This window comes from Couchioplanes azureus (assembly GCF_014648355.1).
GTDB lineage: Bacteria > Actinomycetota > Actinomycetes > Mycobacteriales > Micromonosporaceae > Actinoplanes > Actinoplanes azureus.
In genome coordinates this window covers 285,832-510,559 of sequence record NZ_BMQY01000005.1, presented here as the reverse complement: position 1 = coordinate 510,559, position 224,728 = coordinate 285,832, and the positions used below count along the sequence as shown (strand labels likewise).

224 protein-coding genes, 4 tRNA genes, 6 pseudogenes and 1 riboswitch (2 of these 235 running past the window's edge) are annotated in these 224,728 nt (G+C 71.7%); of the genes and pseudogenes, 168 read left to right on the top strand and 66 right to left on the bottom strand.

Translation table 11 applies throughout. The features are described from left to right. A protein-coding gene (locus IEY99_RS34960; RefSeq protein ID WP_189205653.1) for a polymorphic toxin-type HINT domain-containing protein crosses the window boundary here: on the top strand, positions 1–2,461 show its 3' portion. Its footprint begins 1,706 nt before the window's first position; the window shows 2,461 of its 4,167 coding nt (coding positions 1,707–4,167); its start codon lies off the left edge, out of view; the stop codon is at positions 2,459–2,461. Between the two features lie 25 nt (positions 2,462–2,486). After that, a complete protein-coding gene (locus IEY99_RS20970) occupies positions 2,487–2,960 on the top strand; it encodes a PqqD family protein (RefSeq protein ID WP_189205651.1) in 474 nt (157 codons plus the stop codon). A 362-nt stretch (positions 2,961–3,322) separates the two neighbouring features. Here the strand turns inward: IEY99_RS20970 and IEY99_RS20965 are convergent, their stop codons facing one another. Both IEY99_RS20965 and IEY99_RS20960 read right to left on the bottom strand, forming a co-directional pair. Then, positions 3,323–5,830: an FG-GAP-like repeat-containing protein gene (locus IEY99_RS20965; RefSeq protein WP_189205649.1), complete on the bottom strand. Its 2,508-nt coding sequence runs from the start codon at positions 5,828–5,830 to the stop codon at positions 3,323–3,325. Positions 5,831–6,031: 201 nt separating this feature from the next. Further along, positions 6,032–6,625: a helix-turn-helix domain-containing protein gene (locus IEY99_RS20960; RefSeq protein WP_189205647.1), complete on the bottom strand. Its 594-nt coding sequence runs from the start codon at positions 6,623–6,625 to the stop codon at positions 6,032–6,034. Positions 6,626–6,735: 110 nt separating this feature from the next. On the opposite strand from IEY99_RS20960, the gene IEY99_RS20955 reads away from it, so the two are divergent. Continuing rightward, entirely contained in the window at positions 6,736–7,275 is a 540-nt protein-coding gene (locus IEY99_RS20955; protein WP_189205645.1) for a hypothetical protein, read from the top strand. On the opposite strand, the gene IEY99_RS20950 is transcribed toward IEY99_RS20955, so the two are convergent. Then, complete coding sequence (locus IEY99_RS20950; RefSeq protein WP_189205643.1) at positions 7,270–8,145, bottom strand: LysR family transcriptional regulator; 876 nt, start codon at positions 8,143–8,145, stop codon at positions 7,270–7,272. The genes IEY99_RS20955 and IEY99_RS20950 overlap by 6 nt on opposite strands. Before the next feature lie 287 nt (positions 8,146–8,432). Between IEY99_RS20950 and IEY99_RS20945 the strand changes: the two genes are divergently transcribed. Both IEY99_RS20945 and IEY99_RS20940 read left to right on the top strand, forming a co-directional pair. Beyond that, positions 8,433–9,044 (top strand): GNAT family N-acetyltransferase, encoded by a 612-nt coding sequence (locus tag IEY99_RS20945; RefSeq protein ID WP_189205641.1) that lies wholly within the window; start codon positions 8,433–8,435, stop codon positions 9,042–9,044. Between the two features lie 14 nt (positions 9,045–9,058). Continuing rightward, positions 9,059–10,153, top strand: coding sequence for a DNA glycosylase AlkZ-like family protein (locus tag IEY99_RS20940; RefSeq protein ID WP_229799010.1), 1,095 nt, complete (start codon positions 9,059–9,061; stop codon positions 10,151–10,153). A 3-nt stretch (positions 10,154–10,156) separates the two neighbouring features. Here IEY99_RS20940 and IEY99_RS20935 read toward each other — a convergent pair whose 3' ends face one another. The 4 genes from IEY99_RS20935 to IEY99_RS20920 all read right to left on the bottom strand — a co-directional run bounded on the left by IEY99_RS20935 (position 10,157) and on the right by IEY99_RS20920 (position 15,227). Further along, positions 10,157–10,453, bottom strand: coding sequence for a DUF3040 domain-containing protein (locus IEY99_RS20935; protein WP_189205640.1), 297 nt, complete (start codon positions 10,451–10,453; stop codon positions 10,157–10,159). A gap of 130 nt (positions 10,454–10,583) precedes the next feature. After that, a complete protein-coding gene (locus IEY99_RS20930) occupies positions 10,584–11,813 on the bottom strand; it encodes a bifunctional glycosyltransferase family 2/GtrA family protein (protein ID WP_189205639.1) in 1,230 nt (409 codons plus the stop codon). A gap of 132 nt (positions 11,814–11,945) precedes the next feature. Continuing rightward, on the bottom strand, positions 11,946–14,066 hold the full coding sequence (locus IEY99_RS20925) for a glycosyltransferase family 39 protein (protein ID WP_189205638.1): 2,121 nt from the start codon (positions 14,064–14,066) through the stop codon (positions 11,946–11,948). 72 nt (positions 14,067–14,138) lie between these two features. Beyond that, a complete protein-coding gene (locus IEY99_RS20920) occupies positions 14,139–15,227 on the bottom strand; it encodes a 3-deoxy-7-phosphoheptulonate synthase (protein WP_189205637.1) in 1,089 nt (362 codons plus the stop codon). A 258-nt stretch (positions 15,228–15,485) separates the two neighbouring features. Between IEY99_RS20920 and IEY99_RS20915 the strand changes: the two genes are divergently transcribed. Beyond that, on the top strand, positions 15,486–15,899 hold the full coding sequence (locus IEY99_RS20915) for a hypothetical protein (protein ID WP_189205636.1): 414 nt from the start codon (positions 15,486–15,488) through the stop codon (positions 15,897–15,899). Here the strand turns inward: IEY99_RS20915 and IEY99_RS20910 are convergent. Together IEY99_RS20910 and IEY99_RS20905 are read right to left on the bottom strand one after the other, a co-directional pair. Then, positions 15,846–17,399 (bottom strand): sensor histidine kinase, encoded by a 1,554-nt coding sequence (locus IEY99_RS20910; protein ID WP_189205635.1) that lies wholly within the window; start codon positions 17,397–17,399, stop codon positions 15,846–15,848. The genes IEY99_RS20915 and IEY99_RS20910 overlap by 54 nt on opposite strands. Before the next feature lies 1 nt (position 17,400). Next, a complete protein-coding gene (locus tag IEY99_RS20905) occupies positions 17,401–18,138 on the bottom strand; it encodes a response regulator transcription factor (RefSeq protein WP_189205634.1) in 738 nt (245 codons plus the stop codon). A gap of 185 nt (positions 18,139–18,323) precedes the next feature. On the opposite strand from IEY99_RS20905, the gene IEY99_RS20900 reads away from it, so the two are divergent. Continuing rightward, positions 18,324–19,916: a hypothetical protein gene (locus IEY99_RS20900; RefSeq protein WP_189205632.1), complete on the top strand. Its 1,593-nt coding sequence runs from the start codon at positions 18,324–18,326 to the stop codon at positions 19,914–19,916. Here IEY99_RS20900 and IEY99_RS20895 read toward each other — a convergent pair. Further along, the gene (locus IEY99_RS20895; RefSeq protein ID WP_189205629.1) at positions 19,861–22,026 is read right to left on the bottom strand and encodes a hypothetical protein; all 2,166 of its coding nucleotides are present in this window, start codon (positions 22,024–22,026) and stop codon (positions 19,861–19,863) included. The two genes, IEY99_RS20900 and IEY99_RS20895, sit on opposite strands and share 56 nt — an antisense overlap. 133 nt (positions 22,027–22,159) lie before the next feature. On the opposite strand from IEY99_RS20895, the gene IEY99_RS20890 reads away from it, so the two are divergent. Further along, entirely contained in the window at positions 22,160–22,549 is a 390-nt protein-coding gene (locus IEY99_RS20890; protein ID WP_189205627.1) for a tetratricopeptide repeat protein, read from the top strand. Between the two features lie 9 nt (positions 22,550–22,558). Further along, positions 22,559–22,843 (top strand): Smr/MutS family protein, encoded by a 285-nt coding sequence (locus tag IEY99_RS20885; RefSeq protein WP_189205625.1) that lies wholly within the window; start codon positions 22,559–22,561, stop codon positions 22,841–22,843. Here the strand turns inward: IEY99_RS20885 and IEY99_RS20880 are convergent. Then, positions 22,840–25,236, bottom strand: a complete 2,397-nt coding sequence (locus IEY99_RS20880) for a M20/M25/M40 family metallo-hydrolase (RefSeq protein ID WP_189205623.1) — start codon at positions 25,234–25,236, stop codon at positions 22,840–22,842. The two genes, IEY99_RS20885 and IEY99_RS20880, sit on opposite strands and share 4 nt — an antisense overlap. 74 nt (positions 25,237–25,310) lie before the next feature. Between IEY99_RS20880 and IEY99_RS20875 the strand changes: the two genes are divergently transcribed. The 9 genes from IEY99_RS20875 (at position 25,311) to IEY99_RS20835 (ending at position 35,045) form a co-directional block, all read left to right on the top strand. After that, positions 25,311–25,658 (top strand): hypothetical protein, encoded by a 348-nt coding sequence (locus tag IEY99_RS20875; protein ID WP_189205621.1) that lies wholly within the window; start codon positions 25,311–25,313, stop codon positions 25,656–25,658. Positions 25,659–25,880: 222 nt separating this feature from the next. Then, positions 25,881–27,038, top strand: coding sequence for a PP2C family protein-serine/threonine phosphatase (locus IEY99_RS20870; RefSeq protein ID WP_189205840.1), 1,158 nt, complete (start codon positions 25,881–25,883; stop codon positions 27,036–27,038). Further along, the gene (locus IEY99_RS20865; protein WP_189205619.1) at positions 27,035–28,627 is read left to right on the top strand and encodes a sensor histidine kinase; all 1,593 of its coding nucleotides are present in this window, start codon (positions 27,035–27,037) and stop codon (positions 28,625–28,627) included. Before IEY99_RS20870 ends, IEY99_RS20865 begins: the two co-directional genes overlap by 4 nt. Continuing rightward, positions 28,624–29,079, top strand: coding sequence for a response regulator (locus IEY99_RS20860; protein WP_189205617.1), 456 nt, complete (start codon positions 28,624–28,626; stop codon positions 29,077–29,079). Before IEY99_RS20865 ends, IEY99_RS20860 begins: the two co-directional genes overlap by 4 nt. After that, positions 29,072–29,881 carry an inositol monophosphatase family protein gene (locus IEY99_RS20855; RefSeq protein WP_189205615.1) on the top strand — a complete coding sequence of 270 codons (810 nt, stop codon included), beginning with the start codon at positions 29,072–29,074 and terminating at the stop codon, positions 29,879–29,881. The genes IEY99_RS20860 and IEY99_RS20855 overlap by 8 nt, the downstream gene beginning before the upstream one ends. Positions 29,882–29,887: 6 nt before the next feature. Beyond that, a complete protein-coding gene (locus IEY99_RS20850) occupies positions 29,888–30,649 on the top strand; it encodes an SDR family NAD(P)-dependent oxidoreductase (RefSeq protein ID WP_189205613.1) in 762 nt (253 codons plus the stop codon). A 65-nt stretch (positions 30,650–30,714) separates the two neighbouring features. Continuing rightward, positions 30,715–31,725 (top strand): coiled-coil domain-containing protein, encoded by a 1,011-nt coding sequence (locus tag IEY99_RS20845; protein ID WP_189205611.1) that lies wholly within the window; start codon positions 30,715–30,717, stop codon positions 31,723–31,725. Positions 31,726–31,768: 43 nt separating this feature from the next. Beyond that, the gene (locus tag IEY99_RS20840; RefSeq protein WP_189205609.1) at positions 31,769–33,274 is read left to right on the top strand and encodes a fused MFS/spermidine synthase; all 1,506 of its coding nucleotides are present in this window, start codon (positions 31,769–31,771) and stop codon (positions 33,272–33,274) included. Between the two features lie 61 nt (positions 33,275–33,335). Next, the gene (locus IEY99_RS20835; RefSeq protein WP_189205607.1) at positions 33,336–35,045 is read left to right on the top strand and encodes a serine/threonine-protein kinase; all 1,710 of its coding nucleotides are present in this window, start codon (positions 33,336–33,338) and stop codon (positions 35,043–35,045) included. Here the strand turns inward: IEY99_RS20835 and IEY99_RS20830 are convergent. The 3 genes from IEY99_RS20830 to IEY99_RS20820 all read right to left on the bottom strand — a co-directional run bounded on the left by IEY99_RS20830 (position 35,042) and on the right by IEY99_RS20820 (position 37,810). Then, on the bottom strand, positions 35,042–35,707 hold the full coding sequence (locus IEY99_RS20830; RefSeq protein ID WP_189205605.1) for a potassium channel family protein: 666 nt from the start codon (positions 35,705–35,707) through the stop codon (positions 35,042–35,044). The two genes, IEY99_RS20835 and IEY99_RS20830, sit on opposite strands and share 4 nt — an antisense overlap. Continuing rightward, complete coding sequence (locus IEY99_RS20825; RefSeq protein ID WP_189205839.1) at positions 35,700–37,001, bottom strand: TrkH family potassium uptake protein; 1,302 nt, start codon at positions 36,999–37,001, stop codon at positions 35,700–35,702. The genes IEY99_RS20830 and IEY99_RS20825 overlap by 8 nt, the downstream gene beginning before the upstream one ends. 413 nt (positions 37,002–37,414) lie before the next feature. Continuing rightward, positions 37,415–37,810 (bottom strand): hypothetical protein, encoded by a 396-nt coding sequence (locus IEY99_RS20820; protein ID WP_189205603.1) that lies wholly within the window; start codon positions 37,808–37,810, stop codon positions 37,415–37,417. A gap of 136 nt (positions 37,811–37,946) precedes the next feature. On the opposite strand from IEY99_RS20820, the gene IEY99_RS20815 reads away from it, so the two are divergent. Next, a complete protein-coding gene (locus IEY99_RS20815) occupies positions 37,947–40,103 on the top strand; it encodes a RecQ family ATP-dependent DNA helicase (RefSeq protein ID WP_189205601.1) in 2,157 nt (718 codons plus the stop codon). A gap of 234 nt (positions 40,104–40,337) precedes the next feature. Here the strand turns inward: IEY99_RS20815 and IEY99_RS20810 are convergent, their stop codons facing one another. Then, positions 40,338–41,603 carry a C40 family peptidase gene (locus IEY99_RS20810; protein WP_229799008.1) on the bottom strand — a complete coding sequence of 422 codons (1,266 nt, stop codon included), beginning with the start codon at positions 41,601–41,603 and terminating at the stop codon, positions 40,338–40,340. A 128-nt stretch (positions 41,604–41,731) separates the two neighbouring features. Between IEY99_RS20810 and IEY99_RS20805 the strand changes: the two genes are divergently transcribed. The 3 genes from IEY99_RS20805 to IEY99_RS20795 all read left to right on the top strand — a co-directional run bounded on the left by IEY99_RS20805 (position 41,732) and on the right by IEY99_RS20795 (position 43,581). After that, positions 41,732–42,034, top strand: a complete 303-nt coding sequence (locus IEY99_RS20805) for a metal-sensitive transcriptional regulator (protein WP_189205597.1) — start codon at positions 41,732–41,734, stop codon at positions 42,032–42,034. A 118-nt stretch (positions 42,035–42,152) separates the two neighbouring features. Then, the gene (locus IEY99_RS20800; protein WP_189205595.1) at positions 42,153–42,365 is read left to right on the top strand and encodes a heavy-metal-associated domain-containing protein; all 213 of its coding nucleotides are present in this window, start codon (positions 42,153–42,155) and stop codon (positions 42,363–42,365) included. Beyond that, the gene (locus tag IEY99_RS20795; protein WP_229799006.1) at positions 42,358–43,581 is read left to right on the top strand and encodes a DUF8832 domain-containing protein; all 1,224 of its coding nucleotides are present in this window, start codon (positions 42,358–42,360) and stop codon (positions 43,579–43,581) included. Before IEY99_RS20800 ends, IEY99_RS20795 begins: the two co-directional genes overlap by 8 nt. Positions 43,582–43,583: 2 nt before the next feature. On the opposite strand, the gene IEY99_RS20790 is transcribed toward IEY99_RS20795, so the two are convergent. Continuing rightward, complete coding sequence (locus tag IEY99_RS20790) at positions 43,584–44,714, bottom strand: class I SAM-dependent methyltransferase (RefSeq protein ID WP_189205594.1); 1,131 nt, start codon at positions 44,712–44,714, stop codon at positions 43,584–43,586. An 86-nt stretch (positions 44,715–44,800) separates the two neighbouring features. Between IEY99_RS20790 and IEY99_RS20785 the strand changes: the two genes are divergently transcribed. Both IEY99_RS20785 and IEY99_RS20780 read left to right on the top strand, forming a co-directional pair. Further along, a complete protein-coding gene (locus IEY99_RS20785; RefSeq protein WP_189205593.1) occupies positions 44,801–45,454 on the top strand; it encodes a biliverdin-producing heme oxygenase in 654 nt (217 codons plus the stop codon). Continuing rightward, positions 45,451–45,765: a DUF2470 domain-containing protein gene (locus tag IEY99_RS20780; protein WP_189205592.1), complete on the top strand. Its 315-nt coding sequence runs from the start codon at positions 45,451–45,453 to the stop codon at positions 45,763–45,765. Before IEY99_RS20785 ends, IEY99_RS20780 begins: the two co-directional genes overlap by 4 nt. 58 nt (positions 45,766–45,823) lie before the next feature. Here the strand turns inward: IEY99_RS20780 and IEY99_RS20775 are convergent, their stop codons facing one another. The 3 genes from IEY99_RS20775 to IEY99_RS20765 all read right to left on the bottom strand — a co-directional run bounded on the left by IEY99_RS20775 (position 45,824) and on the right by IEY99_RS20765 (position 48,897). Then, positions 45,824–47,614, bottom strand: coding sequence for a DEAD/DEAH box helicase (locus IEY99_RS20775; RefSeq protein ID WP_189205591.1), 1,791 nt, complete (start codon positions 47,612–47,614; stop codon positions 45,824–45,826). 358 nt (positions 47,615–47,972) lie between these two features. Next, a complete protein-coding gene (locus IEY99_RS20770) occupies positions 47,973–48,197 on the bottom strand; it encodes a DUF3107 domain-containing protein (RefSeq protein ID WP_189205590.1) in 225 nt (74 codons plus the stop codon). Positions 48,198–48,234: 37 nt separating this feature from the next. Continuing rightward, positions 48,235–48,897: a TetR/AcrR family transcriptional regulator gene (locus IEY99_RS20765; RefSeq protein ID WP_189205589.1), complete on the bottom strand. Its 663-nt coding sequence runs from the start codon at positions 48,895–48,897 to the stop codon at positions 48,235–48,237. Positions 48,898–49,055: 158 nt separating this feature from the next. Here IEY99_RS20765 and IEY99_RS20760 point away from each other — a divergent pair, with 158 nt between their 5' ends. The 5 genes from IEY99_RS20760 (at position 49,056) to IEY99_RS20740 (ending at position 55,558) form a co-directional block, all read left to right on the top strand. After that, on the top strand, positions 49,056–51,473 hold the full coding sequence (locus IEY99_RS20760; RefSeq protein ID WP_189205588.1) for a hypothetical protein: 2,418 nt from the start codon (positions 49,056–49,058) through the stop codon (positions 51,471–51,473). After that, complete coding sequence (locus IEY99_RS20755) at positions 51,470–52,432, top strand: alpha/beta fold hydrolase (RefSeq protein ID WP_189205586.1); 963 nt, start codon at positions 51,470–51,472, stop codon at positions 52,430–52,432. The genes IEY99_RS20760 and IEY99_RS20755 overlap by 4 nt, the downstream gene beginning before the upstream one ends. A gap of 72 nt (positions 52,433–52,504) precedes the next feature. Then, the gene (locus IEY99_RS20750) at positions 52,505–53,398 is read left to right on the top strand and encodes a DUF3152 domain-containing protein (RefSeq protein WP_189205584.1); all 894 of its coding nucleotides are present in this window, start codon (positions 52,505–52,507) and stop codon (positions 53,396–53,398) included. Between the two features lie 110 nt (positions 53,399–53,508). Further along, positions 53,509–54,690 carry an adenylyltransferase/sulfurtransferase MoeZ gene (gene moeZ, locus IEY99_RS20745; protein WP_189205582.1) on the top strand — a complete coding sequence of 394 codons (1,182 nt, stop codon included), beginning with the start codon at positions 53,509–53,511 and terminating at the stop codon, positions 54,688–54,690. A 61-nt stretch (positions 54,691–54,751) separates the two neighbouring features. Beyond that, the gene (locus IEY99_RS20740; RefSeq protein ID WP_189205580.1) at positions 54,752–55,558 is read left to right on the top strand and encodes a prenyltransferase/squalene oxidase repeat-containing protein; all 807 of its coding nucleotides are present in this window, start codon (positions 54,752–54,754) and stop codon (positions 55,556–55,558) included. 15 nt (positions 55,559–55,573) lie between these two features. On the opposite strand, the gene IEY99_RS20735 is transcribed toward IEY99_RS20740, so the two are convergent. Genes IEY99_RS20735 through proB form a run of 3 tightly spaced genes read right to left on the bottom strand, consistent with a single transcriptional unit; the run spans position 55,574 to position 59,109 of the window. Further along, the gene (locus IEY99_RS20735; RefSeq protein WP_189205578.1) at positions 55,574–56,743 is read right to left on the bottom strand and encodes a right-handed parallel beta-helix repeat-containing protein; all 1,170 of its coding nucleotides are present in this window, start codon (positions 56,741–56,743) and stop codon (positions 55,574–55,576) included. Beyond that, the gene (locus IEY99_RS20730; RefSeq protein ID WP_189205576.1) at positions 56,740–57,978 is read right to left on the bottom strand and encodes a glutamate-5-semialdehyde dehydrogenase; all 1,239 of its coding nucleotides are present in this window, start codon (positions 57,976–57,978) and stop codon (positions 56,740–56,742) included. The genes IEY99_RS20735 and IEY99_RS20730 overlap by 4 nt, the downstream gene beginning before the upstream one ends. Positions 57,979–57,996: 18 nt before the next feature. Continuing rightward, positions 57,997–59,109, bottom strand: coding sequence for a glutamate 5-kinase (proB, locus tag IEY99_RS20725; RefSeq protein ID WP_189205573.1), 1,113 nt, complete (start codon positions 59,107–59,109; stop codon positions 57,997–57,999). 61 nt (positions 59,110–59,170) lie between these two features. On the opposite strand from proB, the gene IEY99_RS20720 reads away from it, so the two are divergent. From IEY99_RS20720 to IEY99_RS20705, 4 genes are read left to right on the top strand one after another with little or no spacing between them, the layout of a single operon-like run. Continuing rightward, a complete protein-coding gene (locus tag IEY99_RS20720; RefSeq protein ID WP_189205571.1) occupies positions 59,171–59,503 on the top strand; it encodes an MGMT family protein in 333 nt (110 codons plus the stop codon). A 20-nt stretch (positions 59,504–59,523) separates the two neighbouring features. Next, positions 59,524–60,942 (top strand): gamma-glutamyltransferase, encoded by a 1,419-nt coding sequence (locus IEY99_RS20715; protein WP_189205569.1) that lies wholly within the window; start codon positions 59,524–59,526, stop codon positions 60,940–60,942. Positions 60,943–60,968: 26 nt separating this feature from the next. Further along, entirely contained in the window at positions 60,969–61,556 is a 588-nt protein-coding gene (locus IEY99_RS20710) for an NADH-quinone oxidoreductase subunit B (protein WP_189205567.1), read from the top strand. Between the two features lie 33 nt (positions 61,557–61,589). After that, entirely contained in the window at positions 61,590–62,894 is a 1,305-nt protein-coding gene (locus IEY99_RS20705; RefSeq protein ID WP_189205565.1) for a DUF2252 domain-containing protein, read from the top strand. Positions 62,895–62,898: 4 nt separating this feature from the next. Here IEY99_RS20705 and IEY99_RS20700 read toward each other — a convergent pair whose 3' ends face one another. Together IEY99_RS20700 and IEY99_RS20695 are read right to left on the bottom strand one after the other, a co-directional pair. Further along, positions 62,899–63,879 carry a hypothetical protein gene (locus IEY99_RS20700; RefSeq protein ID WP_189205563.1) on the bottom strand — a complete coding sequence of 327 codons (981 nt, stop codon included), beginning with the start codon at positions 63,877–63,879 and terminating at the stop codon, positions 62,899–62,901. Beyond that, positions 63,872–64,381: an RNA polymerase sigma factor gene (locus IEY99_RS20695; RefSeq protein WP_229799004.1), complete on the bottom strand. Its 510-nt coding sequence runs from the start codon at positions 64,379–64,381 to the stop codon at positions 63,872–63,874. The genes IEY99_RS20700 and IEY99_RS20695 overlap by 8 nt, the downstream gene beginning before the upstream one ends. 124 nt (positions 64,382–64,505) lie before the next feature. Here IEY99_RS20695 and IEY99_RS20690 point away from each other — a divergent pair, with 124 nt between their 5' ends. The 3 genes and pseudogenes from IEY99_RS20690 to IEY99_RS20680 all read left to right on the top strand — a co-directional run bounded on the left by IEY99_RS20690 (position 64,506) and on the right by IEY99_RS20680 (position 67,196). Continuing rightward, complete coding sequence (locus IEY99_RS20690; RefSeq protein ID WP_189205561.1) at positions 64,506–65,177, top strand: NADH-quinone oxidoreductase subunit C; 672 nt, start codon at positions 64,506–64,508, stop codon at positions 65,175–65,177. Beyond that, complete coding sequence (gene nuoH, locus IEY99_RS20685) at positions 65,177–66,136, top strand: NADH-quinone oxidoreductase subunit NuoH (protein ID WP_189205559.1); 960 nt, start codon at positions 65,177–65,179, stop codon at positions 66,134–66,136. The genes IEY99_RS20690 and nuoH overlap by 1 nt, the downstream gene beginning before the upstream one ends. Before the next feature lie 107 nt (positions 66,137–66,243). Beyond that, positions 66,244–67,196, top strand: a pseudogene (locus IEY99_RS20680) (serine hydrolase domain-containing protein). Between the two features lie 681 nt (positions 67,197–67,877). On the opposite strand, the gene IEY99_RS20675 reads toward IEY99_RS20680, so the two are convergent. Continuing rightward, entirely contained in the window at positions 67,878–68,111 is a 234-nt protein-coding gene (locus IEY99_RS20675) for a zinc-ribbon domain-containing protein (protein ID WP_189205557.1), read from the bottom strand. Between the two features lies 1 nt (position 68,112). Beyond that, positions 68,113–68,316, bottom strand: a complete 204-nt coding sequence (locus tag IEY99_RS20670; RefSeq protein WP_189205555.1) for a hypothetical protein — start codon at positions 68,314–68,316, stop codon at positions 68,113–68,115. A 407-nt stretch (positions 68,317–68,723) separates the two neighbouring features. On the opposite strand from IEY99_RS20670, the pseudogene IEY99_RS35100 reads away from it, so the two are divergent. Then, positions 68,724–69,039: pseudogene (locus tag IEY99_RS35100) on the top strand (transposase); the annotation flags it as partial. Positions 69,040–69,201: 162 nt separating this feature from the next. Here the strand turns inward: IEY99_RS35100 and mraY are convergent. Further along, positions 69,202–70,305, bottom strand: a complete 1,104-nt coding sequence (mraY, locus tag IEY99_RS20660; protein ID WP_189205554.1) for a phospho-N-acetylmuramoyl-pentapeptide-transferase — start codon at positions 70,303–70,305, stop codon at positions 69,202–69,204. Between the two features lie 64 nt (positions 70,306–70,369). Beyond that, positions 70,370–70,695: pseudogene (locus IEY99_RS20655) on the bottom strand (mycothiol transferase); the annotation flags it as partial. Positions 70,696–70,922: 227 nt separating this feature from the next. On the opposite strand from IEY99_RS20655, the gene IEY99_RS20650 reads away from it, so the two are divergent. The 8 genes and pseudogenes from IEY99_RS20650 to IEY99_RS20615 all read left to right on the top strand — a co-directional run bounded on the left by IEY99_RS20650 (position 70,923) and on the right by IEY99_RS20615 (position 79,547). Beyond that, positions 70,923–71,111, top strand: a complete 189-nt coding sequence (locus IEY99_RS20650) for a hypothetical protein (RefSeq protein WP_189205851.1) — start codon at positions 70,923–70,925, stop codon at positions 71,109–71,111. Between the two features lie 258 nt (positions 71,112–71,369). Beyond that, a pseudogene (locus tag IEY99_RS20645) lies at positions 71,370–72,017 on the top strand (NuoI/complex I 23 kDa subunit family protein); the annotation flags it as partial. Positions 72,018–72,163: 146 nt separating this feature from the next. Further along, positions 72,164–72,655, top strand: a pseudogene (locus IEY99_RS20640) (NADH-quinone oxidoreductase subunit J family protein); the annotation flags it as partial. A 236-nt stretch (positions 72,656–72,891) separates the two neighbouring features. Next, on the top strand, positions 72,892–73,212 hold the full coding sequence (nuoK, locus tag IEY99_RS20635) for an NADH-quinone oxidoreductase subunit NuoK (RefSeq protein ID WP_189205552.1): 321 nt from the start codon (positions 72,892–72,894) through the stop codon (positions 73,210–73,212). After that, positions 73,209–75,107, top strand: a complete 1,899-nt coding sequence (locus IEY99_RS20630; RefSeq protein ID WP_189205551.1) for an NADH-quinone oxidoreductase subunit 5 family protein — start codon at positions 73,209–73,211, stop codon at positions 75,105–75,107. The genes nuoK and IEY99_RS20630 overlap by 4 nt, the downstream gene beginning before the upstream one ends. Beyond that, entirely contained in the window at positions 75,104–76,648 is a 1,545-nt protein-coding gene (locus IEY99_RS20625) for a complex I subunit 4 family protein (protein ID WP_229799001.1), read from the top strand. Before IEY99_RS20630 ends, IEY99_RS20625 begins: the two co-directional genes overlap by 4 nt. After that, the gene (locus tag IEY99_RS20620; RefSeq protein ID WP_189205550.1) at positions 76,645–78,180 is read left to right on the top strand and encodes an NADH-quinone oxidoreductase subunit N; all 1,536 of its coding nucleotides are present in this window, start codon (positions 76,645–76,647) and stop codon (positions 78,178–78,180) included. The genes IEY99_RS20625 and IEY99_RS20620 overlap by 4 nt, the downstream gene beginning before the upstream one ends. A 107-nt stretch (positions 78,181–78,287) precedes the next feature. Beyond that, positions 78,288–79,547, top strand: coding sequence for an MFS transporter (locus tag IEY99_RS20615; RefSeq protein WP_189205549.1), 1,260 nt, complete (start codon positions 78,288–78,290; stop codon positions 79,545–79,547). Here IEY99_RS20615 and IEY99_RS34955 read toward each other — a convergent pair. The 4 genes from IEY99_RS34955 to IEY99_RS20600 form a co-directional block, all read right to left on the bottom strand. After that, positions 79,544–79,675: a hypothetical protein gene (locus tag IEY99_RS34955; RefSeq protein ID WP_268245133.1), complete on the bottom strand. Its 132-nt coding sequence runs from the start codon at positions 79,673–79,675 to the stop codon at positions 79,544–79,546. The two genes, IEY99_RS20615 and IEY99_RS34955, sit on opposite strands and share 4 nt — an antisense overlap. 20 nt (positions 79,676–79,695) lie before the next feature. Continuing rightward, positions 79,696–80,358: an MOSC domain-containing protein gene (locus tag IEY99_RS20610; protein WP_189205548.1), complete on the bottom strand. Its 663-nt coding sequence runs from the start codon at positions 80,356–80,358 to the stop codon at positions 79,696–79,698. Beyond that, positions 80,355–81,182 (bottom strand): GNAT family N-acetyltransferase, encoded by an 828-nt coding sequence (locus tag IEY99_RS20605; protein ID WP_189205546.1) that lies wholly within the window; start codon positions 81,180–81,182, stop codon positions 80,355–80,357. Before IEY99_RS20605 ends, IEY99_RS20610 begins: the two co-directional genes overlap by 4 nt. 61 nt (positions 81,183–81,243) lie before the next feature. Then, the gene (locus tag IEY99_RS20600; protein WP_189205544.1) at positions 81,244–82,245 is read right to left on the bottom strand and encodes an LLM class flavin-dependent oxidoreductase; all 1,002 of its coding nucleotides are present in this window, start codon (positions 82,243–82,245) and stop codon (positions 81,244–81,246) included. 53 nt (positions 82,246–82,298) lie between these two features. Here IEY99_RS20600 and IEY99_RS20595 point away from each other — a divergent pair, with 53 nt between their 5' ends. Beyond that, positions 82,299–83,510 carry a HEAT repeat domain-containing protein gene (locus IEY99_RS20595; RefSeq protein ID WP_189205542.1) on the top strand — a complete coding sequence of 404 codons (1,212 nt, stop codon included), beginning with the start codon at positions 82,299–82,301 and terminating at the stop codon, positions 83,508–83,510. On the opposite strand, the gene IEY99_RS20590 is transcribed toward IEY99_RS20595, so the two are convergent. Beyond that, complete coding sequence (locus tag IEY99_RS20590; protein WP_229798999.1) at positions 83,507–83,731, bottom strand: DUF1707 domain-containing protein; 225 nt, start codon at positions 83,729–83,731, stop codon at positions 83,507–83,509. The genes IEY99_RS20595 and IEY99_RS20590 overlap by 4 nt on opposite strands. 59 nt (positions 83,732–83,790) lie before the next feature. Between IEY99_RS20590 and IEY99_RS20585 the strand changes: the two genes are divergently transcribed. Next, a complete protein-coding gene (locus IEY99_RS20585; RefSeq protein ID WP_189205540.1) occupies positions 83,791–84,411 on the top strand; it encodes a class I SAM-dependent methyltransferase in 621 nt (206 codons plus the stop codon). Then, a complete protein-coding gene (locus tag IEY99_RS20580; RefSeq protein WP_189205538.1) occupies positions 84,408–84,917 on the top strand; it encodes an ASCH domain-containing protein in 510 nt (169 codons plus the stop codon). The genes IEY99_RS20585 and IEY99_RS20580 overlap by 4 nt, the downstream gene beginning before the upstream one ends. Positions 84,918–84,928: 11 nt before the next feature. On the opposite strand, the gene IEY99_RS20575 is transcribed toward IEY99_RS20580, so the two are convergent. The 6 genes from IEY99_RS20575 to IEY99_RS20550 all read right to left on the bottom strand — a co-directional run bounded on the left by IEY99_RS20575 (position 84,929) and on the right by IEY99_RS20550 (position 90,269). Further along, a complete protein-coding gene (locus tag IEY99_RS20575; protein ID WP_189205536.1) occupies positions 84,929–85,213 on the bottom strand; it encodes a hypothetical protein in 285 nt (94 codons plus the stop codon). 70 nt (positions 85,214–85,283) lie between these two features. After that, positions 85,284–86,189 (bottom strand): DUF3152 domain-containing protein, encoded by a 906-nt coding sequence (locus IEY99_RS20570; protein WP_229798997.1) that lies wholly within the window; start codon positions 86,187–86,189, stop codon positions 85,284–85,286. A 172-nt stretch (positions 86,190–86,361) separates the two neighbouring features. Continuing rightward, positions 86,362–86,856: a peptidoglycan-binding domain-containing protein gene (locus IEY99_RS20565; protein WP_189205534.1), complete on the bottom strand. Its 495-nt coding sequence runs from the start codon at positions 86,854–86,856 to the stop codon at positions 86,362–86,364. Positions 86,857–87,131: 275 nt separating this feature from the next. Further along, the gene (locus IEY99_RS20560) at positions 87,132–87,488 is read right to left on the bottom strand and encodes a hypothetical protein (RefSeq protein ID WP_189205532.1); all 357 of its coding nucleotides are present in this window, start codon (positions 87,486–87,488) and stop codon (positions 87,132–87,134) included. 540 nt (positions 87,489–88,028) lie between these two features. Beyond that, the gene (locus IEY99_RS20555; RefSeq protein WP_189205530.1) at positions 88,029–89,255 is read right to left on the bottom strand and encodes a hypothetical protein; all 1,227 of its coding nucleotides are present in this window, start codon (positions 89,253–89,255) and stop codon (positions 88,029–88,031) included. Positions 89,256–89,510: 255 nt separating this feature from the next. Then, positions 89,511–90,269: a hypothetical protein gene (locus tag IEY99_RS20550; RefSeq protein ID WP_189205528.1), complete on the bottom strand. Its 759-nt coding sequence runs from the start codon at positions 90,267–90,269 to the stop codon at positions 89,511–89,513. A 318-nt stretch (positions 90,270–90,587) separates the two neighbouring features. Between IEY99_RS20550 and IEY99_RS20545 the strand changes: the two genes are divergently transcribed. Both IEY99_RS20545 and IEY99_RS20540 read left to right on the top strand, forming a co-directional pair. Continuing rightward, the gene (locus tag IEY99_RS20545) at positions 90,588–91,730 is read left to right on the top strand and encodes a NucA/NucB deoxyribonuclease domain-containing protein (protein WP_189205526.1); all 1,143 of its coding nucleotides are present in this window, start codon (positions 90,588–90,590) and stop codon (positions 91,728–91,730) included. A 6-nt stretch (positions 91,731–91,736) separates the two neighbouring features. Continuing rightward, a complete protein-coding gene (locus tag IEY99_RS20540) occupies positions 91,737–92,294 on the top strand; it encodes a hypothetical protein (protein WP_189205524.1) in 558 nt (185 codons plus the stop codon). 54 nt (positions 92,295–92,348) lie between these two features. Here the strand turns inward: IEY99_RS20540 and IEY99_RS20535 are convergent, their stop codons facing one another. From IEY99_RS20535 to IEY99_RS20525, 3 genes are all read right to left on the bottom strand, one after another. After that, positions 92,349–92,801, bottom strand: coding sequence for a GNAT family N-acetyltransferase (locus tag IEY99_RS20535; RefSeq protein ID WP_189205522.1), 453 nt, complete (start codon positions 92,799–92,801; stop codon positions 92,349–92,351). Continuing rightward, positions 92,794–93,717, bottom strand: coding sequence for a hypothetical protein (locus tag IEY99_RS20530; RefSeq protein ID WP_189205520.1), 924 nt, complete (start codon positions 93,715–93,717; stop codon positions 92,794–92,796). Before IEY99_RS20530 ends, IEY99_RS20535 begins: the two co-directional genes overlap by 8 nt. Positions 93,718–93,977: 260 nt before the next feature. Next, the gene (locus IEY99_RS20525; protein ID WP_189205518.1) at positions 93,978–94,214 is read right to left on the bottom strand and encodes a hypothetical protein; all 237 of its coding nucleotides are present in this window, start codon (positions 94,212–94,214) and stop codon (positions 93,978–93,980) included. Positions 94,215–94,320: 106 nt separating this feature from the next. On the opposite strand from IEY99_RS20525, the gene IEY99_RS20520 reads away from it, so the two are divergent. The 14 genes and pseudogenes from IEY99_RS20520 (at position 94,321) to IEY99_RS20460 (ending at position 105,379) form a co-directional block, all read left to right on the top strand. Further along, on the top strand, positions 94,321–94,566 hold the full coding sequence (locus tag IEY99_RS20520) for a DUF6284 family protein (protein WP_189205516.1): 246 nt from the start codon (positions 94,321–94,323) through the stop codon (positions 94,564–94,566). Further along, positions 94,566–94,706, top strand: a complete 141-nt coding sequence (locus IEY99_RS20515) for a hypothetical protein (RefSeq protein WP_189205850.1) — start codon at positions 94,566–94,568, stop codon at positions 94,704–94,706. Before IEY99_RS20520 ends, IEY99_RS20515 begins: the two co-directional genes overlap by 1 nt. Before the next feature lie 71 nt (positions 94,707–94,777). Next, complete coding sequence (locus tag IEY99_RS20510; RefSeq protein WP_189205514.1) at positions 94,778–95,467, top strand: DUF2637 domain-containing protein; 690 nt, start codon at positions 94,778–94,780, stop codon at positions 95,465–95,467. Between the two features lie 207 nt (positions 95,468–95,674). After that, entirely contained in the window at positions 95,675–96,331 is a 657-nt protein-coding gene (locus IEY99_RS20505; RefSeq protein ID WP_189205833.1) for an NUDIX domain-containing protein, read from the top strand. 168 nt (positions 96,332–96,499) lie between these two features. Further along, positions 96,500–96,949: a hypothetical protein gene (locus tag IEY99_RS20500; protein WP_189205512.1), complete on the top strand. Its 450-nt coding sequence runs from the start codon at positions 96,500–96,502 to the stop codon at positions 96,947–96,949. A gap of 229 nt (positions 96,950–97,178) precedes the next feature. Continuing rightward, positions 97,179–99,419, top strand: a complete 2,241-nt coding sequence (locus IEY99_RS20495; RefSeq protein WP_189205510.1) for a P-loop NTPase family protein — start codon at positions 97,179–97,181, stop codon at positions 99,417–99,419. A 144-nt stretch (positions 99,420–99,563) separates the two neighbouring features. After that, positions 99,564–99,806, top strand: coding sequence for a hypothetical protein (locus tag IEY99_RS20490; protein ID WP_373293406.1), 243 nt, complete (start codon positions 99,564–99,566; stop codon positions 99,804–99,806). Then, positions 99,803–100,186, top strand: a complete 384-nt coding sequence (locus IEY99_RS20485; RefSeq protein WP_189205506.1) for a hypothetical protein — start codon at positions 99,803–99,805, stop codon at positions 100,184–100,186. Before IEY99_RS20490 ends, IEY99_RS20485 begins: the two co-directional genes overlap by 4 nt. Next, positions 100,186–100,552 (top strand): annotated as a pseudogene (locus tag IEY99_RS34380) (RRQRL motif-containing zinc-binding protein); the annotation flags it as partial. The gene IEY99_RS20485 and the pseudogene IEY99_RS34380, both read left to right, overlap by 1 nt. Then, positions 100,528–101,709: a bifunctional DNA primase/polymerase gene (locus IEY99_RS20480; RefSeq protein WP_229799053.1), complete on the top strand. Its 1,182-nt coding sequence runs from the start codon at positions 100,528–100,530 to the stop codon at positions 101,707–101,709. The pseudogene IEY99_RS34380 and the gene IEY99_RS20480, both read left to right, overlap by 25 nt. Beyond that, positions 101,706–102,806 (top strand): AAA family ATPase, encoded by a 1,101-nt coding sequence (locus IEY99_RS20475; protein ID WP_189205502.1) that lies wholly within the window; start codon positions 101,706–101,708, stop codon positions 102,804–102,806. The genes IEY99_RS20480 and IEY99_RS20475 overlap by 4 nt, the downstream gene beginning before the upstream one ends. A gap of 229 nt (positions 102,807–103,035) precedes the next feature. Further along, positions 103,036–103,224, top strand: coding sequence for a helix-turn-helix transcriptional regulator (locus IEY99_RS20470; protein WP_097322800.1), 189 nt, complete (start codon positions 103,036–103,038; stop codon positions 103,222–103,224). Beyond that, on the top strand, positions 103,221–104,621 hold the full coding sequence (locus IEY99_RS20465) for a tyrosine-type recombinase/integrase (protein WP_189205500.1): 1,401 nt from the start codon (positions 103,221–103,223) through the stop codon (positions 104,619–104,621). Before IEY99_RS20470 ends, IEY99_RS20465 begins: the two co-directional genes overlap by 4 nt. A 188-nt stretch (positions 104,622–104,809) precedes the next feature. Then, on the top strand, positions 104,810–105,379 hold the full coding sequence (locus IEY99_RS20460) for a DUF4352 domain-containing protein (protein ID WP_189205498.1): 570 nt from the start codon (positions 104,810–104,812) through the stop codon (positions 105,377–105,379). A gap of 131 nt (positions 105,380–105,510) precedes the next feature. Here IEY99_RS20460 and IEY99_RS20455 read toward each other — a convergent pair. Continuing rightward, positions 105,511–105,594 (bottom strand) — tRNA-Tyr (locus IEY99_RS20455). 150 nt (positions 105,595–105,744) lie between these two features. Between IEY99_RS20455 and IEY99_RS20450 the strand changes: the two genes are divergently transcribed. Further along, complete coding sequence (locus tag IEY99_RS20450) at positions 105,745–106,239, top strand: YajQ family cyclic di-GMP-binding protein (RefSeq protein WP_189205496.1); 495 nt, start codon at positions 105,745–105,747, stop codon at positions 106,237–106,239. 138 nt (positions 106,240–106,377) lie between these two features. Here the strand turns inward: IEY99_RS20450 and IEY99_RS20445 are convergent, their stop codons facing one another. Continuing rightward, entirely contained in the window at positions 106,378–107,019 is a 642-nt protein-coding gene (locus IEY99_RS20445) for a maleylpyruvate isomerase family mycothiol-dependent enzyme (protein ID WP_189205494.1), read from the bottom strand. A gap of 53 nt (positions 107,020–107,072) precedes the next feature. Here IEY99_RS20445 and IEY99_RS20440 point away from each other — a divergent pair, with 53 nt between their 5' ends. Genes IEY99_RS20440 through IEY99_RS20430 form a run of 3 tightly spaced genes read left to right on the top strand, consistent with a single transcriptional unit; the run spans position 107,073 to position 108,980 of the window. Then, positions 107,073–107,792, top strand: coding sequence for a winged helix-turn-helix transcriptional regulator (locus IEY99_RS20440; RefSeq protein ID WP_189205492.1), 720 nt, complete (start codon positions 107,073–107,075; stop codon positions 107,790–107,792). Positions 107,793–107,849: 57 nt separating this feature from the next. Then, a complete protein-coding gene (locus IEY99_RS20435) occupies positions 107,850–108,152 on the top strand; it encodes a hypothetical protein (protein WP_189205490.1) in 303 nt (100 codons plus the stop codon). Positions 108,153–108,170: 18 nt separating this feature from the next. Continuing rightward, a complete protein-coding gene (locus tag IEY99_RS20430) occupies positions 108,171–108,980 on the top strand; it encodes a sulfurtransferase (RefSeq protein WP_189205478.1) in 810 nt (269 codons plus the stop codon). A gap of 27 nt (positions 108,981–109,007) precedes the next feature. Here the strand turns inward: IEY99_RS20430 and IEY99_RS20425 are convergent, their stop codons facing one another. Continuing rightward, positions 109,008–109,409 (bottom strand): hypothetical protein, encoded by a 402-nt coding sequence (locus tag IEY99_RS20425; protein ID WP_189205476.1) that lies wholly within the window; start codon positions 109,407–109,409, stop codon positions 109,008–109,010. 257 nt (positions 109,410–109,666) lie between these two features. Here IEY99_RS20425 and IEY99_RS20420 point away from each other — a divergent pair, with 257 nt between their 5' ends. The 17 genes from IEY99_RS20420 (at position 109,667) to IEY99_RS20340 (ending at position 127,049) form a co-directional block, all read left to right on the top strand. Further along, complete coding sequence (locus IEY99_RS20420; RefSeq protein WP_189205474.1) at positions 109,667–109,822, top strand: hypothetical protein; 156 nt, start codon at positions 109,667–109,669, stop codon at positions 109,820–109,822. A gap of 57 nt (positions 109,823–109,879) precedes the next feature. Then, positions 109,880–112,408 carry a putative bifunctional diguanylate cyclase/phosphodiesterase gene (locus IEY99_RS20415; protein WP_189205472.1) on the top strand — a complete coding sequence of 843 codons (2,529 nt, stop codon included), beginning with the start codon at positions 109,880–109,882 and terminating at the stop codon, positions 112,406–112,408. Between the two features lie 99 nt (positions 112,409–112,507). Then, positions 112,508–112,583, top strand: a tRNA-Thr gene (locus tag IEY99_RS20410). 46 nt (positions 112,584–112,629) lie between these two features. Continuing rightward, positions 112,630–112,702, top strand: a tRNA-Met gene (locus IEY99_RS20405). A 124-nt stretch (positions 112,703–112,826) separates the two neighbouring features. Next, positions 112,827–112,994 carry a 50S ribosomal protein L33 gene (gene rpmG / locus IEY99_RS20400; protein ID WP_071803282.1) on the top strand — a complete coding sequence of 56 codons (168 nt, stop codon included), beginning with the start codon at positions 112,827–112,829 and terminating at the stop codon, positions 112,992–112,994. A gap of 128 nt (positions 112,995–113,122) precedes the next feature. Next, positions 113,123–113,581 (top strand): MaoC family dehydratase N-terminal domain-containing protein, encoded by a 459-nt coding sequence (locus tag IEY99_RS20395; protein WP_189205470.1) that lies wholly within the window; start codon positions 113,123–113,125, stop codon positions 113,579–113,581. Continuing rightward, positions 113,574–113,969, top strand: a complete 396-nt coding sequence (locus IEY99_RS20390; protein ID WP_189205468.1) for a MaoC/PaaZ C-terminal domain-containing protein — start codon at positions 113,574–113,576, stop codon at positions 113,967–113,969. The genes IEY99_RS20395 and IEY99_RS20390 overlap by 8 nt, the downstream gene beginning before the upstream one ends. 176 nt (positions 113,970–114,145) lie before the next feature. Continuing rightward, positions 114,146–114,218, top strand: a tRNA-Trp gene (locus IEY99_RS20385). Between the two features lie 118 nt (positions 114,219–114,336). Continuing rightward, the gene (gene secE, locus IEY99_RS20380) at positions 114,337–114,714 is read left to right on the top strand and encodes a preprotein translocase subunit SecE (protein ID WP_189205466.1); all 378 of its coding nucleotides are present in this window, start codon (positions 114,337–114,339) and stop codon (positions 114,712–114,714) included. A 27-nt stretch (positions 114,715–114,741) separates the two neighbouring features. Then, positions 114,742–115,488, top strand: a complete 747-nt coding sequence (nusG, locus tag IEY99_RS20375; protein ID WP_189205465.1) for a transcription termination/antitermination protein NusG — start codon at positions 114,742–114,744, stop codon at positions 115,486–115,488. A gap of 79 nt (positions 115,489–115,567) precedes the next feature. Next, positions 115,568–116,278 carry a 50S ribosomal protein L1 gene (gene rplA / locus IEY99_RS20370; protein ID WP_189205462.1) on the top strand — a complete coding sequence of 237 codons (711 nt, stop codon included), beginning with the start codon at positions 115,568–115,570 and terminating at the stop codon, positions 116,276–116,278. A 67-nt stretch (positions 116,279–116,345) separates the two neighbouring features. After that, a complete protein-coding gene (locus tag IEY99_RS20365) occupies positions 116,346–117,086 on the top strand; it encodes an ATP-binding cassette domain-containing protein (RefSeq protein ID WP_189205460.1) in 741 nt (246 codons plus the stop codon). Beyond that, entirely contained in the window at positions 117,083–117,781 is a 699-nt protein-coding gene (locus IEY99_RS20360) for a hypothetical protein (RefSeq protein ID WP_189205458.1), read from the top strand. The genes IEY99_RS20365 and IEY99_RS20360 overlap by 4 nt, the downstream gene beginning before the upstream one ends. Before the next feature lie 285 nt (positions 117,782–118,066). After that, complete coding sequence (gene rplJ / locus IEY99_RS20355; RefSeq protein WP_189205456.1) at positions 118,067–118,612, top strand: 50S ribosomal protein L10; 546 nt, start codon at positions 118,067–118,069, stop codon at positions 118,610–118,612. 54 nt (positions 118,613–118,666) lie between these two features. Beyond that, on the top strand, positions 118,667–119,056 hold the full coding sequence (gene rplL, locus IEY99_RS20350) for a 50S ribosomal protein L7/L12 (protein ID WP_189205454.1): 390 nt from the start codon (positions 118,667–118,669) through the stop codon (positions 119,054–119,056). Positions 119,057–119,629: 573 nt separating this feature from the next. Then, entirely contained in the window at positions 119,630–123,070 is a 3,441-nt protein-coding gene (gene rpoB, locus IEY99_RS20345; protein ID WP_189205452.1) for a DNA-directed RNA polymerase subunit beta, read from the top strand. A gap of 88 nt (positions 123,071–123,158) precedes the next feature. Further along, positions 123,159–127,049, top strand: coding sequence for a DNA-directed RNA polymerase subunit beta' (locus IEY99_RS20340; RefSeq protein WP_189205450.1), 3,891 nt, complete (start codon positions 123,159–123,161; stop codon positions 127,047–127,049). A 71-nt stretch (positions 127,050–127,120) separates the two neighbouring features. On the opposite strand, the gene IEY99_RS20335 is transcribed toward IEY99_RS20340, so the two are convergent. Further along, positions 127,121–127,897 (bottom strand): FkbM family methyltransferase, encoded by a 777-nt coding sequence (locus tag IEY99_RS20335; protein ID WP_189205448.1) that lies wholly within the window; start codon positions 127,895–127,897, stop codon positions 127,121–127,123. A 4-nt stretch (positions 127,898–127,901) separates the two neighbouring features. Beyond that, on the bottom strand, positions 127,902–129,107 hold the full coding sequence (locus tag IEY99_RS20330) for a macrolide family glycosyltransferase (RefSeq protein ID WP_268245132.1): 1,206 nt from the start codon (positions 129,105–129,107) through the stop codon (positions 127,902–127,904). A gap of 169 nt (positions 129,108–129,276) precedes the next feature. Between IEY99_RS20330 and IEY99_RS20325 the strand changes: the two genes are divergently transcribed. The 9 genes from IEY99_RS20325 (at position 129,277) to IEY99_RS20285 (ending at position 142,827) form a co-directional block, all read left to right on the top strand. Then, positions 129,277–130,389, top strand: coding sequence for a thiopeptide maturation pyridine synthase (locus tag IEY99_RS20325; RefSeq protein WP_189205444.1), 1,113 nt, complete (start codon positions 129,277–129,279; stop codon positions 130,387–130,389). A gap of 5 nt (positions 130,390–130,394) precedes the next feature. After that, positions 130,395–131,309 (top strand): acyl-CoA thioester hydrolase/BAAT C-terminal domain-containing protein, encoded by a 915-nt coding sequence (locus IEY99_RS20320; RefSeq protein WP_189205442.1) that lies wholly within the window; start codon positions 130,395–130,397, stop codon positions 131,307–131,309. 499 nt (positions 131,310–131,808) lie between these two features. Continuing rightward, the gene (locus tag IEY99_RS20315) at positions 131,809–131,982 is read left to right on the top strand and encodes a thiomuracin/GE37468 family thiazolyl RiPP peptide (protein ID WP_229798995.1); all 174 of its coding nucleotides are present in this window, start codon (positions 131,809–131,811) and stop codon (positions 131,980–131,982) included. 144 nt (positions 131,983–132,126) lie between these two features. Continuing rightward, positions 132,127–134,172, top strand: coding sequence for a TOMM precursor leader peptide-binding protein (locus IEY99_RS20310; protein ID WP_189205440.1), 2,046 nt, complete (start codon positions 132,127–132,129; stop codon positions 134,170–134,172). 1 nt (position 134,173) lies between these two features. Further along, positions 134,174–136,141 (top strand): TOMM precursor leader peptide-binding protein, encoded by a 1,968-nt coding sequence (locus IEY99_RS20305; RefSeq protein WP_189205438.1) that lies wholly within the window; start codon positions 134,174–134,176, stop codon positions 136,139–136,141. A 17-nt stretch (positions 136,142–136,158) separates the two neighbouring features. After that, positions 136,159–137,697, top strand: a complete 1,539-nt coding sequence (locus IEY99_RS20300; RefSeq protein WP_189205436.1) for a SagB family peptide dehydrogenase — start codon at positions 136,159–136,161, stop codon at positions 137,695–137,697. Positions 137,698–137,713: 16 nt separating this feature from the next. Beyond that, on the top strand, positions 137,714–140,329 hold the full coding sequence (locus IEY99_RS20295; RefSeq protein WP_189205434.1) for a lantibiotic dehydratase: 2,616 nt from the start codon (positions 137,714–137,716) through the stop codon (positions 140,327–140,329). Then, the gene (locus tag IEY99_RS20290) at positions 140,322–141,299 is read left to right on the top strand and encodes a thiopeptide-type bacteriocin biosynthesis protein (RefSeq protein ID WP_189205431.1); all 978 of its coding nucleotides are present in this window, start codon (positions 140,322–140,324) and stop codon (positions 141,297–141,299) included. The genes IEY99_RS20295 and IEY99_RS20290 overlap by 8 nt, the downstream gene beginning before the upstream one ends. Before the next feature lie 16 nt (positions 141,300–141,315). Beyond that, complete coding sequence (locus tag IEY99_RS20285; RefSeq protein WP_189205430.1) at positions 141,316–142,827, top strand: SagB/ThcOx family dehydrogenase; 1,512 nt, start codon at positions 141,316–141,318, stop codon at positions 142,825–142,827. A 122-nt stretch (positions 142,828–142,949) separates the two neighbouring features. Here the strand turns inward: IEY99_RS20285 and IEY99_RS20280 are convergent, their stop codons facing one another. Next, entirely contained in the window at positions 142,950–144,263 is a 1,314-nt protein-coding gene (locus IEY99_RS20280) for an FAD-dependent oxidoreductase (RefSeq protein WP_189205428.1), read from the bottom strand. A gap of 22 nt (positions 144,264–144,285) precedes the next feature. Here IEY99_RS20280 and IEY99_RS20275 point away from each other — a divergent pair, with 22 nt between their 5' ends. The 39 genes from IEY99_RS20275 (at position 144,286) to truA (ending at position 168,830) form a co-directional block, all read left to right on the top strand. Beyond that, positions 144,286–144,954 carry a class I SAM-dependent methyltransferase gene (locus IEY99_RS20275; RefSeq protein WP_189205426.1) on the top strand — a complete coding sequence of 223 codons (669 nt, stop codon included), beginning with the start codon at positions 144,286–144,288 and terminating at the stop codon, positions 144,952–144,954. 31 nt (positions 144,955–144,985) lie between these two features. Beyond that, positions 144,986–145,339 (top strand): hypothetical protein, encoded by a 354-nt coding sequence (locus IEY99_RS20270; RefSeq protein ID WP_189205424.1) that lies wholly within the window; start codon positions 144,986–144,988, stop codon positions 145,337–145,339. Positions 145,340–145,388: 49 nt separating this feature from the next. After that, on the top strand, positions 145,389–145,853 hold the full coding sequence (locus IEY99_RS20265; RefSeq protein ID WP_229798991.1) for a hypothetical protein: 465 nt from the start codon (positions 145,389–145,391) through the stop codon (positions 145,851–145,853). 405 nt (positions 145,854–146,258) lie between these two features. Beyond that, a complete protein-coding gene (gene rpsL / locus IEY99_RS20260; protein WP_014440718.1) occupies positions 146,259–146,633 on the top strand; it encodes a 30S ribosomal protein S12 in 375 nt (124 codons plus the stop codon). Position 146,634: 1 nt separating this feature from the next. After that, positions 146,635–147,105, top strand: a complete 471-nt coding sequence (gene rpsG / locus IEY99_RS20255; RefSeq protein WP_071803316.1) for a 30S ribosomal protein S7 — start codon at positions 146,635–146,637, stop codon at positions 147,103–147,105. A 109-nt stretch (positions 147,106–147,214) separates the two neighbouring features. Then, positions 147,215–149,311 carry an elongation factor G gene (gene fusA, locus IEY99_RS20250; RefSeq protein WP_189205422.1) on the top strand — a complete coding sequence of 699 codons (2,097 nt, stop codon included), beginning with the start codon at positions 147,215–147,217 and terminating at the stop codon, positions 149,309–149,311. A 119-nt stretch (positions 149,312–149,430) separates the two neighbouring features. After that, positions 149,431–150,624, top strand: a complete 1,194-nt coding sequence (tuf, locus tag IEY99_RS20245) for an elongation factor Tu (protein WP_071803318.1) — start codon at positions 149,431–149,433, stop codon at positions 150,622–150,624. 342 nt (positions 150,625–150,966) lie between these two features. After that, complete coding sequence (gene rpsJ / locus IEY99_RS20240) at positions 150,967–151,275, top strand: 30S ribosomal protein S10 (RefSeq protein ID WP_007073037.1); 309 nt, start codon at positions 150,967–150,969, stop codon at positions 151,273–151,275. Positions 151,276–151,286: 11 nt separating this feature from the next. Continuing rightward, a complete protein-coding gene (rplC, locus tag IEY99_RS20235) occupies positions 151,287–151,940 on the top strand; it encodes a 50S ribosomal protein L3 (RefSeq protein ID WP_189205420.1) in 654 nt (217 codons plus the stop codon). Further along, complete coding sequence (gene rplD, locus IEY99_RS20230; RefSeq protein ID WP_189205418.1) at positions 151,937–152,587, top strand: 50S ribosomal protein L4; 651 nt, start codon at positions 151,937–151,939, stop codon at positions 152,585–152,587. Before rplC ends, rplD begins: the two co-directional genes overlap by 4 nt. Continuing rightward, on the top strand, positions 152,584–152,886 hold the full coding sequence (rplW, locus tag IEY99_RS20225; protein WP_015618995.1) for a 50S ribosomal protein L23: 303 nt from the start codon (positions 152,584–152,586) through the stop codon (positions 152,884–152,886). The genes rplD and rplW overlap by 4 nt, the downstream gene beginning before the upstream one ends. A gap of 14 nt (positions 152,887–152,900) precedes the next feature. Continuing rightward, positions 152,901–153,740, top strand: a complete 840-nt coding sequence (gene rplB, locus IEY99_RS20220) for a 50S ribosomal protein L2 (RefSeq protein ID WP_189205416.1) — start codon at positions 152,901–152,903, stop codon at positions 153,738–153,740. 13 nt (positions 153,741–153,753) lie between these two features. Continuing rightward, positions 153,754–154,035, top strand: a complete 282-nt coding sequence (rpsS, locus tag IEY99_RS20215; protein ID WP_020513590.1) for a 30S ribosomal protein S19 — start codon at positions 153,754–153,756, stop codon at positions 154,033–154,035. A 33-nt stretch (positions 154,036–154,068) separates the two neighbouring features. Beyond that, positions 154,069–154,542 (top strand): 50S ribosomal protein L22, encoded by a 474-nt coding sequence (rplV, locus tag IEY99_RS20210; protein ID WP_189205414.1) that lies wholly within the window; start codon positions 154,069–154,071, stop codon positions 154,540–154,542. Continuing rightward, positions 154,542–155,399, top strand: coding sequence for a 30S ribosomal protein S3 (gene rpsC / locus IEY99_RS20205; protein ID WP_189205412.1), 858 nt, complete (start codon positions 154,542–154,544; stop codon positions 155,397–155,399). The genes rplV and rpsC overlap by 1 nt, the downstream gene beginning before the upstream one ends. A gap of 3 nt (positions 155,400–155,402) precedes the next feature. Beyond that, a complete protein-coding gene (rplP, locus tag IEY99_RS20200) occupies positions 155,403–155,828 on the top strand; it encodes a 50S ribosomal protein L16 (protein ID WP_014687763.1) in 426 nt (141 codons plus the stop codon). Beyond that, a complete protein-coding gene (gene rpmC / locus IEY99_RS20195) occupies positions 155,828–156,061 on the top strand; it encodes a 50S ribosomal protein L29 (RefSeq protein WP_071803325.1) in 234 nt (77 codons plus the stop codon). The genes rplP and rpmC overlap by 1 nt, the downstream gene beginning before the upstream one ends. Beyond that, entirely contained in the window at positions 156,058–156,333 is a 276-nt protein-coding gene (gene rpsQ, locus IEY99_RS20190) for a 30S ribosomal protein S17 (RefSeq protein ID WP_071803326.1), read from the top strand. Before rpmC ends, rpsQ begins: the two co-directional genes overlap by 4 nt. Positions 156,334–156,428: 95 nt before the next feature. Continuing rightward, positions 156,429–156,797 (top strand): 50S ribosomal protein L14, encoded by a 369-nt coding sequence (gene rplN, locus IEY99_RS20185; protein WP_023358185.1) that lies wholly within the window; start codon positions 156,429–156,431, stop codon positions 156,795–156,797. Then, positions 156,794–157,114, top strand: coding sequence for a 50S ribosomal protein L24 (gene rplX / locus IEY99_RS20180; RefSeq protein ID WP_189205410.1), 321 nt, complete (start codon positions 156,794–156,796; stop codon positions 157,112–157,114). The genes rplN and rplX overlap by 4 nt, the downstream gene beginning before the upstream one ends. After that, positions 157,114–157,683: a 50S ribosomal protein L5 gene (gene rplE / locus IEY99_RS20175; RefSeq protein WP_189205408.1), complete on the top strand. Its 570-nt coding sequence runs from the start codon at positions 157,114–157,116 to the stop codon at positions 157,681–157,683. The genes rplX and rplE overlap by 1 nt, the downstream gene beginning before the upstream one ends. 2 nt (positions 157,684–157,685) lie before the next feature. Next, positions 157,686–157,871, top strand: a complete 186-nt coding sequence (locus IEY99_RS20170) for a type Z 30S ribosomal protein S14 (RefSeq protein WP_015619005.1) — start codon at positions 157,686–157,688, stop codon at positions 157,869–157,871. A 77-nt stretch (positions 157,872–157,948) separates the two neighbouring features. Next, the gene (gene rpsH, locus IEY99_RS20165) at positions 157,949–158,356 is read left to right on the top strand and encodes a 30S ribosomal protein S8 (RefSeq protein WP_189205406.1); all 408 of its coding nucleotides are present in this window, start codon (positions 157,949–157,951) and stop codon (positions 158,354–158,356) included. 13 nt (positions 158,357–158,369) lie between these two features. Next, entirely contained in the window at positions 158,370–158,912 is a 543-nt protein-coding gene (gene rplF / locus IEY99_RS20160; RefSeq protein WP_189205404.1) for a 50S ribosomal protein L6, read from the top strand. After that, positions 158,909–159,304 carry a 50S ribosomal protein L18 gene (gene rplR, locus IEY99_RS20155; protein ID WP_444542446.1) on the top strand — a complete coding sequence of 132 codons (396 nt, stop codon included), beginning with the start codon at positions 158,909–158,911 and terminating at the stop codon, positions 159,302–159,304. The genes rplF and rplR overlap by 4 nt, the downstream gene beginning before the upstream one ends. A gap of 12 nt (positions 159,305–159,316) precedes the next feature. Then, positions 159,317–159,937, top strand: coding sequence for a 30S ribosomal protein S5 (gene rpsE, locus IEY99_RS20150; RefSeq protein WP_015619009.1), 621 nt, complete (start codon positions 159,317–159,319; stop codon positions 159,935–159,937). Further along, positions 159,937–160,119 carry a 50S ribosomal protein L30 gene (gene rpmD, locus IEY99_RS20145; RefSeq protein ID WP_071803333.1) on the top strand — a complete coding sequence of 61 codons (183 nt, stop codon included), beginning with the start codon at positions 159,937–159,939 and terminating at the stop codon, positions 160,117–160,119. The genes rpsE and rpmD overlap by 1 nt, the downstream gene beginning before the upstream one ends. Beyond that, the gene (gene rplO / locus IEY99_RS20140) at positions 160,119–160,562 is read left to right on the top strand and encodes a 50S ribosomal protein L15 (protein WP_189205402.1); all 444 of its coding nucleotides are present in this window, start codon (positions 160,119–160,121) and stop codon (positions 160,560–160,562) included. Before rpmD ends, rplO begins: the two co-directional genes overlap by 1 nt. 274 nt (positions 160,563–160,836) lie before the next feature. Further along, on the top strand, positions 160,837–162,183 hold the full coding sequence (gene secY / locus IEY99_RS20135; RefSeq protein ID WP_189205400.1) for a preprotein translocase subunit SecY: 1,347 nt from the start codon (positions 160,837–160,839) through the stop codon (positions 162,181–162,183). Between the two features lie 74 nt (positions 162,184–162,257). Then, positions 162,258–162,911 carry an adenylate kinase gene (locus tag IEY99_RS20130; protein WP_189205398.1) on the top strand — a complete coding sequence of 218 codons (654 nt, stop codon included), beginning with the start codon at positions 162,258–162,260 and terminating at the stop codon, positions 162,909–162,911. 78 nt (positions 162,912–162,989) lie between these two features. Next, entirely contained in the window at positions 162,990–163,844 is an 855-nt protein-coding gene (map, locus tag IEY99_RS20125; protein ID WP_189205396.1) for a type I methionyl aminopeptidase, read from the top strand. A 374-nt stretch (positions 163,845–164,218) separates the two neighbouring features. Next, positions 164,219–164,440 (top strand): translation initiation factor IF-1, encoded by a 222-nt coding sequence (gene infA / locus IEY99_RS20120; RefSeq protein WP_007073013.1) that lies wholly within the window; start codon positions 164,219–164,221, stop codon positions 164,438–164,440. A gap of 47 nt (positions 164,441–164,487) precedes the next feature. Continuing rightward, on the top strand, positions 164,488–164,604 hold the full coding sequence (gene rpmJ / locus IEY99_RS20115) for a 50S ribosomal protein L36 (protein ID WP_015619018.1): 117 nt from the start codon (positions 164,488–164,490) through the stop codon (positions 164,602–164,604). A gap of 172 nt (positions 164,605–164,776) precedes the next feature. Continuing rightward, the gene (gene rpsM / locus IEY99_RS20110; RefSeq protein ID WP_071803339.1) at positions 164,777–165,157 is read left to right on the top strand and encodes a 30S ribosomal protein S13; all 381 of its coding nucleotides are present in this window, start codon (positions 164,777–164,779) and stop codon (positions 165,155–165,157) included. A gap of 17 nt (positions 165,158–165,174) precedes the next feature. Then, positions 165,175–165,579 carry a 30S ribosomal protein S11 gene (gene rpsK, locus IEY99_RS20105; RefSeq protein WP_071803340.1) on the top strand — a complete coding sequence of 135 codons (405 nt, stop codon included), beginning with the start codon at positions 165,175–165,177 and terminating at the stop codon, positions 165,577–165,579. A gap of 16 nt (positions 165,580–165,595) precedes the next feature. Then, complete coding sequence (rpsD, locus tag IEY99_RS20100) at positions 165,596–166,222, top strand: 30S ribosomal protein S4 (RefSeq protein ID WP_071803341.1); 627 nt, start codon at positions 165,596–165,598, stop codon at positions 166,220–166,222. Positions 166,223–166,304: 82 nt separating this feature from the next. Further along, positions 166,305–167,327, top strand: a complete 1,023-nt coding sequence (locus tag IEY99_RS20095) for a DNA-directed RNA polymerase subunit alpha (protein ID WP_071803342.1) — start codon at positions 166,305–166,307, stop codon at positions 167,325–167,327. A 32-nt stretch (positions 167,328–167,359) separates the two neighbouring features. Beyond that, the gene (gene rplQ / locus IEY99_RS20090; RefSeq protein WP_189205394.1) at positions 167,360–167,938 is read left to right on the top strand and encodes a 50S ribosomal protein L17; all 579 of its coding nucleotides are present in this window, start codon (positions 167,360–167,362) and stop codon (positions 167,936–167,938) included. A 76-nt stretch (positions 167,939–168,014) separates the two neighbouring features. Continuing rightward, a complete protein-coding gene (gene truA, locus IEY99_RS20085) occupies positions 168,015–168,830 on the top strand; it encodes a tRNA pseudouridine(38-40) synthase TruA (RefSeq protein WP_189205392.1) in 816 nt (271 codons plus the stop codon). A gap of 129 nt (positions 168,831–168,959) precedes the next feature. On the opposite strand, the gene IEY99_RS20080 is transcribed toward truA, so the two are convergent. Beyond that, on the bottom strand, positions 168,960–170,084 hold the full coding sequence (locus IEY99_RS20080; protein WP_189205391.1) for a hypothetical protein: 1,125 nt from the start codon (positions 170,082–170,084) through the stop codon (positions 168,960–168,962). A 95-nt stretch (positions 170,085–170,179) separates the two neighbouring features. Between IEY99_RS20080 and IEY99_RS20075 the strand changes: the two genes are divergently transcribed. The 9 genes from IEY99_RS20075 to thiC all read left to right on the top strand — a co-directional run bounded on the left by IEY99_RS20075 (position 170,180) and on the right by thiC (position 178,351). Beyond that, complete coding sequence (locus IEY99_RS20075) at positions 170,180–170,803, top strand: class I SAM-dependent methyltransferase (protein ID WP_189205389.1); 624 nt, start codon at positions 170,180–170,182, stop codon at positions 170,801–170,803. A 31-nt stretch (positions 170,804–170,834) separates the two neighbouring features. Beyond that, positions 170,835–172,490, top strand: a complete 1,656-nt coding sequence (locus IEY99_RS20070; RefSeq protein WP_189205387.1) for an ABC-F family ATP-binding cassette domain-containing protein — start codon at positions 170,835–170,837, stop codon at positions 172,488–172,490. Positions 172,491–172,534: 44 nt separating this feature from the next. Beyond that, positions 172,535–172,646, top strand: a riboswitch (TPP riboswitch). 23 nt (positions 172,647–172,669) lie between these two features. Further along, a complete protein-coding gene (locus tag IEY99_RS20065) occupies positions 172,670–173,284 on the top strand; it encodes a thiamine phosphate synthase (RefSeq protein ID WP_373293405.1) in 615 nt (204 codons plus the stop codon). Then, positions 173,281–174,309 carry a glycine oxidase ThiO gene (gene thiO, locus IEY99_RS20060; RefSeq protein ID WP_189205383.1) on the top strand — a complete coding sequence of 343 codons (1,029 nt, stop codon included), beginning with the start codon at positions 173,281–173,283 and terminating at the stop codon, positions 174,307–174,309. Before IEY99_RS20065 ends, thiO begins: the two co-directional genes overlap by 4 nt. Then, on the top strand, positions 174,306–174,506 hold the full coding sequence (gene thiS / locus IEY99_RS20055) for a sulfur carrier protein ThiS (protein ID WP_189205381.1): 201 nt from the start codon (positions 174,306–174,308) through the stop codon (positions 174,504–174,506). The genes thiO and thiS overlap by 4 nt, the downstream gene beginning before the upstream one ends. A gap of 1 nt (position 174,507) precedes the next feature. Then, the gene (locus tag IEY99_RS20050; protein ID WP_189205379.1) at positions 174,508–175,257 is read left to right on the top strand and encodes a thiazole synthase; all 750 of its coding nucleotides are present in this window, start codon (positions 174,508–174,510) and stop codon (positions 175,255–175,257) included. A 56-nt stretch (positions 175,258–175,313) separates the two neighbouring features. After that, positions 175,314–175,889 (top strand): thiamine phosphate synthase, encoded by a 576-nt coding sequence (locus IEY99_RS20045; RefSeq protein ID WP_189205377.1) that lies wholly within the window; start codon positions 175,314–175,316, stop codon positions 175,887–175,889. Then, entirely contained in the window at positions 175,886–176,680 is a 795-nt protein-coding gene (thiD, locus tag IEY99_RS20040; RefSeq protein ID WP_189205375.1) for a bifunctional hydroxymethylpyrimidine kinase/phosphomethylpyrimidine kinase, read from the top strand. The genes IEY99_RS20045 and thiD overlap by 4 nt, the downstream gene beginning before the upstream one ends. 75 nt (positions 176,681–176,755) lie before the next feature. Continuing rightward, positions 176,756–178,351, top strand: coding sequence for a phosphomethylpyrimidine synthase ThiC (thiC, locus tag IEY99_RS20035; protein ID WP_189205373.1), 1,596 nt, complete (start codon positions 176,756–176,758; stop codon positions 178,349–178,351). A gap of 55 nt (positions 178,352–178,406) precedes the next feature. On the opposite strand, the gene IEY99_RS20030 is transcribed toward thiC, so the two are convergent. The 3 genes from IEY99_RS20030 to IEY99_RS20020 all read right to left on the bottom strand — a co-directional run bounded on the left by IEY99_RS20030 (position 178,407) and on the right by IEY99_RS20020 (position 182,075). Next, the gene (locus tag IEY99_RS20030) at positions 178,407–180,248 is read right to left on the bottom strand and encodes a hypothetical protein (RefSeq protein ID WP_189205371.1); all 1,842 of its coding nucleotides are present in this window, start codon (positions 180,246–180,248) and stop codon (positions 178,407–178,409) included. Between the two features lie 127 nt (positions 180,249–180,375). Further along, complete coding sequence (locus IEY99_RS20025; RefSeq protein WP_189205370.1) at positions 180,376–181,317, bottom strand: LLM class F420-dependent oxidoreductase; 942 nt, start codon at positions 181,315–181,317, stop codon at positions 180,376–180,378. A gap of 8 nt (positions 181,318–181,325) precedes the next feature. Next, a complete protein-coding gene (locus IEY99_RS20020) occupies positions 181,326–182,075 on the bottom strand; it encodes an ABC transporter ATP-binding protein (RefSeq protein WP_189205369.1) in 750 nt (249 codons plus the stop codon). A gap of 275 nt (positions 182,076–182,350) precedes the next feature. Between IEY99_RS20020 and IEY99_RS20015 the strand changes: the two genes are divergently transcribed. Together IEY99_RS20015 and IEY99_RS20010 are read left to right on the top strand one after the other, a co-directional pair. Continuing rightward, positions 182,351–183,346 (top strand): ABC transporter substrate-binding protein, encoded by a 996-nt coding sequence (locus IEY99_RS20015; protein WP_373293404.1) that lies wholly within the window; start codon positions 182,351–182,353, stop codon positions 183,344–183,346. 62 nt (positions 183,347–183,408) lie between these two features. Next, the gene (locus IEY99_RS20010) at positions 183,409–184,230 is read left to right on the top strand and encodes an ABC transporter permease (RefSeq protein ID WP_189205367.1); all 822 of its coding nucleotides are present in this window, start codon (positions 183,409–183,411) and stop codon (positions 184,228–184,230) included. A gap of 96 nt (positions 184,231–184,326) precedes the next feature. Here IEY99_RS20010 and IEY99_RS20005 read toward each other — a convergent pair whose 3' ends face one another. Next, a complete protein-coding gene (locus tag IEY99_RS20005; RefSeq protein ID WP_189205366.1) occupies positions 184,327–185,487 on the bottom strand; it encodes an ABC transporter substrate-binding protein in 1,161 nt (386 codons plus the stop codon). Positions 185,488–185,958: 471 nt separating this feature from the next. On the opposite strand from IEY99_RS20005, the gene IEY99_RS20000 reads away from it, so the two are divergent. Genes IEY99_RS20000 through IEY99_RS19985 form a run of 4 tightly spaced genes read left to right on the top strand, consistent with a single transcriptional unit; the run spans position 185,959 to position 190,574 of the window. Continuing rightward, complete coding sequence (locus IEY99_RS20000; RefSeq protein ID WP_189205365.1) at positions 185,959–189,153, top strand: sensor histidine kinase; 3,195 nt, start codon at positions 185,959–185,961, stop codon at positions 189,151–189,153. Next, positions 189,150–189,563, top strand: a complete 414-nt coding sequence (locus IEY99_RS19995) for a roadblock/LC7 domain-containing protein (protein WP_071808900.1) — start codon at positions 189,150–189,152, stop codon at positions 189,561–189,563. The genes IEY99_RS20000 and IEY99_RS19995 overlap by 4 nt, the downstream gene beginning before the upstream one ends. 47 nt (positions 189,564–189,610) lie before the next feature. Then, complete coding sequence (locus IEY99_RS19990) at positions 189,611–189,973, top strand: DUF742 domain-containing protein (protein ID WP_189205364.1); 363 nt, start codon at positions 189,611–189,613, stop codon at positions 189,971–189,973. Then, positions 189,954–190,574, top strand: a complete 621-nt coding sequence (locus IEY99_RS19985) for a GTP-binding protein (RefSeq protein WP_189205362.1) — start codon at positions 189,954–189,956, stop codon at positions 190,572–190,574. Before IEY99_RS19990 ends, IEY99_RS19985 begins: the two co-directional genes overlap by 20 nt. A gap of 13 nt (positions 190,575–190,587) precedes the next feature. Here IEY99_RS19985 and IEY99_RS19980 read toward each other — a convergent pair whose 3' ends face one another. Then, positions 190,588–191,667 carry a uroporphyrinogen-III synthase gene (locus IEY99_RS19980; RefSeq protein WP_189205360.1) on the bottom strand — a complete coding sequence of 360 codons (1,080 nt, stop codon included), beginning with the start codon at positions 191,665–191,667 and terminating at the stop codon, positions 190,588–190,590. A 424-nt stretch (positions 191,668–192,091) separates the two neighbouring features. Here IEY99_RS19980 and rplM point away from each other — a divergent pair, with 424 nt between their 5' ends. From rplM to glmM, 3 genes are all read left to right on the top strand, one after another. Next, entirely contained in the window at positions 192,092–192,535 is a 444-nt protein-coding gene (gene rplM / locus IEY99_RS19975; RefSeq protein ID WP_015619048.1) for a 50S ribosomal protein L13, read from the top strand. 20 nt (positions 192,536–192,555) lie between these two features. Then, positions 192,556–193,062, top strand: coding sequence for a 30S ribosomal protein S9 (gene rpsI, locus IEY99_RS19970; RefSeq protein WP_229798986.1), 507 nt, complete (start codon positions 192,556–192,558; stop codon positions 193,060–193,062). 149 nt (positions 193,063–193,211) lie between these two features. Continuing rightward, positions 193,212–194,564: a phosphoglucosamine mutase gene (gene glmM, locus IEY99_RS19965; RefSeq protein WP_189205358.1), complete on the top strand. Its 1,353-nt coding sequence runs from the start codon at positions 193,212–193,214 to the stop codon at positions 194,562–194,564. A 60-nt stretch (positions 194,565–194,624) separates the two neighbouring features. Here glmM and IEY99_RS19960 read toward each other — a convergent pair whose 3' ends face one another. Further along, positions 194,625–195,809, bottom strand: coding sequence for a pyridoxal phosphate-dependent aminotransferase (locus IEY99_RS19960; protein ID WP_189205355.1), 1,185 nt, complete (start codon positions 195,807–195,809; stop codon positions 194,625–194,627). 23 nt (positions 195,810–195,832) lie between these two features. Beyond that, complete coding sequence (locus tag IEY99_RS34950) at positions 195,833–196,795, bottom strand: MmpS family transport accessory protein (RefSeq protein ID WP_189205353.1); 963 nt, start codon at positions 196,793–196,795, stop codon at positions 195,833–195,835. 199 nt (positions 196,796–196,994) lie between these two features. On the opposite strand from IEY99_RS34950, the gene glmS reads away from it, so the two are divergent. Continuing rightward, positions 196,995–198,881 (top strand): glutamine--fructose-6-phosphate transaminase (isomerizing), encoded by a 1,887-nt coding sequence (gene glmS / locus IEY99_RS19950; RefSeq protein WP_189205351.1) that lies wholly within the window; start codon positions 196,995–196,997, stop codon positions 198,879–198,881. Here the strand turns inward: glmS and IEY99_RS19945 are convergent. Further along, on the bottom strand, positions 198,868–200,223 hold the full coding sequence (locus tag IEY99_RS19945) for an alpha/beta hydrolase (protein WP_189205349.1): 1,356 nt from the start codon (positions 200,221–200,223) through the stop codon (positions 198,868–198,870). The genes glmS and IEY99_RS19945 overlap by 14 nt on opposite strands. Beyond that, positions 200,220–200,498 (bottom strand): hypothetical protein, encoded by a 279-nt coding sequence (locus IEY99_RS19940; protein WP_189205347.1) that lies wholly within the window; start codon positions 200,496–200,498, stop codon positions 200,220–200,222. The genes IEY99_RS19945 and IEY99_RS19940 overlap by 4 nt, the downstream gene beginning before the upstream one ends. A 147-nt stretch (positions 200,499–200,645) precedes the next feature. Here IEY99_RS19940 and IEY99_RS19935 point away from each other — a divergent pair, with 147 nt between their 5' ends. From IEY99_RS19935 to IEY99_RS19880, 12 genes are all read left to right on the top strand, one after another. Then, positions 200,646–201,014 carry a holo-ACP synthase gene (locus tag IEY99_RS19935; RefSeq protein ID WP_189205345.1) on the top strand — a complete coding sequence of 123 codons (369 nt, stop codon included), beginning with the start codon at positions 200,646–200,648 and terminating at the stop codon, positions 201,012–201,014. Between the two features lie 16 nt (positions 201,015–201,030). After that, the gene (locus tag IEY99_RS19930; protein ID WP_189205343.1) at positions 201,031–202,479 is read left to right on the top strand and encodes an NAD(P)H-hydrate dehydratase; all 1,449 of its coding nucleotides are present in this window, start codon (positions 201,031–201,033) and stop codon (positions 202,477–202,479) included. Between the two features lie 37 nt (positions 202,480–202,516). Beyond that, positions 202,517–203,665 carry an alanine racemase gene (gene alr / locus IEY99_RS19925; RefSeq protein ID WP_189205828.1) on the top strand — a complete coding sequence of 383 codons (1,149 nt, stop codon included), beginning with the start codon at positions 202,517–202,519 and terminating at the stop codon, positions 203,663–203,665. A 403-nt stretch (positions 203,666–204,068) separates the two neighbouring features. Further along, positions 204,069–205,187, top strand: coding sequence for an alpha/beta fold hydrolase (locus IEY99_RS19920; RefSeq protein ID WP_189205341.1), 1,119 nt, complete (start codon positions 204,069–204,071; stop codon positions 205,185–205,187). Positions 205,188–205,198: 11 nt separating this feature from the next. Next, complete coding sequence (gene tsaE, locus IEY99_RS19915; RefSeq protein WP_189205827.1) at positions 205,199–205,666, top strand: tRNA (adenosine(37)-N6)-threonylcarbamoyltransferase complex ATPase subunit type 1 TsaE; 468 nt, start codon at positions 205,199–205,201, stop codon at positions 205,664–205,666. A gap of 55 nt (positions 205,667–205,721) precedes the next feature. Beyond that, the gene (gene ung, locus IEY99_RS19910; protein ID WP_189205339.1) at positions 205,722–206,402 is read left to right on the top strand and encodes a uracil-DNA glycosylase; all 681 of its coding nucleotides are present in this window, start codon (positions 205,722–205,724) and stop codon (positions 206,400–206,402) included. 342 nt (positions 206,403–206,744) lie between these two features. Then, positions 206,745–207,401: a tRNA (adenosine(37)-N6)-threonylcarbamoyltransferase complex dimerization subunit type 1 TsaB gene (gene tsaB, locus IEY99_RS19905; protein ID WP_189205336.1), complete on the top strand. Its 657-nt coding sequence runs from the start codon at positions 206,745–206,747 to the stop codon at positions 207,399–207,401. Continuing rightward, on the top strand, positions 207,401–207,829 hold the full coding sequence (rimI, locus tag IEY99_RS19900) for a ribosomal protein S18-alanine N-acetyltransferase (RefSeq protein ID WP_189205334.1): 429 nt from the start codon (positions 207,401–207,403) through the stop codon (positions 207,827–207,829). The genes tsaB and rimI overlap by 1 nt, the downstream gene beginning before the upstream one ends. Then, positions 207,822–208,874 (top strand): tRNA (adenosine(37)-N6)-threonylcarbamoyltransferase complex transferase subunit TsaD, encoded by a 1,053-nt coding sequence (tsaD, locus tag IEY99_RS19895; RefSeq protein ID WP_189205331.1) that lies wholly within the window; start codon positions 207,822–207,824, stop codon positions 208,872–208,874. Before rimI ends, tsaD begins: the two co-directional genes overlap by 8 nt. Positions 208,875–208,883: 9 nt before the next feature. After that, positions 208,884–209,138, top strand: a complete 255-nt coding sequence (locus IEY99_RS19890) for a hypothetical protein (RefSeq protein ID WP_189205330.1) — start codon at positions 208,884–208,886, stop codon at positions 209,136–209,138. Positions 209,139–209,181: 43 nt separating this feature from the next. Further along, positions 209,182–210,873 (top strand): ABC transporter transmembrane domain-containing protein, encoded by a 1,692-nt coding sequence (locus IEY99_RS19885; RefSeq protein ID WP_189205328.1) that lies wholly within the window; start codon positions 209,182–209,184, stop codon positions 210,871–210,873. Further along, complete coding sequence (locus IEY99_RS19880) at positions 210,870–212,654, top strand: ABC transporter ATP-binding protein (protein WP_189205326.1); 1,785 nt, start codon at positions 210,870–210,872, stop codon at positions 212,652–212,654. The genes IEY99_RS19885 and IEY99_RS19880 overlap by 4 nt, the downstream gene beginning before the upstream one ends. Here the strand turns inward: IEY99_RS19880 and IEY99_RS19875 are convergent. The 7 genes from IEY99_RS19875 to IEY99_RS19845 form a co-directional block, all read right to left on the bottom strand. Continuing rightward, on the bottom strand, positions 212,614–212,874 hold the full coding sequence (locus IEY99_RS19875) for a DUF1707 SHOCT-like domain-containing protein (protein ID WP_189205826.1): 261 nt from the start codon (positions 212,872–212,874) through the stop codon (positions 212,614–212,616). The two genes, IEY99_RS19880 and IEY99_RS19875, sit on opposite strands and share 41 nt — an antisense overlap. 15 nt (positions 212,875–212,889) lie before the next feature. Beyond that, positions 212,890–214,080, bottom strand: a complete 1,191-nt coding sequence (locus tag IEY99_RS19870) for an ROK family transcriptional regulator (protein ID WP_189205323.1) — start codon at positions 214,078–214,080, stop codon at positions 212,890–212,892. Then, entirely contained in the window at positions 214,077–215,330 is a 1,254-nt protein-coding gene (locus tag IEY99_RS19865) for a sugar ABC transporter permease (RefSeq protein WP_189205321.1), read from the bottom strand. The genes IEY99_RS19870 and IEY99_RS19865 overlap by 4 nt, the downstream gene beginning before the upstream one ends. Continuing rightward, a complete protein-coding gene (locus IEY99_RS19860) occupies positions 215,327–216,139 on the bottom strand; it encodes an ATP-binding cassette domain-containing protein (RefSeq protein WP_189205319.1) in 813 nt (270 codons plus the stop codon). Before IEY99_RS19860 ends, IEY99_RS19865 begins: the two co-directional genes overlap by 4 nt. Before the next feature lie 86 nt (positions 216,140–216,225). Next, a complete protein-coding gene (locus IEY99_RS19855; protein WP_189205317.1) occupies positions 216,226–217,317 on the bottom strand; it encodes a sugar ABC transporter substrate-binding protein in 1,092 nt (363 codons plus the stop codon). Between the two features lie 182 nt (positions 217,318–217,499). Further along, entirely contained in the window at positions 217,500–217,982 is a 483-nt protein-coding gene (gene ybaK / locus IEY99_RS19850; RefSeq protein ID WP_189205315.1) for a Cys-tRNA(Pro) deacylase, read from the bottom strand. 11 nt (positions 217,983–217,993) lie between these two features. Continuing rightward, on the bottom strand, positions 217,994–219,160 hold the full coding sequence (locus IEY99_RS19845; protein ID WP_189205314.1) for a class I SAM-dependent methyltransferase: 1,167 nt from the start codon (positions 219,158–219,160) through the stop codon (positions 217,994–217,996). 223 nt (positions 219,161–219,383) lie between these two features. On the opposite strand from IEY99_RS19845, the gene groES reads away from it, so the two are divergent. From groES to IEY99_RS19825, 4 genes are all read left to right on the top strand, one after another. Continuing rightward, positions 219,384–219,692 carry a co-chaperone GroES gene (groES, locus tag IEY99_RS19840; RefSeq protein WP_015619077.1) on the top strand — a complete coding sequence of 103 codons (309 nt, stop codon included), beginning with the start codon at positions 219,384–219,386 and terminating at the stop codon, positions 219,690–219,692. A gap of 70 nt (positions 219,693–219,762) precedes the next feature. After that, on the top strand, positions 219,763–221,412 hold the full coding sequence (gene groL, locus IEY99_RS19835) for a chaperonin GroEL (protein ID WP_189205313.1): 1,650 nt from the start codon (positions 219,763–219,765) through the stop codon (positions 221,410–221,412). A gap of 121 nt (positions 221,413–221,533) precedes the next feature. After that, positions 221,534–222,154 carry a hypothetical protein gene (locus IEY99_RS19830; RefSeq protein WP_189205312.1) on the top strand — a complete coding sequence of 207 codons (621 nt, stop codon included), beginning with the start codon at positions 221,534–221,536 and terminating at the stop codon, positions 222,152–222,154. Between the two features lie 274 nt (positions 222,155–222,428). Beyond that, entirely contained in the window at positions 222,429–223,904 is a 1,476-nt protein-coding gene (locus tag IEY99_RS19825; protein ID WP_229799045.1) for a molybdopterin-dependent oxidoreductase, read from the top strand. Positions 223,905–224,469: 565 nt separating this feature from the next. Here the strand turns inward: IEY99_RS19825 and IEY99_RS19820 are convergent. Next, positions 224,470–224,728: the 3' portion of a WhiB family transcriptional regulator gene (locus tag IEY99_RS19820; RefSeq protein WP_189205310.1), read on the bottom strand. It continues 131 nt past the right edge of the window; only the last 259 of its 390 coding nucleotides appear in the window; its start codon lies off the right edge, out of view — the gene reads right to left on this strand; the stop codon is at positions 224,470–224,472.

Genomic DNA, 224,728 nt, shown 5'->3' with positions numbered 1-224,728 from the left:
GCGGGACGAGCAGTCCGCCAAAGCCAAGGCACAGGCGATGCGGGCCGGCGCTTCGGCGACCGCCGCCGGTGCCGAGCGTGACGAGGCTCAGCGCCAGGCTGACGAGGCCGACCGGGCCGCCGGCGTCGCCGGTGTGGCCGCCCGGTCCGCGCGCAGTTCGGCGAACACCGCCACCGGCGCGGCGGCCAGTGCCCGCGCTGCTGCGACCCAGGCGCAGCAGGCCGCGGCCCGCGCCTGGTCAGCGGCCAAGCAAGCACAGGCCGCCGCCCAGGCCGCCGACGCGGCAGCCGACAAGGCAGAGGCTGCGGCGAAGGCGACGCATGCCGCGCGGGTGCGCGCGGACGCCAAGGCAGCAGTGGCCACCGCGGAGGAAGCGAAGGCGGCCGAGGCGGCGCACAATGCGGTCCGGCTGGCGGGGGAGGCAGCCGACGAGTCGGTGCGATCGCTGTGGGCGGCGGACCGTACCAAGGCCGAGGCCGAGGCTGCCACCACCGAGGCGGTTGCCGCGGCCGCCCAGGCCGAAATCGCGGTGAACGCCGCGGCTGCCGCCAGAGCATCGGCGGCGGGCATCGCAGAGCCGGCGAACACGGCAATCGGCATGGTCAGCCCCTTCACCGGCGCCGATATCGACGCGGACTTCGTGAGGCTGGTCGCCGAGCAGGCCAAGACCATCGGAGCTGAGCAGGCCGCCGCGGCGCAGGCCCGCGCGGACGAGGCGATCATCGCCGCCCAGCGGGCCGAGGCCGCCGCTGACCAGGCGCACGCACAGGTCAAGCCGGCTTACGCCGCTGCCGCGCAGGCGGCCCGTTCGGCGGCTGACGCTGCCAAGTCGGCGGCCGAGGCCAAGCAGTACGCCGCGCAGGCGGCCGCGGACGGTGCTGCCGCGCGTGCCGCTGCCGCCAGTGCCGGCCGCGCCGACGCGCAGGCCCGCGCGGACGCGGCCGCGGCCCGGCAGGCGGCAAACGCTGCCGCTAACGACGCCGCGATCGCCGGCCGGAGCGCCCAGGCAGCACAGAACGATGCCGACGCGGCCGGCAGCGCTGCCTCGGCGGCCGAAGCCGACGCGGCCGCTGCCCGTGGTGCCGCCGACACCGCCGAGGCCGATGCCGCCGCCGCCCGCACGTCCGCCGAAAGTGCACAGAAGTTCGCCGACAGCGCTGCGACCGCCGCCAAACAGGCGCTGCAGCATGCCACCGAAGCGCAGAAGGCGGCCGAGCGAGCCGAGGAAGCCGACCGTAAGCGCGCTGCGGCAACTCTCGCCGATAGCGGCGGTCCGAAGACCATCGATCCCGAACTGCTGAAGTTCCTTACGCCCGAACAGCAAGCCCGGTTGCGCCAGGCGCAGGCGGAGGCGGGTCAGAGCATTCTCGACTTCATCAAGGAGAATGCCTACGACCTGTTCATGGAGCTGTCCGGGATCGGCGACATCAAAAAGTGCGTCATGGACGGCAATATCGAGGCCTGTCTGTGGACGCTTGTCGGCATGCTTCCCGTCGGGAAGATCCTTGGTGCCATGGGGAAGCTCGCCAAGCTCCTTCCCAAGGTCTTCAAATTCCTGGACAAGGTCAAGGGCGCTCGGAAAGAGTTCGATGAGCTGGAGGACCTCGCCAAGCAGAATCGGCGGACCACCGGGTGCCCGATCCCGCAAGTGCCGAACAGCTTCTCGCCCGGCACGCCCGTCCTGCTCGCCGACGGCACCAGTAAGCCCATCGAACGGGTCACGACCGGCGATCTTGTTCTCGCCACCGATCCTGTCACCGGGCTGAGTGCCGCTGAGCCGGTCACCGCCCTTCATGTCAACCTCGACACCGACCTTCTCGATCTCACCGTCGATACGGCGGACGGTCGCACCGCCGTGCTGCACACGACGCAGCGCCATCCATTCTGGAGCGCCGAGCGGCGGGCTTGGGTAGATGCCGGGGACTTGGTCGTCGGCGAACGGCTGCACACGCCGTCGTCCACGACGTCGGTCACCGTGCGGTCGGTCGATGCCTTCAACGGCCGTCAGGCCATGCACAACCTGACCGTCGCCCGAATTCACACGTACTATGTTCTCGCGGAGAGCACGCCGATCCTCGTGCACAACGCGACGGATTGCGAGGGATTCGATCCGGATTTCCCGACCATCAAGCTCGGGAACTACCGCGGTCGGCTGAATGCCTCGCTCGCCAAGAACGGAATGAAGCGGCTGCCTGACGACTGGGACGCGCACCACGCGATTCCGCAGGAATACCGCGACCATCCTGAGTTCGCCGACTTCGATTTCGATGCCCCGGACAATATGCGTGGCATCCCCGGGAGTAGGATGAAATCGCGGGGAGCCAACGTCCACCAGGACATCACGAACCAGTGGAAATGGTTCCACGATCTGAATCCGAATCCGACACGTGCGCAGATCGAGGATATGGCAGCGCAAATCGATAGGGGTTACGGTGCCTATTACTGGCGAGAACCTAAGTAACTGGATCAGGGAAGTCTCGGAGTTGGTGGCCGGTATCGTCCGGAACTTCGAGCAGACGCACGGCTATCCTCCGGGCGAGAACGTAGTGCGTACGGCCGCACCTGGTGATTCGTCCGCGTTGCCGGGCGGGACCTCGGTAGCCGGGCTGCATGACGATCTGGCGGCTTTCTACTCGCGGGTGGAGGAGGTCTCCCTTCCCGACGTCGGCAACGGCTTCTTCGTCCACCCTCTCGAGGACGTAGTGGCCGGCCGGGTGGAGGGGTTCCAGCCGACCGGTCTGCGGGGCTCGGTGAACGATGCCATCACGGTGTTCGGTTCAGACGGTGGCGGCGGGTTGTTCGCATTGAACGAGTCTGGGGACAGGGTCTACCGGCTCAGCGGCGGATCGCTGGTCGCCTCCGTCTACGAGGTGGATGACTCCGGAGTGGCCGTCGTCGCCACGGACCTCTGGGCTTTCCTGGATCATCTGCTCGACGAAGTGCGAGCTGCCGCACGCTGAGGTCGGGCGCAGCGGAGAACTCCCGGGGGCGCCGATCACCACCTGGAGGGGCTGCCGCGCGGCTGTTGCCGCAATACGACCGGACGAGGGTCCGGGACCGGTTACGGTCCCGGACCCTCGTCCGTTTCCTATCCTCGACCCGGAACAGCGCGCCGGTGTCGGGCGCCGAGCTGGACCTCGATGTCCACTACGACTAGCGCGGCACCCTCAGGCGGAGCGAGCGGTAGCCGAGGGACAAGCCTGCCGTGACACGACTGTGGCCACGGGCCTTCCGGGAGCGAACTTCCGGAAGGCCCGTGGCCACTTGTTCAGGTGCGGTTGTCCAGTGTGTGCCGGCCCGGGGCAGGGCCGGCCCCGGACGGCTAGAAGATCAGGTTGAAGCTGTTCCAGCCGCTACCGATCTTGATGTTGCTGGACGGGTCGATCCAGCTGCCCTTGCCGTTGCCACGGTAGAGCAGCAGGTCGCCGTCGGCGTTGCGGGCGATGACGTCGGCGAAGCCGTCGCCGTTGAAGTCGCCCGGGGAGAAGACCGTGGTGAACCGGTGCCAGCCGGTGCCGATCTTGATGTTGCTGGACGGGTCGATCCAGCTGCCCTTGCCGTTGCCGCGGTAGAGCAGCAGGTCGCCGTCGGCGTTGCGGGCGATGACGTCGGCGAAGCCGTCGCCGTTGAAGTCGCCGGGGGAGAAGACGGCCGTGAACTTGCTCCAGCCGGTGCCGATGACGGGGCTGTTGGCCGCGTCGATCCAGTAGCCCTTGCCGTCGCCGCGGTAGAGGCGCAGCGTGCCGTCGGCCTTGCGGACGATGACGTCGGAGTTGCCGTCGCCGTTGAAGTCGCCCGGGGAGAAGACGGCGGTGAAGTTGTCCCAGCCGCTACCGATCTTGATGTTGCTGGACGGGTCGATCCAGCTGCCCTTGCCGTTGCCGCGGTAGAGCAGCAGGTCGCCGGCGGCGTTGCGGGCGATGACGTCGAGGAGGCCGTCGCCGTTGAAGTCGCCGGGGGAGAAGACGGCCGTGAACTTGCCCCAGCCGGTGCCGATGACGGGGCTGTTGGCCGCGTCGATCCAGTAGCCCTTGCCGTCGCCGCGGTAGAGGCGCAGCGTGCCGTCGGCCTTGCGGACGAAGACGTCGGCCTTGCCGTCGCTGTTGAAGTCCCGCACCGGCTTGTCGGCCGGGTAGTCGGGGGCGGGACCGTTGCCGTCGCCCGAGTTGTCGATCGGCTTGTCGGTGATGGTGATGTCGTCGATCAGCCCGCGGTAACCGCCGATGTTGTTGGACTGGTCGTAGCCGACGTGGACCGCGGTGATCTGCTTGCCGGCGAAGGCGCCGCCCAGCTTCACGACGACGCGGTTCCACTTGTCGGCGGTCAGCTTGCTGCACTGGTGCGCCGGGTGGACCCGGTTGCCGCGCTGGTCGGTGAGGCCGGAGTCGCGCAGCGTCGAACCGTCGCTGAACGCCAGGTCGATGGCGACGCAGGTGCTGTTGCGGGTCTTCACGCCCGGCTTCGCGGTGCTGCTCTGCGGGTAGATCCAGTACGACAGGGTGGTCGTCGGCTTGACCTTGACCCGGCTCAGCGCCATCGACCGCAGGTAGGCGTGCGACTGCAGGGTGTTGTCGTCCGAGCCGGCGTAGACGAGGGCGGCCTTGCCGCCGTGGCCGGCCTCGTCGCGCACGCGGAGCTCGGCCCCGCTGACGTTGGCGACGTAGCCCGCCGAGACCGGGCTGTCGGACCAGGTCGGCTGCACGTCGCCGGCCTCGAAGCCGGTGGTCAGGTTCATGTCGTACTGGCCGACGCGCAGGAACTCGGCGAGCTCGTCGGGGGAACCGGCCAGCGCCTTGGTGGCGGCGCGCAGCAGGTTGTTGTCGCCGTTCGCGGTCGCCAGCTTCTTCACCCGGTCGGCTTCCGCCCGGTCGGCCTGGTACCTCTTCTCGAGCGCGATCTGGATGTCGCGGTCCTTGGCCTGGTGGATGCCGGTGTCGATGAACGCCTTCCAGACGGCCGGGTCGTTGCTGCGGGCGGCGCGGATCGCGGCGGCCTGGACCTCGCTGCCCTCGGGGGTGTGGTTCCACACCTCGGTGACGAAGTCCCGGTCCGGCATGTTCAGCAGCTGGTCGGTGGGTGTCATGCCGACCCGGTTGGCGGCGAACTGCTTGGCTGCGCGGGCGCGGGCGGCTGCCTTCTGCGCCTCGGTCGTCGCCTGGTCACGGGCGATGATGTCGTCGGTGTCCTGCTTGGCGGCGGCGGCCAGGCCGGCGGCGATGAACTCGCGCTGCTGCTCCGGGGTGCCCGCCATGGCCGCGGCGGCGGCGGCCTTGACCTTGGGCCAGTTCGCGTCGTTCTCGACGCGCTTCCAGATCAGCTCGGCGAACTTGGCGTCGGTGCCGTTCAGCATGGCGGCGTCGGCGACGACGCTGATGCTGGCCGCGGCGGCGGCGCGGGCCTTGTCGGACTCGCGCTTCGCCTCGTCCTCCTGCTTCTCGCGGGCGAGGTCGCGGTCGAACGCCGCGTACACGTCGACGAGGATGAACTGGCTGCAGGCATCGTCCACGTTCTCCGGAGCGGAGAACGCGGTCGCCGCGGCGGCGGTCACCTCGAGGTGGTCCGGGTTGCCCTTGAGGTGGTTCCAGAGGGCGACGACGAAGTCACGGTCGGACTTCTCGAGCAGGCTCGGCTGGTCGCCGAGGCCGAACTTGACGGCGACCTTCAGCTTGTCCTCGTACTCGGCAGGGGCGGCGAGCGCGGCGGTCAGGGCGGCCGCGGACTGTGCGGGCGCGGCGTGCGCGGCGGCCGGCAGCGTCGCGGTGAGGGTGGCGGCGGTCAGGCCCGCGCTGAGGAGACCCCGCATGAGCAGGGCACGGGTGGAGGGTGTCATCGAGTGGTAAATCCCCGTCGCTTGTTCGTGATGAATCGAAATCAGCGTCACGTCGCGTGATCGCGGCCGGTTGGCGGGCAGGCCGGAAATTCTCGGGGTACGGCCTGGTTCCGCGCCGGCTATGTCGATCGATGCGCGAACGCAGGGCGGACGGTAACGGTCGTCGTTGTCCTGTCGCAACCTGTGGGGGAGTGCGAAGGGTCACCCGGCCGGCGCGGCGGTCCGCCGGGGCGCCGCCCGTACGTGGAAGCGCTCGCCCTGGCCGCCGAACAGGCTGAGGATCTCCACCGGCCGGTCGTCCGCCGAGCCGAACCAGTGCGGGTGCCGGGTGTCGAACTCGGCCACCTCGCCGGACCCCATGACGATGTCCTGGTCGCCGACGATCAGCCGCATCCTGCCGGCCAGCACGAACAGCCACTCGTATCCCTCGTGCGACCGCAGCCGGGGTGCTCCGGGCTCGGGCGGGATGATCACCTTCCAGCTCTGCAGGCCGCCGGGCTGCCGGGTGAGGGGGACCACCGTACGACCGTTGCGGGTCCGTGGCGTCAGCCGTACCCGGGGATCGCCGACCTCCGGTGCCCCGATCAGTTCCTCCAGCGGGATCCGGTGCGCCTGCGATATCGGCAGCAGCAGCTCGAGGCTGGCCTTGCGCTGGCCGGACTCCAGCCGGGACAGAGTGCTCTTCGAGATGCCGGTGGTCTCGGCGAGTTCGGTCAGGGTGATTCCGCGTCCGGCCCGCGCCTGCTTGAGGCGCGGGCCCACGCCGGCCAGGGTTTCCGCGACCGAGCTGTCCATGGCGCCAGTCCACTACGCTTGCGACGGTCCTGGCAAGGCGCGTGCGGCGTCACCCACAGGGAATGCCGCCGCGGCATCACCGAGGCCGGTGCCGTAGCGTTCTATGGGCCATGAGCCTGATCGACCTGGACCGGCCTCCCGCGCGCCGCCGCCCCGGACGGCTCATGGCTGCCGTCTCCGTGCTCGCCGTCGGGGCCGTTCTCGGTGGGGCCGCCACGTCCTACCGGGACCACCGCGCGCGCAGCAGCGAGATCTCCGTGCTCGTCCTGCCCGACACCGGACCGCAGTCCGACGACGCCGGAGTGGGTGGCGTGGTCCTCCGCGGCAAGGTCGTCGACGCCTCGCTCACCCGGCAGGTCACGCTGGTCAACGCGGGGCCGCTGCCGATCAACGTGCACAACCTCAGCGCCGTGCGGTCCGGGCTCGTGGTCCAGGGCGTCGAGCGGCAGCGGTGGATCAAGCACGGGGAGTCCGTGCAGGCCGAGGCGGACATCCGGGTCGTCTGCGCGAGGGGCCTGCCGATCGGGCGGCTTCCGGTCACGCTGGCCGTGCAGACGTACGACGAGCGCGAGCACACCACCGTCGTCGTGCTCGACGCGACGCAGTGGAACGAGCAGGTGCGGGTCGCGTGCCAGGGCGACCTGCTATAGCCCGAAGGCTCTGCGGCAGCGGGGCAGCAGGGCGCGCAGCACGGTGCTCTCCTCCCGGCGCCACAGCAGGACGAGCAGCGCCGGCGCCTCGGCGTCGCCGATCGGTACGGCGGTCAGTTCCGGGTGGTCGGCCGCTGTGGACTCGCTGAGCACCGCCACGCCCAGCCCGCGGGCGGCCAGGTCGGCCACCGCACCGGGCGCGGTGGCCTGGAAGGCGACGTGGGACCGCACGCCCTGCGCGGCGCAGGCCCGGTCGAGCGCGTCCCGGATGCCGGTGCCCGGCGGCAGGCACACCAGCGGGTACGCCCCCAGCCGCCGTACCGTCGTGTCGTCGTTCGCCGCCAGGGCGTGACCGGGCGGCACGAGCGCGATCAGGCTCTCGCTCGCGACGGTCAGCGAGGACAGCTCCGACGGCAGTTCGCCGGCCGCGCCGACCAGGGCGAGGTCGGTGCCGCCCGCGCGGACGTCCTCGATGAGCGAGTCGGAGTCGCCCTCGGTCAGCGCGATCTCGATGCGGGGATGGGCGCGATGGAAGGCGGCCAGCGCGGCGAAGAGCGGCTTGGCCGTGCAGCCGACGAGCATGCCGAGCCGCAGCCGCCCGCGGACGAGCCCGGTCACCTGGTCGATCGCCTCGCGGACGGACTCGGCGGCGGCCAGGGCGGAGCGGGCGTGGGGCAGCGCCGCGGCGCCGGCCGCGGTCAGCCGCACCATGCGCGACGAGCGGTCGAACAGGTCGGCCCCCAGCTCCCGCTCGAACTGCCGGATCTGCGCGCTGACCCCGGACTGGGTGATGTGCACGCGCTCCGCGGCCCGGGTGAAGTTGGCCTCCTCGGCGACCGCCACGAAGTATTCGAGCTGGCGTAGATCCACGAAGGTGAATCCTAGCCACCGCGTGAATCGTTCGAGGGGCATGTCGCCCTGGCGGGGGAGGGTGGCGGAGGGGCGCTCACCAGCCCGGGCAGCAGCAGTACCGGCACGCGGTGGAGATGACTGTCGATAACCTGACACGGGGCATCCGTCTCGGCCGCCGGGCGGCCACGGATGCGGGGCCAGGGCAGGGTTTCCGGGAGTACGCCCCCATCGTGAAGGGTTCACTCACCCGTTGACGAAGGTCCGCCTACTGGCAGGAACCGGGTGCTTATGGGCAGGATCGGCGCATGACGAGCCCGGGCCGCCTGCCGTACCCGATCACGCTGACCGGAGACGGCGTCATCCTGCGCGAATGGCGGGACGAGGACCTCGACGAGCTGGTGGCGATGCTCGACGAGCCCGACATCGCGCGGTGGACCCCGATGCCGTCGCCGTTCGACGCCGAGGCCGGCGTCGCGTACCTGAAGCGCGCCCGGCAGGGCCGGGTCGGCGGGCAGCGCATCCAGCTCGCGATCACCGTGGACGGCGGCAAGCCCCTGGGAGAGGTGCTGCTCTTCGGCGTCGACGCCGGCCTGCGCGAGGCGGAACTGGGCTACCTGGTCGGCGCCGAGCACCGCGGGCACGGGCTGGCCAGCCGCGCGCTCGCCCTGCTCTCCGGCTATGCCCGCACGACGCTGCGCCTGAGCCGGCTGCTGCTGCGCATCGACCCGGGCAACACCGCCAGCACCTCGGTCGCCCGTCGCTGCGGATACCGGCTCACCGGCGAGCCGCCCATCCTGCAGGAGGGCCCGTACGGCCCCAGCAGCCTGGACACCTGGGAGCTGATGGCGGCCGGCGGCGGCAGCCGGATGGAACGGCTGAGAAATGTCGCCGCCCGGCGGTACGGTCGTCGCGTCTGACCGGGAGGTTGCGCATGGACGTCGGTCGCGAGCAGGCGATGGCATACCGGGTGGCGGCGCTGGGTCTGGCCGAGCGGGGTGAGCGGCGGCCGGCCGATCTGGCCGTGCTCGACCTCGGCGTGCAGGAATACACGCCCGGTTCGGTCCGGGTGGCGCTCGCCGCGCGCACCGGCGCCGGCCTCGGCGACAACCGGCTGATCATGGTGTGGGCGGCCCGCGGCGCGCCGCACCTGCACCGCAAGCGGGACCTCGGCCGGCTGGTCAAGGCCCTGTGGCCGGTCAGCGACGCGGACGCCTCCGCCCGCATCAAGAGCGCCCAGATTCCGCAGGGTGTCCGGCTCGGCATCAAGGCGTTCGAGGTGACCGCCGCGGCGTTCCGTGCGGTGGTCACCTCCTCGATGCCCCGGGGCGAGGCGAGCACCGAGGTCAGCCGCCGGGTGCCGCGCGAGTTGACGTACGACTGCCGCACCTGCGGCGCCCGGCACATCGCGGGCAACGTCTGGCAGCATTCCGGGCTGGCCGGGGGAGTGCAGGTCGAGTCCCGGGGCCGGGACGCCACGCTGGGGCCCATCCCGGGCGCCCCGCCGCAACCGTCGGCGAACGAGGGCATCGACGCCCTGATCGCGACCTATCTGCGGTTGCTGGGGCCGGCCGGTCCGGCCGAGGTGGCGAAGTATCTGGGCAGCTCGACCGCCGAGATCAGGAAGGTCTGGCCGTCGTCCGGCCTGGACGAGGTGCGGGTCGACGGCCGCAAGGCGTGGTTGCCGAGCTCGTGCGTGCCGGAGCTCGCGTGCGCCGGGCGGGTCGCCGGGGTGCGTTTCCTGCCGGGGATGGACCCGCTGCTCCAGGCCCGGGACCGCGATCTGCTGGTGCCGGACCGCGCCCGGCAGAAGGAGGTCTGGCGGACACTGGGCAACCCCGGGGTGATCCTTGTGGACGGTGAGATCGCCGGTGTGTGGCGCGCGAAGACGGCCGGGCGCAAGCGCGTCGACCTCACCGTGACGCCGTTCGCGACGCTGACCCCCAAGGTGCGCAAGTCGCTGGAAGCGGAGGCGGCCGTGGTGGCCAGGGCCCGCGAGGTCACCGAAGCGACCGTCGCTTTCGGGTGATCGTCACCAGGCCGGTGGCAGCAGACCCGGACCGGGGCGCCGGGCCGCCCGGCAGTGGTGGCCGAGGGCGGCCATGATGACCAGGGCCCACACGCCGGCGACGATCGCCGCGGCCCACCAGCCCACGACGGCCAGGATCAGCGCCGCCGCCCAGATCACCGTCGCGGCCAGGATCAGCGGGACGGGAACCTGCCGGGGGGCGGGCTCGCCGCCGGTCATCCGGGAGTAGAAGTCGGGATCCTCGCGGCGGAGCTGCCGTTCGAGCTGGGCAAGTCGGCGGCTGTCTTCCTTGCTGAGCATTCGTCGCACCTCCGGCGGGGGCCCGGACTGTTGGGGCACGACGACCGGATGAGAGAACCATTCCGGTCGATGGTTCCATTGTTGCCCGCGAGTCACGAAATTCATACCGTTGGGGGGGTTGCGTTCACGCTCAGTTCATGCCCACTCCGGTGGCCCGGAAGACCCAGCTCCGCATGAGCAGGAAGCGGACGCCGGTGGCGACCAGGTTGGCGACCACCAGCACGGCGAGCTCCAGGGTGGTCGCCGGGACGGTCAGCGCGTGCAGCAACGCCAGGAAGCCGCTGGTGAGGCCGAGGCCGACGGCGAAGACGACGAGACCCTGGGCCTGGTGGCGCCAGGCGCCGCCGGAGCCGCGTACGCCGAAGGTGAGCCGGCGGTTGGCGGCGGTGTTGGCGATCGCGGTGATCAGCAGGGCGACCAGGTTCGCCCACTGCGGACCGGCGCCGGTGCGCAGGATCGCGTACAGGGCCAGATAGACCAGGGTGCTGGCCATGCCCACGGCGGCGAAGCGCAGCAGCTGGCCGGTCAGCCCGGCCGGGACGCCCGCGACCGGCAGGGGGTTGCGGCCCAGCTGCTCGCGCAGGGCGGCGAGCGGCAGCCGCCCGGTGCCGAGGGCGCGGGTGAGGCGGACGATGCCCCGCAGGTCCGCCAGCGCGGTGGCCACGATGTCGACGCGGCTGTCCGGGTCGTCGACCCAGTCCACCGGCACCTCGTGGATGCGCAGTCCCGCCCGCTCCGCCAGGACCAGCATCTCGGTGTCGAAGAACCAGCCGGTGTCCTCGACCATCGGCAGCAGCCGCCCGGCCACGTCCGCACGGATCGCCTTGAAGCCGCACTGGGCGTCGGAGAAGCGGGCGGACAGGGTGCCGCGCAGGATCAGGTTGTAGCCGCGGGAGATGAACTCCCGCTTGGCGCCGCGGACCACGCGCGAGCCGCGGGCCAGCCGGGAGCCGATGGCCAGGTCCGAGTGGCCGGAGATCAGCGGGGCGACCAGCGGCAGCAACGCCCCGAGGTCCGTCGACAGGTCGACGTCCATGTAGGCCAGCACCGCCGCGTCCGACCGGGTCCACGCATGCTTGAGGGCGCGTCCCCGGCCCTTCTCGGCCAGGTGGACCGAGCTGACCTCCGCCAGCGTCCCGGTGAGCCGGCGCGCCACCTCCGCCGTCGCGTCGGTGCTGGCGTTGTCGGCGATGGTGATCCGGAACGGGTACGGGAACTCGGCCGCCAGGTACGCGTGCAACCGGCGTACGCAGGGCTCGAGGTCGAGCTCCTCGTTGTAGACGGGGACGACGACGTCGAGCACGGGTGCGGTGACCTCGACCGGGCCGCAAGCGGGGCGAGTCAGCGTGGAAAGGCTCATGCCACCAAGGTCGGCTCCGGGGCTTTGCCCGGTGTGTGGCGACCCTGTGCCCGGCCTGTGAGTGCAGGATCCCCGAACGCGAGCCAGGCGGCCCCCGGTCGTCCGGGAGCCGCCTGGCGGTCGTCGTCTGGATCAGGGTGCGGTCAGGTCGTAGAGCGTCACCCCGCCGACCGTCTCCGCGGTGTAGTTGGCGGCCACCCACTCGGCGATCTGCGAGCTGGAGTTGCTGCCGCCCCGGCCGCCGGACCCGCCGCCGACGAAGTAGTGGATCTTCTTCTCGGCGACGTACCGCTGGAACTGCGCGAGGGTCGGTGACGGGTCGCTGCCGTTGAAGCCGCCGATCGCCATGACCGGGTCCTGGGTGGCGAGCTGGTAGCCCGAGGCGTTCTGCGAGCCGACCGCCGCCGCGACCCAGGTGTAGCGGTCGGCGTCGGCGTCCAGCAGGGTCTTGAGCTCGTCGCTCACGGTGGCCGCGTTCAGCAGCCCGCCCATGCCGCCGCCACGAGGGCCGCCGTCCTGAGGTGCGGCGCCACCCGGCGACGGGGCACCAGGCGCGGTGCCGCCGGGTGCGGTGCCGCCGGGTGCGGTGCCGCCGGGTGCGGTGCCGCCGGGTGCGGTGCCGCCGGGTGCGGTGCCGCCGGGTGCGGTGCCGCCGGGTGCGGTGCCGCCGGGGGGCCGGCCGCCCGGTGCGCCGTCGCGCATGCCGCCGCGTCCGCCGCCCGGGCCGAGGCCACCGCCCTGCACCACCGGTCCGGCCGACGGGATCGAGCCGGTGTGCGGCTCGGACGCGGTCTGCACCGCGTACGCCGCGGGCCCGGCCAGCGCTACGGCGAGCGCGAGGCCGGCGCCGGCCGGCGCGATCCGCGGCAGCCGCACCGAGGCCGGCACGGCGAGCGCCGCCACGACGCCGCCGGCGAGCACCACCCAGCGTAGCCAGGGCAGGAACTCCGGACTCCAGCCGAGCATGTGCCACGACCACCAGGCGGTCACCCCGATCGCCGCCGCGAGCGCGAGCGAGGCGAACGGGTTACGGCGCGCGCGCCACAGCAGCATCGCACCCATGCCGACCACCGCGCCGACCGCCGGCGCGAGCGCCACGGTGTAGTACGCGTGGAAGATGCCCTGCATGAAGCTGAAGATCAGGCCGGTGCCGAGGAGCCAGGTGCCCCAGAGGACCAGCCCGGCGCGGAGCCGGTCGGTGCGCGCGGCGCGCAGGGTCAGGACCAGGCCGGCGACCAGCACGATGAGCGCGGCCGGCAGCAGCCAGGAGATCTGACCGCCCTGCGCGGTGTCGAACATGCGCAGCAGTCCGGTCTCGCCCCAGCCCCCGCCGCCGTTGCCGCCCCCACCGCCGACGCTGCCGGTCTCGTTGCCGTTGAGCCGGCCCAGGCCGTTGTAGCCCAGGGTCAGCTCCAGCAGGCTGTTGTTCTGCGACCCGCCGATGTACGGCCGCATCGAGGCGGGCACCAGCTCGACGGTCGCCAGGTACCAGCCCGCCGAGACCACCAACGCCAGCCCGGCGAGCAGGAGCTGTCCGATACGCCTGCCGAGCCGCGGCGGTCCGGCGATCAGATAGGCGAGGGCGTACGCGGGCACGACCAGCAGCGCCTGGAGCATCTTGGTCAGGAAGCCGAGGCCGACGAAGGTCCCGGCGAGCACGAGCCACCTCGTGGAGCCGTTCTCGACGGCGCGCACGGTCGCGTACGCCCCGGCCACCATGAGCAGCACGAGCAGCGCGTCCGGGTTGTTGAAGCGGAACATCAGCACGGCGACCGGGGTCAGCGCCGACACCGCGCCCGCGATCAGCCCGGCGGCCGGGCCGTACCAGCGGCGGACCGTGCCGAAGAGCAGGCCTGCCGTGGCGACGCCCAGGAGCGCCTGCGGCACCAGGATGCTCCAGGAACTCAGGCCGAAGAGCCGCACCGACAGCGCCATGATCCACAGCGAGGCCGGGGTCTTGTCGACGGTGATCGAGTTGGCCGCGTCGGAGGAGCCGTAGAAGAACGCCTTCCAGCTCTCCGAGCCGGCCTGCACCGCCGCCGAGTAGAAGGCGTTGCCCCACCCGGACGCCCCGAGGCCCCAGATGTAGAGGACGCCGGTGAGCGCGAGCAGGGCCAGCAGTGCGGGCCGGACCCATGGCGCGTCGTCCGCGCGACCCCGCAGGAACGCGGACCGGCGGGACCGGGGGAGCGCCCCGAGATCGGCCGGCGGGTCCACCGGCGCCACGTCGGGTACGGGCAACGTCGAGGTCATCAAGGGTCCTTAGGCAGGCGGAAGCACTGACCCTCGTACTGTCGGCCGCCTGCCTGTCGGACCCTTGTGCCGTTACTGTGCGCCCCCTGTGAGGCCCGCGCGCCGCTTGGCGGCGGCCATGGCCAGCCGTTCCAGCACTCCCACCGTCGGCTCCCAGCCCATGCAGGCATCCGTCACGCTCTGGCCGTAGGTGAGCTCACCGCCGAGGTCCTGGCGTCCCGGCACCAGGAAGCTCTCCAGCATCACGCCGCGGATGCCCCGCTGGCCGGCCTCGAGCTGACCCGCCACGTCGTCGGCGACGATCGGCTGGCGCAGGTGGTCCTTGCCGCTGTTGCCGTGCGAGCAGTCGACCACGACCCGCTCGGGCAGGCCGGCGCCGGCGAGCAGGCCGAGCGCCGCCCGGACGTCCTCCGCGCCGTAGTTCGGGCCCTTGCCGCCGCGCAGCACCAGATGGCAGTCGGGGTTGCCGCTCGTGTGCATGATCGCCGGCGTGCCGGACACGTCGATGCCGGGGAAGACGTGCGGCGCGGCGGCCGCGTTGATCGCGTCGATCGCCGTGGAGATGCTGCCGTCGGGGCGGTTCTTCATGCCGATCGGCATGGACAGGCCCGAGGCGAGCTGGCGGTGGACCTGCGACTCGACCGTACGGGCGCCGATCGCGCCCCACGCCACGGTGTCCGCGATGTACTGCGGGGTGATCGGGTCGAGGAACTCCACCGCGACCGGCAGGCCCCGTTCGAGCACCCGCAGCAGCAGCGCCCGGGCGATCCGCAGGCCGCTGCCGACGTCGCCGGAGCCGTCCAGGGCCGGGTCGTTGATCAGGCCCTTCCAGCCCACGGTCGAGCGCGGCTTCTCGAAGTAGACCCGCATCACGATGAGCAGGTCGTCGGCGAGCCGTTCCCGCTCGGCGGCGAGGCGGTCCGCGTACTCGGCGGCGGCGTCCGGGTCGTGCACCGAGCAGGGGCCGACGACCACCAGCAGGCGCGGATCTCGGCCGTCGAGGACGGCCTCCACCTGGCGGCGGCTGTCCAGCACGCTCGCGGAGAGCTCGTGGGTGAGCGGCAGCTCGTGGTGGAGCAGCGCGGGGCTCATCAGCGGCACGACGCGGTCGATGCGGTGGTCGCTGACGCGCTGCACCTCGGGGATGGTCACGACAGTCATCCTTCTCCGCCGGCTCTCCCCGGGGCCGGCATCCCCGAGTCTCGGCCGGCTCGTTGCAAACGAAAAGGCAGCGACTCTGGTCGCTGCCTCTGCCGGCCCTGCGGGGGTGTCTCAGGTCATGACCTCATGGCCGAGCCACCGGCGGAGCCGGCCTCGTAAACCACGAATACCAACGGGACACGCCGTCATGGTAGCCCATCTGTGACGGACATTGTCCGTCAGCCGGGGTATGGGCACATGCAAGTTGCGTGTGCTGACATGAGACGCATGAACAACGCGAGCCCGGCACACCTGCTCGACGGCCTGTCCGACCTGGCCCCGGCGGAACGCCGTCAGGCGGTCTCCGCGGTGGTGCTGCGGGTGTGGGAAACGCCCCAGGTACTCCTCCGCGAGATTCCGCCGTCGCAGGCGCTCGCGGCGATCGCGGCGATCGCGGCGGGCCTGCCCGGCGCCCAGGGCCGGCCGTGGCTCGACGACCGCCTCCGGGCCGCCGCGATCACCGGGGTGACCAGCGAGATGGCGGGCCGGGCCCTGTGCGCCCTGGACGTCCTGGTCGGTCGCGACAGCGAATCGGTCCCGCTGGAGCTGCACGTCTCCGACGGCAACGCGGCCGGCGCCCTACTGGACGATCTCCGGGACGTGCTGATGGACGGCATCCGTCTCGGCTGGTAGTGCCGGCGTCAACGGCAGCCGCACGGTGAACTCCGTGCGCCCGGGGACGCTGTCGACGCCGACCGACCCGCCGTGCGCCGTGACCACGGCGTGCACGATCGACAGGCCCAGGCCGGTGCTGCCCGCCGCGCGCGAGCGGGAGCTGTCGCCCCGGGCGAAGCGCTCGAAGACATGCGGCCGCAGCTCCGCCGGGATGCCCGGACCGGCGTCGGTCACCCGCAGGACCGCCGCGTCGCCCTCGGTGGCCACGCTGACGACCACGGCGGTGCCCTCGGGGGTGTGCGTACGGGCGTTGACCAGCAGATTGGCGACCACCTGATGCAGGCGCTGGCCGTCGCCGGTCACCGTCACGGGCTCGCCGGGCACTTCGAGCCGCCAGTCGTGGCGCGGGCCGGCCGCGTGCGCGTCGCTGACCGCGTCCACCACCAGCATGGTCAGATCCACCGGGTCCTGCGCCAGCGGCCGCCCGGCGTCCAGCCGGGCGAGCAGCAGCAGATCCTCGACCAGCGCGGTCATCCGGCCGGCCTCCGACTCCACCCGGCGCAGCACGTGCGCGATCTCCTCCGGCACCGGCCGGGGGCTGCGGCGGCTCAGCTCGGCGTAGCCGCGGATCGCCGCGAGCGGGGTGCGCAGCTCGTGGCTCGCGTCGGCGACGAACTGGCGTACCCGAGTCTCGCTGGCGTGCCGGGCTTCGAGCGCGCTGCCGACGTGGTCGAGCATCCGGTTGAGCGCGGCCCCGACGGCGCCGACCTCGGTCCGCGGGTCGGTGTCCGCCTCGGGCACCCGCTGGGCGAGCTCCACCTCGCCGCTGTCCAGTCGCAGTTCCGACACCCTCGTGGCGGTCGCCGCCACCCGGCTCAGCGGCCTCAGGTCGCGCCGGATGATGACGGCCCCCGCCCAGCCGGCCGCGACCAGGGCCAGGACCACGGCTCCTCCGGTCACACCCGCCACGGCCAGCAGCGTGTCCCGCGTCTCGGCGAGCGGCACCGCGGCCACGACCATCCCGTCGTCGGCGGTCGTGGCGAGCACGCGGTAGTCGCCGAGGTCGCCCAGGTCGATGTCGGCCGGGCCGCTGTTCGGCGTGACCGCGCTCAGCCGGGTCATCGTCGCCTCGGGAAGGTTCCGGTACCGGTTGACGAGATAGCCCTCGTCATCGGCGCGCAGGGTGACGATGCCGCCCTCCTTCGGGCCGGCGGTGGTGACGCTGAGGAAGATCGAGTCGGGGGGAGCGCCGGGCGGCACCCTGTCGCCGAACTGACCGCCACCCGGGCGGGGAAGTCCATCGGGGAGGCGGGGCGGCCGCCGCTGGGCGCGATCCGCGATCTCCCGCAGCTGCGCGTCGAGGCGGTCGTAGAGGGTCTTGTGCAGGTAGATCTCGGCGGTGGCGCCGACGACCAGGCCCAGCACGGTGAGCAGGACGACCATGAGGGCGATCAGGCGGGTGCGCAGCGTCCAGCCCGCGGGGGAGCGCCAGCGGGCCGGGCGGGCGGCGCCGGTCATCTCAGTCCGCCGGCTTCAGGACGTAGCCCGCGCCGCGCATGGTGTGGATCATCGGGTTGCGGCCCGCGTCGATCTTCTTGCGCAGGTACGAGATGTAGAGCTCGACGACGTTGGCCTGGCCGCCGAAGTCGTAGTTCCACACGCGGTCCAGGATCTGGCTCTTGCTGAGCACCCGGCGGGGGTTGCGCATGAGGTAGCGCAGCAGCTCGAACTCCGTCGCGGTCAAGGTGACGAGGTGGCCGCCGCGGCGTACCTCGTGGCTGTCCTCGTCGAGGGTGAGATCGCCGACGACGAGCTCGGAGCCGGTGCGCATCGGCGAGCGGCCCGTCCGGCGCATCAGGCCGCGCAGCCGGGCGACGACCTCCTCCAGGCTGAACGGCTTGGTGACGTAGTCGTCGCCGCCGGCGGTGAGCCCGGCGATCCGGTCCTCGACCGAGTCCTTGGCGGTCAGGAAGAGCACCGGCACCTCGGGCGTCTCGCCGCGCAGCCGGCGCAGCACCTCGAGGCCGTCGAGGTCGGGCAGCATCATGTCGAGGACGACGGCGTCCGGGCGGAAGTCCCGCGCCGTGCGGACCGCCGCCTGGCCGTCGCCCGCGCTGCGGACCTCCCAGCCCTCGTAACGCAAGGCCATCGACAGGAGCTCGGCCAGGGTCGGCTCGTCGTCGACCACGAGGACCCGGACCGGGCTGCCGTCGGGCCGCCGGAGCTCGCCGCCGGGACCTGCGTTCGCCATCGTCATGCCCTAACTGTCCGGGGGCTCGCTTTGCGGCGCCTTTCCGCTCCCTGTGTAACACCTGTGCGGCTCGGCGACGGCGTGACCACGGCTTCCGCGCGAATACCCGACACTGCGTGTCAAAGCGGACTAATGCTCCCAGACTCAGCATAATTCCCGCGTTGTGTCGGGCGGGTGAGTGGGAGAAGCAGGTGCGACTGGGCCGTATCGCAGGGGCCGTCGCGGCGCTGGTCCTGGCCGCGATCCCCGGGGCGCCCGCCGCGGCGGCGGGCACGTACCCGCCCGGTGTCACGGCCGACACGGTGCGGATCGCGAGCGCCGGTACGGCCGCCGTCGCCGCCGGTGGGGCGCACTCGTGCGCGATCACCAGCCTCGGAACCGTGTACTGCTGGGGCGACGACTCCTCCGGGCAGCTCGGCGACGGCGCCCGGCCGCACGGCTTCGCCCACCCCGTCGTGGCGCTGCGCAACGCCGTACGGGCCGACGCCGGCCGGGCACACACCTGCGCCATCGACACCGGCGGCACGGCGTACTGCTGGGGTGACGACTCCGCGGGCCAGCTCGGCGACGGCGCGCACACCGACCGGGACGCGCCGCACCCGGTCGAGGCGCTGCGGGGCCGGACCCTCGTGACGATCGCGACCGGCTCCCGGCACACCTGCGCCGCCGACGACGAGGGCACGGCGTGGTGCTGGGGCGACGGATCGCGCGGCCAGCTCGGCGTGCCGGGTACGAGCCGCTCGGCCGTCCCGGTGCGGGTGCACACCGGCCGGACCGGCAAGGTCGTGGACATCACGGCGGGCGGCGACACCACGTGCGCCGCGACCGCGGGCGGCTCGGCGTACTGCTGGGGCGCGGACCCGGCCGCGGGCCAGGACCGGTCCGCGCCCGCGGCGGTGACCACCGGCGGCAAGGCGCGGGAGGTGGCGGCCGGTGGCCGGCAGGCGTGCGTCCTGACCGTGGACGGCGCGGCGTACTGCCGGGGCGCCACGGCCCGGCGGCTGGGCCCGTTCACCGCGATCAGTGCGGGCGTCGCGCACGCGTGCGGCATCGACCGCGGTGGGCGGGCGTACTGCTGGGGGGACGGCGGCGACGGACGGCTGGGCTACGGGCGCACCGCCGAGCGGGCCGCCCCCACGGGCGTCGAGGTGGACGGGGAGCTGACCGCCATCGACGCGGGCAGCGCGCACAGCTGCGCCGTCGACAGCCGGGGATACACCTTCTGCTGGGGGTCGGGCGCCGACGGCCAGCTCGGGGCGGGGGCCACCGCGCTTTCCGCCGTACCCCTGCGGGTCGAGGGCCTGCCGCGCGCACCCGGCGCGGCGACCGGCGTGCAGGTGCGCGCCCTCGACGGTGGTCTGCGGGTTTCCTGGCGGCCGCCCGCCGACCTGGGCAGCGGGCGGTTCGAGTACGTCTGGGTGACGACGGCCGGTCACGAGTCCGGGTGCACGCTCCCGGCGCTCACGGCCCAGGGCTGTGACCTCACCGGGCTGCGCAACGGCCAGGAGTACGACGTCGCCGTGGTGGTCAAGACCAGCGACGGCATGCGGGTCGGCGACTTCGTCACGGCCACGCCGGTCGCGGTCGCGCCCGACCCCTTCGGCGCCCCCGCGCCCCGGGAGCTGCAGCCGGGGGCCGGCGGCGGGCTGCCGGTGACCGGGCTGAGCCCGGTCGCCCTGATCGCCATCGGCACGATGCTGCTGGGCGGCGGGCTGGTCGCCCTGCTCGTCAGGGCGCCGCAGTCTCCAGCGCGGCGTCCCGGAACAGATCGGCGCCGTCCTTGAGCCGTTCGGTGGCGTAAACCCGGTTCCAGTTCGTCCAGGTGACCGAGCCGGCCGGCTGGTCGGTGCCGGCGGCCGAGACGGTCACGCCGACGCCCGGGGAGGGCGTGCGGGCCAGCCGCTTGCCGGTGCGCACGCCGACCATGTTCGCCGACGGGTCGGCGTACCCGAGCATCGCCCACGGCACCCGTACGACCAGGTCGTCGCCGTCGCGGTACCACAGTGCCCGGCTGTCGTCGCGGGGCCGGCCGTACCTCAGCGCACCGGCGTTCTGCAGCTCGGCCGGGAGCCGCTCGCCGGTGGACGGGACCGTGAGCTCCCGGTTCACCACCAGCTCGAAGCGCCGCCAGCCGCGCGGCGCCGGGCCGCGCAGACCGTCCGGGACGGCGTAGTCGAGCGGCACCGGATCCAGCTCGCTGCGCAGGTACGCCTGCCCGCGCTGCCCGACGAGGTCGAGCGCGAACGCGGCGTCCGCCTCGGCGCTGCCGGAGCCCGGCGGGGGCGCGCCGCTCACCGCGGCCAGCACGTCGAAGCCCAGCGTCAGGGCGCCGGGCGGTGACCCGGCGAGGCCGACGCGCAGGTGCAGGTACGCCTCGTCCACCCGCGCGGTCATCCGCCGGGCCGGCCAGCCGGACTCGTCGTCGACCAGGAAGCGCTCCGGCTGGCCGGGCGGGCCCGCCGCGTCCATCGCGAGCAGTCCGAAGTGCTGCTCGTTGGTGAGCGGGTCGTGCCACAGCTGCCGGCGTTCGGGGTCCTGGTGGGCGACGGTGTTCCAGGTGAACTTGAACCACTCGTCCACCCAGGCGAAGAGGAAGCCGCCGGCCAGGCCCTGATCCTGGATCAGCCGCAGCAGCTCCGCGTCGATCCGCATCGCCTCGCGCTCGCTGTGGTCGCCCTGCGAGCGGCCGAGCGGGCCGAGATGCGCCGAACCCAGCGAGGACGGTACGCCGAACTCCGTGATCACCGTCGGCATGTCCCGGTGGTGGCGCTTCAGGGCCGCGAGATAGCCCGCGTACGGGTCCACCCGGCCCTGGTAGCGGTACTTCTGCAGCGCCGGCTCGTGCCGCTGGAAATCCGGGTAGTAGGGGTACGCGTGGTAGCTGGCGAACGTCCCCGCCGGCCACGCCGCGGTCGGCAGCACGTGGTTGGCGTCGAGCTGGACGAGATCCTCCTGCGCGAGCGGCTCCTCGGGGTGCCGCAGCGGGTCGGTGGTCGGCCAGTTGACGAAGGCGATCGGCTGGCTCAGCCCCTGCGCCGCCTCGTGGCCGGCCAGCTCGTCCATCCGCGCCGCCAGCCAGCGTTCGCTGGGCGAGGCGGCGGCGGTGCTGCGGAAGTAGCGGCCACGCGTGGCGGGCGCGGCCGTGTTGCGCCGGTCGGAGGTGTGCGTCGCGTACGGGTCCAGCTCCAGCCCGACGATCCATCCGGCGAGCCACGGGGTCACGTCGGTGTCCCAGGCGCCGCTCGCCCGCCCGGGCCGGGGTTCGCGGGTGAGCTTGCCGCGTACGGCCGCGCTCGCGTCGCGCAGCTCGTCCTGGAAGGCCCGGGTGACCGCCGGGTCGTAGAGGTCGAGCTTCTCGACGTAGGACTCGTCCGGCGGGTAGACGCCGTGCACGAGGTACAGCGGGCGGTCCGGTTCGGCGCGGTTGTGGCGGGCCAGCTCCTGGTAGAACGCGGGCGGATGGATCGTGTAGATCCGCAGGACGCGGATGCCGAGCCAGCCCATGGCCGCGAACCAGGTGCGGTACTGCGTCGCGGTGAGGGACAGCTCGCCCGGCTGGTGGCCGGGAGTGGTGCTGCCGAGGTTGACGCCGGGGAGGAAGGTCTTGGCCCCGCTCGCCGTACGCAGCTCGAAGGTCTGCCCGCGGGCCACCGCGACGCTGGACAGGCGGCCCTCGGGCCGCGGGGCCGGCGCCCAGGAGGTCCCGGCCGGGGGCGCGCCCAGGGCCTCCAGACCCGGGATCGTGAACGCCTCGGACCGGACCACAGGCCGGGGCGTGGCGCCGGCCAGGAACCAGCACATCGCGAGGGTCACGAGGCCGATGACGGTGGCCTTGGCGCGGCCGAACCGCGGCACGGCCGGCGCCTCGACGAGGTGACGCGGGAAATCGCCCACCCCGGCATTCTGCGCGCCGGTGGTTGCAGAATCGGGTGAAATGTCGCCGATGCTGGGGCCGGGACGGTCGCCGTCCGGCCGCGGTTGTGCCAGCGTGGGGCGAGGCCGGCGGCGCGAGCAGGGGAGCGGAGTCGTGGATCTTCTCGAGGAGTACCGCAGGGCGACCGCCGCGTTCGAGTCCGGTGACCCGCTCCGCGCGGCCCGCCTGCTGGAGCCGATCGTCGAGGCCGAACCGCACAACACGGCGGTCCGCCAGCTCCTGGCCCGCGCCTACTTCAACTCGGCCCAGCTGACGGGGGCGGAAACGCAGCTCAGGGCGCTGATCGAGCGGGACCCTTCGGACCATTACGCGCACCACGTCCTCGGCCGGACCCTGGAGCGGGCCGGCCGTTTCGCCGAGGCCCTGCCGCACCTGCGGCTCGCGGCGGCGATGAAACGCCACGACGACTACGAGGAGGCCCTGCGCCGGGTCGAGGCGTGGGTCGGCAAGAACGGCGGCCGCGCGGGTCCCGGGGCTGAGTAGGCTGCCGGCGTGAAGCTCAAGCTGGATCTCCACGACATCTTCAACAAGGGCACCGAGATCGACAAGGCGCTGCGCGGCATCATCGACGAGGCGGTCCAGAAGAAGGCGACCCTGGTCGAGATCATCCCCGGCAAGGGCAGCGGGCAGCTCAAGAAGAAGGTGCTGCGCTTCCTCGAACAGAAGGAGATCAAGCAGCTCTACCACCGCGTCGAGAAGGACGGGGACAACTGGGGGCGGCTGTTCGTCCACTTCCGGTTCGACGCGCCCACCGGCCGCCGCGGTCGCGGGCGCTAGAACGCGTAGGTCTTCGCGACGGCGAGCATCTCCGAGCTGTGCGAGCCGACCACACCCACGTCCGCCGGACGGGGCTGGAAGCCGGGAAGGGCCGCCAGGCCGTCGCTCGCGTCCATGGCACGCAGTCTCAGCGGCGCACCCACGGGCACGGTCAGCGTCACCTCGATGCCCGACTGCGGCGGCGCGTGGAAGACGAATCCGAAGCCCCAGGCGCCGTCCGAGCGGCCGGCCCGCACCGGGCGCCCGGCGACCGTGGCCGACAGGACCCGCGCCTGGGCGCCCACGTGCAGCGTCACCAGGCGCACCGGTCGCCGCGGGGCCAGGGTGAAGGTCACCGTCCGCCGGTCGCCCGCGGCCGTGTCGGCGGTCTTGGTGAGCGCGGGTGCCGGCCGGGCGGCGGGCTGGGCGGGGCCGCTGAGCAGGCCCTTGGTGCCGAAGGCCGGCAGCGTGTCGGCGACCGGGGCCGGATCGCCGCCGACGTACCGGGCGGTCCAGGCGGACGGGGTCCGGGACTCGCTCAGCCAGCGCGCCTGGTTGGTGTCGGCGTCCAGTGCGTACATGAGGTGGGTGGGCGCCGGGTGGGCGGGATCGAAGCGGTCGGCGGCGAGGCCGGCCGTCGTGCAGGCGAGCAGCGCCACGGTGGCGGCGAGGGCGGGCAGGATGCCGCGCCGGCGGGCGCGCAGGGCGTCGAGGCCGCGCTGGCCGCCCGCCTCCGGGTGCAGGAGGTCGACGACCGGCAGCAGGACCATCGCCAGCAGGACGGCGAAGACCGCGCCGGCCGCGGCCAGCTTCATGCCCAGGGCCGGGAAGAACATGAGCAGGGTCGGCAGCAGCACCACCGTCCCGGCCGCCGCACCGAGCGTGACGGCCAGGGCCGGCGCCCAGCCGCCGAGCGGTCCCCGGCCGCGTCCGCGCAGCAGCACGGCGGCGATGCCGGCCACCCCGCCCGCCAGCGCCGGCAGGGCGGTGAGGTACGACCCTCCCGGCGCCAGGGCCGCCAGGACCAGGCCGAGCACCGCCGTCCAGGCCAGCCCGGCGACCACCAGGGCGGCGGATCCCAGGCGGCGGCGCAGCAGCGCGTACCAGGCGCAGACCACGGCCGCGGTGAGGGCCAGGATCGCCAGCCGATACCACCCCGGGCGGTACGGGTCGATCGGCATTTCCGCGTACCCGGGACGGATGAATTCGATCGCGATCCACAGCAGCTGGGCCAGGGCCGGGACGGCCAGGATCGGCACCAGGGCCAGGCCGGCGGCGCCGAGCAGGCGTGGTGCCGTGGCCATGCCGCGCCGGCGCACCAGCCAGGCCAGGACGAGCACCGCCAGCACGGCGGCCGCCGCCAGGGGCCAGGTCCACGAGCTGGGGTAGTGCACGAGCGCCCCGGGAACCGGGAAGTAGGTCGCGTCGCCCGCCGCGCGCAGCCGGGGCAGGTCGCGGTCGCCCAGGTCACGGGCGAGCGCCAGGACGTTGGCGCCGTGGTGCTGCAAGCTGTCGGTGTCCATCGCGGCGGGTGTGTCCACCGGCGTGTGGTACACCGCGGCGCCGTCGATGTATGCGCTGTTCAGACCGGTGAAACCGGGCGCGCGGAACGCGGTGAAGTCGGTGTTGTTCGGCAGCCGGCGGTAGACCTCCACCGCGAACGAGGTGCCCACCGGGTCGGGAGCGTTCGCGAACACCCCGACCAGGGCGGCGTTCGCCGCCGTGGTCTCGAACATGATGGCCGGTCCGGCGCTGCCGCGGGCCTCCAGGTTGAGCACCACGCCGCCGCCGCGGGCCAGCGGGTGCTGTTCGACGAAGGCCTGCGCGCCGCACAGGCACGCCTCCTCGGCGTCGGTCAGCACGAACACCACGTCGTTGCGCAGCCGCGGTCCGCTGGTCAGGGCGCGGGCGGCCTCCAGGATCGCCGCGGTCCCGGCGCCGTCGTCGTTGGCGCCCGGCCCGGTCTGCGCCGAGTCGTAGTGCGCCACCAGGAAGACGCGGCCGGTTGACGCGGTGCCCGGCCAGAGCGCGACCACGTTGCGTACCCGGGCCATGCCGATGCCGCCGGCGCTGGAGGAGAGCCGGGCACCCTGGGTCGTGACGGTGTCCTGCACCTCGGGCGAGAGCCCGAGGCCGCGCAGGGTGGTCAGCAGGTGGGCGCGGACCGCGTCGTTGGCCGCGCTGCCGGCCACGTGCGGCTCCGCGGCGATCGTGCGGACGTGCGCGAACGCGCGGCCCGCGCTGAACTCCGCGGCCGGAGCGTCGGCGGAGACCGCGGCGGGCGGGCGCACCGACTGGGCCGCGAGGACCCCGGTCGCCGTCAGGACGAGCACTGCGGCCAGGGCCGCCCAGCCGCGGCGTACCGGCCGTGCCGGCGCGCGGTCGGCCGCGTCGATCGTCGGCAAGCCCTTCATACGATCTCCTCGGCTCGCATGCGACAGCGACCTGGCCGAGCGATCTTACGGGCCGGTGGCTTAACTTGGGAGCCGTGACAGCCCCGCTCGACCCCGCCGCCGTCGTCGCCGAGTTCGTCGAGCGGGTGGCACCGTACGATCCGGCGCCCGAGGCCGGGCCGGTGGCGGTGCTCGGCCTGCGCACCGCGCTCGGCGAGGCCACGTTCCAGCTCGGCGACCATGTGGTCCGGGCGATGTGCCGGGCGCTGGAGGCGTACCGCGACCCCGAGGACCGGGGCTGTTGCATCGCCTGCGGCGGCCGGCGGCTCGACGAGAACCTGCACTGCCGCGACTGCGGCCGGTTGCACGGCATCCTCGGCGAGGTCATCGCCCGGCACGCCCGCCGGGTCGCCGAGGATCCCTCCTACGGCCCGTCGGCATGACGGGTGCATTGTCACTCTGTGTCGCACCTACATCGGCGCGGCGCAGGGGCGGGGTGGCCGGTGTTGTGCGCCCGCGACCGGTCATGGACGATCAGCGGGTCACGCCCGAAGGAGTCCCGCCATCAAGCGTCCCGGCCGAGGTGCCGCCGCCCCGCACGCCGCCCACGGTCCGACGCCGGGTGGGGTGACGTCGTGGCCGAGTTGACGACGCCGCCGCCCGCCATGGCGCCGGAGCGTCTGCGGATCCTGCTCGTGGAGGACGACGAGGGCGACGCGTTCCTGGTCCGGGAGCTGCTCGCCGAGGCCGGCGCGTCGTTCGACCTGCGCATCGCGACCAGCCTGCGCGAGGCGCGCGGCATGATGCGCGGGGTCCAGTGCGTGCTGCTCGACCTCGGCCTGCCCGACGCCGAGGGCATCGACGGCCTGCGCAAGCTGCTCGCGCTGGCCGGCAGCGCGGCGGTCTGCGTGCTCACCGGGCGATCCGACGAGCACCTCGGAGTCCAGGCGGTGGCCGAGGGCGCCCAGGACTACCTGGTCAAGGGGCAGGTCGACGGCGTCCTGCTGGTCCGGGCGCTGCGCTACGCCGTGGAGCGCAAGCGGGCCGACGAGAACGCTCAGCGGCTGCGCGAGGCCGAGCTGCGCCAGGCCGAGTCCGCCCGGCTCGAGCGCGGCCTGCTGCCCCAGCCGCTGATGAAGACGACCGAAGTGGCCGTGCACACGTTCTATCGCTCCGGCCGCGCCATGGGCCTGCTCGGCGGCGACTTCTTCGACGTCGTCCAGGTCGGCGACAGCAAGCTGCACGTGATCGTCGGCGACGTCTGCGGGCACAGCGTGGACGAGGCCGCGCTCGGGGTCGAGCTCCGGGTCGCCTGGCGGGCGCTGGTGCTGGCGGGCGTGCCGGAGGAGCAGATCCTGCCGTCGCTCGAGCAGGTGCTGATGACCGAGCGGCGGGCGCGGGAGGTCTTCGCGACGGTGGCGATGGTCTCCCTCGACCTCGCCGGCGACCGCGCCACGGTACGCCTGGCCGGACACCCCCCGCCGGTGCTGCTCTGCGGCGGCAAGGCGGCCGCCGTGCCCGCGCGGACGGGCATCGTGCTCGGCGTACGTCCCACCCCCACCCCCGCGACCGACGTGGAGTTCTCCGGCGATGACTGGTCCCTGCTGATGTACACCGACGGGCTGATCGAGGGCCACACCGGCAACGGCAACGAGCGGCTCGACGTCGAGGGGCTCTGCGGCCTGCTCGCCCAGCCCGCCGCGCGCGACGTGCCGCTCGCCGCCCTGCCCGCGTGGCTCGTCGGCCGCGCGGAGCAGGGCAACGGCGGCCCGCTTGCCGACGACGTGGCGATGCTGCTGATCTCGCGCGGCGGTGGGCGGTGAGCCTGCTGCGCCTCTCGGCCTGGACGCTGCGCGGCCGGGTGCTCGCCCTGTGCGTGACCGTCGGTCTGCTGCTCGGCGCCCTCGGCGTGGTCGCGGCGCTCACCGGCGCGGGCAACAGCCGGCAGCTGGACGACGTCGTCAGCCGGGCCACTCCCATGCGTGCGGCGGGGGAGCGGCTGAGCACGGCCGTGCTCAACCAGGAGACCGGCGTCCGCGGGTATGCGATCACCGGCCGCGAGGCGAACCTCCAGCCGTACCGGGACGGCATCGCGGACGAGCAGAAGATCACCGCGCAGATCGCGGGATACCTGAGGTCGGGCCCGCTGGACGACGCCATCCGCGCCGACCTGGCGCAGGTGCGGCAGCGGATCGACGCCTGGCACCGCGACGTCGCCGAGCCGATCGTCAACGCCGTGCGCACCCAGGGGCCGGAGGCCGGGCGGGCGCTGGTGGAGGCCGGCAGCACGGCGGAGTTCGACGCGCTGCGGTCCGCCATCGAGAAGATGCAGGACGACATCGGCGTGCTGCGCGACCGGTCCGCGGCGCAGGCCAAGGAGACCAGCCGGCGCATGGTCGCGATCCAGATCGCCGCGGCCGCGATCATCGTCATCGCCGGGGTGGCGCTGCTGCTGCTCCTCGACCGGATGGTGAGCCGCCCGGTCACCGAGCTGGCGGCCCAGGTGCGCGAGGTGGCGGACGGCGACTTCGACCGGCAGATCAGCAGCTCCGGCTCGCCGGAGCTGCGGCAGCTCGCCGACAATGTGGACGGCATGCGCAAGCAGATCGCCGCCGAGCTCGCCGAGGTGCGCGAGGCCCGCCACCAGATCGAATGGGTGAACGAGCAGCTCAAGATCCAGGCGGAGGAGCTGACCCGGTCCAACCGCGACCTCGAGCAGTTCGCGTACGTGGCGTCGCACGACCTGCAGGAGCCGCTGCGCAAGGTGGCCAGCTTCTGCCAGCTCCTCCAGCGGCGCTACGCGGGGCAGCTCGACGACCGCGCGGACCAGTACATCGCGTTCGCGGTCGACGGCGCCCAGCGCATGCAGCGGCTCATCAACGACCTGCTGGCCTTCTCCCGGATCGGGCGGCTCACCGCGGGCTTCACCGACGTCGACCTCGACCGGGTGCTGACCGAGGTGAGGTCGCAGCTCGAGATCCGCACCGGCGAGGACGGCCGGATCGAGTGGACCGACCTGCCCACGGTCGAGGGCGAGGAGCCGCTGCTCACCACGCTGTTCGTCAACCTGATCGGCAACTCCCTCAAGTTCCGCCGCCCGGACGTGCCGCCGGTGGTCACGGTGACCGCCGAGCGGGACGAGGACGAATGGCGGATCAACGTCCGGGACAACGGCATCGGCATCGAGGCCGAGTTCGCCGACAAGGTCTTCGTGATCTTCCAGCGCCTGCACGGGCGGGACGCGTACGAGGGCACCGGTATCGGACTGGCCATCGTCAAGAAGATCGTCGAATATCATGGCGGCCGGATCTGGCTTGATCTCGACGTCACCGAGGGCACCTCCATCTGGTTCACGTTGCCGCTGGTGGCCGGGATCCCGGTGCAGGAGAAATCGAAAGAGGTCGGCGCATGACCGGAGCCATTCGACAGGACGGGACGCCCATCGAGGTGCTGCTCGTCGAGGACGACCCGGGCGACGTGCTCATGACGCAGGAGGCGTTCGAGGAGCACAAGGTCCGCAACCGGCTCACGGTCGTCTCCGACGGCGCCGAGGCCCTGGCCTATCTGCGCCGCGAGGGTCAGTACGCCGGCGCCGTACGCCCGGACCTGATCCTGCTCGATCTCAACCTGCCGCGTCGCGACGGCCGGGAGGTGCTCGCGGAGATCAAGAAGGACGACGAGCTCTGCCGCATCCCGGTCGTGGTGCTCACCACGTCCTCCGCCGACGAGGACATCCTGCGCAGCTACCAGCTGCACGCGAACGCGTACGTGACCAAGCCGGTGGACTTCGACCGGTTCATCTCGGTGATCCGCCAGATCGACGACTTCTTCGTCAGCGTCGTGAAGCTGCCACCGCGTGCGTGACGACATGATCGACCGGGTCACCGAGCTGGTACGGGAGGTCGCGCGCACGATCGTGCTGCCGCGATGGCGCCGGCTCAGCGACGCGGAGGTCGAGGAGAAGACGCCCGGCGACCTCGTCACCGTCGCGGACCAGGAGTCCGAGCGGGCGCTGACGGCCGGGCTGACCGCGCTGCTGCCCGGCTCGACCGTGGTCGGCGAGGAGGCGGTCGCGGCGGACCCCTCGGTGCTGCACCGCCTCGACGGCGGCGGCCCGGTCTGGATCGTGGACCCGGTCGACGGCACGAACAACTTCGCCGCGGGCAAGCGGCCCTTCGCCGTGATGGTGGCGCTGGTGCGCGACGGCGAGCCGGCGGCCGGGTGGATCCTCGACGTGCCCGGCGACCGGATGGTCGTCGCGGAGGCGGGCAGCGGCGCCTACGTCGACGGCATGCGGCTGAAGACCCGCGCCGACGACCCGGACGCCGCCGCCCTGACCGGCTCGATCGCCCGCAACTACTTCCCGGACGACCTGCGCGCCGGCATCGACGCGAACGCCTCCCGGCTGGGCCGGGTCACCGGCGGCCACCACTGCGCCGGGTACGAGTACCCGTCCGTCGCCACCGACGAGCAGCAGTTCGCGGTCTTCTGGCGGATCCTGCCCTGGGACCACACGCCCGGCTCGCTCATCCTGCGCGAGGCCGGCGGCGCGGTGCTGCACCTGGACGGGTCGGCGTACCACCCGACGGACTCCGAGCGGGGCCTGCTCATCGCGGCGAACCACGACATCTGGCACACCGTCCGCGGCACGCTGCTTCCCCCGTAGGCGCGCATGACTTCCTACCTCGACGACCTCTTCGGCCTGAGCGGCCGGACCGCGATGGTGACCGGCGGCAGTTCCGGCATCGGCCGGGCGATGGCCACCGCGCTGGGCCGCGCCGGCGCCCGCCTGGTACTCCTCGCCCGCCGTCCCGGGCCGCTGCGGGAGACCGCCGCCGCGCTGACCGGCCTCGGTGTCCACGTCGAGACGATCGCCGCGGACCTGGCGGACCGTGCGGACCTGGCCCGGGTCGCCGGATGCGCCGGCGACGTGGACATCCTGGTGAACGCGGCCGCGGTGAACCTGCGCCCGCGCATGGACGACCTCACGGAGTCCGACTGGGACGTCACGCTCGCCGCGAACCTCACCGCGCCGTTCCTGCTCGGCCAGCACTTCGGCCGGGCGATGGCGGCCCGCGGGTGGGGACGGATCATCAACGTCGTGTCCCAGCAGGCTTTCCGGGCGTACGGGCACAGCGGCGCCTACGGCGCCGCCAAGGCCGGTCTCGTCGGCCTCACCCGCTCGCAGGCGGAGGCCTGGTCCGGCCGCGGAGTGACGTGCAACGCGATCGCCCCCGGGGTGGTGCACACCCCGCTGACCGAACCGGTCTTCGCGGATCCCGCGGTGGCCGCCGGGCATGCGCGACGGACGATGATCGGCCGCAACGGCGTACCCGAGGATTTTGCCGGATGTGTGGTGTATCTGGCGAGTTCCGCTAGCGCTGCCGTAACCGGGCAAACACTCTTCGTCGATGGTGGTTATTCGGCGACATGATCGATCTGCTTCCACCCGGGAGAGCGAGGTAGAGTTCCCCGCGCTCATCACTTGGGAGGCAGATCGTGGCGGCGACTCACCTGCGCCGGGCGCAGCCCGTTATCGCGCTGCTGGCGGCCATTCTCGTGCTGCTCGCGGCGCCCCCGGCGGCCCGTGCCGAACCCGACGACGAGGGCGGCACGAAGACCCTGCGCGCGCAGCTCGAGTCGGCGGCCAAGGGGCACGTGCAGGCCAAGCAGAAGCTGCAGGCCTCCAAGGCCCGTCAGGTCAAGCTCAAGGCCGCCCTCCAGCAGGCACAGGCCCGGGCCACGGAGCTCTCCGCCCGGGTTCAGGAGATCGCCGGCCGCTCCTACCGGCAGGGCCGTCTCACCACCGTGTCGCTGCTGCTCAACAGCGCCTCACCCGACGCGGTGGTGGAGCGCATGGTGAGCCTCGACCAGATGGCCCAGGTGGACGGCCGCGCGCTGACCGGGTACCGGGAGGCGGTGACCACCGCCGAGAAGGCGACCAAGGCCATCGCCCTCGAGATCAGGGAGCAGGAGAAGCAGGTCACGGTCATGGCCAAGAAGAAGCAGCAGGCGGAGAACGCCCTCGCCGCGGCGGGCGGCGGCGCGGTCGCCGGCGGCTTCGTGAACGCGAACTCTCCGCTGGCCAAGGCGGCACCGCGCAACTCCGACGGCTCCTGGCCCGGGGAGCGGTGCACCATCGACGACCCGACCACCGGCGGGTGCATCACGCCCCGGCTGCTGAACGCCTTCCGCCAGGCGCAGGCGGCCGGTTTCAAGCGCCACACGTCGTGCTTCAGCCAGCGCAGTTCCGGCGAGCACCCGCTCGGCAGGGCCTGCGACTTCTCCTCGGCGCCCGGCGGCTTCCAGAACTCCGACGCCACCGGGGACGACCGCACCTACGGCAACAACCTCGCCGCGTACTTCGTGCACAACGCCGACCGCCTCGGCGTGATGTACGTGATCTGGTACCGCCAGATCTGGCTGCCCGGCTCCGGGTGGCGCTCGTACAGCGGCTCCGGCAGCCCGTCCGCGGCACACACCAACCACGTGCATCTGTCCATGCTGTAGGGCCTGCCCGGAAATCCCCAGTTCGCGTCGGTACCATCCGCCGATGGAATCCCCACGGGCTCTGCCCTCCGGCCTGGCCACCGCGCTCGTCTTCTTCGCCAGCGGCGCCGTGCTGGTGCTCGAGATCGTCGCCCTGCGTCTCGTGGGGCCGTACGTCGGGGTGACCCTGCAGGTCAGCAGCTCGGTGATCGGCATCGCGCTGGCCGCGATCGCGTACGGCACCTGGCTCGGTGGAAGGCTCGCGGACCGCTACGACCCGCGGGTCCTGCTGGCTCCCGCCCTGCTGCTCGGCGCCATCACCACGGCCCTCACGCTGCCGTTCGTGCGCTGGGGTGGCGAGTGGCTCCGCGGCGGGGCCGCCCCGGCCGTGCTGCTGCTCGCCGCGCTGGCCGTCTTCCTGCCCGCGTTCCTGCTCTCCACGATCACGCCGCTGACCGTGAAGCTGCAGCTCGGCGACCTGCGGCGGACCGGCGAGGTGGTGGGCCGGCTCTCCAGCTTCGGCACCCTGGGCGCCATCACGGCGACGCTCGGCACCGGCTTCATCTTCGTCGCGGCGATGCCGAGCAGCTGGATCGTACTGACCCTCGCCGGGATGCTCGCCGCCGCCGGGTTCGGGCTCGGCTGGTGGCTGCGGCGCCGGCAGCCCGGCCTCGCCCAGCCGGGGAAGCCGAAGACCCGGGCGGTGCTGGTCACCGTCGGGCTGGTCGGAGCGGGGCTCGGGGCCTCCGCGCCGACACCCTGCGACATCGAGACCGCCTACCACTGCGCCCGGGTCGAGGTCGATCCCGGCAGGGCCGGCGGGCGGACGCTGGTGCTCAACTCGGCGCGGCATTCGTACGTCGACCTGAACGATCCGACCCACCTGGAGTTCGCGTACGTCCAGTGGATCGGCGCGCTGGTCGACATCCAGAAGTCCGCCGCGGCCCCCCTCGACGCCCTGCACCTCGGCGGCGGCGGCTTCACGGTGCCCGCGTACATCGCGGCGACGCGGCCCGGCAGCGACCAGCTCGTCGTCGAGCTCGACGGCGGCCTGGTGGAGCTGGACCGCCGCGAGCTGGGCCTGACCACCGGGCCGCGGCTGCGCACCCGGGTCGGCGACGCCCGCGTCGGGCTGAGCGAGGAGGGCGACCGGTCCTACGACCTCGTGGTCGGCGACGCGTTCGGCCACCTCGTGGTCCCCTGGCACCTCGCCACCCGCGAGATGGCCGCCGGCGTGTCCCGCGTCCTGCGCGACGGCGGCATGTACGCCCAGAACGTCATCGACTACCCGCCGAACCGCTTCATCCGGGCCGAGCTGGCGACCGTCGCGGACGTCTTCCCGCACGTGGCGGTCATCGCGCCCCAGGGCGCCCTCACCGGCAAGACCGGCGCCAACTACGTCATCGTGGCCTCCCGGTCGCCGCTGCCGCTCGACGAGATCCGCAACCACCTCGACCTCGTCGACGAGCCGGTCGAACTGGTGTCCGGAACGGCCCTGCGCAGCCTCATCGCGGGCGCCCGGGTGCTGACCGACGACTACGCGCCCGTCGACCAGCTGCTCGCCGGCTGAATCTGAAGGGATTTCCTCGGACGCGGCGTGGGCGGGCCGCACCTCGGGCCACAATCGGCACATGAGGTGGCTGGCGACCGGGCGAGCAGGCGGCCACGTCGGTGACCGGTACCGCCTGATCGAGCGGCTCGGCACCGGCGGCATGTCGGTCGTGTGGCGCGGCCACGACGAGGTCCTCGGCCGCCCCGTCGCGGTCAAGGTGCTGTCGCCGCAGCTCGCCGCCGACTCGGCGTTCCGGGCGCGGCTGCGGCAGGAGGCGCTGGCCGCGGCCCGGCTGTGCCACCCGCACATCACCGGCGTCTTCGACTACGGCGAGTCACCGCTGGACGAACGGGTGACGGTCCCGTACGTGGTCATGGAGCTCAACGACGGCGAACCGGTCTCCGCCCGGCTGCGCCGCGACGGCCCGTTCCCGTGGCGCGGCGCGGTCACCGTGGTCGCCGAGGTCGCGTCGGCACTGGCGACCGCGCACGCGCGCGGCATCGTGCACCGCGACGTCACGCCGGCCAACGTCATGCTCACCGGCTCCGGCGCGAAGGTCGTCGACTTCGGCATCTCCGCGCTGGTGGGACAGCGCGACGCCGCCCCGGACGGCAGCCTGCTCGGCACGCCCGCCTACCTGGCGCCGGAACGGCTCAACGGCGACCCGGTGGCGCCCGCCGCCGACGTGTACGCGCTCGGGCTGCTCCTCTACCGCCTCCTGACCGGGCGGCTGCCCTGGCCCGCCGAGACCACCACCGAGGCGCTGCGGGCGCATCTGTACGCGGATCCCGAACCCGTGCCCGACCTGCCCGGCATGCCCGCCGAGGTCGCCGCCCTGTGCCTGCACTGCCTGGCCAAACGCCCGGAGGACCGGCCCGGCGCCGACGAGGTGGCGACCGCCCTGGCCGCCCTCGTCGGCCTGCAACCGATCATCCCGCCGGTCGCGGCGCACGACGAACGGCCCGTCCTGGCCGGCTTCCGCCGCTCCGCCCACCCGCCGCACGGCAGGCTGCCCGCTCCCCGTCGCTGGCAGTTGCGGGCCGGGCTGCGGGTCGCCCGAGCGCTGCGGATCGGCGGCCCCGTGCCGCTCGGCGGCGGCCTGTTCCGCGGCGGCGTCCTGGGACGCGACCTGCTCAACGGGGGCCGGCTCGGGCAGGCCGTCCTCGCCGCCCGGCACCGCTTCCAGGCGGCCGTGGCGACGCTCGTGCTGATCGCCGGCATCGGCCTGGTCTGGTCGTCGACCCGCGAACCGGTCGACGTCGCCACCGCCCAGGCCGCCGCGGCCGGCGCCGGTCCCGGGCCGGCGGTCCCGCACGGGATGGGATGCATGGTGCGTTACCGGGTCCAACGCGACACCGGTACGGACTTCGGCGCGCAGCTCACCGTGGTGAACACGGGCGAGCGGGCGCTCTCGGGCTGGCGGCTGGAATTCACCTTCACTGGCGGCCAGCGGCTCACCGACGGTCCCAAGCGGCTCTCCCAGAAGGGCCGCAAGCTGGTGCTGCGCCCGAAGCAGGGCGCGCAGCTGCGGCCCGGACGCTCGGCCAGCGTGACGCTGGGCGGCAGCTACCGGGTCAGCAACCCGCTCCCGCTCAGCTTCACCCTCAACGGCCACCCGTGCCAGGCGGAGGTCCTCGGCGCGGTCGTCGAACCGGCACCCGCCCAGCCGGCACCCGCGGCCACCCGCAAGAAGGACCGCGGCAAGCCGGCCGCACCGCCGCCGTCCGCCCCGGAACCGTCGTCGTCCTCGCCGGCGCGGACCAAGGGCGGCTTCTCGGTGGACATCTAGGTGGTGACCCCCGCGAACCGCTCCACCTTGGACGTGTCGCCGGCCACGATGAGGATGCAGCCCGGCGGGACGACCGTCTCGGGGCGCGCGTACGTGAAGTCCTCGCCCGGCAGCTTGGTGCCCACGACCGTGACGCCCCACTTGCTGCGCAGCCCGGCATCCGCCAGGGACAGGCCCACCGCCTCCTGCGGGGCCCGGACCTTCGCGATGGCGAAGCCGTCGTCGAACTCGATGTAGTCCAGCATCCGGCCGGTGATCAGGTGGGCGACCCGCTCGCCCATCTCCGTCTCCGGGAAGATGACATGGCGGGCGCCGACCCGGGACAGGATCTGCCCGTGCTTGACGCTGGTGGCCTTGGCCCAGATCTCGCTGATCCCGGCCTCCGCCAGGGTGAGGACGCTCAGCACGCTGGTCTCCAGGTTGGTGCCGATGCCCACGACCGCCCGGGAGAAGTCCTGGACCCCGAGCTGGCGCAGCGCGTCGGTGTCGGTCGCGTCGGCCTCCACGACGTGCGTGAGCCGGTCCGACCAGTCCTGCACGATCCGCGGGTCGGCGTCGACGCCGAGCACCTCGTGGCCGAGGTTGACCAGCGACTCGGCGACCGCGCCGCCGAAGCGGCCCAGGCCCACGACCACGACGTTGTCGGTTCTGGTGTCAGCCAACGAGAGGCCTCTCTTCCGGGTAGCGGTAGAGCCGCCGGCGCGTGTTGAGCGCGATGGCGGTGCCGACCGCGATCGTGCCCACCCGGCCGACGTACATCAGGATGACGAGCACGATCTGCGCCGAGGGCGGCAGGCCCGCGGTGATGCCGGTGCTGAGGCCCACCGTGGCGAAGGCCGAGGTGACCTCGAACAGCGCCCGGTCGAAGGGCACGTCGTCGGTCAGCAGGATCAGCGCCAGGGTGCCGGCGACGACCAACGCGACGCCGAGCAGCGCGACCGTCATCGCCTGCCGCTGCGTCTCCTCGGCGATGCGCCGCTTGCGGATCACCACGTCCGGCTCACCGCGGATCTCCGCCCAGATCACGAACGCCAGCAGCAGGAAGGTCGTCACCTTGATGCCGCCGGCCGTACTGGCGCTGCCGCCGCCGATGAACATCATCGCGTTGGTCACCGCGACGGTCTCGGTGTTCAGGTCGGCCATGTCGATGCTGTTGAAGCCGCCGGAGCGGGTCATCACGTCCTGCGTGAGGGCGGCCAGCACCTTGGCCGGCGTGCCGAGCGCCCCGAGCGTGCCCGGGTTGCTCCACTCGAACGCGAGGAAAAGCAGAAAGCCGATCCCGCTGAGCAGGACCGTCCCCCAGACCGTCAAGCGGGTGTGGGTGGACCAGCAGCCGGGGGAACGCCACTCGCGCGCGAGCTCGAACAGCACGGGAAAGCCGATGGAGCCGGCCAGCACCCCGAGCGCCAGCGGCAGGCAGATCCACCAGTCGCCGACGAACCGGACGAGGCTGTCGGGATAGAGCGCGAAGCCGGCATTGTTGAACGCCTGCACGGCATGGAACACCGCCTCCCAGACCGCACGGCCGAAGGAGTAGTCGTAGCCCAGCCAGAACCGCAGCGTGAGCACGACGCTGATCACCGCCTCGGAGACGAACATGACCAGCGCGACCCGGATGAGGACGCCCCCCACGTTGCCGCCGAGCAGTCCGGAACTCTCCGCCTGGGCCAGCAGGCGGCTACGCAACCCCAGCCGCCGCGACACCAGCAGGCTGAGCAGGGTGGCCAGCGTCATGATCCCGAAACCGCCGATCTGCGACAGCACGGTGATCAGCACCAGGCCGAACCCCGACCAGTACGTCGGCGTGTCGACGATCGACAGGCCGGTGACGCACACGGCGCTGGTCGCGGTGAAGAGGGCGGTGACGAACGGTGCGTGCCCCGGCTCGGCACGAGCGGCGGGCAGCATCATGAGGGCGGTCCCCACGGCGATGGCACCGAGGAAGGCGAGCGGCACGATGCGCGCCGGATAGCGCCACGGCGAGCGGGTACGCACCCGGCAACCTCCCGATCTTTTCGCTGGGCTCCATTACCCGGCAGAAGGGGTAGGTGATGCAACCCGACACGATGTTGTGACCTGTCCGACGGCGCCGGACCGGGGACGCTGCTCGCCATCGCGCAAGGACGGCTCGGCAACCGCCCCGAGACCGGTCGCCGGCAAGGCTGCCCGGTCGCCCGTTCCCAGCGGCGGGCGCTCGCGCGCCGGCCCGCGGTTCTCACTCTGCGCTCAGTTGCTCGCCTTTGAGGTGGCCCGCGGTTCTCACTTTGCTCTGCTTCGCTCGGCTGCGGTTCTGACTTCGCTGTCGCTTCGCTCGCCTGTGGGGCGGCCCGCGGTTCTTGTTTTTCGCCCGTAAGGCAGCCCGCGGTTGTTTACGCTGTCTCGCCCGTGAGGCTGCGCTCGCCCCGCTTGCCGGCCTGGACGCGCAGGGCCAGCCAGCGGTCGTCGATGGCGATCTCGTCGGACGGGCGCATGTCGAACTCCGCCACGACCGGCCCCAGGGTGTCGCGGTCGATGTCCGTCTTGCTGCCCTTCGGGTAGGCGACCCAGAAAGCGGACGGCTGCCGCAGCTCCTCGGCGTGCTCCGCCACGAGCTCGCGGACACTCGCCGTGTCGTCGGCGAAGATCACCGCCGCGCTCGCCGTCGACGGGGTGTCGACCTCGCGAACGCCCTCGGGCATCGGGGTGAGCAGCGGCAGGTGGGCCGGGTGGGACAACCAGACCGTGGAATGAGGCCTGATCTGCAGCTTCTCGGCGATCGTCGTCATGCCTCCACGCTGCCACCGGTCGGATGAGTTGTCGACCAGATCCGCCAGGCCTGTGGATAACCGGTCCCGGCCCGGCCCCCTGTGGAAAACCCGCATCGTGTCGGACCGGGCTGATAGACATGCCGTCGTGGTGGAGATGACGCGAGACGAGGTCAGCGAGGCCGAGCGGGCCGCCGTCCGGGAATGCGCCGAGGAGGTGCTGCGCCGGCTGGCGGGCGAGCATGCCGTGCTGCGTGCGGACCAGTGGCGCGCGATCGAGGCGCTCGTCGTCGATCGGCGGCGGGTGCTGTGTGTGCAACGGACGGGATGGGGCAAATCGGCGGTTTATTTCGTGGCCACCGCCCTCCTCCGGGACGGCGTCACCGCCGAGCCCGGCGATCCGCCCGCCGGGCCGACCGTCATCGTGTCCCCCCTGCTCGCTCTGATGCGCAACCAGGTGGAGGCCGCCGCGCGGGCCGGCATCCGGGCGCGCACCATCAACTCCGCCAACCTCGACGAGTGGGACGAGATCACCGCGGAGATCCGCGCCGGTGCCGTCGACGTGCTGCTGATCAGCCCGGAGCGGCTCAACAACCCGGACTTCCGCGACAACGTGCTGCCCGGGCTGGCGGCCAGCACCGGGCTGCTGGTCGTCGACGAGGCACACTGCGTCTCCGACTGGGGTCATGATTTCCGCCCCGACTACCGGCGGCTGCGGACGTTCCTCGCCGGGCTCCCCGCACGGACGCCGGTGCTGGCGACCACCGCCACCGCCAATGCCCGGGTGACCGCCGACGTCGCCGACCAGCTCGGCGACGCCCTGGTGCTGCGCGGCACCCTCGACCGTGACTCGCTGCGGCTCGCGGTGCTGGAGCTGCCCGACGCGGCGCACCGGCTGGCCTGGCTGGCCGACCACCTGGAAGAGCTGCCCGGCTCCGGCATCGTCTACACGCTGACGGTCGCGGCGGCCACCGAGACGGCCGAGTTCCTGCGGGCGCGCGGGTTCGCCGTCGCTTCCTACACGGGCCAGGTCGAGGACGCGGCGCGCCGGGCCGCCGAGCAGGACCTGCTGGACAACAAGATCAAGGCACTGGTGGCCACGTCGGCGCTCGGCATGGGGTTCGACAAGCCCGACCTCGGCTTCGTCGTGCACCTCGGCGCGCCGCCGTCCCCGATCGCCTACTACCAGCAGGTGGGCCGGGCGGGCCGGGCCGTGGAGCACGCCGAGGTCGTGCTGCTCCCGGGACAGGAGGACGTCGCGATCTGGCGTTACTTCGCGTCGCTCGCCTTCCCTCCCGAGGAGCAGGTGCGCGCCGTGCTCGCGGCGCTGCCGAGCGACCGTCCCCTCTCGACGCAGGCGCTGGAGCCCCTCGTCGACCTGCGCCGCGCACGCCTCGAACTGATGCTCAAGGTCCTCGACGTCGACGGCGCGGTCCGGCGCACGCGCGGCGGCTGGGTCGCCACCGGCGAGCCCTGGACCTACGACACCGCACGGCTGCGACGCGTCGCGGAGGCCCGCACCGCCGAGCAGAAGACCATGGTGGAGTACGCCGCGACGACGGCTTGCCGCATGGAGTTCCTGCGTCGCTGCCTGGACGACCCCGACGCCGCACCCTGCGGCCGTTGCGACACCTGCGCGGGCCCCCAGTTCGACGCGGAGGTGACACCGGCGTCGCTGTCCGCCGCGAACGCCTTTCTCGGTCGTGCGGGCGTCGACATCGCCCCGAAGAAGCTCTGGCCCACCGGCATGGCGGCCGTCGGCGTCGACCTCAAGGGCAAGATCTCACCGGCCGTCCAGATTCTTCCGGGCCGCGCGGTGGGCCGCCTGTCCGACCAGGGCTGGGGGACCCGACTGCGCGCCCTGGTCTCCCCGGAGTCACCCGACGGTCCGATCCCCGACGACGTCGCCGCCGCCGTGGTCGACGTCCTGAAATCCTGGGCGCACGGCGACGACGCCTGGGCGGAACGCCCCGCCGCGGTCGTGGCGGTGGGCTCCCGGCGCCGCCCGGAGCTGGTCACCAGCCTGGCGGCCCGGATCGCGGCAGTGGGCAGGCTGCCGATGCTGGGCACCCTGTCCTCGAGCCACGTCGGCGGCGACGGCCCGAGGGGCAACAGCGCGCAGCGGGTGCTGGCCCTGCACGACGCCTTCACGGTCCCGGCCGACATCGCGGAGGCACTGCTCGGCTTCGACGGCCCGGTGCTGCTGGTGGACGACCTCGTCGACTCGGGCTGGACGATGGCGCTCGCCGGCCGGGCACTGCGACAGGCGGGCGCATCGGGGGTGTTGCCGCTGGCTCTCGCGGTGGCCGGCTGACCGTTACGCGTGGCCGCCCGGCGCCGCCCGCCGCCCGGCCCGCCCGCCGCCCGGCCCGCCTGCCGCCCGCCGCCCGCCGCCCGGCCCGCCCGCCGCCCGGCCCGCCTGCCGCCCGCCGCCCGCCGCCCGGCCCGCCCGCCGCCCGGCCCGCCTGCCGCCCGCCGCCCGCCGCCCGGCGCCCGGCGCCGGGCCAGGAAGCCGGCCCGGGTCTTGTCGGTGGCGTCTCTGCGGCCGTCAGGTGGGACGGGCGAAACCGGTGATGGGCTGGGAGTCGATGCTCGCCACCCGGACGTTCTCGCCGAACTCCGGGGCGTGGACCATCTGGCCGCCTCCAATGTAGATGCCGACGTGGCTGATCGGGCCGTAGAAGAACACCAGATCGCCCGGCCTCAGGTCGTTCCGGTCGATGTGGGCCGCCGAGGCGTACTGGCGGGCCGCGTTGTGGGGCAGGTGCACGCCCGCCCTGCGCCAGGCCGCCAGGGTCAGGCCCGAGCAGTCGTAGGAGCGGGGACCGTCCGCGCCCCAGCGGTACGGCTTGCCGATCTGGTTGATGGCGAAGGCGACCACGCGACCCGCCGGGCCCGGGACGTACTCGGGTGCGGGGAGGTCGCCCGGGTCGGCGTACCGGGAGCCTCCGCCGTACGCGACGGCTCGCATCTGCTTGAGGACGACGATCTCGCCCTCGACCGTCGCCTTGCGGGTGGTGAGCTGGATCTGCTGGCGACGCTGCTGTGCGGAGAGCGCGTCGAGCATCGCCCTGGTGCCGTCCACTTTGGCGCGTGCCTCCTGCAGGGCGTGGGCGGCCCGTTGTTCCTCGGACGCGAGCTGATGCAGGACGAGCAGCTTGTCCACGAACTCGTGGGGCTGGTCCGAGGCGAACAGGGCGACGGTCGGACCGGTGCGGGTGCGCTGGTACGTGTTCGCCATCAGGCCGTCCAGGAGCGTCTGCCTCCGCTCGAGCTCACGGGTCAGCGGGCCGAGCTGGGCGCCGAGTTGTGCCGTGCGCCGCTGGGTGTCGCGGAGGTCCTCGCGGGAGTCGTTGTACTGCTCCACGACCACTTCGAGCCGGCGGGAGGCGGCGGCGATCCGCTCGTCCAGCTCGGCGGCGGTCCGCCGGTCACCGCGAAGGCCGAGCGCCACGGCGGGTGGGGCGCCCCGGGAAACGAGGGCTCGGGCGGTGACGGGCCCACTGTCGAGCGGGCTGCGGGGAGTGAGGGCTCGGGCGGTGGCGGGTCTGCCGTCGAGCGTGCTGCGGGGGGTGAGGGCTCGGGCGGTGGCGGGTCTGCCGTCGAGCGTGCTGCGGGGAGTGAGGGCTCGGGCGGTGGCGGGTCTGCCGTCGAGCGCGCCGAGAAGGGCGAGAGTCTGCGCGGTGATGGGCCCGTCGCCGAGGGCATCGAGGGGGTGGGTGGCGGCGGCGTGGGCCGGGGCGTGGAAGCCCGTGAGCAGCAGGGCCGACAGCAGCGCGACAATGGCGGACCGGGCGATCACGGTAGACGACACAACGCCTTCAACGAGGCAGATCGCGGAGAAGCCACGCCTCCGGAGCAGTTTCAAGATCGGAAGCGGGACGAGAGTCCTAGGCGGCGACCCGATCGTGGTCATATACGGGAGGGGGGTATACTGTCCGCATGACCACCGAGCACGAGCACCCGGGGCCGCACGGCTACTCGGGGGACAAGGCCGCGCTGCTCAGCCGGTTGCGGCGCATCGAGGGGCAGATCCGCGGCCTGCAGCGGATGGTCGACGAGGACACGTACTGCATCGATGTCCTGACGCAGATCTCCGCCGCGAAGAGTGCCCTGCACGCCGTCGCCGTCGGGCTGCTTGGTGATCATCTTGCGCACTGCGTCGTCGACGCGGCCCGGGCCGGCGATCCCGGTCCCAAGGTCAAGGAAGCCACCGACGCGATCGCTCGCCTCGTCCGCTCCTGACGACCGAGCCGGGCTGTGGCCCGTGGCCCGTGGCCCGTGGCGAAGGAAACCGCGATCCCGGTCAGCGCCCGCAGACGCAACCAGAGAAACGATCCCGCACCACGGAGGAGAGGCCGCCATGGCTGTCACCGCTACCTACACCGTCACCGGCATGACCTGCGGCCACTGCGTCCAGGCCGTGACCGGTGAACTCTCCGGGCTCCCCGGCGTCACGGACGTCCAGGTCGACCTCGAGGCCGGCGCGGTGACCGTCACCAGCGCCGAGCCCCTGTCGACCGACGCCGTCCGTGCCGCGGTGGACGAGGCCGGATACGAGCTGGCCGATGCCTGACGCGTCCGCCGACGCGCCGCGCCCCGACGCCGCCGCCCCGCACGCCGACGGCACCGACCCTCGCGCCGAGACCGCCGGCCCACGCGCTGATGGCACCGACCCGCGCGCCGAGACCGCCGGCCCGCGCCCCGACGCCGCTGCGCCGCGCGCTGACGGCGCCGCGCCGCGCGCCGACGGCGCCGCGCCGCGCGCCGACGGCGGAGCGGGCGACAGGGGCGCCGCGTTCAAGCTGGCCGCCTTCGGCGCCGTCCTCGTCGTCGTGCTCTTCGCCGGGTACGGGATCGGCCGCCTCAACAACTCCGTCGACCAGACGCGGTCCGCGCAGGCCCCCACCCGGCAGCAGGCCGCGGCGGGCGGCCATGCCCACAGCAGCCCCGGCACCACCGCCGGGGCGGCCACGGCCGGCAGCGGTGAGGGAGGCGCCGGCTGGCACGACGACACCGGTGCCGCTCCGCATCTGCACAACGCCGACGGCACCGTGACGCAGGTCGCCGGGTCCGGTGCCGCCGCGCAGTCCGTCGGCGGCCTCGCCCTCACCGCGAGCGGGCTCACCCTGCGACCGGCGACGGCTCTCTTCACCGCCGGTCGCGCGCAGCCGTTCACGTTCCGGGTCACCGGTGCGGCGGGCGCGCCGATCACCACGTACGCGATCGTCCACGACAAGCCGCTGCACCTGGTCGTCGTGCGTCGTGACCTCACCGGGTTCCAGCACCTGCACCCGACGATGGCGCCGGACGGCACCTGGAGCATCGACCTCACGCTGGCCAAGCCGGGCAGTTACCGCGCCATCGCGGACTTCACCGCGGTCGTCGGCGGGCAGCACACTCCTGCCACGCTCGGCGTCGACCTCACGGTCGCCGGCGACTACGAGCCGGTCGCCCTTCCCGCGCCGGTCACCGAGGCGACCGCCGGGGGCTTCAGCGTCCGGTACGCGGGTACGCCCAAGATCGGCACGACGCAGCCCCTCCTGATGTCGGTGCGCGGCCCGGACGGCAAGCCCGCGGCGCTCGAGCCGTACCTCGGTGCGTACGGCCATCTCGTGGTCCTTCGCGAGGGGGACGTGGGCTACGTCCATGTCCACCCGGAAGCCGGCCCCACCGGCGGCGAGGTGAAGTTCTGGCTGGCCGCTCCCGGTCCCGGCCGCTACCGGATGTTCTTCGACTTCCAGGTGGCCGGCAAGGTCCGCACCGCCGAGTTCACCGCCGTCGTGAGCTGACCTCAGGACAGGAGCTTCTCCAGCGCCGGGGTCACGCCCCACGCACCGGTCAGCGTCGCGTATTCCTCGCGCTGGGCCTCCGTGGGCGTGGCGCCGGTGCGCCTGGCCCTCAGCAGCAGGTTCCGGGGCGTGTGTTGGGAGTCCACGAACTCCACCACGTCGACCTTGTAGCCGTGCAGCCGCAGCAGAGACGACCGCAGCGAGTCGGTGAGGACGTCCGCGAAGCGCTCCCGCAGGATCGCGTTCCGGGTGATCTCCGCGTACGGCGGGGGCGCGGCGCGGCCCTTCAACTGGGCGGCGATGTCGTGGTGGCAGCACGGCGCCGCCAGCACCCAGCGCGCGTCCCAGCGCACCGCCCGGGCCAGCGCCTGGTCCGTCGCCGTGTCGCACGCGTGCAATGCCAGGACCAGATCCGGTGCCTCGTCGACGACGGCGTCCTCGATGGTGCCCGCCACGAAACGCACCTCGGCCGCGCAGCCCAGTTGCTGGGCGACGGCGCTGTTGCGTACCCGTTGGTCCTCGCGGACGTCGACACCCACGACCCGGACCGGCGTACGGTCGCTGAGGTAGCGGTACGCCGCGAAGGTCAGATACGCATTCCCGCAGCCCAGGTCCACGACCCGCAGCGGCGACGGCAGTTGTTCGGGCAGCGTCGCGGCCAGGGCCCGCAGGAACGCGTCCACCTGGCGGCGCTTGGCCGCGTTGCCGCCGATGACGTCGAAGAGCGGGTCGCCCGGGTCGAGGAGCCACTGCTTGGCACGGTCGTGCTGCTGAGCGGCCCGGGCGGCCGGGGCGCCGGACCGGTGCACCTGGGCGTCGCCCTTCTTGGTGATCCGGACCTGCACCGTGGCCGACTCGGTCTCGACGTGCCAGTTGCCGAAGGGCTCCGCCAGGAGGGCGTCCACCGCGGTCGCCGCCTCGCCGTCCGTCACATTCCTCGTGTACGGGCGGGTGCCGTCGTCCGTGACGATCTGCAGCCTCCGGACTCCCTTGATCGCGACCGGGCGCAGCTCCGCGCGGTTGACGGTCGGCGTGGCGCCGCGCCGCCGGCCCGCGGCGACCGCGCGGGTCAGCGCCGGGCCCAGCACCAGCTCACGTACCTCGGCGAGGGCGGTGTCCAGGGGGATGGGCATCCCCTCATTCTGCCCGGGAGCGCGGTCGAGCCCCGAACCGACCGCATTTTGTTAGGCTGCCCTAACCACGGCATGGAGGTGCTGCGATGACGTTGGCCGACCCTCCCACGCAACGACTGTCCGTCCGGCTGCGGACCGGGACCCGGACCGAGCACGACGAGGCCCAGGGCAGCGGCTTCCTCGACCGCCTCGCCGCGGGCTCCCTGCCCCGGGCGGCGTACGCGGATCTGGCCGCCCAGCACTGGTACATCTACGAGACGCTGGAGCAGGCGGCGACGGCGATGGCCGGCGATCCGGTGGCCGGGGCCTTCGTGTTCCCGGAGCTCACCCGGCTGCCCGCGCTCACCGACGACCTCGCCGAGCTGGCCGGCGCCGGGGCGAACGGCCCGCGGTCCGCGGCTCTTCCCGCCACCCGCGAGTACTGCGCCCGCCTGCGGGAGGTCGCCTTCGACAAGCCGTGGGGTTTCGTCGCCCACCACTACACGCGCTATCTCGGTGACCTATCCGGCGGCCAGTACCTCGGTCCGGCCATCGCGAAGGCGTACGGGCTCGACGGCGCCGGCCACCGGTTCTTCGTCTTCGAGGGGGTGTCGCCGCCCGCGTTCCGCAACCGGTACCGCGAGCTGCTCGACGCGGCCGCCTTCTCGCCGGAGGAGGAGCGGCTCCTGCTGGCCGAGGTCTCGCAGGCGTACCGGTTGAACATCGCCGTCCTGGCCGGGCTGAAGGAGCGCTGGGCATGACCGGGCACGTGGAGGACACGACGTTCCCGCCCGAGGTGGTGGCGCAGGTCGCCCGGCACATGAACGACGATCATGCCGAGGACAACGTGCTCATCGTGCGGGGCCTCGGGGGCGTCGGCGCGGCGAGCGCGGCGCGGATGTCGGGGATGGATGCCGACGGCATGGACTTCGAGGCGACGGTGCGGGGTGTCGCCGTGCCGGTGCGGATCCCGTTCCGGCAGCGGCTCACCGAGCGGCGGCAGATTCGTGGCGAGGCCGTCCGCATGTACCAGGAGGCCTGCGCCGTGCTGGGGCTCGAGCCCCGGCACTGAGTGGCCGAAGGGCGTCCCACCTCGCCGGAGAAGGGACGCCCTCGGTCGAAGGTCCGGATCAGGATCCGGTGCCGACTCCCGCGTCGGAACCGCCACTCATCTGCCCGCCGCCATCAGCGGCGTCGCCGGAGCCGGCGGCAGCTTCGGCGTCGCCCGAGCCGGCGGATCCCCGACGACGACGGCGGCGGGGACGAGCGGTGGCTTCGGCCGACGCCGCCGAGTCGCCGTCCGAGAAGGCCGGAACGGGCGAGGCGGCGGGCGCCGCGTCCGGCGCCGAGCCGGCGTCGGGCGCGGAGACAGCGTCCGACGCCGAGACGGTCTCCCCGGCGCGCCGCCGGCGACGCTGCCGGCGCGGCCGCTCGGCCCCCTCCTCCGGCGACGAGGACGACGCCGACGAGGAGGTCGAGGAGGACGACGAGGTCGAGGAGGTCGAGTCGTCGTCGCGTCCGCGGGAACGGCTGCGGGAGCGCGGGCGGGTGGACTCGCGGCCACGCCGCCGCCCGCCGCCCAGGTCCTCCTCCACCTCGGCCGCCAGCCCGGCGCGGCTGCGCTCCGCCGTCGGCAGCGTGCCGGACACGTCGCTGGGGATGTCCAGGTCGCTGTAGAGGGCCGCGGAGGTGTGGTACGTCTCCGGAGGCTGCGGCATGCTGAGCCCCATCGACTTGTCGATGAGCGCCCAGCGGGGCATGTCCTCCCAGTCCACGAAGGTCACGGCCACGCCTGTCGCGCCCGCGCGGCCGGTGCGGCCGATGCGGTGCGTGTAGGTGTCCGGGTCCTCCGGGCAGTCGTAGTTGATGACGTGCGTGACGCCGGAGACGTCGAGGCCGCGGGCGGCGACGTCGGTCGCCACCAGGACGTCGATCTTTCCCGTACGGAAGGCGCGCAGCGCCCGCTCCCGCGCGCCCTGACCGAGGTCGCCGTGGACGGCCGCGACCGCGAAGCCGCGGAAGTCCAGGTCCTCGGCGACCCGGTCGGCCGCCCGCTTGGTCCGGGTGAAGATCATCGTGAGACCGCGCTCGCGGGCCTGCAGGATGCGCGCCACCATCTCCAGCTTGTTCAGCGGGTGGGTCCGGTAGACGACCTGCTTGGTCAGCGGGGACGGGCCGCTGTCGGCGGTGTGGCCCGCGTGGATGGTCACCGGGTGGCTCAGGAAGCGGCGCGACAGCGCGACGATCGGGTCCGGCATGGTGGCCGAGAAGAGCATCGTCTGGCGCTGCTCGGGGAGCATGGCGAGGATCTTCTCGACGTCCTCGAGGAAGCCCAGGTCGAGCATCCGGTCGGCCTCGTCCAGCACGAGCGCCTTGATCGAGGTCAGCTTGAGCTGCTTCTGCTTGGCGAGGTCGAGCAGGCGGCCGGGGGTGCCGACCAGGATCTCGACGCCCTTCTTGAGCGCCTCGACCTGCGGCTCGTACGCCACGCCGCCGTAGATGGGCAGGACCCGCACGCCGCGGGTGGCGCCGGCGGCGGCGAGGTCGCGGGCCACCTGCAGCCCCAGCTCGCGGGTCGGCACGACGATCAGGGCCTGGGGCTTGCCGTCCGCGCCTTCCGAGGGGGAGGTGACCCGCTCCAGGATGGGCAGGCCGAAGCCGAGGGTCTTGCCGGTGCCGGTGGGCGCCTGGCCGATGAGGTCGGTGCCGCGCAGGGCGATCGGCAGGGCGTACTCCTGGATCGCGAAGGCCCGGGTGATGCCGGCCGCCGCCAGCGCATCCACGGTCTCCGCGCGCACGCCGAGCTCGGCGAACGTGGGGCTGTCGGCGCGCACGGGGGCGCGGGTGAGGGCCGGGACCAGGGCGGGTTCGGCGTCGTCTTCCAGGGTCGGTGCGGTGTCGGTGTTCGAGATGTCGGTCATGGAGTTCTACGGGTGCCTCTCGTGGTGCGCCCGTCGAAGTCCTGGGCGCGTCTGGGTAGGGCGCGGGCCACACGCGAGAGAAGCTCGCGGGCCGCACGCGCGTCGCCGCGGCGATACCAGCCGAACCGAACCGGCCGGGTCGGACCCGGGCCGGGCGGAACCGGCGGGTCGATCAGGCCGCTCGATCGGCCGGGTCGATCAGGCCGGATGGAACCGGCCGAACGGATCGACGTCGGCGGCGACGCGGCAAGTCTACCTGACGGAGAGATTTCGCACCTCAGGCCGAGCGTGACGGCCACGGTGAAGACGCGTCAGGGGGCCCGGCGGGCCCCCTGATCACGGCGCTGCCCGTCGGACGTCAGCGGGTGGTGAAGCCGAACGGGCGGGTGCTGCTCTCGGCGATCTCCACGTAGGCCACCTTGGCGATCGGGACGATGACCTTGCGGCCCTTCTCATCGGTCAGGGTCAGGACGCTGTCCTTGGCCATCGCCTCGGCCACGACCTGCTCGACCTCGGCCGGCGTCTGCGCGCTCTCCAGCACCAGCTCGCGCGGGGCGTACTGCACGCCGATCTTGACCTCCACGGGTCCCCTCCCTCTCAGCAGTCTTCCGCCCTGAAGGCTATCCGATTTCCGCAGTTGTTCCGGCCGATGACTCACCCTGCAAGGGGAAGCTGGCGATGCCCCGCCACACCAGGGCCGCGACCAGCGCTTCCGCCTCGTCCTTGTCGACCCGGCGGCCGGTCGCGAGCCAGTACTGGGCGGCCTGGCCGGAGACGCCGACCAGACCCGCGGCGAGCAGCTGGGCCTTCGGCAGGGTCAGGCCGGTGTCCTTGACGACCGTGTCCGTGATGGCGGCGATGCACCCCTGCTCGACGCGCTCGGCCCGCTCCCGCACCTGGGGGTCGTTGCGCAGGTCGGACTCGAAGACGAGCCGGAAGGCCTCGCTCTCGTGGTCCATGAAGTCGAAGTACGCCCGTACGGCGCCCTTGACCCGCTCCTTGTTGTCGGGCGTGGCGAGCATGGCGCCGCGTACCTTGGCGATGATCGCGTCGCAGTGGGTGTCCAGCAGCGCGAGATAGAGTTCGAGCTTGCCGGGGAAGTGCTGGTAGAGCACGGGCTTGGACACGCCCGCCCGCTCCGCGATCTCGTCCATGGCGGCGGCGTGATAGCCCTGGGCCACGAAGATCTCCTGCGCGGCAGCGAGCAGTTGCTTGCGGCGCGCAGAGCGCGGCAGGCGCGTGGGGCGTCCTGCCGTCTGAGCCCCGCCGGACGCAGCGGTCATCTCTGTCAAACCTCCGAGCTCGTTCCACCGCGCGTAGGAACGCGGATTGCCCGGTTCGTCGTCTGTCGCATTCCGGGCGGGCAATTGTCGCGACGCTGCAACTTATCGCTACTGCAACCACACGGTAGCCTCAGCGGTGGGCAAGCGAGGAGCGCGTGGTGGACGAAACAGGGCATTCCGGTGACGCTGGTACCGCGGACGGCGGTTCCGGAGCCGAGTCGCGTGACCGCACCCTGTTGAACGGCTGGGCCGCGCGGGAGAGCCCGTGGTCGAATGCCGGCGCCGCACTCGATCCGGAGGCCGAGATCCCGGCCTGGCGGCGGCCCGGCGCGGACGTCCGTCCCTTCAGCCCGCGTCCCCTTCCGGCTGACCCTCCTCCGGGTGACATCCGGCCGTTCGCCGCCCCGCCGCCCCCGCCGTCGTTCCACCCCACCCGGCCCGCCTCCGCACCGCCCTCCGCGCCGCAGCCCGCTTCCGTACCGCCCCCGGCCGGTGATCAGCCGCGGGCCGGTGATCCGTCGCGGACCGAGAACGGCGCGCCGCGCTGGTCCGACAGCCGAGCCCGCTACCAGGATCTGGTCTCCCAGCCGTCGCCGAACGGCGCCGACCCCCGGCAGAACCAGCCGCCCCGGGCCGCGAACCCGCACCCGCGCCCGGACCCGCTCTCGCCCGAGCTGCTCCGCTCGACCGGCCAGGAGACGGACCCGCGGCGCACGGCCCGTCAGGAGGCCGAGTCGTTGCGCGCTGGCCGTCAGGAGGCCGAGTCGTTGCGCGCGGCCCGTCAGGAGACCGAGCCGCGGCGGGCGAACGGCCAGGACTCCTCACTGCGGCGCTCCAGCGCTCCCGAGGGCGAGCTCCGGCGCCTCAACGGCCAGGGGGCCGGGCTGGTGAGCCCGCACGGCCAGGGCGCCGAGCTGCGCGGCGGCCCGACGGCCCCGCCGGCCAGCGCCCCGCCGTACCCGTACGAGGGAGACCTGGACGACACGCGCCCCACGTTCGGCCGCCGCGCCGAACGGGAGTCCGCGCGGCACGCCCTGTCGACGCCCGCGGAGGGACCGAGCCGGGCGGAGCAGGAGGCCGGCGAGGCGGGACGCTCCGGTGATCAAGGGGTGACCCGGTCGTCGTACGATCCCTCCAGCTTTCCGCGCCGGTTGCCCTACCAGTCCCCCCAACCGGTGTATCCGGCCCGGCCGGCCGGCGATCCCGGCGGTGCGGGAGCGGCGTCGTACTCCGCTCTGCCCCAGCGCGTCCCGGCCCAGCCGGACGTGCCCACCGTCCCGGAGCCGCCGTCCGTGGAGCCCTCGGCCGAGACCCCCGCGCTGGCCCGCATCGCGACGCATCTGCGTCGCGGTGACGTGCTGTCGTCGCAGGAGCGCCAGGAGGGCTTCGACGTCAACGCGATCCTGGAGGCGGTCCGCGAGGTGGGCGGCGTCCGCGACGCGGCCCTGCGCACCACCCCGGCCGGCGCGCACAGCCTGCGGCTGGACCTGTCCGAGGGCGCCGACCCGGCCGAGGTGAGCCGCCAGGTCGCCCGGCTCCTGCAGGAACGGATGGGCCTGGACGCCGCCATGCAGGGCGCCTCCCCGCTCGGCGCGCCGAGCGTGCCGCCGCAGCCCACGCCGCCGGTGGCGCCGCGCTCGGCGCCACCGGCATCCCTCGGCGGCCCACCGGCATCCCTCGGCGGCCCACCGGCATCCCTCGGCGGCCCACCGGCATCCCTCGGCGGCCCACCGGCATCCCTCGGCGGCCCGCCCGCATCCCTCGGCGGCCCGCCGGGGCCGCTGTCCGGCCCGTCCGGAGCGCTTGACGGCTCCTCGGCATCGCTCACCGGCCCGTCCGAAACCCGCGGCGGCCCGTCGGCGCCGCTCTCCGGCCCGCCGGCGTCGCATGCGGGCGAGCAGGCGCCGACCGACCGCCCGTCGACCGCCCCGCGCTCGGCGCCGCCGGTGGTCCGGCCGCTGCCGCCGGTCACCGGCCCGGCGTCCGCGCCGCCCGCCGCGGAGTCCCCGGCGCCGGCCGTGCCGTTCGTGCCCGCCCAGCCCAACCCCGCGGGCCGGCCCGCGCCGGCCACGCCGGCCGAGCCCATGGCCGAGCGCGCCCCGGCGGCCGTGCCCACGGGCGTGGACGGCACCCCGGCGCGCCCGCTGCTCGAACCCGGCGAGCGCCCCGGCCCGCGCGTGATGATCGAGAAGGTCGAGGTCGGCACGTTCGGCACCGAGGCCACCGTGCGGGTGTGCCTGGTGGCCGACGGCCAGACCGCGACGGGCGAGGCCACCGGCCCGGCGATCGACGGCTACCTGCTGCGGCTCTGCGCCATGGCGACCGCGCACGCGGTGGACGAGCTGCTTGCCCGCTCCGACCATGCGGACGGGCCGGCGAGGTGCTTCGTCGAGCACGCGGCGGCCGTACCGTTCGGATCGGCGCAGGTCGCGGTGGTCGTCGTCCTGCTCGCCACCGACGGCTGGGTGGAGCAGCTCGCCGGCTCGGCCGTCGTGGCCGGCGACGACCGGCACGCGATGGTGCGCGCCACGCTCGCGGCCGTCAACCGGCGGCTCGAGGCACTCTTGTCCCGATGAAGGGTGCGCAACTCGCGGCGGACGACGCGCTGCCACCGGAGGGGGCTGTGCCCTCGCCGTGGCCGGCCCGCCGGATCACGATCGACGGGACGATGCTGCACGTACGGGACACGCCCGCCACGGCACCCGGCGCCGAGCCGGCCGTCTACGTGCACGGGCTGGGCGGCTCGTCGCAGAACTTCACCGACCTCGCCGCGCTGCTCGCCGGTCGCTTCGACGGCCAGGCCGTGGACCTGCCCGGCTTCGGCTACAGCGATCCGAGCCGGCGCTACTCCATCGCCGCCTTCGCCGACCGGCTCGTCGGCTGTCTGGAGCACGCCGGTCGCGGCCCGGTCCATCTGGTCGGCAACTCACTCGGCGGGTCGATCTGCGTACGCGTCGCCGCCCTGCGCCCCGACCTGGTCCGGACCCTCACCCTGATCAGCCCGGCGATGCCGTTCCTGGATCCCCGGCGTACGGCGCAGGGGCGTGTGCTGCCGCTGCTCGCCCTGCCCCGGGCCGACCGGATCCTCGCGTGGGCCATGGCCCGGCTGACCGCCGAGCAGATGGCCGAGCAGGTGCTGCTTGCCTGCTTCGGCGACACCGCCAGGGTCAGCGCCCAGCGCCGGGCCGAGGCGATGGAGGAGATCAAGCTCCGGTACACGGTCGCGCACTACCCGCAGGCCTACCTGGGCACGCTGCGCGGGCTGGTGTCGAGCTTCCTGCGGGCGTACCTGCCGGGAATGAACTCGCAGTGGCGTCTGGCCGCCCGCATCGCCGCGCCGACGCTGGTCATCGGCGGTCTGAAGGACGAGCTGGTCGACGCGCGGGTGCCCGCGCAGGTCGCCAAGGTGATCCCGGACAGCCGGCTGCTGCTCCTGCCCGGCGTGGGGCACGTCGCGCAGATGGAGGTGCCGCGGCTGGTCGCCCGCGCGATCGTCGGACTGCTCGACGACGTCAGGCGCCACGAAGACGTCTGACGTCGGCCGACCGTCTGACGTCTCCTCGAACCGCTGTGACGCGCCCCGGCCTCTGGCAGGCTGGCGTATGTCATGGCAAGGGCGACGAAGAGTCCCGCCGGTGTTCCGGTGATCCGGGCGGCTACGACGATCACCTCGCGAGCCGCCGCCGACGCGTACGCGGCGGGCCGGGCCGACGTCGAGTCCCACGCGGCGATCCGCGCCACCCCGGCCGCGCGGCTGTACCGCAGGCGGCGCCGTGCCACGGCGGTGTTCCTCCTCGCGCTGGCCGCCGGATTCCTCGTCGTGGGCCAGCTCATCCGGGGCGCGGGCGGTGGGGAAGCGGCGGCGCCCGCCGCGACACCGGCCGGGAGCCCGATGCGCGTCGCCCGGCCCGTACCCGGAAAACCTGTGGAGCAGACCGTGACCACCGACGGGTTCCTCGTCGTCGCCGGGCACGGGCCCGTGCTCGGCACCGGCGGTACGCTGCGGCGGTTCCGGGTCGCCGTGGAGGAGAGCTTCGGGGCGTCCCGCGGTGACGACTTCGCCGCCGAGGTGGAGCGGATCCTCGGCGACCGGCGGAGCTGGATCGGCGGCGGCGGGCTCCGGTTGCAGCGGGTGCCGGCGTCGGTGGACGCCGAGTTCACGATCTTCCTGGCCTCGGCGGAGCGGTCCGAGAAGATGTGCGCCACCGGTGGGCTCGACACCGAGGGATACACGTCCTGCCGCCTGCCCGGGCGGGTCGTGATGAATCTGGACCGGTGGCGGGACGCCGTGCCGGGCTACGGCGCGCCGGTCGAGGTCTACCGCGCGTACGCGATCAACCACGAGGTGGGTCACCAGCTCGGCCACGGCCACGAGGCCTGCCCCGGTAAGGGACGGCCGGCGCCGGTCATGATGCAGCAGACGTACGGCCTCCAGGGCTGCGTCGCGAACCCGTGGCCCTACCTCGACGGGCGGCGGTACGCCGGCAACGCCGCCGAGTGACGACGAATTCCCCGTCCCGCATGCCGGGCCGGTGTTCCTCGTCATGTCCGCGGCGGCGATCCACGAGCAAGAATGGTGGCGCACCTTACCGCCAACCCGGGGAGTTCACCGTGTCACTGCCCCCGCTCGTCGAACCGGCCGCCGAGCTGTCCGTCGATGAGATCCGCCGCTATTCCCGTCACCTGATCATCCCGGACGTGGGGATGGACGGGCAGAAGCGGCTCAAGAACGCCAAGGTGCTCGTGGTCGGCGCCGGCGGCCTGGGCTCGCCGGCCCTGCTCTACCTGGCCGCGGCCGGGGTGGGCACGCTCGGCATCGTCGACTTCGACACCGTCGACGAGTCCAACCTGCAGCGCCAGATCATCCACGGCGTGTCCGACGTCGACCGGCCCAAGGCCGAGTCCGCCGCGGCGAGTATCCGCGAGATCAACCCCCTGGTGAACGTGGTCATCCACAACACCGCGCTGGACCGCGACAACGTCAGGGAGATCTTCGGCGGGTACGACCTCATCGTCGACGGCACCGACAACTTCGCCACCCGCTACATGGTCAACGACGCCGCGGTGCTGCTCGGCAAGCCGTACGTCTGGGGCTCGATCTACCGCTTCGACGGCCAGGCCTCGGTCTTCTGGGCGGAGCACGGTCCCTGCTACCGCTGCCTCTACCCGGAGCCCCCGCCGCCCGGCATGGTTCCCTCCTGCGCCGAGGGCGGCGTGCTCGGCGTGCTCTGCGCGTCGATCGGCTCCATCCAGGTCAACGAGGCGATCAAGCTGATCACGGGCATCGGCGAGCCGCTGGTCGGCAAGCTGATGGTCTACGACGCCCTGGAGATGGAGTACCGCAAGATCAAGGTCCGCAAGGACCCGGACTGCGCGCTCTGCGGCGCCAACCCGACGGTCACCGACCTGCTCGAGGACTACGAGGACTTCTGCGGCGCGGTCTCGGCCGAGGCGCAGGAGGCCACCCTCGACGCGACGATCACCGCCCGCGAGCTCAAGGAGCTGCAGGACTCGGGCAAGGACATCTTCCTGGTCGACGTCCGCGAGCCGGCCGAGTACGAGATCGTCTCGATCCCCGGCGCCACGCTGATCCCCAAGGGCGAGATCCTCTCCGGCGACGCCCTCTCCCGCTTCCCCCAGGACCGGCAGATCGTCCTGCACTGCAAGTCGGGCGTGCGCTCGGCGGAGGCGCTCGCCGCGCTCAAGGCGGCCGGCTTCAAGGACGCCGTGCACGTGCAGGGCGGGATCGTGTCGTGGGTCAACACGGTCGACCCGTCGCTGCCGTCGTACTGAAATCGTCCGCGCGGTCGCTCACCCTGTCCCGCCGGTGGGCGACCGCGGTAACGTCACGGCCGTGGTCGATATGGATGCCGCGATCGGGTACGTCGTCGCCCACGGCGACCCGGTCGAGCGGGCGAGGCTGTCCTACCTGCGTACCGGCAGTTCGCCGGCGCCCGGCACCGTCGAGCGCATCGAGCACGGCCAGACCCCGGAGGGCGGCTGGCCGGCCGGCACGGACGGCACGGTGCCCTCGGTCGACGCGACGTGTTTCCGCCTCGCCGAGCTCGACGACCTCGGCGGCCTGCACGGCCGCGCGGCCGCGCGGGCGCTGAGCTGGCTGGCCGGCGTCCAGCGCGGCGACGGCACCTGGCAGGAGGACGCCTCGCTGGCCCCGGAGGCGCCGCCGTGGGCGATGCCCGGCGATCCGGAGGCGACGCTCTACCTGACCGCGGTCGCCGGCTTCTGGATGACCGTCGCCGAGATCGACAGCCAGGCCCGGCGCGGGCAACCGGCCCGTTTCGCGAGTCACCTCGCGGCCGCGGCCCGCTTCGTCGTCGCGCACCTGCGCCCGGACGGCACCTGGCCGTCCTTCCTGGCGACCGGCTGGCACGCCGCCGGGCTCCTGCACGCCCAGGAGTTCTTCTACGAGTCCGCCCGGATGCAGATCGTGCTCGGCGACCGCCTCGACGACATGTCCCCGGCACACGTGGCGAACCTGGCGGCGGCGCTGCGCCGGGTCGACCTCGGCGACGACTGGCTGCTGCGCGCGGCCCGCAAACGCCTGGGCGAGACGCAACGTACCGACGGCGGCTGGGACAGCGACGAGGGCCCGGTCTTCGACGTCAACACCACCCTCACCGCCATCCGCGCCTGCCGCTGACCAGGAGGTCGCCGGTCAGTAGTAGTTGCCGGCCGTGGTCAGCCTGGTTTCGCCGGAGGGAAGGGCGGGGCAGCCGGTGGGTCCAGGGTAGGTCGCTCCCGGCGGGCTCAGCTGCCAGGTGGGCAGATTCGCGGTGCTGCCGGACAGGTAGGTGCCTTGGTCGTTGTTGGTGAACCGGTTGTGGTACGAGGAGCATTCCTCCGCGCCGGCGTCCGTGCTGACCTCTTCCAGGTAGTGGGCCGGGCCCGGGGTGGAGGAGCGGGTGAAGTCGTTGGCGCCGAAGGTGTTGGCGTCGAAGGTGTTGTAGTTGCTCGCGTCGCGCACCTTGACCGGGCCGCTGCTGATCCCGGTGACGTTGTTGCGGCTGAAGACGTTGGACGAGCTCTTGTGTGTGACGTAGATGGCGTGCATGAAGCTGTTCTCGGTGTTGCGCAGGTTCAGGAAGTGGTTGTTGCTGATGCGGTTGCCCGACGACTCGGTGAGCACCACACCTCCGTATCCGCACCGCCTCTCCGCGGCGCCGGGGTCGCAGCTCCCGCCGGTGTACGTGTTGCCGAGCGAGGTGAACGTCATCCCGAAGACGGTGTTGCCGTTGAGGCCGCGCGCCGAGGGCCGTCCGGGGCCGGACGACGGCTGGTACCCGCCGCCGCAGGAACCCTGCGAGCCGTCGAGAGAGATGGCGCCGCTGGCGTAGTACTCCACCCGCAGGTAGTAGAAGCGCAGTCCGGAGGCGCCTCCCGCGGCCAGGGAACCGCCGGGACAGGCGTAGAACCAGTAGCCCTCGGCGTAGAGGTCGGCGGTGGTGGACGTGGCGTTGCGGAACACCGGCCTTGCGGAGAACGATCCGGCGCCCCCGCCGATGGTGTAGTCGACCGGCAGGAAAGAGATCGTGTGCCCGGGCCGGTACGTCTGCCACACGGTCTGCGGCGCCACGTACGTGCCGCCCGCCATCCGCACCTCGACGTCCCGGTCGGCCGGCCCGTCGGCCACGATCTGCTCGACCCGTTCCAGGGTCTGCACCGCATCCGCCGGCGTCGTCCCCGGCGCGCTGTCGGAGCCCGCCGGCGACATGTAGACGGTCTGGACCTCCGCGGCTGCGGCGGGAGCCACGAATGCGGCCGGGCTCGCGGCCAGCCCCAGCGCGGCGGTAGCCGCCAGGAGCGCGGTTCGCTTGCGGGCGGTCAACGGGTGTGACCGTTGCCCGTGACGATGTACTTCGTCGAGGTCAGTTCCGGCAGGCCCATCGGGCCGCGGGCGTGCAGCTTCTGGGTGCTGATGCCGATCTCGGCCCCGAAGCCGAACTCCCCGCCGTCCGTGAAGCGCGTCGACGCGTTGATCATCACCGCCGCGGCGTCCACCCGGGCCGCGAAGCGCCGGACCGCCGTCGTGCTCTCGCTGACGATCGCCTCCGTGTGGCCGGTGCCGTAGCGGCGGATGTGGTCGAGGGCGTCGTCCAGGGAGTCGACCACCGCGACCGAGATGTCGGCCGACAGGTACTCCTTGCCCCAGTCCTCCTCGGTCGCCGGGACCACGCCGTCGAAGGCCGCCACGCGGGGATCGCCGTGGACCGTGACGCCGGCGTTGATCAGTTCCTCGACGACCAGGGGAAGGAACGACTCGGTCAGCGCCGAGTGCACGAGCAGCGACTCGGCCGTGTTACAGGTCGAGAGGCGCTGGGTCTTCGAGTTCAGCACCACGCCGAGGGCCTTCTCCAGGTCGGCGGCCTCGTCGACGTACACGTGGCAGTTGCCCACCCCGGTCTCGATCACCGGGACCGTGGACTCCTCGACGACCGCCTTGATCAGGGAGGCGCCGCCGCGGGGGATGAGGACGTCGACCAGGCCGCGGGCGCGCATCAGCTCCTTCACCGAGTCGCGGGTCGTCGCGTCCAGGAGCTGGATGGCGTTGGCCGGCAGGCCCGCGTCCGCGACGGCCTGGCGCAGCACCGAGACGATGGCCGCGTTGGAGCTCATCGCCGAGCCCGAGCCGCGCAGCAGGGCCGCGTTGCCGGACTTCAGGCAGATGCCGGCCGCGTCCGCCGTCACGTTGGGGCGGCCCTCGTAGATGACGCCGACGACCCCGAAGGGCACCCGGACCTGGCGCAGCTCCAGGCCGTTGGCGAGGGTCGCGCCGCGGACCACGTCGCCGACGGGGTCGGGCAGGGCGGCGAGCTGGCGCAGGCCGTCGGCCATCGCCGCGACCCGCTCCGGCGTCAGGGTCAGGCGGTCGACCATCGCCTCCGACAGGCCACCGGTACGGGCGTTGCCGATGTCGGTCGCGTTCGCGGCGACGATGTCGTCCGTACGGCCGACGAGACGTTCCGCCATCAGCCGCAGCGCGGCGTCCTTCTCCGCACGGGTGGCGGCCGCGAGGTCGACGGCGGCGACCCGGGCCTCGGCGGCCTGCTGACGCACAGTCATGGTGAGCTCCTGGGAGGTCTAGAGGAGGACCAGGTCGTCGCGGTGCACGACCTCACGTTCATATCCCGGCCCGAGGGCCGCCGCCAGCTCCGGCGTGGAGCGCCCGAGCAGGGCGGGGAGCTCGACGGCGTCGTAGTTCACCAGCCCCCGGGCGATCGGGGCGCCCGACCCGGCGTCGACCAGGTCGACGGGGTCGCCGGCGGAGAAGGAGCCGTCCACCGCGGTGATGCCGGCGGGCAGCAGCGACTTGCGGCGGGCGACCACCGCGGCGACGGCGCCGGGGTCGAGGTGCAGCCGCCCGCGCGGCGAGGTCGCGTGCGCCAGCCAGAAGAGCCTGGCGGCGGGCCGTTGGGCGGCCGGGTGGAAGAGCGTGCCGACCTCGTCGCCGTCCAGGGCCGGTCCGGCCAGCGGCGCGGCGGTCAGCACCACGGGGATGCCGAAGCCGGTGGCGATCCGGGCGGCCTCGACCTTGGTCACCATGCCACCCGTGCCGACGCCGGCGCGGCCGGCGGCACCGACAGCGATGCCGGCCAGGTCGGCGTCGTCGCGCACGGCGCCGACGCGCCGGGACGCCGGGTCCGCCGGGTCGCCGGTGTAGAGGGCATCCACGTCGGAGAGCAGCACGAGCAGGTCGGCCTGGACGAGCGCGGCGACCAGCGCGGCGAGCCGGTCGTTGTCGCCGAACCGGATCTCGTCGGTGGCGACGGTGTCGTTCTCGTTGACGATCGGGAGCGCGCCGAGGTCGAGCAGCTTGCGCAGCGTCCGGTAGGCGTTGCGGTAGTGCGCCCGCCGGGTCACGTCGTCGACGGTGAGCAGCACCTGGCCCACGGTCAGCCCGTGCCGGGCGAAGCCGGCCGCGTACCGTCCGATCAGCATGCCCTGGCCGACCGAGGCCGCGGCCTGCTGGGTCGCCAGGTCGCGCGGTCGCCGGCGCAGCTTGAGCGGGGCCAACCCGGCGGCGATCGCGCCGCTGGAGACCAGCACGACCTCCCGGCCCCGGGCGGCATGGCTGCCGAGCACGTCGACCAGGGCGTCGACGCGCTGCTCGTCGATCCCGCCGGCGGCCGTGGTCAGCGAGGAGGAACCCACCTTCACCACGACGCGGCGGGCATCGGTCACCTCTTCGCGCACCTGCACCATTCTGCTCGCCGGGGTCCGCGGGCCACGGCGCGGATCCCATATCGTGGCGATCGTGACACCGCAGGAGTACGTCGAAGAGGTGCTGCGGCTCGTGGAGAGCATCCCCGAGGGCAGGGTCATGTCGTACGGCGCGGTGGCCGACGCCCTCGCCGAGGTGTCCGGGCGCAACTCGGCCCGCCAGGTGGGAACCATCATGGCGCGCCACGGCGGCGGGGTGCCCTGGCACCGCGTGGTGACCAGCGCCGGCCGGCTGCCTCCGGGGCACGAGCGGGAGGCGCGCCGGCGGTTGCTGAGCGAGGGCGTACCCCTGAAGGGTGACCGCGTCGACATGGCGCGGGCGGGATGGATGCCCGGGGGAGGGACGGACGGTCGTCCCGGAGTCTGAACCTCCCCTACGCTTCGCGGATGGAGACATCCCCACGGACGGGGCGCATCGCGGCGGGGGTCGCCGCCAGCCACCCGGCGACGGCCGCGGCCGGGCTGCGGATCCTGCGGGCCGGGGGCACGGCGGCCGACGCCGCGGTGGCCGCGGTGTTCGCCACGTGTGCCGCCGAGACGGTCTACACCGGACTCGGCGGTGGCGGCTTCGCGACGTACTTCGACGCCGCCTCGGGCGAGGTGACCTGCCTCGACTTCTTCGTCTCGGTGCCGGGGACGGACGGCGACCGCAGCCCGGGCCCGATGGTCGCGGTCGACGTGTTCTTCGGGGGCGTGCCGCAGGTCTACTCCATCGGCGGAGCGAGCGTCGCGGTGCCCGGCGTGCCCGCCGGCTGCGGCGAGGTGCACCGCCGCTGGGGGCGCCTGCCGTGGGAGTCGCTCGTGGCACCCGCGTACGAGCTGGCAGTCTCGGGCGTGGAGCTTCCCCCGGCGCACGCGCGGACGCTCGCCGCCTGCGCCCCCGCCCTCGCGCACGGGGACGGTGCCGCGATCTACGCGCCCGGCGGGCACCTGCTGCGCGGCGGTGACCGGCTTTTCCACCCCGGGCTGGCGGCGGCGTTCGAGGCCCTGGCCGCGCAGGGCCCGGCCCTGTTCTACACCGGCGCGTACGCGGCCCTGATGGTCGACACCGTACGGGCGGCGGGCGGCGCGCTGGGCCCGCGCGACCTCGCCGCGTACCGGGTGCTGGAGACGCCGGTCGACCATGCGGCGCTCGGCTCGTACCGGGTGCGGGCCCGCCACGACCTCAACCGCACGGTCGACACGATCGCGGCGCTGCCCGCCTCCCTGGCCTGCCTGCCGCGCCCGGAGCGGGCGGTCACCCTGGCGGCGGCGCTGCGCGACCGGGGGCGGCAGAAGATCGGCGACACCACCAACGTCTCGGTGGTGGACGCGGAGGGCAACGCCTGCGTGATCACGACGACGCTGGGCCTCGGCGCGGCGGTCTGGCTGCCCGGGCTCGGCATCAACCTCAACTCCATGCTCGGCGAGGGCGAGCTGATCACCACCGACCTGGCGCCCGGGCGGCGGATGTCGTCGAACATGTGCCCGCTGGTGGTCATCGACTCCACCGGCGCCCTGGCCGTGGCGATCGGGTCGGCCGGGGCGTCGCGCATCCGGACCGCGCTGATCGACACGCTGATCGGCGTCCTGGTCGACGGGCTGGACATGCCGACGGCGATCGCGCGGCCCCGCTTCCACGTCGTGGACGACACGGTGCACGCCGAGCCGGGCTGCCGCCGCGACGAGCTGGAGGCGCTGGCCGAGGTGGGCTGGCTCGTCCACGAATGGGCGGAGATCGACCACTACTTCGGCGGCGTCACGGCGGTGGGGGTCGGCGGCGCTGCGGGCGACCCCCGCCGGGACGGGGTCGGAGTGCTGCTCTGAGCCGGCCGCAGGGTAGGTTGGGCGGCGTGGCCGGTCTGCCAGGAGTCCTCGGCGAGCCCATCAAGTTCGTGCTGAACTGGGGGCGCCGCTACTCGCTGTGGGTCTTCAACTTCGGTCTCGCGTGCTGCGCCATCGAGTTCATCGCGACCAGCATGAGCCGGCACGACTTCATCCGGATGGGCGTGATCCCGTTCGCGCACGGCCCGCGCCAGGCCGACCTGATGGTCGTCTCCGGCACGGTCACCGACAAGATGGCCCCGGCGATCAAGCGGCTCTACGACCAGATGCCCGAGCCCAAGTACGTGATCTCCTTCGGCTCCTGCGCCAACTCCGGCGGCCCGTACTGGGACTCGTACTCGGTGACCAAGGGTGTCGACCAGCTCATCCCGGTCGACGTGTACGTGCCGGGCTGCCCGCCGCGGCCGGAGGCGCTGCTGCACGGCATCCTGCGCCTGCAGGAGAAGATCGCCGCCGAGCGGTCGGGCCCGGGCGGCGTGTCCCGTCCCGACCCGCTGCGCTCCGGCGCCGCCCTGGTGCCCGGTCCGCCGGATTCCTCCGCGCCCGCGCGGGACGCCGCCTCGCTGACCGCCCCGGTCGTCCGCCCGCCCGCCTGACAGGGCTCGCCTCGCCGGTCTACGCTGCGCAACATGGGTGACCAGCCGCGCTCCGACTTCATCATCGACGTCCTGACCAGGGAATTCGGCGAGCTGATGGCGGTCGACCCGTCGGCCTTCCGGCGCAAGTTCCGCAAGATGGCGTCCTCGCCGTTCGCGTTCTACCGGGGCAGCGCCTCGCTCTTCTACGCCGACATGGCCGGCGCCTACGCCGACGACAGCTTCCTCGACGCGCGGACCAGCCGGGTGTGGATCCACGGCGACCTGCACGCCGAGAACTTCGGCACCTACATGAACTCCTCGGGCCAGCTGGTCTTCAACGTCAACGACTTCGACGAGGCGTACGTCGGCCCGTTCCTCTGGGACCTCAAGCGCCTCTGCGCCAGCGTGGCCCTGATCGGCTACAGCAAGGCGCTCTCCGACGAGGTCATCACCGGGCTGGTCACCACGTTCGCCGGGGCGTACCTGACCGAGCTGCGGGCCATCGCGCGCGGCGGGGACGACGCGATCGGGTCGATCACCCTCGACAACGCCACCGGCGTGCTGCGCCGGGTGCTCCAGGAGGCGCGGCTCAACACCCGGGTCGCCCTGCTGGCCGGGCAGACCACGATCGACGACTACGAGCGCCGGTTCTCCCTCGGCGACGGCGTCTACGAGGTCGACGAGGCGACCGTGGCCGCGGTGACCGAGGCCTTCCACCGCTACCTGGGCACGCTGCCGTCGAAGGGTGACGGCGTGTCCACCACGATCAAGGACATCAAGCTGCGCAAGGGCGTCGGCATCGGGTCGGCCGGGCTGCCGTCGTACAACCTGCTGCTCGAGGGGCACACCCAGGCGCTGGAGAACGACGTCATCATCTACATGAAGCAGGCGCAGGTGCCGGCCGTGGCGCGGTGGATCGACGACGAGCGGGTCCGCGGCTACTTCCGCCACCAGGGTCACCGCACCGCCGAGTCGCAGCGCGCTCTGCAGGCGCACGCCGACCCCTGGCTGGGCTTCACCGAGCTCGACGGGGTGGGCCAGCTGGTCGCCGAGGTGTCCCCGTACGCCAACGACCTCGACTGGTCCGACGTCAACGAGCCCGAGCAGCTCACCGCGGTCCTGGCCGACCTGGGCCGCGCGGTGGCCCGGATGCACTCCGTGGCCGACGACGAGTCCAGTCACGACCTGGTCGACTTCTCCACCGAGGAGGCGATCGTGGCGGCCGTGGAGTCCGACGAGGCCGGCTTCGTGCGCCTGCTGGTCGACTTCGCCCACGCGTACGGCGACCAGGCCCGCGAGGACCACCAGGACTTCGTCGACCTGTTCCGCAACGGCCGCCTCCCCGGCCTGGAGTGAGGCGTCAGGCCGGGTCGAGCGCGTACGCGAAGCCGGCCCGGTTGCTGGCCTGCTCGTCCGCCGTGATCGACACCTGAACCTCGGTGTCCTCCGTCAGCTCGAGCGCGCTGCCGGCGTAGACCACCTGCGGATCCACGTCGGTGCAGGCGACGGTCTCGGACAGCAGCGTGCCCGCACGGGGACGCAGGGGGTTCTCGGCGACCGCCGGCCTGACGGTCACGGTGACGTTCCCCAGGCCCGCGCAGACCATGCGCAGCTCGTAGCTCGCGGTCCGCTCGACCCGCTGCGTCGTCGACCCGCCGGGCCGCTCGGTGGTCATCCGCTCCGGCCGGGACAGGCCGCTCGCGACGAGCAGCTGCGCCGCCCGGTCGGCATTCCACACCGATTGCGGGTCGACGGGTACGGCCCGGTCCGCCGCCTCGTCCGGGGCGACCATCACGGAGTAGACCGCCTCTGCGGCCGCCGGGTCCCCCCGGAGGCCGACCGTCAGCTCACCATCGACCGGCAGTCGGATCTCCATCCTCGCCGCCCTCGGTTCGAGGGCACACGACGCCACCTGACCGCCCAGGTCGGTGGAGCCGGCGGCGGCGCTCAGCGTCACGCTCACGGTCAGCGTCCCGGAGCCCGCGCAGGCCACCGCCAGCGTGTAGCTGCCGGCGGAGAGATCGGGGAAGCGTTCGGTGCTCCCCGGCGTCACGGGACCGACGAGTATCCGGCCGTTCGGCGCCGTTCCCTGCTCGCCGGCCGCCCTGCGGGCCGCGGCGGTGAGCCGGTCGTGCCGCTCCGCGGGCGTCTCCTGGTGCCTGGGCAGCCCGACGGCGGCCACGGTGCCCGCGACGGCCAGCACGGCGGACGCCGCGACCACGGTCCTGGTCGTGCGCCGCCGCCGGACCGTGCCGCGCGCCGCGACGGGGCCGGGCGGGCGTACCCGCGGCAGGGTCTCGGCGCGCAGGCCGGCGAAGAGAGCCTCGAACTGGTCAGGCATTGCGCACCTCTTCGGTGGTCGGGCCGGCGTTCAGCTCGGCCGCGAGGGCGGTCCGTGCCCGGTGCAGCCAGGACTTCACCGTTCCCTCGGCGGCGCCCTCGCGCGCGGCGATCTCGGCGATCGTCAGGTCGGCCAGGTAGTGCAGGACCATCGCCCGCCGCTGGGTCGCCGGCAGGGTGGCCAGCGCGGCGACGAGGGCGACCCGCTCCGGGCCGGGCCCGTCGACCCGGTCCTCGCCCGTCCGCTGCCGGCGCAGGAAGTTCAGCGCGGTCCGCCGCCGGCGCCACCCGCTCACGGCGAGGTTCCAGGCCACCCGGCGCACCCAGCTCACCGGGTCGTCGTACCGGGAGACGGTCCGCCAGCGCGCGAGGGCGCGGCAGAACGCCTCCTGGACCACGTCCTGCGCCTCCTGCCGGTCGCCGAAGTACGCGTACAGCTGCACCACCAGGTCGGCGTAGTGCGCGGCGTACAGCTCGTCGAACGACACCGGGGTTGCTGTCACGGCGGTGAACGGCTCCGATCTGAGGCTGATGCCCGGGGATGTCACGGCGACTACACGCGCGGGCCGGCTCGATGGTTGCGCCGCGTCGGGGGCGCCGGCCCGGCAGGATCATAGGATGGGCGGTATGACGCCCGAAGAGGTCGGCGAGCGGCTCGTCGCGCTGCTGACAGCCGCCGATGCCGTGACCCCCGTGGATCCCTCGGCGCTCACCGCGGGGGTGTCCGGCGGCGGGCCGGGCCACGAACGGGCGGTCGTCGACGTGCCGGCCGCGCTGTGGTGGGCGGCCGTCGAGGCGGTGCGGGATCCCGCCGCGCTCGGCTGCGACTTCTTCGACTGGCTGTCGGCGGTGGACGAGCTGGACGAGGGCTTCACCGTGGTGGCGCACCTGTGGTCCACCCGGCGCAAGCACGGCCTGCTGATCCGGGCCCGGGTGCCCCGCGACAACCCGGTGCTCGAGTCGGTGGTCGACCTCTTCCCGGGCGCCGCCTGGCACGAGCGGGAGACCCACGAGATGTTCGGGATCGGCTTCGCCCGGCACCCGGACCTGCGCCCGCTGCTCCTGCCGCCGGCCTTCGAGGGGCATCCGCTGCGCAAGGAGTTCGTGCTCGCCTCCCGGGTGGCGAAGGCCTGGCCGGGCGCGAAGGAGCCGGGGGAGTCCGAGGCCGGGACGGCCAAGCGGGCACCGATGCGACCGCCCGGCGTGCCGGACCCCCACGAGTGGGGCCCGATGAAGGGCAAGATCCCGCCGCCCGAGCCGCCGGCCCGCCGCGCCCGTCCCGCGAAAGAAGAGAGCTGATGCCGCTCTGGCTTGACCTGACCGTACGGGTCGTCGCGGTCGTCGCCGCCTTCCTCGTGCTACCCCTCGTCGTCGGCCAGGCCGAGCACAAGGTGATGGCGCACATGCAGGGCCGGATCGGTCCCATGTACGCCGGCGCCTTCCACGGCTGGGCGCAACTCGTCGCCGACGGCGTGAAGTTCGTGCAGAAGGAGGACATCGTCCCGCGGGACGCCGACCGCCGGGTGTTCCAGCTGGCGCCGCTGGTGGCGCTCTTCCCGTACCTCGTCGTGCTGCTGGCCATCCCGCTCGGACCCGGCGGCCTGGTCGCCCAGGCCCTCGACGTGGGCCTGTTCTTCGTCCTGGCCGTGCTGGGCGTGGGCGTGGTGGCGGTGCTCATGTCGGCCTGGGCCTCCGCCAACAAGTACAGCCTGCTCGGCGGCCTGCGCGGCGCCGCGCAGCTGCTCGGCTACGAGCTCCCGCTGGTGCTGTCCGCCGCGAGCGTCGCCATGGCGGCGGGCACGCTGAGCCTGCCCGGCATCGTCGAGGCGTGGTCGCCGTGGTGGCTGCTGTGGCAGGCGCCGGCCGCGCTGGTCTTCTTCGTCTCGGGCCTGGCCGAGATCCGGCGTCCCCCGTTCGACATGCCGATCGCCGACTCGGAGCTCGTCTTCGGCTACATGACCGAGTACAGCGGCCTGCGCTTCGCGTTCTTCCTGCTCGCCGAGTACGTCGGCATCGTCGTCATCGCCGCGCTGACCACGGTGCTCTTCCTCGGCGGCTGGCACGGCCCGGCCGCCGAGCAGCTCGGCTGGCTCTGGACGCTGCTCAAGGTCTTCGCGGTGTCCTTCGTGATCATCTGGCTGCGGGTGACGTACCCGCGGCTGCGCGAGGATCAGCTCCAGCGCCTCTGCTGGCTGGTGCTCGTGCCGGTCGCCCTCGCGCAGCTCGTGCTCACCGCGGCGGTCAAGGTCGCGCTGTAGGTGGGGATATCCCCACCCCGATCGGCGGGCCAGCCCCATCGATTCGACGGGCCGGTCCCGCGAGGCTTCAGGGGTCGGTTTCCCGCGATCCTCCAGGAGCCTCATCGATGTTGCGACACGCCGCCGCTGTCACCGCCCTCGCCGTCCTGGTGTCCGCCACGCCCGCCCGCGCGACGACCCGCGATCCCGTGCGCGACGAGTTGCGCCGCACCGTCGCCGAGGACGGCTGGCCCGGCGCGCTCGCCTCGGTGCAGGCCCGCGACGGGCGCGCCCGTGACCTCGTCGCCGGCGTCGGCGAGCTGGGCACCCGCCGGCCGGTCCCGGTCGACGGCCAGGTGCGGATCGGCAGCAACACCAAGACGTTCGTCGCCGTCGTGGTCCTCCAGCTCGTGGCCGGCAGGCAGGTCCGCCTGGACGAGCCGGTGGAGACCTACCTGCCGCGCCTGCTGCGCGGCGACGGCATCGACGGGCGGCACATCACCGTACGCCAGCTGCTGCAGCACACCAGCGGCCTGCCCGACTACACCGAACACCTGGACGCCGGCGACTCCGCCCGGCTGAGCCGCTACTACGAGCCCCGCGAGCTGCTCGACCTGGCGCTGGCCTCCACGGCGACGTTCGCCCCGGGCACGGACTGGGCGTACAGCAACACCAACTACGTGGTGCTCGGCCTGCTGGTCCAGAAGGTGACCGGCCGTCCGGTCGCCGAGGAGGTCACGCGGCGGGTGATCCGCCGGGCCGGGCTGCCGACCTGAGGAGGTTCTTCGCCGCGCTGCTCGAGGGCAAGCTCCTGCCGCCGGCCGAGCTCGCCGAGATGCGCCGCACGGTCGCGACCAAGGACGTCCTTCCCGGCGCCCGCTACGGCCTCGGCCTCATCAGCTTCCCGCTGAGCTGCGGGCGCGTCGCCTGGGGCCACGGCGGTTCCATCCCCGGCTATCAGACCCGCGCCGCCGCCGTCGAGGGCGGCCCGGCGGCGGCCGTGGCAGTGACGTCCCAGCCCACCACCGAGAAGCAGAACCACGAAATGTTCAAGGTCCTCGACACGGCACTCTGCGGCTGACAGCACGCCGGCCGCCCCGGACGCCCGGGGGAGCCCGCCGCGGTTGTCCGGGCGCCTCGATGCCGGGGGCGTCGCTTGCGGCTCTTCGGGCGCCTCGATGTCCGGGCGCCGGCTGCGGTTTTCCGGGCGCCTCGACTTACGGGGGCCGGGGTGTTTCGGAGCGGGCGGTCTGGTGTCCCGGGCGCCCCGCCCGGTTTCGCCGGGCGCCACGGGCGCCGCCTGCTCATCCGCGAGGCCGGTTGTGCTGGTGGCCGGTTGTGCCGGTTGTGCCGGTTGTGCCGGGGCGGCGGTTGTGCCGCGGCCGCCGAGCAGGGTGGTGCGGCCGGCGGCGGTGAGCGCGGCGGTCGTGGCCGCCTATGCCCGGAGCCCGGTGCGGATCATCGGTCGCCTTCCAATGTGGTCGATGATTCGCTACCGCCTCCGCCCTTAGCTTGCTCTTCCACCTCCGACTCCGGCCCGGTACACCTGCGGACAACCCCGCTCGGCCACGGAGAGCAACTACGTTCGGTGGTCAGCAGGTGGGCGCCTGAGGGTAGCTACGAAGCCGACCGCGCTGTCTGCGGCATGTGAGTGCATCGACCGGGAGGCGGAGCCATCCCGAAGGCGTCACGTGGGCGCACAGGGAAACCGACTACGAGGCCACGTCGGGTCGGCAACCCGCCTTCCACCCGTCCCCGGCACCTACGCGACGAGGCGAGCCGCCGAACCCGCATCCACCGCCCGGGCGGCGCCGCAGTTGCCGCACTCCAGGCGATACCGGCTGGACCGGACGGGGAAAAGCGGGATGAGGAACGCGGTGAACTTCGTTGACGTCTGGACAACGGCCTGAGGCGCGGTCGCACCGCAGATCTCGCAGACCAGCGTCACCGTGGAGAGCAACCGTTCCTTGGTACGGATGCCGACGAGAAAAAACATCTCAGCGGCCGAACGCGAAGCGGCGCGACTTCTTCTGCCGGCCGAACCGCCCCTGCAAAGTGTCGGCGCCCCGACGCAGCAGACGGGTCGCTCGGCTCGGCCCGCGCCGCGCCTCCACCACGTCGCTGAGCTTGCGCGCGCCAGCCGCGGCGAGCGGCACGGCGACGGCCATCACCACGAACCGCCGGATCAGGTTGGGGATCATGTCGGGTACTCCTCCATGGTCGATGCGTGATGGGCAGGGGTTTACCCAGACCGTGCCGTGCCACGCATCAAAGATCGCGCCCGAGCGAGAGCAGGGCCACGCCGTCGTCGGCGGGTCTACACGGCACCCGGCGACTCCGCAGTGCCGATAGGCGATCGTGCCCACCGGCGCGGCGACCGCGGATTCCTCGCCCGTACCGTCGACCACACCGCAGCGGCTGTGCTCAGCACCCCCTGGGAACAGGTCAATCTCCGCTCCCATTGCGCCATGATCGAGTGCATCCGACTCGGCAGATCCATGCATTCGTCCGACGAGTCTCCAGCGGCGGCGCCTGTGACGCATCGTTGCCCGGTCTCGCGAAGTGGTGACCCTTCGGTGGCTCGGGCAGCCACGTCCATGACCCAGCGATGCTCCTTGTCACCGTCATGACGGATCGGGCTGAAGTGATCGATGTGCTGGTGGGATTTCGAGAGCGGTTCCACCGGTGTCTGAACGCGCGGGCGGACGCGTTGTTCGAGCTGACCGAGGCGCTGTTGTGCACCGACGGGCCGGTCAGGACGCCGGTCGGATCGTCGCCGGCGCCGGAACACCAACGCGGCCGTGGTGCGCTGTATGACGCGCTGAACCACGGCCGGATCGATGTGGAGTCGTTGCGCCGACAGGCTGGCCGGGTCGCCGCTGCCGCGGGCGGCGGACGGCCGCCTGGTGCTGGCCGTGGACGTTCACCGACCACGCGGCGTTCACCGCCGCAGACGTGCGTGTCCCACGGCTGTTCATGCTGGACCAGGCCGGCATGGTCCTCGGCAGCGACATCGCCCTGGTCGAGGATGTCGGCACGCTCACGTTGGAACAGCGTTAGCTCGGGATGAGTTCAAGGACGGCCACTTATCCGGCGGCTGCAAGGAAGTCCGAGTAGAACAGGCCCAGGCCGGCCGCTACGCAGACACCGGCCACGGTCCAGAACCGGACCACGATGTTGACCTCGCTCCACCCGGCCAGTTCGAAATGGTGGTGCAGCGGCACCATTCGGAAGACGCGTCTGCCGGTGGTCTGGAACGAGACGATCTGGATCACCCATGTCACGGTGATGATGAAGAAGAGACCGCCGATCAGGATCGAGAGCAGCGTGGTGCGGGTTGCCACCGCGAGCCCGCCAATCAGGGCGCCGAGGCCGAGCGAGCCCACGTCGCCCATGAAGATCCGCGCTGGGGACGTGTTCCACCACAGGAAGCCCACGCAGGCGCCGGCGGCCGCCGCCGCGATCATGGCGATCTCGAGGGGATCCCGGACCTCGTAGCAGTAGCCGTTCGCACGGGCGTACGTTTCGTCGGCGCACCAGTGCCGGTATTGCCAGTACCCGATCAGCGCGTACGCGCCGAGCACCAGGGTCGACGCGCCGGTGGCCAGGCCGTCGAGGCCGTCGGTGAGATTCACGCCGTTCGACATCGCCGTGATCACGAAGACGAACACAATCACCGAACCGACCTTGCCGACGTTCAGCCAGCTGATGTCCCGGATGAACGAGATGTGCTCGCTGACCACGGTCTGGCCGTTCGTGCTGGCCCAGTAGAGGGCGGCAACACCGAAACCGGTGCCGATGATCGCCTGGCCGAGAAGCTTGCCCTTGGCGGACAGGCCGTCGGAGTTGCGCTTGCGGACTTTGAGGAAGTCGTCGACGAAGCCGACCGCACCGCAGAACACGAAGAGCCCGAGCAGGACGAGAGCCGTCATGGTCGGCTTCTCCTGCGCGATCTGCCGCTCGGGCAGCGTGGTCAACGCGAGGTGCCCGGCGACGTAGGCGCAGAGGGTCGCCACGATGAACACGACACCACCCATCGCGGGGGTGCCCTTCTTGCCCTCGTTCGAGGCGAGCCCGAGGGCACGGATCGGTTGCCCGGCCTTCAGCGCGCTGAAGACTCGGATCGCCACCGGCGTGCCGAACAGGGAGATGATGAACGCGACGGCGGCCGCGACGATGACCGCCCTCACGGGCGAGCCTCCACGAGATCGGGAACGCTCACAGCGCGGGCCCCACTGCTCGGTCAGTGTCGGATAGCTCGGCATGATGCGAGCCCGCGTGTTCCCAGGCACGCTGGTAGAAGTCGATGATCTGGTCGCGGGTCTCGGTCGGGCTCACCCACCGGTCGCTGCCATCCGCGTCCTGCCATCGCCCCAGCGGCTCCGGGAACGGACGGCCGGAGACCTCACCGAAATGCCAGGCCTTCGCTGTCGCCAAGTGCTTCACCAGGCCGAGGAGAGTCGTTCCCGTCGTCATGAGAGGACGTCGTACTCGGACAGACCATCGAGCTTCCATGCCAGTGCCTGACGTATGGACTTGAGCTGGCCGTGTAAGTGGTCCTTCACGAGATCATCGATCACGGGACACGAGCTTGCCATCCGAGGACAAACGGAGCTGCCCTGGACCGTGCAGGGCCGTGGCTCGTGACTTAGGGTATTCGGACAGTTCCGGGGCAAGATTCGTCGATGCGCTACGCGGGCGGTGCCCACGCGCTCGTGACGTCACGATGGAACGCCGCCCGAGAAATCACGGCCGACACGCTGTTGACCGCGCATGCCTCGGCGGGCAGCCCGACCACCCTTCGCTGGTGCCGCCGCGGCGACACGGCCGGCGTCGCAGCCGCCTGGTCAGCGCGGATGCCCGCGCGGTGTTGGCCCCGGCAACGGCCGCCAAGCTGACCAAGACGCGGGTCGCGGCTGCGCTGCGCCGCGGCGGCCGCGAACGCGGCGTCGACAACCTGCGGCCGGTCCGAGCGGCCTTCCCCGAGCTGGCATGACCGCTCCTGACAGGCGGTGCAGGCCACCACCGGCGCGCCGCCGCGGAACACGACGACAGCGGAAACCGAGGTTCGAAGACAGCTTCTTGACCGGGCACAGGGCCAGGAAACCGACGATCATCACTATTGACCAAGAAAAATGTGAAGGGTCCGTACCGTAATTAATGCGCCGATCTGAGCGGCGCGGGGTGACAGTAGGGCAAGATCTGGAGGGGGTGTGCTCGCCTCCGGTGCGGCGACCGGGCAGGATATGCGGTTATGAGTGAGCACGGAGAGCGGTCCACGCCCGGCAAGGGCCTGGTGAACGGACTCGCCGTCACGCTCAAGACCATGACCAGGCGTTCCACCACCCAGCAGTATCCCGACGTCGAGCCCGACCTGCCGCCCCGGTCGCGCGGGGTCATCGCGCTGCTGGAGGAGAACTGCACGGTCTGCATGCTCTGCGCGCGCGAGTGCCCCGACTGGTGCATCTACATCGACTCGCACAAGGAAGAGGTCGTCGTGCCCGGCGCCGCCCGGCCGCGGCAGCGCAACGTGCTCGACCGGTTCGACATCGACTTCTCCCTCTGCATGTACTGCGGGATCTGCATCGAGGTGTGCCCGTTCGACGCCCTGTACTGGAGCCCCGAGTTCGAGTACTCGGAGCTGGACGTGCTGGATCTGCTGCACGACAAGAGCCGGCTCGGCGACTGGATGCCCACCGTGCCGCCGCCGCCCGCGCACGACGTCCTCGGCGAGCCGTCGAAGGAAGAAGCCACGGCCGCCCGCAAGGCCGCCGGCCCGGGCGCGGCCACCCCGGCCCGCACCGCCCGCCCGGCCGCCCGCCCGGCCGCGCGCCCCGCCCCGACAGGCCCCACGCCGGACCCCGCCGCGGGAGGTCCGGCTGCGAGCGCTGCCGCGTCGGAGACCGCTGCGGGGGGTCCGGCTACGGGCAGCGCCGCGGGGAACCCCGCGCCGGAGACCGCCGCGCCGGAGACCGCCGCGCCGGAGGGTCGAGCGCCGGGTGGCTCTGTGCCGGAAGGCGGCGCCCCCGAGGCTCCGGAGACGGGGAAGTGACGGTCGCCGACGCGCTGCTGCTGGCGCTCGGGGCCCTCGCGGTGGGCTCGGGCGCGCTCGTGGTCACCAGCGCCCAGATCGTGCGTGCCGGGCTCTACCTGGTCGTCAGCCTCGGCGCCGTCGCCGGTCTCTACCTCGTCCTCGGCGCGGAGCTGGTCGCCTGGGTGCAGGTCCTGGTCTACGTGGGCGCGGTCGTGGTGCTCCTGCTCTTCGCCGTCATGTTGACCCGCGCCCCGATCGGCCCGTCCGACGACCTCGACCGCCCGGCGTGGCCCGCGCTGCTGGTCGGCGGCGGCGTCGGGCTCGGCCTCGCCGCGCTGTTCGCCGACGCCTTCCGCTGGTCGGTCCACCCGCTGCCCACGCCCGGCACCACCGACCGGATGGGCGCCGAGATCTTCGGCACGTGGGTGCTGCCCTTCGAGGTGCTTTCGATCCTGCTGCTCGCCGCCCTGGTCGGCGCCATCGTTCTCTCCCGCCCCGACATCGGCGCGCCAGAGAACCACGCCGCCCGGAAGACGGGCGCCGCCCGGATCGCCGGCGCCGCCCGGAAGACGAGCGCCGCCCGGATCGCCGGCGCCGCCCGGAAGACCGGCGCCGGCCGGAACGACGACGCCGCCCAGACGGCCGGCGCCGCCCGGATCGCCGGCGTCGCCCAGCCGGAGAGCGGCGTGCCGAAGGACGTCGCGGCGCGTGACGATGTCGGGGCGAAGGAGGGCGAGGCCTGATGCACGCGGTGATCCCGTTCGTGACGGCGGCGCTGCTGTTCGGGCTGGGCGTCTACGGCGTCCTGCGCCGCCGCAACGCGATCCTGGTGCTCATGGCGGTCGAGCTCATGCTCAACGCCGTCAACCTCGTGCTGGTGGCCGCCGACGCCACCGTCTCCGCGGCGCTGGGCCACCGGGGCGGCGTCTTCGCCCTCTTCGTCATCGTGCTCGCCGCCGCCGAGGTCGGTGTCGGCCTGGCGATCGTGCTCCAGTGGTACCGGATGCGCCGCGCCGTGCAGGTCGACGAGGTCGCGCTGCACCACGAGGCGGAGGTCGGATGACCGCCCAGGTGCTGACGCCGCTGCTGGCCGGCGTACCGCTGCTGCTGGGTCTGGCCGGATTGTTGCTCGCGCCCGGCGACGGCGGCCGGGAGCGCCGGCGGGCGGCCGCCACGCTGGGCATCGCCGGGGCCGCGCTCGCCCTGCTCGTCAGCCTCGTGCTGGCCGTCGTGGTGGACGAGCAGGTCCGGGTGACCCAGCGATGGGTGACCTTCGGCGATCTGGACGTCACGCTGGGGTTCTCGCTGGGACCCGCGGCGATCTACGTGGCGTTGGCGGTCTGTGTCGTCGCCCTCTTCGTCCAGGTCTACTCGGTCGCCTACCTGCACGACGACCCGCGGTACGCGCCCTACGCCGCCCAGGTCAGCCTCTTCACCGGCGCGATGCTGCTGGTGGTCTCCGCGAACGACCTCATCCTGCTGCTGGTCGGCTGGGAGGTCATGGGCGTCTGCTCGTACCTGCTCATCGGCCACGACCGGCGGCTGCCCGAGGCGCCCGCCGCGGCCGTGAAGGCGTTCGTCGTCACCCGGGTGGGTGACGTCGGCTTCCTGCTCGGCATCGCCTGGCTGGGGGTCTCCGCCGGCAGCTTCCAGATCTCCGACGTCCTCGCGCACACCGGGACGTCGACGGTCGCGTTGCTGCTCGTCCTCGCCGGGGTCGCGGGCAAGAGCGCACAGTTCCCGCTGCACACCTGGCTGCCGGACGCGATGGCCGGCCCGACGCCGATCTCCGCGCTCATCCACGCGGCCACGATGGTCGCGGCCGGCGTCTACGTGGTCTACCGGCTGTTCCCGCTGTTCGCGCAGTCGCCCGCCGCGCTGGCGGTGCTCGGCGTGTCGGCCGCGATCACCCTGCTGCTCGGTGCGCTGTCCGCGACCGCACAGGACGACCTCAAGCGGGTGCTGGCCTGGTCGACGGTCTCGCAGATCGGCTACATGACCGGCGCCCTCGCCGTCGGCTCGCCGGCGGCCGCCCTGTTCCACCTGCTCACCCACGCCGCCTTCAAGGCGCTGCTGTTCCTCGCGGCGGGCGCGGTGATCCACGCGGTCGGCACCAACCTCATGTCGCGCATGGGCGGCCTGCGGCAGCACATGCCGGTGACGTTCTGGTCGTTCGTCGTCGGCCTGGGCGCGCTCGCCGGCGTACCCCCGCTCGCCGGCTTCTGGTCCAAGGAGAACGTGCTGGTGGCGGCGGCACACGCGACCGAGGGCGACGGGCCGGCGCCCGCCTGGGTGGGCTGGGTGGTCTGGCTCGCCGCGCTGGCCGGCGTCGCGATCACCGCCTGGTACGCGACCCGCCTGCTCCTGCGCACCTTCTTCGGCTATCCGCGGTCGCGCACCGAGCAGTGGCAGGTCGGCTTCGACGACGCCCGCTACGACGAGCCGCAGGGGCCGCCGCACGACCCGCCGGGCCTGATGCGCTGGCCGATCGTGCTGCTCACCGTGCCGTCCGTGCTGCTGGGGCTGGCCGCCTTCCTGCCCGCCTTCCGTTCGGCGCTGGAGCTCGAGGAGCCGCACCTCGGCGTCTCCCTCGTGCTGCCGATCGTGCTGCTCGCCCTCGGCGCCGCGAGCTCGTGGTGGCTCTGGCACACCGCGCCCGGCGCCGACCCGGCGCGCGACCTCGGCCGGTTGCGGCCGTTGTTCGCCGCCGGCTTCCGGGTGGACGACCTGCAGAACCTGCTGATCGTACGACCGGTGCGCGCGATCGCCGGTGCCGCGCGCCTGGCCGACGAGCGGGTGGTCGACGCCGCGGTCGAGGGCACCGGCACCTCGGCCACGCGGCTCGGTGCCGTGCTGGCCACCGTCCACCGCGCCGCGCTGCCCCGCGCGGCCACCGCCGTCCTCACCGGCGCGCTGGTCCTCGGCGTCGCCGCCGCGATCTACGGAGCCGCGTCATGATGGCGCCCCAGGACGTTCCCGTGGGCCTGCAGCTCGTGCTCCTCGCCATGCTGGCCGTGCCCGCGCTCGGCGCCGCCGCGGTCGCCCTGATGCCGGCCCGCCGCGACCGCGCCGCGCGGCTCCTGGCGACGGCGGTCGCGGCCGTCACCTTCGTGCTGACCCTGCTTCCCGGCGTCATCCCGTCGTCGCGCGACGTCGGGTGGTTCCAGTACGGGCCCTCGGAGCTTCCGCCCGTCGTGCCCTGGGCCGAGGTGGACCTGCCCTGGGTCCCCGCGCTGGGCGTCGACTTCCACCTCGGTGTCGACGGCGTCTCCTGGCCGCTGGTCGTCCTGACCGGACTGCTGACCATGCTGTGCTGCGGATACACGGTTGCCAGGGTGCCCGCGGGCGGCTCCGGGCGTACGCTCGCCGCCCTGCTGCTGGTCCTGGAGGTCGGCATCCTCGGCACCTTCCTGGCGCTCGACCTGGTGTTGTTCTTCGTGTTCTTCGAGGTCGTCCTGCTGCCCATGTACGCCGTGATCGCCGGCTGGGGCGGGCCCGAGCGGCGCCGGGCGGCCCGCAAGTTCGTCCTCTACACGCTGTTCGGCTCGGTGCTGCTGCTGCTCGGCGTCTTCACCGTGGTCGTGGCCGCGGGCACCGGAGACCTGCTCGCCCTCGCGGGCGGCTACGGGCTCTCCCGCACCGCGCAGTGCGTGGCGTTCGCCCTCTTCGCGGTCGCGTTCGCGGTCAAGGCGCCGCTGTGGCCGCTGCACACGTGGCTGCCGGCCGCGCACACCGAGGCCCCCACGGTGGGCAGCGTGATCCTCGCCGGGGTGCTGCTGAAGATGGGCACGTACGGCCTCATCCGGGTCGGCCTCGGCGTCGCCCCGGAGGGAGCCGCCTGGGCCGCCCCGGTGCTGGGCGTCCTCGCCGCCGCCGCGATCATCGCCGGGTCGATGGTGTGCCTGCGCCAGACCGAGCTGAAGCGGCTGATCGCGTACTCCAGCGTCGGCCACATGGGCTTCGTCCTGCTCGGCATCGCGACGCTGACGGTGACCGGCGTGCAGGCCGCGCTCATCGGCAACGTTGCGCACGGTGTGATCACGGGCCTGCTCTTCTTCATCGCCGGAGCGATCAAGGACCGGGCGCACACCGGCGACCTCGCGGATCTCGGCGGCCTGCGGGAGACGGCGCCGCGGCTGGCCGGCGTGCTCGGCTTCGCGGCGATCGCGTCCCTCGGCCTGCCCGGCCTGGCCGGCTTCTGGGGCGAGGCCTTTTCCGTGGTCGCGGCCGTCGAGCGCGGCGGCCCGCTGTGGCTCACGCTCGCGGTGGTCGCGGCGATCGGCGGCGCGTTGACGGCCGCCTACTTCCTGCGCCTGCTGCGCCGGGTCACCCACGGCCCGGCGGCTCCGGCGGTGGCCGGCTTCCCGGCCGTGGCCCGGTCTGAGTGGCTGGCCTGGAGCCCGCTGATCCTGCTCACGCTCGTGGTCGGCCTCGTGCCCGCGCTCGTCCTCGCCGCCGCGTCCGACCCGGTGGCCGCCCTGACCGGAGCGCTGCGATGATCCAGGCCGTCGACCACGCCGCCCTTCTGCCGCTCTACGCCGCGGCCGGCACGGCGTTGCTCGTGCTCGTGGCGGAGCTGGCGTTCGGCCGGTTCCACCTGCTCGCCGGGATGCTCGGCGGCCTCGCCACGGCGGTCGTCGCGGTGGCCGTCCCCGAGCACGCCGCCACCTTCTGCCGCGACGGCCTGTGCTCGTGGACGGTCACCCCGCACGCGGCGCTGATGGCGGTGCTCTTCGCCGGGCTGACCGTCGGCGTGCTCGCCCTGTCCGGGCCCGCGCTGCGCCGGGGGTACGCGCCGCCGGGGGAGTACTGCTTCCTGCTCACCTGCGCGATGACGGGCGGCGTGGTCGTCGCGTACGCGGGTGATCTGATCACGCTGATCGTCGGCCTGGAGACCCTGACCCTGCCGCTGTACGTGCTGACCGGGCTGCGCCGGATCCGCGAGTCCGCCGCCGGCGCCGCCGCAGCGGTCACGTTTTTCCTGGTCAGCGTGGTGTCCACGGCCGTCGCGCTGCTCGGTGCCGCCCTGCTGTACGCCGCCACCGGCGCCCTGCACCTCGACGCGCTGGTCGAGGGCTCCGGCGCGTACGCGCCCCTGGCCGCGGTCGGTGCGGCGCTGGTGGTGATCGGCTTCGCGTTCAAGGTGGCGGCGGTGCCGCTGCACGCGTGGGCGCCGGCCACGTACGACGGCGCGCCGGTCCCGGTCGCCGCGTACCTCTCGACGGCCTCGAAGCTCGGCGGTGTCCTGGCCCTGGCAGCGGTCGTGCAGCGGCTGGACACCGGGCCGCTGGTCGCGGTGCTGGCCGTGCTGACCATGACGGTCGGCAACCTGGTGGCGCTGCGCCAGACGCGGATGGTGCGCCTGCTGGCGTGGTCGTCGATCGCCCAGGCGGGCTACGTCATCGCCCCGCTGGCGGCGGGCGCGGCCGGCGTCCGGGCCGCGTACGCGTACGTGGTCTTCTTCGTCCTCCTGGAGTTCGTGGCGTTCGCGGCGATCGCGGCCCTGCGCGGCCCGGGCGTGGACGGCGGCGACCTCGCCGACTACCGGGGCGCCGGCCGCCGCTCCCGGTGGCTGGGCGCCGCGCTGGTCCTGGCGCTCGCCGGGCTCGCCGGCCTGCCGCCCGGTCTCGCCGGGCTCTTCGCCAAGGTGGCGGTCGTGGAGTCGCTGATCGCCTCCGGCTGGGGCTGGCTGGCGGGCGTGGTCGCGGTGAACGCGGTGATCGCCCTCGCGTACTACGTCCGCGCTGGCGCTCTGCTCTACGCGGCCCCCGACCTTCCGCGCACGGCGTCCGACCTTCCCGGTGCGGCGCCCGGGCCTTCTGGCGCGGCGCCCGGGCCTTCTGGCGCGGCGTCCGAGCTTCCCGGCGCGGGTTCCGGGCGGACAGCGCTCGCCGATCCCGGCCTTGTGGACGCGGCCGTGCCCCGGCCGGTCGTCGCCCGGTCCGTGGCGGTCTCCCTCGCCGTGGCCGCGGTCACCGTCGCCGTCGCGGGCTTCGCACCGCAGGCGATCTTCGACATCCTGGGCGGCTGAGCCACCCGCTCGCGCCGGGGTGACCTCCATGACAGCGGGCCCTGATCCGGTACGGCCGAGCCGTCTCCCGTCGTTAAGGTCGCTCGGGAAGGGGAGGTGACAGGGTCGTGACGGCGTTGCGTCAGTACCTCGGTGTGTGGCGGATGCCGGGCGGAAAGGTGCTGCTCGTCGTCGGCATCCTGGCCCGGCTGGGCATCGGCATGACGCCGCTGGCGCTGCTCCTGCTGGTGCAGCAGACCACCGGCCGGTACGCCGCGGCCGGTCTCGCCGGCGGCGTGTACGCGCTGGCCGGCGCCGCGGTCAGCCCGGTCGCCGGCCGCCTCGCGGACCGCATCGGCCCGTCCCCCGTGCTGCTGGCGACCGCCGTGCTGCACCCGCTGGCCCTCACCGGCCTGATCCTCGTCAGCCGCGCCGGCGGCGACCCCCTCGGCCCGATCGTCGTGGCATCGGCGCTGGCCGGGGCGACGTACCCGCCGCTGACCGCGGCCATCCGCCGGGCCTGGACCGACGCGACCGCCCCCGGCTCCGGCCGGCACGCCCTGCGCCCGGCCGCGATGGCCGCCGAGACGTCGCTGTTCGAGCTGGTGTTCGTGCTCGGCCCGCTGCTGGTGGCGGCGTTCGTCGTGCTGACCGGCCCGACGGCCGCGCTGGTCTTCGCGGCCGTGGTCACGCTGGTCGGCACGGTGGGCATCGCCCTGCTGCCGATCATGCGCCACTGGCAGCGCCACGAGACGGCCGAGCCCGCCCGTGGCCTCGGCCCGCTCAAGGTGAGCGGGTTCCCCGCCCTGCTGATCTGCGTCGGGGCGCTCGGCCTCTCCTTCGGTGCGGCGGGCGTGCTCGTCCCGGCGTACGCGAACCAGCACGGCGGCGGCGACGGCCTCGGCGGCGTGCTGCTCGGCGTGTGGGGCCTGGGCAGCGCGATCGGCGGCATCTGGTTCGGCACCCGGCGCCCCGCGATGGCGCTGCCCCGCCAGTTCGCCTGGCTCCTGGCCGCGGTCTCCCTCAGCTTCCTGGTGCTGGCGGTCATGCCCACCCCCACGGCCCTCGGCGTCGCGCTGGTCGTCGGCGGCGCCACGATCGCCCCCGCGCTGACGGTGGAGAGCAACCTCGTGGGCCGGATCGCGCCGGCGGCGATGCTGAACGAGGCGTACACGTGGATCGTCACGGTGTCGGTGGCGGGCAGCGCCGCCGGCGGGGCGATCGCCGGTGGCATCGTCGACCGGCCGGGTGGCCTCCCGTGGGCGTTCGTCTTCGCGGCCGCCGTGCTGATGGTGGCGGCGGCGGTCGCCGGGCTGCCGTCCGGCTCCATGGCCCGCGCGGACGAGCGAGCGGCAAGAGAGCTCCGCGAGGTACTGGCGGCGGGTTAGCCGGTGCCGAGGTGCCGACCCACGGTCGCCGTCGGGTCCCGGGACGGCACGGGCGAGTGGACCGCGCGGACGTCGCCGACGATGCGGTCGCCCAGCTCGCCGAGCACCTGCTGCCGCATGGTGGTCATCGAGGAGGACATCTCGCCCGTCAGAGCCGGAGACGCTTGCGGATGTCGGCCTTGAGGCCCTCCGGAAGTCCCTCGACGTCCAGGTATGCGGCGAGCGTCTCCGGGTCGTGCATCCAGGCCCGGAAGGCGTCGGCGATCGTCACGCCGTGACCGGGGCGGTCGAGCACCGTCACCTCGTCGCCGGCGCGGACGTCTCCCGGGGTGACGACACGCAGGTATGCCCCCGGCCGGTTCTCGGCGGCGAACCGCTTGACCCACCGCGGCTCGCCCATCTTCCACTGGAAGGTCGCGCACGGGATGCGCCCGAACGTCGTCTGCAGCTCGAGGGTGTCGCCGACGCGCCACGTCTCGCCGATCTCGGCGCCGCACACGTCCACGTCCACAGTGGTCAGGTTCTCCCCGAACATGCCGCCCGGGAGCTCGCGACCGAGCTCCTTCTCCCACCAGTCGTAGTCCTCGCGGGCGTACGCATAGACCGCCTGGTCGTCGCCGCCGTGGTGGGCGGTGTCGAAGATCTGGTCGCCGGCCAGCCCGCTCGCCCGCTCCGGCGGCAGTCCCCGCGGGCCGGGCGCCCGCACGGCGACCGCATGCGTGACCGGCCGCTTGGTGATGCCGGTGGTCCCGATGTTCTTGACGCCCGTCTCCTGCGGCACGGCGAGATTGACCTGCAGCACGCGGCTCATGACGAGAACTCCACGACGGTACGGTCCTCCAGGGGTTCGTAGCCCAGTCGCTGGTACAGGGCGTTCGACGTCGGATTGTCCAGGTCGGTGAAGAGCGCCACCTCGGTGGCGCCCGCCTGCCGGGCCGAGCGGCTGATGGCCGTGGTGACGGCGCCGGCATATCCCCGGGCGCGGTGCTCCCGCGGGGTGTAGACGGCCTGCACCCGGACCATGCCGGACTCGGGCCGGGTCAGCGCGGCCATGGAGACGGGAATGCCGCCGTCCTCCCAGAGCAGCACCCCGCCGTAGGACAGCCGGTCGTCGACGAACGCCTCGATCGCGGGCTCGTCCTCGCCGATCTCGCGGAAGAACGCCGTCGTCCAGCCGACGAGCAGACCCCGGTCGCCGGCGCCGGCCACCCGGGCCGAGCCGGACGCCGGGGGAGCGGGCGGCACCAGCGTGCCGAGCCGGTAGAGACGCATCCGGGAGCACACCTTCGCCGTGGTGCCGGTGCGGCGCTCATAGGCTGCGACGAAGGCTTCCACCGCCGCGACGGAGCCGGAGACGCCGGGCAGGCCGCCGCCCAAGGCCTCGGCCAGCTCGGCGGCGGCGGCCGGCGACATGGCGGACAGCACCGGCGGCCGTGGCGGCGTCCACACGAACGCCGTGTCCTCGCCGTCGTGCCAGCCGAAAACCGCATCCTCCGGGCCGTAGGCCCGCGGGCCGTGCAACCGCACGTGCTCCGCGATCGTCAGCGGCAGCGTGTTCTGCACCGGACGAGCGCGGAGGAACCCACCGGTGGCGGCCAGGAACCGCTGGACATCCCCCGTGATGTGCCAACTCATGGCATCGATTCTGGCAGACCGGTGCCGCGGCGACTCCTGACGAACCGCATACGCCGGTGCCCTACAGGCCCCATGCCTTGGCGATGGCCGCGAGCGACTCCCGCCGGGTCTGCGGGTCGTAGACCGCCCCGGCCAGGATCAGCTCGGCGGCGCCGGTCCGTTCGACCAGCGCGTCCAGCCCGGCGACGACCTCGTCGGCGGTGCCCACGTACTGGGTGCCCGGCAGCACCCGGGGGTCGAGATCGGACAGATCGGCGGCGGCCGCCTGCTCCGGCGAGACGATCGGGGCCAGCCGGCCGGTGCGCAGGCTCAGCGCCATGACCCGGCTCGGCCCGGCGAGATACTGCGCCTGCTCGGTGCTGCCGGCGGCGAGCGCGGAGGCGCTGACCATGAGATGCGGCTCGCTCCACCGCGGCGACGGCGTGAACCCCGACCGGTACAGCCGCACCGCGGCATCGAGGTCGCCGCCCATCGCGAAGTGGTACGCGTAGCAGAACGGCAACCCCAGCGCCGCCGCCACCTGGGCCCCGTACGTCGACGAGCCCAGCATCCACACCTCGGGGAAGGTCCGGGCCGCGGGCGTGGCCCGCAGCGACCCGGCCCGCTCGGCAGCCACCCGGCGGTCGCCGAGCAGCGCGAGCACCATCGCCAGGTGGTCGGGGAACTGCTCGACGGTCAGGTGCGGCGACACCCCGCGCAGGGCGGCGGCGGTGGCCTGGTCGGTGCCCGGCGCCCGGCCGATGCCGAGGTCGATGCGGCCCGGGTGCAGCGCCTCGAGCAGCGCGAACTGCTCGGCGACCACGAACGGCATGTGGTTGGGCAGCATCACCCCGCCGGAGCCCACCCGGATGCGCTGCGTCTGCGCCGCGACGTGGGCGATCAGCACCGGCGGCGAGGTCGAGGCGACGGCCGGCATGTTGTGGTGCTCGGCCACCCAGAACCGCGCATATCCCAGCTCGTCGGCGGCCTGCGCGATCTCCGTGGTCCCCCGCACGGCGTCGGCGCTGTCGTGCCCCTCACGCACGGTCGCAAGATCAAGGACTGACAGCGGTACGCGGCTCATACCGCACCACGATAGCCAGGGAAAACCTTGACCCGGTGTGGCACGGTTGCCCGATGATCGACACCCGCGCCGTCCTGGCGGACGTGATCCGCTGCGCCACCGAGCCCGGCGAGGGCCTGGCGACGGCCGTGGACACGCTCCGGGCCAGCGGGGACACCACGCTGGTGCCCGAGCTGCACGCGCACCTGGACCGGTTCCTCGACGAGGGGAACGACTTCGGCCGGGACCTCGTCGCGACCATCCTGGCCGCCGTCGCCGGCCCGCCGGCGCTTCCGGCACTGTTGCGCGCCGCGACCCGCGATCTTTGCGACAACCAGGAGAATCTGTACGGCGAGATCGGCGCCCTGCTCCGGGCGGACCCCGAGGCCGGCCGGCGTACGGCGACCACGTTCGCCACCGGCGAGACGGCCGAGGAGCGGCGTACGGGACTGCGGGCCCTGGCCCACCTGCCCGGCGCACCCGCCGTACCCCTGCTGACCGCGGCCCTGTCCGACCCGGACCCGCAGGTCCGGTCCCTCGCCGTCTCCCAGCTCGACGACACGGTGACCGGCACCCGGGCGATGCCGCACCGCCCGGTCGCGGCACCCGGGCACGCCGAGGCGTACGCGGCGCTGGTGGGGGCCCTGGAGAACCCGTTCGAGGACGTCCGCGCGGCGGCCATCGGCTTCCTGGCGGACCGGGGCAAGGACGACGCGGTCGGTGCGCTCACCGCCCTCGCCGACGACCCGGCGCCCCGGATCAGGTCCGCCGTCGCGTACGCGCTGGGGCGCCTCGGCGGTACGGAAGCCGTCACGCTGCTCCGCCGCCTCGCCGAAGACTCCGATCGCGGCGTCCGCGAACGCGCCCAGGCGGCCCTCGGCGCGGCGGGCGGGGCGAGCGCGATCGACCCGCTCCTGGCCCTCGCCGACGACCCCGTGCCCCGGCGGCGCGTCGAGGCGGCCAAGGCCCTGGGGAACGCCGTCGAGTCGGACCCTCGCGCCGCGCAGCGGATCACCGCGCTCACCGCCGACGACGACCCGGCCGTACGCGCGGCCAGCGTCAGCGCGCTCGCCTGCGTCACCGACCGCAACCGCTGGTCACCGCTCGTGCTCGGTCTCGCCGACGACCCCGCCCCGGTCGTGCGCCAGCGGGTCGCCGTGGTGCTGCGCCACCTCGACCCGGACGCGGCCGTGCCGGTCCTGCGCCGTTACCGGGACGACCCCGATCCGACGCTGAGGTGGATCGCCACCGACCAGCTGCAGTGGCTGACGGGCCAGCGGGACTAACGCCGGCGCCGGATCGTCTGCACCCCGACGGTCGTGACGGCCAGCGCCGCCCCGGGAACGAGGAGCCACACCGGCCACGGATGGACGGCACCGTCGACCGTGGCCGTCACCAGGGCCCACACGACGAGAACACCGAGCGACAGCCGGCCCTCGTCGAGCGCCGTCTTCAACCGCTCGGCGATGTCGTGCCGGTCGGCGTCGGCCGCACGCAACGACTCCACCTCGGGCCGCCGCGCGACTTCCTTCGCCAGGTAGGCCAGGCTAGAGGAGGGAGGTCCCGATGAGCTACGACGAAGTGGTCGAAAGCCTGCGCGTCATCTACGACACCCGAGCACCGCAACGCGACGCGACGGCGAAGCAACCCTGGAAATTCTCCGAACGCGCGGCGTTCCTGGACCGCCTCCGCGCCACTCAGGCGAAGACTCTGCTGGAGATAGGCGCGGGAACCGGCCAGGACAGCCTGTACTTCGCGACTGCCGGCCTGACGGTGACCGCGGTCGACATCTCCCCGCAGCAGGTGGCGATCTGCCGCCGCAAAGGCCTGATCGCCGAGGTACGCGACGTCCTCCACCTCGGCTTCACCCCGGCGTCCTTCGACGCGGTGTGGTCGATGAACTGCCTGCTGCACGTACCCGACGCCAACTTGGCCGAGGCGCTCAGCGCGACCCGCGAGACGCTCGCCCCGGGCGGCCTGGCCTTCCTGGGCATGTGGGGAGGCGTCGACTCCGAGGGCATCATGGAGAACGACGGCCGCTTCTTCTCCTTCCGTACCGACGAGCAGATCCTCACGGCGGCCGCGCGGTACTTCGAGATCGTCGACTTCCACACGATCGACCAGGGCTTCCGCTTCCAAGCCCTGACCCTGGCCCGCCCGTTGCCCGATGACACGATGTCCTCATGACCGAGTCCCGCAGCGCCCCGGCTCCACTCGACATCGCCGCCGCGGCAGCGATGTGGGCCGAGTACGCGGCCGCCCGGCCGGGCGCGGCGCAGGCGAGCCCGGACTACACCGTCGAGCGGTTCGGCGACTCCGCCGAACTCGCCGACGAGTTGCTCGACCTGGTCAGGCAGGGCACGAAGCGGGCGACCGCGGCCCTCTTCGACGACTTCGCCGCCGCGGGCGAGCCCCTTCCCCGGGTCGGCGCACACTGGATCGTCTGCGACGGCTCCGGCGTACCCCGGATGGTCCTGCGCACGGTGGAACTACGCCTCGGCCCCTTGCACAGCGTCGACGACCGGTTCGCCCACGACGAGGGTGAGGACGACCGCACTCGCGCCAGCTGGCTCACCGAGCACCGCACGTACTGGCAACGCACCTGCGCGGCCCGCGGCGCCGTCTGGACCGAGGACCAGGAGGTCCTCTTCGAACGCTTCCGAGTGGTCTTCCCTGCCGATCTCGCCGACTGAACGCGGGCGGCCTACAGCGTCACCACCCCGGTTGCAGGCGGCGTTGCCGTCGGGAGCGCTGGCACCACCGGGCGTGGTGACCTGTACGGTCGCCGAACCCGCCGCGTGCACGGGCAGGACCGCAGATTGTCGATCACCGGGGCCGGCGGGTTGACGTAGTTCAGCCGCCCGGCGCTCACCACGGCGCCGGTGCCGTAGGGGCTGGTGAGCGTCACGTCGGCGGCGCCGGTCATGGCCCGGACCGGCGCCACGAACTGCACCGAGGAAAGCCCGTCGGCCGGAGAGCCTGCGACCATCGCGCAATCGAACAAGGCCCCTCCCCGCCGTTCAGCAGGTGAGGGGCCATGGTGGCGGGAGAAGCGCGCGTTACAGGGGAGGCCCCGTCCACGCCTTGCCGTTGCGCCGCGGCCACGCGTACGGCCGGCAACCGAGCAGCTTCAAGGTCTGCTGCACCATGACCGGGGCCGGCCGGCCCCGGCCCGGACAGCCCTGATGGCGGTGGCCGAGCTCATGGCCGACCTCGTGGTTGACCACGTACTGCCGGTAGACGGCCAGCGGGACCTTGGCCTCGGTGTAGCGGGGGGAGGAGAGCCGCCACCGGTCCAGGTTGATGATCACCCTGTGGGCTACCCGGCAGGACGTGTACGGACGGCCGTCCACCCGGATGTTGATGCCGCCGGCCAGGCACATCGCACCGGCCTGGGTGCGCGAGGCCAGGTAGACGGTGAAGTCCGCGTTGCGGCCGACCCGCCGCAGGCGGACGCCGCCGCCGGTCCAGCTGCGCTCGTCTCCGAGGATTTCCTCGACGGCATCGGCGAAGGCGGCCGTGTCCTCGCCGATGCCCTTCTCGACGGCGACCGAGAACGTCCGCAGCGGGCCGGAGCGTCCCAGGATGGGGCCGGTGCCGAGAGCGGTGTGGAACATCCCCTCGCCGCGCGCGGGCGGCCTGCCGGGCAGCCGCAGCACGGCGGTCACATCGGGCTCTGCCGAGAAGGAACCGCGCAGCGAGACGGGGGACGCGGCCGTGGGGGCGCCTGCCGCGCCAGTCGCGGCCTCAGGGCCCTCAGGCGTGGCGGTAGGGGCGTCGGCACGGGCGGCGCCACGGGCGGCGGCAGGGGCGGAGCGGGGCGCGGCGGCGACCACCGGCGAGCCGGGCCCGTGCTGGTCAGGCTGGGCCATCGTCAGGACGGCACCTGCGGCCCCCAGCAGCGCCAGCACCGTGACCGCTGTCGGCGCCCAGCGGCGCATACCGGCCCCTGCGTTCGCATTCATCGCCTCGAAGCTTCCCATAGCTCCGGCTCATCGATGACTCAGGGGGGATATTCCGGGCAATCCGGTCCGTCCGCTATCGGCACCATCCGTGACCTGGTCTCTGCTGGCGCTCATACCCTCGAACCTGGGTCTGCATGGTCGGTCTCAGCCCGAGATCAGCGCGTTGCGATCACTACCCCTGGCGCTTGCGCAGGGTGAAGCTTTGTCCGTTGTCGGAGGGGCCGATGCAGCGAGCGAACGTGGCTGGCGTCGAACCCTGGACGTACTTCAGACGGAACCGCGTGTCCGGTCCGAAGATGCCGTCCACCTTGGCCCCCACCTTCCGCTGTGCCGCACGCAGCGCGGATTCGGTGTTCGGCCCGAACTTGCCGTCAATGGTCAGACGAGCGTTGTAGCAATGGTTCAGGGTGTACTGCAGCGCCCCGACCCCAGGGTTGTTGTGACCTCTCTTCAGCTGGCAGGTCGGCTGGAACTTGGAGTTCCCTTTCGCTCCGGGCGCTTGCGGCACGAAGTTGATGATTACGCCGGTCACGCTCTTGAGCTGCCAGGCTTGGCTGCACACGGGCGTAGCCGCCAGAGCCGGACCGGCGGGCGTCAGCCCCAACGCCACTACGGCACCGGTCACTGCGGCCGCCGTCGACAGCTTCTTCGTCGAGGTCTTCAACACGAGCACCCTCCATCGTCCCTGGCCATCGATCCGCATCCCCGTAGCTGGATCGGAGCGCAAGATCGTATCGCGTCCATGACCGCTTCGGCTCTGGCTCAGGCGGGCAAGGGGTGCCACGCCGGCCATGCTGGGTCATCGCCCGGGAGCACGCCTCGCTCGATCGGAGAGAATGAGTTGGTGACGACGACAGCGCGGCCCGACCCGGCGGCCGGGTGGCGGACGACGAAGGATGTGGCGGCGTACCTCGGCATCGCGCCGGGTGCTGTCAGCAGCACTCAACCAGGTGGCACCAGGCTGGTCGCGTCGTTGTGCATCAGCGCGCTCAGCTCTGCGAGCTTCTTGCTGGCTGCGTCTTGGGTCTCGTCAGTGCCGTGGCCCATGTAGTCCATGCATGCGTTGATGAAACGGAGCGCGGCCGCGTGTATGGCCTCCCCGCCGAGAACCCTCACCTCGGTGCTTAGCCGACCCAGTTCCCTGAAGTGGTGGCCGGCCGTTTCGGCATCGGCTGCAACGGCGTCGCTGGTAGGTCCCTCGCGCATTGAGACGGCTGCGTCGGTGGCAAGCAGCAGTAGCTCGGCCTCTCGGGCGAAGCGGCCGTACAAAGAACTCTTCTCAGCCAGGAGAGCACCCAAGACTTGGGCCGTAGCCTGCGTGCGTATCGAGGCCGCGGTCCCGAGTGGGGCCGACGAAGAAGGCCCCTCATCCGCTGTTTCAGCAGGTGAGGGGCCTTTCGTGCCTCGTGGTGGCGGGTAGAGGATTCGAACCTCTGTAGCTTTCGCGACGGATTTACAGTGTGCCGATCGTCTTCCTCTGACCAGCCAAAACAGCCCTGATAGTCGGTGCGCCGACACGAATGCGACAATCGGCCTTGTGGGAGGCTGTCGATGGGCTGGATGGTAGAGCGCTGAAACAAAGGGGAGTGTCCCCCGGCAGGCCCCCTCGTTTCCCCAGCTCAATACACCTTCGGGGACAGCGGGGACATGGGGGACAGCGGAGACGCGGCGTATCGACGGCACGTACAAGAGCTGGCGTAAAGATGCGCTCCGATTGGGCGAAGACGCCCTTTGGGCCAGAGCGGCCCGAATGTGCCTAGAATTGTGGCAGCTTAGGGCCAGTTTCACAAATTTTTGAGAGTCCTCGACCGTAGTTGGCGAAGCCCTCGCGAACTGTGCTCAACTCTCCGATTTGCTCGGTTCGTTGGGATCCTCATCCGCAACCGCAAGGTATGGCAAGGCGAGCATCAAATATTGCTCAACAGGCTTTCCGATGACGCCTTTCGTGAACCCTTCAAAATACTGCTCCTCTGTAAGCACGAAACCCGCGAATCCCACGGCTGCCACGGTGCCGAGCAATAGCGCAACCTGAAGGTACGGACTGGTCACAATACTGAAATCCCAGGCAAAAAACTCGGCATCGAGCGTTTCTACTTGCGACTTGGACCAATCGGCGGCCAGCGAGGTGGGCATGATGGTGAGCGCGAGCGCGTAAAGCAAGCCGGTGACTGCAATCCATACGCCGCCCACAACCGACATCACCCGAATGGATGCCAGCCGCCGGAAACGCTTTTCGATCAACATGACAGCCTTGACGAGTCGAGCGGTAGTGATTTCCTTTTCCGCATTCAACGCCTCGGCAAGTTGCACAATGGCGGCGTCGGCGTCGATGTGTTCGGCGGGCTTATTGCGGTGCTTGTCGATGCGCTTCCAGACGGCTTCCATTGGCACGTCCCGGTCGTTTAGCGTGTCGATCGTCTTAAAGAGCAGTGTCGTCGAGTCGAGTCTTGCCATGCGGACGAGTAGGTATAGGGAGAGCGGTGTTAGTGTAATGGCCGCCAGTAAGCCGATCCTCCATTCCGCCGCTACAGCTATTCGCCACGGATCTTCCGATATCAAAGGCATTAGAATTAGCAGTAGAGTAATCGGAACAAAAAATGGAACATGTGCCGTGAAGCGGACAGCTCGTACGGCCCACCTTGTCCCGATCACTAAGAGGAACGGAAGCAAGTGTGTAAGGAATAAGGTGCTGTAGTCCCCATTTGCGAATAGGTAGACACCGAGGGTGATCCATGCGGCCATATAGGCTAGATAGCCGAGCATGTTTGTGCATCCTCCGGCCCTAACCGCCAGAACAAGGCCAAGCATTGAGGCAAAGATCACGAGCGCCGTAATCCAGAAGTCCCATCCGAGTCGGAACGAGGCAAATAGCAGGAAACCCAATAGCATTGAAAATAAGAGGTTCTGGCTCAGGCTGTCGGCCAGTCGGTTACTCGTTCCCGGCTCAACCTTGCAGACCTCGCCGAAACCCTGCTTTCGCAGTGCTCTCGTCAACAACTCGCGCAGCGTTACAGTGCTCCTTGCCGACGATGCGTCGCTGGAGCTGCCGTCCGTGTGCTCTTGCATATCAGCCTTACCTACACTGGCCCGCGGAAGTCCAGCAGCAGGGATCCAGACCCTCTGAGGCTCGCCAGTGGGCTCACTCGGTCACTGCAGGGCGTTCGGGGGCAACCGCCATCCACGCTGTCTCCCTAGTTTGGCAGCTCAATCCCCTTCGGCGGCACTGGGGACACGGGAGACACCCGTCCCACCATCGGTCAGTGAGACCGTCACCGGCTAGCTCCGGCTAGCCAGCGCCTCGCTGTTCGCAGGAGGTGTCTGTCACGACTGGCTCGGCGTCGGCTCGGATGTTGGCGGGCAGGAATGCAAGGCCCGGAACGGATCGTTCGGCCCGCACCTGAGCATCGAGCGTGGGTTCCCCAGTAGATCATCCGAGGGTGACGGAGACGGGCTCGGCGAACTGTTGGACGACGGTGCCGTCTCGTCTGGGCATCGCGCGACGTACCCGCCGCACCATGCGGGCGCCTCGACGCTGGCCACCTGCCACTTGCCGTCCTCGTCGTGGGTCTCGAAGCGCCACGTCTTCGCGTCGCTCTGATGGCTCAACGCACCACCGCCGGAGCTCCACCAGACAGCGGTGACGTCGACCGTCACGGCGGCCTGGCCGCCCTGGATCGGCCCGACGGTCAACGTTCCGAAGCTCAGCCGACTTGCCTCGCTGCGCGTCATCGCGTCGCGGTATTCCCGCCAGCCGGTGAGCAGCTCGTCCTCGCGCTCGTCGTCGAGCACCGTGATCAGGCCCTCCTCCTCGCCGTAGCTGAGCGCCTGGAGGTACTGACTCGCCGCGATATCCGGCGCCGTTGCACCCTGGCTTGCTTCGGCGGTCAGCCGCCATACCCACGCCACCGGCACGGCGACGACGGTCCCACCGCAGCACACGAGCAGGGTCGGGAGGAGAACCAGCACCAGCCACCGGCGACGCGTCGACCATCCCGCGAAGCGCTGTCCGCGCGGCTGATCCGACCATCGCCGCAGCGCTTCGATCAGCCACGTGACCCGGTCTCGCCATCCCGTGATCATCCCGGCACGATAAGCGACTTCGTCGACCTGCGTCGATCGTGTTGTGACCTGTCTGTCGACGACGGCGACCCGGGCGAACGGCGGAGCGCTGAAACGGGGGTGTCCGGAACTGTCCCCTCGTTTCCCTTGTTCAGGAGGCTAGAGGACTTGGGGACAGGGGACCTTCCGGCGGTGCCGACTAGCTCGAACGTCGGAAGGTCGGTCCTTGCCGTCGCTCCATGAGCGTGGCCTCTGGCGTCGCCTGCGAGGCGGTTTAATCAAGACATCTAAATGTATTGCTAACGTCGAGATCTCTTGGACCGACTTCAGGAGGAGATCTTGCGTATCCGTACCTCCCTCGCCGCCGGCATGGCCGCGGTGGTGGCGTCCGCACTCTCCCTCACGGCCCCCGCTGCGGCTATCGCCACGCCGCTGTGTGATGGGACCAACTCCACACGTGCCCGGGTCTGCGTCAAGGTCATTCCACAGACGCTTCCGACCGCGCTGGCCCAATTCCGTTCGGCGAGTCACAGCCCGGCGAGCCAGCCACCGGCTTCCGCGGAAGCCGTATCGGTGGCCGCCGCCGGATGGGAGCTTGATCCTGACCCGAGCGCCCTACCCGACTTCTGCAATACCCCGGTAACCCGCGTGACGGCATGCTCGGCGTTCCAGACGATCGCCGCGATCCTCGACAACCGGGGCACGGTCAAAGGCACCGCCACGGTGATGGTCATCTACTGGGGCGCCGTCTCCAACAAGGCCCTCACCTGGACCATGGGCGCGAAAGCCTACGTGCAGACCCTGACCGGCGCAGCGGCGACCGGCTCGACCATCAATGGCACCGCCGTCTGCTCGGGCGCCTGCACCGTCGCGGGCAACGGCAGCACCAAGCTGCCTTTGGTCGTCGGCGCGTTCATGCGGGGAAGCTGGATGATCACCTCCAACACCCCCGGCGCGACCCCGGTCACGAGCAGCCAAGCGGTCAAGCTGGCATTCGAGTCCCCTCCGCCCACCGTGCCCGGCTCCGGCTCGACGACGGCGTTGCCGACCGTGCGGTGCGACAACAGCGCCACCATCGGCAGGATCAGCCCCGGATGCGTCTACCCAGCCGCCACGCCGGTGTTCCTGCTGAGCGGATCCGCCCCGCCGCCGTCACCGCAACATGCGGCCTTCGTCGCCTCCGCCCAGGCCAGCCTGCCGGGCCACCCGGGCAGGGTGGACGGTACGCCGCTGACGCGGCAGGCCAACTCGGCAATCGTCGACAGCCAACGCAACATTTCGTGCGCGGGGTTCGTCAAGCAGTACCCCGACGACTCGTGCGACGAGTACCCCTTCGCCTCCACCCGCCAGGGCGGCGCCGGAGCGGCGATCGCGCACATACCCCAGACCGACAACACCAACGGCGGCAACAAGCTGGGCGCGTTCATCCGCGAGAACCGGGTCTGGGACAACGACGCCTACTTCGTGCAAGTCGTAGCCTGACCCACTATGAACGGTGAGGACACCTCGACCAGCCTCGTCCGCGCCGCTGACGGCGCCGTCTACGCCGCGAACGGCTTCTACGAGCTGCTCGACTACGACGGCGCGCCTGACATTCTGGCTGACGCCGGCGTCGCCAACGGCCTGGTCGCCGTCGGCTCGACCGGAGCGATCGTCCTCACCGGCACGATCTTCGGACCGGTGGCGCTGCGCGTGGAGATCCACGCCGCAGCGCCACCCATCGACGTGGCTGGCTGGGAGAAGGTCGTGGAGGTCGAGCAGTACACGCCGAGTGGCACCGTGTCGGTCAACGCGCCGACCGATGGCGCCGTGGAGGATTTACCGGCCCTGGAGACGACCGCCGATAGCTGGTATCGAATCCGGGTGCACGCTCGCGGAATCGAGGAGGCTCGGAATTATGCCACGACCGTTCCGCGCCCGATCGAACACCACCTGGTTCAGCTCTGGCCGGAAGCACCCCAGACGGACGACATCAAATTCCCTAACCCGGCACTGCGTGAATATCGCCATCTCCACCCGACGTCTCCACCGTCGATGCCGCTCTGAACGCACGCGATCTCTAGCTGGTTTGGGACAACGGGAAGGGCCACGCCTCGGAGGTCAGCTAGCGTTGCGTACGCGCCGCATGATCTGGCGATCTTCCCTCTCGCCAAAGTAGTCAGCAGTAATGCCTTCGGTTTGGAAACCTAGTGCCGCGTAGAGTGCGATTGCGGCGTTGTTGCCGGGCTCCACAGTGAGCCGAAGCGTTGAGATGCTCAGTCGGTCGGCCTCTTCGAGTGCGCGACGCGAGAGGACTCTTCCGATGCCGCTACGTCGATAGGTCTCCCTGACGCCGAGCGCCAAGAACCAGCCCTCATTGCTGGCGAAGGTGGGGAGGATGAGGCTGTAGCCCACGAGCTTTGACGAGTCGGTGGCAACGTTCAGGAGCGGGCCGGCCAAGTCATAGAACTGCCGCATCGTGATTTGGGCGTAGGAGTGTTCACCAAAGATCTCGTAGTCCATCTGAGCCAGGTCGGCGATCTCATGTTCGGCGGGTCGACGGACTTCAATCATTGGTGACAACCTCCGAACTATGGTTCAACGGCCACTCTTCGGCACAAGATTCAATAATCTTGTACTGATCAAGCATTTGGTTCAAATCATACTTGTCGAATGTGTAGTTGTTCGTGATTGCCTCTCCAGACGAGTTGACGCGCGATTGGTATCCGCAGACGTCGTCCCAGAGAATCATATCCACCCGCAAATCCGCCGAAAGCTGGTCGCGCTGGACCCGCAGCGTGCGCACACCGGCGTCGCGCTGGCGACGGGCGAGTGTCTCATGGTCATCCGTCCAGTCTCGGTAGATGAAGATGCGCTGGACACGAATGCCCCGAGCAAGCGCCTCCCTGTGTAGTCGCCAGTACGTGTGGCCTGCGGCCGATTGCCACCATTTGAGGTCCACCTCTTCGACGCTGGTCGCCAAGAGGCGGTCCTTCGTGCGTTCGGTGAGGGCATAGACGAGCCAGTTGTCATCGAAGGGGGCTTCGAAGTGACCCCGTTGCAGGTCACGCAACTGATCAAGGCAGTCATCCATGATCTTGCGGCAGAGCACCGTTGCCATGGTGCCGGCGTACTTGGCCTCGATGTTGACGGCGGCATCCAGGGCGTCTCTCACTGCGATCTGTACCCACGGTGCCTCGTCCAGCGGCTGAGGTATTACCACAGTGTCGCGATCGTTGCCGCGCTGGCTTGGGACTGCTGGGCGATCGTCTGAGAAGCTGGCCGGTTCGTCTTCAGGCGCATACGGCTCGAAGAGCTGCCGAGCTGTCCACTCCGGGAACATCGCTTCAAGGACACGACAGTGATCCGGGTGCGGCAACCTAGTCAGCGTGCCGGAGAGCCACCTGTGTAGCTGAGGCCGGCTGGGTGCGGAGCCGCACAGTTGCTTGTCGACGGTGGCGGCGGCGCGGTTGTACTCAGCGGAGAACACCCTGTGCGTCTGCCAGTGCCTCTGCTGGACAAGATGCTTTAGCCGAGTGGGTTGGGGGCTCACGATCCACCTTCCACGACTCGCCCACGTCGATGGAACCTAGCACGGACGAGACAGAAACGAGACGCGCGAGACAAAGGCGATCAACAAGCGGTGCAGGAACGAGGTCGAGGCGAAACGGCCTGCGGCGCCAGACTTGTGGCACGACATCGGAGCACGAAGGAAGGACGACCGGATGAGGCCCACGCAGACACCTTCGCCTACTTCGTCGACCTCTTAGGGCCGCGAGCTGCCGGGGGGATGCCCTTCTCTCTGGCGAGTCGGCGGATGTAGGCGCCGGTGAACGGAGAGAGCTTCTCCACCTCCGTCGGGGTGATGTTGGCCCGGAGGGCCTCAAGGGCGGCCTCGATCACCTGCTGCCGGGCTTCCTCGTGGGCGGCCTCTGAGTCGCGATAGCGCCTTGTGGCGGCGGCGAGCCTGTCACGAGCGTCAGTCACGAAAGAAGAGTACCGCAACAAGGTTGCGCGAACTTCCACGGTTTCGATACCGTATATCGAAACCGAGTATCGATACCGTGATCGTACCAACTTTAGGAGGTCCTCCGTGAGGAAGAAGCTTGTCCGGCTCGATGGCCCAAGCCGGGCCGATCTGGCTGCGATCGACAGCGAGTGGCCGTTGATCGAGGCGGAGTTGTCCGTACTGGACGCGGAGATTGCCCTGATCAACGCCGCCGACCACGGTGGCCCGTCGCCGCTGGACTGGCGGCGTCTGCGCCGGGCTGAGGCCCGCGTTACCCGGGTCGCCGCCGAGCTGGCCGCCCGCTCCGCCGTCCGGAAGGCGGTGGCGTGATGAACCTGCGCAAGCTCGGCGGCCTGGCCGCTCTCGCCCTGGTGCTGTTCTACGCGATCAGCAACCCGCAGGACTCGGCCGACTTCGTTCGTGACGTCGCTTCGGGCGTCGGCGCGTTCGCCTCGGCCCTGGTGAAGTGAGGCATCCGATGACCAAGCCTGTGATGTCTGGCCGTGCGTGGGCATACGTCGGCGCCGTCTTGGGTGGCGCGGTGTCCATCGCGGCGAACGTCGCTCACTCCTACGTCCCTCCGGCCGGGGCTGCCGCCGACTGGTCGCCGCCCGGCGGCGCCGTCGTCGGCGCGATCTTCTGGCCGGTCGCGTTGTTCGTCGCCGTGGAGATCCTGGCCCGCATCGCGTGGCCGTCCGGGCTGCGCTGGGATGTCCTGCGCTTCGGTGGCCTGGTTCCGGTCGCTGGGGTCGCCGCGTTCGTGTCGTACCGGCACCTGTCCGGTCTGCTCGCCTTCTACGGCGAAGGCGGCTCGACGGCCATCTTCGGCCCCCTGGCCGTCGATGGGTTGATGGTGATGGCGACCGGCGCCCTGCTCGCCACCGCCCACGGCACCACCACGCTCGCCGCCGCGCCGGTCGCCTCAACCGCCCCGGCCGCCGCCGAGCCGAGCACCGCAAAGTCGTCCGTCGCAGCGCCGCCCGACGCCAAGCCCGCCCCCGCGCCGACGGTCAAGAAGACGCCGGTCAAGCGCGTCACGCCGCGCCCCGCCTCGGCCGTCAAGGTCGCCAAGGCCGCCGCGAAGATGCCCGGCGCGCCGGTCGCGCAGATCGCCGCCAAGGCCGGGGTGTCCCCGTCGACCGCCCGGCGTCACCTCGCCGCCCTGAACGCCACCAACGCGTCACCAACCGAGCCGCAGCCTGCGCAAACGCCCACCCTCACCGCCGCCTGACCCACCCGTTGAGAAGGAGTCATCGTGAACACCGACCACACCCACCGCCAGTACCACACCCTGCGCGCTGACCTGTTCGAACTGCACGGCTGGGCCGAACGTGAGCTGCTCAACGACCGGGCCGACCGGCAGTACATCGCCGAGCACCTGACCAACTCCGTGTGGGCGCTGCTGCACGGTGAAGTTCCGCCGACCCCGACCGGCAGGGTGCGTACCTACACCCACCCCGACGTCTTCACGATCGGCGTGCGCGACGGGTGGGCCGACCCGGAAACCGACCCCACCCGCATCGACTGGACCGCCCGCCAAGCCACCGCCGCGATCCCGTTCGAGGTCATCGACGGACGACCGGTCAACCCCTGCGAGGACACCGGAATCCGGTACGGCCGCAACGAACTCGGCCACTGGGGCGAGGCCCTGGCCGCCGACGCCATGGTGACCGCCACCGACAGTGTGGGCGGGCGCTGGCTGCTCATGGTGGAACGCGCCGACGGGCGCGGCTGGGCGCTGCCCGGCGGGTTCGTCGATCCCGGCGAGGCGCCGGTCGACGCGGCGGTGCGCGAGCTGGCCGAGGAAACCGGCCTGCAGGTGCCCGCCGAGCGGTGGCACACCGAGGCGCCGCGCTACGTGCCGGACCCGCGCGCCAGCGACGAGGCGTGGATGGTCACCGTCCTGTCCCGCACCGACCTGGGCGCCTACCCAACGCCGGCCGACTTCCCAGCGGTGCACGGCGCCGACGACGCGGCCCGCGCCGCGTGGCTGCCCGCCCACGACTACCGCACCCTCACGCACTGCCTGACCAGCCTCGGCGCCGAGGTGTTCCCCGCCCACCGCGAGATGCTCGCCGACGCCCTCGGCCAGTAGCTCCGCCCGGCGGCACGGCCCCAACCGCCAAGTCAAGCGCCGTGCCGCCGGTCTCCACCCCGCAAGCCCAATCCGGGTGAGACCCACGGGAGAGATCCCAGATGTTGCCAGACACCGCCGCCCACCTCGCCACGCTCGTCGCCTGAATCTTCGGAAGGGACACCCGTCATGTGTCGTAGCAAAGCCGACGGCGGACGCCGTTGCACCGGCCACTCCACCACCTTCACCTCGACCGCATCCGGACGGACCACCATCGTGAACATCACCTCCGGTAACGACATGGTGGGCGCGCAAGGCCGCGTCTTCGGCCGCAACGCCGAAAGGCCTCGGCCCTCGGCAACCCCACCGCGCGGGCACACCCCGGACACCTGCCCGACGCGCACCGTGAACATCGCCGCAGGCAACGCCCGCGTCGGTGTGCAGGGCTCCGATCCTGACGCCGGGGACGACCCGGTCCGCGAGGTGAACATCCGCCTCGGCAACGCCTGGGTCGGCCAGCAGCATGCCGACACCGCCGAGCCCGACGTCCCCGCCGGTGCGCCGTCAGTCGTGAACATCGCCACCGGCAACGCCCGGGTCGGTCGCCAGGGCACCCACTACGGCGCCATCCACCTCTAAGCCTTCCCAACGGGACGCGGACCAGCACGGCCTCGACAACCTCCGGCCCGCGTCCCGGGCCCTCACCCCAACACCCACGTGCTCGATCTCAGGGGAGAACCCTCATGCTCTCGCACTCCATCGCCACCACGGTTTCAACCCGCCTGCAGTCTGGTCTTCGCCGCCGACTCAATCGGTATTGCCATCTCACCGCTCCCGTCACCGCGACCGTCCGGAAGGAGAACGGCCGATGACCACCCCACACGGGAACCCGAACGCGGACGACTTCGACTGGACCGCCGCTGAGAACGAGGTCGCTGACGCTGAGGTCGTCGACCTGGACGCTGCCCGGTCTCGGCGGGGTACCACCGCACCACAGGTCGACCCCAACAGCGACGACACCGAGCCCGACGAGGACGAGACCGGTCCGGCCGCTGCGGTGATGGTCGACAGCATCGCCGCGCAGCGACGCCCGCGGTTCACCCTCGCCGGGTTCCGCGACGCGACCCGCGTGCCGATCGTCCCCTCATGGTTACGTTCGGCCCGCGAGTTCGGCGGCAACCTGGCGTGGGCGACCGGGTTCGGCCTGCACGCGCTTGCCTATCACGGTGTGCGGGTGCCGAAGTACGGCGTCAAGCTCGCCGTGCGAGCGCCGCGCGGGTTCGCCTGCATGTGCTGGGGCTACAACCGGTGGCTGTGGGACCTCGAGGGCGAGCCGGTGCGTCAGTCGGTGGTGCGGGCCGCGATCGACAAGCCCGAGGAAGCCAAGATGTACGACCGGCTGACCAACAAGCGCGACCGGCGGGTGCGCTGGCGCGGCATGGTCACCCTCGCCCTGATCGCCGCCCTGGTCGCCGCCGTGGGTGCGCTCCTGCTCGCCCCCACCTTGGCGCAGTGGTCGACGCTGGCCGCCGTGCTGGTGCTGTGCGGGATCGTCGGCGCACCGGCGGACAAGCCGCTGTTGGACACGGCGGTCGTGCGCCGCGACGCAGCCCCACTGACCTCGGTTGAGGTCTTCACCGCCCTGGCCGCGCTGAACATCAAGGGCATCAACGACGCCATCCGCCGCGGCGACAACGGCAAGCGGTGGTTCACCGCGCCGATCAGCCGGGAGAACGGCACCGGCTGGCACGCCGAGGTGGAACTGCCCCGCGGCGTCACCGCCTCGACCGTGGTCGACAAGCGCGAGGAACTGGCCGCCGCGCTGACTCGCCCGCTCGGTTGTGTGTGGCCGGAGGTCAACGCCGAGGTGCACCCCGGCATGCTGACCCTGTTCGTCGCCGACAAGGACCTGTCGAAGTCCAAGCAAGGCCCGTGGCCGCTGCTCAAGACGGGGACGGTCAACCTGTTCAAGCCGTTCGCGTTCGGCACCGACCCGCGCGGCCGGGTCGTCACCATCACCCTGATGTTCGCCTCGCTCATCATCGGGTCCATCCCGCGGATGGGTAAGACGTTCGCGTTGCGCCTGGCCCTGCTCGGCGCGTGCCTGGACCCTCGCTCGTGGGTGCTGGCGTTCGACCTCAAGGGCACCGGTGACCTCCGGCCGTTGGAACCGGTCGCGCACCGCTACCGCGCCGGAGACGACGAGGAAGACATCGAGTACGGCATCGCCGCCATGCGCGAGATGCGCGCCGAGCTGCGCCGCCGCACGAAGGTGATCCGCGAGCTGCCGGCCGACCTGTGCCCGGAGAACAAGGTCACCGACGAGCTGGCCTCCAACCGCAAGCTCGGCTTGCACCCGATCGTGATCGGCGTGGACGAGTGCCAGGTGTGGTTTGAACACCCGAAGTACGGCGACGAGTTCGAGGAGCACTGCACCGACCTGATCAAGCGCGGCCCGGCCGCCGGGATCATGCTCGGACTCGGCACCCAGCGCCCCGACGACAAGAGCCTACCGACCGGCATCAGCGCGAACGCCGTGCTGCGGTTCTGCCTCAAGGTCATGGGCTACCGGGAGAACGACATGGTCCTCGGCCAGTCGATGTTCAAGAACGGCATCAAGGCCACCATGTTCGCCCGCCGCGACCGCGGCATCGGCTACCTCGCCGGAGAGGGCGACGACCCGGTCATCACCCGCACCTTCAAGATTGACAACCCCACCGCCAAGGCCATCGTCGCCCGCGCCCGAACTCTGCGGGAACAGGCCGGGAACATCACCGGCCACGCCGCCGGGCACACCATCACCACCGACGCCGTGCGCCGCGACACCATCCTCGAAGACACCCTGGCCGTCATGAGCGACACCGACCCGAAGCTGTGGTCCACGGTCATCGTCAAGCGGCTCGCCGCGCTGCGCCCCGACGTCTACGACGGGTTCACCGCCGACCAGCTGCGCGAAGCGCTCAAGCCGCACGGCGTCAAGACCGGCCAGGTCTGGGGCAGCGACCCCGACACCGGCGAGAGCGGCAACCGCAAAGGCATCACCCGCGCCCACCTCCAAGATGCGCTCACCCGCCGTGACCGTAACGGGGGGAGCGGCGGCCGGAAGTAGGCCCCAATTCGCCGCTAGGTCTAGCGGCACCCACCGCTAGACCTAGCGGCACCGCTAGCGACACAAAGATCCCCTGGCCAGCGCCCTAGCACCTAGCGGCGTTGGCCCCGCACACCCTGAAACGGCCTGTGGAGGCACCTCGTGATGACCCTCGCCGCGCTAGCTAGCCTGATCCTCGCCGGTTACACAGCGTTCTACCTGATCATGTGTGCCGCGTTCCCGTTCGGCAACTGCCGCCGCTGCCACGGCACCGGCAAACGCTACTCGAAGATCTTCAGCAAGGCGTTCCGGCTCTGCCCGCGCTGCGAGGGCACCGGCCGCCGGGTGCGCATCGGCCGCCGCGTCTACGAGTACCTGCGCGGCGAGTACAAGGCCGGCAACCGATGAGCGCCCGCACGATGGCCCGGCACCGCCGGACGGCGACCGAGCACACCGCCTGGTGCGCACGCGACCACCGCTGCAACCTCAACGAACACCGCTCACCGGAGCTGATCGCCGACCTACCCGGCGCCGGAAGGGCGATCGTCACCCGCGTCCGCGACGCCAACGGACGCGAGTACGTCGAGATCCGCGCCCGGATTCCCTTGCACCACACCGAAACCGGCGCCCGCTGGCAGGTCGCCACCACGGTGCGGCTCCTGCGCGAGGTACTTGCTGCTGTCGCGATCCGGCACGGTGTGCTACGCGGTCGGACCGCAAATCCTCCTGCGAGGCGGCCGGAGCTCCACGGGGCGGACGGGAAGTCTTTCGGTGGGAGGGCCGCCTGATGTCGCGGATGCGGGCGGCGTTTTGGGATCCCGAGGGCAGCCGGTACGGGCTGCCGACCTACTGGTGGCGCGGCGCGCCCGACGGCTACACCACCCGGCGCCAGCTTCGCACCCGAGGCCTGTGCCCTGGCCGTCAGCCAATCGCCGCGCAGATCCTGTGGCGCGGCGTCGGCGGCACCCGCGCCGCGTACCTACCGCATCGACCTCGCCCGGCCCAAGCAGCCCGCGACGCCCGGCCAGCTCCGCGCCGTGCGCGCCGCCCTGCGCGCTCGCCGCACCTGCCCCACCTGCCGGGAACTGCGGCCGTACTACATCCCGCGCTCGCTCGGCGAGTGCCTGACCTGCCACGACCCGCGACGAGCGGCGGGCACTGGATCGGCGCGAGTAAGGCCCTCGGCCGCGAGGTGCCCGCCAACGAGCCTTACCCGCACATCTGCGGACGCCGGATCGCCGTCGGCCAGACCAAGAGCCGCCGACATCCGGTCCACCTTCAGTCGCGCGACTGCGCCCCCTGCGTCCACGACAAGAACTCCCGCAACCGACCGTCTACACCCGACAACAGGAGGCCGGAACCTATGCGCCTTAACGAATCCCTGCGCGACGTGGCCCTCGCCGCCGCCGCCCGAGGCTGGCACGTCTTCCCACTGCGTCCCGACGACAAGCGGCCCGCCTTCCCCGACCACCCCGCCGACGCCTGCACCCGCACCGACCCGCGCTGCCGGGTCAGGCACACCAGCTGGGAGGACCGCGCCACCACCGACCCGGATCGGATCCGGCGCGGCTGGGCAACCGTGCCGTATGGCGTCGGTATCGCCTGCGGCCCCTCCCGCCTGGTCGTCATCGACCTGGACGTGCGCAAGCCTGACCAGAGCCCACCAGCCGACTGCCCCTACCCGGCGGCTGAAGAGGGTTTCGACGTGCTCGTCGAGGTCTGCGAAGCCGCCGAGCAGCAGGTACCCGATGACACCTACACCGTGGCCACGGGCCGGGGCGGGACTCATCTGTACTTCCGGCACCCCGCGACCGGCCCGGCGCTGCGCAACACTGCAGGGGAGCGCGGCAACGGCCTCGGCTGGCTGATCGACACCCGCGCCCACGGCGGCTACGTCGTGGCGGCCGGATCGATCGTGACCGGACGCCCGTACACCGTCGTCCGGGACGTCGAGGTCGCCGAGCTTCCCGGCTGGCTCGCCGAACGCCTCGCGCCTGCACCCTTGCCACCGCAACGCCCCGTCGCCGTGGACCTGCCCACTGGCCGCGCCGGGGCCTACCTCGACGCCGCGATCAGCCGCCAGCTCGACCACCTCCGCAGCGCAGTACAAGGCGAGCGCAACCACGCCCTGTACGTCTCCGCGGTCGCCCTCGGCCAGCTCGCCGCCGGAGGCGCCCTGCCCGAAGAGCAGGCCGCCGCCCTCCTCGAAGAGGTCGCGCTGGCGATCGGGCTGACCCGCTTCGAGACGCTGCGTACGATCCGCTCCGGGCTCGCCGCTGGCGCCCGCCGACCCCGGACGGTCGCCGCATGAACGCCGTGCCGGCCGACCGGCCCGCCCTGCACGTCGCCGGGCCGGACGACGTCGCCGAAGTGCTCTCACCCGCGCCGAAGCAGCCCGCACGGATCCGCACGTCGTGGACTGCCGCCGACATCATGGCCATGGAGTTCGCCCCACCCAAGTGGGCCGTTCCCGGCGTGCTGTCCGAGGGCGTCAACCTGCTGTGCGGCCCGCCCAAGGTCGGCAAGTCCTGGATGTCCTTGGGCCTCGGCGTGGACGTCGCTCTCGGCGGTCAGGCGTTCGGCTCGATCCAGGTGGAGGCCGGGCCGGTGCTCTATCTCGCCCTGGAGGACACTGCCCGGCGCCTGCAATCGCGTCTTGGCAAGGTGCTCGGCGACCGACCCGCCCCGGCAGGGCTCACCCTGGCCACCCAGTGCCCGCCGCTGCCGCAGGGCGGCGACCAGGCCATCGCCGCGTGGCTCGACCGCAACCGCGACGCCCGGATGGTCATCATCGACGTCTTCGCCAAACTCCGCGGCAACTCCGCCCCAGGCGCCTCCGCCTACGACGCGGACTACGCCGCCGTGGGCCGGGCCAAGAAGGTCGCCGACGACTACGGCGTCGCGTTCGTCCTGGTCCACCACGTCCGCAAAGCCGGATCCGACGACTTCCTCACCGAAGTCTCCGGCACCAACGGCCTCGCCGGAGCCGCCGACGCGACCCTCGTCCTCAAGCGGGCACGCAACCAGGGTGACGGCGTGCTGCACGTGACTGGCCGCGACGTCGATGAGAACGAGTACGCCCTCAACTTCGACGCCGCCGCCGGTGCCTGGCAGATGCTCGACGGCCCGGCCGAGGACCACCAGGTCGGCGAGACCCGCGCCGTGATCCTGCGCTTCCTGCGGACCACGCCCGGCAGTACGCCCAAGGTGATCGCCGAGGGCGTCGGCCTGGGCTACGACAACGTCAAGCGGACCTGCCAGCGGATGCTCGCCGATGGGCAGCTCGCCGCCGACACCGGCGGCCGGTACCGAGTCCCTGGTGTCCCCGCTGTCCCCGGTGTCCCCCAAACCCCGCTGAGCAGCGAAAACGAGGGGGACAGCACGGGGACACCCGGACTGTGGTCGTGAGCGAGCGAACATGCTGAAACAGGGAGATATGCGGCTGTTTCAGCTCAGACGCATACGAAGACACCCGGACAGCCGAGATCTTGGCTCAGCGTGGCTCTCAGCGGGCCGCCGTACGGCTCTCTGCCGACGCGTTCCGCCCACCTAGGCCGGAACGCAACACGTCCCCGATCGCCTGTCTCAGCGCCCCTCAGCACTCCGCCCGCACCTCGCCTAGGGAGGCCGGAACCCGATGGCTCGCAACTTTCTGACCCTTGCTGACTTCCTCGCCGAGCTGGACGTACCAAAGTCGACCTTCTTCCGCTGGAAGGCGCTCGGCGAGGCACCTCGCACCTACAAGCTGCCGAACGGGCAGCTCCGCATCCGTCGCACCGACTTCGACGCCTGGCTGTCGAGCCGTGAGGAGCCGCAAGCCGCATGAGCACCTTCGATGTCCGCGTCCACAGCGTGTTGGTCAACAAGCTCGCCAAGGGCACCTCGTACACCATCCGGTGGGTCGTCGCCGGGAAGCCGTTCCGGGACACGTTCGCCACCAGGGCGCTTGCCGACAGCTACCGGTCGAAGCTGGTCGTAGCTCAGCGAGAGGGCGTCGCGTTCGACGAGAAGTGCGGCCTGCCCGAACCGATGGCCCGCGCCCGCAACGCCCGGTCGTGGTACGACCACGCGATCGCTTACGTCGACGTCAAGTGGCCGCGCGCCTCGGCCAAGCACCGCAAGGGCATCGCGGAGGCACTGGCCACCGTCACGCCCGCCCTGCTGTCGACCAGCCGGGGAGTGCCGAGCGACAAGGCCATTCGCGCCGCCCTCTACGGCTGGTCGTTCAACAAAACTCGGCGCGATGCCGGGGATCCGCCGGCCGAATTGGCGACCGCCGTCCGGTGGCTGGAGTCCAACACCGTCGACCTGTCCGCCCTGACTGACGCTGCCCTGGTCAGGAAGGCTCTCGACACCATCGCGCTCCGTATGAAGGATGGCGGCGCGGCGTCCGCGAGCACCATCGCCCGCAAGCGCGCGATCTTCTCCGGGGCGCTCAAGTACGCGGTCGAGCTGCGGCTACTAGAGGTCCACCCGCTGTCGCTCGTGAGCTGGATCGCCCCGAAGCATGACGACGAGGTCGACCGCAAGGCGGTGGTCAACCCGGCGCAAGCCCGCGCGTTGCTTGCCGCCGTCCGCGACCGCACGCCCGAGCTTGTGGCCTTCTTCGGGTGCATGTACTACGCCGCGCTGCGCCCCGAGGAAGTACTGAACCTCCGGGAGGACGAGTACGAGCGTCCCAAGGTCAAGGGCGGGTGGGGCGTCCTTCACCTCACCGGCTCGACCGTTGCGGTCGGACACGGATGGGGAGACGAAGACGGCACGATCGAGCGACGCGGGCTCAAGCACCGGGCGAAGAGCGCGACACGACCCGTGCCCGCGCCGCCGCCCCTCTGTGCTCTGCTTGACCACCACATCGCCGAGTACAAGCCCGCACCTGACGGCAGGCTGTTCGTCACCCGGCGCGGCCCCGGTGGTCGCTACGTGCCGACACTCGGCCAGCCCATCCCGAGCAACTCCTACGGCAAGGCCTGGCGGGACGCCCGCGAGGCGACGCTCACCCCCGCACAACTCCGGTCACCGCTGGCGAAGCGGCCCTACGACCTGCGGCACGCCGCCGTGTCCCTCTGGCTGAACGCGGGCGTCCCCGCAACCCAGGTCGCCGAGTGGGCCGGGCACAGCGTCCACGTCCTCATGCGGGTCTACGCGAAGTGCATTTATGGGCAAGAGGAAGCCGCGCGCAGCCGGATCGCGGCGGCTCTAGCGCAGCGGGATCTGGAATGACGTGATGCGGGAAGCTCAACCAGCCAGGCGATGCGCCGAACTACAGGGCGGCCCTTGATAGATAACCGTAGAGGAAGATCATGACTCAGCCGCCGATTCCCCCTCAGGTGCCGATGGGGGCTCCGTACTTTGCGGCTCCCCCGCCGCCGAAGAAGTCCCGCAAGGGTCTTTGGATCACGCTAAGCATCGTGGGCGTTTTCATGGTCATGTGCTTCGGGGGCTGTACGGCTCTGGTCAGTTCTGCCGCCGAGTCATCGAAGACTAAGGCTCCATCAGTCTCAGACCCAGGTGAATCCGCTAGCGACCGTGATGCCCCCGCAAAGGATGACACGGGTGAGAAGCCAGAAGGGCCTGTCGTTGCCAAGGTCGGCCAGACCATCACCGTGCGGCCGTGGCGGATCGGGGAAGACGGGGAAGTCAAGTACACCCTGAGCAACGTGAAGAAGGCCAAGTCTCCGAACGGGTTCATGAACCCTAAGAACGGGACATACGTTACGGCGAAGCTTGAGATCAAGGTCATCAAGGGTTCCGAGTTCGCGTCGACCTCAGACCTCTCCTTCGTTACGTCTGACGGGACGGTCTACGAGCCCACCTGGAGTGGGGGATTTGACGGCGAGTTCGACGCTGTGGAGTTGAAGGCCGGTCAGCGCAAGTCGGGCCTCGTCGTCTTCGACGTTCCGAAGAGCGCCCTCAAGGGCGGACAGGTCCACGTCAGCAGCCTCTGGGACGACGAGTCTTACGGGTACTGGAAGCTCTGACGGAGTCCCCGACTGCCGACACGTATCCGACACGACCAGTGAGATCAAGCGGTCCCGAGTGAGACTCAGTGGGACCGACGAGGAAGGCCCCTCCCCGCTGTTTCAGCAGGTGAGGGGCCTTCTTGTGCCGGTGGTGGCGGGTAGAGGATTCGAACCTCTGTAGCTTTCGCGACGGATTTACAGTCCGCTCCCATTGGCCGCTCGGGCAACCCGCCTGGGCATCGCCGCCTCGGTGTTTCTTGGCGGCGGAGAACAGGATAGCCGTACCGGCGGCCGCTTTCGCAACCGGGTACGGTCGGCATGTCGAGGGCCCCCGGCGGGCCCTCGTGGACATCGATACGTGGCCCAGCAGCAGGAGTCTGATCATGGCAGCCAGCCCGTCGTTCGACATCGTGAGCAAGGTCGACGGTCAGGAGGTGGACAACGCCTTCCACCAGGCGGAGAAGGAGCTCGGCACCCGGTTCGACTTCCGGGGGACCGGCACCACCATCGTCAAGTCGGGGGAGAACGGGGTCACCATCACCTCGGAGACCGAGGAGCGTGCGGCCGCGGCCCTCGAGGTGTACAAGGAGAAGCTGGTCAAGCGGAACATCTCCCTGAAGTCCCTCGATGCCGGGGAGCCTCGCCAGTCGGGAAAGACGTACAAGATCGACTGCAAGGTGGTCGAGGGGATCGAGGCCGACAAGGCCAAGGCGATCAGCAAGAAGATCCGCGACGAGGGGCCCAAGGGCGTGCAGGCGCAGATCCAGGGTGACCAGCTGCGGGTCACCGGCAAGAAGCGGGACGACCTCCAGGCCGTCATCGCCCTGCTCAAGCAGGAGGACTTCGGGGTCGCCCTGCAGTTCACCAACTACCGCTAGCGGGTGAACCAGCAGCCCGGCGGAACGTGGTTGAGCTTGGGCTGAGGCGCCGGGGCGCGCCTTGGCCCGGCCCTGTCCGGGCGGCGCGACCACCCAGCGGCTGCGGGTCGTGGGACCCGTACGGAAACACCTCGAGGTTCAGGCCGTGGCTCTTTCCGCGAGGGTCTGGGCTCCCGGGCCGGTGAGCTCATCTGGGTTCAACGGACGTCCGGAGACCGCAAGCAGCAGAGCGAGAGCGGATCCGTGCGCCTCTGGTCCGGTGCCGATGTCGACGGGTGCGTCCGAGGCGATCAGCCGCAATCCTTGGGCACGTTCCTTGCCGCCGCCCATCTTCACGGTCGTACGCAGTTGGAACTTCAGCGCGCTCGCGACCTGGCCGGGCGGGTAGTCACCGCTGAGTCCCACCGCTCGCCGGATGTCCTCCCCATGGACGAATGCCTCGACCAGGCGGGTGGCGATCGCCGCCGGCGGGGTGCTGGTGCGGTATCGCACGGATCGGAATGCGGCCAGGGTCTTTTCGGGGTCACGGCGGCGTTCGCGGGCGACGCCGAGGGCGTTCTGGCGGTCGAAATCGAAACGTGCCGCGATCATGCTCCGGACGAATGCGGTCCTGGTCGTCTTCGCGCTGTCGATCAGGTGAGCCACCACGTCGTGCACGTCCCAGCCCGTGCAGGCGGTGGGGGCACTCCACTGCTCGGGCGTCAGAGCGCCGAGATCGCGGAGCAGGGCAGTGCGTTCGTGATGAACCGTGGTCCACACAGTGGTGCGCTTCACGTTCATCGAGCTACTAAAACAGTAGTTGTAACTACTGCGCAAGTAGCTAGCCTGGTGAGGTGGTGACGCGAAGGACATATGGCTCATACAACGACGGATGCGCCGCCGCCCACGCGCTGGATCTCATCGGGGACCGGTGGGCGCTCATCATCGTGCGCGAGCTGGTGCTGGGCCCGAAGCGCTTCATCGACCTCCAGCACGACATCCCCGGGATAGGTCCGAGCGTGCTCTCCCGCAGGCTGCACGATCTGGAGGAGTCCGGCATCGTCGACCGGCGCTTACTGCCCCGACCCGCAGACAGCACCGTCTATGAGCTCACGGACTGGGGACGGGAACTCGAAGAGGTCAACGCGGCGTTGTCACGGTGGGCTGTGCGATCGCCTCGGCTGCCGCTGCAGGCCGACATGAGTCCCGACACGCTGGTCCTCGCCATGAGGGCGCATGCGCGGCCGGCGCCGGGGAGCGACGTGCCCCGCCGTGTCGCGTTGCAGCTCACCGACTCCCGTAGCGCCGGGAACGAGCCGGTCGGATACCTGGCGACGGTAGGTCCGGCCGGCACCAGGATCACGAAGGAGCCGATCCCCGACGACGTCGACGCCCGGGTCCAGGCGAGTACTTCGGCCTGGAAGGCACTCGTCATCGGCGGATCCCCGATCGAGGATGCGCAGGGGATCGTGATCACGGGCGACGCGGCGGCGGTCCAGGCTCTGCTGACCGCGACCCGGCTGCAGGTCCCTGACGTCACGCGACGGCGAAGCGGCGGCAGCTCGAAGCCGTGACCCGGCCAGTTCACCAACTACCGGTGAAGCACCCCACCGCGGCGCAGACTGAGGTCCATGGACCTTGGTACGGCGACGCTGGTCGTCGGCGGCGTCATCGGGCTGGCTCTGTTGCTCTTCGGGGTGAAGATGCTGGCCACCGGCAGCGCCCCGCCCAGCACCATGCGGAACTTCCGCCGCGTTCGTGACGCCGCCCTGTACCACCTGTTGTTCGGGGCGGCGTTGCTTTTGATGGTGGTGGGGCAGATGATTCCGGGCGGGCCTGCCGCCGCCGCCGTGAGCGCGTTCGCCATCGTCCTCGTCGGGGTCGCCCTGGTGAGGTACCGGCCGCGCCGGGGCAGGCCTACCGAGGACAGCTAGCACAGCCGAGGAGCCAGAGTGATCGGTCCGGTCGTCGACTTTCCGTGGGTGGCCGAGCGCGGGGACGCGGTGGTGCTGGCCGACGTCCGCTGGTATCTCGACGGGCGGTCGGGGCGCGAGGCGTACGAGAACGGCCATCTTCCCGGCGCGGTCTTCGTCGACCTGGACCGGTGGCTGGCCCGGCCCGCCTCGCCGGCCGAGGGCCGGCATCCGCTGCCCGAGCCGGAGGTCTTCGCCGAGGGTATGGCCGCGGCGGGGATCGGCGACGGGGACACCGTGGTCGCGTACGACGACGCGGGCGGTGTCGTCGCGGCGCGGCTGGTCTGGATGCTGCGCGCCACCGGTCACGACGCCGCGCTGCTCGACGGCGGGCTCACCGCGTACGAGGGGCCGCTGGTGAGCGGGACGACCAGCCGGGACCGCGCGGTCTTCACGCCCCGGCCGTGGCCGGGCGACCGCCTGGCCGACCTGGAGGCCGCCGCCGGCGGGGATGCCGTGGTGCTGGACGCGCGGGACCCCGGGCGGTTCCGCGGCGACGCGGAGCCGGTCGATCCGCGGGCCGGGCACATTCCCGGGGCGCGCAACCTGCCGTGCCGGGAGAATGTCGACGAGCGGGGCCGCTTTCTTCCGGTTCCCCGGTTGCGGGAACGGTTCGCGGCGGTGGGTGTGCATGCCGGCAGTGACGTCGTGTCCTATTGCGGTTCCGGCGTCACCGCGTGCCATAACTTGCTGGCGATGGAACACGCGGGGCTCGGCATCGGGCGTCTCTATCCCGGTTCCTGGTCGCAATACAGTGCGACCGATCACCCCGCCGCGACGGGTGATTAACCCGGCTCCGGAAATGGTGGCGAAGGCTCAGTCCGGGTTGCCGGCGAGCCCGCGGGCCGCGTCGGCCTCGTCGGGGCCCAGACCCTCGTAGCCCGTCCGCTCGTGCTGGCGTGCCTGCTCCTCGATCCAGCGGTTGTGGGCCTCCCAGGCGGCCTGCTTGCTGGTGCCCAGGGCGGCGCCGATCTGGGTCCACGAGGCCCCCGCGGCGCGGGCCGAGCGGACCATCGCCTGGCGGCCGTATCCCGCCTTGCGGCTGACGACCTCGCTGAGAGCGAGCAGCTCAAGGCTCTCCTGCCGGCTCAGCGGCGGTGCGTCGTCGAAGCCGTCGCCGGTCATCGCGGCGAGCGCTTCCCGCATCCTCAGCTCGTCGTAACGCGTTGTGGCGGTGGACAGCGTGTGCTGTTGTTCCAGTTCATCAGGAGTAGTCATTTGTGCAGTGTCACGTCAAGACAGCCTGACGTCAAGGGAGCTTGACGTTGACACGCGAATCCACCTCGCATCTGCCGCCATTTCGGGCGCAAAGCTATCAATATTGCGGGTCGGAGTTACCTGCCCGCCTCAGCCGTTTAGCCAAGATTTCGGCATGTGCGGGTTCGACCCGCCGATGGACGGTGTCTGACGTACTCAGCGTGTGGCACCATCATGGAACCCCCCACCCGAGCGACCTTTTCGTACGAGGAGAAAACATGTCTGCAAGGAAGCTGGGCCGCCTCGCCGGCTTGGTTTTCGTGCTCGTGGCCCTGGCCGGCGGCGCCGCCGCGACCGCGTCGAGCGAGCACGCGACCGGGGGATCGGCGATCGCAGCTTTCCAGCCCCTCTTGGGTGACATCGACTGGCAGTAGGCCCGAGCCGTTCTTGCGGACGGTACCGCCTGACGGTTCGACGACGAGGAGCGCGCAATGGCGGGGCGGTCGCAGTCGCGTCGACGTTCTCCGCAGTACGCGTGGCTCGTCACCACGCCGCTGGCGATCTTCGCAGTTGTCTGCCTGGCCATCTACTGGTACCGGGAGCCCGCCTGGTGGCATGAGTGGCCCGGTGCGCTCCTGGTGCTCGCGGCCTTCGTCGCCGCCCACGTCAGTGTGCTGAGCGTCGTCGTTCGCCGGCAGGCCTTCCTCGTCGTTCTCAACGAGATCCCGCTCATCCTCGCGATCTACTTCCTCTCCCCACCGGCCGTCATCCTGGCCCAGACCGTCGCCAGCCTCGCGACGCAGCTCTGGTCCCGGATGGACGTGACCAAGCAGGCCTACAACGTCGCCAAGTCCGCGGCCCGCACGGCCGCCGCCCTGGTGGTCGTGTCCGCCCTGCCGAAGATCGAGGGCGCCGGCCCGGGAACCTGGGGCATCCTCTCCGCCGGCGTGGTCACCGCCACCCTGGTGAGCTGGCTGTCCTACGCCGGCGTGATCACCGCCGTCCAGGACCGCCGTGCCGGGCAGGACGCCCTCCGCGCCGGGTCCCAGACGCTCGTCACCGCGGCCATCAACATCGTCATGGGCCTGGTCTGCCTCGTGGCGCTGGATGCGACCTGGTGGGCTGCGATCCCGCTGGGGCTGCTCCTGCTCGCCCTCGCGTTCGTGCTCCGCTCGTTCTCCCGGTTCTTCCGGCAGCACCGCACCCTGACCGAGGTGTACGAGCTGACCCAGGCGATGCGCGAGCAGGGCAGCGACGGCAGCCTCCCGGACATCCTGCTGAGCCGGGTCTGCGCCCTGATGCGCGCCGAGTACGCCACCCTCTGGCTGCCCGCGCAGGGCCGCCATCCCGAGGTGCTGCTGACCGCCCGGGTCGACGGCAAGGGCCTGCTGGACATCGCGCCCACCCCCACGGCGGTGCGCGAGGAGGCCCTCGAGGAGGGCGCCACGGTCGCGGTCGGCGCCCGCTTCCCCGACACCGCGCACCTGCGCCCTTTTCTGCGCGACAGCGGCGTCAAGGACGTCATCGCGGTGCCGCTGCGCTCGGGCCAGACCACCGTGGGCAGCCTGGAGGTCACCAACCTGCTCGGCGACGCCACGACCTTCCGCGACGCCGACGTGCAGGTGCTCGAGACGATCGCGGCCCACGCCGGCGTGGCCGTGGAGAACTCCCGGCTGGTCGAGCGGCTGCGCTTCGACGCGTACCATGATCGACTCACCTCGCTGCCCAACCGGCGGAGGGTGACCGACGCGCTCGCCGAGGCCGTCAAGGTGCGGGCGCCGGGCGAGGTGGTCGCCGTCATCCTCTTCGACGTCGACGGCCTGCGCGACGTCAACGAGTCCATGGGGCATGCCGCCGGCGACAAGCTGCTGGCCGAGGTGGCCGAGCGGCTGCGGGGCATCGCCGGGCCGGGCGCGCTGGTCGGCCGGATCGGCGGCGACGAGTTCGTGGTCACGCTGCGGGTCGAGAGCACCGAGGAGACCGTACGGCTGGCCACCGAGATGCGCGAGCAGCTCCGGGGCCCGATGGTCGTCGGCTCGCTCACCCTGGACGTGGACACGGCCGCCGGGGTGTCCCTGCACCCGGACCACGGCGACGATCCCGACGCCCTGCTGCGCCGCGCCGAGCTGGCCGCCAACTCGGCCAAGGCCCTGCCGTACGGGGTGCAGATGTTCCACCCCGCCCTGGAGTCCCGGGCGGCCCGCCGCCTCGGCCTCGCCGCCGACCTGCGGCGCGCGCTGGACGCCGGCGAGCTGGAGGTGCACTTCCAGCCCAAGGTCTCCATCAAGGACCGGCACCTGATCGGCGTCGAGTGCCTGGCCCGCTGGCAACATCCCGCGCACGGCGAGGTGTCCCCGGACGACTTCGTGGCCGTGGCCGAGCACACCGGACAGCTCCACCGGCTCACCCAGGTGGTCCTCACCGCCGGCCTGCGGCACTGCCGGGAGTGGGCGGACGCGGGACGGCCGCTGTCCATCGCGGTGAACCTGTCGTCCCGTACCCTGCTCGATCCACGCTTCCCCGACCAGGTCCACGAGCTGCTGAAGGAATACCGGGTCCCGGCCGCGCAGGTCACCTTCGAGATCTCCGAGCCGGGGATGCTGGGCGAGATCGAGCGGGCCCTGCCGACCCTCTACCGCCTGCGGGATCTGGGCGTACGGCTCTCGGTCGACGACTTCGGTACGGGCGCCTCGTCGCTCTCCTACCTCCGCCAGCTTCCGGTGCACGAGGTGAAGATCGACGACAGCTTCGTCCAGGGCATGGCGACCGACTCGGGCGACCTGGCGATCGTACGGGCGGTGATCGGGCTCTCCCGCGAGTTCGGCCTCACGGTGGTCGCGGAGGGGGTGGAGAGTGAACTCACCCTGGATCTGCTGGCCGAGCTGGGCTGCGAGATCGGGCAGGGGTACTTCTTCAGCCGCCCGCTTCCGGTGGAGCGGCTCAACACCTGGCTGAGCGCGCAGACCGAGCCCGAGGAGACCCCGACCGGCGAGGTACGGCGCCTGCGCGCCGTGGGCTGAGCCGCTGAACTGCGGTTTCGCCGCACCGGGGTGCCGATTTCACCTCCGCTGCGCGGCCGTGTAAGCTTCTCCCTGCGCAACAAGCGAGAGATCGCGCGCGCCCCCTTAGCTCAGTCGGCAGAGCGTCTCCATGGTAAGGAGAAGGTCTACGGTTCGATTCCGTAAGGGGGCTCCACCCGGGTTCGTGATCCGCCCTCAGGCGCGGGATTTCAGCCTGGCGCGGCGGTGTAGCTCAGATGGCAGAGCAAGCGGCTCATAATCGCTGTGTCGCCGGTTCAAGTCCGGCCACCGCTACTGGTCCGGGACTCGTCCCGGATGCCGTGCGACCCCGGGCGACGTCCGGCGTTTTGCATGTCTGCGTGGCAAGCGTCTACGCTGGTATGCCGTATGTAATCCGTGAGCAGGAAGGCACCCCGCCGTGGCCAAGGCGACCGACGTCCGTCCCAAGATCACCTTGGCGTGTACGGAGTGCAAGGACCGCAACTACATCACGCGCAAGAACCGGCGCAACGACCCGGACCGCATCGAGCTGAAGAAGTTCTGCCCCCGGGACGGCAAGCACACCTTGCACCGCGAGACCCGCTGAGCCTTCGCGAACCGGCGGTCACCCTGCACCAGGGTGGCCGCCGTTTCCTTTGTCCGGGCCCGGGGCGCAATCTTGCGCGGTCCGTGCAGGTTCTTATGCGGCGGCGGCCGACAGGGTAGTTTCCCCTCATGCCCCTCGACCCGTCTTTCGTCGGCCGTAGCTGGCCGGCCACCGAGCCCTACCTGGTGGGCCGCGAGAAGATCCGTGAGTTCGCCACGGCCATCGGCGCCACCGACGCCCTGCACCACGACCCCGAGGCGGCCCGCGCCGCCGGCTATCCCGACGTGGTGGCGCCGCCCACCTTCCCGGTCGTGATCACGATGACCGCCTCCGGCCGGCAGATCCTCGCCGATCCCGCTCTCGGCCTCGACTACCGCCGCGTCGTGCACGGCGACCAGAAGTTCGCCTACACCCGGCCGGTCGTCGCCGGCGACGCGCTGGTCTGCGTCAACAGCGTCGAGGAGATCACCAGCCGGAGCGGGCACGACTTCCTGACCACCCGGACCGAGGTCTCCACCGCCGACGGCGAGCCGGTCGTCACGGTCTGGTCCAAGATCGTCCAGCGCGGGGAGGAAGACCATGGCTGAGCAGCTGCCCACCCACACGTTCCGCGTCACCCGGGCCGACCTGGTGCGGTACGCCGGCGCCTCCGGTGACTTCAACACCATCCACTGGAGCGACCGCGCCGCCGAGAGCGTGGGCCTGCCCGGCGTCATCGCCCACGGCATGTACACCATGGCCCTGGCCGGCCGGGCCGTCGCCGACTGGGCCGGTGCCGCCGACGCCGTGGTCGAGTACGGCGTCCGCTTCACCCGGCCGGTCCCGGTGCCGGACACGGACGAGGGCACCGAGGTCGTGGTGAGCGGGGTCGTCAAGGAGGTCACCGACGACGGGCTCACGAAGATCGACATCACCGCGACCTGCAACGGCGAGAAGGTTCTCGCCATGGCGCGGGCCACTGTCCGCAAGAGGTGACGAACCGCCCGGGCGCCCTGCCGTACGGCGGGGACCTGCCCGGGCGCATCCCGGCACTCCCGGGGGAGGGGCCGGGTTGGGAATCACGGAAGCGAACCCGTACACTGGTCCGCCGTGGGGTAATCGACCCTGTCTTTCGCATGCGAAGCGTGCGGTGGGCATGGCCGTTCCCACGTAGGGGTGTAGCTCAATTGGCAGAGCAGCGGTCTCCAAAACCGCAGGCTGCAGGTTCAAGTCCTGTCACCCCTGCGCACCGAACCCGTACGGCCCGGCGGCGGACCGCCCGGCGCGGGCCGCCGGTAACGTCCGTGCGCCGCGTAGGGCGCGCTGATGCGACATCCACCGACCGACGACGGAAGAGGGCGAAGTGGCCGAGAGGAAGCGACCCGGTGACGACGCTGCAGGCGACCGCCCCGGGGACGAGGCGTTCGACGACGCAGTCGCCGACGACCAGGCCCAGGAGGACGTCGACGAGCCGGTGACCCGCGGCGGTGGAACCGCCGTCCGGGAGCGCACGGAGAACGACGACAAGCCGAAGGCGAAGAAGGAAGGCCGGGGCGGCAACCGCATCGGCGGTTTCTTCCGCGAGGTCGTCAGCGAGCTGCGTAAGGTCATCTGGCCGACCCGCAATGAGCTGCTGACCTACACCAGCGTCGTGATCGTCTTCGTCACCGTGGTGACCGCGATCGTCGCCCTGCTGGACCTGGGGTTCAGCAAGGCCGTCCTGGCGTCGTTCGGCAACTGAAGCTGACAGTTACGGAAGTGAGCAAGCGTGCCTGAGTACGACGACGAGACCGCCCAATCCGCCGACGAGCAGTCCTCGGTGGCGACCGCGGGCGACGCCGAGTCGGTCGAGGCCGCAACCGAGCCCGCCGCCGACTCGGTGGCCGACGCGCCCGAGGCCGAGGCGCCCGAGGCGGACGAGGACTACGACCCGGTCGCCGAGCTGCGCCAGAAGCTGCGCTACGCCCCCGGCGACTGGTACGTGGTGCACTCGTACGCCGGTTACGAGAACAAGGTCAAGACCAACCTCGAGACCCGGATCACGAGCCTCGACATGGAGGACTTCATCTTCCAGGTCGAGGTGCCGACGCGCGAAGAGGTCGAGGTCAAGAACGGCAAGCGCAACCAGGTGCAGGCCAAGGTCTTCCCGGGCTACATCCTGGTCCGGATGGACCTGACGCCGGAGTCGTACTCCTGCGTGCGCAACACCCCGGGCGTCACCGGCTTCGTGGGCGCGACCGACCGGGTCGACCGGCCGGCGCCGCTGTCGCTCGACGAGGTGCTCAAGTGGCTGGCCCCGGCCGTCGAGGCCGAGGAGAAGAAGGTCAAGCCCGAGGTCAAGGTCCTCGACTTCGAGGTCGGCGACTCGGTCACCGTCACCGACGGCGCGTTCGCGTCGCTGCCGGCCTCCATCTCCGAGATCAACGCCGACCAGCAGAAGCTCAAGGTGCTGGTGTCGATCTTCGGCCGGGAGACCCCGGTCGAGCTGAACTTCAACCAGGTCGCCAAGATCTGATTGAGGCAACACCCCGAACCATTCGTGGGAGGGGCGCGCATGCGCGCGTCCCGCCATCTACCACAGGAGTAAGAGAGAAATGCAGCGCAGCAAGGCCTACCGCAAGGCCGCCGAGCAGATCGACGCCACCAAGCTCTACGTGCCCGCCGAGGCCGTGAAGCTGGCGAAGGAGAGCAGCCCCACCAAGTTCGACGCCACGGTCGAGGTCGCCATGCGCCTCGGCGTCGACCCGCGCAAGGCGGACCAGATGGTCCGCGGCACGGTCAACCTGCCGCACGGCACCGGCAAGACCGCCCGCGTCATCGTCTTCGCGCAGGGTGCGAAGGCGGAGGAGGCCGTCGCGGCCGGCGCCGACGAGGTCGGCACGGACGAGCTCGTGGCCCGGATCCAGGGCGGCTGGCTGGACTTCGACGCCGCCATCGCCACCCCGGACCAGATGGCCAAGATCGGCCGCATCGCCCGGATCCTCGGCCCCCGCGGCCTCATGCCGAACCCGAAGACCGGCACGGTCACCATGGACGTGACCAAGGCGGTCTCGGACATCAAGGGCGGCAAGATCACCTTCCGGGTGGACAAGCACTCGAACCTGCACCTGATCATCGGCAAGGCCTCCTTCTCGGCCGAGCAGCTGGTCGACAACTACGCCGCGGTGCTCGACGAGGTCCTGCGGGCCAAGCCGTCCGCGGCCAAGGGCAAGTACCTCAAGAAGGTGACCGTCAGCACCACCATGGGCCCCGGCGTGCCGGTCGACCCGAACGTCGTCAAGAACCTGCGCGAGGCGCAGGCCTGACGGCCGTCATCCACAGCGGAAGCCCCCGGGACGATCCCGGGGGCTTCTTCTGTGCGAGGCTGCCGGCGTGCGATTCGAGCAGCTCTGGTTCCGATATGCGCGCCGCGCGGAGTGGACCCTGCGCGAGGTGGGCGCCACCGTCGAGCCGGGAGCCACGGTCGTGGTGCTCGGCCGCAACGGCGCCGGCAAGTCCACCCTGCTGCAGCTCGCCGCCGGCGTGCTGCGCCCGGTCCGGGGTGCCGTCCACGACCGTCCGGCCGTGGTCGGGTGGGTTCCGGAGCGCTTCCCGGCCGACCAGCCGTTCACGACCCGCCGATACCTCGCGGGCATGGCGGCGCTGCGCGGCCTGCGCGGGCCCCGCGGCGACCGGGAGATCGACCGCTGGATCGAGCGCCTGGGTCTCGGCCAGCACCGGCACACCCCGCTGCACGCCCTCTCCAAGGGCACCGCGCAGAAGGTGGGCCTCGCCCAGGCGCTCCTGGTGACCCCCGGCCTCCTCGTGCTCGACGAGCCGTGGGAGGGCCTGGACGCGCAGGCGCGCACGCTGATCCCCGCGATCGTCGCCGAGGTGACCGCGGCGGGCGGAGCGGTGCTGGTCAGCGACCACCGCAACGAGATCGCCGGCCTGCCCGGCGCCACCCGCTGGCTGGTCGCCGACGGCACGCTCACCACCGGCTGGTCGCCCGGGGACACCGGAGACGTCGTCGTCGAGGTCGCCGTCCGCCGCACGGAGGCCGACCGGACGGTGGCCCGGCTGCGTGCCGACGGTCACCGCGTCCTGGGCGTACGCGAGGAGCAGCCGCGATGATCGCCCTGACCCGGATGCGCCTCGCCGGCTTCCTCCGCGGCGGCCGCGTCCTCGCCCCGCTGATCACCGGCCTGGCCCTGCTCGGCATCCTGCACGGCGGGGGACAGGCCACGGCCGCCTCGGCCTACGGCTACTCCGCCGCCATGCTCTTCCCCGTGTTCGCCTGGCTCACCAAGGTCCTCCTCGACACCGAGCCGGACGTCCAGCGCCGCCTCGCCCGGGTCGCGGTCGGGCCGGCCCGGGAGGCCCTCGCCGGTGCCCTGGCCGCCGTCCTGTCCGGGCTCCTGTTCTGCGTGGTGGCCCTCGCCCTCCCGGCGGCGCTCGGCGCCCTCCGAGGCCCCGAGCCCGGCACCGGCGAGCCTTCCACCGCGGCCGGCGTGGGCCTGGGCGTCGTCGCGCACCTGCTGTCTCTCGCCGCCGGCGTGGGGCTCGGTGCGCTGGCGAGCCGCGCGGTCACCCGCACGGTCCGCGCCGGGGTCACCGTGCTCGCCGTCGGGGCGGTGCTCGGCGTGGTGCTCGGCCTGCGGGGCTCGATCGCGCCGTGGCTGGTGCCGCCGGTGATGGCGCTCGCGCGGGCGCTCACCAGGGCGCCCCTGCCGCCGCCCGGCACCTTCCTGCTGCTCGCCGGATGGGGGCTGACGTGGTGCGCGCTGGCCCTGTCGGCATACCTGTGGCTGCGGCGCCGCCGCGCCTGACCCGGTGCCCGGGGGCCGATTTGGTCCGGGGCGCTCGGCCGCGTACTCTTCGGTGTTGAAGTTCCACCCATAGACCGCTGGTCGCCGCAGTCGCCGTCTTCGGACGGGGGTCGCGGCCGAAGGTCCCGCATCATGCGGGCGACCCGCGCAGGGAGGACGGTTCGCGATCATGCCGGCGTTTCACCGCGCCCATGCCCGCCCCGTGCGCCCTGCGCCGGGGCGTTTCTCGTGTTGTGGGTCCGCGCACTACCTCCAGCGGCTCTTGAGCATTGAGAGAGGAGGGACATGGCGGACAAGCCGGTCCGGGCCGACAAGGCCACTGCCGTCGCCGAGCTCACGGAGCACTTCCGTAACTCGTCGGCCACCGTGTTGACCGAGTACCGCGGCCTCACGGTTTCCGAGATCACCGAGCTGCGGCGGTCGCTGGGCAACCAGACCAAGTACTCCGTGTCGAAGAACACGCTCGCGAAGCGGGCGGCCAGCGACGCGGGCATCGAGGGCCTCGACGAGCTCTTCGCCGGTCCTACCGCGCTCGCCTTCGTCAGTGGCGACCCGGTCGAGGCGGCCAAGGGTCTGCGGGCCTTCGCCAAGACCCACCCCGTCCTGGTGATCAAGGGCGGCGTCTTCGAGGGCAAGGCCATCTCGGCCGCCGAGGTCAGCAAGATCGCCGACCTCGAGCCTCGCGAGGTGCTGCTAGCCAAGCTGGCCGGCGCCATGAAGGGCAACCTGACCAAGGCTGCGGGCACCTTCCAGGCCCCGCTGGCCCAGGTCGCACGCCTGGCGGCCGCACTGCAGGACAAGCGCGCGCAGGACGGTTCCGCCGAGGCCTGACGGGCCCGTGCGGAGTTGACTTACATCCACAGAAACAACGAAAGGTTGCCAGACATGGCGAAGCTCAGCACCGACGAGCTGCTCGACGCGTTCAAGGAGATGACGCTGATCGAGCTGTCCGAGTTCGTGAAGCAGTTCGAGGAGGTCTTCGAGGTCACCGCCGCCGCGCCCGTCGCGATGGTGGCCGGTGGCGCCGCGGCCGGCGGCGACGCCGCTCCGGCCGAGGCCGAGAAGGACTCCTTCGACGTCGTCCTCGAGGCCGACGGTGGCAAGAAGATCCAGGTCATCAAGGTCGTGCGCGAGCTGACCGGCCTGGGCCTCAAGGAGGCCAAGGACGCCGTCGAGGCCGCCCCGAAGGCGATCCTCGAGGGTGTCAACAAGGAGAAGGCCGAGGAGGCCAAGGCCAAGCTCGAGGGTGAGGGCGCCAAGGTCACCCTCAAGTGACCTGAGGCTGCACCGCTTTTCCCGCGACAGGCGAGGACCCGGAAACGGGTCCTCGCCTGTTGTCATTGCTGTCTCATCATCGACGGACAAAAGGCGTGAGCAGCAATAATTGCTGCGTCAGGGCCGCTATGCCGCGTCCGGCCGGGGAAGGCACAGGTCCGACCCGCGGCACAACCCTTGACTGTGTGTCCGCCGACAGGCACGCTGACATCAGCAAGTTTCCGCGCTTGCGACAGCCGCCCTGCGGGTATGCCTGGTTCCGAACGGGTCCGCAGACCGGCACCGAGGAGAATCGCCGCGTTCTGAGCGGCCCCGCACCGGGCACTGACCATGGAGGCGCAGGTCAGCAGCCGCGAGGCACGTTCCGCAGGCTTCCTCCGGTGTGGGCTGGACAGCGGTTAGCCGAGCGGCTACACTGCTAGTTTGCGCTGCCTTCTGCCTTGAGCCCTGCAGGGACATCCATCCGGATGACTTCCTGGGGGTTCATTGGAGTGCCCAGAGCGGTAAGCAGCGCAGACAGTTGCATCAGCAGCTCAGCCGCATCAGCAGCACCGGTCCTCGGAAGGACGCATCTTGGCAGCTTCCCGCCCTGCGAAGACCAGTCGTACGTCGAGCGCTTACGCTCCCCGCCGTATCTCTTTCGGCAGGATCACCGAGCAACTTGAGGTCCCCAACCTCCTCGCCCTCCAGACGGAGTCCTTCGACTGGCTGGTGGGTAACGAGGCGTGGCAGGCCCGATCGACGGACGATCCGCACGCCCTCTCGGGCCTCGCAGAGATCCTCGAAGAGATCAGTCCCATTGAGGACTTCTCCGGCACAATGTCGCTGTCCTTCTCCTCTCCGCGCTTCGACGAGGTCAAGGCCTCGATCGAGGAGTGCAAGGAGAAGGACCTGACCTACTGCGCGCCGCTGTTCGTGACCGCGGAGTTCACCAACAACACCACTGGCGAGATCAAGAGCCAGACCGTGTTCATGGGTGACTTCCCGATGATGACCCCCAAGGGGACGTTCATCATCAACGGCACCGAGCGCGTCGTGGTGAGTCAGCTCGTCCGCTCGCCGGGCGTGTACTTCACGAAGGAGCCGGACAAGACCTCCGACCGCGACCTCTCCAGCGTCAAGGTCATCCCGAGCCGGGGCGCCTGGCTCGAGTTCGACATCGACAAGCGCGACACGGTCGGCGTCCGCATCGACCGCAAGCGGCGGCAGGCCGTCACCGTCCTGCTCAAGGCGATCGGCTGGTCGGCGGACCAGATCCGCGAGCGGTTCGGCTGGTCCGAGCTGCTCATGACGACGCTCGAGAAGGACCACATCGCCGGGCAGGACGAGGCCCTGCTCGACATCTACCGCAAGCTGCGCCCGGGTGAGCCCCCGACCCGGGAGAACGCGCAGACCCTGCTGGACAACCTCTTCTTCAACCCGAAGAGGTACGACGTCGCCAAGGTCGGCCGCTACAAGTTCAACAAGAAGCTGGACATCGACGTCCCGATCGTCCGCGGCACCCTCACCGAAGAGGACATCGTCAAGACCGTCGAGTACCTCTGCCGGCTGCACGCCGGTGAGGAGGGCTACGAGGCCGACGACATCGACCACTTCGGCAACCGGCGCCTGCGTACGGTCGGCGAGCTGATCCAGAACCAGGTCCGGGTCGGCCTGTCCCGCATGGAGCGCGTCGTCCGCGAGCGCATGACCACGCAGGATGTCGAGGCGATCACGCCGCAGACGCTGATCAACATCCGCCCGATCACGGCGGCGATCCGGGAGTTCTTCGGCACCTCGCAGCTGTCGCAGTTCATGGACCAGACCAACCCGCTGGCGGGCCTGACCCACCGGCGCCGGCTGAGCGCGCTCGGCCCCGGTGGTCTGTCCCGGGAGCGGGCCGGCTTCGAGGTCCGTGACGTGCACCCGTCCCACTATGGCCGGATGTGCCCGATCGAGACGCCGGAAGGCCCGAACATCGGCCTGATCGGTGCCCTTTCGACCTTCGCCCGGGTGAACCCGTTCGGTTTCGTGGAGACCCCGTACCGCAAGGTGGAGAACGGCCGCGTCACCGACGAGGTCCACTACCTGACCGCGGACGAGGAAGACCGGTTCATCAAGGCGCAGGCGAACGCCACGCTCGCCAGCGACGGCACCTTCGCGGAGGACCGCGTCCTGGTCCGCCGGAAGGGCGGTGAGGTCGACTACGTGCCCGGCACCGACGTCGACTACATGGACGTCTCGCCGCGGCAGATGACCTCCGTCGCGACCGCGATGATCCCGTTCCTCGAGCACGACGACGCCAACCGCGCGCTCATGGGCGCGAACATGCAGCGTCAGGCCGTGCCGCTGGTCAAGGCCGAGGCGCCGCTGGTCGGCACCGGCATGGAGTACCGCGCCGCGGTCGACGCCGGTGACGTGGTCGTGGCCGAGGTCGGCGGCGTGGTCGAGGACCTCTGCGCCGACTACGTGACGGTGCACCAGGACGACGGCCACCGCCGTACGTACCTGCTGCACAAGTTCCGCCGCAGCAACGCCGGCTCCTGCGTCAACCAGAAGCCCGTCGTCTTCGAGGGCGACCGGGTCGAGGCGGGCCAGGTCATCGCCGACGGTCCGTGCACCGACGAGGGGGAGATGGCCCTCGGCCGCAACCTGCTCGTCGCGTTCATGTGCTGGGAGGGCCACAACTACGAGGACGCGATCATCCTGTCGCAGCGCCTCGTGCAGCAGGACGTCCTCACCTCGATCCACATCGAGGAGCACGAGGTCGACGCCCGCGACACCAAGCTGGGCCCGGAAGAGATCACCCGCGACATCCCCAACGTCAGCGAGGAGATGCTCGCCGACCTGGACGAGCGCGGCATCATCCGGATCGGTGCCGAGGTCGTGCCCGGCGACATCCTGGTCGGCAAGGTCACGCCCAAGGGCGAGACCGAGCTGACCCCCGAGGAGCGCCTGCTGCGCGCCATCTTCGGTGAGAAGGCCCGGGAGGTCCGGGACACCTCGCTGAAGGTGCCGCACGGTGAGACCGGCACGGTCATCGGCGTCCGCACGTTCTCCCGCGAGGACGGCGACGAGCTGCCCCCGGGCGTGAACGAGCTGGTCCGGGTCTACGTCGCCCAGAAGCGCAAGATCCAGGACGGCGACAAGCTCGCCGGCCGGCACGGCAACAAGGGCGTCATCTCGAAGATCCTGCCGGTCGAGGACATGCCGTTCCTGGAGGACGGCACCCCGGTCGACATCGTGCTCAACCCGCTCGGTGTGCCCTCGCGCATGAACATCGGCCAGGTCCTGGAGACCCACCTCGGGTGGATCGCCAAGACCGGCTGGCAGGTGGACGGCGAGGACGCCGACTGGAAGCGGCAGCTGAAGGCGATCGAGGCGCACGAGTCCCCGGCGGACTCGAACGTCGCGACCCCGGTCTTCGACGGCGCGCAGGAGGAGGAGATCAAGGGTCTCCTCGAGTCGACGCTCGTCAACCGCGACGGCAAGCGGCTGGTCAACGGCGACGGCAAGGCGCAGCTCTTCGACGGTCGCTCCGGCGAGCCGCTGCCCGACCCGATCTCCGTCGGCTACGTGTACATCCTCAAGCTGAACCACCTGGTCGACGACAAGATCCACGCGCGGTCGACCGGCCCGTACTCGATGATCACGCAGCAGCCGCTGGGTGGTAAGGCGCAGTTCGGTGGCCAGCGGTTCGGCGAGATGGAGTGCTGGGCGATGCAGGCCTACGGCGCGGCGTACGCGCTGCAGGAGCTGCTCACCATCAAGTCCGACGACGTCCTGGGCCGCGTGAAGGTCTACGAGGCCATCGTCAAGGGCGAGAACATCCCGGAGCCGGGTATCCCGGAGTCCTTCAAGGTGCTGCTCAAGGAGCTTCAGTCGCTGTGCCTCAACGTCGAGGTGCTCTCCAGCGACGGCGTGGCCCTGGAGATGCGCGAGACGGACGACGAGGTCTTCCGGGCCGCGGAAGAACTCGGCATCGACCTGTCCCGGCGCCCGAACGAGGGCGTCAGCAGCGTCGAAGAGATCTGACGGACGGCGTCCCTGGCGGTGACAACCACCAGGGACGCCCCCGCCGCCTGGAATTTATCCGAGCAACGAAACACGAGGGATAGTCCAAGTGCTCGACGTCAACTTCTTCGACGAGTTGCGCATCGGCCTGGCCACCGCGGACGACATCCGTCAGTGGTCGCACGGCGAGGTCAAGAAGCCCGAGACGATCAACTACCGCACGCTCAAGCCCGAGAAGGACGGACTCTTCTGCGAGAAGATCTTCGGTCCGCAGCGGGACTGGGAGTGCTACTGCGGCAAGTACAAGCGGGTCCGGTTCAAGGGCATCATCTGTGAGCGCTGCGGCGTCGAGGTGACCCGGTCCAAGGTCCGCCGTGAGCGCATGGGCCACATCGAGCTGGCCGCGTCGGTCACGCACATCTGGTACTTCAAGGGTGTGCCGAGCCGGCTGGGCTACCTGCTCGACCTGGCGCCCAAGGACCTCGAGAAGATCATCTACTTCGCCTCGTACGTGGTCACGAGCGTGGACGCCGAGGCGCGTCACCGCGACATGTCCACCATCGAGAACGAGATCTTCGCCGAGAAGCGGCAGTCCGAGAACGGCCGCGACTCGGAGATCGAGAAGCGCGCCGCCAAGCTCGAGCAGGACCTCGCCGAGCTGGAGGCCGAGGGCGCCAAGGCGGACGTGCGCCGCAAGGTCAAGGAGGCCGGCGAACGCGAGATGCGCCAGATCCGCGACAAGGCGCAGCGCGAGATCGACCGGCTCGACGAGGTGCTCGACACCTTCCGCAAGCTCGACGTGAAGCAGCTCGTCACCGACGAACTGCTCTACCGCGAGCTGCGGGACCGCTTCGGTGAGTACTTCACCGGTGGCATGGGCGCCGAGGCGATCAAGGCGCTGCTGGAGAACATGGACCTCGACGCCGAGGCCGAGCTGCTGCGCGAGATCATCCGCACCGGCAAGGGCCAGCGCAAGATCCGTGCGCTCAAGCGGCTCAAGGTCGTCGCCGCGTTCCTCAACACCCGCAACTCGCCGCTGGGCATGGTGCTGGACTGCGTCCCGGTCATCCCGCCGGACCTGCGCCCGATGGTGCAGCTCGACGGTGGCCGCTTCGCGACCAGCGACCTGAACGACCTGTACCGCCGGGTCATCAACCGCAACAACCGGCTCAAGCGCCTGATCGACCTGGGCGCGCCCGAGATCATCGTCAACAACGAGAAGCGGATGCTGCAGGAGGCCGTCGACGCGCTGTTCGACAACGGCCGCCGCGGCCGGCCGGTCACCGGCCCGGGTAACCGCCCGCTGAAGTCGCTGTCCGACATGCTCAAGGGCAAGCAGGGCCGGTTCCGGCAGAACCTGCTGGGCAAGCGCGTCGACTACTCCGGCCGTTCCGTCATCGTCGTCGGCCCCCGGCTCAAGCTGCACCAGTGCGGCCTGCCGAAGCAGATGGCGTTGGAGCTGTTCAAGCCGTTCGTGATGAAGCGCCTGGTGGACCTCAACCACGCGCAGAACATCAAGTCGGCCAAGCGCATGGTCGAGCGGCAGCGCCCGGTCGTGTGGGACGTCCTGGAAGAGGTCATCAGCGAGCACCCCGTGCTGCTGAACCGCGCGCCGACGCTGCACCGCCTCGGCATCCAGGCCTTCGAGCCGCAGCTGGTCGAGGGCAAGGCGATCCAGATCCACCCGCTCGTCTGTACGGCGTTCAACGCCGACTTCGACGGTGACCAGATGGCGGTGCACGTGCCGCTGTCGGCCGAGGCGCAGGCCGAGGCCCGGATCCTGATGCTCTCGTCGAACAACATCCTCAAGCCGGCCGACGGGAAGCCGGTCACCATGCCCACCCAGGACATGGTCATCGGGCTGTACCACCTGACCCACCTGACGCCGGGCGCGAAGGGTGAGGGCCGGGTGTTCAGCTCCGACGCCGAGGCGCGGATGGCGTTCGACAACGGCGAGCTGCACCTGCAGGCGCCGGTCAAGATCCGGCTCCGCGAGGTGGTCGGTGTCGACAACGGCGCCGGCAAGGCCCCGTGGGAGACCCCGGAGGACTGGCAGCAGGGCGACCCCGTGCTCGTCGAGACCACCCTGGGCCGGGTGATCTTCAACGAGACGCTGCCGCCGGGCTACCGGTACGTCAACTACGAGATCCGCAAGGGTCAGCTCTCCGCGATCGTCAACGACCTCGCCGAGCGCTTCCCCAAGGTCGCCCTGGCCGCGACCCTGGACGCGCTCAAGGAGGCCGGCTTCCACTGGGCCACGTGGTCCGGTGTGACGATCGGCATGGGCGACGTCATCGGTCCTCCGCGCAAGCCGGAGATCATCGCCCGCTACCAGGGCGAGGCGGACCGCATCGACAAGCAGTACCAGCGGGGTCTGATGACCGCCGAGGAACGCCGCGGCGAGCTCATCGACATCTGGACCAACGCGACCAAGGAAATCTCCAAGGAGATGGAGACGGCGCTGCCGCAGGAGAACCCGCTCTGGGTGATGATCAACTCCGGCGCCCGCGGTAACCTCCTCCAGCTCCGGCAGATCGCCGCGATCCGTGGTCTGGTGGCCAACCCCAAGGGCGAGATCATCCCGCGGCCGATCACGTCGTCGTACCGCGAAGGTCTGACCGTGCTGGAGTACTTCATCTCCACGCACGGTGCCCGTAAGGGTCTGGCCGACACCGCGCTGCGTACCGCCGACTCGGGTTACCTGACCCGGCGTCTGGTGGACGTCTCGCAGGACGTCATCATCCGCGAGGAGGACTGCGGCACCGACCGCGCGATCCCGATGCAGGTGGCGGACAAGCTGGAGGACGGCACCCTGGTCGTGCACACGCACGCCGAGACCGGCGTGCACGCCCGGACGCTGGCCGACGACATCGACGACGCGCAGGGCAACCGCGTGGTGTCGCGCGGCGACGACCTCAACTCGATCCTGGTCGACAAGCTGGTCGCCGCGGGCGTCGAGAACGTCCGCGTCCGCAGCGTGCTCACCTGTGAGTCGAAGCTCGGCGTCTGCGCGGCCTGCTACGGCCGGTCGCTGCCGACCGGCAAGTCGGTCGACATCGGCGAGGCGGTCGGCATCATCGCCGCCCAGTCCATCGGTGAGCCGGGTACGCAGCTGACGATGCGTACCTTCCACACCGGTGGTGTCGCGGGTGAGGACATCACCCAGGGTCTGCCGCGTGTGCAGGAGATCTTCGAGGCCCGCGTGCCCAAGGGCAAGGCGCCCATCGCCGACACCCCGGGCCGCATCCGCATCGAGGACGGCGAGCGCTCGCGGAAGATCGTCGTGATCCCGGACGACGGCAGCGACGAGATCGTGTACGACAAGATCTCGAAGCGCGTCAAGCTGCGGGCCCACGACGGCGACCACGTGAACGTCGGCGAGAAGCTCACCGAGGGCACCATCGACCCGCACGAGCTCCTGCGGATCATGGGTCCGCGGGCGGTCCAGGTCCACCTGACCAGTGAGGTCCAGGAGGTCTACCGCTCGCAGGGTGTGCTCATCCACGACAAGCACATCGAGATCATCATCCGCCAGATGCTCAAGCGGGTGACGGTCATCGACTCGGGTGCCTCGGAGTTCCTGCCGGGTGTCCTGGTCGACCGGGCGCTCTTCGAGTCGGAGAACCGCCGGCTCGTGGGCGAGGGCGGCGAGCCCGCCGCCGGTCGTCCGGTGCTCATGGGTATCACCAAGGCCTCGCTGGCGACCGACTCCTGGCTCTCGGCGGCCTCCTTCCAGGAGACCACCCGGGTGCTCACCGACGCGGCGATCAACTCGCGCAGCGACTCGCTCGTCGGCCTCAAGGAGAACGTCATCATCGGTAAGCTCATCCCGGCCGGTACGGGCATCAGCAAGTACCGCAACATCCGGGTCGAGCCGACCGAGGAGGCGAAGGCCAAGGTGTACTCGATGACCGGGTACCCCGAGACCGACTACGGCTTCGGGCCGGCCAGCGGGCAGGCCGTGCCGCTGGACGACTTCGACTTCGGGTCGTACCGCTGAGTCTGTGAACACCGAGTGGGGCGGTCGCGTGACGCGACCGCCCCACTCGCGTTTCCGGGGCCGGGCGGCGGTCAGCCGGGCCGGCTGGCGTAGAGCAGGCGGTTGTCGATGCCCTGTGGGGTGCCGTCCGCGGCCTGGACCGTGACGGCGAACCCCTTGCCGCGGAGCTTCTCCGTGAGGCGGTCCAGCGTCTCCCGGCTCTTGTGCACCTCGAGCGCGAGCTGGCGGATCCGCGGCCAGTCCCGCTCGGCGATGCCGTCGAGCGCCGCCTCCTCGCCGCCCTCGATGTCCATCTTGACCAGGTCGACGGGCTGCTCCGGGGGTGCCGACTCGCGCAGGATCTCGGAGAGCGGCCGCACCGGGACGCGGACCGTCTCGTAGCGGTAGACCTGGTCGAGCAGGTCGCGGTCGACGTACGCGGCGATGGTGTCCCGGTCGGCGAGCTTGCCGCCCAGATGCGCCGTGGAGTTGCCGGGCATCGCCGGGAAGTAGTGGAAGTCGACGGTCCCCGCCTGGTCGGAGAGTCCTTCCTCGTGCACCACGACGCCGGAGAGGCCGTAGAGCCGCAGGTTGGCACGGATCGCCTCGGCGTTGCACGGGATGGGTTCCACCGCCACCACGGAGGCCCCCGGATAGTGGCGCTTGAGGAACAGGGTGAACAGACCGATGTTGGCACCGGCGTCGACGACGAACGGATCCGGGGCGAGCGGCTTCAGGCGGCGCAGGTAGGTGTTCCGGCGGAAGACCTCCTCGTAGATGAGGTCGGCTTCGGAGAGAAACGGATTCCGGGCGGCAGGGGTGTAGCAGGTGAGCTCGCCGGCGACCTCGACGAGGTGCAGAGCAGTCATCGCGTCACTTTCCGGTCGGGGACAGCGCGGTGGTGCGCAGGTCGAGGAACTCCTCCAGGGCGTCGGCGCCGGCCCGCGCGCCGCCGGCGGCCCGCAGCTCCGCGCGCCAGCGCCGCAGGTTCGCCGCGATGCCGGCGTCCGCGACGACCTCGTCGACCGCGTCGCGCAACGTCCCGGCGGTCACCTTCTCGGTTTCCAGCGCCAGGCCGAGGCCCAGCTCCGCCGCGCGCCGGCCGTTGAGCGCCTGCTCCGGAGTCTGCGGCAGGGACACGAGCGGCACCCCGTGCAGCAGCGCCTCCATGGTGGAGCCCATGCCGGTGTGCGAGACGAACACCGAGGCGTGCCGCAGCACCTCGACCTGCGGCACGTGCCGGTGCACCTCGACGTTGGCCGGGAAGGGACCCGGGACGGCGGACCGGCCGGTCGCCAGCACCACGTGCCACGGGCTCTCCGCGAAGGCGTCGAGGCAGACGCGGAGCAGATCCGGCCGATCGTTGAAGACGGTGCCGAGGGAGACCAGCGCGATCCGGTCGTCGGTGCCCGGGCGCCAGCCGTGCGACGGTGCCGAGGACGGCAGCGAGGGGCCGAGGAACCGGAACTGCGCGCCGAAGGTGTCTCCGGCGATCTGGAAGGCCCGGGGGACGAAGACGAGGTGCAACGGCACCCGGGCGGACAGCGGCTGCACCGACGCGGGGCTGATCCCCTGCTCGGCGGCGAAGACCGCCAGTTGCCGCCCGACCGCCGCGAGCCGGGCGTCGGACGGGTCGAGATCCGCCGGCCACATCACGGATTGCAGCGAGAAGTGGGCGTTGCCCACCATGTTGGGGGCCAGCGCGACGCCCGGCACACCGAGCCGGTCCGCCAGCGCCCGGCCGGGCAGGCCCATGATGTCGAAGCACACGCAGTCGGGCCGGTCGTCGAGGAACGCCGCCACCAGGGCGTCGAAGGTCTCGGTCAGCTCCGTGACGCCCGCGGCCATCATCGCCAGCATGTTGTCGGCGGTGTATCCGCTGCCCGCCATCGCGCTGAGCTCGGCCTGCCACGGAAGCTCCGCCACGGCGGCGCCGGTGCGGGCCACGGCCGCCGCGTGCTCGGCGCTGGTGGCATAGGTGACCCGGTGGCCCCGGGCGACGAGCTCCTCGGCCAGCGCCAACGTCGGATTGACGTGACCATGCGCCGCCAGGGGCACAAAAGCGAAATGTCGTGCCATGCTTCCCCCGATCAGGCACGTGTCCGGTTGCGGGCCATCGTACGGTCGTCGATGGCTCACCGCCACCTTCCGCCCGCCTCTGTGGACCGTGCTGTTTGGACACCGCGGATTTCCTTTGATTGACTCGCCGCACCAGTCGACGCCGATTCCGGCCCGGGGGGACTACGTCATGAGTGAAGATTCGTCGAGGTGGCACGGGGTTCAGCTCTACTACTACGAGGAGAACAAGGACGGCCTGCTCCTCGAGTGCGTACGCCCGTTGTTCGCCGAGCTGGCCCCGCACGCGGAGCGTCTCGTCGTGACCCGGCACTGGCTCCGGGGACCGCACCTGCGGCTGGGTGTGCGCGCACCGGACCGGTCCTTCCGCGAGGTGATCCGTCCGGCGGTGGAGCGGGCGGTCTCCCGCTACCTGGCGGCCTCCCCGTCGACCGCCGTGCTCGACGAGCGGGAACTTCTCGCGGTGCACGAGGTGCTCGCGCCGCAGGAGCAGGAGTGGGGGCCGCTGTCCCCGTTCCACCCGGACAACTCGCTGCAATGGGCTCCGTACGACCGGCGCATCCCCGTGCTCGGCAGCGAGGCGGCGGCCGAGCTGCTCGAGGACTTCTACCACGAGACCAACGAGCTGGTGTTCGGCGCGCTCGCGCACGTCCGCGGGGGCGGCGGGCGGCTGGCCCTCGCGTTCGACCTGATGGTGGCCACGGCGCACGCGATGTGGCCGGGGATCGACCGCGGCTTCATCTCGTACCGGTCGCACGCCGAGGGCTTCATCGTGCGCGCTCCGGATCCCGGCGCGCGCCGGGCGTCGTGCGACGACAGATATCGCGCCCAGGCGCCGGCGCTGCGCGAGCGCCTGGTCACGGTCCTCGACGGTCTCGACGGCCCCGGCCAGCCGGTGCCGTTCGTCGCCGGCTGGCTCGCCGTGTTGCGGCGGTATCGCGAGGTCGCCGAGCGGCTGATCGCCTCCGGAGAGCTCTCCTTCGCGGCGGCGGAGAGAGCCGCCGGACCGGGTGGCGAGGGAGAGGGCTGGAACCCGGAGATGCTGCGGCACAGTGACTTCCACCGCAAGTTGCAGGGTCCGGGCGGGGCGATGCAGGCGTTGCAGCGCGATCCGGACTTCCTGGCGTTCCGGTTCGCCCTCAACTACCTCTATCTGCACCTGAACCGGATCGGCGTACGGCCGGTGGAGCGGTTCCTGCTCTGCCATCTGGTCGCCAACGCGGTGGAGGAGCACTACGGCATCTCGGCCGGCGACTTCGTCGCGTCCGGCCCGCCGCGCCGGTGAGCGGCGTGCGCGTGACGGACATCGTCTCCGTGCGGGTCTCCCGCCCCGATCTGATCGGCGTGCTCTGCGCGCCGGCAGCGCCGGGGCCGCATCCCGCGGTGCTCGTGGTGGGCGGCTCGGAGGGTTCCGTGCCCGCCTTCGCCGCGGGGCTGCTGGCCCGGGCGGGATTCGCCGCGCTGGCCGTCGCCTACTTCGGTACGGCGCCGCTGCCGCCGGACCTGGTCGAAATCCCGCTGGAGTACTTCGCCGGAGCCCTGGACTGGCTGTCGCGGCGGCCCGAGGCCGACCCGGACCGGCTGTCCGTGCTGGGCCGTTCCCGGGGTGGCGAGCTCGCGCTGCTGCTCGCCGCCGCCCTGCCGCACCGGGTCCGGGGCGTGGTCGCCTATGTGCCGAGCAGCGTGGCCTGGCAGGCGACTCCCTCCGATCCGCGGCTGGCGACCGGCGGTCCGCGCTCGTCGTGGAGCCGCGGCGGCGCACCGGTGCCCTTCGTGCCGATGGCGCCGCCCACGCCGGCGGACGGGGAGCTGTTCGCCGCCTTCGTCCGCGGGCGGCCGACCGCCTTCCGGCCGCTGTTCGAACGGGCGATGGGCCAGGGCTCCGCGGTCGCGGCGGCGACGATCCCGGTCGAGCGCATCGGCGGGCCCGTGCTGGTGCTCAGCGGGGGCCGGGACCAGCTCTGGCCGTCGGAGCTCTTCGGCTCGCTGATCGCCGAGCGGCTCTCGCGGCACGGGCACCGGTATCCGTACGAGCACGTGCTGATGCGCGACGCGGGCCACCTGCTGGGCGTGCCCGGCACCGCGTCACGGCCTCGCCGGGCCGGCTTCGACCGGCTGCTCATGGGCGGCACCGTGGCCTCGGACGAGCGGGCCAGCCGCGAATGCTGGCCTCGTGTGCTCGACGTGCTGCGAAGTGTGTCCTAACAGGAGGGACGCACCAGCCTGTGTGGAGGGTCGCGCCTGTGGGAAAGCTGTGGAGTGGGTCACCGACCTTGACGGTGTCCAACATCGTTGACAAGCTGTACAAGAATCGAGCCAGACATCGGGGGAGCATATGGTTCCGATCGGCACGTCCGGCTGCTCCTTGTAGCCGAGTTTTCCCGCGACTATTCGCGAAGCGGGTGTGAGTTTCGACAGTCGTCGAACCGCCTGCCCCGTTCCGCCCTTGCGGAATGAGATCACGCTTCGACATCGGCGCCCCGCGCGGCGCCGTGCGGCTTCGCCCTGCCCTGAGAAAGCGCGACCGGCGCCCTGCCGAATCGCGCTTTCCGTGCTGCCTATTCATGACAGAAAACAAAATTCAACTTTGTGGATCGACAAGGCTGACATAGCCGCGACTGTCGTGTTAGGAATGGTGGCGTCGCCGTGGCGACCCGGGCAGATCACGGCGGCTTTCATTCACTACCAGCGATGGGAGAATGACGTGGAAGATCTGAAGCTGGACCTCGAGGATCTCGAGGTGGAGAGCCTCGCCTTCGAGGGTGAGACCGACGCCGACCTGCAGTCCCTGGGCATGGGGCACGGCATGACCGAGGTCGGCGCCTCCGCGGGTTGCTGCTGCTGCACCTGCAGCTGCTGCTGCTGCCCCTGCGGCTGACCCGCCCGCGAGGAAACTCGCTGACACCAACGGACGGGTGCGGGGTTCACGGCGTCGCCGAGCGCGATTTTTCTCTGCCGTGAGCCCCGCGCTCGCACCGAATTCCACGAGCAGCACCGTGAGCGAAGTCCCTGGATGGAGCGCGTGAAGCCGAAGCTGAAGAATGACACGCTATACCTTCCCTCGGCCGAGGGAATCTATTTCGTCAGCAATCATGGAACCCTCACGCTGGAGGGTAGGCACGTCTACCAGTGGGTCGACAAGCTGGCGCCGTTCCTCACCGGCGAACACACGCTCGAACAGATCACCGCGGGCCTTTCCGAGCAGCGCCGTCGGATGGTCGAGAACCTGATCGCCGGGCTGCTCCAGAAGGGTTTCGTCAAGGACGCCGGCGCCGACCGCGACCACGATCTCGACGCCGGGGAGCTCGCGGCGTACGAGTCCGAGATCGCCTTCATCGACTATTACCAGGACTCGGCCGGCTACCGGTTCCAGCAATTCCGGGAAAGCACGATCCTGCTCGTCGGGGCCGGGCGTTCGCTCGTCGCCGCGGTGCAGGCGTGCCTGCAGACCGGCGCCCGCCAGGTGCGCCTGGCCGTCACCGGCGAAGCCGCCACGGACCGGCAGCGCATCGCCGAACACGTCGAGCGGGCCCGCCGGCGCGACCCCCGGCAGTCGCTGACCGAACAGGCCACGCCCGACCTCGACGGCGCCGACGTCGTGATCCACGTGTCCGACAAGCCGATGCTCGACCGGGCGCGCGCGCTCAACCGGGCCTGCCGCGAGCGGGGCATCGTCGCAATCCAGGCCGTCCTGGCAGGTGACGAGGCCTGGGTCGGCCCCCTCGTCGCCGGCGCCGCCGGTGCCTGCTGGGAATGCGCGTGGCTGCGCATGCTGGGACGCGCAGCAGGAAGCCGCGGGAACGGCGGCGGCTTCGCCGACCGTGCCGACGCGGCGACCAGTGAGTTCCTGGCCGGCCCGACCGCCGCCGTCGTCGCGCACCAGGCGGCGTTCGAGGTCTTCAAGCACCTCACCGGCGCCGGACCCGTCGAGACGGCCGGCGCCATGGTCCGGATCGATCTGGAGACCCTGCAGAGCGCCGGCCATCCGGTCACCGCGCACCCGTTGTGCACCATCCACGGCATCGAGCCGGTGCGGAGCGACGCCGACTTCCTCGCGGCCGTACGGCGCCTCGCCGAGGGACCCGAGATCTCCGCCGAGGCGTTCTCGACCGCGGCGGCCGCCTGCTTCGACGAGCGGACCGGCCTGCTCGGCAGCCTGGACGAGGGCGACTGGGGCCAGCTGCCGCTGAAGGTGTCCCGGGCCGAGTACGCCGACGCCCTGCTGCGGCCCGACCTCGACCGCGAGCGCCTGGCGGCCGTCGCCGTGGCCACCGACTTCACCGAGGCCCGGGCCCGGGCGACCCGCCGCGCCTGCGAGCTGTACGCGGCGAGCGCCGTACGCCGCCCGCAGCTGGTCGGCGCCGGCGGTGGCGAGACGCGCGTCCGGGGGCTGGACCTGCTCGGCGACGACGTGTGCGCCGTACCCGCGACCGAGGTCTTCCCGGTGTTGCGCGGCGCGCTGCCGACGGTGGACGACGCGCCCGGCCTCGGCTCCGGGTTCACCTGGGACGAGGCGGTGAGCCGGGGCCTGCTGGGCTGGGCCAACCGCATCACGCTGGCGGAGATCGGGGACGCCGTGCGCCCGTTCCCGCGCGTCGACGTCGCCGCGGCGGGCCGCACCGAGCTGGTCCCGCGCTTCCTCGACATGCTGGACGTCCTGGGCCTCGACGTGACCGTGTACGACGTCACCGGCTCCCTCGGCGTGCCCACCCTCATCGCCTGCACCGGCACCACGTCGGTGGGCTCCGCCTCGGGTTACGACCGCGCCGCGCTGGTGGAGGCGGTCCTCGAGCAGGCGCTGCGCCACCACCAGGCGGAGGCGGACAAGTGGCCCGCGTACGCGATCGACGGTCCCAGCCTGCTGCCCCGCCTGCCCGCCAACCTGCGCGGTGCCGCGGCGGAACGGGACGACGTCGCGGTGCGGGAGTGGCCGCGGATCCGCCGGGAGCTGCTCGCACGCTTCCGGGACGGCGGGCACCGGCCGGTCGCCGTGCCGCTGGACCACGATCCCGTCATGCACGAGGTGCTGCCGTACGTCGTGAACGTCGTCATGACCGGGGGACGCTGACATGACCGGAGGAATGCGGGTCGGCGTCGCCGGAAGCGGCATGCTCCACGACGCCGCCGTGGCTCTGCTGTCGCCGGAGCACCGGGTGCGACGCCTCGATCCGGCGAACCGCGACGAGCGGTCCGTCGACGTCCTCGTCCTGGTCCACGACGGGTGGGACCGCGAGCAGCACCGCGTCTGGAACGACTGGTGCCTCGACAACGAGGTGTCGTTGCTCCCGGCGTACGTGGTGCCCGGCGCCGCGCTGGTCGGCCCGGTGCTGTCCGCTGTGGACGACGGCTGCCTGGTCTGCGTCGAGGGCCGCCGGTTGCGGGCCCGCAACGACGTCGGCGACTTCGGCAAGGCCCTCGACGCCGAGCCGTCGCGGATGGCCGCCATGGGCGCGGCCTGGCTGACCGCCCTCGCCTGTGACCTGGTGGCGACCCTGATCGGCCGGGAGGTCGACCGGATCGCCGCGGGTGCCGACCCCGGACCGATGATCCGGGTGGCGCTGGACAGCCTGCGCACGAGCACCCACCACTGGCTGCCCGATCCGCTGTGCGAGCGGTGCGGCCGGCTGCCGGAGGACTCGCGCGAGGCCGCGGTCGTCGAGCTCGTGCCCCGGCCGAAGGTGGCTCCGGACGTCTACCGCGTCCGTTCGCTGGCGGGGGAGCAGGACCGGCTGCACCGGGTGTACGTGGACCGCGAGGCCGGCCTCCTGCGGGCGGTCTACAAGGAGGGCCGCAGCGTCTTCCCCAGCGCCAGCTCACCGATGGGGCTGCGGGCGACGACGCGTACCGAGGTCGGCTACGGCCACCAGACGAACTTCGCCGCGAGCCAGCTCACCGCGATCGCCGAGGGCGTGGAACGGTACGGCGGCATCGAGCCGGGCGGCAAGCGGACCGTGGTGCGGTCCAGCTACCGCGAGCTCGGCGGCGACGCGCTGGACCCGACCGTGCTCGGGCTGCACGCCGACGAGCTCTACGACCGGCCGGGCTTCCCGTATCCCCGCTACCACCACGACATGGTCTTCAACTGGGTCTGGGGCTGGTCGCTCGGGCAGCGGCGGGCGATCCTCGTGCCGGAGAACTACGCGTACTACGGCACGGTCTACCGCAACACCCGGGACCATCCGTTCGTGTACGAGATCTCGAACGGCTGCGCGCTGGGCGGATGCCTCGAGGAGGCCATCCTGTACGGCATCCTCGAGGTGGCCGAGCGGGACGCGTTCCTGATGACCTGGTACGCCCGGCTTCCCGCCCCGCGGATCGACGTGCGCTCGGCGCCGGATCCCAGCATCCCGCTCATCGTCGGCAGCATCGAGAGCTTCTCCGGATACTCGATCGAGGCCTTCGACATCACCGTGGAACAGGGCATCCCGGCCTTCTGGGTGATGGCCGTCAACCGGCGCGGCATGCCGGACATGCCGCAGGTCCTCTGCGCGTCGGGCTCGCACCTCGACCCGGTCAAGGCGCTGCGCAACGCCCTCATGGAGCTCGGCCCGCTGGTCAGCCGGCCCGCGGAGTTCCACCGGCAGCAACGGCCCCGGGTGGAACGGATGCTCGCCGACCCGTACGAGGTGGTGTCCATGGAGGACCATGCGGCGCTCAACGGCGCGCCCGAGGTCTTCGACCGCTTCGACTTCCTCCTCGGCTCGCCGGGGCGGCAGACGTTCCAGGAGGCGTTCGCGGACTACTACCGCCGGCCGAGGCACACGGATCTGACCCGCGACCTGACGGACACGGTCGAGCGGTACCGCCGCAGCGGCCTCGACGTGATCGCCGTGGACCAGACCACGCCCGAGCACCGCGCCGGTGACTTCCGCTGCGTCAAGGTCATCATTCCCGGCTGCCTGCCGATGACCTTCGGTCACGCGCGGCGCCGGGACCGCGGCTTCGCGCGTCTGTACCGGGTGCCGCAGGAACTGGGCTACTACGACCGGCCGCTGACCGACGCCGACATCAACCCGCATCCGCATCCGTTCCCCTGACCCGCGCGGGAGATGTGATGGGCAACCAGGACCTCCAGATCGGCGAGCGCTATCTGCGCCGCACCGTGTACGAGGCCGCGGACCTGTTCGCGGAGGCGATGCGGCAGGCACCGGCCGGCCCCGACCCGTTGCCGTTCAAGGTCTACCGGCAGGTTCCGCGCCGGAGCCTGCCGGAGGCCGTCCCCGAGGAGATCGCGGCGGACGGCGAGGGCCCGCTCGACGACCGGCGGCTGTCGACGTTGCTGTACTACACGTACGGCTTCTCCCGCTGGGACGTCGGGCCCGGCGCGGTGTGGCCGTACCACCGGACGGTCCCGTCGGCGCGCTGCTACTTCCCGACCGAGCTGTACCTCTGGCTTCCCGAGTCGGACGGGCCCGCGGGCGTCTACCACTACGACGCCCTGCACCACGCCCTCGCGCTGATCCGGCCCGGCGACTTCCGGGCGGAGCTGGCGCGGATCCTCGGCGCGCGCCTCGACGGCGCGCGAGGTGTGCTCCTGCTGTCGTCGCTGTTCTGGAAGAACGCCTTCAAGTACCGCGGGTACGCCTACCGGCTCTGCGCCCAGGAGGCCGGCATGGTGCTGGGCAACGCCCTGCTGGTGGCGGACCGGCTCGGGCTGCGCGGCGAGGCGAGCTACCGGTTCCTCGACCGCCGGGCGGGGCGTCTGCTCGGTTTCCCGCGCGCCGAGGAGCACCTGTTCGCCGCGCTCGCGCTCTACCCGGGCACCGATCCGGCCGGTGAGCGGGCGCGGCCCGACCCCGTCGAGGACGACCTGCCCGACCTGGCGCTGCCCTACGTCCGCCCGGAGGGACCGGCGCACCCGCACGACCCGCTGTTCCGGTCGATCGCGGAGAACTGCCTGCTGGACGACGAGGACCAGGTCGCGGCGGTGCCTCCGGCCGCGCCCGGGTGCGCCGTCGGCGGCACCACGCTCGCGATGCCGCCCGGAGGGCTTCCCGGCGTCGAGCTGGGCGCCGCCCTGCGGGCCCGCGACTCCGGCAACGTGTTGTTCCATCCGGTCGCCCGTACGCTGCCGAACTCGGTCTTCTGGGAGATCGCCGGGTCGGCGGTCGTGCCGTACCGCAGCGACCTGCGGGCCGGGACGGGTGTGCCGGGCGTGAGCCTCGACGTGGTGGTCCTCGACGTCGAGGGCCTGGCCGCCGGGATCTACCGGTTCTGTCCCGACCACGGCGGCCTGCACCCGGTGCGCGAGGGCAACGTCGCCCGGCAGTTGCAGGGCGCCCTGCCGGTGCCCAACATCAACCTGCTGTCGGCGGCCGTCGTGCTGTACCTGTCGGCGGACTACGCCGCGGCCAGCCGGACCTTCGGCAACCGCGCCTACCGCATGGTCAACATCGAGGCGGGCGTCGTCGCCCAGCGCATCTGCGTGCGCAGTGCCGCGCGCGGGCTCTCGGCCCGCGTGCACAACGGCTACGACGCGGCGGGCGTGGCCTCGATCCTGGGTCTCGCGGACGCCGGGCTCACCCCGTTCTTCCAGATCGCCGTCGCCCGGAACCGGCCGGGGGTCCAGGTCGGCCTGCCGATCACGTACTGAGGGAGTCGTTGCGCGGATGGGTTACCGAGTCGAGCCGACGTTCGTGGTGCGCGTCGCGGGGATGCCGCTCTCGGCGCTGGCGCGACTGCGCTGCGGCCGTACGGCGGAGCTCGTCGATCGGATCCTCGACGCCGAACGGTGGCTGGACGACCAGCGGGAGCCGCTCTCGAAGATGCTGCACGGCGCCATCGGCGGCAACGGCGACGTGGCGCTGCGGCGCCGGCTCATCGTCCTGCGCCGTGCCGTCTACCACGCCAAGCGGCCGCGGGCCGGCGTCCTCGGGGCCGACCTGGCGGTCCGCCTGCCGCGGGAGACCGCGGAGGCGGTGGACGCCTGGCAGCGCCGGCTGCGCGAGCGCGACGCGCTGCTCGCCGAGGCGCGCGCGGTGCTCGGCGAGGAGAGCGTGAGCGGGCGGCGTGCGCTGCGGGACCTGGCTTCGGACGTACGCCTGCAGCAGGGTCTCGTCCTGGCCAGCCGCGACCTCTACCTGGGCCTGCTGAAGTGGTCGCCGGACGAGCCGGATCCGCGGATGGAACGCAAGCTGGCCAAGTACGTCGCCCGGATGGCGGCGAAGACGAGCCCGTTCAGCACCTTCACCGGATCCTTCCCGGGGCGCTGGCAGCCGGACGCCGCCGACCGGAACGCGCCCATCGGGTCCGCCCGCGTCGGCGTCGCCGAGCTCAACGCCTTTACCCAGCAGCAGATCGAACGGACGCTGGCCGGCTGGCCGGAGATCCGGGCGCACCTGCCGCTCGAGGTCAACAGCAGCGTCGCCGAGGACGGCGACATGATCCGCTTCCTCGGGCGGCGGGGCGGCGAGGCCGTCCTCGAAGTGCCGCGCAACCCGACCGTGCGGCGCTTCCTGGAGCAGGTGCGCCACGGCGCGGACCGCACCTTCCGCGGCGTGGTCGAGGCACTCGCCGCCCAGGACGGGCGGGGCCGTACCGCCGAGATCGCCACGTTCCTGAACAAGCTGATCGACGTGGGTGCCGTCCACATCGGATTCGGCGTCTCCGGGAACGAGCCGGATCCCCTCGGCCGTCTCGCCACGGAACTGGAGCGCTTCGACGGCGAGCGGGTCGCGACCGTACGGGCGCACCTCATGTCGCTGCGCGCCGAGCTGGCGGCGTACGGGGCGCTGGAGGATCCCGGCGAGCGCCTGGAGTGCTCGCACGCGATCGGCGCGGAACTGCGCAAGATCTACGCGCTTCTCGGCTGGGACGACGCGGCCCTGGAGCTGCCCAAGAACGTCTTCTACGAGGACGTCCTGCTGACCGACGCGGAGCAGGTCCGGTCCCCGCGGCGGTGGCACGACCTGCTGGACGGGCTGGACCTGCTGCGCCGCCTGGCGGGTCTCTACGACCGGTTCCTTCCGGGCCGGCTGGCCGCCGAGGCGTTCTTCGCCGGGCGCTACGGGTCCGGCGGCAGCGCCGGTTTCCTCGACTTCTACGGTGCGTTCGTCCAGGAGACGGGCCGCGGCAGTGGTGCGGATCTGCTGCGGTGCTACGAGCAGGCGTTGCCCGTACCGCAGCCCGGGGACGAGAGGCTGGCCGAGCTGGCCCGGCTGCAGGAGCGGCTGGTCGCCCTCGTGGCCGCGCAACCGGTGGACGCCGACGGATGCCGGCGGCTGTCCCCGGCGGCGCTGCGGACCTTCCTCGGCGAGCTGCCTTCCTTCGTCGAGCCGATCGCGTCCCTCGCCTGCTACGTCCAGCCGATCGCCGGTCCCGGCGGACCGCCGCGCGGGGTGCTGAACGAGCTGATGACCGGCTTCGGGCGCAGCCAGGCCCGGCTGCTGCGGCTCGGCGCCTCCGTGGCCGGGAGCTTCGCGCCGGGGGAACGGGACTGGCAGGTCGGCGGGCGGCACGCGGTCGAGATCACCGGAACCTTCGCGTCGAACCTCAACCGGCGGCCTCCGGTGACCCCCTTCGAGATCAGTTATCCGGGGGTGCCCTCCGAACGGCCCGGTGAGCGCCGGATCCCGCTGGGCGATCTGCGGGTGGTGCACGACCCCGCGCGGCGGACGCTGCGGCTGTTCTCCGTACGCCACCGCATCGAGATCCTGCCGGTGCACCTCGGGGTCATGGTCGAGTTCCTCCTGCCCAGCGCGTACCGGTTCCTCCTGCAGATGTTCGGCCAGGCGGTGCCCCGGTTCGAGTTCGTCAAGCAGCTCGCCTTCGCCGCGGCCGGCGACGCGGCGGACGGCGTCAGCCGGTACCCCCGGCTCGTCCTCGGCGACCTGACGGTCAACCGGGCCTCCTGGACGGTGGCGGCGCGCGAGGTGCCCCGCCGCTCCCGGGACGGGACGATGCTCGACTACCTCATCGACGTCAACCGGTGGCGCCGGCGGCACGGCATCCCGGAGCGCTGCTTCGTCCGGGTCCTGACCCGGCACGGTGGCCCGGCACAGCGGTCCCGGGCGAAGGGCCTGTTCGACAAGACCCGCAAGCCGCTGTACCTGGACTTCTCCAGCGAGATCCTGCTGCGGGCGTTCGAGGAGACCGCGGCGAGCACCGACCAGATGCTCGTCTTCGAGGAGATGCTGCCGGGCCCGGAGGAGCTGGTCCTGCACGACGGCGCGAACGGCTACGCCGGCGAGTTCGTGATCGAGCTGGGGGAGGACCGCGATGGCTGAGCCGGGCTGGACCAGCGTCCACATCCACTACCACGAGCCGCTCGAGGCGCTGATCCGCGACGGTGTGCGACCGCTGATCGCCGCGGCGGGTGGCCTCCTGACGGACTGGTTCTTCGTCCGGCACTGGCAGGCCGGCCCGCACCTGCGGCTGCGGCTGTGCACCCCGCCGGCCGCGGCGCCGCAGGTGAGGGAGCTGCTGGAGCGCCACGTCGGCGGGTTCCTCCGCGCGCGTCCCTCCCGCAAGGTCGTCGATCCGGAGGAATACCGGAAGGTGGCGGCCTCCCTGGTGGCCGTCGAGCGGGGCCAGGACCAGGTGGAGCCGCTGCGGCCGGACAACTCGATGCACCACGTGCCGTACCGGCCCGAGGTCGCCCGCTATGGCGGGACGCCGGAGGCCATGCGCGCCGTGGAGCGGCACTTCACCGCGTCCAGCGAGGTGGCGGCCGAGCTGCTGGCCGCGGCGCCGGGGAGCGGGCGGCGTACCGGCCAGGCGCTGGCGATGATGCTGGTCGCCGCGATGGTCCCGGCGGGCGCCGGCGCTCTGGCCGATCGGCTCGGCACGGGACAGCGCGACTGGGGCCGCCGGTTGATGTTCGGCGATCCGGAGGCCGGCCAGCGCCGGTTCGAGCAGAAGTACCTGAGTCAGCGGGCCACCCTCGTCGGCACGGTGGAACGGATCATGCGCCTGGTCGAGGAGGGGACGCCCGAGCGGGCCGGCGCCGCGGTGGGGCGCTGGGCCGCCTCGGTCACTGCCCTCCGCGACGACCTCGTGGACCTGCGGCGACGCGGCCTGTTCGCGCCGCGGGAGGTGCTGGTCGCCGACGGTGGCGCCGACGCGGACCTGCGCAACGTGCTGCTGTTCTGCTCGCACATGCACAACAACCGGCTGGGGATCTCCCTGCCGGAGGAGGCGTACCTGATGTATCTGCTCTGGCGGGCGGTCTCGGAGGTGACCGCGGGTGCGCGGTGAGGCGAAAGGACCGGTCGTGGATGCCGCCGCGGCCCGCGAGTACGTCGAGCTCACCCGGAGCCTGCCGATCCCCGAACAGATCGACTGGGAGGACGCGCCCGGCCAGTTCAAGCTGTACCGCGGCCACCCGCGCATCCCGCTGGACGAGTCGGGCACCGGCGGGCTCGCCCGGCTGCTGCGCGACTGCTACGGCGTCACCCGCTACCGCTGGACCGCCGCCGACGCGCTCCGGCGGCTGATCGGCACCCGGGGCGCCGAACCCGCCGGGGGAGCGAAGCTCGCCCGCAACTCGCTGCGTCCCGTTCCCTCGGGAGGCTCCCGCTTCCCGGCCGAGCTGTACGTCGTCACCGGCCCGGGCGCCGAGGTGCCCCCGGGCGTCCACCACTACGACCAGGCGCACCACGCCCTGGTGACCCTGCGGGAGGGCGACTGGACGGCGGAGCTGGGCGCCGCGCTCGGCATGGCGGGTGCCGCCCCCGCCCTGACGCTGCTGACCAGCGCCTTCTTCTGGAAGAACGGCTTCAAGTACGCCGATCTCACCTACCGGCTCTGCGCCCTGGACGTCGGCGTCCTGCTGGGCCAGGTGCTCGCCGTGGCGGCCGCCCGGACGGCGGGCGAGGTCCGGTACCGCTTCGCGGACGACGACCTCGACCGGCTGCTGCGTCTCGACCCCATGCGGGAAAGCGTGTACACGGCCGTCACGTTCGGCTCGCACGGTGAAGCACCGCCGTCGCCGCGCAGGCTCGCCGACGCCGCGCAGCCCTCCCGGACCAACACGCTCTCGGACTCCGAGCAGGAGTGGTCCCTCGACGCGCGGCCGTTGCAGGCCCGCCTGCATCGCGGATCGCGCCTGTCCGCGGTGGCCGCGGTCGCCGCGCCGCCCGCCATCACGGCGTCCGGCTCCGCGGGCGGTCCGGAACTGCGGCTCTCCGGCCATCGGGTCGCACTCCTCGACGGCCTGCGGACCCGGCGCTCCTCGATGGGCTACTTCACGCCCGCCGGGATGAGCCTGGACACGCTCTCCGCCCTGCTCGCGCCGGCCCTGGACGGCTACCGCAACGACCTGGCGGACACCCCCGCCGTACGGCACACGATGCTGTACTGCGTCGTCAACCGGGTGGACAGCGTCGCGCCCGGCGTCTACCGGCTGCGGCCCGGCGAGACGCTGCTCGAGCCCGTACGCCTCGGCGACCTCTCCGGCGAGCTCCAGGAAAGCCTTCTGATCAAGCTCTTCAACCTCGCGCACACCAACCTCTGCGTGTATCCGGTGGGCGACTACGAGGCCGGGTTCGGGGTGCACGGCGACCGCTGGTACCGGATGCAGAACATCGAGGCGGGCGTCGTCACCCAGCGGCTCTACCTGGCCTGCGCGGCGCTGGGGCTGCGCTGCCACGCGAGCCTCGGCTACGACGTACGGCGGACGGACCGGCTGCTCGGCCTGGACGGGACCGGCGCGACCAGCCTGATCCAGGTCATGATCGGCTCGGGCCGGCCCCCGGGCGACTTCTACGAAGCCGCCTGGCATTGATCGCTCCGCCCGTCCGCCCGGCATCGATCGCCGCGCCCGTCCGTCCGGCATCGATCGCTCCGCCCGTCCGTCCGGTGGCCGGCCCGGACGTGCGGTCCGGGCCGGCCACCGCGGGCCGCTCGCTACGCGGCGGTCCGGGTGTGCTGCCGGCCTCGCCGCTGCATCATGCCGTTCATCAGGCGGAAGACCACGCGCGACATCGAGGCGGCCAGCTTCCCGCTCTGCAGCCCCTGCTTCTGGTAGCGCAGCGCCTTCTGGACGGCCGCGAACCCGTAGTCGCGCATGCCGTCCTCGTACGCCCGGATCGCCTCGACGAGCCCCAGGCGGCCGTCGCGCACCTGCACGAGCTGGCGGCAGAGCAGCTCGGCGTCGCGCAGGGCGGTGTTGCCGCCCAGCCCGCCGACGGGCGACATGCTGTGCACCGCGTCCCCCATGACCGTGACGGTGGTGCTCTCCCAGGCCGGCACCGGCACCGACGTCCGGTACGGCACCAGCAGGGCGCTCTCCGGGTCGGACTCGGCGATCAGCCGGCGCAGCTGCGGATGCCAGCCGCTGATCGAGCGGGCGACGAAGTCCTTGATCCGGGCGCCGTCGAAGTCCTCGATCCCGGCGGGGCACGAGCCGCGCCGGATCACGAACGCCGAACCGACATAGGAGTCGTCGCCGCCGGTGTTTCTCGTCCGGTCGAACACCGAGACCGACAGGAAGAACGGATCCGGCGTCATGACCATGTTCCGGCCGGTTGACAAAGGGGGTTCCAGCCAGGCGCGCACCGCATCCCTCAAAGGCAGTTTCAGGCCGACACCATAGGCATCGGTGTCGACCCTTTCGGCGTGCGGAAGAAATTGTTTCCGCACCGGGGAATTGACGCCGTCGGCACCGATCAGGACGTCGCCCGTCGCGGTGCTTCCGTCGCTGAAGAAAGCCGTCACGGTGCCGTCCGCATTGCGCTCGTAGCGCTCGAATCGCTTGTCGAAGTGGAGCACGTCGTCGAGCCCGGTCAGCAGCAGCGACCGGAGCGTGACGCGGTCGATGGCGTGCGCCCGGCCGGTCGGCTCCGGACGGGCCGGCGCGGGCGGCTCCATCACCATCAGCGTCTCGAGCCGCTCCGTCACGAACCTGAATTCCCCCAGGTCGACCGTGCTGTCGACGAAGGACTCCCAGACCTCGTCGGGCAGGCACGAGCGCAGTGCCCGGGCGCCGTCCGGATCGATGTGGATCCGGTATCCCTCGAGGCGGTCGTCGCGGGAGCGGTCGCGCTCGTAGACCGCCACGTCCAGGCCGGCGCGCCGGAGGCCGTGGGTGAGGGCCAGGCCGGCGATACCGCCTCCGATGACGAGGACCCGCATTGATGGACTAGACATTGTCTCCCCGCTTTCTGCATTGCCGGGCGATCGCGACAAACGATAGGCTGCGTCCGGCTCAGACTGTTTCACACTACCGGCAGGATGGTCCAGGATGCAGCTGCAAGATATCGACACCAAATCGGGATACGACCTGTGGGCGGAGTCGTACGAAGAGACGCCCAATCCCGTCGTCGCAATTGATGCGCGTCATAGCATGGCGGTGCTGGCGCCGGCTCCGGGCGAGCGCGTGCTCGACGCCGGCTGCGGCACCGGGCGCAACCTCGCGGCGATGCTGGCGGCGGGAGCGCGGCCGAGCGGGGTCGACTTCTCGCCGGGCATGCTGGCGGTGGCCCGGCGCCGTCATCCCGGCGTCCCGCTGATCGAGGCGGACCTCGAGGGCCGGCTGCCGTTCGGCGACGGCGAGTTCGACGCGGTGTACTGCGCCCTGCTCGCCGAGCACCTCGCGGAGCCCGGACGCGCCATGGCGGAGTTCGCCCGGGTGCTGCGCCCCGGCGGCCGGCTGGTCCTCTCCGTGTTCCACCCCGTGCTCGCCGCGACCGGGATGTCCGCGCAGTTCGAACGGGATGGTGCGGCGTACCGGCTCGTGGCGCATCCGCACTCGGTCGCCGACTACGAGGGCTGGATCACCGGGGCCGGCCTCGGCGGGCTCCGCCGGCACGAGGTCGGCGGCGACGCCGAGATGGTCGCCGAGGTGCCGTGGGCGGCCTGGCTCGTCGGGCGGCCCGTCCTGCTCGTGCTCGCGGCGGAAAAGCCGGAGTGACCCGGCGCCGCGCCGGGCGGCGCCGGTAAGGATGGAAGGCGTGACCACTTCAGCCGCGCCGCCGCGCCACCCGCTCGACCCGGACCCGGTGGCCTCGACCAAGGCCCGTGCCGTGTTCGCCCTCGCTCTGGCCGGTCTGCTGACCGGGCCGCTGGTCGGCGGCGTGATTCCCGCCACGCTCGCGCTGCTGCTGAGCCGCCAGGTCCACCGCGAGCAGTGGGAGTCGGGCGGCTATCTCACCGGCGGCCGGTGGGTGCGGCGGGGCCGTCGCCTGGCCTGGGCGGGGATAGTGCTGGCCGTCACCACGCTGGTGATCGCGGTCATCGCCGCGCTGCTGCACCTCGCCGCGACCGCGGGCCAGGACTTCGACCCCGGCACCGACTGAGGCCCGGACGCGGGCTGCGGCTCGCTCGTGCGGGTGACAAGCTGGGGTCATGATGCATTACCCGTCCGGTGGACCACCCCCGGCCGTGCCGCCGCCACCGCACGACGGCGCGTGGTCGCCGGCCCGGGTCGACCCGGTGGCCGGCACCGAGTACGGCCTCGTCCACCTCCGGGTCGTCCCGGCCATGTCCGGGCAGGCCACCGGCTCGCTGATCGCGGGCATCGCGTCGATCCTGGTGTCGATGCTCGTGCTCTGCTTCGGCCTGGCCGGCGCCGCCGACGGCTGGGGAGCACTGGTGGCGGGCGCGTTCGCACTGCTCGCCGTGCTCCTCGGCGGCGGGGCTGTGGCCGCCGGAATGAGCGCCCTGCGGCAGATCCGGGGCTCGGGCCGGCAGGGGCGGCTGCGCTTCACCGGCCGCGGCGTGGCCCTGGCGGGGTGCTCGTGCGGCGCCGCCGGCGCGGGAATCGCCCTGCTGTCCCTCGCGGTGAGCATCGCCCTCGGGAGCACGTCGTGAGCTGGTCGCGGGCGTTCGGCGGATCGCTCGGCAGGACGGCGGAGCCGCCCGGTACAGTTGAACGTGCGGAGGTATCCCACCGCGTCCCGCGGGGGTCATTTTGACCCGTGGGGATGTGGTGGGTAATCTTCTTCCTCGTGCCTGGGCTCGCCCGGGCAAGTCGTGCGTGCGCCCTTAGTCGTAGGCAAGACGGAACAACAAGATCAGGGCAGCAGCGAAGCCGGGCTTGACGGGCCCGACACAGACAACCCGCCGCGTGTTCGAACGGACGCGCCGGGAAACCGTGAGCTGGGCGACACGCCCGACCGCGGGTGTGGGAGTCCCGACAGGGGCGGCCTGCACACAAGGCATAACGAGACGGTGCGGCCGCTAGAAGACGGCGGCCGAAGGGAGCGGAGAAACCCGGTGCCCACGATCCAGCAGCTGGTCCGCAAGGGCCGCCAGGCGAAGACGAGCAAGACCAAGACGCCGGCGCTGAAGGGAAGTCCTCAGCGGCGCGGCGTGTGCACGCGCGTGTACACCACCACCCCCAAGAAGCCGAACTCTGCGCTGCGCAAGGTCGCTCGTGTGAAGCTGAGCAGCCAGATCGAGGTCACGGCGTACATCCCGGGCGTCGGCCACAACCTGCAGGAGCACTCGATCGTGCTCGTGCGTGGCGGCCGTGTGAAGGACCTCCCGGGCGTCCGCTACAAGATCGTCCGTGGTTCGCTGGACACCCAGGGTGTCCGCAACCGCAAGCAGGCCCGCAGCCGTTACGGCGCGAAGAAGGAGAAGAGCTGACATGCCGCGTAAGGGCCCCGCTCCGCGCCACCCGGTGGTTCCGGACCCGGTTTACAACTCGCCGCTGGTCACCCAGCTGGTGAACAAGATCCTGGTCGGCGGCAAGCGTCAGCTCGCCGAGCGGATCGTGTACGGCGCCCTCGAGGGCTGCCGCGAGAAGAACGGCACCGACCCCGTGGTCACGCTCAAGCGCGCCATGGACAACGTCAAGCCGACCCTCGAGGTCCGCAGCCGCCGCGTCGGTGGCGCGACCTACCAGGTGCCGGTCGAGGTCCGCACCCCGCGGCAGACCACCCTCGGTCTGCGCTGGCTGGTCCAGTACTCCAAGGCCCGCCGCGAGAAGACCATGATCGAGCGCCTGCAGAACGAGCTGCTCGACGCCAGCAACGGCCTCGGTGCCGCCGTCAAGCGGCGCGAGGACACCCACAAGATGGCGGAGTCCAACAAGGCCTTCGCGCACTACCGCTGGTAAGACCCCCGTTGCCGGCCCGGCACCCGCCGGGCCGGGACGCCGGTCCCACCGGCCCTCCGCGACATCCCGCGGAACACGGTCGACACGACGACGAAGAGTAGGGATTGCAGTGGCTGCCGCAGACGCGCTCGCCAAGGTACGCAACATCGGCATCATGGCGCACATCGACGCTGGTAAGACCACGACGACCGAGCGCATCCTGTTCTACACCGGCATCACGTACAAGATCGGTGAAGTCCACGAGGGCGCGGCCGTCATGGACTGGATGGAGCAGGAACAAGAACGCGGTATCACCATCACCTCCGCCGCCACCAAGTGCGAGTGGAAGGGCCACACGATCCAGATCATCGACACTCCCGGCCACGTGGACTTCACGGTCGAGGTCGAGCGGTCGCTGCGTGTGCTCGACGGTGCCGTCGCGGTCTACGACGGTGTCGCCGGCGTGGAGCCGCAGACGGAGAACGTCTGGCGGCAGGCGGACAAGTACAACGTGCCCCGGATGTGCTTCGTCAACAAGCTCGACCGGACCGGCGCGGACTTCTTCCGCTGCGTGCAGATGATGATCGACCGGCTCAACGCCACCCCGCTGGTGCTGCAGATCCCGATCGGGCTCGAGGCGGACCACATCGGTGTCGTCGACCTGATCGGCATGCGGGCCCTCACCTGGCGTGGCGAGACCCAGAAGGGTGAGGACTACGCGGTCGAGGAGATCCCGGCCGACCTCGCCGAGTCCGCCGCCGAGTGGCGCGACAAGCTCATCGAGACCCTGGCCGACGTCGACGACGCGGTCATGGAGAAGTACCTCGAGGGCGAGGAGCTGTCCGAGGACGAGATCAAGGCCGCCATCCGGCGCGCCACGATCGCCAGCAAGGCCAACCCGGTCCTGTGCGGCTCGGCGTTCAAGAACAAGGGCGTGCAGCCCATGCTGGACGCCGTCGTCGAGTTCCTCCCGTCGCCGCTGGACATCCCGGCCATCGAGGGCACCGCGACCGACGGTGAGACCCCGATGCAGCGCAAGCCCTCCAACGACGAGCCCTTCTCGGCCCTGGCGTTCAAGATCCAGACCGACAAGCACCTCGGCAAGCTCACGTACGTCCGGGTCTACTCCGGCACGCTCGAGTCCGGTTCCCAGGTGGTCAACTCCACCAAGGACCGCAAGGAGCGGATCGGCAAGATCTACCAGATGCACGCGAACAAGCGTGAGGAGCGCACCACCGCGCAGGCCGGCGACATCATCGCCGTCCAGGGTCTGAAGCAGACCACCACCGGTGACACCCTGTGCGACCCGGCGAACCCGGTCATCCTCGAGTCGATGACCTTCCCGGAGCCGGTCATCCAGGTCGCCATCGAGCCGAAGACCAAGTCGGACCAGGAGAAGCTGGGCACCGCGATCCAGCGCCTGGCCGAGGAGGACCCGACCTTCCGCGTCTTCAACGACGAGGAGACCGGTCAGACCATCATCGCCGGCATGGGCGAGCTCCACCTCGACATCCTCGTCGACCGCATGCGGCGCGAGTTCAACGTCGAGGCGAACATCGGCAAGCCGCAGGTGGCGTACCGCGAGACGATCCGCGGCACCGTGGAGAAGCTCGACTACGTCCACAAGAAGCAGACCGGTGGCTCCGGCCAGTACGCGAAGGTCATCGTGAAGCTCGAGCCCCTGCCGCTCGACGCCGACTCCCCGACCTACGAGTTCGTCAACGCGGTGACCGGTGGCCGGATCCCCAAGGAGTTCATCCCGTCGGTGGACGCCGGTGCGCAGGACTCGATGCAGTACGGCGTGCTGGCCGGCTACCCGCTGGTCGGCGTCAAGCTGACGCTGCTCGACGGTCAGTACCACGAGGTCGACTCGTCCGAGATGGCCTTCAAGATCGCCGGCTCGATGGCCATGAAGGAGGCGGCTCGCAAGGCCGACCCCGCGCTGCTCGAGCCGATGATGGCGGTCGAGGTCACCACGCCCGAGGACAACATGGGCGATGTGATCGGCGACCTCAACTCCCGCCGTGGCATCATCCAGTCGATGGAGGAGCGCTCCGGCGCCCGAGTCGTCAAGGCGCTGGTGCCGCTGTCCGAGATGTTCGGCTACGTCGGCGACCTGCGGTCGAAGACTGCCGGCCGGGCTAGCTACAGCATGCAGTTCGACTCCTACGCCGAGGTCCCGCAAGGCGTGGCGAAGGAGATCATCGCTAAGGCCACCGGCGCCTGATGCGTTGAGGCGCGTGCGGTCCGTCGAGGACCGCACGCGCACGAGCAGTCGACAGAGTCCCAATCGCCTTATCGGCGTGCCGGGCGAGAGAAGAAACCCCAGTCCACAGGAGGACACCAGTGGCGAAGGCGAAGTTCGAGCGGACTAAGCCGCACGTCAACATCGGCACCATTGGTCACATCGACCACGGTAAGACGACGCTGACTGCGGCCATCACGAAGGTCCTGCACGACGAGTACCCGGACCTGAACCCGTACACCCCGTTCGACGAGATCGACAAGGCGCCGGAGGAGAAGGCCCGCGGCATCACGATCTCGATCGCACACGTCGAGTACCAGACTGCGGCGCGCCACTACGCGCACGTGGACTGCCCCGGCCACGCCGACTACATCAAGAACATGATCACCGGTGCCGCGCAGATGGACGGCGCGATCCTGGTGGTCGCCGCGACCGACGGCCCGATGCCGCAGACCAAGGAGCACGTGCTCCTGGCCCGCCAGGTCGGCGTTCCGTACATCGTCGTCGCCCTGAACAAGAGCGACATGGTCGAGGACGAGGAGCTCCTGGAGCTCGTCGAGCTCGAGGTCCGCGAGCTGCTGAGCACCTACGAGTTCCCGGGCGACGACCTTCCGGTCGTGCGCGTCTCGGCGCTCAAGGCGCTCGAGGGCGACCCGGAGTGGACCGGCAAGCTCATGGAGCTGATGAACGCGGTCGACACCGCGATCCCGCAGCCCGAGCGTGAGACCGAGAAGCCGTTCCTCATGCCGATCGAGGACGTCTTCACGATCACCGGTCGCGGTACGGTCGTCACCGGCCGGGCCGAGCGCGGCATCCTCAAGCCGAACGAGGAGGTCGAGATCGTGGGTATCCGCGAGAAGTCGACCAAGACCGTCTGCACCGGCATCGAGATGTTCCGCAAGCTGCTCGACGAGGCCCGCGCGGGCGAGAACGTCGGCCTCCTGCTGCGCGGTATCAAGCGCGAGGACGTCGAGCGCGGCATGGTCGTCGTGAAGCCGGGCACCACGACTCCGCACACGGAGTTCGAGGGCCAGGTCTACATCCTCTCGAAGGAGGAGGGCGGCCGTCACACGCCGTTCTTCCAGAACTACCGTCCGCAGTTCTACTTCCGCACCACGGACGTCACCGGCGTCGTCACGCTGCCCGAGGGCACCGAGATGGTCATGCCGGGCGACTCCACCTCCATGTCGGTCAAGCTGATCCAGCCGATCGCCATGGAGCAGGGCCTGAAGTTCGCGATCCGTGAGGGTGGCCGCACCGTCGGCGCCGGCACGGTCACGAAGATCAACGTCTGAGTTCGACCCCGATTAGCAATGCCGCGGTCGATGCGGCATACTAGTCAGGTTGCGTCCGCGCAGGGTGGTTGGCTGCCTTTGCAGTTTGGCAGCCAACCACCCTCGCCCGGTGTCCGGCGTGTGTCAGCGCCGCCGGTCGCCCCGATCCCGACGGAAGGGGTTGCTCCCCACGGAGCTGCCTCGCGGGCATGATCGCTCCAGATCCCTGGGGCGGAGCCTGGTTCCACAGCGCGACACGCCCGACCGCGGGGGTCGGACAACGCAGGATCAACGGTCCTGCGGGCATGCGAGGGCCACCGCTTTCGCACGTAGCGGCATCGAGAGAAGGAAACAGAAGCCACCATGGCGGGACAGAAGATCCGCATCCGGCTCAAGGCCTATGACCACGAGGTCGTCGACTCCTCGGCGCGGAAGATCGTCGAGACGGTGACGCGGACCGGGGCGCAGGTCGCGGGCCCGGTGCCGCTGCCCACGGAGATCAACCGTTTCTGCGTGATCCGTTCGCCGCACAAGTACAAGGACTCGCGCGAGCACTTCGAGATGCGCACGCACAAGCGTCTGATCGACATCATCGACCCGACTCCGAAGACGGTCGACTCGCTCATGCGCCTCGACCTGCCGGCTGGCGTCGACATCGAGATCAAGCTGTAGGGATCCGGACAATGGACAGGCAAGTGAAGGGCATCCTGGGCGCCAAGCTCGGCATGACCCAGGTCTGGGACAACAACAAGGTCGTCCCGGTAACCGTGGTGCAGGCCGGCCCGTGCGTCGTGACCCAGGTCCGCACCCCCGAGACTGACGGCTACTCCGCGGTCCAGCTGGCGTACGGCCAGATCGACCCGCGCAAGGTGAACAAGCCTGAGGGTGGCCACTACGCGAAGGCGGGCGTTTCGCCGCGCCGCCACATCGTGGAGCTGCGCACCACCGACGCGGGTGAGTACGAGCTCGGCCAGGAGGTCACCGTCGAGGCGTTCGCGGCGGGCACGCCGATCGACGTCACCGGTAAGACCAAGGGCAAGGGCTACGCCGGTGTCATCAAGCGGCACGGCTTCCACGGTCTGCGCGCCAGCCACGGTGTCGAGCGCAAGCACCGCTCGCCCGGTTCGATCGGCGCCTGCGCCACCCCCGCCCGGGTCTTCAAGGGCACCCGGATGGCGGGCCGGATGGGCAGCAAGCGCTTCACCGTGCAGAACCTCACGGTGCAGGCGGTCGACACCGAGAACAACCTGCTGCTCGTCAAGGGTGCCGTTCCCGGCCCCAAGGGCGCGCTGATCCTGGTCCGTACGGCGGCGAAGAAGAAGGGTGGTGCCAAGTGAGCTCGGTTGACGTGATCAACGCCGAGGGCGCGAAGGCCGGCTCGGTCGAGCTGCCCGACGACATCTTCGACGTGCAGGCGAACATCCCGCTGATGCACCAGGTCGTCGTCGCCCAGCTCGCGGCCGCCCGCCAGGGCACGCACAAGGCGAAGACCCGCGGCGAGGTCGCCGGCGGCGGCAAGAAGCCGTACAAGCAGAAGGGAACCGGTCGCGCCCGCCAGGGCTCGATCCGCGCCCCGCAGTTCACCGGTGGTGGCGTCGTGCACGGTCCCGTGCCGCGCGACTACAGCCAGCGGACCCCGAAGAAGATGAAGGCCGCCGCTCTGCGGGGCGCCCTCTCCGACCGGGCCCGTGACGGCCGCGTCCACGTGGTCGAGGCGTTCGTCGCCGGCACCACGCCGTCGACCAAGGCCGCGGTGGCCACGCTGCGCAAGGCGACCCAGTCCGTCAAGGTCCTGGTCGTGCTGAGCAGCCAGGACGAGCTGAACTGGATGTCGCTGCGCAACGAGCCGACCGTGCACCTCATCGAGGCCGGCCAGCTCAACACGTACGACGTGCTGGTTGCGGACGAGGTCGTCTTCACCAAGGAAGCGCTCGAGGAGTTCCTGGGCGTTCCGGCAGAGGCCTCCGAGGAGGGGAACAAGTGAGCACGATCGCCGACCCGCGCGACGTCATCATCGCGCCCGTGGTCTCCGAGAAGAGCTACAGCGTTCTCGACCAGAACTGGTACACGTTCCTCGTCCACCCGGACGCGAACAAGACCCAGATCAAGATCGCGATCCAGCAGATCTTCGACGTCCGCGTGCTGACGGTGAACACCGCGAACCGCGAGGGCAAGCGCAAGCGCACCCGCACCGGCTTCGGTCAGCGCAAGGCGACCAAGCGCGCCATGGTGAAGCTGGCTGACGGTGACCGTATCGAGGCCTTCGGCGGCCCGGTCAGCTAAGGGGTTTGTGAATCATGGGTATCCGTAAGTACAAGCCGACCACGCCGGGCCGTCGCGGCTCCAGCGTGGCGGACTTCGCCGAGATCACCCGGTCGACGCCGGAGAAGTCTCTGCTCGCCCCGCTGCCCAAGAAGGGTGGTCGCAACGTCCACGGCCGCATCACCACGCGGCACCAGGGCGGCGGCCACAAGCGGCAGTACCGGCTGATCGACTTCAAGCGCAACGACAAGGACGGCGTGCCGGCCAAGGTCGCTCACATCGAGTACGACCCCAACCGCACCGCCCGCATCGCGCTGCTGCACTACGCGGACGGCGAGAAGCGCTACATCATCGCGCCGAAGGACCTCAAGCAGGGCGACCGGGTGGAGTCGGGTCCGGGCTCGGACATCAAGCCCGGCAACAACCTGCCGCTGCGCAACATCCCGGTCGGTACGACGGTCCACAACGTGGAGCTTCGTCCCGGCGGTGGCGCCAAGCTGGCCCGTTCGGCCGGCGTCGGCATCCAGCTGCTCGGCCGTGAGGGCGCGTACGCCACGCTGCGTATGCCCTCGGGCGAGATCCGTCGCGTCGACGTGCGCTGCCGCGCCACCGTCGGCGAGATCGGCAACGCCGAACAGTCGAACATCAACTGGGGCAAGGCCGGCCGCATGCGGTGGAAGGGCAAGCGCCCGACCGTCCGTGGTGTCGCCATGAACCCGATCGACCACCCGCACGGTGGTGGTGAGGGTAAGACCTCCGGTGGTCGCCACCCGGTGAACCCGGCTGGTAAGCCGGAGGGCCGTACCCGCCGCAAGGGCCAGGAGAGCGACCGCATGATCGTTCGCCGCCGCTACGCCACCCGCAAGCGCGGGTAACGGGAGTTAAGAGATGCCTCGCAGCCTCAAGAAGGGCCCGTTCGTCGACGACCACCTGCTCAAGAAGGTGGAAGTCCAGAACGAGAAGAACTCGAAGAACGTCATCAAGACCTGGTCGCGGCGCTCGACGATCATCCCCGACATGCTCGGGCACACGATCGCCGTGCACGACGGGCGCAAGCACGTCCCGGTGTTCATCACCGAGGCCATGGTCGGGCACAAGCTCGGCGAGTTCGCTCTGACCCGCACGTTCAAGGGTCACGAGAAGGACGACCGCAAGAGCCGTCGTCGCTAAGCAGTCCACGGATAAGAACAAGGGGTTACAGCGATGCCAGTCAAGGGCGACGCTCCGGCGCTTCCGGGCGCGCGGGCGGTTGCGCGTCACGTGCGCATCTCGCCGAACAAGGCGCGCCGTGTGATCAACCTCGTCCGCGGTCTGCCCGCGAAGGAGGCTCTCACGGTCCTGCAGTTCGCGCCGCAGGCTGCGAGTGAGCAGGTCTACAAGGTGCTCGCCAGCGCGATCGCGAACGCCGAGAACAACGAGCGGCTCGACCCGGACGCGCTCCTGGTCAGCGAGGCGTTCGTCGACGAGGGCCCGACGCTGAAGCGGTTCCGGCCGCGGGCGCAGGGCCGGGCGTACCGGATCCGCAAGCGCACCTGTCACATCACCGTCGCGGTGGAGGCCGTCCAGGCCACGACCGCCCGCAAGGGCGGCGCCGCGAAGAAGGCGGCTCCCGCCAAGGCGGCTCCGGCCACCGAGGCCAAGCCGGCCGAGTCCCAGAGCACGGAGGGTGCCGAGTAATGGGTCAGAAGGTTCACCCCACCGGGTTCCGCCTCGGCATCTCCACCGACTGGAAGAGCCGCTGGTTCGCGGACAAGCTCTACAAGGACTACATCGGCGAGGACGTCAAGATCCGCCGGATGATGTCCAAGGGCCTGGAGCGCGCCGGCATCTCCAAGGTGGACATCGAGCGCACCCGTGACCGGGTCCGCGTCGACATCCACACCGCCCGGCCGGGCATCGTCATCGGCCGCAAGGGCGCGGAGGCCGACCGCATCCGCGGCGAGCTCGAGAAGCTCACCGGCAAGCAGGTCCAGCTGAACATCCTCGAGGTGAAGAGCCCCGAGTCGGACGCGCAGCTCGTGGCGCAGGGCGTCGCCGAGCAGCTCTCCAGCCGGGTCAGCTTCCGCCGGGCGATGCGCAAGGCCATGCAGTCCGCGATGAAGAACCCGATCTGCAAGGGCATCCGGGTGCAGGTCTCCGGCCGCCTCGGCGGCGCGGAGATGAGCCGCACGGAGTTCTACCGTGAGGGTCGCGTCCCGCTGCACACGCTGCGCGCCAACATCGAGTACGGCTTCTTCGAGGCCCGTACCACGTTCGGCCGGATCGGCGTGAAGGTCTGGATCTACAAGGGCGACGCCGTTGCGGGTCGCGAGGTCGCCCCCGAGGCGCCCGCGCGTCCGCGCCGCGACCGTGGCGACCGTCCCGAGCGTCCGCGCCGCGGCCGCTCCGGCTCGTCCGGCACGACCGCGGGCGGCACCGAGGCCGGCCGGGCCGCTGCGCAGTCCCGGGGTGGCGACACGCCGGCCGGCGAGAACCTCAACGACGCCGCGGTCGCCGCGGCTCCGGCTCCGGCCGAAACGCAGCAGGAGGGCTGACACATGCTGATGCCGCGTAAGCCCCCGAAGGGCTTCCGCAAGCCGCACCACCCGGACCGCCACGGCGCGTCCAAGGGCGGCAACCGGGTGGTCTTCGGCGAGTTCGGTATCCAGGCCCTGGAGCCGGCGTACGTGACCAACCGGCAGATCGAGTCGGCTCGTATCGCCATGACCCGTCACATCAAGCGTGGCGGCAAGGTCTGGATCTCGATCTTCCCGGACCAGGCTCTGACCAAGAAGCCCGCCGAGACCCGCATGGGTTCCGGTAAGGGCTCGCCGGAGTGGTGGGTGGCGAACGTCAAGCCGGGACGCATCCTCTTCGAGATGTCGTTCCCGAACGAGACGGTCGCGCGCGAAGCGATGCGTCGCGCGATCCACAAGCTCCCGATGAAGTGCCGCATCGTGACACGCGAAGTGGGTGAAAGCTGATGGCAGCGGGCGTTAAGGCAGCCGAGCTGCGCGAGCTCTCCGAAGAGGAGCTGATCTCGCGGCTGCGGGAGGCCAAGGCGGAGCTGTTCAACCTTCGCGTGCAGGGCGCGACCGGCCAGCTCGACAATCACCGTCGGCTGCAGGTGGTCCGCAAGGACATCGCGAAGATCTACACGATCATGCGCGAGCGTGAGCTGGGGCTCTCCTCCGCGCCGAGTGAGGTGACAGCATGAGTGAGAACGCTGCTGCTGCTCCGCGGGCTCAGCGCAAGGTGCGCGAGGGCCTCGTGGTCAGCGACAAGATGGACAAGACCGTCGTCGTCGAGGTCGAGGACCGCGTCAAGCACGCCCTCTACGGCAAGGTTCTCCGTCGTACCCGGAAGCTGAAGGTGCACGACGAGCAGAACGCGTGCGGCATCGGCGACCGGGTCCTGATGATGGAGACCCGTCCGCTGTCCGCCACCAAGCGGTGGCGAGTCGTGGAGATCCTCGAAAAGGCCAAGTGAGTGCGCTGGGCCGGTGCGAGCCGGCCCAGCGGCCCATCGTTCCGCCAAGCTTCGGGAAGACCCTTCCGGAGAACTGGCAGACATAGGAGACAGACGTGATCCAGCAGGAGTCGCGACTGCGCGTCGCCGACAACACGGGTGCCCGGGAGATCCTGTGCATCCGCGTACTGGGCGGCTCCGGCCGCCGCTACGCGAGCATCGGCGACGTCATCGTGGCCACGGTCAAGGACGCCATCCCGGGCGCCGGTGTGAAGAAGGGTGACGTCGTCAAGGCCGTCATCGTTCGCACCGCCAAGGAGCGGCGCCGTCCCGACGGCTCGTACATCCGCTTCGACGAGAACGCCGCCGTCATCATCAAGGACGGCGGGGACCCGCGCGGTACGCGCATCTTCGGCCCGGTCGGCCGCGAGCTGCGCGACAAGCGGTTCATGAAGATCATCAGCCTGGCGCCGGAGGTGCTTTGATCATGAAGATCAAGAAGGGCGACACGGTCGTCGTCATCGCCGGCAAGGACAAGGGCGCCAAGGGTAAGGTCATCGCGGCCTTCCCTCGGCAGGACAAGGTCCTGGTCGAGGGCGTCAACCGCATGAAGAAGCACGAGAAGATCCGCACGACGCAGCGCGGTTCCAAGACCGGCGGCATCGTCACGCAGGAAGCCCCCATCCACATCTCGAACGTGCAGATCGTGGACGACCAGGGCAAGCCGACCCGCATCGGTTTCCGCACCGACGAAAACGGCCAGAAGGTCCGCATCGCGCGTAGCACCGGTAAGGACCTGTGATGACTGCCGCCACCGAGACCAAGACTCTGCCCCGGCTGAAGCAGAAGTACCGCGGTGAGGTCATCCCCGCGCTTCAGGAGCAGTTCAAGTACGGCAACCCCATGCAGGTTCCCGGCCTGGTGAAGGTCGTCGTGAACATGGGTGTGGGCGAGGCCGCCCGCGACGCCAAGCTGATCGACGGCGCCGTGCGGGACCTGACCACCATCACCGGCCAGAAGCCGCTGGTGCGGCGGGCCACCAAGTCGATCGCGCAGTTCAAGCTGCGCGAGGGCATGCCGATCGGCGCGAAGGTCACCCTGCGCAACGACCGGATGTGGGAGTTCCTGGACCGGCTGCTGTCCATCGCGCTGCCGCGTATCCGTGACTTCCGCGGGCTCGACGGGCGCAAGCTCGACGGGCACGGCAACTACACGTTCGGTCTGACCGAGCAGTCGGTGTTCCACGAGATCGACCAGGACAAGATCGATCGCACCCGTGGCATGGACATCACGGTGGTCACCACCGCCACGACCGACGAGGAGGGCCGGCAGCTGCTCAAGCTTCTGGGCTTCCCGTTCAAGGAGAACTGAGCATGGCTAAGAAGGCGCTGATCATCAAGGCGGCCGCGAAGCCGAAGTTCGCCGTTCGGGCGTACACCCGCTGCCAGAGGTGCGGACGTCCGCACTCGGTCTACCGCAAGTTCGGTCTGTGCCGGGTCTGCGTGCGGGACATGGCCCACCGTGGCGAGCTGCCCGGTGTGTCGAAGGCTTCCTGGTAAATCAAGCTTTGTAATACCGCTTCGCCGTAGGCCCGGGCCCCCCGAGGAACCCCGGCGAGAAAGGTTGACGAATACCCATGACGATGACGGACCCGATCGCAGACATGCTCACGCGTCTGCGTAACGCCAACCAGGCGTACCACGACAAGGTGACCATGCCCTTCTCGAAGATCAAGGCGAACATCGCCGAGGTCCTCAAGGCCGAGGGTTACATCGCCTCCTGGTCGGCTGAGGAGCCCGAGGAAGGCGCTGTCGGCAAGCGTCTGGTCGTTGAGCTCAAGTACGGCCAGAACCGCGAGCGCAGCCTCGCCGGCATCAAGCGCGTGTCCAAGCCCGGTCTGCGGGTTTACGCCAAGTCCGACGAGCTCCCGCGCGTGCTCGGCGGCCTGGGCGTCGCGATCATCTCGACGTCCCAGGGCCTCCTGACCGACCGGCAGGCCCGCAAGCGGAGCGTTGGCGGGGAAGTCCTCGCCTTCGTCTGGTAACGGAGACTCTGACATGTCGCGAATCGGACGTAAGTCGATCCCGGTCCCGGCCGGCGTCGACGTCACCATCACGGGCCAGACCATCAAGGTCAAGGGCCCCAAGGGCGAGCTCTCGCACACCGTCGCCGAGCCGATCACGGTCGAGAAGGCGGAGAACGGCGAGCTGGTCGTCAACCGCCCCAACGACGAGCGCAAGGCCAAGGAGCTGCACGGCCTGTCTCGCACCCTGGTCGCCAACATGATCGTCGGCGTCACCGAGGGGTACAAGAAGACGCTGGAGATCAACGGCACCGGTTACCGGGTGACCGCCAAGGGCAAGGACCTCGAGTTCGCCCTCGGCTTCTCGCACCCGGTCAACATCGCGGCGCCGGCCGGCATCACCTTCACGGTCGAGAAGCCGACGCAGTTCTCGGTCGCCGGCATCGACAAGCAGCTCGTCGGCGAGGTCGCCGCGAACATCCGGAAGATCCGTCCGCCGGAGCCCTACAAGGGCAAGGGCGTCAAGTACCAGGGCGAGGTCATCCGCCGCAAGGCTGGAAAGGCAGGTAAGAAGTGACCGCCACGCTGCTCAAGCGCCGCAATGGGGGCGGAGTCGCCGCCAAGCGAGCCGTCGGAAAGGCGCGTCGGCACTTCCGGGTCCGCAAGAACGTCCGCGGCACTGCCGAGCGTCCCCGTCTGGTCGTCACCCGGTCCACGCGGAACATCACCGCGCAGATCGTGGACGACCTCAAGGGCCACACGCTCGTCTCTGCCTCCACGCTCGACGCCTCCCTGCGGGGCACCGAGGGTGACAAGAGCGCCCTGGCCTCCAAGGTCGGTGCTCTCCTCGCCGAGCGGGCGAAGGCCGCGGGCGTGTCCAAGGTCGTCTTCGACCGCGGTGGCAACAAGTACGCGGGGCGTATCGCCGCGCTTGCCGACGCCGCCCGCGAAGCCGGACTCGAGTTCTAGGAAGGAAGACCAATGCCTGGTCAGCAGCGCCGTGGCGGAGGGTCCGGCGGTAACAACGAGGGCGGCCGCCGCGACAACCGCCGTGAGGGCGGCCGCGGTAACGCGCCCGTCGAGAAGACTCCGCACCTGGAGCGGGTCGTAGCGATCAACCGTGTCGCGAAGGTCGTGAAGGGTGGTCGTCGCTTCAGCTTCACCGCCCTCGTGATCGTCGGCGACGGTGACGGCACCGTCGGCATCGGATACGGCAAGGCCAAGGAGGTGCCCGCGGCGATCGCCAAGGGCGTCGAGGAGGCCAAGAAGCACTTCTTCAAGGTGCCGCGGATCGGCGCGACGATCCCGCACCCGATCACCGGCGAGGCCGCCGCGGGTGTCGTGCTCCTCAAGCCGGCCTCCGCCGGTACCGGTGTCATCGCCGGTGGCCCGGTGCGTGCCGTGCTCGAGTGCGCGGGCATCCACGACGTGCTGAGCAAGAGCCTCGGCTCGTCGAACCCGATCAACATCGTGCACGCGACGGTGGCCGCGCTGAAGGGCCTCGAGTCGCCGGAGAAGGTCGCGGCCCGCCGTGGCCTGCCGGTCGAGGACGTAGCGCCCGCGGCCATGCTGGCGGCGCGTGCGGAAGCGGCGGTGCACTGATGGCACGCTTGAAGGTCACCCAGATCCGGTCCGAGATCGGCCGTAAGCAGAACCAGCGGGACTCCCTGCGGTCGCTCGGCCTGAAGCGGATCAACGATGTGGTGGTCAAGGAGGACCGCCCCGAGATTCGGGGCATGATCTTCGCCGTGAGCCACCTCGTGAGTGTTGAGGAGGTCGAGTAATGGCGATCAAGGTCCACCACCTCCGTCCGGCGCCCGGAGCCAAGACGCCGAAGACCCGCGTGGGTCGCGGTGAGGGCTCCAAGGGCAAGACCGCCGGTCGGGGCACCAAGGGTACGGGAGCCCGCAAGAACGTCTCGGCGGCGTTCGAGGGTGGGCAGATGCCCCTCCACATGCGCCTGCCGAAGCTCAAGGGCTTCAAGAACAAGAACAAGGTCGTCTTCCAGGTCGTCAACCTGGACCGGCTGGCCGAGCTGTTCCCGAACGGCGGCCAGGTCGGCCCGCTGGAGCTGGCCGACGCCGGCGCGGTCCGTCGTGGCCAGCCGGTGAAGGTGCTCGGCTCCGGTGACCTGGGCGGCGTGTCGCTGCAGATTTCGGCGCACGCGTTCAGCGAGTCGGCCAAGGAGAAGATCGCAGCCGCCGGTGGTTCCGTCACCGAGCTGTGAGGCTTGCCGGGGATGCTGGCCCGGGTATCGCACCGATGCCCGGCCGCATCCCCGTTGTGGCGTCTGACCAGGCATTTCGTCGGGTCCGGCGGCTTTTTCCCACCGCTTGCCGCGTAGCTCTTCGTCCCCGGGTGTTGCACAAGCGGCGACCGTGCCTCACGAGAGGCACGTCGGGCTGTTAAAGTCCGTTCCCAGCCAGGTATATCGGTCGTCCGGACCGATGCCTACCCCCATCCGCCGGTTTCAGGCGGCCACCTCGCGCAGGAGGAAGAAGTTGCTCTCCGCCTTTTCCAGTGCGTTCCGGACGCCTGACCTGCGCAAGAAACTGCTGTTCACAGTAGCGATCATCGCGGTCTACCGGCTCGGTGCCACATTGCCCAGCCCGGGCGTGTCCTACACCAACGTCCAGAACTGCCTTGACGCCATGAGCAGCAGCAACGCCGGCGGCGGGGTAATGAACCTGCTGAACCTGTTCTCCGGCGGCGCACTGCTCCAGCTGGCCGTCTTCGCGCTGGGCATCATGCCGTACATCACGGCCTCGATCATCCTGCAGCTGCTCACCGTGGTGATCCCGCGCCTCGAGCAGCTCCGCAAGGAGGGCCAGTCCGGCCAAGCGAAGATCACCCAGTACACCCGGTACCTGACGCTGGGCCTCGCGGTCCTGCAGTCCTCGGCGTTCGTGGCGCTGGCCCGCAGCGGCCAGCTCTTCGCCGGCGCCTGCCCGCAGGACCAGTCGAACTTCGCGATCATTCCCAAGGGCACGGGCATCCCCGACTGGCTGACCCTCACCGTCCTGGTGATCACCATGACCGCCGGCACGGGCGTGGTCATGTGGCTCGGCGAGCTCATCACCGACCGCGGCGTCGGCAACGGCATGTCCGTCCTGATCTTCACCTCGATCGCCGCCCGCCTGCCCAGCGAGGGCTGGTCGATCAAGGAGAGCCAGGGCTGGGGCAAGTTCTGGCTCGTCATCGCCCTCGTCCTGCTGGTCATCGCCGCGGTCGTCTTCATCGAGCAGGCCCAGCGCCGCATCCCGGTGCAGTACGCGAAGCGCATGATCGGCCGCAAGATGTACGGCGGCACCTCGACGTACATCCCGCTGAAGGTCAACCAGGCCGGTGTCGTGCCGGTGATCTTCGCGTCGTCGCTGCTCTACCTGCCGAACCTGTACCTGCGGTTCTTCAACCCGAACGAGCTCAAGGGCTACCAGCTCTGGATCCAGGACAACCTGGTCGACCCGACCAGCTGGATCTACATCGGGACCTACTTCCTGATGATCATCTTCTTCACGTACTTCTACGTCTCGATCACGTTCAACCCGACCGAGGTCGCGGAGAACATGAAGAAGTACGGTGGGTTCGTACCGGGCATCCGGCCCGGCAAGCCGACCGCCGACTACCTGGACTTCATCCTCAGCCGGATCACCCTGCCGGGCGCGCTGTACCTGGGCCTGATCTCGGTCCTGCCGAACTTCTTCTTCATCTGGCTCGACCAGGACCAGTACGTGAACTTCCCGTTCGGCGGTACCGCAGTACTGATCATGGTGGGTGTGGGCCTGGAGACCGTGAAGCAGATCGAGAGCCAGCTCATGCAGCGCAACTACGAAGGGTTCCTCCGGTAGTGGGGGCGCGGAGCCGAGGGGCTCTCGCGTCCATGGTTTGCGAAGCTCGTTCTCACCGAAGCGAGGCGATGTAGGTGCGGCTGGTACTGGTGGGCCCCCCGGGGGCCGGCAAGGGGACCCAGGCTGAGTTCATCGCCGCCCATCTCGCCGTACCGAAGATCTCGACCGGTGACATCTTCCGGGCCAACGTGTCGCAGGGAACCCCGCTGGGGCTCGAGGCGAAGCGCTACATGGACGCGGGCAACCTCGTTCCCGACGAGGTCACCATCAACATGGTCCGGGACCGGCTCGCCGAGCCCGACGCCGGCGACGGCTTCCTGTTGGACGGCTTCCCGAGGACCGTTCCGCAGGCGTCGGCGCTGGACAAGCTCCTGGCCGACCTCGGCACCGCGCTGGACCTGGTGATGGAGCTCGTGGTCGACGACGACGAGGTCATCCGGCGGCTCTCCGGCCGCCGGACCTGCCGCGGCTGCGGCAAGATCTGGCACGTCGAGTTCGACCCGACGAGCAAGGAGAACATCTGCGACCGGTGCGGCTCCGAGCTGTTCCAGCGCGACGACGACCGGGCCGAGACCATCGCCAACCGGCTCGTGGAGTACACGGACAAGACGGCGCCGCTGGTCGACTTCTACGGCGCCCAGGGCAAGCTCGTCGGCATAGACGCCACCGGGCCGGTGGAGGACGTCACGGTGCGGGCGATCGACGCGCTTCGGTCCTACGGCGGCTGATCCGCTCGACCTCACGAGGGCGCTGCTTCGGCAGCGCCCTCGTTTTTGCTCTCCGGGGGCCACGCTAGGCTGACGCTCATGCGCCGTAGTGCCCAGGACATTCAGCTCAAGACCCCGGAACAGATCGAGCTCATGCGCGCTGCCGGCCTGGTCGTCGCCGCCGCGCTGGACGCGATGCGCTCGGCCGTCGCCCCCGGCGTCTCCACCGCCGACCTCGACGCCATCGCGGAGCAGGTCATCCGCGACAACGGCGCGGTGCCGTCGTTCAAGGGTTACCACGGCTTCCCGGCCTCGATCTGCGCGTCGGTCAACGAGCAGGTCGTGCACGGCATCCCGTCGGCCGCGCAGGTGCTGCAGGAGGGCGATCTGCTGTCGCTCGACTGCGGCGCGGTGCTGAACGGCTGGCACGGCGACTCGGCGATCACCGTGGGCGTGGGGGAGACCGACCCGGCCCTGCTGCGCATGGCCGAGGTGGCCGAGGACGCGATGTGGGCCGGCATCGCCGCCGCCGCCCGCGGCGCCGCCAACGGCCGTGGCCGGCTCACCGACATCTCCTTCAACGTGGAGAAGACCATCCGCAAGGCGGGCCGCTACGGCATCGTCGACGGGTACGGCGGCCACGGCATCGGCACCGAGATGCACCAGGACCCGCACGTGCTCAACCACGGCAAGCCCGGCAAGGGCCCGCGCCTGGTGCCCGGCATGGCGCTCGCCATCGAGCCGATGATCACGATGGGCTCGCCGCGCACCCAGGAGCTGTCGGACGGCTGGACGGTGATCACCCGGGACGGCTCGATGGCGGCGCACGTGGAGCACACCATGGCGCTGCTGGAGGACGGCGTGTGGGTGACGACGGCACCGGACGGCGGCCGGGCCCGGCTCGGCGAGCTGGTGACCTCCCGCCAGCCCGCGCTGAACCCCCTCCCGGAGTAGCAACCGGCCCGGCGCGGGCTCCGGGGCATTTCGTGGCGTCGGGTGAGGGTCACCACCTTCCGCCGGCTGGCTGCTCGTCCCGCGCATCCGCGGCGTCGCCCGGCCGCGGACGATAGCCGGAGGAACAGGGATCAATCGCCCCGGCTGTCCGGTTCTGTGCGGTGTCGACACACCCGACCCCGGGTTACGGCGACCTCGGTTTGGTGTCGATGCGTCGGCGCGCGTACACTGGCTTGCTGGCGCACAGCGTCCACTCCGGCATGTCTACCAAGCGCTTCTGGTGGGGCCGGAGCCGCGGCTGGTCCGGGTCCCTTTCGGGTCCGGGATGAATGCTGTGAGCCTGCCCCAGAACCCGATGTCAGGTAGCGGAGGACATGCCAAAGAAAGACGGAGCCATCGAGATCGAAGGCCGAGTGATCGAGCCTCTGCCGAACGCCATGTTCCGCGTGGAGCTCGCCAATGGTCACAAGGTGCTGGCTCACATCTCCGGAAAGATGCGGCAGCACTACATCCGCATCCTTCCCGAGGACCGGGTCGTCGTCGAGCTTTCGCCGTACGACCTGACCCGTGGGCGCATCGTCTACCGCTACAAGTAAGGGTCACGGGGATCCACATCCCGTCTGACTGAGAGTTAAGGCAAACCGTGAAGGTCAAGCCGAGCGTCAAGCGGATCTGCAACAACTGCCGGGTCATCCGGCGGCACGGGCGCGTCATGGTCATCTGCAAGACCGACGCGCGTCACAAGCAGCGCCAGGGCTGATCCAGTCCACGCACTGCCAGATCCGCACCACTGAAGAAGCTCGTCCCAGCCGCGGTGTCATGCACGTTGATGGCGCGCGGTCTCACCCCCGGTCGGAGGCCGGGGCCCGCCTGGGCAGGCGGGGTGGGACGGGCACAGACCTCCGTGAGACACCTGAGGAGTACGCCCACTTATGGCACGACTCGTCGGCGTCGATCTTCCCCGCGAGAAGCGGATGGAGATCGCGCTCACCTACATCTTCGGGGTCGGTCGGACCCGCGCCGTCGAGGCGCTCACCGCGACCGGCATTGACCTGAACAAGCGCGCTAAGGACCTCACTGACGAGGAGCTCGTCCAGCTCCGCGACTACATCGAGGCCAACTTCAAGGTTGAGGGTGACCTGCGCCGCGAGGTCGCCGCGGACATCCGCCGCAAGGTTGAGATCGGCTGCTACGCCGGCATCCGCCACCGTCGTGGGCTCCCCGTCCGGGGTCAGCGCACGCGGACCAACGCTCGTACCCGCAAGGGTCCGAAGCGCACGGTCGCCGGTAAGAAGAAGCCCGGTCGGAAGTAATAGGAGCGCATCGACTTATGCCACCGAAGGCACGCGCAGGGGCTGTCAAGAAGGTCCGGCGCAAGGAACGCAAGAACGTCGCCCACGGGCAGGCGCACATCAAGAGCACCTTCAACAACACCATCGTGTCGATCACCGACCCGACCGGTGCGGTCATCTCCTGGGCCTCTTCCGGCCAGGTGGGCTTCAAGGGCTCCCGCAAGTCGACTCCGTTCGCCGCGCAGCTGGCCGCCGAGGCCGCCGCGCGCCGGGCCATGGAGCACGGCATGCGCAAGGTCGACGTGTTCGTCAAGGGCCCCGGCTCCGGCCGGGAGACCGCCATCCGTTCGCTGCAGGCCGCCGGCCTCGAGGTCGGGCAGATCTCCGACGTCACGCCGCAGCCGCACAACGGATGCCGTCCGCCGAAGCGTCGCCGGGTCTAAGGGAGAGATCGAAGCAATGGCTCGTTACACAGGTGCGGACTGCAAGCGCTGCCGCCGCGAGAAGATGAAGCTGTTCCTCAAGGGCAGCAAGTGCGATGGTCCGAAGTGCCCGTTCGAGTCCCGGCCGTTCCCGCCCGGGCAGCACGGCCGCGGCCGGACCAAGGAGACCGAGTACCTGCTCCAGCACCGCGAGAAGCAGAAGGCCCGCCGCACGTACGGCGTGCTCGAGAAGCAGTTCCGCGGTTACTACGAGGAGGCTGTCACCAAGCCCGGCAAGACCGGTGAGGTGCTGCTGCAGATCCTCGAGTCCCGTCTCGACAACGTCGTCTACCGGGCCGGCTACGCCGCGTCCCGGGACATGGCCCGGCAGCTGGTCAAGCACGGCCACTTCCTGGTCAACGGCGTGAAGGTCGACATCCCGTCGTACCGGGTGAAGGAGCACGACATCGTCACGCTCCGGGAGAAGTCGAAGGAGATGACCCCCTTCGTCGTCGCCCAGGCCCAGGCCGGTTCCCGGCCGGTGCCGGCGTGGCTCGAGCCCATCCCGAGCGAGATGAAGATCCTGATCCACTCGCTCCCGGCCCGCGCCGTCATCGACACGCAGGTCCAGGAGCAGCTGATCGTCGAGCTCTACTCGAAGTAACAGATCGCCCGGCGCCCTCCTGGGCGCCGGGCGGCACCGACGGCCATCAAATAGCGGGTGGCCTGACAGAAAGAAGAACAGCGTGCTCATCAGCCAGCGGCCGACCCTCTCGGAGGAGTCGCTCAGCGAGACCCGCTCCCGGTTCACCATCGAGCCCCTGGAGCCGGGCTTCGGCTACACCCTCGGCAACTCGCTGCGGCGGACCCTGCTGTCGTCCATCCCGGGCGCGGCGGTCACCAGCATCAAGATCGACGGCGTCCTGCACGAGTTCACCACGATCCCCGGTGTCAAGGAGGACGTGGTCGAGCTGGTCATGAACGTCAAGGAGCTCACCGTCAGCTCCGAGCACGACGAGCCGGTCAGCATGTACCTGCGCAAGCAGGGCCCGGGCGACGTCACCGCCGGTGACATCCAGCCTCCGGCCGGCGTCTCCGTGCACAACCCCGACCTGAAGCTGGCCACGCTCAACAGCAAGGGCCGGCTCGACATGGAGCTCACCGTCGAGCGGGGCCGTGGCTACGTCACGGCGGCGCAGAACAAGAGCGCCGGCGCCGAGATCGGCCGCATCCCGGTCGACTCGATCTACTCGCCGGTCATGAAGGTGACCTACCGCGTCGAGGCGACCCGTGTCGAGCAGCGCACCGACTTCGACCGCCTGATCATCGACGTCGAGTCGAAGGCTTCCATCTCGCCCCGTACCGCGCTGGCGTCGGCCGGCTCGACCCTCGTCGAGCTGTTCGGCCTCTGCCGCGAGCTGGACGAGACCGCCGAGGGCATCGACATCGGCCCGTCCCCGCAGGACGCTCAGCTGGCCGCCGACCTCGCCCTGCCGATCGAGGAGCTGGACCTCACGGTCCGGTCGTACAACTGCCTCAAGCGCGAGGGCATCAACACCGTCGGTGAGCTGATCGGGCGGACGGAGGCCGACCTTCTGGATATAAGGAATTTCGGTCAGAAGTCGATCGACGAGGTCAAGATGAAGCTCGCCGGAATGGGCCTGGGCCTGAAGGACAGCGCGCCGTCCTTCGACCCGGCGCACGTGGTCGACTCGTTCGGCGACGTGGACTACGACACCGACGACTACCGCGAGACCGAGCAGCTCTGATCTCGCTCGGCCTGAATGAGGAGCAACCGGAAATGCCTACGCCCACCAAGGGTCCCCGCCTCGGCGGCAGCCCGGCGCACGAGAAGCTGCTGCTGGCCAACCTGGCCACGGAGCTCTTCCGGCACGGCAAGATCAAGACCACCGAGACCAAGGCGCGGCGCCTGCGCCCGCTGGCGGAGCAGCTGATCACCAAGGCCAAGCGCGGTGACCTGCACGCCCGCCGCCGGGTGCTGACGGTCGTCAAGGACAAGGACGTCGTGTACGCCCTGTTCGAGCAGATCGCCCCCCGCTACGGCAACCGGCCGGGTGGCTACACCCGCATCACCAAGACCGGCCCGCGCAAGGGTGACGCCGCTCCCATGGCGGTCATCGAGCTGGTCGAGGAGCTGCAGGTCGCGGCGAACACCGCGCCGGCGAAGAAGGCGGCCCGCAAGGCCGCCGCGCAGCAGGACAAGGTGGAGGCGCTCGCCCGCGAGGACGAGGTTCCGGCCACCGCTGCGAGCGAGGCTCCGGCCGCCGACCAGGACTCCGAGCCGCCGGTGAACGCGTCCGGCGACAAGGGCGCCGAGGGCCCGGGCGACCAGGCCGAGGGCGAAGACACCAAGGCCTGATCAGGCACGTGCGGCCCGGCACCCTTCGTGGGGTGCCGGGCCGTTTCGCTTTATCCGTACGGACTGAGGACGGGGTTTGACCGACACGACGCGTCTGCGCCTCGACGTCTCCTACGACGGCGGCGACTTCTCGGGCTGGGCCGCTCAGCCGGCCCGCCGCACGGTCGCCGGCGTGCTGACCGAGGCGCTGCGCACGCTCGCCGGGACGGACGTGCCGCTGGGACTGACGGTGGCCGGGCGTACGGACGCGGGCGTGCACGCCACCGGCCAGGTGTGCCACATCGACCTGCCGACGGAGGTCTGGGAGCGGCTCCGGGACTCGCTGCTGCGGCGCCTGGCCGCGCTGATGCCGCCGGACGCGCGGGTCAGGGCCGTGACACCCGTGCCGTCCAGCTTCGACGCCCGGTTCTCCGCGACCTTCCGCCGCTACGAGTACCGCGTGGCAGACACGGTCTGCGGGCCCGAGCCGCTGCGGCGCCACGACACCCTCGGCTGGGTGCGCCCGCTCGACCTGGGCCGGCTCAACGAGGCCGCGGCCGGGCTGGTGGGCCTGCACGACTTCGCCGCGTTCTGCAAGCGCAAGGAGCACGCGACCACCGTGCGTGCCATCACCCGCCTCGAATGGCGGCGGGAGCCGGACGGGGTCGCGGTCGCGACCGTGCAGGCGGACGCGTTCTGCCAGGCCATGGTGCGCAGCCTGGTCGGCGCCATGCTGACCGTCGGCGACGGGCGGCGCGACCCGCTCTGGCCGGCGAAGCTGCTCACGCTGCGCGAGCGGTCGAGCGAGGTGACCGTGGCGCCCGCCCACGGCCTGACCCTGGTGGCGGTCGGCTACCCGGACGAGGCGGAGTACGCCCGGCGCGCCGACGCCACCCGCCGCCTGCGAGCCTGACCGCCGCCGCCGCCGTCCTGCCCCGCTCGGCGTCGCCTCCGGACCGCCGCCGTTCGCGGGCGTGACCGGCGTCGTCTTCCGGCCGCCGCCGCTCGCGGGCACGGTCGGCCGCTTCCGCCGGCGCGGCCGTCACGGGTCGATGCCGCGCGCCTCGATGAGCTTCCTGGTCAGGTGGCCCTGGAGGATCTCCTCGGTGATGCGGGCCGCCTCGGGATCGTCGTCGGCGACGAGGTTGCCGTCCGGGCGGGCGATGACGCAGTAGAGCACGTAGTGGCCGAACGGCTGCCAGCCGACCTGCGCCGGTGCGGCGACCGCCGCGCCGTCCGGCGCTCCGCCCAGCGCCGCGAACGTGCCGCGGCCCGACTCGACCAGAACCTCGGCGTCCTCGCTGACCGCGTCCGCCGCGCCCGCGTCGGGCAGGTCGAGGATGCCGGCCGTGACGCGGTACTGCCCGCGCGGTGCGATCAGGGCGGCCCGGACGACCTGGTCGCAGCCCTTCTCGCCGAGCAGCGCGCCGAGCTCGCCGACCGTGCCGAGCGCACAGTCGGTGTCGACGTGGGTCAGCGCGATCCGATAGGGCGCGGCGCCGGTCCAGGCCTGGATCTCCGCTCCGGGGAAGATCTCCCGCCGGGTCAGCGGCGCGTCGTCGGCGGCGCGGGAGCCGCCCGGCGCCGCGGAGGATGCCTCGGCGGGGCCCCGGCGCTCCTCGGCGATCACGAAAAAGCCGGTCAGCACCACGATCGACGTGACGATCAGCGCACCCAGGCCGCTCAGCAGAAACTGCAGGGCCTGCTGGGGCTCGGCGGGCAGCCGTCGCGCGGCGCGCACGGTTCGCCGCGCGCGTCCGTCCCGCATGGGCCGGCTGCCGGGGCTGCCCGGCGCCCCGTAGAGACCCGGCGCGGTGGGGCGGTCCGGCGGTTGCGGCGTCAGGCGGTGGGTGGTCTCTTCCCTGCGGCGGGAGCCGGCGAGGACGCCGAGAGAGCGGGCGGGGCCGCCAGGGGAGCGGGTGGGCGGGCTCACGGCGAGGACCTCGCGGGCGGTGACCAGGAGCCAGTCCGTCAGCGGGGCCGGCAGGGAGACCGCGCGGCGCGGGGAGGCGTGGCGGTGCGGGGAGGCGTGGCGGTGCGGCGTACGCATGCGGGGCTCGGGGACCTCCGCGCGGGACCGCCGGTGATGGGCGGTCGCCGAGCGTGTCGCGAGTTCGCTCCCCGGGTCCGCGCGGTGGGCGGAGCGGGGCCGGGGGACGCGAGGCATGGTGCCACGCTAGGAGCGCACGGTGATCGATGAACGCACAGATTGTGCGGCACCCCGGTGCGCCGGCGCTCGTTGCCCGGCGGGACACTGACGGGGTGAGCGCCGACCATTACTTCACTGCCGAGCCGGCCGCGCCCGACACGAGGGCGCGGATCGAGTTCTCCGCGGCCGGGCGGGCGTACGACCTGGCGGTCGCGCGCGGGGTCTTCTCGGCGGGGCGCCTGGATCCCGGCACCGCCGTGCTGCTGCGCAAGGCCGAGCTGCCGACGGCGGCCACCGACGGCACGTTCCTGGACCTCGGCTGCGGGTACGGCCCGATCGCCTGCGTCCTGGCCACCGAGGCACCCGCCGCGACCGTGTACGCCGTCGACGTCAACGCCCGCGCCCGCGAGCTGACCGCCGAGAACGCCGGGGCGCTGGGCCTGGGGGAGCGGGTGCGGGTGTGCACCCCCGAGGACGTGCCCGCCGAGGTGACGTTCGACCAGATCTGGAGCAACCCGCCCACCCACGTCGGCAAGGCCGAGCTGCACGCGATGATGGACCGCTGGCTCGCCCGGCTCGCGCCGGACGGCGTGGCCTGGCTGGTGATCAACCGCAACCTGGGCGGGGACTCGCTGCACACCTGGCTGACCGGCCGGGGCTGGGACGTGGCCCGTACGGCCAGCCAGCGCGGCTTCCGCGTGCTCAAGGTCTCCCGAAGCGCCGGAAAAACCGACTGACCCGGGCCGCCTCCTCGGCAAGGATGGCCGCGTGGGTTACGTGGATGTCTCCGGGGTCGGATTCGTGCTGCCGGACGGCCGGGAGCTTCTCGCCGACGTCTCGTTCCGGGTCGGCGAGGGCGCGAAGGTGGCGCTGGTCGGGCCGAACGGGGCGGGCAAGACGACCCTGCTGCGGATGGTCGCCGGGGACCTCGCCGTCCCGATCGGCACGGTGGCGCGCTCCGGTGGGCTCGGCGTCATGCGCCAGTTCATCGGGATGATCGGCGACGACCGTACCCTCGACGATCTGGCTCTGTCGCTCGTCGCGCCGGACCTGCGGGCGGCGGGTCAGGCGCTGGCCGCGGCCGACGCCGCGCTGCGGGCGGCGCCCGAGGAGGAGAAAGCGCAGCTCCGGTTCGCCAACGCGCTGACCGGCTGGGGCGAGGCGGGCGGCTACGACGCCGAGGTGCTCTTCGACACGGTCGCCGTCGCCATCCTCGGCAAGCCGTGGGACGAGGTGCGGACCCGTCCGGTGCGCACGCTCTCCGGCGGGCAGCAGAAGCGCTTCGCCCTCGACCTGCTGCTGCGCGGCGGTGACGAGGTGCTGCTGCTCGACGAGCCGGACAACTTCCTCGACGTGCCGGGCAAGCGCTGGCTCGAGACGCGGCTGCGGGAGACGCCGAAGTCCGTCCTTTATGTCTCGCACGACCGGGAGCTGCTGGCACAGACCGCGACGCGGGTGGTGGCGGTCGAGGGCGGCGGCGCCTGGACCCACCCCGGCGGCTTCGCCTCCTGGCACGAGGCGCGCGCCAACCGGCACGAGCGGCTGCTGGAGCTGCGGCGGCGCTGGGACGAGGAGCACGACAAGCTGCGCGAGCTGGTGTTCACGCTCAAGCAGAAGGCGGCGTACAACGACGGGCTGGCCTCGCGGTACCAGGCCGCGCAGACCCGGCTGCGCAAGTTCGAGGAGGCGGGGCCCCCGCCGTTGCCGCCCAAGGAACAGTCGCTGCGGATGAACCTGCGCGGCGGGCGTACGGGCAAACGGGCCGTGGTCTGCACGGGCCTGGAGCTGGAGGACCTGACCTTCCCCTTCGACCTGGAGATCTGGTACGGCGACCGGGTCGCGGTGCTGGGCGCCAACGGCACCGGCAAGTCGCACTTCCTGCGGCTGCTCGCGGCGGGGGGCACGGCTCCCGAGGCCGAGAACAAGCCGGTCGACGGGGCGCCCCTGGACCACGTCGCGCACCACGGCACGGCACGGCTCGGTGCGCGGGTGCGCCCCGGCCACTTCTCGCAGACGCACGACCGGCCCGAGCTGCTCGACCGTACGCTCGTCGAGATCCTGTGGCGCGGCGACGACCACCGTTGCGGAATGGACCGGGCCGGTGCGATGAAGGCGCTCAACCGCTACGAGCTGGCGGCGCAGGGTGACCAGCGGTTCGGCACGCTCTCCGGTGGCCAGCAGGCCCGCTTCCTGGTGCTGCTGCTGGAGCTGTCCGGCGCGACCGTGCTGCTGCTCGACGAGCCGACGGACAACCTGGACCTGGCGTCGGCCGAGGCGCTCGAGGAGGGGCTGAAGGCGTTCGACGGCACGGTGATCGCGGTCACCCATGACCGCTGGTTCACGCGCGGCTTCGACCGGTTCGTGCTCTTCCAGGGTGACGGCGAGGTCGTGGAGACGCCCGAGCCGGTCTGGGACGTCCGCTGACGGGCTTTACTCGGGCGGCGCCACGGCGATAGTGTCGGCGGCGGAACCAACCCCACGGGAGTCCGGTGCACCGGGCTGAGAGGGGGGCTGTCGCGGCCCCCGACCGTCGAACCTGATCCGGGTCATGCCGGCGCAGGGAGGAGTGCGTTGTGGACCCTGCTTTTCCGTGTCTACATGTCATCACCGACGCCCGCCCCGGGCGCGACCCGGTCGCCGTGGTCGTGGCCGCGGTGGCCGCCGCCCAGCGGCTCGGGCTGACCGACCGGCTGGCGATCCAGGTCCGCGTCGAGGACGACGTCACCGATCGGGCCGCGTACGCGCTGGCCACCGAGGTGCTGGCCGAATGCCGCCCCGCCGGGGTGTGGTGCCTGGTCAACGACCGGCTGCACGTGGCGCTGGCGGTCGGCGCCGACGGCGGGCACGTCGGCGCCGACGACCTTCCGGTGGCGGCCGCCCGCCAGGTGCTCGGGCCGGGAACCGTGCTCGGCGCCACCTGCCGGGACGAGGTGGCGGCCCGGTCGGCGGTCCGGGCCGGTGCGACGTACCTCGGGGTGGGGCCGGCCTTCGTCACCTCGACCAAGACCGGCCTGCCCGACCCGCTCGGCGCCGCGAAGATCGGCGCGGTGGCCCGGGCCGTCCCCGCAACTCCGGTCGTGGCGATCGGCGGAGTGACCGTCGAGACCGCTCCCGGCCTGATCGCGGCCGGGGCCGCCGCCGTCGCGGTCGTCGGTGCGGTCGCCGCGGCCGCGGATCCCGGCCACGCCGTCGAACGGCTCCTCAAGGCCCTGGCATGACCGACCTGACCGTGATCGGCGCCGGCATCGTGGGCCTCGCGGTCGCGTGGCGCTGCCAGCAGCGCGGCATGCGCGTCACCGTCCTGGACGGGGGCGCCGGCGACGCCGCCTGGTACGCCGCCGCGGGCATGCTGGCCCCGGCGGGAGAGACGTCGTTCGGCCAGGAGGCGCTGACCGCCCTCATGGTCGAGTCGTCGGCCCGCTGGCCGGGCTTCGCCGCCGAACTCCAGCGCGAGACCGGGATCGACGTCGGGCTCGACGCCCGGGGCACGCTCGCGGTCGCCCTGACCGGCGACGACCTGACCGAGGCGCGGCGCCTGTGGACCTATCGCGAGGAGCACGGCCTCGCGGTGCACCGGCTGCCGCCGAGCGCCGTGCGCGAGCGGGAGCCGGCCCTGTCGCCCCGGGTGCGCGGCGGCGCGCACATGCCGGAGGACGGGCAGGTCGATCCCCGGCGGGTGGTCGAGGCGCTGCGGACCGCGCTCGGTGCGGCGGTGGTGCCAGGGCAGGCGGCGCAGATCCCACCCGGCCCGGTCGTGGTGGCGGCGGGCCTGGGCACCGCGGCCCTGACCGGACTTCCCGTACGGCCGGTGAAGGGCCTGGTGCTGCGCCTGCGCGGCGAGCCCGGACTGCTCCGGCACGTCGTGGTGGGACACGTCGACGGCCGGCACGTGTACCTGGTGCCCCGCGCGGACGGCGAGATCGTCGTCGGCGCCACCCAGGAGGAGCGCGCCGACGCGGTCGTGACGGCGGGCGCGGTGCTGGAGCTGCTGCGGCCGGCCACCGACCTGGTGCCCGAGCTGGCCGAGTGCGAGCTCACCGAGACCGTGGTGCGGCACCGGCCCGCCACCCCCGACAACGCGCCGGTGCTGGGCCGCCTGCGCGGCGACGTCGTCGTCGCCGCCGGGCATCACCGCAACGGGGTGCTGCTGGCGCCGGTCACCGCCGACCTGATCGCCGAGCTGGTGCTGACCGGCCGTCCGGATCCCCTGCTCGAAGCGTTCGCGCCCGGGAGGTTCGCATGAAGATCATCGTCAATGGCGCCGGTCGCGTCGTCGACCGGGACAGCACCGTGGAGGGGCTCGTCGGCGCGCTCACCCAGGCGCGGCGTGGCGTCGCGGTGGCGGTCAACGGGGAGGTCGTGCCGCGGTCCGCGTGGCCGGCGGCACGGCTCAGCGAGGGCGACCGCGTCGAGGTGCTCACCGCGGCGCAGGGAGGTTGAGATGGCGGACCTGTTCGGCGAGTCCCGGCTGATCCTCGGCACCGGCGGCGCGGAGAGCCTGGCGGCGCTGGAGGCCGCGATCGTGGCCTCCGGCACCGAGATGGTGACGGTCGCGCTGCGCCGCGTCGACGCGGCCGGGCCCGGCCTGCTGCCCCTGCTCGACCGGCTGGGCATGCGCGTGTTGCCGAACACGGCCGGGTGCTACACCGCCTCGGACGCCGTCAAGGCCGCGCACCTGGCCCGGGACGCGTTCGAGACGGATCTGATCAAGCTCGAGGTGATCGGGGACGAGCGGACCCTGCTGCCCGACGGCGTCGAGCTGCTGCGAGCGGCGGAGCGGCTGGTCGGCGACGGGTTCCGGGTGCTGCCGTACACCAGCGACGACCCCATCCTGGCCCGCCGCCTGGCCGACGCCGGCTGCGCGGCCGTGATGCCCGCGGGCGCGCCGATCGGGTCCGGGCTGGGCATCGGCAATCCGCACCACATCCGCCTGATCCGCGACAGCGTCGACGTCCCGGTGATCCTCGACGCGGGCATCGGCACCGCCTCCGATGCGGCGCTCGCGATGGAGCTCGGCTGCGACGCCGTGCTGATCGCGTCGGCGGTCACCCGGGCGGCCGATCCGGCGCGCATGGCGGCGGCGATGCGGCACGCCGTGGAGGCCGGGCGGCTGGCCGCCGGCGCCGGCCGCATCCCCAGGCGATACCACGCCCTGGCGTCCACGTCGGACGAGGGGATGCCCGCGTGGTGACCGCGCCACGCCCCACACCGCGCCCGGACGTCCGCCCCGGGCCGGCGGATGCCCGCGTGGTGACCCCGTCCGGCGTCGTCGTGGTCACGGACCGCCGGCTCGCCGCCGGGCCGCTCGTGGAGGTGGTCCGGGCCGCGGTCCGCGGCGGCGCGGCCTGGGTCGTCCTGCGGGACAAGGATCTTCCGTACGCGGAGCGCGCCGCCCTCGCCGCGGAGCTGAGGAGCGTGGCGGGACCGGCGCGGGTGATCGTGGCGGGCCCGGATCCGTTGGGTGGCAATGCCGTGCACCTGTCCGCTGTGGACGACCGGCCCGCCGGGGTGGCGCTGGTGGGACGCTCCTGGCATGGCACCGAGCAGCTGTCTGATGTGGACTATGTCACGTTGTCGCCGGTCTTCCCGACCGTGACGAAGCCCGGATACGGCCCGGCGCTGGGCCCCGAGCGCGCGGCGGCGCTGGTGGGCGAGCGGGCGCGGGACCGGCCCTGGCTCGCGCTCGGCGGCGTCGACTCGGCCGAGCGCGCGGCGCGGTGCGTGCGGGCCGGGGCGGCCGGGGTGGCGGTGCTGGGAGCGATCATGCGAGCGGACGACCCGGAGCGGACGACCCGGATGCTGGCCGAGGCGGTGGCGGCATGACGGAACAGCGATCGCATCCCGCACCGGGCGGCGCAACGCCGCGGGTGGTGCTCACCATCGCCGGGTCGGATTCCGGGGGTGGCGCCGGCATCCAGGCGGACCTCAAGACATTCGCCGCCCTGGGCACCTACGGGGTGTCGGTCCTGACGTCGATCACCGCGCAGAACACGCTCGGTGTCACCGCCATCCACCCGGTGCCGCCGGAGATCGTGGCGGCCCAGCTGGACGCCGTGCTCGCCGACTTCGACGTGGCGGCGGTCAAGGTCGGGATGGTGGGGGATCCGGCGGTCGCCGCGGTGCTCGCCGGTCGGGCCGCGGACCTGCCGAACCTGGTGGTGGATCCGGTGCTGGTCGCCACCAGCGGCAGCCGGTTGTCCGGTGTTGCTTCTGTGCTGCCACTGCTCCCGTACCCTCGCGTTCTGACGCCGAACCGGCACGAAGCCGGCGCCCTCCTCGACGGCCGGGTCGAGACGGCCGAGGAGATGGCCGAGGCGGCGGCCGCGCTGGCCGCGCGCGGGCCGGAGGCGGTCGTGGTCACCGGCAGCGAGCTGGCCGTCGACATCCTGCACACCGGCGGTCGGACGTCGACGCTGCGCGGCGAGCCGGTGCCGACCGTCAACAACCACGGGTCCGGCTGCACGTTCTCGTCGGCGATCGCCGCGCGGCTGGCGCTCGGCGACGGCATCACGGAGGCGGTCGCCTTCGCCAAGTCCTATGTGGCGCGGGCGCTGGCCGGCGGTCGCCACTGGAAGCTCGGAGCGGGGCCGGGGCCACTGCACCACTTCGCCTGAGCGGGCGGACGACGAGTGCCGGCGCGGGCCCTTGCGGCCCGGTCGCGTCCGGTTGATCACGATTGGGGAGGAAACATGAGGCGCAAGGTGTACGTCGAGGGATCCCGGCCGGACCTGCGGGTGCCGTTCGCCGAGGTCGAGCTGACCGGCGACAACCCGCCCGTCCGGCTCTACGACACGTCCGGTCCGGGCAGCGATCCGGAGGTCGGCCTGCCCCCGCTGCGGGGGCCGTGGATCGCCGCCCGGGGGGACGTCGCGCCGGTCGCGGGCGGCGGCACGCCCCTGGCCGGACGGCGGCCCACCCAGCTCGCCTACGCCCGCGCGGGCATCGTCACCGACGAGATGGAGTTCGTCGCGATCCGCGAGGGCGTGGACCCGTCCGTGGTCCGTGAGGAGATCGCGGCCGGGCGGGCCGTGCTGCCCGCCAACGTCAACCACCCGGAGAGCGAGCCGATGATCATCGGTTCGCGGTTCCTGGTGAAGGTCAACGCCAACATCGGCACGTCGGCGGTCACCTCCTCGATCGCCGAGGAGGTCGACAAGCTGACCTGGGCCACCCGGTGGGGCGCCGACACGGTGATGGACCTGTCCACCGGCAAGCGGATCCACGAGACCCGCGAGGCGATCATCCGCAACTCGGCGGTGCCGATCGGCACGGTGCCCATCTACCAGGCGCTCGAGAAGGTCGACGGCGACCCGGTCAAGCTGTCCTGGGAGATCTTCCGGGAGACGGTCATCGAGCAGGCCGAGCAGGGCGTCGACTACATGACCGTGCACGCGGGGGTGCTGCTGCCGTACGTGCCGCTCGCCGTGGACCGGGTGACCGGCATCGTGTCGCGCGGGGGCTCGATCATGGCCGCCTGGTGCCTCGCGCACCACCGGGAGAACTTCCTCTACGAGAACTTCGCCGAGCTGTGCGAGATCCTCGCCCGCTACGACGTGACCTTCTCGCTGGGCGACGGCCTGCGCCCCGGATCCATCGCGGACGCCAACGACGAGGCGCAGTTCGCCGAGCTGCGGACGCTCGGCGAGCTCACGCACGTCGCCTGGGAGCACGACGTCCAGGTGATGATCGAGGGACCGGGGCACGTGCCGATGCACAAGATCAAGGAGAACGTCGACCTGCAGCAGGAGCTGTGCGCCGGTGCGCCGTTCTACACGCTCGGGCCGCTGACCACGGACATCGCCCCCGCGTACGACCACATCACCTCGGCCATCGGCGCGGCGATGATCGGCATGTTCGGCACCGCCATGCTCTGCTACGTCACGCCGAAGGAGCACCTCGGCCTCCCGGACCGCGACGACGTCAAGGCGGGCGTGATCGCCTACAAGATCGCCGCGCACGCCGCCGACCTCGCCAAGGGCCACCCCGGCGCGCAGGCCTGGGACGACGCGCTGTCCAAGGCCCGCTTCGAGTTCCGCTGGGAGGACCAGTTCAACCTGGCTCTGGACCCGGACACCGCGCGCTCGTACCACGACGCGACGCTGCCGGCGGCGCCCGCGAAGACGGCGCACTTCTGCTCGATGTGCGGTCCCAAGTTCTGCTCGATGAAGATCACGCAGGAGCTGAAGGAGTACGCCGCCAAGGGGATGAAGGACAAGAGCGACGAGTTCCTGAACGCGGGCGGCCGGGTCTACCTCCCGGTGACGACGGCTTCCGCGACCGACTAGGGGTGTGGGGTGGCCGCAGCCGCGGCTGGTTGCGGCAGCTGCGGTCACCCATCCGTTACTTGCCGAGGCCGCTGACCCAGTCGACGTAGTCCTGGTCCTTGCGGCGGCGCAGCCCGAACTTCTTCCGGCTGCGACTGCCGCCCGAGGCCGGATCCTGCGGGGACTCCGCCGCGGGCGGATCGCCGGCGGGGCGCGGGGCCGAGGGCTGATCGCCGGCGGGGCGCGGGGCCGAGAGCGGATCGCTGGCGGGGCGCGGGGCCGGGGGCGCCGATTGTGCCGGTCTGCCGGCTGCCGGTCCGGCCGCCGCTCGTCCGCCGGCCGCCGGTCCGGCCGCCTCCAGTCCGCCCATCGTGGGTCCGCTCGGCGCGGGCTGCGGCGGGCTCACCTGCTGCCGGGAGTTGGCCGCCTTCCGGGGGGACCTCTTCTGCCGCGGGGTCACCGGTTGCGGGGATGACATCGGCTGGTGCGGCGTCATGGGCTGGGGGTGGGGCAGCGGGGCGCTCGCCGCGGTCGGCTGAGGCAGGGGTGCGCTCGTCGCGGTCGGCGGGGGGAGCGGTCGGCTCACCGGGGTCGGCTCCGGCGCGGCGTGGCGCCCGCCACCCGACGGGGTCGGTTCCCGGTCGCCCGGGATGGTGCCGCCGGAGGCGCTACTGGAGGCGCCGCGGGCGGTGCTGCCAGAGGCGCCCCGGGCGGTGCCCCGGGCGGCGCCGCGGGACGAACCGCGTGAGGTGCTCCGGGAGGGTGGCTCGTCGGTGCGGGCCGTGAAGGGGTCCGCGGCGCTCGATCGACCTCGCGCCGCCTCAGCGGGTGTCCCTGCCGGCAGGGGAGCCTCCGCACCCGGCTGGCGCGGAACGGCGGCGTGGCCGGATGTCGCCGACCGGGCGGGGGCCTCAGCGGCCACCCCGGCCGCGGGCGGCGCAGGGGCCGGGCGCGCGCCGGCCGCCGCGATGGCCGACTCCTCCTGGCCGCTGCGCTTCGGCAGGGGCGGCCGATCCGGGGTGGCCGTGGTGTCCGGGGCCTCGTCGTCGGTGTCGTCCGCCGGGCCGGGGGCGCGCCGCAGGACCGCCGCCAGCACCGAGCCCAGGACGCCCGCGCCGGTGGCGGTCATCGCCGCCCAGTAGGGCACCATCTGGTAGCGGTCCGCGCCCGCGCCGGGCCCGGCGATCAGGTAGGAGACGGTCAGCAGCGCCGGACCGGGCAGGCCGGCCAGCGCGATGGTCATCGTCGGCAGGCCGCGGCGGCGTGCGGCCCAGCCCAGGACGGCGCCGGCCAGCAGGGCCAGTGCGGGCATGGTGGCCAGGGCGGTGCGCTGGGTCACCGCCGGTGCCAGGAAGCCCGCGTCGAGCACACCCAGGCGTACGGCGGGGAGCGGGTCGCCGGGCGCCAGCGACGGCAGCACCGACACGACCGCGACGCACCAGATCGCGACGCCCATGGTGATCAGGCTCCAGCGGGCCACCGCCTGGGCGAGCGCGGCCCACGCGGCGAAGATGCCCACCAGCGCGCCCAGCCCCGCGCAGATGGCGATGACCACCACCGGGTTCACCCCGGCGACCTGCGCCGTGCGGGCGGGCTGCATGGTGAGCGGCACGACCACGGCCGCGCCCAGCGCAGCGGCCGCGGCGAGGGCGAGCTCGGTGGCGGCGCCGCCGCGGAAGCCCGGCCGCCACCGGCGGACGTATGCCGTTCCGGCCAGCGCGCCGGCCACCGCGGCCGTCATCGGGAACCAGGCGATCCACGCCAGCTGGGCGGTCCATTGATCACGGTCAGTGATCTCGAGGACCCGGGTCAGGCGCACGATGCCCAGGCCGTACGCCAGCCCCAGCTGGCTCGCGCCCGCGAGCGCGCCGACCCCGAGGGTGGCGGACAACAGCTTGGCCCAGGTCCGGAATGCCATGGCGGGCACGTTACGGAATCTCCTGGGGCACTCGCCAGTGAAGAAGCCGCTTCTTAAGGCTGACCTCATCCAGGCTCGCCCGGTTGGGGGTCCCGGCGCCGGAATCGTGACTCTCTGTTACCTGTGGCTAGCGGTTGACGAGCTGGGGGAGGACCCGCTCGGCGATCAGGTCCACATGGTCGAGGTCGGACATCTCGATGATCCGCAGGTGCACCCGGGTGGCGCCGATCTCCGCCAGCTCGCCGAGGCGCTGCACCAGCGCGTCCGGCGAGCCGACCACCGGGTCCTCCGGCGGCAGCGCGCTCGGCACGTGCAGCGGCGCGGCGCGGCGGTGCGCCTCGGCATCCGTACGCCCCACCGCGACCACGACGCCCGCCGACAACCCCAGCGGGCGGTCGGCCGGGCGCGCGTACGTGTCGCAGGCCCGGCGTACCCGCTCGAAGGCCGCCGCCGTCTCCGCCACCGACTTGAACGGCATGTTGAACTCGTCCGCGAAGCGGGCGGCGAGTTCCGGGGTGCGCCGCGGTCCCCGGCCGCCGACGATCACCGGCGGGCCGGGCCGCTGCACCGGCTTGGGCAGGGCGGGTGCGTCCAGCAGCCGGTAGTGCTTGCCGTCGTACGAGAAGGTCGCGCCGTCCGGGGTGGCCCACAGCCCCGTGATGATCGCGAGCTGTTCGGCCATCCGGTCGAAGCGCTCGGCCAGCGGCGGGAACGGGATGCCGTAGGAGGTGTGCTCGCGTTCGAGCCAGCCCGCGCCCATGCCGAGCTCGACCCGGCCGCCGCTCATCGCGTCCACCTGGGCGACCATGATCGCGAGCGGGCCCGGCAGCCGGAACGTCGCGGAGTTGACCAGCGTGCCCAGCCGCAGCCGGGAGGTCTCCCGGGCCAGTCCGGCCAAGGTGATCCAGGCGTCGGTCGGCCCGGGCAGTCCCGGGTCGGCGCCCATCGACTGGTAGTGGTCGGCGCGGAAGAAGCCCTCGAAGCCGGCCTCCTCGGCGTGCCGGGCGAGGGCGAGCTGGTCGGAGTAGGTGGCGCCGCGGTGCGGCTCGACGAACAGGCAGACGCGCATCGACTTCCCTAGGCCATCAGCAGTTCGTGCAGCTCGGCGCTGCACCGGGCGACTTCGTCGAGGTGGGCGCCGCGGCCCAGGGTGCGCGGCCGGGGGATCTTGATGTCGAGGATCTCGCGGATGCGCCCCGGCCGGGGACTGAGCACCACCACCCGGTCGGCGAGCAGGACCGCCTCGTCGATCGAGTGGGTGACGAGGACGATGGTCGTGTCGAGCTCCATGTGCACGCGTTGCAGCTCGCCCGACAGCTCCTCCCGGGTGAGCGCGTCGAGCGCGGAGAAGGGCTCGTCCATGAGCATCACGCGCGGGTTGGCGATCAGCGAGCGGCAGAGCGCCACCCGCTGCTGCATGCCACCCGACAGCTCGTGCGGCAGCCGTCGCTCGAAGCCGCCGAGGCCGGTCATGGTCAGCAGCTCGTGCGCCCGCTCGCGGTGGGCCGCCTTCCGCCAGCCGAAGATCTGCACCGGTAGCAGCACGTTGTCGAGCACCGATCGCCAGGGCAGCAGGGCCGGCCGCTGGAACATCATCGCCATGTCGCGGCGGGGCTTCGTCACCCGGTCGCCTGACACGCGCACCTCCCCGGACGTGGCCGGGAGCAGGCCGGCGACGAGACGCAGCAGAGTGGACTTGCCGCATCCGGAGCGGCCGAGCACGGCGACGAACTCGGCCTCCGCGACCTCGAGATCGATTCCGCTCAGGGCCTCCACGGTGCCGGAACGGCCCGTGAACGTTCGGGAAACCCCCGAGAGACGGATCATCTGCGCGCGCTTTCGATGGAGTGTGATCAATGCGCTGCCACTGTAGCCATACCATGGTCCGCCGTCACGCGGGCCGTGTCCACAAGGGCCTTCGATGCACATCCGTCATCGATGATCGATGTCTCTTCCCCTACGCTAACGCCGCGAGGTCGTCACACCACCATCCGGCGTCACGGCACCCTCCGCCGGCGACGCCGACCGCCTCAACACCCCCTCGGTTGGGAAGGATCACGGTGCACAGAAGGACATTCACCCGCACGCTCGTGGCCGCCGCGCTGGCCACGACCCTCGCCGCCGCAGGTTGCGACGACGGGGACGACAAGGGCGCGGCCGGCGGCACGCAGGCGCTGGAGAAGGTCACCTACCTGACGTCGTTCGGCACCTTCGGCCGCGACTCGTTCGCGTACGTGGCCAAGGAGAAGGGCTTCTTCCGCGACGCGGGCTTCGACGTGGAGATCAAGCCGGGCAACGGCAGCGGCGACAACATCAAGGCGATCGTCGGTGGGCAGGCGCAGTTCGTGCCGATCGACCTGACCGGCGGCCTGCTCGCCGCGGGCGGGAAGGGCGGCGCACCGAAGATCACCGGCTTCACGGCGGTGGCGGCGATCCAGCAGCGCACCATGGCGGCGATCATGTCGCTCGACGGCTACGGCATCGCCACGCCCAAGGACCTCGAGGGCAAGACCATCGCGGACACCCCCGGCTCGGTGGTGCGCAACCTCTTCCCGACGTACGCCAAGCTGGCCAACGTGGACGCGTCCAAGGTCAAGTTCGAGAACGGCACGGCGCAGACGCTCTTCGGCACGCTGGCACAGCACAAGGTGGACGGCATCGGGCAGTTCGTGGTCGGCAAGCCCACCATCGAGGGCATCGCCAAGAAGACCGCCGTGCTGCTGCCCTACAGCGACTACCTGCAGGATCTCTACGGCAACGTGCTGATCACGTCGTCGCAGTATGCCAAGGACCACCCCGACAAGGTCCGCAAGTTCACCGCGGCGCTGCTCAAGGGCCTGCAAACCTCGATCGCCAACCCGGAGGAGGCGGGCACGATCCTGAAGAAGTACGTGCCGACCGCGAACCCCGAGTCGGCCGCCGCCGAGCTGACGCTGATGGCCCCGTTCGTACGCTCGGAGGCCGCGGGCGTGCCGGTGGGCGCCCTGGACAGCCAGCGCGTGGCGCGCAGCATCGCGATCCTGCAAGGTTCCGGTCAGATCCCGGCGGGGCTCACGCCCGAGCAGGTCATCACGTTCGACCTGGTGCCGAACGCGTGATCCGGCCCGGCGCGGGGTGCCCTGCCCGGGTGCCCCGCGACCGGCGGAGGGAGCGATGAGACGTGACTGACCTGGCGAGCGATCCCGCCTCCGCGGCACCGGCCGTGGCGCCCGCCGCCCGCCGTACCTTCGGGGCCCTGCTGTGGCCGCTGCTCGGCCTGGCCGTCGCGGTCGCCGGATGGTGGATCGTCACCGCGGTCCTCGAGATCAACACGGTGGTGCTGCCCGGCCCGTCCGACGTGGCCGACGGCTTCGGTCGCTACCGCGAGCTGCTGCTCACCGAGACCTGGCACACCACGCTGTCGACCGTCCTGGGCTTCGGCCTCTCGCTCGTCGTCGGCGTGCTGATCGGCGTGGCGATCGCCGCGTGGCGGCCGGTCGAGCGGATGTTCTCGCCGCTGCTGGTGGCCTTCAACGCGGTGCCCAAGGTGGCGCTCGCACCGCTGATGCTGATCTGGTTCGGCTACGGGCGGACCCCGATCCTGGCCATGGCGTTCATGGTCTGCTTCTTCCCGGTCGTGCTCGCCACTGCGACGGGGCTGACCAGCACCCCGGCGGACCTGGTCGAGCTGGCCCGGGCCATGGACGCCTCGCGGTCGCAGATCTTCCGGCGGGTACGGCTGCCCGCCGCGCTGCCGCAGATCTTCGTCGGCTTCAAGGTCGCCATGCCGCTCGCGGTGATCGGCGTGGTCGTCGGCGAGATGCAGTACGGCTCGACCGGACTGGGCATGATCATCGTGCAGACCAGCGGCCAGGGTGACACTCCGACCGCATTCGCCGCGATCACGCTGCTGGCGCTGGTCAGCATCGTGCTGTACTACCTGCTCGTGCTCATCGAGCGGCTCGCGCTGCCATGGGTGTGGGCGACGACCTCCGCGCGCTGATCTCGGCGCGGGCCGGGCTCCTCCGGCGCTGGACCGGGGTTCGTGCCGCGGTGGGCGCCGGTGCCGTGACCGGCGCCCACCGCGGTCCAGGAGGCGTCAGCTCAGCAGCCGCCAGCGACCGCTGCGTGCGACCAGCAGGGTCAGCGCCTGCGGCATGAGGCCCGAGTGGTTGTCCGGGGTCAGCCGGATGGGGCCGGACAGGCCGTCGGTCTGCGAGGTCTCCAGGATGTCGCGGATCTGCTGGCGGTTCCCGCCGGCCCTGGCGACGGCGTCGGCGATCAGGCTCACCGCGTCCGCGCCGAACGAGGCGACCCCCGAGTAGCTGCCGTAGCGGGAGGTGTAGTCCCGGAACCACTGCTTGCGGGCGGCCTTGGCCGGGGTCGTCGCGATCACGTCGTCGATCGCGAGGATCTGGGTGAACACCATGGTGGTGTCGCTCGTGGCCGCCGCGGCCTCCTGCGGCAGGAAGAGGTCGCCCGCGGCCGCCGCGTCGAAGTACGTCCGGCCCTTGTATCCGGCGGCCCTGGCGGCGACCGCGGCGAGTGTCGCCTGCTCCGGGCCGGTCCAGACGACGAGGGCGTCCGGATCGGTGCCGGCGAGGGTGCCGACGGTCTGGGTGACGTCCGTCGCGGTCGGCTTGACCGGAAGCTGGCGGGTGACGCCGATGCCGGCCCGCGCCAGCTGCGTGGCCATGCGCGCGCGGCCGCCCTTGCCGTAGAGGTCGTCGGAGTAGAGCAGGGCGACCGACTTGGTCCGGGTGCGGACCAGGTCGGCGACGAGCGCGGCCGCGCTGTCGCTCGCGTTGGGCCCGAGCTTGAAGACGTACCGGCGGCTCTCGACCGGCATGCTGACCTCGTCGGCCGCGGCGAGGGCGATCGTGGGCACCCGCTTGTCGTTGATGGTCTTGGCGGCGCCGACGACGCACTCGTTGCAGCCACCGCTGATGATCGCGGCGACCGCCGGATCGTCGGCGAGCGTGCTGATGTTGCGCAGCGACGCTGTCGGGTCGGACTTGTTGTCCTGGATCCGGAGAACGAGGTTGTGCTCGCCGAGCACGCCCGAGGCGTTGATCTGCTCGACCCGGAGTTGCAGCGCACGGGAGTACGCGGCGTCCAGCACCGAGCCGGACGCCAGGTCGGCGCCGATGACGACGTCGGTCTTCGTGCCCGGTTCGCTGCCGGAGTCGCAGCCCGTGAGGGCGGATATGACGAGCGCCGATGCGGCGGCGGACGCCGTCAGGCGGCGGGGGAGCCTCACTGGGGGTGCCTCCTCGAGGGCGGAGACGGGACGAGGTGTGTCCCGGAAACGCGATGTTGTCCGGAGTGGACCGCGAAAACACGGACAGCGCGTCCGTCCGATCGCGCCAAACCTTGCCAACGTGAAGGTTGCTGGTCAAGCCGCGCCCGACGTGGTGTGCGGGACGGCGATCTCACATAGTGGTTGGAATCTTGATGGATGAGCGTCACTGTGTCGACACATGCCGTGGTTACGGTTACATTCGCGCACGTCAACGCCTACGCACTGTCGCTTGTCGACCCGTTCCGGTGATTGTCGAGCTTTCGTGATCCCTTTTTTCGGGCGGTCTCGTACTTCCCAAACGGTTGCCGACTCTGATGAAATCGCGGCCGTGCCGCGTGTGGCACGGGCCCTGCCGCCGTCATCGGCCGGGCCCGGGCGACGCCGAACGGGCGGGCGAAGAGAAGCGGGGACGATCAGCGAGGAGATGTCGTGAGCACCGGATCTTCGACCCAGCCCTCGACCCGTCTCGCGCGTGCCGCCGTCGATCCCGGCCCGAGCAGCGACGAGGGTGATCGACGCCGGTGGTTTCCCCGGCTGCGCGACGCCCGGATCCGGTCCAAACTGGCCTTGATCCTCTTCGTGCCGCTGCTCGCCGTGCTCGCGCTCGCCGCCGTGCGGCTGGTCGACGTCGGCGGCCGGGCCCTGGACGCGAGTCAGGTGGAAGACCTGACCCGGCTCTCCACGGACGTCTCCGAGCTGACCCATCAACTGCATCGGGAGCGCATCGCGGCGGCCGAATACCTGGCCGATCCGCGGGCCGCGCCGGAGGGTTACAACGCTGTCATCTCGGAAAGTGACCGGCGGATCCAGCAGTATTCCGTGGTCCGGCGGGCCCAGGGCGAGCCGCCGGCGGCCCTGCAGGCCCGTCTGACCCGGATCGACGATCATCTGCGGACGATGGACGCGACCCGGAAGAAGATCACCGATCGCGACGAGATCGCCGTCGCCGAGGCGGTGTTGCGCTACGGCGTCGTGATCACCGACCTCGTCGGCTACGGCGAGCTGCTCAGTCAGTACGCGGGCGAGGGCGCGGTCGCCGACAGCCTCCGCGCGGTCTCCGCGTTCACCCGGGCCAAGGCCGGCACCGCCGAGCAGGAGGCGGTCGCGTACGCCGCCCGGGTCGCCGGAGACACCAGCGACGAGCAGCTCTCCGTCTTCACCTCCACGCAGACCGGCCAGCAGGAGGCGCTCGAGGGCTTCACCCTGGTCGCCACCCCCGCGCAACAGGCCCTGGTGGACAGCACGGTCTCGGGTGACGCGGTCAACCTCGCCGACGAGATCGCCACCCAGCTGCTGCGGGGCGCCGCGGTCACCCCGGGCGACATCACCCAGTCCATAGGGTCCGTCGTCGACCTCATGCGCTGGGCCGAGCAGCGGCTCGAGGAGCAGGCGCTGCGGCAGGCCGGCGACGAGAGCGCCGCGGTCACCCGGCAGGCCGCCGTCGAGGCCTCCCTCGTGCTGCTCACCCTGATCATCGCGGTGGCCCTGGCCGTCGTGCTGGCCCGCTCGCTCAACCTCTCGCTGCGCAGGCTGCGCGAGGGCGCCCTGGCGGTGGCCCACCGTGACCTGCCCGACGCCGTCGCCCGGCTGCGCGACGTCCGCAACCTGGGCGAGGGCGGCGCCGAGGACATCGTCCGCCAGGTGCGCGACCCGATCCGGCTCAGCAACCGCGACGAGGTCGGCCAGGTGGCGCAGGCCTTCAACGTGGTCCACAAGGAGGCCGTCCGGGTGGCGGCCGAGCAGGCCGCGCTCCGGACGAGCGTCTCGGCGATGTTCCTCAACCTGGCCCGCCGCTCGCAGAACCTGGTCGACCGCATGATCGGCGAGCTCGACCAGATCGAGCGCGGCGAGGAGGACCCGAAGCGGCTCGCCCAGCTCTTCGAGCTCGACCACCTCGCGACCCGGATGCGCCGCAACGACGAGAACCTGCTGGTCCTCGCCGGCGCCGACTCCAGCGCGCCGCGGCGCGAGGACGCGCTCGTGGTCGACGCGTTGCGCGCCGCGCAGTCCGAGGTCGAGCTCTACAACCGCATCGAGTTCGGCACGGTGGACACCGACATCTCGATCGCCGCCGTCGCGGTCAACGACGTCGTACGGCTCGTCGCGGAGCTGCTGGACAACGCCACCCGCTTCTCGCCGCCCAACACCGTGGTGGTCGCGGACGGCCGGCGGATCCGCGACTACGTGGTCATCCAGGTGGAGGACCGCGGCCTCGGCATGTCCGAGGAGCAGATGGACGCGCTCAACCGGCGGCTGGCCGAGACGACCGACGTGGACGTGGCGGCCTTCCGCCTGATGGGCCTCGCCGTGGTCAGCCGGCTCGCCAACCGGTACGGCATCCGCGTCGAGCTGCGCGCCAACCTGGAGGGCGGCACGGTCGCGCAGGTCGTGCTGCCGAACAGCATCGTGGTGCTGCCCGGCACCCGGCCGCTGGACCCGCACACCCGCGGCAACCGGCAGCTCGATCCGACGCCGACGGGCTGGAACGATCCGATGCCACTGGGTCGCGGCGCCGCGGAGACAGCCACTCTTCCGGCGATCGTCCCCAGTCTGCGGTCGCCGGACTCCGCGGCCGGCCACCCGCGGACCGGCGAGCCCGACGGTGCCCCGATCCCGGCGCCGCCGCAGCCGGCTCTGCCCGCCCACCCGCAGCTGCCGTTGCTGCCGTCGCAGCGGCCGGGCACGGGCGACGGCTTCCCGACGCCGAACCGGCCCGCGTTGCCCAAGCGCGGGGTCGACGACCGGCCGTCGTTGCCCACCCGGGTCGCCCAGCCGGTGGATCCCGATCCGGCGCGGACCCCGGTGTGGGACGCCGGGCTCGCCGGGTCCCCGACGAAGGCATATCCGATCGTGCCGTCGGCGGGGACCGGGACCCCCGGGGACGACCGGCCCCCGCGGCCCACGGACGCCGGGTCGCCGGGGTGGGGAGCCGCGCTCGCCGCGATGCCGTCCCCGCCGCCTCCTCCCGCACCGGCACCGCGTGAGGAACGGCCCGAGGCCGCGCCTATCTTCCTGCAGATGCAACAGAGCTGGTTCAAGGGGCATGAGGGTTCGATGTCGCAGGAGTGGGGCATGCCGACCGCGGGCTACGCGCCGCCGCCGAACCCGGTGGTCCCCGACACCGCCGGCGCCACCACCACCGCCACTGCCACCTCGGCTCCGCCCGGCCCGACGCCGCACGCCGCCCCGATCTCCGCCGTCCCGGTGTCGCCGGTGGTCTCCGTCCCACCGGCTCCGGCCACGGTGGCCGCCGAGAGCGCCCGGCAGAGTGGACCGTCGCCGGCGGAGGACCGTGCGGACGGCGACGGCCAGGCGGTGCCCCGGCAGCGCCGGCCGGCGGAGGACGCGTGGCGTACCGCCGCCGACGAGGGCTGGCAGCGGGCGATGGCGGCCGCGGAGCCCACCGTCACCGGCACCACCCGCTCGGGGCTGCCCAAGCGGGTGCCGCAGGCGCAGCTGGTGCCCGGCGGCGTCGAGAGCAACCCACGCAACCAGAAACGGCGCAGCCCGGACGAGGTACGCGGCCTCCTCTCCGCGTACCACCGAGGGGTGCAACGAGGGCGTACGGCAGGCAGCGAGGAAGCTGCCGCGGGCGCATCTGCTGCTAAGGAGAACGGACAGTGACCAGGCCCCCCACCATGCAGGACATGGGCTGGCTGCTCAGCAACTTCGCCGACAGCGTGGCCGGCATCGCCCACGTGGTCGCGGTCTCCGCCGACGGCCTGCTGCTGGCCTCGTCCCGGGACCTGCCCGCGGACCGCGCCGACCAGCTCGCGGCCATCACCTCCGGCGTGGTCAGCCTCACCGACGGCGCGTCCCGCATGTTCGACGCCGGCCAGGTGCAGCAGACGATCATCGAGATGGACAGCGGATACCTGTTCCTGATGTCCATCAGCGACGGATCGTCGATGGCCGTGCTGGCCGCGCGAAGTTGCGATGTCGGCCAGGTCGGATACGAGATGGCACTGCTGGTCGAGCGGGTCGGCGCCGCCCTGGTGCCGGCGCCGCGCGAGGCCGTCGCGGGTCAGGTCTAGGACCGTCGCCACGACGCGTGCGACAGCCGGAAGGAGGTGACCGCTCGATGGGACAGCCGCACGACCCCCGCGGCAATCTGGTCCGCCCGTACGCGGTCACCCGGGGCCGGACCGAGCCGCGCCGGGAGATACCCATCGAGGCAGTGCTGGTGGCAAGCCAGGCCGCCGTTCAGGAAGCCCGGTTCGCCGGGCACGACAAGTACCGCATAGCCGTGCTGTGCGAGCCCCGGGCACAGTCGTTGGCCGAGATCGCGGCCTACAGCAGGCTCCCGCTGGGAGTCGCCCGGGTTCTCGTCGCCGACATGGTCGCCGACGGGATGTTGTCGCTGCACAGTGCCGCTCCCAAGAAAGGGTTCACGGAGCGGATGGATCTGCTGGAAAGGGTGTTGAGTGGACTTCGCAAGCTCTGAGCGGGCGGGGGCGCAACCCAAGGAGATCACCTCCGCGAAGATCGTCATCGCTGGTGGCTTCGGCGTGGGAAAGACGACGCTGGTCGGCGCGGTCTCCGAGATCGAGCCGCTGACCACCGAGGCCGTCATGACCTCGGCGGGACAGGGGATCGACGACGCGTCCAAGGTGCCGGGCAAGGAGACGACCACGGTGGCGATGGACTTCGGTCGGATCACCATGGCCGACGACCTGATCCTCTATCTGTTCGGCACACCGGGCCAGACGCGCTTCTGGTTCATGTGGGACGAGCTGATCCGGGGTGCCGTGGGCGCCGCCGTGCTGGTGGACACCCGCCGCATCTCCGACGCCTTCGCGCCGCTCGACTACTTCGAGAACCGGCACCTGCCGTACCTGGTCGCGCTGAACTGTTTCGACGGCGCGCCCCAGTACGAGCCGGACGAGGTGCGCGAGGCGCTGGCGATCTCGTCGCATGTGCCGCTGATCATGTGTGACGCGCGGCACCGCGAGTCGGTGAAGCACGTGCTGGTCGGCGTCGTGGAGCACGCGATGCGCACGCTGGTGGCCGAGCAGGAGCGCGGCTACCCGGCTCCGGTCGGATGAGCCCGCCGGATCCTCAGGCGGGCAGCCGGTAGCCGCGTTTGACGACGGTCTGGATCACGCCGGGCACGCCCAGCCCGGCGCGCAGCCGGGCCACGGCCATCTCCACCGCGTGCTCGTCGCCGCGGGGCAGAGCGCGCCGCAGCGCCGCCCGGGACAGCACCCGGCCGGGAGCCGCGGCGAGCGCGCGCAGCACCGCCATCGGCGCCGGCGCGAGGGGCCTCAGGTCACCGTCGACGATGGCGGCATGCCCGCGCAGGGTCAGGCGGTGGCCGGTCACCTCGATGGTCAGCGCCCGGGGTGGCAGCTCCTCGGCGACCGTACGGACCAGAGCGCCCGGCCGGGCCCGCGCGGGAGCCACCACCGGGACGTCGCGTTCGCGCAGCGGAGCGGCGGCCACCGGCCCGACGCAGGCCGCGAGCACGTCCCCGCGGAACGCCTCCAGCAGCCGATCGGCGCTCGGCCCGGCGGCCCGCAGCACGGCGGCCACGGCGGGCGCCGAGGTGAAGGTCACCGCGTCCACGAGCCGGCCGGTGACCAGATCCACCAGCCGGTGCAGGGGCGCCGGGTCGATCGGCGGCGCCCACCGGTAGGCCGGTACCTCGACCACCCGGGCCCCGGCGGCGCGCAAGATCTCCGCATGCTCCGGCTGGCTCTCGTCGGGCAGGTGTATCGCCACGGTCAGCCCGGCGACGCCCCGGGCCGTGAGGTCGTCGACGACCTCCTCGACGGTGCCGTCCGGCGGCGCCTTCGGCCCGCGCGCCACGAGACGGGAGCGGAGCAGCACCCTGCGCAGTGGCCCGGCCAGGCCCCAGGTCTCGGCGGCGCCGATCCACCCCTGCAGGCCGGTGCCGGCCAGGACGATGTCCGGCGGCGTGGCGAGGCACTCCCGGGTGGCCGCGCGCAGCTCGGCGTCGTCGGCGGTCGGTACGAGGCGCAGGGCGGGTGCCAGCACGATCCGGGCGCCCCGGTGCGCGAGCAGGGCGGCCAGCTCGTCGCGGCGGCGGTCCGAGGTGACGGCGACCGTGTAACCGGACAACGACGCCGTCGGCTCCCTCGGCGATCTCCGCGCTTCTTTCGTCCGGTCCGGCGTCATGCGGCGGCCGGCCCTCCCCGGACGGGCGGGGCGGTGCCGGGCCGGGTCGCCGGGGTGTCCGTGCCACTGGCCATGACCGAAGGGTGCCGGTGGGTGATTTCGGGCCCGCGTCCCGCATGTTTCGGGTCCGCTAAGAGGCTTTCGTGCCCGCACGGGCACTCCATGGGCGGAAACACGTCACCCGCCGTCGGCGCGCCGGGAGGCACGGCCTATCCTGGGGCCGATAAGTTATGCGGTCCGTCGGCCTGACGGGCCTCCTAGCCCGTTTTGACCGCGCGCCGCGCAGGCGGGTATTGTTGCCTGCTGTTGTGCGACGGCTGCGAGCGTCCCCCTTCGGGTACGCTTGACGTTCGTGCTTGACGCACCGCGTTGATGACGAACAAGGCGCGCGCCCCCAGGACCGACGACGAGACAAGGTAATTCTGTGCGTACGTACAGCCCGAAGCCGGGTGAGATCGAGCGTCAGTGGCACATTATCGACGCTTCTGACGTCGTTCTGGGTCGCCTGGCCACCCACGCCGCCACTCTTCTGCGCGGCAAGCACAAGCCGACGTTCGCCCCGCACGTCGACACCGGCGACTTCGTGGTGATCATCAACGCGGGCAAGGTCGCGCTGACCGGCAACAAGCGGCAGACCAAGGTCGCCTACCGGCACTCGGGCTACCCGGGTGGTCTGAAGCAGGTCGGCTACGAGGAGCTGCTCACCAAGCGGCCCGAGCACGCGGTCGAGCTGGCCGTCAAGGGCATGCTCCCGCACAACAAGCTCGCCCGTCAGATCATCAAGAAGCTGAAGGTCTACCCGGGCGCCGAGCACCCGCACGCCGCGCAGCAGCCGGTGCCGTTCGAAATCAAGCAGATCGCGCAGTGAGCGCGGGCGAAGGAAACAGCATGTCCGACATCGTCGAGCCCGAGGTCGTCGAGACCGTCGAGGCACCCGCTGAGGCCCCCGCGGAGACCGTGGTGGTCGTCGAGGCCGCGCCCGCTCCCGTGCGCGCTCCCCGCCCGGGTGACCGTCCGATCCAGACCGTCGGCCGCCGCAAGGAGGCCATCGTCCGGGTCCGTCTCGTCCCCGGCTCGGGCAAGATCATCTGCAACGGCCGCGAGCTCGAGAACTACTTCCCGAGCAAGGTGCACCAGCAGCTCATCCGCGAGCCGCTGAACACCGCCGAGAAGGCCGAGCAGTTCGACGTGATCGCCAACCTCCGCGGCGGCGGCATCACCGGCCAGGCCGGCGCGCTGCGCCTCGGCATCGCCCGCGCGCTCATCGCGAACGACGGCGACGACCGTCCGGCGCTGAAGAAGGCCGGCTTCCTCACCCGGGACGCCCGGGTCAAGGAGAGCAAGAAGTACGGTCTCAAGAAGGCCCGCAAGGCCCCGCAGTACTCGAAGCGCTGATCGCCGCGCTCGCCTTGCACCACGTCTGATCGGACGGCCGGGTACGGCCCCACGCGGGGGCGTACCCGGCCGTTTCGCATTTCCCCGCCCGAACAACGCACCGGTCCGCCTTTACTGGTAGGGACGGACCGGCGAAAGGAACGACCGCCATGGGGCGACTCTTCGGCACGGACGGCGTACGCGGCCTGGCAAACGGTGACCTCCTCACTCCGGAGATGGCGCTCTCGGTCGCGGTCGCGGCCGCCCGGGTGCTGATCGAGACCGACCGGAGCCACCAGCCCCTCGCCATCGTCGGCCGGGACCCGCGGGCCAGCGGCGAGATGCTCGAGGCGGCCGTGGTGGCGGGCCTGACCAGCGCGGGCGCCAACGTCGTCCGGGTCGGAGTGCTGCCCACCCCCGCGGTCGCGTACCTGGTCGGACAGGCCCAGGCGGACCTGGGAGTCATGCTCTCCGCCTCGCACAACCCGATGCCGGACAACGGGATCAAGCTGTTCGCCCCGGGCGGCCAGAAGCTGCCGGACGAGCTCGAAGCGCGCATCGAGGCGGCGGTCGAGGACGGGCACGGGCTCGTGGGCCGCCCCACCGGCGCCGGCGTGGGACGCGTGCACGACCTGCTGGACGGGGCCGAGCACTACGTGAAGCACCTCGTCGCCGCCACGCCGCACAGCCTGGCGGGCGTCAAGGTGGTCGTCGACTGCGCCAACGGTGCGGCCAGCGACGTCGGCCCGGCCGCCTACGAGCAGGCCGGCGCGGAGGTCGTCGCCATCCACGCCGACCCCGACGGCCTCAACATCAACGACAACTGCGGGTCGACCCACCTGGAGTCGCTCCGCGAGGCGGTGATCCGCGAGGGCGCCGACCTGGGTCTGGCCCACGACGGCGACGCCGACCGCTGCCTGGCCGTCACGGCGACCGGCGAGGTCGTCGACGGCGACCAGATCATGGCGATCCTGGCGCTGGCGATGCGCGAGGCGGGCACGCTCACCGACGACACGCTGGTCGCCACGGTGATGAGCAACCTCGGCCTGCGGCTGGCGATGAAGCAGGCGGGCATCCGCCTGATCGAGACGAAGGTCGGCGACCGCTACGTGCTCGAGGAGCTGACCGCGGGCAACCTGGCCCTCGGCGGCGAGCAGAGCGGCCACATCGTCATGCCGGCGTACGCGACGACCGGCGACGGCGTCCTCACCGGCCTGCACCTGATGGCCACGATGGCGTCCACGGGCAAGTCCCTGGCGGACCTGGCGGCGGTGCTGCACAAGCTCCCGCAGGTGCTGATCAACGTTCCCGTGCAGGACCGGCAGGCCGGCGCCGAGGCCCCGGCCGTGCAGGCGGCGGTGGCGCTGGCGGAGAACGAGCTGGGCGAGACCGGGCGGGTGCTGCTGCGCCCGTCGGGCACGGAACCGCTGGTCCGGGTGATGGTCGAGGCGGCGACCGAGGAGCAGGCCCGTACGGTCGCCGAGCGCGTCGCCGACGAGGTCCGGGCGGCGAGCCCGTCCTGATCCGCGGTCCGGTTCCTGGTCCGTCCGGTCGCTGATCCGCCCGTGGCCGGCGGGCAGGTCTCAGGCGAGGCTGCGCAGCCGCCGCGCGGCCTCGTCGATCACTTCCTCGCGCTTGCAGAAGGCGAAGCGGATCAGGTGGCGGCCCTGGTCCTGGTGGTCGTAGAAGACCTGGGTAGGCACCGCCACGACCCCGCAGCGCTCCGGCAGGGCGCGGCAGAACTCGACCCCGTCGCTCCCGCCCAGCGGCGTGATGTCGGCGGTCACGAAGTAGGTGCCGGCGGGCGGCAGCACGGCGAAGCCCGCGTCGGTCAGCCCCGCCACCAGCCGGTCCCGGCGGGCCTGGAGCCCGTCGCGGAACCCGGTGAAGTAGGCGTCGGGCAGCGTCAGCGCCACCGCCACGGCCGGCTGCAGCGGCCCGGCGTTGACGAAGGTCAGGAACTGCTTGACCCGGAGCACGGCGGAGACCAGCGGCGCGGGGCCGGTCGCCCAGCCGACCTTCCAGCCGGTGCACGAGAAGGTCTTGCCCGCCGACGAGATCCGCAGGGTGCGCTCGCGCATCCCCGGCAACGAGGCGAGCGGCACGTGCGGCGAGGCGGCGTCGGTGAACACGAGGTGCTCGTAGACCTCGTCGGTCACGGCGTACACGTCGTGCTCCTGGCAGAGCCGCGAGATCAGCGCGAGCTCCTCCGGCGTGAAGACCTTGCCGGTCGGGTTGTGCGGCGTGTTGAGCAGCACGAGGCGGGTCCGGGGCCCGAAGGCCGCGCGCAGCTCGCCCTCGTCGAAGGCGTACTGCCCGTCGGCGCCGGGGCGCAGCGTCACCGGTCGCCGCACGGCACCGGCCAGCGTGATCGACGCGGCGTACGAGTCGTAGTACGGCTCGAAGCACACCACCTCGTCACCCGCCTCGCACAGCGCGAGAATGGTCGCCGCGATCGCCTCGGTCGCCCCGGCGGTGACCGCGACCTCGGTGTCCGGGTCGCGGGTGAGCCCCCAGAACCGCTCCTCGTGCGCCGCCACGGCCTGCCTCAGCGCCGGGATGCCCGCGAGCGGCGGATACTGGTTGGCGCCCGAGCGCAGCGCCTCGGCGGCCGCGGCCAGCATCTCCGGCGGACCGTCGGTGTCGGGGAATCCCTGCCCCAGGTTGACGGAGCCGGTCCGCACGGCGAGCGCGGACATCTCGGAGAAGATGGTCGTGCCGAAGGGGCGCATGCGGCCGACGAGCGGGTCCGCCGAGGTCGTCGTCACGCCCGCCAGCCTAAGGCCCCGCGCTAGAAGATCACTTTAGTGCAGGAGGCGGTGGTGAAGTTGCCGCCGCTGGCCGTCTTCTGCGCCACCTCCTCGCCGTCGACCGTCGCGCTGCACGAGATCGTGCCCTCCGAGGTGCTCCCGCGGACGGCGACCACCGAGACGAGCGAGGAGCCGCGCAGTTTCACCTTCTTGTGCCAAGGCAGGGAGGCGTTGCGCACCCTCTTGGGTTCCTTGCCCAGCTCGCCCATGTAGACGATCTCGACCGGGCCGTCGCCGGTCACCTTGTACTCGACCTCGATCTCCTCGCCCGTCCCCGGCAGCTGCGGGATGCCGGTCGGCAGGTCGGTCGGCAGCTCCGGCAGGTCGGTGGGCAGCCCCGGCAGGTCCGTGGGCAGCGCCGGCGCGTTGGTCGGCAGGTCCGGCACCTCCGGCACGTCCGGCAGCGACTCGATGGTCTCCTTGGCCTTGTCGGTGGCCCGGTTGACCAGCAGGACCGCGGAGGTGATCCCGCCGGCGCAGAGCAGCAGTGTGACCGCGACGAGGACCGCCACGAGCGGGGTGTTGCTGCGCTTCGGGGCAGGCGGGGGAGGGGCGCCGTAGCCGGGCGGGCCGTATCCCGGCGGGGGACCGTATCCCGCGGGCGGTGCGTACTCCGGCTGGTACTGGGTCTGGCCGACCGCCGGGAACTGTGAGGTCGGCGGATAGCCGTCCGGTGGCGCGCTGGCCGGCATCTCGGGCAGCGAGGCGTACCCGGGCTGGTATTGCGGCACCCCGGGTGCTGGAGGGGCCGGCGGGGCCGGTGAGTGTTGCAGTGCGGTCGGCTCCTCGCCCGGCGGCACCGAGGGCGGCACACTCTGCGGCGTGGACGGCGGGGTGAGGGGCTGAGCCGCGAGGGCGTCGCCGGTCGGGGACGACCAGGGCTGCCCCGAAGGCGGCTCCGGCGGGAGCGGGCGCGTCGGGTCCGAGGGCGGTGGATGGCTCAAGGGTCCCTCCAGAGCAGGCGTCGGGCCGACGGTACGCCCCCGACGCCAGGAACGGATCACCCGGTCGTGTCAGGGTCGGCCCGGACTCCGCCCGGAAGCGGCCCACACCTGACCGAACGGATGTTTCGATCACGTCCGATGCGCGAAAGTATGCCTCTCGAGCAGCGGCCATGAGCGGAGGTCCGCTAGGCTCCCCCACATGTGTGGGATCGTGGGTTACGTCGGCAACCGTCCGGCGCTGCAAATCGTCCTCGACGGGCTCCGTCGGTTGGAGTACCGCGGATATGACTCCGCGGGTGTCGCGGTCATCGACGACACCGTCATCCTGACCGAGAAGCGCGCCGGCAAACTGGCAAACCTCGAAAAGGCCCTGACCGAGCGGGCCGGCGACGGGATCGCCACCGGGCCGACCGCCATCGGGCACACCCGCTGGGCCACCCACGGCGGGCCCACCGACCGCAACGCACACCCGCACCTCTCCGCCGACGGGCGGGTGGCAGTGATCCACAACGGGATCATCGAGAACTTCGCCCGGCTGCGCGCCGAGCTGGAGGCCACCGGCGTCGAGTTCGTCAGCGACACCGACACCGAGTGCGCGGCCCACCTGGTCGCCGCCGAGATGCGCGCGCTGCGCGAGTCCGGCACCGAGGCCGAGGGCCCACAGCTGCTGGCCGAGGGAATGCGCCGCGCCGTGCGCCGCCTCGAGGGCGCCTTCACCCTGCTCGCGGTCGACCTGGGCGTGCCGGACGCGGTGGTCGCCGCCCGCCGCAACTCCCCGCTGGTGGTCGGCCGGGGCCAGGGGGAGAACTTCCTCGCCAGCGACGTCGCCGCCTTCATCGAGCACACCCGCGAAGCCATCGAGCTGGGTCAGGACCAGGTCGTCCTGATCACCCCGGGCGCCATCGAGATCACCGACTTCGCCGGCGAGCCCGCCACCGGCAAGGAGTTCCACATCGACTGGGACGCCTCGGCCGCCGAGAAGGGCGGTTACGACTACTTCATGCTCAAGGAGATCGCCGAGCAGCCGCAGGCGGTCGCGGACACCCTGCTCGGCCGGCTCTCCGAGCGCGGCGAGATCGTGCTCGACGAGGTCCGCCTCACCGACCAGGACCTGCGCGACGTCGACAAGGTCTTCATCATCGCGTGCGGCACGGCGTACCACTCGGGCATGGTCGCCAAGTACGCCATCGAGCACTGGACGCGCATCCCGTGCGAGGTCGAGCTCGCCAGCGAGTTCCGCTACCGCGACCCGGTGCTCGACCGCTCCACGCTGGTGATCGCGATCAGCCAGTCCGGCGAGACCATGGACACGCTGATGGCGCTGCGCCACGCCAAGGAGCAGAAGGCGCGCGTGCTGGCCATCTGCAACACCAACGGCTCGACGATCCCGCGCGAGTCCGACGCCGTGCTCTACACCCACGGCGGCCCGGAGATCGCGGTCGCCTCCACCAAGGCGTTCCTGACCCAGCTCGTCGCGTGCTACCTCATCGGCCTGCACCTCGCCCAGGTCCGCGGCGTCATGTACGCCGACGAGGTCGCGGCGGTCGTCGAGCGGCTCCGGAGCACCCCGGACGACCTGCGCCACCTGCTGGCCCAGATGGAGAACGTGCGGGCGCTGGCCCGCGACCTGAAGACGGCCTCGACGGTGCTCTTCATCGGCCGCCACGTCGGCTTCCCGGTCGCTCTCGAGGGCGCGCTCAAGCTCAAGGAGCTCGCCTACATGCACGCCGAGGGCTTCGCCGCCGGCGAGCTCAAGCACGGCCCGATCGCCCTGATCGACGAGGGCACGCCGGTGGTCTGCGTGGTGCCGTCGCCGGCCGGCCGGGGCGTGCTGCGCGACAAGGTCGTCTCGAACATCCAGGAGGTGCGCGCCCGGGGCGCCCGGACGATCGTGATCGCGGAGGAGGGCGACGACGCCGTGGCCGCGTACGCCGACCACCTGATTTCCGTGCCGCGGACGCCCACCCTGCTCGCGCCGCTGATGACCACCGTGCCGCTGCAGATCCTCGCCTGCGAGATCGCCGCCGCCCGCGGCCACGACGTCGACCAGCCGCGCAACCTGGCGAAGTCCGTCACCGTGGAATGACATCGGACCGCCCCAGGGTGATGTTCGTGAGCGCGTCGAGCGCCGGGCCGCCCTCGTCCCAGTAACCGAGGTGCCCGGCGCCGGCCTGGCTCGGAAACGTGCGCGCCCCGAAGGCGGGATCGGCGGGGTTCGTGCCGTGGTACAGGTCGTCCTCGGGCCGGCCGAAGGCGAGCAGGGCCCCCGCCGGCCGGGCCTGGGCGGTGAGCAGATCCTCTGCCAGGCTGCGCGGGGAGACGGCCGCCCATTGGATGACGTCCGTGCGGGAGGTCGAGGCCCAGACCTCCCCGGACGGGATGTGCAGGTCCGCCGCGGAGTCCACGCCGACCCCGGGCGAGCCGACGAAGACCAGGCTGTCCGCGGCGAGGCCGGGCCTCGCCGCGGCGGCGCCGACCACCAGGGACCCGTAGCTGTGCCCCAGCACGGTGTGCCGGGCCGGCGGACCCTCATGGCCGGCGCGGAGGCCGTCCTGAAAACGTCGCAGGGCGAGGGCGCCGGCGTCGGCCCGCGACCGGCTCGCCGCCTCACCGAGGAAGTCGGGGGCGTCGTAGCCCAGCCACATGACCGCACTCGTGGCCGTGCCCGGCGCCAGCTCGCCCGCCCGGACCGCGATCCTCTCCGCGCGGGCCAGCTCGCCGCCGAACGACGCGAGGCCGGCCGTCATGCCGGGCACCTGGGTCAGGACGTTCTCCGCCCGGTCCGGGTCGCCCAGGGCGACGACCGCGCGTCCCTCACCTGCCGGATCGATCCCCAGCAGGTACGCCCGCGGCCCGTCGCCGTCCGCGAGCCGGTCGGCAAGCGTGCCCTGGATCCGCAGAGCGTCGAGCAGCAGCCGGTTGGCGCGGTCGCGGGCGGCCGCCGGAACCCCGTCGAGCGAGCCGATCCATCCCGGCTCGGTGGCGAGCAACCACTCGCGCTGTCCCGGACGGAGCCCGGCCCACCACCGGCCCACCTCCGCGGGCGCAGCCGTGCAGGCCGGTGGATCGGCGCCCGGCGGCGACGCCGGGATCACGAACAGCCCGCGCAGCAGCGCGCTGGCGGTCGCGTCCGCCGCCGTGGCCGCCCGCAGGTCGGCACCGGCGCGGGCCCGGGTCAGCGCCGCGGCGAACTCGCTCAGCGCCTGGTCGGCGGCCCAGCAACCGAGCCGGAAGAGGTTCAGCAGGCGGTGCAACCGGGTCAGTCTGGCGCCGACCGCGTCGGCCGCCGCGCCACGCCAGACCGCGCGCAGCGCCGTCGCGCAGCGGCGCACCTCGGCGGCCCAGTGCCCGGCCGCCGACGCCCAGGATCGCCACGCCAGGGCCGCCGCCACCCAGTGGCCGGGATCGGTCGCCTGGAGCACGCTCATCGCAGGTCCCGCAGGCGTGCGGCGGCGCGATCGTCGGCGGTCTCGTAGTCCCGGGCGGCGCTGACCGCCTCGCGTCCCGTGGTGATGATGTCGTCCGCCAGCGCGGCCAGGACACGCCGGGCGGCCGCGGCGGCGACCGTGCCGGCGTCGGTGGCCGACCAGTGCGGGCCCGGCACCGGCGACGGCGGATCGGCGTGCAGCCGCCCGCCCGTCCTCGCCAGCGCCGCTGCCCAGGCACGCACGCCCTCGGTGTCGACCTCGATATCCGGCCTCATCGGCAACCTCCATCGGCAACGTCCCGGACCGGGATCGGCTCGGGACGACGACGCTAGGGAAACGGCGGCCTGCTCGCGGCGGCCTGTGGACAACCGCGCGGGCCGAGACCGGGGTTGTGGACAACCGGCCCCGATAGGGTTGGGTGTGTGATCGTGTCTGTCGGGATCGACGTGGTGCTGGTCGAACGGTTCGCCCGCGCACTGGAGCGCACACCCCTGCTGGCGGACCGGCTCTTCACCGATGCGGAACGGACGACGCCGTCCGGCAACCCGCGGTCGGCGGAGTCGCTCGCCGCACGGTTCGCGGCCAAGGAAGCAGTGGCCAAGGCCCTCGGCGCCCCCGCCGGGCTGAGGTGGCACGACTGTGAGATCGTCTCGGATCCGGACGGGCGGCCGTGGCTGACCGTCTCCGGTACGGTCGCGGCGGTGGCCGTCGAGCGGGGCGTCAACAGGTGGCATCTGTCGCTGTCCCACGACGGCGGCATCGCCTCGGCCATGGTGGTGGCCGAGGCCTGACACGACGGGAGCGCGGATGCGGCAGGCATGGCGGGTTGCGGACGTACGCTCGGCGGAGAAAGCCCTGATGGCCACCCTGCCCGGCGGCACCCTCATGCAGCGCGCCGCGGCCGGTCTGGCACGTCGCTGTGCGCTGCTGTTGCGGGAGAGCGGCGGAGTCTACGGCGCGACGGTCGTGCTCCTGGTGGGCAGCGGCGACAACGGCGGCGACACCCTCTACGCGGGTGCGCGCCTGGCCGCGCGAGGCGCCGCGGTGCGCGCCGTCCTCCTCAGCCCGGAGCGGGTCCACGCCGCCGGACTCGCCGCGCTGCGCCAGGCAGGCGGCCGGGTGGTCGCCGACCTGCCGGCCCGCGCGGACCTCGTCATGGACGGCATCGTCGGCATCGGCGCGAGCGGCGGTCTGCGACCTCCGGCGGCGGCCCTGGTGGCCCGGCTCGGTGCCCTGCGCGCCCGCGACGGCGCGCGGCCTCCCGTCGTGGCGGTGGACGTGCCGAGCGGGGTGGCGGTGGACACCGGCGACGTGCCGGGCGCCGCGGTGCACGCCGATGTCACGGTGACCTTCGGATGTCTGAAGCCCGCGCACGTGGTCGGTCCCGCCGCCGCGCGGGCGGGTCACGTCGAGCTGGTGGACATCGGCCTGGGTGCGACGCTGCGCGCCGCCGCCGCCGTACGCATTCCCGACGCGCCGGATGTCGTCTCGTGGTGGCCCCGACCGGGTGCCGCCTCGGACAAGTACACCCGTGGCGTGGTCGGGGTGGCCACCGGCTCGGCGACCTACCCGGGCGCCGCGATGCTCTCGGTCGCCGGCGCGCTGGCCGGCCCGACCGGCATGGTGCGCTACGCGGGCAGCGCCGCGCGCGAGGTGGTGCGTCAGCATCCCTCGGTCGTCGTCGCCGAGCGGGTCGCCGAGGCCGGGCGGGTGCAGGCCTGGGTGTGCGGGTCGGGGCTCGGGACGGGCGACGACGCGCGTACGGAGCTGCGCAGCGTCCTGGCCAGCCCGGTGCCCGTGCTGCTGGACGCCGACGCACTGACGTTGCTGGTCGACGGGCAGCACGCCGCCGACCTGCGGCGGGACGCGCCGCTGGTGATCACGCCGCACGACCGTGAATTCGCCCGGCTGGCCGGCGAGGCACCGGGCGCCGACCGGGTCGGCGCCGCCTGCCGGCTCGCCGCGTGGACGAACGCGGTCGTCCTGCTCAAGGGAGACCGCACCGTCGTGGCGACGCCGTCCGGTGAGGCCTGGGCCAACCCCACCGGCACCGCCGACCTGGCGACCGCCGGATCGGGCGACGTGCTGGCGGGGCTGCTGGGCTCGCTGCTCGCCGCGGGGGTGCCCGCGCCGAGGGCGGCCGTGGCGGCGGCGTACGTGCACGGCCTGGCCGGGCGCCGGGCCGGGACGGGCGGCCCGGCGACGGCCTCGGACGTGGCCGCCGCCCTCCGTCCCGTCCTGGCGGACCTGCGGTGACGCGGTTCTGTCGGACCCGGTCAGTAGGCTGATGAGCATGTGGCAGGCCGAGATCCGGATCGACCTCGACGCGATCCGGGACAACGTGGCGACGCTGTGCGCCGGCACGAGCGCCGAGGTCATGGCCGTGGTCAAGGCCGACGGCTACGGGCACGGCATGCTGCCCGCCGCCCGCGCGGCCCTCGCCGGCGGCGCCACCTGGCTGGGCGTGGCCACCCTCGACGAGGCCCTCGTCCTGCGCCGGGCCGGGATCACCGCACCCCTGCTGGCCTGGCTGAACGCGCCGGGCCTGCCGCTGCACGAGGGCGTCGAGGCCGACGTCGACCTCAACGCGGCCAGCCTGGGACAGCTCGACGAGGTGGTCGCCGCCGCCCGCCGCGTCCGGCGTCCGGCCCGCGTGCATCTCAAGATCGATACCGGCCTGTCCCGCGGCGGCGCGACGCCGGCCGAGTGGCCGGCCGTGGTGGAGGCGGCCGCGAAGGCCCAGGCGGACGGAGACCTGGAGGTCGTCGGGATCTGGAGCCACTTCGCGTGTGCCGACGCGCCCGGTCACGAGACGGTCGACCGTCAGCTCGCGGTCTTCGCGGAGGGGCTGGCGACCGCGGAGCGTTTCGGCGTCGAGCCGCGATACCGCCACATAGCCAACTCGGCGGCGACCCTCACCCGCCCCGACGCCCACTACGACCTGGTCCGGCCGGGCGTGGCGATCTACGGGCTGTCGCCGCTGCCGGGTCCGCCGCCGGCCGGGCTGCGCCCGGCGATGACGGCCCGGGCGCGGGTCGCGCTCACCAAGCGGGTCCCGGCCGGTCAGGGTGTCTCGTACGGGCATGCGTACCACACCGCTCACGAGACGACGCTGGCGCTGGTGCCGCTCGGCTACGGCGACGGCGTCCCGCGGCACGCCTCCAATGTGGGGCCGGTGCTGCTCGGCGGGGCCGTGCGCCGCATCGCCGGCCGGGTGTGCATGGACCAGTTCGTGCTGGATTGCGGTGACGACCCGATAGCTGTGGGCGACGTGGCGGTCCTGTTCGGCGCGGGCGACGACGGCGAGCCGACGGCGACCGACTGGGCCGAGGCGATCGGCACGATCAACTACGAGATCGTCACGCGCTTCGGCGGGTCGCGGGTGCCGCGCGTCTACGACGGCTCGGCGGGTGTCCCCTCGCCCGGGGAGACGGCTGGATGATCATGCGCGCGGTCCGCCCAGCACGCCGCGGCGACCACGCCCGGCACCCGCGTCGAGCGCGCCCGGCACCCGCGTCGAGCACGCCCGGCACCCGCGTCGAGCACATGCACGCCGGGGCCCGCGACCCGGCCTTGCGGGCACGGGAAGCGCGCCTGGCACGTTGCGGGTGTGGGGCGGGGTTCTGCGGAGGCCCCGATGAGCTTGCCAGCGTGCCGCGGCGAGCGTGCCTGCCGCTACGCGGGTGTGCGGCGGCTTCAGCGGAGGGGCGCGAGAACTCGCCAGCGTGCCGCGGGGAGCGTGCGGGGTTCTGGGAGGGCCGCAGGAGCTTGCAGAGCCGGCGAATGGGGCATGGGGAGGGCCGGATGGAATCTCGGGGAGGCTGGATGAGTCCTGGGGAGGCCGGATGAGGCCCGTCAAACCGCACGCCCGGTCGTCGTCGCGGACGCTACGGTCCGGTCCGCGGCGGCGGGCGAAGCAGGTCGGGATCGCCGGTGCCGTCATCGGCGTCGCGGCGGCCGGGCTCGCCACCGCGTTCGCGGTCGAGCGGGCGCTGGTGCGCAGGTCGGTCAACGCGCCGGGCGACCCGCACGCCGACGAGGAGTTCGGTGAACAGCCGCACGACGAGCGGCTCACCGTCACCGCGGCCGACGGCACCGAGCTGCATGTGGAGATCGTGGAGCCCCGGCAGGCCGGGACCAGGCCCACGGTCGTCTTCGTGCACGGTTTCGCCCTGGACATGGGCACCTTCTACTTCCAGCGCCAGGCGCTCACCGAGCTGGGAGAGCACCGGCTCGTCTTCTACGACCAGCCGGGTCACGGCCGGTCCAGTCGCCTGCACTCGGGCGACTACGACATCGCGGCGCTGGGCAAGTCGCTGGCGGCCGTGCTCGACGCGACCGTGCCGGACGGGCAGATCATCCTGGTCGGGCACTCGATGGGCGGCATGACGATCATGGCGTTCGCCGAGCAGTACCCGGAATGGTTCGGCAAGCGGGTCACCGGCGTGGTCCTGATGTCCACCTCGGCCGGTCTGATCGACAAGACCAAGATCGGGCTGCCGACGCTGGTCGCCCGGGCCAGCGCGCCGTTCTTCCCGCTGTGGGGCGGCGCCGCGCGGCTCGGCGGGCCGGTGATCGACCGGGCCCGCGTCGCGTCGTCCGACCTCGCCTGGCTGCTGACCCGCCGGTACGGGTTCGGCGACGCCCGGCCGAGCCCCTCGCTGGTCACGTTCGTGGAACAGATGAACTCCAGGACGTCGGTCGAGACGCTGACCAAGTATCTGCGCACGCTCTACTCGCACAACCGGTTCCCGGCCCTGTCCGCGCTCAAGGGCGTGCCGGTGCTGGTGCTGGTCGGCACGAAGGACTATCTGACTCCGGTGACGCACTCCGAGGAGATCCTCAGGCACCTGCCGGAGGCCGAGCTGTTGAAGATCGACAACAGCGGGCACGTGGTCATGCTGGAGAAGGCGGACGAGGTCAACGCCGCGCTGCTTCCGTTCCTTCAGCGGGTGTCGCCGTGAGTGCCACCGGGATTCGTCTGACCACTGTGGACGACACGCGCGCGTTCGGTGGCCGGCTCGCGGCCCTGTTGCGCGCCGGGGACCTGCTGCTGCTGACCGGTCCGCTCGGCGCCGGCAAGACCGCGCTGGTGCAGGGCATCGGCGCCGGGCTGAAGGTGCTCGGCGACATCACCTCGCCGACGTTCGTGATCGCCCGGGTGCACCGGCCCGACCGGGGGCGTGGGGGCGAGGTGCCGCTGGTGCACGCGGACGCGTACCGGCTGGGCGATGCGAGCGACCCGCGCGCGGAGATCGACGATCTCGATCTGGACGCCTCCGCCGACGGCGCGGTCACCGTGGTGGAGTGGGGTGCGGGCATGGTCGAGCAGCTCAACGACGAATACCTGGCGGTGCGCATCGACCGCCTCGACGACGACACCCGCGTGATCGACCTGGTGCCACACGGCGGAGACTGGGCGGCCCGCCTCGAAAAGCTGTGAGCCGCCCGCGGCACGACGAGCTTCCCCTCTTTGCGAGCCCCCCACCGGAGATCACGTGAATCTGCCCGATCTGCTGCCGCCCGCCTGGCGTGCGGAGCTGACGCCGTTCCTCGACCCCGCCGCCACCGAGGCGCTGGGCAGCTTCGTGGGCGAGCAGTATGCCCGGCACACCGTCTACCCGCCGATCGAGGATCTCTTCGCGGCCTACCGGCTCTGCCCGCCCGAGCGGACCCGGGTGCTGCTCCTCGGGCAGGACCCGTACCACGGGCCCGGGCAGGCGCACGGCCTGAGCTTCAGCGTCCGCGAAGGCGTGCGGATTCCTCCGTCGCTGCGCAACGTCTACAAGGAGCTCGCCGCCGACGTCGGGGTGCCGCCCCCGGCCAGTGGAGACCTCACCGGCTGGGCGCGGCAGGGCGTGTTGTTGCTCAACGCGGTGCTCACCGTACGGGCGGGAGCCGCCGCGTCCCACAAGAACCGGGGCTGGGAGGAGTTCACGGACGCCACGATCCGTGCCCTGAACGCGCGGCGGGAGCGGGTGGTGTTCCTGCTCTGGGGGGCGTACGCCCGCAGGAAGGCCGCACTCGTGACCAACCCGGCGCACACGGTGATCGAGTCCGGCCATCCGAGCCCCCTCAACGGCGGCAAGGACTTCCTCGGCGCCCGCATGTTCAGCGCGGCGAACAAGGCGCTCGCCGACGCCGGCCGCCCGCCGATCGACTGGGACCCCCGCGCCTGAGACGACCCCCGCGCCTGAGACGACCCCCGCGCCGAAGCGGATCCCCACGCCGGGAGCGGATCCCCACGCCGGGAGCGGATCCCCACGCCGGGAGCGGATCGCCGCGCCGGGAGCGGATCGCCGCGCCGGGAGCGGATCGCCGCGCCGCGAGCGGATCGCCGCGCCGCGAGCGGATCGCCGCGCCGCGAGCGGATCGCCGCGCCGGGGGCGAGACGGACGCCTGAGCCGGGCCGGGAACAGGACGCCGACGCGACGGCGAGGTGAAGGACAAGCGACCCAGCCAGTCCTGCGCCCCTGGAGGGGTGCCAGCCCCGGCAACCTGCTGACCGCTACTGTTTCCTGGTGCTCGTTCTCGCTCTGGACACCTCCACACCCGCGGTCACCGCCGCCCTCGCGGAGGTGACCCATGCCGGTCTGACCGGCCTCGGTGAGCGGAGGGTGGTCGACCCGCGGGCCCATGGAGAGCTGCTCGCGCCGCAGATCCGTGCCGTGCTCGCCGACGCCGGTGCCCGTCCGGCCCAGCTCGGTGCGATCGTCGCCGGGCTCGGCCCCGGGCCGTTCACCGGCCTGCGGGTGGGTCTCGCCACCGCCGCGAGCATGGGGCAGGCGCTGGGCGTTCCCACGTACGGGGTCTGCTCGCTCGATGCTCTCGGGCGTGCGGCAGGGCCCGGCCGGGTCCTGGTCGCGACCGACGCGCGGCGGCGGGAGGTCTATTTCGCCACCTATGTCGACGGCAAGCGGGTGACCGAGCCCGATGTCGCGAAGCCCGCCGAGGTGTCCGTGGACGCCGACCGGGCCGTCGGCGAGGGTGTGCTGAGGTACAGCGACGTGCTCGGGGTGCCGATCGACGACCGGCTTCTGCATCCGCCGGGCGAGGCCCTGATCGCCCTGGCGCTGGACCGGATCCAGGCGGGGGCGGCGGGTGAGCCGCTCACTCCGCTCTACCTGCGCCGGCCGGACGCGGTCGAGCCTTCCGCTCGCAAGCACGTGCTGCCCTGATGGCGATCGAGCGGTTCCGGTGGTGGCACATCGCCGAGGTGCTGCCGCTGGAGGAGGAGCTCTTCGGGCCGGACAAGTGGTCCGCGACCATGTTCTGGAACGAGCTGGCGCAGCGCCACTTCTACGTGGTGGTCCGGGAGGACGACGAGATCGTCGGCTATGCCGGGCTGGCGGTCGTCGACGAGCAGGAGAGCTGGGTGCAGACCATCGGCGTCAAGCGGGAGGCCCGGCGGCGGGGTCTGGGCCGGGAGCTGCTCGAGACGTTGCTCGAGCGGGCCGGCAAGCGCAAGGTGCTGCTCGAGGTGGCCGTCGACAACCACCCGGCACAGAAACTCTATGCCTCGTACGATTTCGAGCCCGTCGGGATCCGGCGCGGCTACTACCAATCGAGCAACACGGACGCCCTGGTGATGATGCGCGATGCCTGACGAGCCCCTGGTCCTCGGGATCGAGACCTCCTGCGACGAGACCGGCGTCGGCATCGTCCGCGGGCACACCCTGCTCGCCGACGCGCTGGCCTCCAGTGTGGATCAACATGCGCGGTTCGGCGGGGTGGTGCCCGAGGTCGCCAGCCGGGCGCATCTGGAGGCCATCGTGCCGACCATGCGGCGGGCGCTGGACGAGGCGGGTGTCACGCTCGCCGACATCGACGCGATCGCCGTGACGGCCGGGCCCGGCCTGGCGGGTGCGCTGCTCGTCGGGGTCGCCGCGGCCAAGGGGTACGCCCTCGCCGCGGAGAAGCCGATCTACGGCGTCAACCATCTCGCCGCGCACGTCGCGGTGGACACGCTCGAGCACGGGCCGCTGCCGGAGCCGGCCGTGGCGATGCTCGTCTCGGGCGGGCATTCGTCGCTGCTGCTCGTGGACGACCTGACCGCGGGGGTGACGCCGCTCGGCGCCACCATCGACGACGCCGCGGGGGAGGCGTTCGACAAGGTCGCCCGGCTGCTGGGGATGGGTTTTCCGGGCGGGCCGGTGATCGACCGTACGGCCCGCGACGGCGATCCGCGGGCGATCGCGTTCCCGCGGGGCCTGACTGCGCCCAAGGATCAGGCCGAGCACCGCTTCGACTTCTCCTTCTCGGGCCTGAAGACGGCGGTGGCGCGCTGGGTGGAGGCGCGGGAGCGCGACGGCGAGCCGGTGCCGGTCGCCGACGTGGCCGCGAGCTTCCAGGACGCGGTCTGTGACGTGCTCACCGCCAAGGCCCTCGACGCGTGCCGGGAGCACGGCGTCGGGACGCTGGTCATCGGCGGCGGGGTTGCGGCGAACTCGCGGCTGCGGCTGCTGGCCGAGGAGCGCGCGGCGAAGCTGGGGGTGCGGGTCCGCGTGCCCCGCCCGCAGCTGTGCACGGACAACGGCGCGATGGTCGCGGCCCTCGGTTCCCATCTCGTCGCGGCGGGCGTGGCACCCAGTCGGCTCGATCTGCCGGCCGATTCGGCGATGTCATTGACCTCGATCGCTGTGGCGGGGTAGGAAGCGAGCATGATCGCACGAATGTGGGAGGTCCGCGCCTCGCGCGGCGGCTTCGACGAGCTGCTGAGCTGGGTGTGTGACGAGGCGCTGCCGAAGCTGGAGGTGCTGCCCTCACACGTGTCGAGCGAGGTCTTCTCCTCCACGGATCTGCGCATTGTGGTCATCTCGAAGTGGCGGAACAGTCCCGCTGCCCTTCCGGCGCCCCCGGCAAACCTCGTGGCTCGCTCTCCGCACGTATGGGATTTCTCGCCGGTCGATAGATAACGCGCTGGATCGTGACCGCGGGGTTACGTAACGTCGAAGGGCGATGCGAGATCTGCCCCCCGCCGATCCCGGCTCTGCCGATCACCGGTCCGCCACCCGCTACCTGGGGTGGCTCGCCCGGCGCACATGGGTATCCGTCAGCGCCGCGATCGTCTTCGCGGTCGTCTGGATGGTCTGTCAGGCCTTCGTGCCCGCCGTCATCGGCCGGGCCATCGACGCGGGCCTGACCGAGCGCGACGGCCGCGAGCTGTTCGTCTGGAGCATGGTCCTGCTGGTCGTGGGCCTCGTGCAGGCCGGCGCCGGCCTGCTGCGCCACCGCCGGGCCGTCTTCAACTGGCTCTCGGCCGCCTACCGTACGGTGCAGGTCGCGGTGCGGCAGGCCGGCCGGCTCGGGGTCGCGCTGCCGCGGCGGCTCGACGCGGGCGAGGTCGTGGCCATCGGTACGGCGGACATCACCCACATCGGCAACGCCATCGACATCACCGCCCGGGGTGTCGGCTCGGTCGTCGCCGTCCTCACCGTCACCACGATCCTGCTGCTCACCTCGGTGCCGCTCGGCCTGGTGGTGGTCCTCGGCATCCCGGTGCTGATGGCCGTGGTCAGCCTGCTGATCCGGCCCCTGCACCGGCGCCAGCAGGCCTACCGGGAACAGCAGGGCCGGCTCACCGCCCACGCCACCGACCTGGTGGGCGGCCTGCGGGTGCTGCGGGGCGTCGGCGGCGAGCCGGTGATGTCGGGGCGCTATCGCGCCGAGTCTCAGCGGCTGCGGGCGGCCGGGGTGCACGTGGCCTGGGTGGAGTGCCTGCTCGACGCGGCACAGGTGCTCCTGCCCGGCATCTTCCTGGTGCTGGTCACCTGGCTGGGGGCGCGCTTCGCGATCTCCGGCCGGATCACCGTGGGCCAGCTCGTCTCCTTCTACGGGTACGCGGCCTTCCTCGTCTCCCCGCTGCGCCAGCTCACCGAGACCATCGACAAGCTGACCCGCGGTCACGTCTCCGGGCGCCGCGTCGTCTCCATGCTGCGGGTCCGCTCGGACCTGCGCCGGCCGGCCCGGCCGAGGCCCGCCCCGGAGCGGGGTGAGCTGGTCGACCCGGTGTCCGGTGTGGTCGTCCGGCCGGGCGTGGTCACGGCGATCGCGGCCGCGGTGCCGGCCGACGCGGTCACCATCGCGGACCGGCTCGGCCACTACACCGCGGCCGGCGCCGGGACGACGCTTGCCGGCGTACCGTTGAAGGATCTCGATCTGGCGAGCGTGCGCGAGCGGATCCTGGTGGCGGACAACGACGCCCGGCTGTTCTCCGGGCCGTTGCGCGACGATCTCGATCCGGAGGGCACCGGGCGCGCGCCCGCCGCGTGCGCCGACGCGTGCGCCGCCGACGTCGTGGAGGCGTTGCCCGACGGCCTGGACAGCGAGGTCGCCGAGCGGGGCCGCAGCTTCTCCGGCGGGCAGCAGCAACGGTTGCGGCTCGCCCGCGCCCTCGTCGCCGACCCGGAGATCCTCGTGCTGGTCGAACCGACCAGCGCCGTGGACGCGCACACCGAGGCGCGCATCGCGGCCCGGCTGGCGGCCGCCCGCAGCGGCCGCACGACGGTCGTCTGCTCGACCAGCCCGCTGGTGCTGGACCGCGCCGATCACGTCCTCTACGTCGAGGGCGGGGTGGTGGCCGCCGAGGGAACCCATCGCGAACTGCTGGACGGCAGCGTCGCTTACGCGAGGACGGTGCTGCGCGAGTGAGCAACGCGCTCCCGGTGGCGGACTCCCGCCAGGTGCGCCGGTACGCCCGCGAGCTGTTCCGCCGGCATCCGCGCGCGCTCACGACCACCGTGGTCCTGCACGCGCTGGCCGCCATGACCGGCCTGGTGGGCCCGCGGCTGCTCGGCGAGCTCGTCGAGTCGATCCAGCATCACGCCGGCGTCGGCACGGTGGACCGGATCGCCGCCGTCATCGCGGTCTTCGTGGTGGTGCAGGCGGTGCTGGTGCGGTTCGCCTACCTGGCTTCGGCGCGGCTCGGCGAGCAGATCCTCGCCGAGCTGAGGGAGGACTTCGTCGACCGGGTGCTCCGGATTCCCTTGTCCACCGTGGAGCGTGCGGGCACGGGCGACCTGCTCACCCGGACCTCGCGCGACGTCGACGCGCTGTCGCGGTGCCTGCGCTTCGCGGTGCCGGAGACGTTGATCGCCATGATCACCGCGTCGCTCGCGGTCGGCGCGCTGATCCTGGTCAGCCCGCTGCTCGCGCTGCCGTTGCTGATCGCGGTGCCGATCCTGACCTGGTCCACCCGCTGGTACCTGCGCCGGGCCGCGGGTGGCTATCTGCGGCAGAACGCCGCGTACTCCCAGGTCACGGACGGGCTGGCGGAAACCGTCGAGGGAGCCCGGACGGTCGACGCGCTGCGGCGGCAGCGGCAGCGCATCCGCCGCACGGACAGCGACCTGCGCCGCTCGTGGCGGACCGAGCGGTACACGCTGTTCCTGCGCACGGTGTGGATGCCGTCGATCGAGGTGGGCTACGTGCTGCCGGTGGTCGGCACGCTGCTGCTGGGCGGCTGGTTCCACCTGCGGGGCTGGGTCAGCCTCGGCCAGGTCACCGCCGCGGTGCTCTACGCCCAGATGCTGGTCGACCCGGTCGACCGCTTCCTCGGCTGGCTGGACGAGCTGCAGGTCGGCGCGGCGTCGCTGGCCCGGCTGCTCGGCGTGTCGTTCCGTACCCCGGCGCCGACCTCGCTGACCCCGCGCGGTGCCGAGATCGTCGCCGAGGACGTGCGCTTCTCCTATGTCGAGGGCCGGGAGGTCCTGCACGGCATCTCGCTCAGGATCGCGCCGGGGGAGCGGCTGGCGATCGTCGGGCCGTCCGGGGCGGGCAAGTCCACCCTGGGCCGCCTGCTCGCCGGAGTGCACACGCCGGGCGGTGGGTCGCTCACCGTCGGTGGGGTCGCGCTGGCCGGTCTGCCCCTGGACCGGTTGCGTACGGAGGTCGCCCTCGTCAGCCAGGAACACCACGTCTTCATGGGTACGCTGCGCGACAACATCGCCATGGTCCGGCCGGGTTCGTCGACCGCCGACGTCCGCCAGGCGCTGGCCGCCGTGCACGCCCTGGGCTGGGCGGACGAGCTGCCCGACGGCCTGGACACGGTGGTGGGCGCGGGCGGGGCGGGCCTGTCGGCCGCGCAGGCGCAGCAGGTCGCGCTGGCGCGGCTGGTGCTCGCCGATCCGCACACGCTCGTGCTCGACGAGGCCACCGCGCTGCTGGATCCCCGGGCCGCCCGGGACCTGGAACGGTCGCTGGCGGCGGTGCTGAAGGGACGTACGGTCGTCGCGATCGCGCACCGGCTCTTCTCGGCCCACGACGCGGACCGGGTGGCGGTGGTGGAGGACGGGCGGATCACCGAGCTGGGCTCGCACGACGAGCTGGTCGCCGCGGGCGGTTCCTACGCGGCGCTGTGGGCCTCGTGGCACGGCACGCCGCCGGTCGGGTCTAGCGCAGGGCCAGGAACACACCCAGCAGAACAAGGGTGACCAGTGCGATCGCGAGCAGCAGCAGGAACTCGCGCCGCTGGCGCTCCTCGGCCTGCTCGGCGGGCAGGTCGCTGACCACGGCGGCGAGCTCGTCGAGCGTCCGGGCGCCGGCGGCCACGCCGACCCGCTGGGTGAACTCGTCCAGGGTCAGCCGTCCGGCCCCGGTGTGCCGCTCCAGGGCGGCCATGATCCGCTGCCGATCCTCATCGGAGGCGCGCATGCTCACGGGCGCACTCTAGCCGGTCGAGCCCAGCAGCGGATCCTCCAGAAGCTTCTCGAAGGCCAGCTCGGCGGCGCCGATCAGGGGTGCGTCGGCGCCGAGCTCCGGCGTCCGCAGCCGGATGTGCTCGCGGCAGGCCGGCAGGGCGACCTCGTTGAGTCGGGACCGGACCTGGGCCGCCGCCACCAGGTACACGTCGCGCAGCGTGCCGCCGAAGATCACCGCCTCGGGGTTGAAGATGTTCACCAGGTTGCCGACCCCGAGCCCGATCCACTCGCCCACGTGCCGGACCGCCTGCTGGGCCGCCCAGTCGCCGCGCATCGCCGCCTCGACCACGCCGAGCACCGCCTCCCGGCCGCTGCGGTCCTCCCGCCCGGCCAGCCTGAGCAGTGGATACTCGCCGATCTCGGTCTCCCAGCAGCCCCGCGAGCCGCAACTGCAGGGGTTGCCCCCGGGGTTGACCACCATGTGGCCGACCTCGCCGCCGTAGCCGCCGTGCCCGGTGATGCGCCGGCCGCCGGCGATGATGCCCGCGCAGACGCCGACGTCGCCGTACAGGTAGATGACGTTCTCGCGGCCGGCCGCCGCGCCGCGGCTGTGCTCGACCAGCGCCGCCACGTCGGCGATGTTGCCGACGACGATCGGGCCGACGTCGCCGCCGATCTCCTCGACCAGCGCGTCGCCGACCGGCTGGTCGACCCAGCCGATCGTGGGCGCGAGGCGCACCATGCCGTCGGCGCGGCGCACCATGCCCGCGACGGCCAGGCCGGCGCCCAGGTAGCGGGCGCCGGCCGGCACGTCCTTGCGCATCTCGTGGATGAAGCCGGCGAGCGGCCGCACGGCGTCGACGACCTGCATCTCCCGCGGGCGCGGGGCCTCGCGGCGGTCCAGGATCACCCCGCCGAGGCCGACCCGGGCGGCGCGCAGCCGGTCCACCTCGATGTTCAGGGCGTACGCGTACACCATCGACGACTCGGGCCGGACCAGCAGCGAGGGCCGCCCGGCGCGGCCGGTCTCCCGCTGGCCCTTCTCGGTGACCAGGCCGGCGGCGGTCAGGTCCGCGGTCAGGGCGCCGATGGTGCTGCGGTTCAGGCCCAGCTTGGTGGTCAGCTCGGCACGGGATGTAGCGCCATGAACGTGGACATAACGCAGCAACGTCCCCAGGTTGTGCCGGCGTACCTCCTCCTGGCTGGGCGCGGCCTTCATCGGTTACCGGTGGCGGCCGCTCTGCGGCGGGACAGCGCGTCGACACTCGCCGCGAGCAGCAGGATGAGTCCGGTGAAAATGAACTTCTGACCGGCGCTGAAGCCCATCAGGCCCATGCCGTTGTCGATGACCGCGATCACCGCGCCGCCGATCACCGCGTCCAGCACCCGGCCCTTGCCGCCGAAGAGGCTGGTGCCGCCGATGACCGCCGCGCCCACCGCGTACAGCAGCACGTTGCTGCCGCCGGAGTTCGGGTCGACCGAGTTGGCCCGGCTGGCCGCGATGATGCCGCCGACCGCCGCCATGAACGAGCCGATCACGAAGACCGAGATGCGGATCCGGTCGACGGCGATGCCGGCGCGGCGCGCGGCCTCCTTGTTGCCGCCGACGGCATAGACGTGCCGGCCGTACGTGGTGCGGCCCAGCACGAACGTCCACACGATCAGCGCCACCGCGATGAGCGGTGCGACGATCGGCACGCCCTTCACCGAGATGATCAACGGGTTGATGCTGCGCTCCTGGGTCAGTACGGCGACCGCGGCGACCAGCAGCGCGGCCAGTCCGGCGATGCGTGCCAGCACGATACCCATCGGCTCGGTGACGAGCCCGTGCGCGGCCCTGGCCCGGAACCGCAGGAGCTGCACCGCGGCGTACCCGACGATCGCGACGGCGGTGAGCGCCCAGCTCAGGCCGGCCGACATGTTGTTGTTGGCCAGCGACAGCACGAACGTGTCCCGGACCGAGACGTTCTTGCCGCCGCTGAGCAGCACCAGCAGGATGCCCTGGAAGGCGAGGAAGCCCGCCAGGGTGACGATGAACGACGGGATGCCCAGCTTCGACACCAGGAAGCCCAGGGTGAAGCCGATGGCCAGGCCCGTCGCCAGGGCGACCGGGATGGCGGAGTACCAGTGCCAGCCGTGGTCGGTGAGCAGGATGGCCATGACCGCCCCGCAGACGCCGCTCGCGAAACCGGCGGACAGGTCGATCTCGCCCAGCAGCAGGACGAACACCAGGCCCATGGCGATGAAGATGACGGCCGCGCCCTGGGAGAAGAGGTTCGCGAAGTTGACCGCGCTGAAGAACGTCGGCCGGGCGATGCCGAAGATCAGGCAGAGCACGATGAGCCCGAGGATCGCGGGCAGGCTGCCGATGTCGCCGCCGCGGACGCGCCCCCAGTAGTCGTGCAGGTGGCCGGCGACCGTGGGCTCGGCCACCCGTACCGGCCCGGTCGATGAGAACGCGGTCGTCATGCGCGGCCCCCTCCAGGGGTGATGTCCAGGAAGCCCGCGGCGGCCGGCCGTTCGGGGGGCAGGCCGAGGTTTCCGCTGCGTCCCGAGGTGATCAGCTCGACGATCTGGGCGTGGGTGACGTCCGTGGTCTTCACCTGGGCGGCGGTCCGGCCGAGGTAGAGGGCGACGATGCGGTCGGAGACGGCGAACACGTCGTTCAGGTTGTGCGAGATGAGCACCACGCCGAGCCCGTTGTCGGCCATGCGGCGGACCAGCTCGAGCACCTGGGCGGTCTGGGCGACGCCGAGTGCCGCGGTCGGCTCGTCCAGGATGACGATCCGGCTGTTCCACAGCACGGCCTTGGCGATCGCCACGGTCTGCCGCTCGCCGCCGGAGAGGCTGGCCACGAGCTGGCGCAGGGATTTGACCGTACGCACGGAGAGGCTGGCGAGCGTGTCACTGGCCATCTGCTCCATGGTCGGCTCGTCCAGCACGATGCCGCGTACCCGCTCGCGGCCCAGGAACATGTTCTGGACTATGTCCAGATTGTCGCAGAGCGCGAGGTCCTGGTAGACGACCTCGATGCCGAGCGCCGCGGCATCGCGGGGGCTGTGGATGGCCACCTGGTCGCCGTCGAAGACGACCGTGCCCGCGTCCATGGTGTAGATGCCGCTGACGCACTTGACCAGGGTCGACTTGCCGGCGCCGTTGTCGCCGACGAGCGCGGTGACCTCGCCGGGATAGACGTTCATTCCGACGTCGTGGAGCACCTGCACGGGACCGAAGCTCTTGTCGATCCCGCGCACCTCCAGCAGGGGTGTCGCGGCCACGGTGGTTCTCCTTCTTCGGTGCGGCACCGCCCACGCCCCGGCCGGGCGTGGGCGGCGGCGTGCTGCGGCGTCGTCCCGGGGCCGGCTCACACGCCGTTCTCGGTGCACAGTTTCGCGAAGTCGCCGGTGCAGAGCTGAGCCCTGGCCACGAAGCCGTCGGCAACCACGTCCTTGACGTTGTGCCTGAAGATCGCCTTCGGGCTGATCAGGACGGCCGGGACGTCCTTGCCGGACTCCGGGTCCTTGATGCTCTGGGAGACCGTCTTCTTCTCGCCCTTGGCGAGCGAGATCGCCAGGTCGGCGGCGGCGTCGGCCACCTGCTTGATCGCCTTGTAGACGGTCATGCACTGGTCGCCGGCGAGGATGTTCTGCATGCCCTGCACGGTGGCGTCCTGCCCGGTGACCGGCACCTTGCCGTTCAGCTTGTTCTTCTTCAGTACGGAGATGACGGCGTTGCCCAGTCCGTCGTTGGCCGCCAGGACGCCCTTGATGTCCGGACGCTGGGTGAGCATCTGCTCGAACATCGTGCCGGCCTGCGCGTTGTCCCACTCCGGCACCCACTGGTCCGGGCCCTTCACGAAGTCACCCGAGTCGAACCTCGGCTGCAGCACCGAGTCGTAGCCCTGCTTGAACAGCGTGGAGTTGTTGTCGGTCGGCGATCCGTTCAGCTCGGCCACCACCGGCTTCGCGTACTGCATGTCGCTCAGGCACTGCACCAGGCCCTCGCCCTGCAGCTTGCCGACCGCGACGTTGTCGAAACTGACGTAGTAGTCGGCGCCGCCGCTGAGCGTCAGCCGGTCGTAGTCGATCGTCGCGATCCCGGCCTTCTTCGCCTTGTCGAGGACCGCCTTGCCGGTGCCGGAGTCCAGGTTCACGATCATCAGCACCCGGACCCCGCTGGAGATCATCCCGTCCGCGATCGTCTGGAACGCGCTCTTGTCGCCCTGCGCGTTCTGGATGTCGGCCGCCACGCCGGCCGCGTCGAAGGCCTCCTTCAGGAACTTCGGATCGTCGGAGCCCCAGCGCTGGGAACTCGCGGTGTCCGGCAGGATGATGCCGACCTTGCCGACGGATCCGTCGCCCGGGATGCCGGAGCCCGCGCCGCCGTCGCCGCCGCACGCGGCCGCGCCGCCGGCCAGGAGGCCCGTCACGGCAAGGGCGAAGATTCCCCTACGCATTCCTCGTGTCCTCTCGTCGTCACGCGCGCAGTCGGGATCGCCGCTCCGGAAATGTTTGTTGTGTCGGGCAACGTATTCCCGTGATGCGGTGCGGCACAACCGGTCAGCTCCCGGCCCTCCATAAAGTGACGCTAGGTCACGTTGCGCTCCGAATCTGGTGCTTTTCCGGTTTCGCCCGGCCCTCAGCTCCGGATGCGGGCGGTCCGGGCGCCGGTCAGCCGGACCAGATCCTGCGGGGCCAGCGACACCTGCAGGCCGCGCCGACCGGCCGAGACGTACATCCGGGGCAGCTCCAGGGCCGAGTCGTCGATCACGGTCGGTAGGCGTTTGCGCTGCCCCAGCGGGCTGATGCCGCCACGCACGTAGCCGCTGCTGCGCTCCGCCGCCGCCCGGTCGGCCAGCGTCGCCCGCTTCCCGCCGGCCGCGCCGGCCAGGGCCTTGAGGTCCACCTCGCCGGCCACCGGCACGACGGCCACCGTCAGCGCGCCGTCGACCTCGGCGATCAGCGTCTTGAACAGCGACTCCGGCGACACCCCCAGCGCCTCGGCGACCAGCGCGCCGTAGTTCGGCGCCTCCGGCGAGACGTCGTACGGGTGCAGCTCGTGTGGCACCTTCTCCGCGGTCAGCAGTACGGTCGCCGGCGTCCCGGCCGCCTTCTTGGCCATGACCAGCGAGGCTATCGGCACAGCACCACGGTCGGCGCACCCGCCACCCGGGTCAGCACCACCGACGCCCATCCGTCGCCGCGCAGCCGCAGGTCGCGGCGCAACTGCTCCGGCTCCAGCGCGGAACCGCGCTTGCGGATCTCGACCCGGCCCACGTGGCGCTCGCGCAGCAGGGCGCGCAGCCGCTTGAGCGAGAACGGCAGCACGTCGGTGACCTCCAGCCGGCGGGCGAACGCGGTGTCGACGCTCTCGTCGGTGTAGACGTACGCGATCTGCGGATCGGCGAGCCGCCCCCCGATCTCGGCCGCGAACTCCGCGACCAGGTGCGAGCGGACCACGGCCGGGTCCGGGTCGTACAGGAACCGCCCGACCGTGCCGACCGGCGCGGCCTCCACGCCCGACCCGTGCACCTCGCCGCCCGACGGCAGCAGGACCGCCCGCCGCGGGAACTCGGCGAGAGGCCCGCACCAGAACGCCGCCTCCACCAGATCGCCGTCGACGCTGACCCACTCGCCCTCGGCGCCCGCGGGCAGCAGGGCGTGGTCGATGCCGGGCGCCAGCTTCAGCACCGTACGCGGCACCCGGCCGGGCAGCGCGGCGATGAAGTCCCACGGCGGCGACCAGGCCTGGGGATCCATCAGCCGGCCGCGCCCCGCCCGCCGCCGGGCGGGGTCGGCGAACACCGCGTCGAACCTCTCCACCTCGACGGAGGCCGCGTCGGCGCACTCGACGGTCACCAGCGCGGAGAGGCCGGCGGCGGCCGCGTTCGCCTCGGCGAGCGCGGCGGTCAGCGGGTCGGCGTCCACCGCGTACACCCGGATGCCCTGGCGGGCCGCCGCCAGCGCGTCCGAGCCCAGCCCGCAGCCCAGGTCGGCGAGGGTGGCAACGCCTGCCGCGCGCAGCCGGGCGGCGCGGCGGTCCGCCACCACGGCGCGGGTCGCCTGCTCGAGGCCGGCCCGGGTGAAGAACATCTCGGCCGCGGCCGCGCCGAACTTGCCCTCGGCGCGCCGTCGCAGGTCCGCCTGGGTGAGTGCGGCGGCGGCCAGCGGTGCGGGGATGCCGCGGGCGCGCAGGGCCGAGGCCGCGGCGAGCGGGTCCACACCGGTCACGCCGGTCGCGGCCGAGAGCGCCGCGGACCCTTCCGGGGTACGCAGGGAGGCGAGCAGTTCCAGGTCCACGCGGAGTCATTCTGCCGTGTTGGCACTCTCCTTGACGGAGTGCTAGTTCCGGCATAATCTCCGATTAGCACTCTCAACCTGAGGGTGCCAGCGCGTGCCCCGACCGGGGGAGCGCGCTTGCGCCAGGCGGACCGGCACCCGCGACGACGGCCCCGCCCGGTGGCATGAGGCATGAGATCGGCCGACGCAGGCCGGCGAAACCTGTACCCAGGAGGGTATGCCCGTGACTACCGCGACCAAGGTTGCGATCAAGCCGCTCGAGGACCGGATCGTGGTCCAGGCGAACGAGGCTGAGACGACCACGGCGTCGGGCATCGTGATCCCCGACACCGCCAAGGAGAAGCCGCAGGAGGGCACTGTCCTCGCTGTCGGCCCGGGCCGCATCGACGACAAGGGCAACCGCATCCCGGTTGACGTCAAGGTCGGCGAGACGGTCCTCTACTCGAAGTACGGCGGCACCGAGGTCAAGTACGCCGGCGAGGAGTACCTGGTGCTCTCCGCCCGCGACGTCCTCGCGGTCATCGAGAAGTGACCTACTGACAGTGCTTCCCGCCCTGACCCGAGCCTCGGGTCAGGGCGGTGGTGCGTGAAGGGACCTATACATGGCGAAGATCCTCAGCTTCTCTGACGACGCCCGGCACCTGTTGGAGCACGGCGTCAACACGCTCGCCGACACGGTCAAGGTCACCCTCGGCCCGCGCGGCCGCAACGTCGTCCTCGACAAGAAGTTCGGCGCGCCGACGATCACCAACGACGGTGTCACCATCGCCAAGGAGATCGAGCTCACCGACCCGTACGAGAACCTCGGTGCGCAGCTCGTCAAGGAGGTGGCGACCAAGACCAACGACGTCGCCGGCGACGGCACCACCACGGCCACCGTGCTCGCCCAGGCGCTGGTCCGCGAGGGCCTGCGCAACGTGACGGCCGGTGCCAACCCCATCGCCCTCAAACGCGGCATGGACCAGGCGGCCGAGGCCGTCTCCAAGGCGCTGCTGGCCAAGGCCGTCGAGGTCGCCGACCACAAGTCGGTCGCCAACGTCGCCACCATCTCGGCCCAGGACGCCACCATCGGCGAGCTGATCGCCGAGGCGATGGACCGGGTCGGCCGCGACGGTGTCATCACCGTCGAGGAGGGCTCCGCGCTGAGCACCGAGCTCGTCGTCACCGAGGGCCTGCAGTTCGACAAGGGCTTCATCTCGCCGAACTTCGTGACCGACGCCGAGGCGCAGGAGGCCGTGCTCGAGGACGCGTACATCCTCATCACGACCCAGAAGATCTCCAGCGTCGAGGAGCTGCTGCCGCTGCTGGAGAAGGTCCTCCAGGCCGGCAAGCCGCTGCTCATCATCGCCGAGGACGTCGACGGCCAGGCGCTGTCCACCCTCGTGGTCAACGCCCTGCGCAAGACCTTCAAGGTCGCCGCCGTGAAGGCCCCCGGCTTCGGGGACCGCCGCAAGGCGATGCTGCAGGACATGGCGATCGCGACCGGCGGCGAGCTGATCGCGCCCGAGCTCGGCTACAAGCTCGACCAGGTCACCGTCGACATGCTGGGCACCGCCCGGCGCGTCGTGGTCGACAAGGAGAACACGACCATCGTCGACGGCGGTGGCAAGAAGTCCGACATCGAGGACCGCGTTGCGCAGATCCGCAAGGAGATCGAGGCGTCGGACTCCGACTGGGACCGCGAGAAGCTCTCCGAGCGGCTGGCCAAGCTCTCCGGCGGCATCGCCGTGATCCAGGCCGGCGCGGCGACCGAGGTCGAGATGAAGGAGCGCAAGCACCGCATCGAGGACGCCATCGCGGCGACCAAGGCCGCGGTCGAGGAGGGCACCGTGCCCGGCGGCGGCGCCGCCCTGGCGCACGTCGTCTCCGCGCTCGACGGCGACCTCGGCCTCACCGGCGAGGAGGCGATCGGCGTCTCGATCGTCCGCAAGGCGCTGGTGGAGCCGCTGCGCTGGATCGCGCAGAACGCCGGCCACGACGGCTACGTCGTGGTGGGCAAGGTCGGCGAGCTGCAGTGGGGTCACGGCCTCAACGCGGCCACGGACGAGTACGTCGACCTCGCCGCCTCCGGCATCATCGACCCGGTCAAGGTGACCCGCAACGCGGTCTCCAACGCCGTGTCGATCGCCGGCCTGCTGCTCACCACCGAGAGCCTCGTGGTGGAGAAGCCGGCCGCGCCGGAGCCGGCCGCGGCCGGTGGCCACGGGCACAGCCACGGTGGCCACGGCCACCAGCACGGCCCGGGCTTCTGACACCCGGCCGGGCTTCCGGCCGCCGGGCTTCCGAGGCGGACCACGGGCAAAGGGCGCGTCGCTTCCGCGGCGCGCCCTTTCTCGTGTGTGATGCAAGCTTCACCGGGGGAAGGGTGGCTAGATGATCGTCGTCGTGGAGGGACCCACGGCGGCCGGGAAAACCTCCTGGTGCCGCCGGTACGCGGGCAGATACGTCGCCGAGCACAGGGTGACCGGCCGCGAGCCGGCGGATGCGGTGGCGCTCGCCCGGCACTGGGTGCGCGCGGGCGTGCAGCGCTGGTCCGCGGCCCTCGAACTGGAACGCGAGGAGGATGTCGCGTTCTGCGACACCGACCCGGTCAAACTGCACTACGCGTGGGGGATGGCCGCCCTCGGCCTCGCGCCGCGCGCCCAATTCGACCGGGAACTCGCGGTGACCCGCGAGGCGTTCCGCAGCGGCCGGCTCGGCTTCGCCGACGCCACCCTCGTGAGCCTGCCCGACACGGCGACGCTGCAACGGCGCCGCGACGACGACCAGACCCGTCGGCGGCGCAACTTCGCGGCTCACGTCCAGCTGAGAGAGCCGCTGCAGCATTGGTACGCGGCGCTGGAGAGCTTGTCGCCGGGCCGGGTCGTGTGGGACCTGCCGGTCACGGGCCTGCCGGCGCTGCCGGAAGCGCGCGCCGACCGATGTGCCGTGGAGCTCCTCGACGCACTGGTCGCGGCGTTGCCCCCGCTGCGCCTGCCTGTCACCGTCGCGTAGCCGCCCGGCGGGTCTGGTCTGGTAGCCGCTCGGCGGGTCCTGGCCTGGTAGCCGTCCGGTGCTTGCCGTCATGACTTCGTAAGGAGCATCGGCGCCTGGGCGGGGCAGGATGGGTCGCGTGAAGCCTTCGCCCACTCCGGCGACGCCTCCCCGGGCGGCCGTTCCCGGGCGAGCCGACCCTGGAGACGCCCTCCTCCGGCCGGCTCTCGCCGGCCTCGCCGCTGCGGCGGTGGCACTCGGCGCCGCCGAGCTCGTCGCGGTGCTGACCGGCCCGATGTCGTCCCCGCTCCTCGCGGTCGCCGCGCTGGTGGTCGACACCGTCCCCGCCCCGGTCAAGGACTTCGGCATCGCGGTCTTCGGCACCCATGACAAGACCGCCCTCATCACGGGCACGCTCCTCTTGCTCGCCGCCTGTGCGGCCGCCCTCGGCACAGCCGCCGTCCGCTCCTGGCTCCTGCCCCTCTTCGGCATAACCTTCTTCACCGCGATCGGCGCCGCGGCCGCCCTGACCCGCCACGCCGCCGGTCTCACCGCCGCCATCCCGTCGCTCGTCGCCGGCGTGGTCGCGGCCGTCACCCTCCGCCTTCTGACCAACCTCGCCGCCGAAGCCGCCACCCCGCCCCCTGCCACGGCACGCCCACCGCACCCGCCGCAACCGCTCACCCCACCCCAGGACCTGCCAGCGCTGGCGGGCGGCCGTCGGCGCTTCCTCATCGGCATCGGGGTCGCTGCCGCCGCCAGCCTCGTCACCGGCGTCGGGGGCCGCCTCCTGAGTGCGCGCCGTGCGGTCACCGCGGCCCGCGCGGCCGTCGTCCTGCCGCCACCGGTCGAGCCGGCGCCGGCGGTCCCGCCCGGGGCCCAGGCGGAGGGCGCGACGTCGTGGGTCACCTCGAATGCGGACTTCTACCGCATCGACACCGCGTTGTACCCACCTCAGCTGGATCCGTCGACGTGGCGGTTGCGCATCCACGGCATGGTCCGCAACCCCCTGACCCTCACCTGGGAGCAGCTGCTGCGCCGTCCGATGATCGCCCGCTACGTCACCCTGGCCTGCGTCTCCAACGAGGTGGGCGGCGACCTCATCGGCAACGCGCTCTGGCTCGGCGTGCCCGTCGGAGAACTGCTCGACGAGGTCCAGCCCCTGCCCGAGGCCGACCAGGTCGTGTCCCGCTCGGCCGACGGCTGGACCTGTGGCAGCCCCACGGCGGTCCTGCGCGACGGCCGCGACGCCCTGCTCGCCGTCGGCATGAACGGCCGGCCGCTCCCGATCGACCACGGCTTCCCCGCCCGCATGGTCGTCCCGGGCTTGTACGGCTATGTCTCGGCGTGCAAGTGGATCACCGAGATCGAGCTGACCCGCTTCGCCGACTTCGACGCCTACTGGGTCCCGAGGGGCTGGTCGGCCCAGGGCCCGATCAAGACCCAGTCCCGCATCGACACCCCCCGCGACGGCGCCACCCGCAAGCCGGGCGCGCTGACGGTGGCCGGCGTGGCCTGGGCCCAGCACCGCGGCATCACCAAGGTGGAGGTCCAGGTGGACGCCGGCCCCTGGACCGAGGCGACTCTCGCCCAGGCAGTCTCCGCCGACACGTGGGTGCAATGGTCCTCCCGCTGGGAGGCCACCCCGGGCGCCCACACCATCCGGGTCCGAGCCACCGACACCGACGGCCAGACCCAGCCAGGCCAGCAAACCCCGGTCGCCCCAAACGGCGCCACCGGCTGGCACTCCGTCCGCCTCACCATCGAATAGCCTCCCGGCCGCCGTGTCCGCGTGCCTGCCTGCCCGCCTGCCCGCCCGCTGGTCGGCCTGCCCGCCGCGTCCGCCTGCCCTCCTGCCCGGCCGGCCGGGTGACCGTCCGCCTTCCCCGTCCTCCTGCCCGGGTGGCCGGCTGACCCGCCACCCGCTCTGGCCGCCGCTTGCCCGGCGGCATCGGTTGCCCTTACTCGGCGGTCCTGCTTGCCAAGCGCGCGGCTCTGCCTTGCCGGCTCCCTTGGGCCAGTGCTTGTGACGGGTTCGGGTCCGGCTTCGCATGGTTCTGGGGCCGGGCTCCGGGGTCCCGGGGCGCGCTCCGGGCGGGGTTGCCGGACACTGGGCGGCGGGGCCCCCCTTCCTGGCTGCCTTCCCACGCGAGGCGTGTGAGTGAAACGGGTGTCACGCGAAAGCCGCACTTTTCGTCCGACGTCAAGGGCAAGTTCGCTCATACGGTGGCTTGCATGTTCACCGATGCGGCTGACATGCCGTTACAGACGCCGACGCGGCTCCCCGGGGGGAACCGCGTCGTCAGGTGTGTGGTTGTGCCGCGTGTCGGGCGGCGTCACGCCGCCGGGGCCTGCCGTTGTGCCGGCACCGTGGACTTGTGGGGTCGGCCGAGGCGTGCCTCGAGCCGGGCGAGGTCGACCCGTCCGTGATGCCGATCGGCAAGGTCCTCCCAGCCGACCGCGAGCAGCCGCAGCCGCTCCGCTTCGCTGAAACCTCCCCAGACGCCGTACGGCTCACGGACAGCCAGCGCGTGCGCGGCGCATTCCGCCCGGACCGGGCACGCGCCGCACATCGCCTTGGCCTTCGCCTCGCGG

What these genes read in the sequence shown, in the direction of transcription:
- IEY99_RS20965 (WP_189205649.1), bottom strand. Translation starts at nt 5,830, where the DNA reads ATGACACCCTCCACCCGTGCCCTGCTCATGCGGGGTCTCCTCAGCGCG.
- IEY99_RS20960 (WP_189205647.1), bottom strand. Translation starts at nt 6,625, where the DNA reads ATGGACAGCTCGGTCGCGGAAACCCTGGCCGGCGTGGGCCCGCGCCTC.
- IEY99_RS20955 (WP_189205645.1), top strand. Translation starts at nt 6,736, where the DNA reads ATGAGCCTGATCGACCTGGACCGGCCTCCCGCGCGCCGCCGCCCCGGA.
- IEY99_RS20945 (WP_189205641.1), top strand. Translation starts at nt 8,433, where the DNA reads ATGACGAGCCCGGGCCGCCTGCCGTACCCGATCACGCTGACCGGAGAC.
- IEY99_RS20940 (WP_229799010.1), top strand. Translation starts at nt 9,059, where the DNA reads ATGGACGTCGGTCGCGAGCAGGCGATGGCATACCGGGTGGCGGCGCTG.
- IEY99_RS20935 (WP_189205640.1), bottom strand. Translation starts at nt 10,453, where the DNA reads ATGCTCAGCAAGGAAGACAGCCGCCGACTTGCCCAGCTCGAACGGCAG.
- IEY99_RS20930 (WP_189205639.1), bottom strand. Translation starts at nt 11,813, where the DNA reads ATGAGCCTTTCCACGCTGACTCGCCCCGCTTGCGGCCCGGTCGAGGTC.
- IEY99_RS20925 (WP_189205638.1), bottom strand. Translation starts at nt 14,066, where the DNA reads ATGACCTCGACGTTGCCCGTACCCGACGTGGCGCCGGTGGACCCGCCG.
- IEY99_RS20920 (WP_189205637.1), bottom strand. Translation starts at nt 15,227, where the DNA reads ATGACTGTCGTGACCATCCCCGAGGTGCAGCGCGTCAGCGACCACCGC.
- IEY99_RS20915 (WP_189205636.1), top strand. Translation starts at nt 15,486, where the DNA reads ATGAGACGCATGAACAACGCGAGCCCGGCACACCTGCTCGACGGCCTG.
- IEY99_RS20910 (WP_189205635.1), bottom strand. Translation starts at nt 17,399, where the DNA reads ATGACCGGCGCCGCCCGCCCGGCCCGCTGGCGCTCCCCCGCGGGCTGG.
- IEY99_RS20905 (WP_189205634.1), bottom strand. Translation starts at nt 18,138, where the DNA reads ATGACGATGGCGAACGCAGGTCCCGGCGGCGAGCTCCGGCGGCCCGAC.
- IEY99_RS20880 (WP_189205623.1), bottom strand. Translation starts at nt 25,236, where the DNA reads ATGAAGGGCTTGCCGACGATCGACGCGGCCGACCGCGCGCCGGCACGG.
- IEY99_RS20870 (WP_189205840.1), top strand. Translation starts at nt 25,881, where the DNA reads ATGGCGCCGGAGCGTCTGCGGATCCTGCTCGTGGAGGACGACGAGGGC.
- IEY99_RS20860 (WP_189205617.1), top strand. Translation starts at nt 28,624, where the DNA reads ATGACCGGAGCCATTCGACAGGACGGGACGCCCATCGAGGTGCTGCTC.
- IEY99_RS20850 (WP_189205613.1), top strand. Translation starts at nt 29,888, where the DNA reads ATGACTTCCTACCTCGACGACCTCTTCGGCCTGAGCGGCCGGACCGCG.
- IEY99_RS20840 (WP_189205609.1), top strand. Translation starts at nt 31,769, where the DNA reads ATGGAATCCCCACGGGCTCTGCCCTCCGGCCTGGCCACCGCGCTCGTC.
- IEY99_RS20835 (WP_189205607.1), top strand. Translation starts at nt 33,336, where the DNA reads ATGAGGTGGCTGGCGACCGGGCGAGCAGGCGGCCACGTCGGTGACCGG.
- IEY99_RS20820 (WP_189205603.1), bottom strand. Translation starts at nt 37,810, where the DNA reads ATGACGACGATCGCCGAGAAGCTGCAGATCAGGCCTCATTCCACGGTC.
- IEY99_RS20815 (WP_189205601.1), top strand. Translation starts at nt 37,947, where the DNA reads ATGACGCGAGACGAGGTCAGCGAGGCCGAGCGGGCCGCCGTCCGGGAA.
- IEY99_RS20805 (WP_189205597.1), top strand. Translation starts at nt 41,732, where the DNA reads ATGACCACCGAGCACGAGCACCCGGGGCCGCACGGCTACTCGGGGGAC.
- IEY99_RS20800 (WP_189205595.1), top strand. Translation starts at nt 42,153, where the DNA reads ATGGCTGTCACCGCTACCTACACCGTCACCGGCATGACCTGCGGCCAC.
- IEY99_RS20795 (WP_229799006.1), top strand. Translation starts at nt 42,358, where the DNA reads ATGCCTGACGCGTCCGCCGACGCGCCGCGCCCCGACGCCGCCGCCCCG.
- IEY99_RS20790 (WP_189205594.1), bottom strand. Translation starts at nt 44,714, where the DNA reads ATGCCCATCCCCCTGGACACCGCCCTCGCCGAGGTACGTGAGCTGGTG.
- IEY99_RS20785 (WP_189205593.1), top strand. Translation starts at nt 44,801, where the DNA reads ATGACGTTGGCCGACCCTCCCACGCAACGACTGTCCGTCCGGCTGCGG.
- IEY99_RS20780 (WP_189205592.1), top strand. Translation starts at nt 45,451, where the DNA reads ATGACCGGGCACGTGGAGGACACGACGTTCCCGCCCGAGGTGGTGGCG.
- IEY99_RS20775 (WP_189205591.1), bottom strand. Translation starts at nt 47,614, where the DNA reads ATGACCGACATCTCGAACACCGACACCGCACCGACCCTGGAAGACGAC.
- IEY99_RS20765 (WP_189205589.1), bottom strand. Translation starts at nt 48,897, where the DNA reads ATGACCGCTGCGTCCGGCGGGGCTCAGACGGCAGGACGCCCCACGCGC.
- IEY99_RS20755 (WP_189205586.1), top strand. Translation starts at nt 51,470, where the DNA reads ATGAAGGGTGCGCAACTCGCGGCGGACGACGCGCTGCCACCGGAGGGG.
- IEY99_RS20750 (WP_189205584.1), top strand. Translation starts at nt 52,505, where the DNA reads ATGGCAAGGGCGACGAAGAGTCCCGCCGGTGTTCCGGTGATCCGGGCG.
- IEY99_RS20730 (WP_189205576.1), bottom strand. Translation starts at nt 57,978, where the DNA reads ATGACTGTGCGTCAGCAGGCCGCCGAGGCCCGGGTCGCCGCCGTCGAC.
- IEY99_RS20715 (WP_189205569.1), top strand. Translation starts at nt 59,524, where the DNA reads ATGGAGACATCCCCACGGACGGGGCGCATCGCGGCGGGGGTCGCCGCC.
- IEY99_RS20705 (WP_189205565.1), top strand. Translation starts at nt 61,590, where the DNA reads ATGGGTGACCAGCCGCGCTCCGACTTCATCATCGACGTCCTGACCAGG.
- IEY99_RS20700 (WP_189205563.1), bottom strand. Translation starts at nt 63,879, where the DNA reads ATGCCTGACCAGTTCGAGGCTCTCTTCGCCGGCCTGCGCGCCGAGACC.
- IEY99_RS20690 (WP_189205561.1), top strand. Translation starts at nt 64,506, where the DNA reads ATGACGCCCGAAGAGGTCGGCGAGCGGCTCGTCGCGCTGCTGACAGCC.
- nuoH (WP_189205559.1), top strand. Translation starts at nt 65,177, where the DNA reads ATGCCGCTCTGGCTTGACCTGACCGTACGGGTCGTCGCGGTCGTCGCC.
- IEY99_RS20675 (WP_189205557.1), bottom strand. Translation starts at nt 68,111, where the DNA reads ATGTTTTTTCTCGTCGGCATCCGTACCAAGGAACGGTTGCTCTCCACG.
- IEY99_RS20670 (WP_189205555.1), bottom strand. Translation starts at nt 68,316, where the DNA reads ATGATCCCCAACCTGATCCGGCGGTTCGTGGTGATGGCCGTCGCCGTG.
- nuoK (WP_189205552.1), top strand. Translation starts at nt 72,892, where the DNA reads ATGCACGCGGTGATCCCGTTCGTGACGGCGGCGCTGCTGTTCGGGCTG.
- IEY99_RS20630 (WP_189205551.1), top strand. Translation starts at nt 73,209, where the DNA reads ATGACCGCCCAGGTGCTGACGCCGCTGCTGGCCGGCGTACCGCTGCTG.
- IEY99_RS20625 (WP_229799001.1), top strand. Translation starts at nt 75,104, where the DNA reads ATGATGGCGCCCCAGGACGTTCCCGTGGGCCTGCAGCTCGTGCTCCTC.
- IEY99_RS20620 (WP_189205550.1), top strand. Translation starts at nt 76,645, where the DNA reads ATGATCCAGGCCGTCGACCACGCCGCCCTTCTGCCGCTCTACGCCGCG.
- IEY99_RS34955 (WP_268245133.1), bottom strand. Translation starts at nt 79,675, where the DNA reads ATGACCACCATGCGGCAGCAGGTGCTCGGCGAGCTGGGCGACCGCATC.
- IEY99_RS20610 (WP_189205548.1), bottom strand. Translation starts at nt 80,358, where the DNA reads ATGAGCCGCGTGCTGCAGGTCAATCTCGCCGTGCCGCAGGAGACGGGC.
- IEY99_RS20605 (WP_189205546.1), bottom strand. Translation starts at nt 81,182, where the DNA reads ATGAGTTGGCACATCACGGGGGATGTCCAGCGGTTCCTGGCCGCCACC.
- IEY99_RS20600 (WP_189205544.1), bottom strand. Translation starts at nt 82,245, where the DNA reads ATGAGCCGCGTACCGCTGTCAGTCCTTGATCTTGCGACCGTGCGTGAG.
- IEY99_RS20595 (WP_189205542.1), top strand. Translation starts at nt 82,299, where the DNA reads ATGATCGACACCCGCGCCGTCCTGGCGGACGTGATCCGCTGCGCCACC.
- IEY99_RS20585 (WP_189205540.1), top strand. Translation starts at nt 83,791, where the DNA reads ATGAGCTACGACGAAGTGGTCGAAAGCCTGCGCGTCATCTACGACACC.
- IEY99_RS20580 (WP_189205538.1), top strand. Translation starts at nt 84,408, where the DNA reads ATGACCGAGTCCCGCAGCGCCCCGGCTCCACTCGACATCGCCGCCGCG.
- IEY99_RS20575 (WP_189205536.1), bottom strand. Translation starts at nt 85,213, where the DNA reads ATGGTCGCAGGCTCTCCGGCCGACGGGCTTTCCTCGGTGCAGTTCGTG.
- IEY99_RS20570 (WP_229798997.1), bottom strand. Translation starts at nt 86,189, where the DNA reads ATGAATGCGAACGCAGGGGCCGGTATGCGCCGCTGGGCGCCGACAGCG.
- IEY99_RS20555 (WP_189205530.1), bottom strand. Translation starts at nt 89,255, where the DNA reads ATGCAAGAGCACACGGACGGCAGCTCCAGCGACGCATCGTCGGCAAGG.
- IEY99_RS20550 (WP_189205528.1), bottom strand. Translation starts at nt 90,269, where the DNA reads ATGATCACGGGATGGCGAGACCGGGTCACGTGGCTGATCGAAGCGCTG.
- IEY99_RS20540 (WP_189205524.1), top strand. Translation starts at nt 91,737, where the DNA reads ATGAACGGTGAGGACACCTCGACCAGCCTCGTCCGCGCCGCTGACGGC.
- IEY99_RS20535 (WP_189205522.1), bottom strand. Translation starts at nt 92,801, where the DNA reads ATGATTGAAGTCCGTCGACCCGCCGAACATGAGATCGCCGACCTGGCT.
- IEY99_RS20515 (WP_189205850.1), top strand. Translation starts at nt 94,566, where the DNA reads ATGAACCTGCGCAAGCTCGGCGGCCTGGCCGCTCTCGCCCTGGTGCTG.
- IEY99_RS20500 (WP_189205512.1), top strand. Translation starts at nt 96,500, where the DNA reads ATGTGTCGTAGCAAAGCCGACGGCGGACGCCGTTGCACCGGCCACTCC.
- IEY99_RS20495 (WP_189205510.1), top strand. Translation starts at nt 97,179, where the DNA reads ATGACCACCCCACACGGGAACCCGAACGCGGACGACTTCGACTGGACC.
- IEY99_RS20490 (WP_373293406.1), top strand. Translation starts at nt 99,564, where the DNA reads ATGACCCTCGCCGCGCTAGCTAGCCTGATCCTCGCCGGTTACACAGCG.
- IEY99_RS20485 (WP_189205506.1), top strand. Translation starts at nt 99,803, where the DNA reads ATGAGCGCCCGCACGATGGCCCGGCACCGCCGGACGGCGACCGAGCAC.
- IEY99_RS20475 (WP_189205502.1), top strand. Translation starts at nt 101,706, where the DNA reads ATGAACGCCGTGCCGGCCGACCGGCCCGCCCTGCACGTCGCCGGGCCG.
- IEY99_RS20470 (WP_097322800.1), top strand. Translation starts at nt 103,036, where the DNA reads ATGGCTCGCAACTTTCTGACCCTTGCTGACTTCCTCGCCGAGCTGGAC.
- IEY99_RS20465 (WP_189205500.1), top strand. Translation starts at nt 103,221, where the DNA reads ATGAGCACCTTCGATGTCCGCGTCCACAGCGTGTTGGTCAACAAGCTC.
- IEY99_RS20450 (WP_189205496.1), top strand. Translation starts at nt 105,745, where the DNA reads ATGGCAGCCAGCCCGTCGTTCGACATCGTGAGCAAGGTCGACGGTCAG.
- IEY99_RS20445 (WP_189205494.1), bottom strand. Translation starts at nt 107,019, where the DNA reads ATGAACGTGAAGCGCACCACTGTGTGGACCACGGTTCATCACGAACGC.
- IEY99_RS20435 (WP_189205490.1), top strand. Translation starts at nt 107,850, where the DNA reads ATGGACCTTGGTACGGCGACGCTGGTCGTCGGCGGCGTCATCGGGCTG.
- IEY99_RS20425 (WP_189205476.1), bottom strand. Translation starts at nt 109,409, where the DNA reads ATGACTACTCCTGATGAACTGGAACAACAGCACACGCTGTCCACCGCC.
- IEY99_RS20420 (WP_189205474.1), top strand. Translation starts at nt 109,667, where the DNA reads ATGTCTGCAAGGAAGCTGGGCCGCCTCGCCGGCTTGGTTTTCGTGCTC.
- IEY99_RS20415 (WP_189205472.1), top strand. Translation starts at nt 109,880, where the DNA reads ATGGCGGGGCGGTCGCAGTCGCGTCGACGTTCTCCGCAGTACGCGTGG.
- IEY99_RS20395 (WP_189205470.1), top strand. Translation starts at nt 113,123, where the DNA reads ATGCCCCTCGACCCGTCTTTCGTCGGCCGTAGCTGGCCGGCCACCGAG.
- IEY99_RS20390 (WP_189205468.1), top strand. Translation starts at nt 113,574, where the DNA reads ATGGCTGAGCAGCTGCCCACCCACACGTTCCGCGTCACCCGGGCCGAC.
- rplA (WP_189205462.1), top strand. Translation starts at nt 115,568, where the DNA reads ATGCAGCGCAGCAAGGCCTACCGCAAGGCCGCCGAGCAGATCGACGCC.
- IEY99_RS20360 (WP_189205458.1), top strand. Translation starts at nt 117,083, where the DNA reads ATGATCGCCCTGACCCGGATGCGCCTCGCCGGCTTCCTCCGCGGCGGC.
- rplJ (WP_189205456.1), top strand. Translation starts at nt 118,067, where the DNA reads ATGGCGGACAAGCCGGTCCGGGCCGACAAGGCCACTGCCGTCGCCGAG.
- rplL (WP_189205454.1), top strand. Translation starts at nt 118,667, where the DNA reads ATGGCGAAGCTCAGCACCGACGAGCTGCTCGACGCGTTCAAGGAGATG.
- IEY99_RS20335 (WP_189205448.1), bottom strand. Translation starts at nt 127,897, where the DNA reads ATGACTGCTCTGCACCTCGTCGAGGTCGCCGGCGAGCTCACCTGCTAC.
- IEY99_RS20330 (WP_268245132.1), bottom strand. Translation starts at nt 129,107, where the DNA reads ATGGCACGACATTTCGCTTTTGTGCCCCTGGCGGCGCATGGTCACGTC.
- IEY99_RS20325 (WP_189205444.1), top strand. Translation starts at nt 129,277, where the DNA reads ATGAGTGAAGATTCGTCGAGGTGGCACGGGGTTCAGCTCTACTACTAC.
- IEY99_RS20305 (WP_189205438.1), top strand. Translation starts at nt 134,174, where the DNA reads ATGACCGGAGGAATGCGGGTCGGCGTCGCCGGAAGCGGCATGCTCCAC.
- IEY99_RS20300 (WP_189205436.1), top strand. Translation starts at nt 136,159, where the DNA reads ATGGGCAACCAGGACCTCCAGATCGGCGAGCGCTATCTGCGCCGCACC.
- IEY99_RS20295 (WP_189205434.1), top strand. Translation starts at nt 137,714, where the DNA reads ATGGGTTACCGAGTCGAGCCGACGTTCGTGGTGCGCGTCGCGGGGATG.
- IEY99_RS20290 (WP_189205431.1), top strand. Translation starts at nt 140,322, where the DNA reads ATGGCTGAGCCGGGCTGGACCAGCGTCCACATCCACTACCACGAGCCG.
- IEY99_RS20275 (WP_189205426.1), top strand. Translation starts at nt 144,286, where the DNA reads ATGCAGCTGCAAGATATCGACACCAAATCGGGATACGACCTGTGGGCG.
- IEY99_RS20270 (WP_189205424.1), top strand. Translation starts at nt 144,986, where the DNA reads ATGGAAGGCGTGACCACTTCAGCCGCGCCGCCGCGCCACCCGCTCGAC.
- IEY99_RS20265 (WP_229798991.1), top strand. Translation starts at nt 145,389, where the DNA reads ATGATGCATTACCCGTCCGGTGGACCACCCCCGGCCGTGCCGCCGCCA.
- rpsG (WP_071803316.1), top strand. Translation starts at nt 146,635, where the DNA reads ATGCCGCGTAAGGGCCCCGCTCCGCGCCACCCGGTGGTTCCGGACCCG.
- rpsJ (WP_007073037.1), top strand. Translation starts at nt 150,967, where the DNA reads ATGGCGGGACAGAAGATCCGCATCCGGCTCAAGGCCTATGACCACGAG.
- rplC (WP_189205420.1), top strand. Translation starts at nt 151,287, where the DNA reads ATGGACAGGCAAGTGAAGGGCATCCTGGGCGCCAAGCTCGGCATGACC.
- rplB (WP_189205416.1), top strand. Translation starts at nt 152,901, where the DNA reads ATGGGTATCCGTAAGTACAAGCCGACCACGCCGGGCCGTCGCGGCTCC.
- rpsS (WP_020513590.1), top strand. Translation starts at nt 153,754, where the DNA reads ATGCCTCGCAGCCTCAAGAAGGGCCCGTTCGTCGACGACCACCTGCTC.
- rplV (WP_189205414.1), top strand. Translation starts at nt 154,069, where the DNA reads ATGCCAGTCAAGGGCGACGCTCCGGCGCTTCCGGGCGCGCGGGCGGTT.
- rpsC (WP_189205412.1), top strand. Translation starts at nt 154,542, where the DNA reads ATGGGTCAGAAGGTTCACCCCACCGGGTTCCGCCTCGGCATCTCCACC.
- rplP (WP_014687763.1), top strand. Translation starts at nt 155,403, where the DNA reads ATGCTGATGCCGCGTAAGCCCCCGAAGGGCTTCCGCAAGCCGCACCAC.
- rpmC (WP_071803325.1), top strand. Translation starts at nt 155,828, where the DNA reads ATGGCAGCGGGCGTTAAGGCAGCCGAGCTGCGCGAGCTCTCCGAAGAG.
- rpsQ (WP_071803326.1), top strand. Translation starts at nt 156,058, where the DNA reads ATGAGTGAGAACGCTGCTGCTGCTCCGCGGGCTCAGCGCAAGGTGCGC.
- rplE (WP_189205408.1), top strand. Translation starts at nt 157,114, where the DNA reads ATGACTGCCGCCACCGAGACCAAGACTCTGCCCCGGCTGAAGCAGAAG.
- IEY99_RS20170 (WP_015619005.1), top strand. Translation starts at nt 157,686, where the DNA reads ATGGCTAAGAAGGCGCTGATCATCAAGGCGGCCGCGAAGCCGAAGTTC.
- rpsH (WP_189205406.1), top strand. Translation starts at nt 157,949, where the DNA reads ATGACGATGACGGACCCGATCGCAGACATGCTCACGCGTCTGCGTAAC.
- rplF (WP_189205404.1), top strand. Translation starts at nt 158,370, where the DNA reads ATGTCGCGAATCGGACGTAAGTCGATCCCGGTCCCGGCCGGCGTCGAC.
- rpsE (WP_015619009.1), top strand. Translation starts at nt 159,317, where the DNA reads ATGCCTGGTCAGCAGCGCCGTGGCGGAGGGTCCGGCGGTAACAACGAG.
- rpmD (WP_071803333.1), top strand. Translation starts at nt 159,937, where the DNA reads ATGGCACGCTTGAAGGTCACCCAGATCCGGTCCGAGATCGGCCGTAAG.
- rplO (WP_189205402.1), top strand. Translation starts at nt 160,119, where the DNA reads ATGGCGATCAAGGTCCACCACCTCCGTCCGGCGCCCGGAGCCAAGACG.
- map (WP_189205396.1), top strand. Translation starts at nt 162,990, where the DNA reads ATGCGCCGTAGTGCCCAGGACATTCAGCTCAAGACCCCGGAACAGATC.
- infA (WP_007073013.1), top strand. Translation starts at nt 164,219, where the DNA reads ATGCCAAAGAAAGACGGAGCCATCGAGATCGAAGGCCGAGTGATCGAG.
- rpsM (WP_071803339.1), top strand. Translation starts at nt 164,777, where the DNA reads ATGGCACGACTCGTCGGCGTCGATCTTCCCCGCGAGAAGCGGATGGAG.
- rpsK (WP_071803340.1), top strand. Translation starts at nt 165,175, where the DNA reads ATGCCACCGAAGGCACGCGCAGGGGCTGTCAAGAAGGTCCGGCGCAAG.
- rpsD (WP_071803341.1), top strand. Translation starts at nt 165,596, where the DNA reads ATGGCTCGTTACACAGGTGCGGACTGCAAGCGCTGCCGCCGCGAGAAG.
- rplQ (WP_189205394.1), top strand. Translation starts at nt 167,360, where the DNA reads ATGCCTACGCCCACCAAGGGTCCCCGCCTCGGCGGCAGCCCGGCGCAC.
- IEY99_RS20080 (WP_189205391.1), bottom strand. Translation starts at nt 170,084, where the DNA reads ATGCCTCGCGTCCCCCGGCCCCGCTCCGCCCACCGCGCGGACCCGGGG.
- thiO (WP_189205383.1), top strand. Translation starts at nt 173,281, where the DNA reads ATGACCGACCTGACCGTGATCGGCGCCGGCATCGTGGGCCTCGCGGTC.
- thiS (WP_189205381.1), top strand. Translation starts at nt 174,306, where the DNA reads ATGAAGATCATCGTCAATGGCGCCGGTCGCGTCGTCGACCGGGACAGC.
- IEY99_RS20050 (WP_189205379.1), top strand. Translation starts at nt 174,508, where the DNA reads ATGGCGGACCTGTTCGGCGAGTCCCGGCTGATCCTCGGCACCGGCGGC.
- thiD (WP_189205375.1), top strand. Translation starts at nt 175,886, where the DNA reads ATGACGGAACAGCGATCGCATCCCGCACCGGGCGGCGCAACGCCGCGG.
- thiC (WP_189205373.1), top strand. Translation starts at nt 176,756, where the DNA reads ATGAGGCGCAAGGTGTACGTCGAGGGATCCCGGCCGGACCTGCGGGTG.
- IEY99_RS20030 (WP_189205371.1), bottom strand. Translation starts at nt 180,248, where the DNA reads ATGGCATTCCGGACCTGGGCCAAGCTGTTGTCCGCCACCCTCGGGGTC.
- IEY99_RS20025 (WP_189205370.1), bottom strand. Translation starts at nt 181,317, where the DNA reads ATGCGCGTCTGCCTGTTCGTCGAGCCGCACCGCGGCGCCACCTACTCC.
- IEY99_RS20020 (WP_189205369.1), bottom strand. Translation starts at nt 182,075, where the DNA reads ATGATCCGTCTCTCGGGGGTTTCCCGAACGTTCACGGGCCGTTCCGGC.
- IEY99_RS19990 (WP_189205364.1), top strand. Translation starts at nt 189,611, where the DNA reads ATGGGACAGCCGCACGACCCCCGCGGCAATCTGGTCCGCCCGTACGCG.
- IEY99_RS19980 (WP_189205360.1), bottom strand. Translation starts at nt 191,667, where the DNA reads ATGACGCCGGACCGGACGAAAGAAGCGCGGAGATCGCCGAGGGAGCCG.
- rpsI (WP_229798986.1), top strand. Translation starts at nt 192,556, where the DNA reads ATGTCCGACATCGTCGAGCCCGAGGTCGTCGAGACCGTCGAGGCACCC.
- glmM (WP_189205358.1), top strand. Translation starts at nt 193,212, where the DNA reads ATGGGGCGACTCTTCGGCACGGACGGCGTACGCGGCCTGGCAAACGGT.
- glmS (WP_189205351.1), top strand. Translation starts at nt 196,995, where the DNA reads ATGTGTGGGATCGTGGGTTACGTCGGCAACCGTCCGGCGCTGCAAATC.
- IEY99_RS19945 (WP_189205349.1), bottom strand. Translation starts at nt 200,223, where the DNA reads ATGAGCGTGCTCCAGGCGACCGATCCCGGCCACTGGGTGGCGGCGGCC.
- IEY99_RS19940 (WP_189205347.1), bottom strand. Translation starts at nt 200,498, where the DNA reads ATGAGGCCGGATATCGAGGTCGACACCGAGGGCGTGCGTGCCTGGGCA.
- IEY99_RS19930 (WP_189205343.1), top strand. Translation starts at nt 201,031, where the DNA reads ATGCGGCAGGCATGGCGGGTTGCGGACGTACGCTCGGCGGAGAAAGCC.
- alr (WP_189205828.1), top strand. Translation starts at nt 202,517, where the DNA reads ATGTGGCAGGCCGAGATCCGGATCGACCTCGACGCGATCCGGGACAAC.
- IEY99_RS19920 (WP_189205341.1), top strand. Translation starts at nt 204,069, where the DNA reads ATGAGGCCCGTCAAACCGCACGCCCGGTCGTCGTCGCGGACGCTACGG.
- rimI (WP_189205334.1), top strand. Translation starts at nt 207,401, where the DNA reads ATGGCGATCGAGCGGTTCCGGTGGTGGCACATCGCCGAGGTGCTGCCG.
- tsaD (WP_189205331.1), top strand. Translation starts at nt 207,822, where the DNA reads ATGCCTGACGAGCCCCTGGTCCTCGGGATCGAGACCTCCTGCGACGAG.
- IEY99_RS19890 (WP_189205330.1), top strand. Translation starts at nt 208,884, where the DNA reads ATGATCGCACGAATGTGGGAGGTCCGCGCCTCGCGCGGCGGCTTCGAC.
- IEY99_RS19885 (WP_189205328.1), top strand. Translation starts at nt 209,182, where the DNA reads ATGCGAGATCTGCCCCCCGCCGATCCCGGCTCTGCCGATCACCGGTCC.
- IEY99_RS19875 (WP_189205826.1), bottom strand. Translation starts at nt 212,874, where the DNA reads ATGCGCGCCTCCGATGAGGATCGGCAGCGGATCATGGCCGCCCTGGAG.
- IEY99_RS19870 (WP_189205323.1), bottom strand. Translation starts at nt 214,080, where the DNA reads ATGAAGGCCGCGCCCAGCCAGGAGGAGGTACGCCGGCACAACCTGGGG.
- IEY99_RS19865 (WP_189205321.1), bottom strand. Translation starts at nt 215,330, where the DNA reads ATGACGACCGCGTTCTCATCGACCGGGCCGGTACGGGTGGCCGAGCCC.
- IEY99_RS19855 (WP_189205317.1), bottom strand. Translation starts at nt 217,317, where the DNA reads ATGCGTAGGGGAATCTTCGCCCTTGCCGTGACGGGCCTCCTGGCCGGC.
- ybaK (WP_189205315.1), bottom strand. Translation starts at nt 217,982, where the DNA reads ATGGCCAAGAAGGCGGCCGGGACGCCGGCGACCGTACTGCTGACCGCG.
- groL (WP_189205313.1), top strand. Translation starts at nt 219,763, where the DNA reads ATGGCGAAGATCCTCAGCTTCTCTGACGACGCCCGGCACCTGTTGGAG.
- IEY99_RS19830 (WP_189205312.1), top strand. Translation starts at nt 221,534, where the DNA reads ATGATCGTCGTCGTGGAGGGACCCACGGCGGCCGGGAAAACCTCCTGG.
- IEY99_RS19825 (WP_229799045.1), top strand. Translation starts at nt 222,429, where the DNA reads ATGTCGTCCCCGCTCCTCGCGGTCGCCGCGCTGGTGGTCGACACCGTC.